We start from the raw sequence: 230686 nt of genomic DNA, 5'->3' as shown, positions 1-230686 counted from the left end.
CGCATCGAAAAGCGTATGAAGAAGATCATCAAGTCTGGTCAGCGGTTCGAACGCTTCGCGTTCGAGTCTGCTGATGAGGCGCAGGAAGCGCTTGCCGACGAGCCGTATAAGCTCGAGCTGATTGTTGAAAAGTCGGCCGGCAAGGTGTCCGAAGATGATGAGGCCAATGTCGACGTCGGTGGTGCAGGCACGACCTTGACCGGATACCGCAACGTCAATCCGCGTACCGGTGAGACCGAGTGGTTTGATCTTTGCCGCGGCCCGCACGTACCGACCACCCGCTACATCCCTGCTTTTAAGATCACGCGTTCTTCCGCTGCGTACTGGCGTGGTGACCAGTCTCGCGATAACCTGCAGCGTGTTTACGGCACTGCGTGGGAGTCCAAGGAAGCGCTAGATGAGTACCTTGACCGCATGCTCGAGGCTGAGAAGCGCGATCACCGCCGCTTGGGCTCTGAGCTGGATCTGTTCAGCTTCCCAGATGAGATTGGTTCTGGTTTCCCGGTATTCCATGTCAAGGGCGGCATCATCCGCAACGAGATGGAGCAGCATTCCCGTCGCCGTCATATCGAAGCGGGCTATGACTTTGTGAACACCCCGCACGTAACCAAGGGCGACTTGTTCAAGAAGTCCGGTCACCTGGACTTCTACGCGGATGGCATGTTCCCGCCGATGCAGCTCGACGGCGAATATGACGAACACGGCAACTGCACCAAGGCTCCGCAGGACTACTACGTCAAGCCGATGAACTGCCCGATGCATAATCTCATTTTTGCATCGCGTGGTCGCAGCTACCGTGAACTTCCGATTCGTATGTTCGAGTTCGGCACCGTCTACCGCTACGAGAAATCGGGTGTTATCCACGGTCTGACCCGAGCCCGTGGCTTTACGCAGGACGACGCCCACATCTACTGCACCGAGGATCAGCTGGAAGAAGAGCTCACTAGTGTCCTCGACTTCATCATTTCGCTTCTTCGTGACTACGGCCTGGATGACTTCTACCTGGAACTGTCTACGAAGGACGAAAAGAAGTTCGTCGGCTCGGATGAAATTTGGGAGAAGTCCACGGCAATTCTCCAGCGCGTTGCCGATGCTTCTGGCCTCGAGCTCGTTCCTGATCCGGGCGGAGCCGCTTTCTATGGCCCGAAGATTTCCGTCCAAGCCCGCGATGCCATCGGCCGCACCTGGCAGATGTCGACCGTTCAGCTCGACTTCAACCTGCCGGAGCGCTTCGAGCTCGAGTACACCGCACCTGACGGCACCAAGAAGCGCCCGATTATGATCCACCGTGCGCTGTTCGGCTCCATCGAACGTTTCTTTGGCGTCCTATTGGAGCACTACGCGGGTGCTTTCCCCGCCTGGCTGGCGCCGGAACAGGTTGTTGGTATCCCGGTTGCGGATGACTGTATCCCGCACCTGGAGGACTTTGCTGCACAGCTGAAGTCTCGTGGCATCCGCGTCCACGTGGATACGTCGGATGACCGCATGCAGAAGAAGATACGCAACCACACCCAGGCCAAGGTTCCGTTCATGATTCTGGCTGGTGCCCGCGACATTGAGGCAGGTGCCGTCAGCTTCCGGTTCCTCGATGGCACCCAGATTAACGGGGTGGCAGTTGAGAAGGCTGTGGACATCATCTGTGATTGGGTTGCTTCGCGGAATAACGAACAGCCGAACAAGGAGAATGTCTCTGCTCTCTAGAGGTCGCTAACGCTCTCTTATTCGACCGCGTTGTTTTAACTGGTGAACCACGCGTGGTAATCCAAAGAAGTTGACCGCGAGGTCGTAAACTACAGCAGAGAAACATATGTGGTCGGGGCTCGAATGGGGCCCGGTTACGCAACGAAGGGGATGGCAGTGAATCAGTCGGGAAGTGAAGAGTTGCCTCCGCAGCAGCAGGGCAATGCCGGCCAGCAGGAATCGTCTGATGGCGTATACGTCGACAGCGGTTACGGCGAACCGGATCGGCTCACGCGCTTATGGGCACCGTACCGGCTGGACTACATCGTCAAGCGTGGTGTGCATAACTCCAAGCCATCCCGTAACCCCTTCGTTGATTTGCCGAAGCAAAGCGATGAGGAAGCACTCATTATCGCTCGCGGCGAGTGGGTGTACGCCGTTCTGAATCTGTTCCCGTACAACCCAGGGCACCTCATGGTGGTTCCATATCGCGAAGTCGCCAACCTTGAGGACTTGACCGACGAAGAAACGGCCGAGATGATGTGGTTTGCCAAGCATGCGGTTCGTACTCTCAAATCGGTTTCGCGTCCGCACGCCGTCAACGTAGGTTTCAACTTGGGCAAGGCCTCCGGCGGTTCGGTTGCTGACCACCTGCACATGCACGTTGTGCCGCGCTGGTCCGGCGACAGCAATTTCATGACCGTGATCGACGGCACCAAGGTGCTACCGCAGGCGCTTCGTCAGACGCGCGAATTGCTTGCCGACGGCTGGCGTGCCCTCAATCAGGAGGATGGGGCAGCATGCTGAGTGTCCGTGGCAGGGCTCCAATTCGCCCAGTAGTTGAACCGGTAGCCGCTGCACTTTTGCGGGTCGGGATTAGCCCGAACACGGTCACCCTGGTGGGAACTGCAGTTTCCGTTCTGCTTGCGGTAATCCTGATTCCTACCAACCATCTTTTTGCAGCTGCGGTTTCAATCGCTATTTTCACAGCTTTTGACCTGCTCGATGGCACGATGGCCAGACTTCGAGGGCAGGGAACGAAATACGGAGCGACGCTGGATGCTTCCTGTGACCGCATTACTGATGCTGCACTGTTCGGGGCGATAGCGTATTGGGTGGTGTATCACCATGACGCGGATCCAGTGCTGCTTATTCTGACACTGATTACCATGGGGTCTTCCCAGGTCATTTCCTACGTTAAGGCTCGGGCAGAGGCCAGCGCCCTTAAGGTCAACGGTGGTCTCGTCGAACGTGCGGAGCGCCTGATTATCGGTCTAATCGGCATTGGGCTCCAGGGGCTTGGCGTGGACTATGTCCTCTACGTCGCGATGTGGCTCCTGGCGATTGGGTCGGTATTCACCGTCGTCCAGCGCTTGTACATGGTGGCTAAGCAGCCAGGAGCGTTGGATCCCATCGCCCCGCCAGAAGGCGCAGCTGATAGTTCATCTATTAACCCTGACTCTGCTCCGAAGTCCACGGGTTCGGCTGATTCCTACAACTAAAGGAGGATACAATGACTAGTTTCTTCCTGCCTCGCTCTAAAAATGATTTCGTTGCGCTCGGCTATATGGCCGGGTGGAAGATTTTTGGTCTGCTGCCGGAACGCGTGGCCTACCGTATCGGCAACATAGCCGCCGATCGTGTAGCAGCAAATCCCGCGACTACCCGCCAGCTTCGCAAGAACTTGGCTCGCGTTATGGGCTGCCCACCTGAGGAAGTGCCGCAAGGTCTTATTCGGGCTTCCATGCGTTCCTATCTACGTTATTGGGTGGAGGCATTCCGGTTGCCCTCCATCGCGTCGCCAGAGTTGGCAGACACGGTCGAGTCCACCAGCGATGGACTCGAACGAGTTGCTGAGGCCCTCGAGGCAGGAGATTCCATCGTCATCCCGCTGCCGCATTCTGGTAACTGGGATATGGCAGGTATGTGGCTCGTTTCCCGGCATGGCCGGTTCAGTACCGTGGCGGAACGGCTGAAGCCAGAAGTGCTTTACGACGCTTTCGTGGAGTACCGCGAATCCCTCGGATTCCGCATTCTCCCGCTTACCGGTGGCAAACCCGCGATGCCGGAACTGCAGAAGCGATTGGAAGACGGTGGCGTTGTGTGCCTGCTGTCTGATCGTGACTTCGGCGGCCACGGGGTCCCGGTCACTTTTTTCGGCGAGCAGACTACCATGCCGGTCGGTGCAGCAAAGCTGGCACTGGACACCGGCGCTCGGCTTATGCCCGCGGGCCTGTCCTACACGCGCGATGGCTGGCGTTTTGTAGCGCATCCATTCGTGCCGACTGAGGGGCGCAATCTAGCTGACATTGTCCAGGACATCGCTACTGTTTTTGAATCTGATATTGCCCAGCATCCAGCGGATTGGCACATGATGCAGCCACTGTGGCCAGCGGATAAGAAGAGGTCAAAGTAGCCGTGCGAATCGGAATGGTGTGCCCGTACTCGTTCGATGTCCCAGGTGGGGTTCAAGCTCACGCGATTGACCTGTGTGAGGAGTTCATCCGTCGCGGCCACGAGGTCAGTCTTATCGGCCCGGCTAGCGTGCAGGCGGACGTTCCGGATTTCGTTGTTCGAGGTGGTGCCGCCATCCCGATTCCGTATAACGGCTCGGTCGCTCGGCTGTCTTTTGGTCCCCGCACGAGCCGTCGAGTCCGCACATGGATTGAGGAAGGTAGCTTTGACATTCTTCATATCCATGAGCCGAATTCGCCCAGTTTTTCAATGTTGTCGTTAGTAAACTCGGTCGGTCCAATTGTCGCGACCTATCACTCTGCGGCGACGGACTCCTTGGCATTGAAGCTGGCCACGCCATTTTTGCGGAAGTACCTTGAACGCATTCGGGGAGGCATCGCTGTCTCGGAAGTGGCACGTCGCTGGCAGGTTGAGCAACTCGGCGGCGACCCGGTACTCATTCCCAATGGTGTCCGTGTTGGAGATTTCGAGTCCTGTCCGGCCGCCTCATCGTTGCCCGAGATCCCGCCGCGGCGTGAGGGGTTCTATCGGCTTGTGTTCCTCGGACGCTTCGACGAATCTCGCAAGGGCTTTGACGTTCTGCTCGACGCGCTGCCAGCAATACGTGCGGAGATTCCACAGCTTGAGGTCTGTGTCGTTGGTGATGGTGATGTCGCGGCAGCTCGTCGTAAAGCGGGCAGAAACGCAGATGTCCTGCATTTCGTCGGCAGACTCTCGGAGGATGCTAAGGCGTCAATACTCGCCGATGCGGATGCGTACATTGCCCCACAGCGTGGTGGGGAGAGTTTCGGCATCGTGCTGGTAGAGGCGATGGCGGCGGGTGCGCCGGTGATCTCCAGCGACATCGATGCGTTCAAACTCGTGCTTGACGACGGCCATTACGGGCTTCACTTTGAAAACGGTAACTCCGTAGACCTTGCGGATGCAGTCGTACGCCTTTTGACGCAGCCAAAGTTGGGGGAGGAGCTTCGCGCACTCGGGCATAAACGGGCTTGGGAATATGACTGGTCGCAGGTCGCCGACGGCGTTCTGCGTGTGTACGATACGGTGCGCATGGATGGCGAAAAGGTCGTCATTGCGCCATAAAGATTTCCGTCGTGGCAGCTGATTAAACGCAGCGGAGTGAAAGTGGGTTTTCGGTGGACGTAACCGTTCCAATCTGGGTCGTTGTCCTGGTCATTGCGCTGATTGTCGTACTCGTTAGCGGTTTGGTGGCTTCATCGACAGCGACGCGTTTGAACCGTATGCACATTCGCACCGACTTGGCGCGTTCCTCACTGGAAGCGGCGTTGGGGCGAAGGGCTGCAGTCGCTCGTGCCGCCTACCCGGAACTCGCCGGCGTAGTGACGAAGGTGGAAGCCACACCACTTCGAGCCAACAACACTGGACAGCGCGCTGACGTGGAAAACGAACTGACTAGGAAAATTGTGGCGCTCTATGAGGAACAGCCTGTGGACCGAACGATGGCAATTGAGCTTTCTGACGCCCACACGCGGCTCGAGCTCGCCCGCCGTTTCTACAATGATGCGGTGACGGATACGAAAGCACTGCGAGCCAGGCCGCTAGTGCGCGCGCTGCGGCTGGCGGGTACTGCACCTGAACCGGAATATTTCGATGTTGCAGATGGACTGACAACAGCTTAATTGTGGGAAATCCCGCCGTTGTGCTGGAAGTTCGCCGTGTTTTCTGACTCAATGAACAGCACTGTCTAGTCCAGGCGTTATAGTGTTAAACGACTACAAACAGTCACATTCACCAGTTGTATTAGGGAAGTAGGGTTCGTTGAGCACGGTTGAGAACAACTCCGGGCAGGGCACTGCACGCGTGAAGCGTGGTTTCGCTGAGATGATGAAGGGCGGCGTCATTATGGACGTCGTTACTCCGGAGCAGGCCAAGATCGCTGAGGATGCCGGCGCAACTGCCGTGATGGCGTTGGAGCGCGTCCCCGCCGATATTCGCGCAGAGGGCGGCGTGTCGCGTATGTCCGACCCGGACATGATCGAGGGCATTATCAATGCCGTCTCCATCCCGGTTATGGCCAAGGCCCGTATCGGCCACTTTGTTGAGGCACAGGTTCTGCAGTCCCTCGGTGTTGACTTCATTGACGAGTCCGAGGTTCTGACCCCGGCCGATTACTCGAACCATATCGACAAGTTCGACTTCACCGTGCCGTTCGTCTGTGGTGCGACCAACCTGGGTGAGGCTCTGCGCCGCATCAACGAGGGCGCTGCCATGATTCGCTCGAAGGGTGAGGCCGGTACCGGTGATGTTTCCAACGCTGTGACTCACATGCGCACCATCCGCGCTGAAATTAACCGTCTGCGTTCTATGGCTCCGGACGAGCTCTACGTTGCCGCCAAGGAGCTGCAGGCACCGTACGAGCTGGTACGCGAGGTCGCTGAGACCGGTAAGCTGCCGGTCGTACTCTTCACCGCAGGTGGCATTGCAACGCCGGCTGACGCTGCAATGATGATGCAGCTCGGTGCTGAGGGTGTCTTTGTTGGCTCCGGTATCTTCAAGTCCGGTGATCCGGAGAAGCGCGCCAAGGCTATAGTCCAGGCAACTCAGCACTACGATGATCCGAAGGTCATCGCTGATGTCTCCCGCGGGCTCGGCGAGGCAATGGTCGGTATCAACGTCGACGAGATTCCGCAGCCGCACCGACTCGCTGAGCGTGGCTGGTAAAAATGGCTAACATCCGCGAGGTATTAGATCTGGAGCAGATTGACCGGGACATTTTCCGTGGCCCAGTCATTAAGTCAATCCTACAGCGCACTTTCGGTGGCCAAGTTGCCGGCCAGTCCCTCGTCGCGGCGACGCGCACGGTGGGTAATACCTTCGCGGTGAACTCCCTCCACGCCTACTTTGTAGGCCCGGGCCGCCCCCATATCCCGACGGTGTACATGGTCAAGCGAATTCGCGATGGCCGGTCTTTCTGCCACCGTTCCGTCGAAGCTGTGCAAGATGGCCGTACGATTTTCGTCATGCAGGTCAGCTTCCACCGTAAGGGGGATGAGGGACTCGAGCACTCTGACGTGATGCGCAAGGTGCCAGATCCTGAAGATGTGGTCACCGACACCTCTGAGATGACGAACACACGTCGTCTACTAATGCGCGAGTGGGCGGACTGGGATATCCGGGTAGTGCCGGATGATCAGTTCGAACACAACAAATACACCCCGTCTCAGCAGCTGGTGTGGTTCCGGTGCAAGGATCGCCTGCCGGATAACGAGACCTTCCACGTCTGCACGCTGGCGTACATGTCGGATATGACTTTGCTGTCATCGGCACTCGTTCCGCATCCAGGCGTTGAGGTCCAGGAAGCCAGCCTCGACCACGCGATGTGGTTTATGCGTCCGTTCCGTGCGGATGAATGGCTGCTCTACGACCAGATTTCACCATCAGCGCATGCGGGTCGCGCACTGACTCACGGTCGCATTTTTAACCAAAAGGGCGAGCTCGTGGCCGTCGTCACGCAGGAAGGGCTGACCCGAAGCCTGGCCCCGGGTGTCGAGCCCGTGCCAGTGGCGACGAACTTCGATGCTCGCAGTGAGAACCTAGATTAATGACACAGGAAACAATCGGTATCCTCGCTCTTCAGGGCAACGTTGCCGAACACGGATATGTCCTTGACCAGCTCGGCGTCCCGCACCGAAAGGTGCGCTTGCCCCGTGACCTGGAGGGACTTAGCGGCTTAATTTTGCCCGGCGGCGAGTCCACGACCATGAGCAAGTTGATGGTCTTCAATGAGCTTGAAGGCCCGCTGCGGGAAGCTCTCCGCGATGGCCTTCCGGCATATGGCACCTGCGCAGGCATGATTTTGCTTGCCGACGAAGTGCTCGATACCCGTCCGGATGCCGTAAACCTGCGAGCGATTGACATCACGGTCCGTCGTAACGCATTTGGCCGTCAGGTGGATTCCTTTGAAACTGACTTGGATATCCCGCAGCTGGCGATTGGTGGTGACCAGTCGTCTGTGCACGCCGCCTTTATTCGCGCCCCATGGGTCGAGCGTGTCGGCGACGACGTTGAGGTGCTAGCGCGGGTGCCAGAATCGGCTGGAGAGACCGCCGGTACAGTGGTCGGAGTACGGCAGGGGGCTGCGATGGCCACCAGCTTTCACCCGGAGTCGACGGGGGAGACTCGGCTCCACGAGTTCTTTTTGCGAGAGCTTGTCGGAATTTAAATCCCCAGTTTGTATAATGAACACCTGACTAATTCCCAGCTATATGGGTATTGACGAGAGGATTGGTAGGAACTAGCACATGTCGGGTCATTCAAAATGGGCAACCACAAAGCACAAGAAAGCTGCTAATGACGCCAAGCGCGCCAAAGAGTGGGCAAAGATGATCAAGAACATCGAGGTCGCGGCTCGTACCGGCGGCGGTGATCCTGCTGGTAACCCCACCCTCGATGACATGATCAAGAAGGCCAAGAAGGCCTCGGTTCCCAACGACAACATTGAGCGTGCCCGCAAGCGTGGTTCCGGCGAGGAGTCCGGCGGTGCTGACTGGGAGACCATTGTCTACGAAGGCTATGCACCTGGTGGCGTCGCTTTGATTGTGGAGTGCCTGACGGATAACCGTAACCGTGCTGCTTCCGATGTGCGCTCGGCGTTCAACAAGAACAACGGCAACATGGCGGACAACGGCGCCGTGGCGTACCTCTTCGAAAAGAAGGGTGTCGTCGAGTTGCCGAAGGGCGAGCTGACCGAGGATGACCTGCTCATGGCGGTTCTCGATGCCGGTGCAGAGGAAGTCAACGACCTGGGTGAAAAGTTCGAGGTTGTCTCCGCCTTTACCGATCTGATGAATGTCCGCACCGCTCTTGTCGATGCCGAAATGGAGTACGACTCCGCAGATCAGGACTACCGCGCTTCTACCACAGTCGCTCTCGATGCTGACGGCGCACGCAAGCTCTTCCGTCTGATTGACGCTCTCGAAGAGTCCGACGACGTGCAGAACGTCTACTCGAACGCCGACATCAGCGACGAGGTCATCGCCGAACTCGACGACTAGGCGTTTTTTGTCGACGGTTCTGCTGACTGGCTTCTCGGCGTTAAAGGGTGCCCGTGGTAGGGCAGTCGGCAACGCTGAATTGCTCGGCGAGCTGGTGTCAACAGGAAGTCCCCATCGGAAAGCAGTCCGATGGGGATTGGTTTTTTTATGGGCGTCCTAGGAGAACCACTGAGTCGGAGGTCCGGCCATCAGCAACAGTGTGAAGACCACCGCGAGAACAATCAAGATGACGAACGCCGAGATAAAGGGGCGACGAATAATCATGGCGAGTGCCCACTCGAATATGCCCTGTGGCTCCTCGGATTCGTCGGTAAAGCGCCAGGGCCGATCCAGAAGGCCTGCCTTCAGGGTGTTTCGTTCAAACGGATAGGTTGCGAATGGAATGATAGAAGAGGCGAGGCCGATGACACCGCGGCCAAAGCTCCACTGCTGGTTGATCCACACCATGATGGTGGTGACTACGTAGCACAGGAACGTAAAGCCGTGGATGGTGCCGAAGATAGTGGTGGCGGCGTCAGTGACTTTGAACAGGTACTTCAGCGCCAGGCCTAAAAGCAGCAGAGCCCACGTGACCATTTCAGCTGCAGCGAGAACGCCGTAGAGCTTCTTCGGTGAATTCATGGTGTTAAACGTATCAGAACCAACGGTTGGTACTCCTTCTAGCTACGATACAAACAGCTGTTCGAAATATGGTATTAGTGGAGGAGTGAATTATCGAGCTGGATCTCTGCGGGTGATGGGCATCGACCCTGGCCTTACTCGTTGTGGTCTCTCCATTGCGGAAGGTACTCAGGGCAGGAAAGTCATTCCCATTGCTGTGGGGGTCGCCCGCACACCAACCACGGCGTCGTTGGAGGATCGTCTTTTACGGCTTTCCAATGCCGTGGAGCAGTGGATGGATGAGTACGAGCCGGACGTGGTTGCGATGGAACGGGTATTCGAACGCGGCAACGTGTCCACCGTGATGCAGACGGCGCACGCGGTTGGTGTCCTTGTCCTCGCTGCGGCGAGACGCGGCTTGGAAGTGCATATGTACACGCCATCGGAGGTAAAGAAGGCGCTCACCGGCAACGGTCGAGCTGATAAGAAGCAGATGACCATGATGGTGACGAGAATCCTTGGGTTGGAAACTCCGCCAAAACCTGCAGATGCAGCGGATGCTTTGGCTATCGCTATCTGCCACTGTTGGCGTGGTCCGGTTCTGCAACGCCAGCGCGACACCTTGGCTGCGCTTGCGAAGCAGCACGAGGAGCGGGAGTTGGAGCTTTCTCGCCGTGAGAATCCCTCGCGGTAGGGGAGCTTGCTAGAGAACACTTGTGAGTTCGGCGTTTATCGCGGTGTCTTCAGGGAAGCCGTAGTGAAAGGAATTGTGAGAAGTGATTGCATCTCTTCGCGGTGAAGTTATCGACCTCGGTGCGGACTATTGCGTTATCGAGTGCGGTGGTGTCGGGCATTTGGTCACCATTACAGGCAGGCTAGCTTCCCAGTTGGTGAGGCATGAGCAGACTTTTATGTTGACCACAATGGCGGTTCGTGAAGACGCGATTACGCTCTTTGGTTTTGCCAATTCACAGGAACGTGAGATGTTTGCGCTCCTGCGCACTGTCTCGACGGTGGGGCCAAAGGTCGCGATGTCTGTTCTTTCGGTACTGTCGCCGGCGGAGATTGCCAATGCGGTCGCCTCAAAGAATGCGAAGGCCTTGCAAGCAGCTAACGGCGTCGGCAAGCGATTGGCGGAGCGCCTGTTGGTTGAATTGAAGGATAAGGTCGAGGTTTTCGCGGACAGGGCGGTATCGCCGCCGGAGGAAGCTGCAAACGGAGCAGCACCTGGCCTTGTTTTGAAGGCAGATCTGGATCAGGTCGTTGGTGCTTTGGTCGGGCTTGGGTTCCCGGAAGTTGACGCGAATGAGGCAGCGGAGACCGTTGTTCGGATTGATCCGACCTTGGATACTTCAATGGCGCTGAAGGCGGCGCTAAAGACATTGGGTGACAAGTAAATCCAGGTCGAGGACCTGCAGCTACATTGATGATGAAAATTGGCAGTGCACTAGGATGAGGGGACTATGAGCGATATCGAGCGCACGGAGTTTAACGTGTCGGGCAATCCCTTCAGGGACTCTTTAGGTGGGGAAGCCAACGACCATTTTGGCGGTGGTGGAAATGGTGTACAACGTGATGTCGATGCCCGCGCTCAGGTCGAGGAAGCCGATGCGGAATCGAACCTGCGACCAAAGTCGTTAGGGGAGTTCATCGGCCAACCCAAGGTCCGCGAACAGCTGGATTTAGTGCTTTCCGGGGCACGGGGGCGAAATGTGACTCCGGACCACATTCTGTTGTCGGGACCTCCCGGGCTGGGTAAGACCACCATGGCCATGATTATTGCGCAGGAGATGGGGAGCTCCCTGCGAATGACCTCCGGTCCGGCGCTTATTCGCGCTGGCGATTTGGCAGCAATGCTGTCGAACCTGCTCGAGGGTGATGTCCTGTTTATCGATGAGATTCACCGCATTGCCAGGCCAGTGGAAGAAATGCTGTACATGGCAATGGAAGATTTCCGTATTGATGTCATCGTAGGCAAAGGGCCTGGAGCTACGTCGATTCCACTCGAGATTCCACCATTCACGTTGGTCGGTGCGACGACGCGCTCGGGTATGCTGACTGGCCCACTGCGTGACCGCTTTGGTTTTACCGCGCAGATGGAGTTCTATGAGGTCGAAGATCTGACAAAGGTGGTTACCCGTGCCGCTGGGATCCTCGGGGTAGACATCAGCCCGGAGGCTGCAGTGGAGATTGCGTCGCGTTCGCGCGGTACACCGCGAATTGCCAACCGCCTGCTGCGTCGCGTCCGCGATTTCGCCGATGTCCACTCCGGTGGCGTTATTGATCTTGGTGCGGCCAAGGCGGCATTGATTGTCTTCGATGTCGATGAGCTGGGGCTCGACCGTCTGGATCGGGCAGTGCTGACGGCCCTGGTCAAGGGGCACGGTGGCGGCCCTGTGGGCGTGAATTCCCTGGCGTTGGCAGTGGGTGAGGAGCCCTCGACTGTGGAAGAAGTGTGCGAGCCCTACCTGGTCCGTGCCGGGATGATTGCACGTACATCGCGCGGACGCGTGGCAACTGCCCGAGCATGGCGGCACTTGGGGCTGCAGCCCCCGGAGGGAACTATCGGAGAATAGCTTTCTCATCGACCCGCCCGGGTCAGTGTGGAATTGCTAGCTGGCAATTCGTTAAACTCGGCAGACATGAATCAAACTATTCTCCTCCTACTTATTTTCTTGTTCCTGGCGCTGCCAATTTGGCAGATCATCAAGCAGAACAAGCAGGTGCGCACCATCCGGGACATGCAGGATAAGTTGGCCCCGGGCGCGGAGGTCATCACCGGTTCCGGTATGCATGGTGTGGTCGTTGATGCGACCGAAACAACCGTCGACCTAATCATCGCTGACGGCATCGTGACCCGTTGGGAAAAGGGTGCCATTGCCCGCAACCTCACCACCGGTACCGGAGCTAGCTACGCTCACCGTGATCGACGTGGCCGTGTTTCCGATGCGCCAGATGACCACGTCGGCGATGTTCAAGAAATCACCGGCCACGGCCCGGCTGACAATAAAGCTTCGGACATCAATGAGCAGGTCGAGAACCCGAATACCCCGAGTAATCCGGATACCTCGGATCCAGACGGATCCACTTCCACCGAGAAGCAGTAGCAGTTTTCGTACGCCCACGCCCTGCCGGTTTGCATGCATCCAAGCTGTAGCGTGCGCCGTGGGGCTACGGGCGCGCCCCAGGTTTCGCCGTCGGCAAGCGTGGGCAAGATTTTCACTAAATAGGTACAAGTCAAAACCGGCGCAGGCCGCTAAATCGGTTATTCTCGAGCGGTTGGTGTTTATAGCTTTGCTTAGCGACGCCCGCAATGCCCCTGCCTGGTATCGCGCGAGTTCGCGGTGTGGTTATAGACATGCGTTTCTTCCCGAAGCGCTTAAGTACCTAAACGTCACGATTCAGGAGACTTTGCTTTGAACAGCAAATCCAGATCCGGTGCGAATACATTCAAGAGGAACTGGCCGCAGTGGCTGTTGGCACTGTTTGTTGGCTTCCTCATTCTTACGTACGCACTCGTCTTTTTCACCGGCGGCGGATCAGCCAAGCCAAAGTTGGGCATCGACTTGCAGGGTGGTACCCGAGTAACCCTGGTACCGCAGGGCGAAAAGCCGACGCGCGATCAGCTGGACCAGGCTCGCAAGATTCTGGAGAACCGCGTAAACGGCATGGGCGTCAGTGGCGCTCAAGTTGTCACCGACGGTGACACGCTGGTCATTACCGTGCCGGGTGAAGACTCACAGGAGGCGCGTACGCTCGGCCAGACCTCGCAGCTCTTCTTCCGTCCGGTAGAGCAGCCCACGCAGGGCCCTGATGAGGCTGCCTTTGGCGAGGTAGTTAAGAAGACTGCTGAAGATTGGGTGTCAGTCGGTGTCCTGTCGAAGGAGGATGCCACCAAGCGCGTCGATGACCTGTACAAGGACATGAATGAAACGCAGAAGCGTGCAATTGATGCCTTCAAGGAACAGAACCCGGACCAGCCGGTCCCGGAGGAATTGTCCACGTCGCTGGGCGAGGCCCCGAAGCTGGACGCAACGGCTCCGGCAAAGCCGGCGAACTCGATTGAAGCGGCAGAGCTGCGTACGAAGGTTCGTGACGTGCTGTTGGCGACTCGCCAGTCCGAAGATCCAACGACACAGTTTGCAGCCGCTGCGCTAATGACCTGCGATAACCGCGATGCAGTTGATTCGCTACAGGGTGCCGATGACCCGGCCAAGCCGCTGGTGACCTGTGCGCCAGAAGGCGGTAAGGCAATCTTCCTGGGCAAGGCTCCGCTGCTGATTGGGCAGAACGACGAGGCCAAGGGCCAGCGTCTGTCCGGTGACGCTATTGATACTAACGCGCCGATTACCGGTGGCTACGATCAGCAGTCTGGTCAGATTCAGGTCTCCTTTAGCTTCAAGTCCGGTAAGAACGACACCGGCGCTCGCACATGGACCAAGTTGACCAATGACTACCTGCAGCGGCAGGTCGCTATCGTGTTGGACTCGAAGGTCATTTCCGCCCCGGTGATTCAGGAGGCAACCCCGGTCGGTTCAGCTACTCGAATCACGGGTGATTTCACTATCGATGAGGCACAGGCGCTGGCGAATAACTTGCGTTACGGCGCACTGCCACTGTCCTTCGCAGGTGAGGACGGCGAGCCGGGCGGTACCACTACGACCATTCCAGCCATGCTGGGGTCGGCCTCCCTGGAGGCCGGTCTGCTTGCCGGCATTATCGGTATTGCTCTGATTGTCGTCTACGCAATCGTTCTTTACCGAGGCCTCGGAGCCATCTCGCTGGTTTCACTGGCAGCAGCTGGTGCGATGGTCTACGGCGTGCTTGTGCTGCTCGGTCGCTGGATTGGCTACTCACTCGATCTCGCTGGTATCGCCGGTATCATCATTTCCATCGGCGTGACAGCTGACTCCTTTATCGTCTTCTTCGAACGCATTAAGGATGAGATTCGTGCGGGTAGGACATTCCGCTCTGCGGTACCCCATGCTTGGCGACGAGCACGGCGTACGATCCTGTCGGGTAACTTTGTGTCCATCATTGCGGCTGTGGTCCTCTACATCCTGGCTGTTGGCGATGTGCGTGGTTTCGCATTCACGCTTGGTCTTTCCACGGCATTCGATATTGTGACCGCCTTCCTGGTGACTGCGCCACTGGTCATTCTGGCTACTCGCAAGTGGCCGGCACTGTCCAAACCATCCATGAACGGCTTTGGTTCAGTCATGGAGGTCGCTAACAGGAACAAGTCCGTAGCTACCGGTAAAAAGGCTGTCACCTCCAATGCAGCCGCCAGTGCAGTTGCCGACACCGGTTCGGCTGACTCCGGCGCGAATGAGGGGAAGTAGGAATCCATGAATACTACTCAGACGAATCCGGCGCTGACTAGTGAAAATGACGCGGCTAACGAGGACTCATTCTTCCGCCGCCTCTACACCGGCGAGGGTGGAATCAATATCGTCGGTAAGCGGAAGCGCTGGTACCAGATTGCGATTGCCGTCATTGTCGTTGCGTTAGCATCGATGCTGATTCGAGGGTTCAGCTTCGGTATCGATTTCGAGGGCGGCACCAAGATGACTATGCCGCCTGCGTCAGTGACGACTGAACAGGCTGAGGAGGTCTTCACCGACGCCACCGGCGTCAAGCCGGAGTTGGTGCAGATCATCGGTTCTGGCGAAGGCCGCATTCTGGAAATCACCTCAGAGAAGCTGACCCAGGGCGAGATTAATGATGCTCGCGTCGCACTGAACGACGCATTCAAACCCGTCGACGCACAGGGGGAGCAGACCCCGGATGCGATTGGTGACTCGACCGTTTCGGAATCGTGGGGCTCGTCGATTACCAACCGCATGCTGCTGGCTGCAGTAGTGTTCTTGGGCTTGGTATTCGCCTACATCACTATCCGCTTCGAGCGTGACATGGCCATTTCTGCCATCCTCGCCCTGGCCGTGGACGCAATCGTGATTATGGGCATCTACGCGCTGATCGGCCTTGATGTCACCCCGGCCACCATTATCGGTCTCCTGACCGTGCTGTCGTTCTCGCTGTACGACACCGTCGTGGTCTTCGACAAAGTCGACGAGAATACGGCAGGATATCGTTCATCGACACGTAGAAGTTACGCCGAGCTGGTGAATCTGGCTGTCAACCAAACCATCATGCGTTCTATAAACACCACAGTGTCGACGCTGCTGCCAATCCTGGCACTGATGATTATCGCCGTGGGCATGCTGGGTGTCGGTACGCTGAAGGATTTGGCGCTGGTTCAGCTCATCGGCATTATTCAGGGCACGTTCTCCTCGATTTTCCTGGCTTCGCCGCTGTTGGTAACGCTCAAGTCGCGTCAGCGTGAATACCGCAAGCATGACGAGGCGGTACTGTCTGCTCGCGCAAAGGCATCTGAGCGGGCCGGATCGGACACCGATTCCGCCACTGCTGATGTCGCGGAGGACTTGGGCGCGAAGGAATCGTCTGCAAGCGAAATGGAACAGTCGACGCCGAAACGAACGGTGAAGACCCCGAAGCTTAAGGGCGATGAAGACAAGCCGCTGTCCTGGCGTCCGGGGCAGTAGGAGGTAGCACCTCCCAGTGGTTCGGGTGAAACTACTTTAAAAGCGCATTGTGCGGGTATCGTTGACAGGTACCCGCACTTTTTCTTTTTGCCGAAAAGGAGCTTAAACCTGTGTCGTATGCACACGCGCGTGAGGCATTAGCTGATCAGATTCGGTTTGTGCCCGATTTTCCAGTTGAGGGCGTACTGTTCGAGGACCTGACGCCGGCGCTTGCCGACGCCACGACGTTCGCCCTGCTTGTGGACGAGATTTCCGCCAAGGTGGAAGAGTTCGGGGCCGATATTATCGGCAGCCTCGATGCGCGTGGATTCCTGCTGGGTTCTGCGGTGGCATACAAGCTCGGACTGGGAGTGCTCGCTATTCGTAAGAAGGGCAAGCTCCCACCACCTGTGCTGACGGAGACCTATGAACTGGAATACGGTACGGCCGCGCTTGAGATTCCGGCTCGTGGGTTTGAGCTGAAGGGCAAGAAGGCCGTACTTGTCGACGATGTGTTGGCAACTGGTGGCACCCTGTGTGCAGCTCGCGCCCTGCTAGAGACAGCTGGTGTCGAGGTGACCGGGCTGTGCACCGTGCTGGAGGTTGAAGGCCTGGGCGCTCGGGAGAAGCTTGCTGATCTGCCTCTGTACGTGGTTAATAAGGGGTGAATGAGCCATGGCTGAAGGGCCCGCACGCCGTTATGGTGCTCGCCTAGCGCGAAGCCTTACCGGAAACAGAACGAAGACCCGCCCGGTGCTAGATCCCCTTGTCGCGGTGCATCGGCAGGTGCATCCGCGCGCGGATTTAGCTGTGCTTCAGCGTGCCTACGATACCGCCGAGCGCCTTCACGACGGCGTGTACCGGAAATCCGGCGAGCCATACATCACTCACCCGCTTGCAGTCGCCACTATTGCCGCCGAGATTGGTATGGATACCACCACGCTGGTGGCGGCGCTGCTGCATGACACGGTCGAGGACACCGATTACACGCTGGAGGACCTGGAACGGGACTTCGGCCCAGAGGTCGCGCGCCTAGTCGACGGCGTGACCAAATTGGACAAGGTTGCGTTGGGCTCCGCCGCCGAGGCAGAGACCGTGCGAAAGATGATTATCGCCATGAGCCAGGACCCGCGCGTGCTGGTTATCAAGGTGGCTGACCGGCTGCATAACATGCGCACAATGCGTTTCCTGCCGCCGGAAAAGCAGGCTAAGAAGGCCCGCGAGACCCTCGAGGTGATTGCACCCCTGGCGCATCGTTTGGGAATGGCCAGCGTGAAGTGGGAGTTGGAAGATCTCTCCTTTGCCATTTTGTACCCGAAGAAGTACGACGAGATTGTGCGTTTGGTCGCAGACCGAGCGCCGCAGCGGGACCGGTACATCCAGGAAGTCTCCGAGATGATTCAGAAGGATCTGAAGGAGTCTCACATTGCTGCTGAGGTACAGGGCAGGCCGAAGCACTACTGGTCGATTTATCAGAAGATGATTGTCCGCGGCCACGAGTTCGACGAGATTTTTGACCTGGTCGGACTTCGAGTTCTGGTGGACACGACCAAGGACTGCTACGCCGCCATGGGCGCCGTCCACTCGCTGTTCAAACCCATGCCGGGGCGATTCAAGGACTATATTTCCGCGCCGCGCTTCGGGGTTTACCAGTCGTTGCACACAACGGTCATTGGTCCAGGTGGGGCCCCGCTAGAAGTGCAGATTCGCACCCATGAGATGCACTACAACGCTGAGTACGGCATTGCCGCACACTGGCGCTACAAGGAAACAAAAGGCTCTCATAAGGGAGATTCCGCCGAAGTCGATCAGATGGCGTGGATGCGTCAGCTGCTGGATTGGCAGCGCGAGGCCGCAGATCCTAACGAGTTCCTGGACTCGCTGCGCTATGATCTCTCAGTCACTGAAATTTTTGCGTTCACGCCGAAGGGTGATGTCATCACTTTGCCCGCGGACTCCACGCCGGTCGACTTTGCCTACGCGGTCCATACTGAGGTTGGCCACCGGTGTATTGGTGCCAAGGTCAACGGCAAGTTGGTGGCGTTGGAATCACCGCTAAAAACCGGTGACCGCGTCGAGATTTTCACGTCCAAGGATGCCCATTCTGGTCCGTCCAAGGACTGGGAGAAGTTCGTTAAAACTCCCCGTGCGCGGGCAAAGATTCGCCAGTGGTTTGCCAAGGAGCGACGCGAGGAGGCACTCGATGCCGGACGCGATGCGCTGGCGGCAGAGGTACAGCGCGGTGGTCTGCCGATGCACCGCCTGTTCACTCCGGCGTCCATCAAGCAGATTGCCTCCGAGCTGCACTATGCGGATGTCGATGCACTCTATACCGCGATTGGTAAGGGGCAGGTATCGGCTCAGCATGTGACGCACCGTCTGATGGCGCAGTTCTCGAGCACAGACGATGCAGAAGAGCAGTTGGTCTCGCGCACTCCGATTTCGAAGATGAGTGTGCACAATACTCCGCGTCGCGCCGACAGCACCGGCGTGCTTGTGGAGGGCAGTGCGGATATGGCTGCCAAGTTGGCCAAGTGCTGTACACCGGTGCCTGGCGATGCCATCTTTGGTTTCGTCACCCGCGGTGGCGGTGTCAGCGTGCACCGCACGGATTGCACCAATGCGGAAAAACTCCACCAGGAGCCCGAGCGCATTATCGAGGTCTCCTGGGCAACAGATTCCTCCGGGGCGGTCTTTATGGTTACGGTGCAAATCGAAGCACTTGACCGTCACGGACTGCTCTCGGAGATCACTCGCGTCTTCTCTGATCAGAAGGTCTCAATCCTGTCGACGTCCTCCCATACCTCCGATGACCGCGTTGCCGTAATGCGTTTTAGCTTCGAGGTTTCGGACACTAAGCAGATGGGCTATATCTTCAACATTCTGCGCGGTGTCGAGGGAGTCTTCGATGTCTACCGCATTACTTCTGGTCAGTAGCCGGTTTATCAGCGCATCGATATGTGAATAAAGATTGAGGCCGCGTCGGTATTAAAACAGGGCCAAGGTGAAACACCTTGGCCCTGTTTTTGATGAATTTCTCAATCAGTTAGTTGAGTCAACTACTTGACTTCCGCCTTCTCAATACGGACTTCCTTAGCTGGCTTACCGTCAGAGGTACCGCCACCCTCGATACCATTCTTCGCAATGTCCGCAACCGTCTTGGTGCCCTCGTCAGTCATGGAGCCAAGCACGGTGTACTGCGGTGGCAGCTGAGAATCTGCCCAGTTGAGGAAGAACTGGCTGCCGTTGGCATCCGGGTCGTTCGGGTTTGCCATGGCGATAGAGCCCTTCGGGTACACCAACGGGGTGTTCTGATCCAGACCGGAATCCTTGACCGGCCACTCGCCAGCGAACTTGAAGCCCGGGCCGCCGCTACCGGTACCAGTCGGGTCACCACACTGGAGAACGTTCAGGCCACCACCGGTGATACGGTGGCACACGGTGTCGTCGAAGTAGTTGGACTTGGCCATGTGCTCAATCGCATTGACACCGCAAGGTGAAATAGCGCGGTCCAGCTCCATCGGAATGTCGCCCTGGTTAGTCTTCAGAGTGATGGTTACAGTGCCAGTGGCGGGAACATTGTCGGTAGCTGGCTTATCGATGTCCTTCGATGCCTCGCCATCATCCGGGTAGTCACAGGTCACGGTTTCCGGAAGCGGGGAAGAGCGCTTCATCGGAACCTTTTCACCGCTGACGGGAGTAGCTGTGAGAGCTGCAGGCTCGACTGGCGTCGTAGATTCATTAGCGGCCTCGTTGTCGTCAGCGCCGCCAGCCGTGGTCAGCAGGTAGATTCCGCCTCCGATAAAGAGCAGGATAGCCAAGGTGGTTACGACAACGCCCAGTGGCTTCAGCTTCTCGGCACGCGCACGGCGCTTAAGTTCGCGCTCGAGCGTCCGCATCGCATCTTTGCGCCTTTGCTCATTATTGGCCACTAGTCTCTCTCCGTATCTCTTAGTCATCTATTGCCGGTGACGGAACACCAGCGGACGATTTTGCCCATAGATAGTGACCGAGTTTGAGGTGAAAGCTCAGTCGGTCACCGTCGCGTACACAATCGACCATTATGCCCGGAGTCGCTTCTCATTTGCGAGATGACAGGCCAAGTCGCCATGGGAAAGGGCGTTCCGCTTTAGCACGTAGAGCTTCGACAGCCTCTTTGATGCCGACACCGGGGTGTTGGCGACGGTACTTCTTCACCTTCTCTGGCGTGATGCAGCTCTTACTTCTGTTTGTACCTTCGACAACACGACTACGACGATGTCGAGTTAGACTCCTCGTGCCCAGGATTGTCACGGCTGACATGAAAAGGATTGAGGTCAGCAGCGGATAGCCTGCTAGGGCCGTTCCCACCGTTGTCACGATGAAAATAGTGATAGTTGCTAAGTACACATTCTGCATAAAGATTCCAATCGTCAGTTTCAATTGCCAAGAACAGTTCTACGAGTTTCGCCGCCTATCAGCCGTCGTTTTAGCGGGAACTTAACAGCGTGATAAATGAACCCAGCTCGAGCCAAGCAGACACTCGATAGAATGTGTGCTATGGAGATTTTTGGTTTTGCAGCCGGCCCTTTTCAGACCAACTGCTACGTGGCAACAGGCACTCCGGAGATGGACGACTTGGCTACCCCGTGCGTCATTATTGACCCGGGCATGGGGGCACTTGAGGTTGTGCGCACTGAGGTTGAGAAACGAAATTGGAAGCCGGAGGCAATTCTGTTGACGCATGGCCACATCGATCACATTCGCGATGTCGCGGAGGCTGCCGACTTCTGGGATATCCCCGTCTTCATTCACGAAAGCGACAATGTGTTGCTGGCCAATCCGAAACTCGGCGGTTCTTCTTTCGGACACCTCTTTGACATCGAGTCCATGCAGGCTTATACGAAAGCCGATTTCTTCGAGGATGGCGACGAAGTAAAGTGGGCAGGGTTGAATTTCGAAGTCATTCACGCACCGGGTCACTCACCGGGGTGCGTAATGCTGCGCGCTTCCGATGGGGAAGATGAGATTATCTTCAGCGGGGACGTCCTCTTTAAGGGGGCTATCGGTCGCGTAGATTTACCGGGCAGTAGTCCGGAGCACATGCAGCAGTCGTTGAAGGATAAGGTTCTCCCGCTGGCGGATGACCTCATGATTCTTCCGGGCCATGGCTCCGCATCGTCGATAGGCGAGGAGCGCGAGACCAACCCCTTCCTGCAAAACCTCACCTAGCCTGGCTGACACGTCGTGAGAGTTGGCAGGTAGAGTTAGCGGAGTGAACTCTAGCCAGAAGCCAAAGAAGTTGAAGCCATTCTCCGCGCCCAAGGGCGTGCCGGATTACGTCCCGCCGGTCTCCCGCGAATTCGAGGCGGTACGAAACTCATTCCAGCACCGCGCACGACTTGCGGGCTATGAGCACATTGAGCTGCCAATTTTCGAGGAAACCGGGCTTTTTGCACGCGGCGTAGGTGAATCGACGGACGTCGTCACCAAGGAGATGTACACGTTCGCCGACCGCGGCGACCGCTCGGTCACCCTGCGCCCGGAGGGTACCGCGGGCGTGATGCGCGCGGTCATTGAGCACAATCTGGACCGCGGTCAGTTGCCGGTCAAGCTTTCCTACGCGGGGCCGTTCTTTCGCTATGAACGCCCGCAGGCCGGCCGTTACCGTCAGTTGCAGCAGGTTGGCGTAGAGGCAATCGGCGTCGATGATCCTGCGCTGGACGCTGAGGTCATCGCGCTTGCCGACGCATGTTTCCGCGGCATCGGCCTGGAAGGATTCCGGCTTGAGCTGACAAGCCTCGGTGACAACACCTGTCGCCCCGAATACCGCGCTAAGCTGCAGGAATTCTTGTTTGACCTGCCGCTGGACGAGGAAACTCGCCACCGTGCAAACATCAACCCGCTGCGCGTCCTCGACGATAAGCGTCCGGAAATGCAGGAAATGCTCACTGACGCGCCGCTGATGCTAGACCACCTTTCGGACAGCGCTCGCAATCACTTTGAAGTTGTGACTGGACTGTTGGATGACATGAAGGTGCCGTATGTTATCAACCCGCGAATGGTGCGGGGACTGGACTACTACACCAAGACTTGCTTCGAGTTTGTTCACGACGGCCTTGGTGCTCAGTCGGGTATCGGTGGCGGTGGTCGCTACGACGGGCTGATGGCGCAGCTCGGCGGCCAAGAGCTGTCGGGCATTGGCTTTGGTTTGGGTGTGGATCGTGCACTGCTCGCGCTGGAAGCGGAGGGCAAGCAGGCTAGCGACGGTCGACGCGTCGATGTGTATGGTGTTGCGCTCGGTGAAGAAGCCGCTCACACTATGGCGGTGCAGATCAATAAGTTGCGCCAAGCGGGTATCCGCGCGGATATGTCCTACGGTGGCCGCGGGCTGAAGGGTGCAATGAAGGGTGCCGATCGCGCTGGAGCCCGATTTGCGTTGGTTCTCGGCGAATCTGAATTGGCTGCGGGCGAGGTTCAGCTGAAGGACCTCGAGTCCCACGAGCAGCACGCGGTGGCCCTAGATGCGCTGGTTCAGGAGTTGCAGTCGCGCATCTAGGAAACGCGCATTTGTTGAGTGCGGAGTCTAGCTGTAGACACCGCGCTCGAGAGTGTCGCACTGAGACATCTTTCCTGACTTGTAGCCGGTGAGGAATGCCTTCGTACGCTGCTCAGCTGAGCCATGGGTCCAGGAGTCCGGTTGAACACCACCGCCGGAATGCTGCTGGATGGTGTCATCGCCAATGGCCTTCGTAGTTTTGAGGGCATCGGCAACTTGCTCGTCGGAAAGCGGTTCGAGGATTGCGTCCGGCCCCTTGTCCGCGTAATGAGCCCAGATACCCGCATAGCAGTCTGCCTGCAGCTCAATCTTTACGGCATCGGAATCGGGGCCAGGCTCGTTGTAGTTACTGCGGCCGAGCGTACCCTCCAAATTTTGGATATGGTGACCGAATTCGTGGGCTACGACATACTCCTGCGCGAGCGGGCCGTTGCCTCCGCCCATGCGCTCCAGGGTGCTAAAGAACTCCGTGTCGAAGTAGGCCGTTTGATCGGCGGGGCAGTAGAACGGGCCGGTGGACGAGGACGCTGCGCCGCAGCCCGACTGAGTGGAGCCTTCAAAGAGGACTAGGTCTGGGTTCGTGTACCCGATGCCGGCCTGTGCGGGAAGCTGTTCTTCCCAGACTCGGTCGACCGAAATGCCGGTGAATTCCATCCGGCAATCGATGCGGCTGTTGGCATCTTCGCCGGTTTTACAGGGATCCTCACCAGGGGTTTGCTGTGCAGTCTGAGAGGACTGGTTGTTCTGGGCACCTGTCAGCTGTCCCAATTGTCCCGGGTCGCCGCCGAGAAGTAAGTACAGGCCAATGAGGACAAGGCCGCCGATGCCGCCACCGCCTACTGCAATAGCGCGGCCACCACCCGAGCGTCGCTCGGCACGAGCCGAGCTCTTTTGGAAGTCATTCCGGAAGGTCATAGGAGTAAGACTATTGCATAGGGTTCGGAAAACGGGCCATTGAATAGCGCTGCGTCAAAGTGTCCGTATGGAAGTCAACGTCAAGGCCTACAAAAATCTATGTCTAAGTGAGTACATGAAGCCCGAGGTAGACCCAAGGCGATGACCGGGGCGATGACCGGTAATAGGCAAAATAACCGGGGTCTTCTTCTCACCTTAATGGCTTCAAGGTAGACTACACGGACGAAACCGCTATCCACAGCGTTAATCCCTATAGCACCAATTTTGGAAGGACCAATTCGCAGTGCTTCGTACGCATCTTGCCGGAGACCTCCGCGCTGACCTCGCCGGCAGCACAGTAACCCTGACCGGTTGGGTAGGACGCCGCCGTGACCACGGTGGTGTGATCTTCATTGACATGCGTGACCGCTCCGGTTACGCCCAGGTTGTGTTCCGCAACAGTGAAGTTGCTGAGCGTGCACACCACCTGCGCAGCGAGTACTGCATTCAGGTCACCGGTGTCGTTGAGAAGCGCCCGGAGGGCTCCGAAAACCCGAACCTGGCATCGGGAGAAATTGAGGTCAATGTTACGGAGCTGACCATCCTCAACGAGTCGGCGGCATTGCCGTTCCAGCTCGAGGACGTTGGAACTTCTGGCACTGTGGGCGAAGAAGCTCGCCTGAAGTACCGCTACCTAGACCTACGCCGTGAAGGCCCGGCCAAAATTATGCGTCTTCGTGCGGCTGTCAACCGCGCAGCACGTAAGGTGCTGGACAGCCACGACTTTACAGAAATCGAGACTCCGACGTTGACTCGCTCTACGCCGGAAGGCGCTCGTGACTTCGTAGTGCCGGCTCGTTTGAAGCCGGGCACTTTCTATGCACTGCCGCAGTCCCCTCAGCTGTTCAAGCAGCTGCTTATGGTCGCTGGTATGGAGCGCTACTACCAGATTGCCCGCTGCTACCGCGATGAGGACTTCCGCGCTGACCGCCAGCCAGAGTTCACTCAGCTCGACGTTGAGATGAGCTTCGCCGAGCAGGACGATGTCATTGCGCTGGCAGAAGAGATTCTGGTTGCTATCTTCGCCGAGGCCGGTGTCACTGTTCAGACTCCGATTCCACGCATGACCTTCAAGGAGGCCATGGAGAAGTACGGTTCTGACAAACCAGACCTGCGCTTCGACATTCCGTTGGTGGAGTGCACTGAGTTCTTCAAGGACACCACTTTCCGTGTCTTCCAGAACGACTACGTTGGTGCAGTTGTTATGGACGGTGGCGCATCGCAGCCTCGTCGTCAACTCGATGCTTGGCAGGATTGGGCCCGCCAGCGCGGCGCGAAGGGCCTGGCCTACATCCTCGTCGGGGAGGACGGCACTCTGGGTGGCCCGGTTGCCAAGAACATTACTGACGCAGAGCGTGAAGGCATCGCGGTGCACGTCGGCGCAAAGCCGGGTGACTGCATCTTCTTCGCTGCAGGTGATGCTAAGAGCTCCCGTGCACTGCTGGGTGCTGCTCGTGGAGAGATTGCCAAGAAGCTCGGCCTGATCAAGGAAGGCGACTGGGCATTCACCTGGGTCGTCGACGCACCGTTGTTCGAGCCGGCTGCCGACGCTACCGCTTCCGGTGACGTTGCCCTGGGCCACTCCCAGTGGACTGCTGTGCACCACGCCTTCACCTCGCCGAAGCCAGAGCACATGGATACCTTCGACAAGGATCCGGGCAACGCACTGGCTTACGCCTACGACATCGTCTGCAACGGTAACGAAATTGGTGGCGGCTCCATTCGTATTCACCGCCCAGATGTCCAGAAGCGCGTCTTCGATGTTATGGGCATCGGCGAGGAAGAGGCACAGGAGCAGTTCGGCTTCCTGTTGGACGCTTTCCAGTACGGCGCTCCGCCGCACGGTGGTATCGCATTCGGTTGGGACCGTATCGTTTCCCTGCTGGCCGGCGTTGACTCCATTCGCGATGTTATCGCCTTCCCGAAGTCCGGTGGCGGCGTTGATCCGTTGACTGACGCCCCGACTCCGATTACCGCTCAGCAGCGCAAGGAGACCGGTATCGACTTCAAGCCGAAGCCAAAGCAGAAGGCAGACGCCGCTAAGGCAGCAGCCGACGCAGGCGACAGCAAGTAAACAAAGAAATCACATTGCGAGGAATGTGCTCCGCCACTCCAGCGTGAACAGCGCGAGCGGGGTCGATTCCTCCTAACTAAGGCGGTACGGGCCACAACGCGACATCCGTATCGCCTGACTGAAACTGGCTCATTGAAAGGGCATTCAATGGAGTACTCGGACGACGCTGCAGCAGAAGTTGACAGTGTAGTTAAAGATGCAGAGACACTGCTTTCCGCACGATTCGGCGGCACTCCAGTGTTGTCGGATCCAGAAGTACTTACAGGCCAGTCAAACGCTCTTGTTGTCCGCGTACGGGTCGCCACAAATCCCTTTATGCAGGAGCGCACGGTCGTCGTAAAGCAAATTCCTACGATGACTGAAGGTGTCGATCCCGCCGTTTTACGGGAAGTCGTGGCGTACCAGTTCATCAATACGCTGCCTGACGACGTTCGCCCGGGGCCTCAGCTTCTTGCTTACGATGTTTCAAAGCAGCTATTGGTTCTCAGCGACGTCGGTGTCGTGGACACTCTTGCGGACGTACTCTTTCGTGGCGATGAAGAGCGTCGATTGCGCGCGTTCCGCAGTCTCGGCGCGTCGCTGGGCCGGATGCATATTCACACGCATACTCGCGAAGAGGGGTTTGAGACCCTGCGTCGTCGTATGTGGGTGAAGAACAAGGTCGATCGTGAGGCTCTCGAGGCGCGTGACCACGGCATTGTGTCGGGGATTCGCTTTGGCATGCGAGCTATTGAAGGCTCCGGTATTCCTGTTCCCGACGCTGTGCGCTCTTTCGGTGAGGATGCTGCTCGTCGAATTGAGAAGGGCACGCATAGGGCGTTTACTCCGTTTGACCTCGCCCCGGACAACATTCTGCTGGCGGACAAGGTCCAGTTCCTCGACTATGAGTGGGCTGGTTACCGCGATGTCATCTTCGACGTGGCCAGCGTCGTCGCAGGCTTCCCGCTGCACGTTTTCGTGGAGCGCCCATCGGAGGCAGAGGTCGACGCATTTGTCCGTGCATGGATGGAAGAGATTCGTGACCATTGGTATCGCGACACGAGCGACCGCCGTATGATGGCGTTCATTGCTGCGGCTTTGCTCGGTTGGTTCTTCATCTCCGCAACGGTTTCCGTCTTCGGTTCTCCGAAGCAAGCGCTGTGGGTGGGGCATGAAGGACGTACGGACCTGAAGCCGGAAGTTGGTGGCTCAGCATTGGAGCGACGCGACATGGCTAACACAGCTCGCGCCATTGCGCAGTTCGCCCATAGATGTGAGGACGATCGTGCCGACGAGCTGGAAAAGTTCGCACATGCTGTAATTGATTTCTTAGAGCAAGAGGAAGGCTAGGGCATACGTGGCGGATCCGAATAAGCTGCCGACAGGCGGTGCAAACGGCTCCGCCGATGACGCTCCAGGGCTTTTCGACGAGCCTTCGATTGCCGGCCCTGCGGCGGCCAAGAGCCAAGGTCGGGGTGCGGGGCCAGCAAGCACTGGCCTGAACTCCGATGCGAACACCTATTTCCACCCAGGTGCACATGCGCCATTGGCTGTTCGGATGCGACCGCGAAACCTGGATGAAGTCGTTGGTCAAGACCACCTGCTAGCACCCGGAGCACCGTTGCGCCGTCTGGTCGAGGGGGGCGGCGACACCTCCGTTATTCTGTTTGGCCCTCCTGGAACTGGCAAGACCACTCTTGCCAGTTTGATTTCCGCGGCGACCGGTCGACACTTTGAAGCGCTTTCCGCGCTTAATGCCGGGGTGAAGGAAGTGCGTGCGGTTATCGATACTGCTCGTCGCACGCTCGTTAATCAGGGCATTCAAACGGTGCTCTTCATCGACGAGGTGCACCGCTTCTCTAAGACCCAGCAGGATGCCCTGTTGGGTGCCGTGGAAAATCGGATTGTCCTTCTCGTTGCGGCAACGACGGAAAACCCATCCTTCTCAGTGGTGTCCCCGCTGCTCAGTCGATCACTGTTGTTACAGTTGCAGCCACTGGATGACGAAGCCGTCGGCACGCTCATTGATCGAGCACTTACTGATGAGCGCGGCCTCAATGGTCGCGTCAGTATGACAGACGATGCACGTAATCAACTCATTGCGCTGGCAGCTGGTGATGCTCGTCGTTCCCTCACGTACCTCGAGGCAGCCGCAGAAGCCGTAGCCGACGGTGAGCAGATTACCTCTGAGTCGCTTGCCAATTCGATCAACAGGGCCGTGGTTCGCTATGACCGCGATGGCGACCAGCATTACGACGTCACCAGCGCGTTTATTAAGTCCGTTCGAGGGTCTGATGTCGATGCTGCCCTGCACTACTTGGCGCGGATGATTGAGGGTGGGGAAGACCCTCGGTTTATTGCCCGCCGAATCGTAATTCTGGCTAGCGAAGACATCGGTATGGCAGACCCGACAGCACTGCAAACCGCCGTCGCCGCGGCGCAGGCCGTTGCCTTGATAGGCATGCCGGAAGCCCGGCTGACGCTGGCGCAGGCCACGATTCACTTGGCCACGGCACCGAAATCCAATTCGGTCATAAGCGCAATCGACGGGGCGTTGAAGGATGTTCGTTCCGGGAAGACCGGGCCGGTGCCACCGCATTTGCGCGACGGACATTACAGCGGGGCTAAGGACCTTGGTCACGCGGTGGACTATATCTACCCGCACAATGACCCCATGGGTGTCGTTGCCCAACAGTATCCACCAGATCAGTTGGTGGGCACTGATTATTTCGTTCCATCCAATCATGGTCGTGAAAACGGCATGGCTGAGTACCTCGGACGCATTCGCCGAATTATCCGGGGGAGCCGCCGGAAATCGAAGTAGGCGAGATCGGTCGGGATCTACGGGGTGCCGGTGGGGTGGTTTTAAAGTTGCTCGAACCGAGCGGGTAGACTGCTAGTTTTGTATTAAACATCTCGGACGCTCGACGTGAAACGAGGAAGTAGAACACCGTGCAGACTCATGAAATTCGAAATCGCTTCATCCAGCATTTCGTAAAGGCGGGACACACCGAGGTCCCCAGTGCCTCCCTGGTTTTGGATGACCCGAACCTGCTGTTCGTTAATGCCGGCATGGTGCCGTTCAAGCCCTACTTCCTCGGCAATGAGACTCCGGACTTCTCCACCGCGACCTCGATTCAGAAGTGCGTGCGCACACTGGACATTGAAGAGGTGGGTATCACCACTCGCCACAACACCTTCTTCCAGATGGCGGGTAACTTCTCATTCGGAAATTACTTCAAGGAAGGTGCCATCACTCATGCATGGAGCCTTCTGACTGGTGCTGTTGAGGACGGCGGCTTTGGCATCCCGGCTGAGAAGCTGTGGGTAACGGTTTTCCTCGACGACGATGAGGCCCATGACATCTGGCACGAGAAGGTTGGTGTACCGGAGGAGCGCATTCAGCGCCGAGGTATGGCGGACAACTACTGGTCCATGGGTGTACCTGGCCCGTGTGGTCCGTGCTCAGAGATTTTCTACGATCGCGGCCCGGAGTACGGTGCTGATGGTGGCCCAGAGGCCGACGAGGATCGCTACATCGAGATTTGGAACCTCGTCTTCATGGAAAACGAGCGTGGCGAAGGAACAGGCAAGGACTCTTTCGAGATTCTTGGCCCGTTGCCGAAGAAGAACATCGATACCGGTATGGGTATCGAGCGTGTTGCTTTCCTGCTGCAGGGTGTCGACAACGTCTACGAAACTGACCTACTGCGTCCGGTTATCGACGAGGCAGAGCGGCTCACCGGTTCGAAATACAGCTCGAACCACCAGGACAACATCCGTTTCCGCGTCATCGCTGACCACAGCCGTACCGGCTTGATGCTGATGCTCGACGGCGTCACTCCCTCGAACTCCGATCGTGGCTATATTCTGCGTCGCCTTCTGCGCCGTATTATCCGCTCTGCGCGCTTGCTCGGAGCTAACGGTCCAGTGCTGGAGAAGCTGATTGGTATCGCGGCCGAGACCATGACCCCGTCGTACCCAGAGATCGCGGAGAACTGGAACCGTATTCGCCGCGTCGCCGTCGCCGAGGAAAAGACCTTCACCAAGACTCTGTCCGCTGGTGAGGAGCTGTTCGAGCGCGCGGCCACCAAGGCCAAGGCAGAGGGTAAAACCGTTCTATCCGGTCACGATGCCTTCACCCTGCATGACACCCACGGCTTCCCAATCGACCTGACCATCGAGATGGCCGAAGAAGCTGGCCTGACCATCGACCGCGAGGAATTCGATCGCGAGATGGCTGAGCAGCGTGCGCGTGCAAAGGCCGACAGCCAGGCAAAGAAACAGTCGCACACCGACCTGCACGTCTACCGCGAGTTCATCGATGAACACCCGACGTCCTTCACTGGTTACGATCGGCTTGCCGACGAATCCACGATTCTCGGCATCATTGCCGATGGCCAGAAGCAGGCGTTTGCCGCAGAGGGCGATGAGATTGAGGTTATCCTCGACCGCACTCCGCTCTATGCCGAGGCCGGAGGTCAGCTGGCTGACCGTGGTCGAATCGTGACTGATTCCGGCGCTGTGGTCCACATCAACGATGTCCAAAAGGTGGGCAAGAAGCTGTGGCTGCACAAGGGCATCGTCACAGCCGGTGAGTTTACCCCGGGCGTCTCCGCTGAAGCTTTGGTAGACGAGCAGTGGCGTCACGGTGCTCGTCAGGCGCACACTGCAACTCACCTGATTCACGGTGCTCTGCGTCAGGTACTGGGGGATACTGCAACTCAGGCTGGTTCCATGAATAAGCCGGGCTACCTCCGTTTCGACTTCAAGTACGGTGAGCAGCTCACACCGGAACAGCTCCGTGAGATTGAGCAGATTACCAATGAGGCTGTCGACAACGACTGGGCTGTCAATACTGCCGAGATGCCGTTGGAAGAGGCCAAGGCCGCTGGTGCCATGGCATTGTTCAACGAAAACTACGGCGACATCGTCCGCGTTGTCGAGGTCGGTGGCCCGTTCTCAATTGAGCTGTGTGGCGGTACCCACGTTTCGCATTCTTCGCAGATTGGTCCGGTAGCTGTGCTGGGCGAGTCCTCTGTCGGATCGGGCGTGCGCCGTATTGAGGCCTACTCGGGTATGGATTCCTTCCGCTACCTGTCCACCGAGCGTCTCCTGGCTGAACGACTGGCCACTGAATTCAAGGCTCCGTCTGCTGAGCTGCCAGACCGCATCGCAGCATTGGCTGAGAAGCTCAAGGCTGCAGAGAAGCAGCTCGCTGATTTCAAGGCCGGACAGCTGCTGGCCAATGCCGCATCTCACCTGGAGTCCGCTCGCACCATCGGCGATGTTACTTACCTCGGCCTTAAGCTTCCCGACGGTACGGAGATGAAGGACATCCGTTCGCTGGCTAATGACTTGGCGAAGCGTCTTGCGGATCGCCCAAGCGTTATTGCGTTGATTTCCAACGCTGGCGGCAAGGTTCCATTTGTGGCCTCGGTTTCGGATGAAGCCGTCAATCGCGGTATTAAGGCCGGCGATTTGGTGAAGCTGATGGGCGCCGAGGTCGGCGGCAAGGGCGGCGGTAAACCGGCAATGGCACAGGGCTCCGGCTCTGATGCCTCCGGTATCGACGCAGCATTGGCCGCTGTTGAGGCCGAACTGTCCAAGTAGTCAATTAACGGCTGTGCTATCGGAAGAGCAGTAAACAATGGCTAAGCCCCGCATTGATACCCCCGGTCAGGATGATCCCGGTTGGGGTCGGCGGCTCGGAATCGACGTCGGCGATGTCCGCGTTGGTGTCGCAGTCTCTGACCCCGACTGTATCCTGGCGACCCCGGTTGAAACAGTCACTCGAGCAACGGGGCGAAAAGATCCTGACGGGCCGGATATTGACCGGCTCGTGGGACTCGCCACTGAACTTGAGGTCGTCGAGATTGTTGTCGGGATGCCCCTTATGCTCGACGGCACGTTCGGGACTTCTGCGCGGAAAGCTACTGACGTTGGATTCCGGCTGCAGCGCCGACTCGGTGACCGAGTCGTAGTGCATTACGCCGATGAACGGATGACGACGGTAATGGCTCAATCAAGGCTGCACGCAGCAGGTATTGATGTTAAGTCCGGGCGGAAGATTATTGACCAGGCTGCGGCAGTAGAAATTCTACAATCCTGGTTGGACAGACGGGCAAAATCTTTGGACGAAAATACCGACTAGGGGCACACAAAAGTTACCGAAAGGTGACAATTCACCCACCTTTGCGCAATTATTAAGTGTGTAATATCTGAGCACGTTTCTGCGTGCATGGGATTTGAAAAGTTGAAGTGGCGATTCACACCTACAATGCAACCTAGTGCTACGACTTCGTCGTAAAGCTATGTCGTACCAGTCGCTGTTAGTCGCGTGTCGCACCCAAATGGGAAGACTCCGCGCTGATACCGATGGGAGAGTGAGCTGCGTTCGAGGAGATTATTGATGAGTAAAGACGCGCAGACTGCGCGCCGCACTGGTAGCGGCGGTGACGACCGGGACCGCGCTGGTGCTCGCAGCGGTGGGACAAAGCCTCGGGTTCGCCACCGCCAAACGGCAGTGGCAATCAATGTGACTTCTGTCCTGTTATGCGTGTTCGTCCTCGCAGTGATTGGCCTCGTCTGGAATCGTGGGGGCATTGTAGACGATTACGACGGCAAAGCCGAGGGGCCAATGACGATTGTTGAGGTCAGTGAAGGCACGTCACTTACTGATTTGTCCAACCAATTGGTGGAAAGCGGCGTCGTCAAGTCTTCCCGTGCATTCATCCAGGCCGCGAATGAAAACTCCCATTCAAGTGAATTGCAGCCGGGTTTCTACCGACTCCACCAGCGGATGAAGGCCGATGAGACCGTCGAGGCTCTTCTGGATGTCGAAAATCAGGTCGGTACCGTTGACATTCCGACTGGCGCCCGTTTCGCCGATACCCGCATTGTGTCCTCATCGGATGTGCGTAAGGGAATTTTCTCGCTTATTTCAGAGGCCACTTGCGTTGAGGACAATGACTGCGTGTCCAAGACCGATCTCGAACGTGCTGCTGGCGAGGCTGATTTGGCCGCGCTCGGTGTTCCAGAATGGGCACGGGACGCGGTAACTGCGCGTGGCAACGACCCTCGTCGTCTTGAGGGACTCATTACGCCAGGTGTTCATCACCTTGACCCGCAGCAGACGCCCGAACAGATGCTGGCAAAATTGGTCAAGGAATCGGTGAAGAACTATGAGGACACAGGGCTCATGGCTTCAGCGGACATGGTTGGTCTGTCTCCATACGAGCTGATTACCGCAGCTTCTCTGATTCAGATGGAGTCGCCAGATGGTGACTTCGATAAGGTCGCTCGCGTTATTCTGAACCGTCTGGAGGAGCCGATGCAGCTGCAGTTCGACTCGACAGTCAATTACGATCTGCCGGATCAGGAAATCGCAACCACGGATGAGGACCGCGCGCGAAAGACCGCATGGAACACCTACGCCAAGGAGGGGCTGCCGGAAACCCCTATTGCTTCGCCCTCCATCGAGGCGATTCGTGCCATGGAAAATCCGGCTGACGGCACCTGGCTGTACTTTGTCACGGTGGACAAGGAAGGGAATACCGTCTTTAGCACGACCTTCGAAGAGCACGAGGCCGCTATTGACGAGTCACGCAGCAATGGCGTGCTGGATTCGAACCGCTAAGAGGTAGAACTCCTATGCCTATAACTCATCGCGCAGCCGTGCTGGGAGATCCGATTGATCACTCGTACTCGCCGGCTATTCACAACGCCGGTTACTGCGCTGCGGGAATGAATGACTGGCACTATGACCGCATTCGGTGCAACGCCGAAGAGCTTGCCGACGTCGTTGGTGGCGCAGACCCCAGTTTCCAGGGGTTTTCCGTCACGATGCCCGGCAAGTTTGCCGCGCTGGACTTCGCCGATGAAGTCAGTGAGCGCGCACGGCTAATTGGTTCGGCGAACACCCTGGTCCGTCGCGATTCGGGCTGGTTCGCCGACAACACTGATGGTGACGGTGTATTGGGAGCACTGCGCGAGATTGACTGCACGAACGCACCACGTGGTCGCGCCGTTGTTGTTGGTGCCGGTGGCACGGCACGACCGGCACTTTGGGCGCTATCGCAGCTGGGTGTCAATCATGTGACTGTAATAGCGCGCTCCAAGCGCGCATATGACATTGAACCGCTAGCTGCCGCGCTGGGGATGGAATTTGTTTGGGTGACTTTTGACGCTCCAAACCTGGCAGATATTGCTGGCAATGCCGACGTGCTGGTCTCTACGGTGCCGTCAGCCGCAATTGAATCGGTTGCTGGCTACCTCGCTCGAGCACCGAAGATTCTCGATGTTATTTACAATCCCTGGCCAACCCCACTTGTGAAAGCAGCCGAACGCGGAGGGACACAGGCGGTCGGTGGACTGTCCATGTTGCTACATCAAGCGGTGGGACAGTTCGAGCAGTTCACTGGGCGCACTCCCGATGTCGAGGCGATGCGTGCAGCGCTGCCGATCTAACTCACACCCGTTACAATCCCAAAGTTATGGGGTGGGACATAACTGAGATAGGGCTGTCTCCGATTGGACAGCACAGGATTGACCCGGTCTACCTTGACCGGGTTTTCTATTACCTAGTCGTGTTGCTTGTTCTCGGCTGGGGCGGTACTGGCTGCTGGTTGGATGTGATCCGGCGAAGACTGCCGAACTGGTGGTTGATGCTAGGGGGAGTGGGCCTGATAGCGATCACTGGAATGGTGCTCCAGCATAAAGGCACCTTGGCTGACGATTTCGCCAGTGCAGTCGCAGCCATAGGAACAGGAATAGGCCTCTGGTTTGGCCTCTATGTAGCAGTCTTCATAATCAACCGACGCTCTATGGGGGCTGGAGATGTGAAGCTCGCAGCAATTCTCGGTGGCGGTGTCGGTGTGGTATCGGGCGAGCCGGTGGCGGCAGCGATCTGGATTGCAGTGGCAATTCTGTTGGCTGCGGGACTCACTCTCCTCATCGCAGTAGTCACGGCGGGAAAGCGGGGCTGGGGTGACCGTCGTAAAGCAAAAACCGCGCGTGTGCCGGCGAGCGTGCCTCATGGGCCTGCAATGCTTGCAGCAACTGCCATTGTGTGGGGGATAAGCGGAGGGCACCTACAAGTCCCCTGAAGCGGTAGACCAGGGGCGATAAAATGGGGCATATTTGAAACTTGTATGCCCCCAAATGCACAAGAAGTACGGCAAACGTGACATTATGATACCTATGCTTCGTTGGACTACCGCGGGTGAATCTCACGGCAAAGCGCTTATCGCTCTCGTAGAAGGTGCGCCAGCCGGACTTCCCCTGACTACAGATGACGTATCACGCCACCTCGCACGCCGCCGTCTCGGTTATGGTCGCGGCGCGCGAATGAAGTTTGAGGCTGATGAGGTCACGCTGCTGACTGGCATTCGACATGGTGAGACGCTGGGATCGCCGATTGGCATAATGGTCGGCAACTCCGAATGGCCCAAGTGGACTGAGGTCATGAGCCCGGATCCGGTTGAGCCAGCTGTTTTGGATACAGCTCGTGGCGCCACCTTAACCCGCCCGCGCCCGGGGCATGCCGATTTCAACGGCATGCTGAAGTACAATCACACCGATGCTCGAAACATCCTGGAGCGGTCATCGGCTCGTGAGACTGCAGCACGTGTGGCGGCATCAGTTGTGGCCCGCTCAATTCTGCGTGAGACTCTCGGTGTGGAAGTTGTCAGCCACGTTATTTCCATCGGTCGTTCCGAGCCCTACGAGGGGCCACTGCCGACCTTCGCCGATCAGGACAAGATTGACGAGTCGCCAGTGCGTGCATTCTCCGCAGCTGCGGAGGAGTCGATGATTGACGAAATCAAGGCCGCCAAGAAGCAGGGCGACACTCTCGGTGGCATCGTCGAGATCGTTGTCCACGGTCTGCCGGTGGGGCTGGGATCGCACATTTCCGGTGATGCCCGTCTGGATTCGCAGCTTGCAGGTGCCTTGATGGGAATTCAGTCCGTCAAGGGCGTGGAGATCGGCGACGGTTTTGAGGAAGCCCGTCGCCGTGGCACCGAGGCCCATGATGAAATGGTGCGTACCGACGACGGCGTGGATCGTGAAACTAACCGCGCCGGTGGCCTGGAGGGTGGCATGACTAATGCTCAACCTCTCGTTGTACGTGCTGCGATGAAGCCAATTTCGACCGTTCCGCGTGCGTTGAAGACCGTTGATATGGCCAGCGGCGATGCAGCTACCGCGATCCACCAGCGCTCTGATGTCTGCGCGGTCCCGGCCGGCGGTGTTGTCGCAGAGGCAATGGTCGCGCTAGTACTGGCGCGTGCAGTAATGGAGAAGTTCGGCGGCGATAGCCTGGAGGAAACCAAGCGTAACGTTGAGGGCTACTTGGAGCAGACTCGACGTCGCCTTGATTGGAAATAGCGCCACTGTCGCGCACACGAAGAAGGGTAAAACGAGGGGAATGTCCGTTCCTACTATTGTCCTTGTCGGACCGCCCGGATCGGGAAAGTCCACCATCGGTCGTCGACTGTCTCGTGCATTGAGCACGAGACTTACGGATACCGATGAGATGATTGAACAGCGCATGGGCAAGACTTGTGGGGAAGTCTTTTCCGAGCTGGGAGAGCCGGAATTCCGCCGCATCGAGGAACAAGTTGTGGCGGAGGCTCTGACCCACGACGGAATCGTCTCACTTGGCGGTGGTGCCGTGATTTCGCAGGCGACCCGTGACCTGCTGGCAGACCATAACGTCGTCTACCTCGAGATCAGCATTGCAGAGGGCGTCCGCCGTACCGCGGGTAACAATTCGCGCCCGGTACTCCAGGCGGCTGACCCAGAGGCTCATTACCGCGCACTCTATGAGGCTCGCCGAGCTTTCTACGAAGATGCAGCCACTTTCAAGGTGCGTTCCGACGAACGTTCCCCGCAGCGCGTTGTAGCCGAGATCCTCAGCTACCTCGATGAAACCTGCGACGAGGCTTAACCGGCGACTATTAAATGGCGGTAGCTAATCACTGCCGCATAACCAGCAACTCCATACATTTCTTACGCTAACGACTAGGGACTGACAATGAACTCAACCCGCAGAATCCGTGTTGAAGGCCCATCCCCGTACACGGTGACCATGGGGCATGGACTCACCGAGCAGATTGCGGAGGCCGTTACCTTTGCCTCCCAGGTTGCGGTGATTCACCAGGGGAGCGTTCAAGAGCTGAGCTTCGGCGTCATCAAGGCACTGGCGGACAAGGGAGTCGATGCCTTCAGCATCCAGATTCCTGATGCGGAGGAGGGCAAGACGCTCACAGTTGCTGAAACAGTTTGGGACACTTTTGGTGAACGCGGTCTGGGCCGGCGTGACGCGGTAATCGCGATTGGCGGCGGTGCAGCCACAGATTTCGGTGGATTCGTCGCCGCCGCGTGGATGCGTGGAGTGAAGGTTATCCAGGTCCCGACAACGCTGCTCGGCATGGTCGACGCAGCTGTCGGCGGTAAGACCGGTATCAACACTGCAGCCGGAAAGAACCTGGTCGGCGCCTTCCACGAGCCTGCCGCGGTGTTCTGTGACCTGGATGTCCTGCGCACCTTGCCGAAGGCTGAACTGATTGCGGGCACGGCAGAGATCATCAAGGCTGGATTTATCGCGGACACGAAGATTCTCGATCTTTACGAGGCAAACCCGCAGACCTGCCTCGATGTTGACGGTGACTTGCCAGAACTGGTCGAGCGCGCGATTGCTGTCAAAGCACGCGTTGTCGCTGAGGATTTGAAGGAATCTGGCCTCCGCGAGATCCTTAACTATGGCCACACTTTCGGTCATGCAGTTGAGCACTTTGAAAACTACCGTTGGCGCCATGGCCACGCCGTAGCTGTAGGCATGGTTTATGTCGCCGAGCTGGCCAAGATCACCGGACATATTAATCAGGAACTTGTAGACCGCCACCGTCGCATCCTAGAGTCCATTGGGCTGCCAACGACCTACCAGGCGGGTCGTTTTACCGAGCTCTACGATGCTATGACCAGGGATAAGAAGAACCGCGATGGTGCGATCCGATTCGTTATTCTGGAAAACCCCGGTGAAACAGCCCGTCTTGAAGGCCCGGGCATGGATGACCTCGAGCGTGCATACGAACTGCTCTGCAACAGTGGGCAGGCCGCATCTGAGGAGTCAACCCGCTAATGACCTCTCTTCGTGCAGCAACGGATGCCACGACGGCGATTCCGACCGTGCTTGTTTTGAACGGCCCGAACCTCGATCGTCTGGGCAAGCGTCAGCCAGAAATTTACGGTGCCACTACTTTGGCCGATGTCGAATCTGAACTTCGTACCCTAGCCAAGGAGCTTGGCGTCGTAGTGGATTGCCGCCAATCCAACTATGAAGGTCAGCTCATCGAGTGGGTTCACGAAGCTGCTGATTACGGTTGGCCAGTAATTATCAATCCAGGAGGGTTGACACACACCTCCGTCGCCCTACGTGACGCGCTCGCCGAGATTGCCGACGGCCCGGGCTTCCACGAGGTTCATATTTCAAACATTCACGCCCGGGAGGAGTTTCGGCATCACTCGTATCTTTCGGCGCTTGCCGCGGGCGTTATCGTCGGATGTGGAACTGATGGCTATTCCATGGCACTGAGAAGGGTGAGTACGACACTATGACAGATATCTCCACGAACTACGCCGCCCGCCGAGCCGCTCTTATCGACGCATTGTCCGACAACGACTGCGACGGTTTCCTCACAGTCAATCCGACGCATGTTGGTTGGCTTACGGGTTTCCACGGCTCGAATGCTGGTTTGATTGTTGCGGCCAGTGGGGAAGCGCTGCTTTCCACCGACGGCCGCTATACGGTTCAGGCTGGCAAGCAGGCACCGGACGTGGAGTTACTCACCGCCCGCAACACCGGCGTGGCACTCGTCGGTCAAGCCCGAAAGTTGGATATTTCGCGTCTTGGTGTTGAATCTGAGTTCCTCACCATGGCTGCTTACCAAGAGCTAGAGGATGCCCGTCCACAGGCACTCGAGCTGGTATCGACTACGGGCGTCGTCTCTAAACTGCGGGAAATCAAGTCCGATACGGAACTCGTCGCTCTGCGCCACGTCGCCGACATCGCGGTCCGCGCATTCGAGGACTTGCTTCACGACGGCATCGTGGTCGCCGGCCGCAAGGAGCGCGAAGTCGCCGCAGAGTTGGAGTACCGGATGCGCATGCATGGTGCCGATCGGCCCAGCTTCGACACGATTGTCGCAAGCGGCCCGAATTCCGCCAAGCCACATCACGGAGCGGAAGATCGCGTAATCGAGGCAGGTGACCTGGTCACTATTGACTTTGGTGCCTTTGCCGGGGGCTACAACTCCGATATGACACGTACCCTCTTTGCCGGTGAGACGGCAACGTCGTCAAGCGAAAACAATCCGAACAGTACGTCGTCGGATCTGGCCGGCGCGATCGTTGCCGGTGTGGAGTTCGCAGACGAGAAAGCCCGAGAGATTTACAACGTCGTACTGGAAGCACAGCTGGCCGGCGTAAAAGCGGCCGTGCCAGGGGCCGATGTTGTGGCTGTTGACGCAGCATGCCGGGACATTATTGAAAATGCTGGTTATGGGGAACACTTCGTCCATTCCACCGGCCACGGGATTGGTATCGAGGTGCATGAGGCTCCATTTGCCGCTCGCACCGGCAAGGGGAAGTTGGCAGCTGGCATGACGTTGACCATCGAGCCTGGTATTTATGTTCCGGGGTTCGGCGGTGTGCGCATCGAAGATACGTTGATTATCACTGACACCGAGCCGGAAATTATTACACAGCTGCCGAAACCGCGAGCCTAACATCACGGCGTTTTTATTTTTCTCTCGATGAGATACGGAGTATCGTGGTTTCGTCAGAGAGCTTTTTAACAATTTCAGGAGAGTTTAGTTGGCTACCACCGCAGATTTTAAAAACGGTCTAGTTATCAAGCACGACAACAAGCTTCAGCAGATCGTGGAGTTCCAGCACGTCAAGCCAGGTAAGGGTCCGGCATTCGTCCGCACCAAGCTGAAGGACGTTCTGACCGGCAAGGTTGTTGACAAGACTTTCAACGCTGGTGTCAAGATTGAGACTGCTACCGTCGACCGCCGCGACATGACGTACCTGTACCACGACGGTGAAGGATACGTCTTCATGGACGACAAGACCTACGACCAGATTTCCATCCTGGATGCTCAGATGCCGGAGGGTGCTAAGTTCCTGCTTCCGGAAACCACCTGCCAGGTGTCCTTCCATGAGGGCAACGTTCTTTTCGCTGAAATGCCTGTTTCGGTCGAACTGAAGGTTGAGCAGACCGACCCGGGTCTGCAGGGCGACCGCTCCACCGGTGGCACCAAGCCGGCAACTTTGGAGACTGGCGCTGAGATTCAGGTGCCGCTGTTCATCGAAACCGGCGACGTTCTGAAGGTCGACACCCGTGACGGTTCCTACCTGTCCCGCGTCAACCACTAATTCCCTCATCTAGTTCACCCTTTTGTTGAGAGCGATACATACACATCCATGACTGAAAAGGATCACAAGTCCGTTGACACCTCGGATGCGCAGGAGTCCGCGAACGTTCGCGAACCTAACTACAAGCGCCACGGCGCGCGCTACCGTGCGCGCCGTCGTGCAGTAGATCTGCTTTTTGAGGCCGAGCAGCGAGGCGTCGACGTCGTCAAGCTTCTTGAAGAGCGGCTGGAAATGGTCCGTAATCCCGATTTGGATGTGAATCCAATTGCGGAGTACACCGAGCAGATTGTGCGCGGTGTAGCTGCGGAGATCATCGGTATCGACTCTACGATTTCTTCGTACCTGACGGAGGAGTGGCCGCTGCGTCGCCTACCGGCAGTCGACCGCGCTATTTTGCGTCTTTCCACCTGGGAGCTGTTCTACAACTCCGACGTGCCTCCGCGTGTGGCCGTGGTGGAAGGCGTTGAGCTGGCATCGGAATACTCCACTGATGTGGCGGCACCGTACATCAACGCAGTACTCGATGCTGAAGCCAAGATTGCCGACCAGGCACGCCTGGCAGCTGCAGCTGTGAGCACTTCGGTGGGCGAGTCCCAGTTCGATGAAGCTATCCAGGCACAGGCTGCCGCAAATGAGGAAGCTGACAAGGCATTGGTCGACTCCGATGAGATGGCTAAGATTACCGGCCTGGACATGAGCGATATTGCCAAGCTGGTGGCTGAAGACGTGGCTAAGAGCGAGAACGGGTCCTAGCCAGTAAAAGCGGCCGGGATTACTGCGAGTCAATCGCAGTCGTTTCTCGCGGATTGTCTGAAACTCCAAGTCCCTTTTTTGGGGGCTTGGAGCTTTGTTGCATTTAGAGGCAATCTAAGCGTGGGTGCTATTCTGGTCAGCGGAAGTTTGCACCGCGACCGTAGTTGCGGGTCATGCAGACTGATAATCAAATATCCACAATCAAGACATCCTTTAACGGACCGCACTGAGAGGCGGGGAAGGAGGTCACGATGAGCGAAGGAACGCCGCAAACAACCGAGCTGCTCAATGCAGACGAAGTTGCACGTACCGTCGCGCGCATCGCGCACCAAATTATTGAAAAAACTGCGCTGGATAGCCCAAATGCTGGGCGCGTAGTTCTCCTCGGCATTCCATCTGGTGGCGTGCCGCTGGCGGAAAAGCTAGCCGATTTGATTGAACAGTTCTCCGGCATACGTCCGGAAACTGGATCGCTCGATATCACCCTATACAGGGATGACTTGCGCAAGGGCCCGCACCGCGCCCTGCAGCCCACGAATATTCCGAACTCCGGAATTGACGGAACCACCGTTGTTCTCGTAGACGATGTCCTTTTCTCAGGTCGCACGATTCGTGCCGCACTCGACGCTATTGCTGATATCGGTCGCCCGCGAGTAATCCAGCTTGCAGTGCTGGTCGATCGTGGTCATCGCCAACTACCAATTCGCGCCGATTACGTCGGTAAGAATCTGCCAACTTCCCGCGACGAAGACGTCGATGTGCTGGTCGAGGCGCTTGACGGCCGCGACGCGGTTATTCTCACCCGGGCGGAGGAACAGTGAAACATCTGATTAGCATTGCGGATTTGACCAAGGATGAAATTGTCGGCCTGATGGATGAGGCCGATCGTTTTAAGGAGGTCATCCGCGGTCGGGAAATTAAGAAGCTGCCGACCCTGCGCGGCCGCACTATTTACAACCTCTTTTACGAGAACTCCACGCGCACCCGCTCATCTTTTGAGACTGCGGGTAAGTGGATGAGCGCCGATGTTATTAATATCTCAGCTTCCTCTTCCTCTGTGAAGAAGGGCGAGAGCCTGAAAGACACCGCGCTGACTTTGGATGCTATCGGCGGCGATGCCATCGTCGTTAGGCACCCATCGTCGGGAGCGGCACAGCTGATCGCCAAGTGGACTGAGGAATTTGGCAACGGCCCATCGATCATCAACGCGGGTGACGGAAAGCACCAGCACCCGACGCAGGCTCTCCTGGACGCGGTGACGTTGCGTCAGCGTCTCGGTGGAATTGAGGGGCGCAAGGTCGTCATCGTTGGCGATATCCTGCATTCTCGCGTCGCCCGCTCTAACGCCGATCTCCTGAGCAAGCTCGGCGCCGAAGTCGTCTTCGTCGCCCCACCGACGTTGCTGCCATTTGGCATCGAGACCTGGCCGGTGCGTGTTGCCTACCGCATGGAAGACGAGATCCGAGATGCTGATGCCGTGATGATGCTCCGCGTTCAGCAGGAGCGCATGAACGGAGGTTTCTTCCCATCCCATCGCGAATACGCCACTCGCTACGGGCTGTCGAAGGCTCGTGAGAAGATGCTTCGCGACGACTGCATTGTGATGCACCCAGGTCCGATGCTTCGTGGCATGGAAATTAACGATGCCGTCGCTGATCTGCCGCGCACTGCCGTGCTGCAGCAGGTAGCCAACGGTGTCCACGTCCGCATGGCAGTTCTTTTCACACTGCTGACCTCAAGCGTTTCCGCCAACTTGGAAGGGCAGGCATAAATGTCGAATCGCAATGAATATGACGAAGCCTCGTACCCCGAGGTAGGACCATTGGCAGCACCTGCACGGGGACAACTACTGCTGAAGGGTGTGCGTCCCTACGGTGAAGGCGAAGATGTCGACGTCTTGATTGACGATGGCGTTATCGCTGAGATTGGCGAAAACCTCACGGCCGAGGACGGGGTAGAGGTCCTGGAGTTCGACTCCCTCGTTCTTCTGCCAGGTCTGGTCGACATCCATGTGCACCTGCGTGAGCCGGGCCGTGAAGATACGGAAACCCTGGCCACTGGTTCGGCTGCCGCAGCACGCGGTGGTTTCACCGCAGTGTTCACTATGGCCAATACCGCTCCGGTAACCGACGACCCTTCGATTGCTGAGTCGGTATGGCTCAAGGGCCAGGCGCTGAACCTCTGCGACATTCACCCGGTCGGCTCTATTACTAAGGGCCTGAAGGGCGAGACGCTGACCGAGTTCGGCATGATGGCAGACTCGCAGGCGAAGGTACGCATGTTCTCCGATGACGGTAAGTGCGTCGACAATCCGCTGATTATGCGCCGCGCGATTGAATACGCCCGCGGCGAAGACGTATTGCTGGCGCAGCACTGCGAAGATCCGCGTCTGACCGCAGATGCATCGGCCCACGAAGGTGCGACCGCCGCACGTCTGGGCCTGACCGGGTGGCCGCGCGTAGCCGAGGAGTCCATCGTGGCCCGAGATGCCATCATGGCTCGCGACTACGGCGGACGCATGCACATCTGCCACGCTTCCACCGAAGGCACTGTTGAGCTGGTCAAGTGGGCAAAGGAGCATGACATTCCGCTGACCGCCGAGGTTACCCCACATCACCTAATTCTCACCGATGAGAAGCTGGAGACCTACGACGGCGTCTACCGCGTCAACCCGCCCCTGCGTGAGCAGCGCGACACCCTGGCTCTGCGTCAGGCTCTGATTGACGGGATTATTGACTGTGTCGCTACCGACCATGCTCCGCACGGCTCTGAAGAAAAGTGCTGCGAGTTCGAGCACGCTAAGCCCGGCATGCTTGGTCTGGAGACCTCGATGCCAATCATCGCCGAAGAGTTCGTTTTGAAGGGCGATTGTGATTGGCGCTGGCTGGCCAAGGTCATGAGTGAGCGTCCTGCTCAAATTGTGAAGCTGCCGGGACACGGCCGACCAATCGCTGTCGGTGAGCCTGCCAACCTGACCGTTGTTGACCCGGGCAAAAAGTGGACGGTCCGCGGCGAAGACCTGGCGTCGAAGTCCGAGAACACTCCTTATGAGGAAATGGAGATGGCCGTGTCCGTGGCAGCTACCGTGCTGCGCGGTAAGGTGACCGCTCTTAACGGAGAGGTCGCTGGATAATATTCATGTCAACGCATAACGATTCATATGCGTCCCGTATGATTAATGTAAATTCCTCGCACGCTACCCAACTGAAAGGCAATAACGTGAGCAACGAGTCGCAGGCCGCGGCCGCTACAGCGGCAGTCCTGGTATTGGCAGATGGACGAGTGTTCCGCGGACGCGGTTTTGGCGCCACCGGTACGACCCTGGGGGAGGCAGTTTTTACCACCGCTATGACGGGTTACCAGGAAACCCTGACGGACCCGTCCTACCACCGACAGCTGATTGTGGCTACCGCACCACAGATCGGTAACACCGGTTGGAATGACGAGGACTACGAGTCCCGTGGAAACAAGATTTGGGCAGCGGGCTTTATTATCCGCGATCTATCGCGTATTCCCTCCAACTGGCGCTCCGAGCGCAGCTTGGAAGATGAGCTGAAGGCACAGGGCATCATCGGTATCCGCCAGATTGATACCCGCGCGCTGGTTCGCCATTTGCGCGACAATGGCTCGATTGCCGCTGGTATTTTCTCTGGTGAGGACGCACAGCAACCCGTCGATAAGCTGGTGGAAATCGTTCGCGCTCAGCCTGCGATGAAGGGCGCGGATCTGGCTCGCGAGGTCAGCACCGATCAGGCCTATGTTGTGGAAGCACAGGGGGAGAAGAAGGCACGTGTTGTGGCCTACGACCTGGGCATTAAGTCCAACACCCCGCGTGAGCTGGCTAAGCGTGGCCTGGAAGTCGTAGTGGTTCCGGCTAACACTCCGTACGAAGATATTAAGAAAGAATACCAGCCGGATGGCGTCTTCTTGTCCAACGGCCCGGGTGACCCGGCAACTGCTGATGAGATGGTTGCGGTCGCCAAGGCCGCACTCGATGACGGCATGCCGCTATTCGGTATCTGCTTCGGTAATCAGATTCTTGGTCGGGCACTCGGCCTGAACGCCTACAAGCTGGTCTTCGGCCACCGCGGCGTCAATGTTCCGGTGAAGGACCACCGCACTGGCCGCATCTTTATCACCGCTCAGAACCACGGCTTCGCACTTGAAGGCAAGGCCGGCGAGAGTTTCGATACTCCGTGGGGCGAGGCAGAGGTTACGCACACTTGCCTTAACGACGACGTCGTTGAAGGTGTCGCACTGAAGAACGGCATGGCCTTTTCTGTGCAGTACCACCCAGAGTCCGCAGCCGGCCCGCACGATGCGCACTCTCTCTTCGATGACTTCCTGGAGCTGATTCAGAAGGTCGATTTCAACAAGTCCGCAACCGGAAACTCGAACAAGTAGGAAAGGGCTAAGGGACCTAACACCATGCCACGTCGTACAGACATCAACCACGTACTGGTTATCGGCTCCGGCCCGATTGTTATCGGTCAGGCCTGCGAGTTCGATTACTCCGGCACCCAGGCTTGCCGCGTGCTGCGCGAAGAGGGCCTGCGAGTCACGCTGGTTAACTCTAACCCGGCAACGATTATGACTGACCCGGAGTTCGCAGACTCCACCTACATCGAGCCGATTGAAACCAAGTACATCGAAAAGATCCTGGCCAAGGAAGCTGCAGAGGGCAACCCGATTGACGCTGTCCTGGCAACTCTCGGTGGCCAGACTGCACTGAACGCAGCTATTCAGCTGGACCGCGAGGGCATTCTGGAAAAGTATAATGTCGAGCTGATTGGCGCTGATATTCCGGCCATTCAGCGCGGTGAGGATCGCCAGATGTTCAAGGACATCGTCGCCAAGATTGGTGGCGAGTCCGCTCGTTCCCGCGTCTGCCACAACATGGAAGAAGTCCATGAGACTGTTGCAGAGCTCGGTCTTCCGGTCGTTGTTCGCCCCTCGTTCACCATGGGTGGTCTGGGCTCCGGTCTGGCTTTCAACCAGGAAGACCTCGACCGTATTGCAGGTGGCGGCCTAGCCGCATCGCCCGAGGCCAATGTTCTGATTGAGGAGTCCATCCTCGGTTGGAAGGAATTTGAGCTCGAGCTCATGCGCGATGGCGACGACAACGTTGTCGTGGTCTGCTCCATTGAAAACGTTGATGCCCTCGGTGTCCACACTGGTGACTCGGTAACTGTCGCTCCGTCGATGACTCTGACCGACCGCGAGTTCCAGACCATGCGTGACCAGGGCATCGCAATCCTGCGTGAGGTCGGCGTTGACACCGGTGGCTGTAACATCCAGTTCGCCATCAATCCAAATGACGGCCGCATCATCACCATTGAGATGAACCCGCGCGTCTCCCGCTCCTCGGCGCTTGCTTCCAAGGCAACTGGTTTCCCGATTGCAAAGATTGCTGCCAAGCTGGCTATCGGCTACACCCTCGATGAGATCACCAACGACATCACCGGTGAAACCCCAGCTGCGTTTGAGCCGGTGCAGGACTACGTGATTGTCAAGGCTCCACGCTTTGCTTTCGAGAAGTTCCCTGGTGCTGACGACACGCTGACCACCACCATGAAGTCCGTCGGTGAGGCCATGGCTATCGGCCGCAACTACATCGGCGCGCTCGGTAAGGTCATGCGCTCGCTGGAGAACAAGCCAGCTGGTTTCTGGACCGTTCCGGATGAGGACTTCGCAGGTGAACGCGCAAACGATGTCAACGCTGTCCTTGAGGACCTGAAGCGTCCGACTGAAGGCCGCATCTACGACGTTGAGCTGGCTCAGCGTTTGGGTGCTTCCATTGAGCAGATCCACGAAGCTTCTGGCCTCGATCCGTGGTTTATTGCCGAGATGGAAAACCTGCAGGATATCCGCAAGGAGCTTATCGACGCTCCGGTGGTGACCTCCGATCTACTTCGCGAAGCTAAGTACTGGGGTCTCTCCGACGCCCAGATTGCTGCTCTGCGTCCGGAGTTGGCCGGGGAAGGCGGCGTGCGTGAGCTGCGCTGGCGCCTGAATATCCACCCGGTATTCAAGACAGTCGATACCTGCTCCGCCGAGTTCGAAGCACAGACTCCGTACCACTACTCGGCATACGAACTGGACCCGGCTGCTGAGTCCGAGGTCGTTCCGCAGACCGAGAAGGAAAAGGTGATCATCCTCGGTTCCGGTCCGAACCGCATCGGCCAGGGCATTGAGTTCGACTACTCCTGTGTTCACGCAGCCCTCGAGCTCTCCCGCGTTGGCTACGAGACCGTCATGGTCAACTGCAACCCGGAAACCGTCTCCACCGACTACGACACCGCAGACCGTCTCTACTTTGAGCCGTTGACCTTCGAGGATGTCCTTGAGGTCTACCACGCTGAGAGCCAGTCTGGAAAGGTCGCAGGCGTCATTGTTCAGCTCGGTGGCCAGACTCCGCTGGGCCTGGCTGAGCGTCTGCAGACCGCAGGTGTTCCGATTGTCGGCACTAGCCCGGAGGCAATCGACCTGGCTGAGGACCGTGGTGAGTTCGGCAAGGTCCTGGCTGAGGCCAACCTGCCGGCGCCGGAGTTCGGTACCGCCACCTCCTTCGCAGAAGCTCGCCAGGTTGCCGCTGGCATCGGTTACCCGGTGCTGGTCCGTCCGTCCTACGTCCTCGGCGGCCGTGGCATGGAAATCGTCTACGATGAGGCCACCCTGGAGGACTACATCAACCGCGCTACCGAGCTGTCCAATGAGCACCCGGTACTGGTTGACCGCTTCCTGGACAGCGCCATCGAAATCGATGTTGATGCACTGTGTGATGGGGAAGAGGTCTACCTCGGCGGCGTCATGGAACACATCGAGGAAGCCGGTATTCACTCCGGTGACTCCGCGTGTGCGCTGCCTCCGATGACTCTGTCCGGAAGCATCATCGACAAGGTGCGTGAATCCACCAAGGCACTGGCACACGGCATCGGTGTGAAGGGCCTGATGAACGTTCAGTACGCACTCAAGGACGAGACCCTCTACGTCATCGAAGCCAACCCGCGTGCATCTCGTACCGTACCGTTTGTCTCCAAGGCAACCTCGGTTCCGCTGGCTAAGGCCGCATCCCGCGTCATGATGGGTACTACAATCGCGGAACTGCGCGAAGAGGGCATGATTCCGTCCAACTTCGACGGCGGTTCTCTGCCCGCTGACGCTCCGATTGCGGTTAAGGAAGCCGTCCTGCCGTTCAACCGCTTCCGCGACTTTGAGGGCCGCGCTCTCGACAGCCTGCTGAGCCCGGAGATGAAGTCCACCGGTGAAGTCATGGGTCTGGCCGACAACTTTGGTGCTGCTTTCGCCAAGGGAGAGCTGGCCGGTTTCGGTGAGTTGCCGACCGAGGGCACGATCTTCGTCTCGCTGGCCAACCGCGATAAGCGCACTCTGGTATTCCCGATTCTCACGCTGGCGGATATGGGCTTCCGCATCCTGGCAACGGAGGGTACTGCCGGCATGCTGCGCCGCAACGGTGTCGAGTGTGAGGTCGTCGCAAAGCGTACGACTGATTCCGAAGCGCCGTCTGACGAGCGCGACATTGTCGACATGATCCGCGACGGTGAGGTTGACATCATTATCAACACCCCATCCGGTTCCGCTGGCGCACGTTCTGACGGATACGAGATTCGCGCCGCTGCGGTGAGCCAGGGCGTAACTTGTGTGACTACCGCTCAGGGTGCTGTCGCCGCACTGCAAGGCATCCTGGCACTGCGCAACGGTGAGATGAGCGTTAAGGCTCTGCAGGAGCTCCACCCGGCAGAGTTGGCTGCTCAGGAGCAGGTCTAACATGACCGCGAAGGCTGAAGGATCCGCAGTGCGGACAATTAAGGGTTTCGGCGATCGCCTCAGCGAGGTTGTCGCCGAGCGCGGCCGGCTCTGTGTGGGAATCGACCCGCACCCTAGGTTGCTGGATGCCTGGCAGCTACCGCGATCGGCAGAAGGTCTAGAGCGCTTTGCCACCACATGCGTCGAAGCGTTTGGTGACATCGTTGCCGTCGTCAAGCCCCAGGTGGCGTTCTTCGAAGCCTACGGTTCCAAGGGCTTTGCCGTCCTGGAGCGGACGTTGGCGGACCTGAAGGACGCAGGTGCGCTGTCGATTGCAGATGCCAAGCGTGGCGATATCGGTTCGACTATGGCTGCATACGCCGAAGCCTGGCTGTCGGATAGCTCGCCGCTAGCCGCCGACGCACTGACGGTATCTCCGTACCTTGGGTTCGGTGCTCTTGATCCGGCGGTTTCGTTGGCGTTGGAGAACGGACGGGGCTTGTTTGTGCTGGCCGCGACGTCCAATCCGGAAGGTGCGTCAGTGCAAAAGGCGATGGTTTCGGGTGAGACTCTGGCTCAGACCATGGTCAACCAGGCAGCCGCTATTAATGCTCGCCAAATTGACGGTGGTGCAAAGGCGGGCAGCATCGGCGTTGTTGTTGGCGCAACGCTTGACGACGCCCCGGTGCTCAGTGACCTGCGCGGTCCCATTCTCATGCCCGGTGTGGGAGCTCAGGGTGGAACCCCGGCAGATGTAGATCGTCTGGCAGGGGAATCCAAGGGGCTTGCACTGCCGAATATTTCGCGTGCGATTCTCTCCGCTGGACCTGATCCTGCTGCGCTGCGGCGCGCAACGATTGAAGCTGCAGCTCCGTTCCTTTCCGAGAGTTAGCAGCAGTTCGCCGAATTGTCAGAAGCCCGCGGGGACACCTCATAGAACAGGTGCCCCTGCGGGCTCTTCCGTACCTAGCTGCCGGGATTTTCCTAATGACCCTCGGATGGCGGTGGCGTAGGTATAGGCAAGTTACTGTGACAATTCCTAGGAGATTTCGTACAAAAACCGTGGTCAATTTCCATTCTCCTGGGCAAACGGTGCTACAATCGCCGGAGTTGGTTGACCACGACCGAAAGGTGGGGCGGATAAAGCCCCGGTGTCATTTTTATCGACACCCCGTCAGCATTTGCCTCAACAACCGGTGAGTGCGGTACGGTCTCCAATCGTTAAGCACGGTGTCGTTGCCTGCCTTTGGTGGACGCGAGGCTCGTGCTAGTAAATAAGAAGCTAACCAATCTATTTTTACGGAGGAACACGTGGCCCTTCCGCAGTTGACCCCGGAGCAGCGTGCAGCAGCACTCGAGAAGGCAGCTCAGGCCCGCAAGGTACGCGCAGAGCTCAAGGACAAGCTGAAGCGTGGCGCTATCGACCTGCCAGAGGTTCTCAAGCAGGCTGACGAGAACGAGATCATCGGCAAGATGAAGGTCTCCGCTCTGCTCGAGGCTCTGCCGAAGGTCGGCAAGGTCAAGGCGCAGGACATCATGAATGACCTGGAGATTGCTCAGACCCGCCGTCTGCGTGGCCTGGGTGACCGTCAGCGTCGCGCTCTGCTGGAGCGTTTCGGCTACGCAGTGGAGGACTAGTCGCAGTGGCCGGGAATGAAAACGGTCAGTTGGTAGTCCTCGCCGGCCCTGCCGGTGTAGGAAAATCCACTGTTGTCAGTCGGCTTCGTGCCGAGGTTCCCGGACTGTACTTCAGCGTTTCCATGACCACCCGCGCCGCACGGCCGGGGGAGGTCGATGGCCGCGACTATTTCTTCGTGACCCCAGAGAAGTTCCAACAGCATATTGATGCAGGAGAGATGCTCGAGTGGGCCGAAATCCACGGTGGTCTGCAGCGTTCTGGTACGCCGCGCGGCCCGGTGGATAAAGCTCTCGCCGAGGGGCGTCCAGTACTCGTTGAGGTGGATCTGGCGGGAGCCCGCTCCATCCGTAAGGTAGCGCCCAATGCTCACCTGCTGTTCTTGGCTCCGCCAAGCTGGGAGATTCTCGTCAGCAGGCTCACTGGTCGTGGCACGGAAACCGAGGCGCAAGTCAAGCGTCGCCTGGAAACCGCACGAGTGGAAATGGATGCTCAGCACGAATTCGATGAGGTCGTTGTCAACGACAACGTCGATGATGCTGTCGCGGCCATCGCTCGGGCGCTGACTACTGGTAAGTAACAGGGCGACTCCACATCATAGATAGTAGAAATCGCTTTCGAGCAATGGTGTTTCTATTGCTATGACGATTTTTATTGTCACCCCAGTAACTCACGTTCTATTGAGGAAAGATTTCTCGTGACCCAGGAAAATACCGCCACCGAGGCAGTGTTCGACCCGCCAATTGGTATTACCAACCCGCCGATCGATGAGCTGCTTGGTAAGGCTTCTTCGAAGTACGCTCTGGCTATCTTCGCTGCCAAGCGTGCACGCCAGATTAATGACTACTACCAGCAGATTGACGAAGGCATGCTGGAGTACGTTGGCCCGCTGGTTACTCCGGGGGTCGCTGAGAAGCCTCTGTCCATCGCTCTTCGTGAAATCAACGCTGGTCTGCTGGACCACACTGAGGGCTAGAGCATTTCCTTAAGGGGAGATATCTGTATGCATGCCGCCGGTAATGCTGACGTATCCGAATGTTTAAAGGTTGTCGTCGGGGTTGCCGGCGGCATCGCTGCATATAAGGCCGCACACGTTGTTCGAGGCTTCAAGGAACTTGGTCACGATGTTCGTGTCGTTCCCACTGAGTCCGCATTGAACTTTGTAGGTGCAGCTACTTTCGAGGCGCTGTCGGGGAACCCGGTGTCGACTACAGTTTTTGACGCAGTCGATGAGGTTCAGCATGTCCGCGTGGGGCAGGAGGCCGACCTCGTCGTCGTGGTTCCCGCGACTGCCGACTTTATGGCGCGCGCCGCGCACGGGCGTGCCGACGACCTGCTCACCGCAACCTTGCTTGTGGCGACTTGCCCAGTGGTGTTGGCCCCTGCGATGCACACCGAAATGTGGAACCATCCAGCTACGCGGGATAATGTCGCGACTCTTCGTCGCCATGGCACTATTGTCTTCGATCCGGCCCATGGCCGTTTGACTGGTAAGGACACCGGTCCAGGTCGCCTGCCGGAGCCAGAGCAGATTGTTTCACTAGCATTGGCAGCGGTCGAGAATCCACGCCACTTCCGCCGCGACTTCGAGGGCGTACGCTTCATGATTACTGCCGGTGGCACCCGTGAGGCTATCGACCCGGTACGTTTTATCGGCAACCACTCCTCAGGTCGTCAGGGCTTCGCGCTAGCCGAGATGGCAGCACAGCGTGGCGCTCAGGTCACCGTGGTGGCAGGACATACGGATCAGTTGCCGACACCACTGGGCGCGAATGTTGTAAGGGTTGATTCCACTTTGGAGATGGCCGAGGCCGCGCACGAACACTCCAAGCTGGCCGATGTCTGCATTTTTGCCGCCGCCGTCGCCGACTTCCGTCCGGCATCGACCGCTGGGGCCAAGATGAAGAAGGGCGTCGCAGACGACGCGTTGAGCAACATTCAGCTCGTAGAAAACCCAGATATTCTGGCTACCACTGTGGAGCGTCGTAAAGCGGGCGAGATTCCGGCGACCACGACGATGGTGGGCTTTGCGGCTGAGACCGGTGACGAGACGACGACGCCGCTCGAGCTTGCGAAGCAGAAGATTGTTCGCAAGGGCTGCGATTTGCTCATGTGTAACGACGTCTCGGGTGGGCAAACTTTCGGTGCGACTGACAATGTCGGATGGTTGCTGTCTCTCGATGGCGAGCAGTGGGACGTGCCGCGGGGCTCAAAATTCTCGGTGGCCGGTTCGATTTTGGATGCAGTTTCCGAGCTGCGACAGGAACCTCAGCCAGCGGAGTAGCCGGTGCCTACTACGGCGACTGAACCGCTTGGTCTATAATTATCGAATCAAACGAAAACCCACGCCGCAGCGACACCGCAGGGGTGGGGAAATAATCTAGAAGAAAGTTGTACTGCTCGTGGCCTCTAATCTTCGGCTGTTTTCCAGTGAATCTGTTACCGAGGGGCACCCAGATAAGATTTGCGACTCGATTTCGGACTCCATCCTTGACGCTATGCTCGCGCAGGATTCTGCATCGATGGTCGCCGTCGAGACTGTGGTGACTACCGGTTTAGTCCATGTTGTTGGCGAGGTTCGCACGAAAAGCTACGTCGACATCCCCGGTATTGTCCGGAGTCGATTGAAGGAGATCGGTTTCGATTCTTCTGAAAAGGGCTTTGACGGCAAAACCTGTGGTGTCTCCATTTCGATCGGTGAGCAGTCCTCAGACATCCACGACGGTGTGCACACTTCTCTGGAAGCACGCAGCTCTGGTGGAGAAGTCGAAGCAGAAGATCTCAAGGGCGCTGGCGACCAGGGGCTGATGTTCGGCTACGCTACCAACGAAACGCCGGAGTATATGCCGCTACCGATTGCACTGGCGCACCGCCTGGCTCGCCGCTTGACGCAGGTACGCAAGGAAGGGATCGTCCCATCGCTTCGACCGGATGGTAAGACTCAGGTCACCTTCGCTTACGACGAAGACAATAGCCCGGCGTACTTGGACACCGTTGTGGTGTCCACGCAGCACGACCCGGACGTCACCCAGGAGTGGATCACCGAGCAGATTAAGACTCACGTCGTCGATTGGGTGCTCGACGACGCTAACCTGCGCGAGCGTTTTGTTACCGATGAATTGAAGCTGCTGGTTAACCCTTCTGGCCAGTTTATTATCGGTGGCCCGATGGGCGATGCCGGCCTGACCGGTCGCAAGATTATCGTCGACACTTACGGCGGTATGGCTCGTCACGGTGGCGGCGCGTTCTCGGGCAAGGACCCGTCAAAGGTGGACCGCTCCGGCGCTTATGCCACCCGTTGGGTTGCGAAGAATGCCGTGGCCGCGGGTCTGGCTGACCGCCTCGAGATTCAGGTCGCCTACGCTATCGGTCGCGCTCGCCCAGTGGGCCTCTACGTCGACTCTTTCGGCACTGGTCACGTTTCAGACGACGCCATCCGCGAGGCTATCAACAAGGTCTTCGACCTTCGTCCGGCCGCTATTATTCGTGACCTGGACCTGCTGCGCCCGATTTATGCACAGACCTCCACCTACGGTCACTTCGGCCGAACTGACTTGGACCTGCCGTGGGAGCAGCTCAACCGCGTTGAAGAGCTCCGCGCAGCCGCTGGCCTGGGATAAACACCACCCGCCAGCATTACCCTGGGGTAGGGCAGTAGAGTAAGATTCTATGACCGCCGCCCCCTTCGCACCCGCCGCCGCAGCTGAGAAGCTGCCAGTCGCGCGGGTGCTTCCGCTTTTGGGGCTGCCGCAGTTAGATCGCCCCTTCGACTACCTGGTTCCGCGCGCGCTAGCGGAGGAAGCGGTCGTCGGTTGCCGCGTGCGGATTCGCTTCCACGGCCAGTTGGTCAATGCGCTGGTGCTGGAGCGCTGTACCACGCCCACTCACGACGGCAAACTGTCCTATCTCAAGGATGTCATCAGCTCTGAGGTTGTCTATCCGCCTCAGCTTCGACGGTTGGTGGATTCTCTGGCGGAGTATTACGGCGCAACGCGCTCAAACATCATTCGCTCCGCCATCCCAACCCGTCATGCACGGGCCGAACGTGCTCGCAAGGAGAACATGCCCCCGACGTGGGAGGAGTTGGGAAAGCTTGCCACCGAAGATCCGGACCTTTCCGCTTGGGGCAACTATGTCTTCGGCGAATCCTTTGTCGATTCCGTCCGCAAGGGTGCCCCGGCACGCGCAGCGTGGCAGCCAGTTCCAGGCGAACAGGTGGCAACCATGCTCGGCGCACTCAGCGTTTCGGTCGCGCGCGATGGTGGCGGTGTTCTCATCATTGTGCCGGACGCACGCACACAGGCGCGCTTTGAGAGCGCTTTTCGCGAGCTTATTTCTGCCCGTCAGCTCACTCTTCTCGGGGCTGGCCTCGGTCCCGAGTCCCGCTATCGCCGCTACCTGGATATCCTTCACGGCCAGGGGCGCATAGTCGTCGGCACGCGTTCGGCAGCATACGCGCCAGTGAAGAATCTGCGTTTAGCAGTGATTATCGATGATGGCGATGACAACCTCGTGGATCCCCGCGCACCCTACGTGCACTCTCGCGAGGTGTTGGTGACGCGTAGTGCGCAGGAAGGATGCGCTCTCATCTTTGCGTCGTATAGCCGTACAGCCGAGGTGCAGCTGCTCGTCTCCTCAGGTTGGGCGCACAATCTGGTCGCGGGAACTGACACCCTGGCTGAGTCCATGCCGGAGATGATTGCCTCGACGGACACTTCCGAAGACCCGGATGACGTCAGTAGGGGACGCCTTCCTGCCATCGCTTTTCGACGGGCAAAGGCCGCGCTGCGCGAAGAGCTTCCGATCCTGGTCCAGGTACCTCGCAAGGGATATGTGCCGACACTGTCGTGCCGCTCCTGTGGCGCGCCTGCGCGCTGTCGCTGGTGTAACGGTCCACTGGGAATTCCACCGTCCGATAGCCCGGACGACCCGGCACCACCGACGTGTCGGTGGTGTGGTCGTATTGACATTCACCACCGTTGCCATAGCTGCGGTTCCACCAAGATTCGGCCGGTCGTGGTCGGCAGTGAACGTACGGCAGAGGAGTTTGGCCGTATTTTCAGTCCATTCCCGGTCATCGCTTCCTCTGGAGAACGCATTGTTGACGACATTCCCGAAGGCCCGAGGGTCGTGGTGGCCACGCCGGGAGCCGAGCCTTATTCGCCGGAGGGCTACGGTGCAGTGATGCTGCTGGACACTTGGGCGATGCTTGGCCGGCAGGACTTGCGCGCTCATGAAGAGGCCTATGCGCATTGGTCTCGGGCTGTCACGCTTGCCCGTCCGCGGGAGCAAGGCGGGGCGGTGGTTATCGATGCGGATGCTGCAGTCCCGACTGTGGCCGATCTTCTGGCATGGGACGCGGTAGGCGCTGCGAACAGGGAATTGGCCGACCGCACAGCTGCCGCTCTGCCTCCGGCCTTTCACGTGGCAGCGGTGGATGGGACTGAAGAGGGCCTGCGTAACTTCATGGAGTCCCTGGAAGTCCCATCGGGTGCGGAAATTCTGGGGCCGGTAGACCTTCCCCGCAACGCCAGGCCACCAGCGGGCGTGGAGCCGGGTGCACCTATTCAGCGGATGTTGATTCGCTGTGACCGTCGTCAAGCACGGGTAGTGGGAGCGGCGTTGAAGGCAGCACAGGTCGTTCGCGCGACTAGGAAGGACCCGACGCCGGTGCGCGTTGTCGTCGATCCGATTAATTTCGGCTAGCTGCTAAAATGAGCGCGTTATTGCTTGATTCACACCAGTTTTCTTGGAGGCTCTAAGTTCATGGCAGTTCGTGAGGTACGTCTTTTCGGCGATCCGGTGTTGCTGTCCAAGGCGGAAACCGTCACTGATTTCGACGCGACGCTGTCGCACCTGATTGATGACATGTTCGACACCATGGACGAGCAACAGGGTGTCGGGCTCGCAGCAAACCAGGTTGGCGTGCTGCAGCGCGTCTTCGTCTACGACTGCAATGGCACCCGCGGGCACATCGTCAATCCGGAATGGGAAGCCATCGGCGATGAGACTGTCCACGAAATCGAAGGATGCCTGTCTATCCCGGGGATTAATGGACCCGTGACTCGGCACGCACGTGTGCGCGTTACTGGCCAGGATCGCCACGGCACACCGGTGAGCTTCGAAGCTGACGATCTGCTGGCTCGCTGCGTGCAGCATGAAAGCGACCACCTGGACGGTGTGCTGTTTTTGAAGCGTCTCGAGGGCGACGAGCGCAAGACCGCGATGCGCTCTCTGCGTGAGCAGGAATGGTTCCTCAACCGCGGTTAACTCACCTGCGCCTAGCCCCCCCCGGGCGTGGCGCCCCGAGTTTCATCACTAGATTAACTAGAACAACTAGGTCCACCAGGAAGGAATCCACTTACTGTGCGCCTGATTTTTGCCGGAACCCCGGAACCCGCTGTCGTTGCACTGAAGAAGTTACTCGAAGACTCCCACCATGAGATCGTTGCTGTTCTCACTCGCCCCGATGCCCGCCGTGGCCGCGGTAAGTCGCTTTCGCCCTCGCCGGTGAAGGCTCTGGCCTTGGAACACGACATTCCCGTTCTCACCCCGACTACCCTGCGCGATGCGGAAATCCAACAGCAGATCCGCGAACTAAACGCCGACTGCATCCCGGTCGTCGCCTACGGCAATCTCGTGCCGGAGGAGTTGCTCGATGTACCGATGCACGGCTGGGTAAATCTGCATTTCTCACTGCTTCCTGCTTGGCGAGGTGCCGCGCCGGTGCAGGCAGCTATCGCCGCTGGCGACGAAGTCACGGGTGCCAGTACCTTCCGGATTGAAAAGGGCCTGGATACCGGACCAGTTTTCGGTACCGTCACCGAAGCGATTCGCTCGACCGATAATGCCGACGACCTTTTGACCCGCCTCGCATTCTCCGGCGCGGATCTTCTAACCGCCACCATGGACGGCATCGAAGCAGGTGCGTTGCGTCCGACTGCTCAGCCGGAACAGGACGTCAGCTACGCCGCTAAGTTCGGGCCGGAGGATGCCCGAATCGTTTGGACTCAGCCGCGACATCTTCTCGACCGCCGCGCTCGCGCGTTCACGCCTGCTCCAGGTGCGTGGACGACCCTCGACGGCTCACGTTTGAAGGTCGGAGAGCTCACCCCGCTTTCCGACGAGGACAGCGCTGCGGTCGACGAGGTGCGAAAGGCAGCTGCTCCAGAGGTGGCAGCCGCCACACCAGGTGAGTTGGTAGTGGAGAAACACCGGGTATCCGTGCGTTGTGCCGATGGCTATGTGCAGCTGGTGAAGGTGCAGCCACAGGGTAAGAAGATGATGGATGCGTCCGACTGGGCGCGAGGTAGCCAACCCGGCGGAAAGGTCTGCGAGTAAATGGACAACGACAAACCCCGCCACACCGGTGGCGGACGGCAGCGCAGCAACTGCGGCGGACAGAACCGCGATGACCGCAACCGTAACCGTGACACCCGAGGAGGGGATAATCGCGGTGGCATTGACCAGCCACGCAAGGTCGCGCTGAAGGTACTAGCTGACGTTCGCGAGAAGGATGCTTACGCAAACCTGCTGCTGCCCAAGTTGCTGAAGACACACAAGCTCAAGGGGCGGGATGCTGCTTTTGCAACGGAGCTGACGTACGGCACACTGCGGGCGGAAGGCCTGTTGGACGCCGTGATTGAGGCATCGTCGTCACGCCCGTTAAGCGATATTGCTGGACCGGTGATGGACGTGCTACGCCTGGGCACGTACCAGCTGCTGCGTACGCGCGTCGACGCCTACGCAGCGGTCGATACCTCGGTGCGGGCAGTGGCGAAGGTGGCGGGACCTGGCGCGCGCGGCTTTGTCAATGCCATTTTGAGGAAGGTCTCCTCGAAGACCGAAAGCGAATGGGTGGCTGAGATTGCGCCGGATCCCGCGACCGATCCGATTGGCTACGTGGCAATGAAGCATGCCCACCCGCGCTGGATTGCTATGGAGTTTGCCCGCGCACTCGGTGCACAAGCCGGTGAGCTGCAGCAGGCACTCGCTGCCGACGATGCCCGCCCGCTGGTGCACTTGGTCGCTCGTCCGGGCGAGATTACTGCTGAAGAATTGGCACTGATCACTGGCGGTGAAGAGGGACAGTGGTCGCCGTACTGCGTGCGCTTGGACTCCGGTGCCCCAGGAGAGTTGGAGCCGGTCCGACAGGGTTTGGCTGCGGTGCAGGACGAGGGTTCTCAGCTCATTGCGCGTGCCGTCACCATGGCACCCGTTGCCGGTGAAGACAGCGGCCGCTGGTTAGATCTGTGTTCCGGCCCCGGTGGTAAGTCAGCTTTCATCGGCGGCATTGCAGCTATTGAGGGCGCGAAGCTCGATGCTGTTGAGGTATCGGCGACTCGCGCAGAACTGGTGAAGAAGGCTACTACCGGGCTACCAGTGACTGTAACGGTTGCGGATGGTCGTGATACCGGGCTCGAGACAGGCTTTGACCGCATCTTGGTAGACGCGCCGTGCTCTGGCTTGGGCTCGCTCCGCCGTCGCCCGGAAGCGCGCTGGCGGAAGTCGCCGTCCGATCTGAACTCGTTGACTACGCTGCAGTTTGAACTGCTCAGCGAAGCTGTGCGTCTTGCACGGCCGGGTGGCATCATCGTCTATTCCACGTGTTCGCCGCATCTGCGGGAAACCAGGGGCATTGTCGACAGGGCAGTGACGGAATTACCGGCGACTGAGCTGAGTGCACACGAGTTGGTAGCGCCGATGACTGATGTCGGACCGTATCCATCTGTGCAGATGTGGCCACACCGCCACGGGACCGATGCGATGTTCTTCTCAGTTTTGCGCAAGAACGACTAGGCTCAGAGGTTATGAGCGCACCAATTATTGCCCCGTCCATTCTCGCTGCTGACTTCGCTCGCCTCGACCGCGAGGTTGAGGCTGTAGCCAATGCAGATTGGCTACATATCGACGTCATGGATGGCCATTTCGTTCCCAACCTGTCCTTCGGCGCTCCGGTGCTGGAGGCCGTAGCTGCGGTGACGGACAAGTACTTGGATGTCCATCTCATGATTGAAAACCCGGAGAAGTGGGTCGACACCTACATTAAGGCGGGGGCGAGCTCCGTTATCTTCCATGTGGAAGCCGCCGACGACGCCATCGCACTGGCACGCCACATTCGTTCCCAGGGCGTGAAGGCCGGGTTCTCACTGCGCCCGGGTACCCCAATTGAGCCGTGGCTGGATCACCTCGCCGAATTCGACGAGGTGCTGGTCATGAGTGTCGAGCCCGGTTTCGGGGGCCAGTCCTTTATGCCGGATCAGCTGGCCAAGGTCGAGAAGCTACGTGAACGCATTGATGCCGAAGGTCTGGATACTCTGATCGAGATTGACGGTGGTATCTCCGCCAAGACCATCGAATCCGCTGCCGCCGCTGGTTGCGACGCCTTTGTCGCAGGGTCGGCCGTTTTCGGCGCTGATGATCGTGCGGCGGCTGTCGATGAGCTGCGCGCATTGGCCACCGCTGCTGCAACTAAGTAGACGGCGGTGAGAAACGGTGGCACAGTTTCCGGATCTCGTCTCCGCACAGCCGCTGACTGACGAACAAGCGATGGCATTGGCCATAGAAGCCGGCCAGCGAGTTCGAGGCACCACTTATCCCAATCCACCGATTGGTTGCGTCATCCTCGATACCGCAGGGATCGCGGTAGGTGTGGCCGGAACTGAGCCTGTAGGCGGGCGACACGCAGAGCCACAGGCATTGGAGATGGCGGGGCCACGAGCTCAGGGCGGCACTGCAGTGGTCACACTCGAGCCGTGCAATCATATCGGCCGTACACCACCGTGCACCGAGGCACTTGCGGCAGCCGGTGTTTCCCGCGTCATATTTGCAGTCGCCGATCCGAATCCCGTGGCCGCTGGCGGCAGCGAGTGGTTGCGTTATAAAGACATCGAGGTCGTTGAAGAATTCCAGCGTAACCGAGTAGCCGCTGGCTACCTACGTCCATGGTTACATTGGCAGCGCACTCGGCGCCCACACATCACGCTGAAGACTGCGGGCACGCTGGATGGTTTCGCTGCCGCTACCGACCGCACCTCGCAGTGGATCACAGGGGAGCAGGCGCGGGCACGGGTACATATCGATCGTGCACGTCGGCAAGCGATTGTCGTCGGAACGGGAACAGTGCTCGCCGACAATCCGCGATTGACCGCGCGCACACCAGACGGCGAGGAGCTGTCAACACAACCTCTGCGCATCGCGATTGGCACTTCGGAGGTCGCCGCCGATGCGAATATCCGTGGCGATAACTTCCGCCACATTCGCACTCACGATGTGGAAGTGGCGCTGGAGACAATGGCGGATATGGGGCTTATTGACGTGCTGGTAGAAGGCGGTCCACGGCTCGCCAGCGCTTTCTTAGAAGCCGATGCTGTCGACGCGATTGAGTCCTATATTGCCCCGGCCTTTCTCGGCGCTGGTCTGCCAGTGACATCGGCCAACCACGAGACCACCATCACTGACATCTCCCGTTTCCGTACCGTCGCGGTAGAGACTCTGGGGGATGACATTTTGATCACGGCACTCCGCAGTGGCAAAGATCGCGGGTAGACCGGCTAGAGTTAATTTTGGAAAAAATCTTTCAATTTATAACAAACGGTAAAGGATTTTCCTGACCACTATGTTTACGGGAATTGTTGAGGAACTCGGCGAAATTCGCGAAATCCACCGCGAAGCCGATTCCATTACGCTGACCATTCGCGCGACCACCGTGCTTGACGACGTGCACCACGGTGACTCCATTGCTGTCAATGGCGTTTGTTTGACCGTCGTGGAGTTTGACAATGACTTCTTTACCGCTGATCTCATGCAAGAGACTCTGGATAGGTCGAGTCTCGGCCAGGTTGAGGTCGGTTCCAAGGTCAACCTCGAACGTGCAACCGCAGTAGGGCAACGCCTCGGCGGCCATATCGTGCAGGGACATATCGATGGCACCGGCGAGGTTATTTCGCGCACGCCAGGGGAACGCTGGGAAGTAGTGCGGATTTCTCTGCCGAAGCAGCTCTCCAAGTATGTCGTGGAAAAGGGCTCAATTGCCGTGGATGGCACCTCGTTGACTGTCTCTGCAGTAGGCGAGAGGTTCTTTGAGGTCAGCCTGATACCGACGACGCTGACGGACTCCGTTATTGGTTCAACCGCAGTAGGCACCAAGGTCAATTTGGAAGTCGATGTGCTAGCCAAGTACGTCGAGAAAATGTTGGAAAGATAAGCTACAAGACTGTGATTAAGTTCGATTCTGTTGAACGGGCCATTGCGGACATCGCAGCCGGTAAGGCCGTGGTCGTCGTCGACGATGAAGATCGTGAGAACGAGGGCGACATCATCTTCGCCGCAGAGAAGGTAACGCCTGAACTTGTTGCCTTTATGGTTCGCTATTCCTCTGGTTACATCTGTGCACCGCTGACCGCCGAGGACTGCGAGCGTCTGAATCTGCCACCGATGGTGTCGGAGAATGAGGATGCCCGCGGTACCGCATACACAGTGACCGTGGATGCCAACACCGGTACGACCGGTATTTCCGCCACAGATCGTGCGAACACCATTCGTACTCTGGCTGACCCCACGTCCAGCCCGCACGATTTCACCCGACCGGGACACGTGGTTCCGTTGCGAGCTCGCGATGGTGGCGTCCTCATCCGTGCCGGCCACACCGAGGCTGCGGTCGATCTCGCCCGCCTGGCAGGGCTTCGTCCTGCCGGTGTGCTGTGTGAGGTTGTCTCCGAGGAAGACCCGACCAGCATGGCGCGCGCGGAGGAACTACGTCGCTTCTGCGACGACCACGATTTAGCGCTGATTTCCATCGAGCAGCTCATCGAATACCGTCGCCACAACGAACACTTGATTGAGCGCGTTGTCGAAACCAAGCTGCCGACCGACTACGGCGAGTTCCGTGCCATTGGTTACCGCAGCCTTATCGACGGTGTCGAGCATGTCGCTCTCGTTGTGGGGGATGTGTCTTCCAACAATGGCCAGGATGTCCTCGTGCGTGTGCACTCCGAATGCCTCACCGGCGACGCATTGGGATCTCGCCGCTGCGACTGCGGGCAACAGCTGCACAACTCCATGCGCATGGTCCACGAGGCAGGGCGCGGCGTCATTCTCTACATGCGCGGTCACGAAGGCCGAGGCATTGGTCTGATGCCGAAGCTGCAGGCCTACCACCTGCAAGATGAAGGCGCTGACACCGTTGATGCCAATCTCGCACTCGGTTTGCCGTCGGACGCCCGCGAGTACGGCACTGGTGCACAGATTCTGCAGGATCTTGGGGTCACCTCTATGGCGCTGCTGACGAACAATCCGACCAAGCGCGCCGGCCTAGGTGGTTATGGACTGGAGATGAGCCGCCGGGTACCGGTGCCAGTTGAGGTCAACGAGGATAACTTGAAATACTTGTTGACAAAGCGCGAACGCATGGGCCATGAACTTCCTTGGTTGGATGAGTACATGGAGACCCACGGCATTTCGACAGAAGGAGCACAGTAGATGAGCGGCGCAGGTCTTCCTGAAATTACCGTTCCCGATTCCACTGGTGTGACCGTCGGTCTGGTCACCTCTCACTGGAACGAGGAGATTACTGGGCAGCTTCGTCGTGAAGCGCTGGCACAGGCTGAGGAGGCCGGCGCTGTAGTCACGGATGTGACTGTCGTCGGTGCTCTGGAGATTCCGGTTGTGGTACAGCAGCTCGCGCGAACTCACGACGCCGTGGTGGCGCTGGGATGCGTTATCCGCGGTGGTACGCCGCACTTCGACTATGTCTGCGACTCGGTGACTGAGGGGCTGACGCGGATTGCACTGGACTGTGAGACGCCTGTTGGCAATGGTGTATTGACCTGCAACACTGAGCAGCAGGCAATTGATCGTGCCGGCGGTGAGGGAGCTGTGGAGAATAAAGGTCGCGAGGCCATGGCCGCAGCGCTGCATACCGTCGCCGTGTTGAAGTCTCTTCGTGAAGGTGGAGCTGAGTAAGAATGGGTAACTCCGAACGCCACAGCAATTCGACTGCCGTCGACACCGGTAGTGAAGACAAATGGCTATTGGAAATCACCTCGCAAAAGCTGCGTCTGTGGGCGATTATCGCTGCAGTTGTAGTCTTCGCTATCCATATCTTCATGGGCATCGTGGTGGACTTTGGTAACACCGGCGCTTCGGTGACGACTATTGACCAGCTGGCTTTCCCAATGATTGGTTTGATCATCGCCGGGGTAATCCTGCTGCTGACTCGGGCTCGCGTTCGCGTAAATGCCACGGGCGTGGAAGTCCGCAATCTGCTCAATGCGAAGTTCTACCCGTGGGTCGATGTCTACGGCCTGAGTTTTCCAAAGAAGTCCCGCTGGGCTCGCTTGGAGCTGCCAGACTTTGAGTTTGTGCCGATGCTCGCGCTCCAGTCAGCCGACGGCAGCCGCGTCGTGGAAGACATCCGCCGGTTCCGTGAACTTGAAGACAAGTTCATGCCGGAGGATTAACCCAAGGACATGTTTTAAGGACACCGTAAGTGACTGACCCTTCTCAGTACCGTCCCGCCCCCGGCACCATTCCCACGGAGCCGGGGGTGTACCGTTTTCTCGATTCAACCGGACGCGTTCTCTACGTCGGCAAGGCGAAGAATCTCCGTGCGCGTCTGTCTAACTACTTCCAGGACTTAACTCGGCTGCATCCCCGCACCCGCCAGATGGTGCAGTCCGCTTCGAAGGTGACGTGGACTGTTGTCCACAATGAGGTCGAAGCGCTGCAGTTGGAGTACACCTGGATCAAGCGCTTTAATCCGCGGTTCAACGTGATGTACCGCGACGATAAGTCGTATCCGATGTTGGCCGTCAGCGTCGGCGAGCTGTACCCGCGGCTGTTTCTCTACCGAGGACCGCGCCGGAATGGCGTGCGTTATTTCGGCCCCTATTCACACGCGTGGGCCATCCGAGAAACCCTCGACTTGCTTACACGAGTTTTCCCGGCCCGCACTTGTTCCAGGGGAGTCTTCAACCGGCAGCAGGCCCTGGGACGGCCCTGTTTGCTCGGCTATATCGACAAATGCTCGGCGCCTTGTGTCGGCCGTGTCAGTGCCGAAGAACACCGCGAAATTGTCCGTGGTTTTACCAGCTTCATGTCCGGGAATACGGGTCCGGTCACCAGGCGCTTGAAGAAGGAAATGGAGGAAGCTGCCGCCGAGTTAGACTTTGAGCGCGCCGCGAGCCTGCGCGACAACCTCGCTGCCATCGACAAGGTCATGGAGCGGCAGTCAGTCGTGCTTTCCGACGCCGCCGATGCCGATTTTATTGCGCTAGCAACCGACGAACTGGAAGCGGCCGTGCAGATTTTCCACGTTCGAGCAGGACGTATTTACGGTCAGCGCGGCTGGGTAGTGGAGAAGTCCGGCGAATACGCGACTACAGAGTTTCGAGAGGGAGAGACAGACCCCAGCTTGGGTGGGCTGCTAACGCAGTTCCTGACACAGTTCTATGGCGATGCCGCCAAGCACGCGGATGTCGACGGCGATGAATCGACCACTGCTGCCCAAGTTGTGCCACGCGAAATTCTCGTCCAGGCCACGCCCGACGATCTTGACGAGGTTGCTGCATTTTTGGCCGATATTCGTGGCACCAATGTGGACATTCGGGTCCCGCAGCGCGGTGACAAGCGGACACTCATGGAGACCGTGCAGAAAAATGCAGCTGAAGCGCTACGCCAGCACAAACTAAAGCGAAGTGGAGATCTAACTACTCGATCGCAGGCTCTCTCCGAACTTCAGGACGCGCTGTTTATGGATGAAGCGCCGCTGCGTATCGAATGCACTGACATCTCGCATATTCAAGGCACCGATGTGGTGGCCTCGTTGGTGGTCTTCGAGGACGGATTGCCGAAGAAGTCCGACTATCGCCGCTACCGTATCAAGGATGCAGCGGGTGACGGTCGCTCCGACGACGTCGGCTCCATTGCTGAGGTGGTGCGCCGTCGTTTTCTGCGCCATAACGAGGACAAGCTCGCCATGCCCGATGATGCCAGCGAAATGTTCGTCGAAGAGACGACTGATGCCGTCGATGAGCAGTCGAGGAGTAGCCGCAAATTTGCCTACCCGCCACAGTTGTTCATTGTCGACGGTGGTGCACCGCAGGTCGCAGCCGCTCAGGCAGTCCTCGATGAACTCGAGGTCACCGATGTGACGCTCGTGGGTATTGCCAAGCGCTTAGAAGAGCTGTGGATTCCCGACGATGATGAGCCACTCATTCTTCCGCGCAATTCGGAAGCGATGTACCTTATCCAGCGAATTCGTGATGAGGCGCACCGCTTTGCCATTACTTATCACCGTCAGCAGCGCTCTAAGCGCATGCGCTCTTCGGTACTCGATGGCATTAAAGGGCTGGGGCCAGCACGCCGCAGTGAGTTGGTCAAATACTTTGGCTCCGTTGCGGCGCTGAAAAAGGCCAGCGTCGTGCAGATAGAAGAGGTAGCTGGTTTCGGGCCGACGCTCGCGAAAACTGTCTACGATTACCTCCACCCAGACGAAAAATCCTCAGAACCAAACTCGGATGTCGGTACCGGAGAATAGGCGTAGAAGTAGGTAAACAAGTGGCTAAAACCGCACTTGAAACAGTGCTAGCGGGTTTACTTCCGCTAGTAAAACCGAGAGCGGTTGGCCGAAATTGTATTAGAGTATTGGCATGATTACTTCGGGTTATTCCCCTCAGGCTGAAAAGTCACTTGTGCTGATTACCGGCATGTCCGGTTCCGGACGCAATACGGCCGCCAGCGTCTTGGAGGAGATGGGCTGGTATGTCGCAGACAACCTGCCCCCGGAGTTGATTATGCGCATGGTCGAGTTGTCGTTTGAGGCGGACTCTCCAGTAGAGCGCCTCGCTATCGTCACCGACGTTCGCTCGCGCGCATTCGCGGGCAGTTTGGGGGAGGTGCTCGACGGACTCCGCAATGAGGGGCGCCAGCCCTATGTCATCTTCTTCGATGCTAACGACGACACCCTCATCGCCCGCTACGACTCAGTCCGCCGCACACATCCGCTGCAGGAAAATGGCACGCTTTCACAGGGTATTGCAGCTGAACGTCAGATGCTGCTGCCCATAAAGGGCATGTCGGATTTGGTAGTGGATACCTCTGACATGAGCGTGCACGATTTGCGCCGTGAGTTAGAGCATCAGCTGTCGGATACCGCTAGCAAGATTCAACAGATTACCATCGAGTCCTTCGGGTTTAAGCACGGTGCACCGCGCGATGCCGACATGCTTTTCGACGTCCGTTTTCTCCCCAACCCCTATTGGGTACCTGAGCTGCGTGCGGGCCGTGGTACCAACAAAGCAGTGGCCGACTACGTACTGTCCCAACCGGAGTCTCAGGGGTTCTTGGACAACGTCACAAACTTGATTGAATTGGTTTTGCCCGGTTACCGGCGTGAGGGCAAGGGTTTTATGACTATCGCTGTGGGATGCACCGGAGGCCACCACCGAAGTGTGGCCATGTCGGAGGCGCTGGCTAAGAAGCTCGAGGGAGTTTCCGGGATCAACGTCAACGTCGTTCACCGCGATATTGACCGCAATTAGCGGTTTCCGTGGAGGTGTAGAAATTGACATCAATTACCAGTCTGGGCGGCGGTCATGGTCTATTTGCCACGCTGAGAGCTGACCGTCAAGTTGCGGACCATGTCACAGCGGTGGTCACAGTTGCCGACGATGGAGGATCCTCCGGTCGCCTTCGTCGTGAGCTGGGGCAGATTCCCCCTGGAGACCTTCGCATGGCGCTCGCCGCGCTTTCCGCAGATACGGAAAAAGGAGATCTGTGGGAAAAGACACTGCAGCACCGCTTTGGCGGAACTGGCGCACTCGCAGGGCATGCGATTGGGAATCTGATCATTGCTGGCCTCACCAGTGTGATGGGAAATGAAGTCGACGCGCTTGACGAAATTGGCCGGTTGTTGCAAATCCAAGGTCGCGTCGTGCCCATGTCGCCAATCCCGTTAGAGATTGAGGCCGAAGTCGTTGGCCTGGAGCAGGATGCTCGCGTCGTGCGCCAAGTCCGTGGCCAGGTCGCAGTGGCCACCACGCCTGGCCAGGTGCGTCGAATCCGGCTGATTCCTGAGGCGCCGCCGGCATCCGAGGAGGCCATTGAAGCTATCCTCAATGCTGATTTGGTGACGCTGGGTCCGGGTTCGTGGTTCACTTCGGTTCTGCCACATCTTCAGGTGCCCGGGTTGCGGGACGCTCTGCAAGAAACCAATGCCACAACCGTCGTGGTGCTTAATCTGGTCGCCGAGCCGGGGGAGACCGCCGGCTTTTCTTCCGAACGGCACATCCATATGCTCACGCAGCATGCACCTAACTTGAAGCTCAATTACGTGCTTGTCGACGACAACACGCCGCTCGCGGATACCGAACGGGAATACCTGCAGCGAGCGGCGGACAGCCTAGATGCGAAAGTGGTCTTCGCCGATGTGCAAGAAGTGGACGACTACGGAGCTCTGACGGGTCGGCATTCGCCGGAGAAGCTAGCTACTGCACTTCGTCAGTTCCTCTAAAGCGTCCGGCGAATCGAGGGTATTTCTGCATTCTCCTGCGGGGATGCAGCAGGCGATCAGCTAATTGCCACTCGATTGGTTCAGGATACTATCCTTGAGGTTTATTGCTAGAGTTCAAATGGGGTTAATTAAACCTAAATTAGCCAGGCCCAAACCCAGCTCGTACACATGAAATGAGGATCGACAGCATCGTGGCATTGACGGCGAAGGTCAAAGACGAACTAGCCCGCGTGTCAGTTTCGCAGGAAAGCGCTCAGGCAGCGGAGATTGCGACCCTGTTCCGCTTCGCGGGAGGACTCCACCTGGTGGCAGGTTCGATTGTGCTGGAGGCTGAGTTGGATTCCGGCGCTGTCGCACGCCGCCTGCGCTCCATGCTGGCCGAACTCTACGATGTCAAAGCCAGCCTCAATGTCTTGTCTCCCGGTGGGTTGCGAAAGACCTCGAAGTACATCGTGCGGGTAACCGATGGCGCGGAACTTGTCGTTAGGCAAACTGGCCTGATTGACTCTGCAGGACATCCCGTACGTGGGCTACCACGCAAGCTGATCATGGGGCAGAAGATTGATCAGGAAGCTGCATGGCGGGGTGCATTTTTGGCACATGGTTCACTGACTGAGCCTGGGCGTTCCTCAGCTTTGGAAGTCACTGCTCCTTCAGCTGAAGCGGCACTCGCATTGGTGGGATGTGCTCGTAGGCTCGGAATTACGGCTAAGAGCAAGGAAAATAAGTCCCGCAGTGGCGATCGAGTTATCATCCGGGAGGGCGATGCGATTGGTGCGCTCCTCACGCGAATGGGAGCCCAGACTACTCGCCTGCAATGGGAAGAACAGCGAATGCGTCGTGAAGTGCGAGCTACGGCCACCCGCTTGGCAAACTTCGACGATGCCAACCTGCGGCGCTCAGCTCGTGCGGCCGTTATTGCGGCGGCACGAGTAGAACGCGCTCTAGAGATTCTCGGCGACGATGTACCAGATCACTTGGTGTCTGCAGGACAGCTGCGCATCGAGCACAAGCAGGCATCATTAGAAGAACTTGGACAGCTAGCCAATCCGCCAATGACCAAAGACGCAGTCGCAGGACGCATCCGGCGTTTGCTCTCCATGGCGGACAAAAGAGCAAACGAACTCGGAATTCCCCCCACAACTGCAGTCGTTACAGACGAACTTTTTGACAAAGAAGTTGACGAGTAAAGCACCTGTTATGCCTAGTCAGGTGCGGAAATTTGGATGAATCTCCGTTTATTTGGGACTTTTGCGCCAAAGCATCGCTGCGCGAATGAAAAACCCAACGTACACTTCTGTAGTGAACCTGTTGGAGCGCAATCAGCGCCCTGACAAGTGGCATCGATTCGCCAATCCATTAAGGAGATTATTGTGACGGTTCGTGTAGGTATTAACGGTTTTGGTCGCATTGGCCGCAACTTCTTCCGCTCTCTGCTCGCTGCGGGCGCTGACCTGGAAGTCGTTGCTGTAAACGACCTCACTGATAACAAGACCCTGGCTCACCTGCTCAAGTACGACTCCATCATGGGCAAGCTTGACGCAGAGGTCACCTACGACGATGAGTCCCTCACCGTCAACGGCAAGCGCATCGCCGCATACGCTGAGCGCGACCCGAAGGACCTGCCGTGGGGCGAGCACAAGGTCGACATCGTCATTGAGTCCACCGGTTTCTTCACCGATGCCAACGCTGCCAAGGCTCACATCGAGGCTGGCGCCAAGAAGGTCATCATCTCCGCTCCGGCTAAGAACGAAGACGCAACCTTCGTTGTCGGCGTCAACCACACTGACTACGACCCGGAGAAGCACAACATCATTTCGAACGCTTCTTGCACCACCAACTGCCTGGCTCCGATGGCTAAGGTTCTGGACGACAAGTTCGGCATCGAGCGCGGTCTCATGACCACCATCCACGCATACACCGGTGACCAGCGCCTGCACGACGCTCCGCACAAGGACCTGCGTCGCGCTCGCGCTGCTGCTCTGAACATTGTTCCGACCTCCACCGGCGCTGCAAAGGCAGTTGCTCTGGTTCTGCCGCAGCTCAAGGGCCTGCTGGACGGCTACGCACTGCGTGTTCCGACCCCGACCGGCTCTGTCACCGACCTGACCTTCACTGCTAAGAACGAGGTCACCGTCGAGTCCGTCAACGCTGCCATCAAGGAAGCTGCTGAGGGCGAGCTCAAGGGTGTTCTGGGCTACAACGAGGATCCAATCGTTTCCAAGGACATCGAGGGCGACCCGCGTTCCTCGATCTTCGACGCACCGCTGACCAAGGTCATCGGCGATCAGGTCAAGGTTGTCTCCTGGTACGACAACGAGTGGGGCTACTCCAACCGCCTCGTCGACCTGGCTGTCTACGTCGGTGAGCGCCTCTAATAACACACCTGGTTAATCCCAGACCCCGAACGGGCCGGGGTGGTTGTGCCTGAGTAGGGCACGCCACCCACGGCCCGTTTTTTACACACTTTCACAAGGATTTCATTGAGATGACTGTTAAGACTGTCAAAGACCTGATCAACGAAGGTATTGAAGGCCGTTACGTCCTCGTCCGCTCCGACTTTAACGTTCCGCTGAAGGACGGCGTAATCACCGATCCGGGTCGAATCGATGCTTCGCTGCCCACTCTGTCCGCTCTTGTCGACGCCGGTGCCAAGGTCGTTGTTATGGCTCACCTGGGTCGCCCGAAGGGCGAGGTTAAGTCCGAGTTCTCCCTGGCCCCGGTCGCTGAGGCTCTCTCTGAGCGTCTGGAGCAGTACGTCGCGCTCGCCGGTGATGTCTCCGGTGAGGACGCGCACGAGCGCGCTAATGGTTTGACCGAGGGCGATGTACTTCTGTTGGAGAACGTCCGCTTCGATCCGCGCGAGACCTCCAAGGACGAGGCAGAGCGCGCCGAGTTCGCAGCCGAGCTGGCTGCACTTGTTCCGGACGGTGCATTTGTCTCTGACGGTTTCGGTGTTGTTCACCGCGCCCAGGCTTCCGTCTTCGATGTCGCGAAGAAGCTGCCGCACTACGCCGGCAACCTGGTTCAGGCTGAGCTTGAGGTTCTGCGCAAGGTTGCAGAGACCCCGGAAAAGCCGTACACCGTCGTGCTCGGCGGCTCCAAGGTTTCCGACAAGCTGGGTGTTATTGAGGCTCTCGCGCCGAAGGTTGACTCCCTGGTCATCGGCGGCGGCATGTGCTTCACCTTCCTGGCTGCCAAGGGCTACGCCGTTGGCGCATCCCTGCTGCAGGAAGAGATGCTTGACACCTGTAAGGATTTGCTGGACCGCTACGGCGACAAGATTGTTCTGCCAACCGACGTAGTCGTGGCCGACAAGTTCGCAGCAGACGCTGAAAACAAGGTCGTAGACGCCACCGAGATTCCGGAAGGCTGGATGGGCCTGGACATTGGACCGGCTTCCGCTGAGGCATTCGGCAAGGTGCTGGCTGAGTCCAAGACTGTGTTCTGGAACGGCCCGATGGGCGTGTTCGAGATGGAGGCTTTCGCAGCTGGCACCCGCGAGGTTGCACAGGCCATCATCGATGCCACCACTAACAACGGTTGCTTCTCCGTCGTCGGTGGCGGCGACTCCGCAGCGGCAGTACGTACCCTGGGATTGAACGAGGAAGGTTTCAGCCACATCTCCACCGGTGGTGGCGCTTCGCTGGAGTTCCTCGAGGGTAAGACTCTGCCGGGCGTCTCCGTCCTGGAAGACTAAGATTTTCCCACCACTTGGTTTTCATCGCTTAAAAATCCACTAATTGATAGGGAAGTGAATTCCACCACTATGGCACGTACACCATTTATTGCTGGTAACTGGAAGATGAACCTGAACCATCTCGAGGCTATCGGTGTGGTGCAGAAACTCGCGTTCGCTCTGCCGAAGGAGTACTACGACAAGGTTGACGTCGCCGTCATCCCACCGTTTACCGACCTTCGTTCGGTCCAGACTTTGGTTGAGGGCGATAAGCTCGGCGTTACCTACGGTGCTCAGGATGTCTCAGTCCACGAGTCCGGCGCTTACACTGGCGAGATTTCCTCCTCGATGCTGGCAAAGCTCGGCTGTACCTGGGTCGTCGTCGGTCACTCCGAGCGTCGCGATATGCACGCAGAAGACGATGAGCTGGTCGCAAAGAAGGCTAAGGCAGCACTGCGCGAGGGTATGAACCCAATCGTCTGTGTCGGCGAGCCACTGGAGGTCCGTGAAGCCGAAGAGCACGTTGAGTACGTTGTCTCTCAGGTCAAGGGCTCCCTGGCTAACCTGACCAACGCTGAGCTGGCCAAGACCGTCATCGCTTACGAGCCGGTCTGGGCTATCGGCACCGGTAAGGTCGCATCGGCTGCAGACGCGCAGGAGGTCTGTGCAGCTATCCGTGAGACCATCGCTGAAATTGCGGATGAGACCATCGCCAAGGAGATGCGTATTCTCTACGGTGGCTCCGTCAAGGCCGAGAACGTCGCTGAGATCGTCGGCAAGCCCGACGTCGACGGTGGCCTCGTCGGTGGTGCTTCGCTCGACGGTGAGGCATTCGCCAAGCTCTGTGCACTTGCTGCAGATGCTGCTCAGAACGCCTAACTACATATAAAATCAGATCAACTGATAAGATAGGCGCCATGCGCGACCCCGGATTGGTTTTATTGATTCTCATAAAACCGATTCGGGGTTATTGCCTTTAGGCGGACTCAACCCAGACACACCGAATGGCAATAATTCAGCGCAATACATTTCCCGAGGCTTTCCACTTTGAATGCCCGGCAATTTTAAAAGGACGTGCTCAATGAACGAACAAGTACATCGTGACGCTGACCGAAACACTGCAAGCAATGAGCAATCCTCATCGACCGCTACCGCGAAGCAGCAGGACTTGCTCTGGGAGGATATTCGCCACCTGGGTCGAATTCTCGGACAGGTAATCCGCGAGCAAGAGGGTGACGAGGTCTTTAACCTGGTCGAAAATGCTCGCCGCGCAGCCTTCGAACTCCATCGTGGCGATGGCGATATCGAGAAACTCGCCGGCCTCTTCCGTGACATAGACCCGGCCGAGGCAAGCCCGGTCATCCGTGCTTTCACGCACTTCGCACTTTTGGCTAACCTCGCTGAGGATCTGCACGAAGAACTAGGCATCGAGGCCTCTCTCGATGCTGGCGATCCGCCGCAGGACTCCACGCTGGAGGCAACATGGCAGAAGCTTCGCGACGCCAAGGTTTCTGGCAGCGCTATTGCGGACATGATGGACCACATTGAGGTCGTCCCTGTTCTGACCGCACATCCAACGGAAACTCGTCGTCGTACAGTGTTCGATGTGCAGAAGCACATCACGGCCGCAATGCGGCGCCGCCACGAGATCCAGGCAGCCCCGCTGAATGCACGCACCGCGGACCGACTCGCTGAGATTGATGCCGATATCCGCCGCCGTATTCTGACGCTGTGGCAGACGGCTCTGATTCGCATGAACCGCCCGGATATTCGCGATGAGGTCGAGGTTGGTCTTCGCTACTACCAGCTTTCTCTGCTGGAAGCTGTGCCACAGATTAACCGGGACGTCGTCAAGCACTTGCGTCAGCTCGGCGGCGACAAGCTGCAGGCTAATCCAACGATTCGTATGGGCTCGTGGATTGGCGGTGATCACGATGGCAACCCATACGTGACGGAGGAGACGCTGCGCTACGCCTCCGATCGAGCAGCGGGCACCATCCTGCGTCACTATTTCTCGCAGCTGCACCTGCTGGAGCGCGAACTCAGTCTCAGCGACCGCCTGACTAAGGTCACCGTCGATCTGGTCGCCTTGGCCAGCCGGGGCCACAATGACGTACTAAACCGTGAAGATGAGCCGTACCGTCGTGCGGTTCACGGTATCCGCGGTCGCGTGGCGGCAACAGCGGTGAACTTCTTCGATGAGTCCATCATCGAGGGCGACTGGTCGGAGTTCACTCCGTATGACAGCGCCGAGGACTTGCTTGAAGAGCTCTCGATTATCGACGACTCACTGCGTTCCAGCCACGATGATCTCATCGCCGATCACCGTCTGCGCGATCTGATGGATGCAGTTGAGGTATTTGGTTTCCACCTGTACTCGATTGATATCCGTCAGAATTCGGACTCTCACGAGGAAATTCTCACCGAGCTATTTTCCGCTGCTGGTGTGGTGGACAATTACGCGGGATTGAAGGAAGCTGACAAGGTCGAGCTGCTGACCAAGGAACTGCAGTCCTCCCGTCCGCTGGTTTCGACTTCCGCAGATCTTTCTGAAGCCACGGCCCGCGAGCTGGGCATTATGCGTGCGGCATCTCGTGCGGTGCGCAAGTACGGTCGCGACGCGGTACCGCACTGCATCATTTCGATGTGTACATCGGTTTCCGACCTGCTGGAGCCGATGATTCTGCTTAAGGAGGTCGGTCTGATTCGTCCGAATGGATCCCAGCCGACCGGTTCTGTAGACGTCATCCCGCTGTTTGAAACCATCGAAGACCTGCAGGCTGGCGCCGACGTGCTGCGTGCTGCGTGGGACATTCCGGTCTACCGCGCATACGTCTCTGCGCGCGGAGATCTGCAGGAAGTCATGCTCGGCTACTCCGACTCGAACAAGGACGGCGGATACTTCGCTGCAAACTGGGCGCTTTACGACGCGGAGGTCGCCATCGTGGCAGCCGCGAAGGACAACGACATTCGCCTGCGTCTCTTCCACGGCCGCGGAGGTACTGTCGGCCGTGGTGGCGGACCGTCCTACGAGGCAATCTTGGCGCAGCCTTCCGGCGCAGTCCAGGGTTCGGTGCGTGTCACCGAGCAGGGCGAGATTATCTCTGCGAAGTACGGTCACCCTGCGGCGGCGCGCAGGAACCTCGCCGCGCTGGTTTCGGCAACTATCGAGTCGACTCTGCTCGATGTCGATGACCTGAAGAACCCAGCTCGCGCCCATGAGATCATGTCGGAGATTTCCGACCTGTCTCGTGAGGCCTACTCGAAGCTCATGCACGAGGACCCGGGCTTTATCGACTTCTTCACGTCGTCGACTCCGGTCGATGAGATTGGTAGCCTCAACATCGGTTCGCGTCCGACCTCACGCAAGCAGACTCAGACCATCTCTGATTTGCGCGCAATTCCATGGGTACTGTCCTGGTCGCAGCAGCGTTCTATGGTGCCGGGCTGGTTCGGTGTCGGCTCTGCACTGCAGGAGTGGATTGGTGAGGACGAGGACGGTTCCCGCCTAGCCGAACTCCGTCAGCTCAACGAGGACTGGCCGTTCTTCAACTCGGTGCTGTCGAACATGGCGCAGGTGATGTCCAAGGCTGACCTGAACCTGGCGCGCGCCTACGCTAGCCTGTGCGAAAATAAGGCCGACGGTGAGCGCATCTACAGCATCATCAAGGCTGAGTTCGACCTGACGCTGAAGATGTTCCTGAAGGTAACCGGGTACAAGGACCTTCTTGAAGACAATCCGCTGCTCAGGCGCTCGGTGGACATGCGCTTCCCATACCTCATGCCGCTGAACATCATCCAGCTGGAGATGCTGCGTCGCTACCGTGCTGGCGATAACCGCGACAAGGTGCGTCGGGGCATTCAGCTGACCATGAACGGTCTGGCAACTGCACTGCGCAACTCCGGTTAGAAAAGGCGGCTGGGGAATACCTAGCCAGCGGAGCAATTGCGCTAGTATAGTTGGAGTTCTTAAAGAAGCGACGTTTCAAAAGGAAGTGCGCGTGTACCTCGCCATTCAGATTGTCCTGGTCATCACATCCATCCTGATGACGCTGTTCATCCTGCTCCACAAGGGTAAGGGTGGCGGACTGTCCAGCCTCTTTGGTGGCGGTATGCAGTCGAATCTGTCCGGTTCGACTGTGGTGGAGAAGAACCTTGACCGCGTCACTATTGTGACCATGATTATCTGGTTGCTCTGCATTGTCCTGTTGCTGCTGTTCAATACCTTCGGCTGGTAGGTTCCGCACGCAGCACGCCCCACCGAAGGCCTTTAAGTAATAAAAATTCCCGTCGATAGCATTTCGCTTATCGACGGGAATTTGTTGTTTCTTGGCTGTTAACGGTGAAGCGGAAGCCTAAAGCTGTGCAGCCGCAGCATCGTCAACAAAGACAATGGTTTCCTGGACACCGCGAACTCCGGCCGCTGGCCACTGCGCTGGGTCGTCCTGCTGAGCGATAGCTGCAATTGCCTCGGCCTTTTCACCACCGGCTACCAGTAGCCACACACGCTGCGAACTGGCAATGGCCGGCATAGTCAGCGTGATGCGGGTCGGTGGTGGCTTCGGGCAGTTATGCACGTCCACGACCAAGCGTTCCTGCTCAGCGAGCGCTGCGGTATGCGGGAAGATCGAGTTGATGTGTCCCTCTCCGCCCATACCAAGAAGGTGCAGGTCAAAGCCGTTTGGAGCCTTCTGGCGAACGATAGCTTCGTAGCTTTCGGCGGCCTCCGTGGTGGTCACGCCGCTGTCGGCAGCAGCAAACTCGAAGATGTTGTCCTCCGGCACGCCGACAGGGGACAAGAGACGCTCACGAGCAGCCAGCGCATTGCGGTCTACCGAGTCGGCAGCGACAAAGCGTTCATCTCCGAAAAACACCAGGACTCGGTTCCAGTCGATGTCTCCAGAATCGTCGGCAAGCGCACTGAGCAAAGCGGTACCCGCGCCGCCACCAGTGAGAACGACGCGTACAAAACCGTCATCGGTGACCGGAGAGACGTTGCCATTCTGGACGGCGACAACCGCATCGATGAAGCTTTGACGTGCAGCCTCGACGATGCCGGCCTGGTCGGCGGCGCGGTGGAACTGAGGGGCGGGGACGGTATTCAAGACGTTATCGGTTGTCACTTGTCAGAGACTCCTGGTTCGTTCGCGAAGCTGGTGATCGTGGACGTTGGGGTCTGCATGCCTACGGTGTGAATCTGGCTGAGACCACGCAGGGCACGTCCGTAGGCAGTATCGTGGTCGAGGTGACGCAGCTCCTCTGCCAAGCACTCGGAGCGTGTAGGACGCGACAATGCGACCTTGAACGGGGGCTTTTCTCCGTTGGTGACCGATGCAGTGGTAGCGCTTTCAATATCGATGCGCAGGGTCTGGCCATTTTCACGCTCAAACGCGACCGAGGTCACCGGTGGCTTGGCGCGGCCCTTTTCGTCCACCGGAATCTTCTTCTCCCCGGTGGAGTAGCGGTTGACCGGCAGCCCCAGGCGATCTGCCAACCAGCCGGCGGCGACCTCCACCGATGGCGACTCCTGTGGACCGTAGATAGACACGGAGGTCACTGGCGAGTGCGGCGGCAAGTCGAAAGCCGAGGCCAACACACCGCGCCAGTTCGTCAGTCGCGACCAGCTCAGGTCGGAATCGCCAGGCGTGTAGCCCGTACGGCGCGTGTAGATAGCGTTACTATTCGGGTCACACAACGAATCGGTGATACGGCGCTGGGCAATCCTGCCGATTGGTGTCGCCGCTGGGACTTGAGGCGCCTCAGACGGCCACCACGCCACGACCGGCGTATCGGGCAGCAACAGGGGAGTCACCACAGAGCTGTGGTGCTGACCAATCTCACCGGACATGTGCATAACCACGATCTCAGCAGCACCGGCATCTCCACCGACGCGGAGTTCCGCGTCGAGGCGATTATCCAGGCGTGGATCATCGGAGACCAATACCAGCACACGGGATGGGTGCTCGCGGGAAACGGAGTTGACCGTGGAAATAATGTTTTCCAGGTCGTCTTCGCTTTTGGCCAAAACGATCAGGGTAAGGACACGGCCCGTGGTAACGATGCCGCCCTGCTCTCGAAGCTGCACCAACTGACGAGCAATGCTCGCGGTGTCAGTGTCTGGCAAATTGACAATCATGAAAGTGTTCTTTCTGTCAGAAAATTCTTAAGAACTGAGAGGTCGGCAACCTATGGCCGTCGCCAAGCGCGACCGTCGCGCTCAAGCATGTGGTCAGCGGAGGACGGCCCCCACGAACCTGCGGGGTAGCCCTCGGGACGGCCGCGTTTGGCCCAGTACTCGATGATGGGGTCAAGAATCTTCCAGGACAGCTCGACTTCCTCATTAGTGGGGAAGAGGCTGGCCTCGTCGAGAAGCGCATCCAGAATCAGGCGCTCGTAGGCCTCTGGCGACTGCTCGGTAAACACCTCGGAGTAGGAGAAGTCCATGTTGACATCGCGCACCTCCATGGCCGAGCCCGGAACCTTCGAGCCGAAGCGCATGAGCACGCCCTCGTCAGGCTGGACTCGAATCACCATGGCGTTCTGACCGAGAGCGGCAGTCATTGTCTCCGCAAAAGGCAAGTGCGGTGCGGACTTAAAGACCAGCGCAATTTCAGTGACGCGACGGCCGAGGCGCTTGCCGGTGCGCAGGTAGAAGGGGACACCGGCCCAACGACGAGAATTGATCTGGAGCGTACAAGCGGCGTAGGTCTCGGTCGTGGACTCGGGGTCGAATCCTTCCTCATCGCGCAGCCCTGGCACAAAGTTGCTGCCCTGCCAATCCGCGGTGTACTGGCCACGTGCGGTGTATTTCGAAAACGGACGCACTGGCTCGACGGCACGCAGAACCTTAATTTTTTCCGCCTGCAGCTCTTCCGGGGTAAAGGCGATGGGCTCTTCCATTGCCACCAGTGCCAGCAGCTGGAGTAGGTGGTTCTGAATTACGTCACGAGCTGCACCGATACCGTCATAGTAACCGGCGCGACCACCCAAACCGATGTCCTCGGCCATGGTGATCTGAACGTGGTCAATGTAGTGAGAATTCCACATCGGATCGAACAACTGGTTGGCAAAACGCATGGCCAGAATGTTCTGGACGGTTTCTTTGCCCAGGTAGTGGTCAATGCGGAACACAGCGTCTTCTGGGAACACCGAGTTCACAATCCGGTTGAGTTCCTGGGCCGAAGCCAGGTCGTGGCCGAATGGCTTCTCAATAATCACGCGACGCCAATAATCCTCGCCCGACTGCGCGAGCCCCGAACGATCGAGCTGATGACAGACATCGGGGAAGTTAGCTGGCGGAATGGACAGGTAGTAGGCCCAGTTGCCAGCGGTGCCGCGGGAGCGATCGAGCTCCTCAAGTTGCGCGGCCAGGCGATCGAAGGCCTCGTCATCGGTGAAGGTACCGGTAACAAAGTGAATGCCCTCAGCCAGGCGCTGCCAGACACTCTCACGGAAGTCTGTGCGGGCGCCCTGTTCCACTGCGGTACGCACATAATCCTCAAAGTCCTGCTTCGACCATTCGCGACGACCGTAGCCAACTAACGCGAAGGAGGCAGGTAGCAGACCGCGGTTGGCCAGGTCATAAATGGCAGGCAGGAGCTTTTTTCGGGCCAGATCGCCCGTCACTCCGAAAATTACCATGCCACCCGGCCCCGCAATACGCGGCAAGCGCTTATCCTGCGGGTCGCGCAGCGGGTTGACGTATCCGTCGTGGTTGGTGCTGCCATCTCCGTTGTGCGGAGAACTGGCAGTAGGGGAGTTCGGATCGTTGCGTTGCAGAGAATCACTCACGGTTTACATAATGTCATATCGAGAAAAGTCCGGTGGAATCGTTTCCGATTCCTTCGATGGGGCCTTGACGGGCCCCTTTCTTCTGCTTTAGGTTTATGGCATAGGTGGTATACCCGTACACCATGGAGGTGGATATGCAGGCGAAGGAGGCGGATTCTCGGCCCATCTACGTCCAGATCGCCGAGAATCTGAAATCAATGATTCTGTCCGGGGAGCTCGCGGCTGAGAGTCGCGCCCCTTCAACCAAGGAACTCTCGGAGTTCTATCAGGTCAACCCAACCACGGCTGCCAAGGCCATGACGGAACTGTCGATGGTGGGGCTCGTGGAGAAGAAAAGAGGACTCGGCATGTTCGTCACCCCAGGCGCTCGTGAGCGCATTCGAGCTGAGCGTCGTGAAGCGTTCCAGCGCACCTACATCGAGCCGTTAAAAGCGGAGGCCGACATCCTCGGCCTTACGCTCCACGACATCATCGCCATGCTGGAGGAGGAGAAATGAGCATCTACGGCGTGATTGGCCCCAACGGCGCCGGCAAGACCTACTACCTGCATACCCTCGCGCAAATGCCTACGGCTGCCGTGGCGAAGGCAGCACCCGACACCCAGATCTTCGGCGTCACCCCGCGCGAATATTTCCGCATCCTGCGCACCGGCTGGGATCAACTCGATGTGTCCCACGCGGAGTCCCTCCTAGATTTCCCCGGCGACACCCCCATCAAAAAGCTCAGCCTGGGCCAGCGCCAGCTGCTCATCGCTGCGGCCGCCCTCGCATCGGGCAAGGATGCATTGCTTTTCGACGAACCCTTCAACGGCCTCGATGTCGAGCACCGCACCATGTTGCGCGGCATGCTTATCGACGCCGCCGAATCGGCCGACATTGTGGTCACGTCGCAGCACTCCCAGGATCTCGCAGACCTGGTGGACACCTTGATCGTCATGCACAAGCAGGATGCGTACGGACCCTATGACGTCGATAAGCTGCGCGCTACCCATCCGGTGCTACGCGGCTCTGCGGACCTAGTGACGCAGGTGGCCGGCTCGGTGCTCGCTAAGAAAACTCTCGGCGAGCGCTGCGAGGCGATTTTGGCTGCAGCGCTCAGCCCATCGACCGCCGCGCATGCCCGCGCCCTCGGTGTTGAGGTTAGCTACCTCGACCCCGCGGCCCTCATCGACCTCGCTAGCACCTCCGCCTACATCGAAAGGAGCAAGAAATGAGCACCGGGGCTTTCATCGCAACCAACAAGAAAACCTTCCTCGGCGTCGCCGCCGTGGCCATCCTCTACTCGGCTTTCGGGCGCATGCTCGTGGGCAGCGGCACCGGCAACACCCTGCTGGGCATCATCGCGCTGGGCATCCTCTTCCTCATCACCGCCCAGCGCTCGGTCACCCTGCGCGACTACGGCGTGCGCACCGCCCGCTGGGTGCGCTCCGCAATCATTGCAATCTTGGGAACATCGCTGGTGGCTACCGCCTTCATCGTCGTGGCGATGGTCACCGAACAGAATAAGTCCGGTTACTACCGGGGATTCGATAGCTTCATTGTCACCTCTGGACCGGCCCTGTTCCCGGACACCAACGGGGAGCTGTACATGATTCAGGATTCTGGGCAGAACTACACGACAATCCTGCTTACCGCTCTGTGCGTCTTCTTGAGCTTCCTGATGTCTTCCGTGGCGGGCACCGCAATCGGCACCGTCGCCGGCGCGAAGGGCTCTCGTGCGGGATCGATCACCATTGGCCTGGCACTGGTCGCGCTCTTCCTGTTCAGCTACCTGCTGGACGTGACCGACTCTATCCCGGGCGCTCCCTGGCCGGCTGTGCCAATCTTTGCCTCAATCATCACCGTAATCTCCGCGGTCGTGATGGCCTGGGCCTTAAAGGAAGAGAAACGCCCACAGCCCGACGTGCGCCCCGCCTTCGCCGCATCCTAGCACCCACAAAAAAGCTCCCCTCCGCAGGGAGCTTTTTGTGCGCAGCTTACGGGCCGAAAAACACGGGCTGCAAATGTGAAACTGTGCAAGTTTATGACACTTTCAGGCTATTTTTCGGACCATTTTTGCCATAGCGCAGTCAGTAACTCGCATCGTGCATCGACCCGCTGACGCCAGCCATAAATGCGGCCGCTTCCAACAGGAAGCTAGATAATCAGCAGGGTTCGTGCAGCTGTTCCATTCGCTGTGCAATCGACACGAGCAGGGACTGCCAGGAATCCACAAACTTCTCCACGCCCTCGCGCTCCAGGACAGCGAAGACATCATCCAGGTCGATGCCAATCTCGCTGAGCTGGGTCATAACAGCATTGGCTGCTTCACCCTGACCGCTGACGGCGTCGCGAACCTCGCCCTCGAAGCCCGCAGCAGCGCGCAGCGTCTTTTCAGGCATGGTGTTCACTGTCTGCGGAGCAGCCAGCTCAGTCACGTAAAGGGTGTCCGGGTAAGCCGGGTTCTTCACACCGGTGGAAGCCCACAGCAGGCGCTGCGGCTTAGCGCCGGCGTTCTCCAGCTGCGCCCAACGGATATTCTGCGAGGAGAAGGTCTCTTCGAACTTGGCGTAAGCGGCGCGGGCGTTGGCCAGACCAGCTTTACCACGCAAAGCCAAGGCCTCTTCCGAGCCAATCTTGTCCAGGCGAGCATCAATCTCAGTGTCAACGCGAGAAACAAACAGCGACGCAACAGAGTGAACCGAAACCAGGTCCACGCCGTTGTCCTTCGCACGCTCGATACCCTCGATAAACGCATCGATGACCTGCAGGTAACGCTCCACCGAGAAAATCAGGGTGACGTTTACCGAAATACCCTCGGACAGAGCCTGGGTGACAGCCGGCAGGGAAGCATCGGTCGCCGGAATCTTAATCATCGCATTTTGCTTGTCGACGCGTTCCCAGAGCTCACGAGCCTGCGCAATCGTGGCCTCGTAGTTGTCGGCGTAACGAGGATCGACCTCGATAGAAACACGGCCATCGATACCGTCGGTATCCTCAGCCACACCGGCGAAGAGGTCACAGGCATCGCGGACATCGTCGATAGCCATGGCGAACACAGCATCTGACGGATTCGCGCGCTCAGCGGTGAGCTGCGCCAGCTGAGAGTCATAGTCCTCACCAGCGGTCATCGCCGAAGAGAAGATAGCCGGGTTAGTGGTGACACCAACCACCCGCAGTTCATCGATGAGGTTCTTCAAATCGCCCGAGGTGAGACGCTGGCGCGAAAGATCGTCGAGCCACGCCGAGGTTCCTACCTTGGCGAGTGCTTCCATCGTGGTGTTTCCCATAGTGTTTAACGCCTTTCTGTCTATACCGCTTCGTTGTCTAAAGACTTCTCTAAATACTGTGTGTCTTTAAACTACTGTGCGCCACAAACAATACTGGCGCCACCGGAGCTCGGTACGGTTTTCACAAATCCCGTACCGACAGCGGCCGATAGCGCCAGGTTGAACAAATCTTACTTAGCAGCCTCGATAGATTCCTTGGCCGCATCGACAACAGCGTCAGCGGTGATGCCGAACTTCTCGAACAGCTCCTTGTACGGAGCCGAGGCACCGAAGTGCTCCAAGGAGACCGCGCGACCAGCGTCGCCCAGGTGGCGGTACCACGGCATAGCAATACCGGCCTCAACCGAAACACGAGCGCGGACCGCCTTCGGCAGGACCTGCTCACGGTAGGCCTCATCCTGCTGCTCAAACCAGTCAAGACACGGGACGGAGACAACGCGGGCGCTGACACCTTCCTCAGCCAACTTCTCAGCGGCCTCGACAGCGAGGTGAACCTCCGAGCCGGTAGCCATGAGAATGACGTCCGGGGTCTCCTTGGCTCCGTCGACAAGCACGTACGCACCACGCCGGACGCCCTCGGCGGCCTTTTCCTTCGTGCCTTCCAGAACCGGAACGTTCTGGCGGGTCAGAGCCAGAGCCTTCGGGCCTGCCTCGCCTTCGAGAACAGCGGACCAAGCCTGAGTGGTCTCGTTAGCATCAGCCGGACGGACGGTGGACACACCCGGGATAGCGCGCAGTGAAGCCAGCTGCTCAACAGGCTGGTGCGTCGGGCCGTCTTCGCCCAGACCAATGGAGTCGTGGGTCCAGACATAAATAGGGGAGATGCCCATCAGCGATGCCAGGCGGACAGCCGGACGCATGTAGTCCGAGAAGATAAGGAAGGTACCGCCGTACGGACGGGTACCACCGTGGAGCAGAATGCCGTTGAGGATCGACCCCATGGCGTGCTCACGGATACCGAAGTGCAGGTTACGGCCGTACGGGTCGGTGGTCCAGGTGCCGGTGGTGATGGACTTCGGACCGAAGGACGGCTCACCCTTCAGGACAGTGTTATTGGAGCCGGCCAGGTCGGCCGAGCCACCCCACAGCTCTGGCAGAGCCTTACCCAGTGCCTGCAACGCGGCCTCAGAAGCCTTACGGGTGGCAACGCCCTTCTCATCCGGCTCCCACGTCGGCAGCTCAGCGTCGAAGTCCTCTGGCAGCTCGCCGGCGGTCAGACGATCCAGCAGAGCCTTGCGCTCCGGGTTGGTCGCAGCCCACTCGTCGAACTTAACCTGCCACTGCGCGTGAGCCTCAGCACCGCGCTCAACCAGCTTCCGGGTGTGCTCAATGACCTCGTCAGCGATGTCAAAGCTCTTATCGGTATCGAAGCCGAGAGCTTCCTTGATGCCGACAATCTCCTCGCCACCAAGAGCAGCACCGTGCGAAGCACCGGTGTTCATCTTGGTCGGAGCCGGGTAAGCGATTACAGTGCGAACGCGAATGAAGGTTGGATGCTCCGTATCCTTCTTGGCCTCCTCGACAGCAGCCTCGAGTGCTGCGACGTCCTCGCCGCCGTCGACCTCAATGACCTGCCAGCCGTAAGCACGGTAGCGGTCCGCCACATTCTCGGTGAAAGCAATAGTGGTGTCGTCCTCGATGGAGATGCCGTTGTCATCCCAGAAGACAATCAGGTTGCCCAGCTGCTGAGTGCCGGCCAGTGAGCAGGCCTCGGCAGTGACACCCTCCTGAACGTCACCATCAGAAGCAATGACGTACACGTAGTGATCGAACGGAGACTCACCCGGAGCAGCTTCCGGGTCGAACAGCCCACGTTCCCGTCGCGAAGCCATGGCAAAACCGACAGCCGAAGCCAGACCCTGACCCAGCGGACCAGTGGTGATTTCCACGCCGTCAGTGTGGCCGTACTCCGGGTGACCCGGGGTGAGGGCGTCCCACGTACGCAGTGCCTTCAGGTCATCGAGCTCCAGGCCAAAACCGCCGAGGTAGAGCTGGACGTACTGCGTCAGAGAGGTGTGACCACAGGAGAGAATGAAACGGTCACGGCCGATCCACTTCGTATCCTTCGGGTCATGGCGCATAACGCGCTGGTAGAGAGAGTAAGCCAGCGGTGCGAGGCTCATAGCAGTGCCGGGATGTCCCGAACCTGCCTTTTCCACGGCATCTGCAGCCAGCACACGAGCCGTATCTACGGCCTTCGTGTCCAAGTCAGACCAGTCCGAGGGGTAGTTGCGAACAACCCGTGCTTCATGCTCAGTCGACAGTGTCACGTGAATGACTCCTAGTATCCAAATGGATTAGTAAAGATCTCTTCCATACTAACTAGGAATACGCGCGCTCGGTTTAAACCGGGCCGAATAGCTCGAAGGTAAGCATCAGAGGGCGCGCCGCACATGCTTTACGACGGTCATTATTGGAACCGTTATGATTATCGGTAAACTGATTGCCTGCCCCTCATTTTATTTTGCGGAAAAACTCGTCGGGAACTTTCCGACCGTTGCATCCGACTATCTGTAGACGGGGGGCTTTGTTTATGGCGCGTGAAAGGGACATTGCTTTGTTGGAAACAGTCAAGGCGTATATTGCACTGACTAAGCCAAGAATTATTGAGCTCCTGCTCGTCGCGGCCATTCCCGCAATGCTTCAGGCTGATCGCGGTCATGTACACGTTGGACTGATTCTTCTCACCCTGTTCGGTGGTTGGATGGGTGCAGCGGCAGCGCACACCTTCAACATGGTCATGGATTACGACATTGACCAGAAGATGCGCCGCACTCGTCGGCGCCCGCTCGCGCGCAACCAGGTTAGCCGTCGCGCGGCAGCAATTTTCGGCACCATCTTGATGATTGCGTCGTTCCTCTGGCTGTGGCTGCTATGTAACTCGCTGCTGGCCGCCGTTTTCATACTGATTACGATTGCGTTCTACATCTTCGTCTACACGTTGTGGCTGAAGCGCCGAACTGATCAGAACGTAATCTGGGGTGGCGCTGCGGGTTGTATGCCGGTGATGGTTGGCTGGGCCGTCATCACTGACAACAACCCGGAGATTACGGGGCTCGCTCACTGGTGGCAGGCTTTCATCCTGTTCCTGCTCATCTTCTTCTGGACTCCGCCGCACACCTGGGCGCTGGGGCTTCGCTACAAGGAGGATTACAAGGCCGCTGGCGTGCCGATGATGCCAGTGGTCAAGCCGGCAATCATCGTTTCCAAGCGCATTATTTACTACACCGCTGCAACCGTGATTACCACTCTGCTGTTGGTTCCGTACGCTGGTTGGATTTATCTGATTGGCGCGGTTGGCGCTGGTGCCTGGTTCCTGTGGGGCGCCATCGACCTGCACCGTCACGTTAAGACCGGTGGCAAGATCAAGCCGATGAAGCTGTTCTTCATGTCGAACAACTACTTGTCCATCGTGTGTGTGGCGCTTTCGCTGGATGCTGTACTCGGACTGCAGACAGTTTTAAGCATGTTCTAGGGTAGTTGCGTTCTAGGGTAGCTGCGTTGGGAGCCAGACCCGGCCCTTTCCCCAGTTAGCTGTTAATCCTCGAAGAGGCCCTCCCCAATGCCGGGGAGGGCCTCTTTTTGTGTGTGCAAACGGGCTGCAAATGTGAAACTGTGCGAGTTTATGACACTTTCAGACCATTTTTCGGGACATTTTTGTCATGAACGCAGTCAGTAACTCGGATCGATAGGTGGGCAGCCCGCCCCCGCACCGCCCCTAGCATCGCTCGCGCAGCCCGCTAGCCACTGGGAAAACACATCCGAGCACACAAAGCCGAGCAGACAGCAAAACCGCCTAAACACGCCGAGATCAAAGTGCGTGTTTAGGCGGTTCGAGCAGGAATCAACAGCCGGTAACCACAGTGGTTAATACAGCCGCTGACCAGCAGCTAGCTACGCGGTAACCTCAGCATTCTTTTCCGACGCGACAATTGCGGCAGCCGCATCGCCTTCCAGAGACCCGGTCACTACTGCGCTACCGCCGACAGTGCGGTAACCGTGCTGGAAAAGTACTGCAGTCAAAGCGGTGCAGATACCAGATCCGGCAACGTGAACCGGCACCAATGCCTCCGGTACACCGGACCAGTACTGAATCATTCCAACCACGCCCTGAGCCAAAATGAACACAACGAGTGCGATGGCAACCTTACGCACACGTGCAAACGCTTCCGAGGCCAGCAGACCAAAAATCAGACCGATAACCAGGCCAAGGTAGAGGTACATAAAACCAGCGTGGATATGCGCCAAGTCAACAATCGGAAGCTGGAGGCGATCCTCCGGGAGCACCGAGGCATCTCCAGCATGTGGTCCCGCACCGGTGACCATAGTTCCGGTAATCAGCGTCATCGTCAGAGCCAAACCGGAGGCGGCAGCCAGATAGCGCAGATAGCGCGGGTACATGCGGGTAGCAGTACCGTCGTCAGGTTCAGAGATTTTAACGAAAAGCATGCCAGCCAGCCAGACCAAAATCATCGATGGCAGGAAGTGCAGGGCCACGGCGTACCACTTCAGATCAACCCACACGGAAATGCCACCGATAACAGCCTGGACGATAACGCCGAGACCGTTAAGGAACGCCAACAGCTTGATTTCCTTACGGCGCCCAACACGCATCACCGAAAGGAAAAGCAGAAGCGTGAGCGCAACCAGTACAAAGGTGAGGAGGCGATTGCTGAACTCAATAATTTGATGGAGCATTTCTGCTTCCCCGGCAACAGGAACGAAACTGCCCGGGTGACATTCTGGCCACGAAGCACAACCGAGACCTGAACCAGTAACTCGGACGATAGAACCGGTTACCGCGATTGCCGCCTGTGCAATCAATACGAGAAGCGCATAGAGCTTCTGGCGCCCGATTGGTGTCAGCGGCAAAAACGATAGGGGCAAACTTCGATCTGCAGTATTCACATTAAGAAATTCTACCCATGCTGGCGGAAAATGGTAATAAGCCAAACCCCTGCGTTGGGCTGCGCTTTTCTATGCAGATTCCCCGGCAACGTCCTAATCATTCGGCATATCAAAACGGAACCAGCGAGCTGCCAGTGCAGCGCCAAGGACACCCCACACAACCAGCACCCCGACAGCTGACCATTGGACAGACATGGCCAATGCCGCGGAGATTACGTCGGTAAGCGCGACGGACGGCAAGAGGTGCAGCAGCACAGAGCTGATGCCATCTAACGATGGTGCAACGGCCACGTAAGTAGTCGCACCAATGAGGATAAACCAGATCAGGTTGGCGAGACCTAGGATTAGCTCGGCCCCCAACGTGCCGCCCATGAGCAAGCCCAATGAAGTAAAGACGAACGTTCCCAGAAGCATCCCCACATAAGCCAACAGCCAGCCGCCAATCGAAAGCTCTGCGCCAAGAGCGAGCCCCACGAGGCTGAACAGTATGTATTGCAACGTGACGGTAGTGCAGACCGACACAATCTTGCCTGCAATAATGCCCCACGGTGGCACGCCTGAGGCACCGATGCGCTTCAGGGCTCCGTAACGACGGTCAAAGCCCACGGCAATTGCCTGCCCCGTAAAACCTGCAGACATGACGGAAATCGCCAGCACCATGGGGAAGATGCGCTCGAGCGGATCATCGAGTTCCAACACAGGCACCATCACCAGGCCGATGAGCATCGCCAACGGGATAATGATGGTGAGGAGCATTTGCTCACCGTGCCGCCAGAAGAGCTTCGTCTCCAACCGCGCCTGCGACATGACCAACGTCGCCATGTCCGAACGCTGCGGCTCCGGGGCGAAAGTGCCCTTAGCAAAGCGGGAGGCATCAGACCTCGGTGCGGTAGTCATTAGCTCCTCATCTCCGTTCCAGTGATCTGCAAGAAGACATCTTCAAGCGATTGCGTCGCCTTATTCAACGAGGTGATCAACACCTCTTGTCGCTCGCAACTCTGGGCCAATACAGTCAGGGCGCGCGGTGAAGCCTCACCAATCAATGAGAACTCTCCACCGCCAGAACGCTGCAGACGCTGCGAAAGACCAGACTCGCTAAAGCTGCGGTTGACCTCTTCGAAGTCAAGGCTGCCTCGAACGCTGACCTTCATAGCAGTGCCTGACGACGTCCCATGGAGCGCCGATGCGCCTGCGCTAGTGATCTCCTCGGTGGTGCCGGCCACAACTAAATGGCCTCGGTCGACAATCGCAACGTCGTCGGCAAGCGATTCAGCCTCGTCCATCAGATGCGTTGTCAGGACTACGGTGACCCCATCCCGGCGCAGCGACGAGATGAGATCCCAGACGGCTAGACGGGACTGGGCATCGAGGCCTGCTGTCGGCTCGTCGAGGAACACCAGCTCCGGACGTCCGACCAGGGCGCATGCGAGCGACAGTCGCTGCTGCTGACCACCCGAGAGCCTGCGGTAGTTCGTCTTACGATGGCGTTCTAGGCCTACGACTTCAAGGAGCCAATCAGTGTCCAGCGGATTTGCGGAGTAACTGGCAACTAGGTTCAGCATTTCGCCAACGCGAACACCGGGGTAGGCACCTCCGCCCTGGAGCATGATGCCAATGCGGCTGCGCAGTGCTGTGGTTTGAGTGACCGGGTCGAGATCGAGAATGCGAATTCGCCCTTCATCCGGCTTGATGAAGCCCTCACACATTTCAACGGTTGTGGTCTTACCAGCGCCGTTGGGGCCGAGAAGCGCAAGAACCCTACCTCGATCCAGGGAAAGCGAAAGGTCTGATACAGCCTCAACGTCATCGAATTTCTTCGTTACGTTCTCAAGGCGCAGAGCAGGAGAATTGGCAGCGTTATTCACGGTTAGTCAGTCTAATCTCACAGTTTTAATGAAGGCGAAATACCTTAGATCGCGTCGAGTACGCCAAGATGACGAGCATGACTGCGACGAAGAATACCAACGCCAGTAGGTAAATCTGAGCGACGGTACCCGGAGGCAACCCCAGGCCGCGTGGTAGTACTACAAAACTGAAAATTGCCGAGTACAGAACCACGGCAATGCGAAATTGTACCCGGTTGGCCCAAGCGGACAGCGGCACGATGGCCCATAGCAAGTACCAGGGGTGCACGACGGGGAAGAGGATTACTAGAGCGAACATCGCTAGGCCGTAGCCGCCGAGCGGGTGAATGCGACCACGGAACGTCGCTAACAGCATGCGTAGGAGCCAGGCAGCCACTAGCGCTACACCAATGCCACGGGTAAACAGCAAAGCACTGTCGCTGATATCGCCGAGCCCCAGGAGCCTCCCGAAGAAACCAGCGATGATCCCGAGCAGGGTAGTTAGCGACATCCAACTGCGCACCGTCGCGGCGCCACCTTGCGCGGTGATCCAACCAAAGCCCAGACCAGTTCCTAAGGAAACAACGACTGCCGTGACGACGGTTATTGCGCCCGTCACTACTGCGGAAAGAGCAACGGCCTTCCAGGTGCTGCCGAACTTTCTGGCCAGCCACATGCCGGCAAAGCCGAGCGCCACGAAACCGGTAACTTTGACCATTCCGGCGAGGCTGATGAGCACAATACCGCCTGCATACAGCGCCCATGATCTTCCTCGGCTTTGGTTCTCGTGTCCGATTGGTCCGGGTTCTGGCAGCTCATCGGGCTCCATCGATTGCGCAGGACCGTGGATAGCGCGTAGACACAGTTCGAGGCCAACGAGCAGGAGTGCAAGCAGCAGGGCCTCGTTGTGGATACCGCCCACCAGGTGCAGCAATACCAGCGGATTGAGCGTGCCCAGCCATAGGGTGAACTGAGAGCTAACTCCGCAGCGGCGACCAAGCTGCACCAGCGCCCAGGACACCACGAGAAGCGAAACGATGGCGACGAGTCGGTGTAGAAAGACGGAAGCAATCACCCCGTCGCTGGTTATCTTGGCGATACCCCATGCCACTGCGAGGGCTGTGGGGCCGTACGGGCTCGGAGAGTGCGACCAAATCAATGGCACCGATCGGGCCAGTGGGTCGTTGGCTCCCAATAGGTCAACAGGTCCTGCGAGATAGGGATCCATACCCCGCTCCACAATTGCAGCCTGCGCCAAATATGAGTAGATATCCTGCGTAAACAGGGGAGCGGTAAACACCAAGGGCAATACCCATGCCGCGTAGGTGCGTATGAGCATCGGAGTGGTCACCGCGGTGACGCGAGTCCGCGCACCGGCCAGAACAAAAGCTCCGACACCCAACCAGGCTGTGACTAACATGCCAATCCCCACGAAGGTGACGATTGTCGTTGCCACCAACATTCGACCGAGGATCAGCCCGAGTGGTGTACCCCAAAACTCATTTCCAACCACCGGTGTCGCGCCTGCGCCAATCCCGGTGACCATAATAAAGATCGACCCAAGAGTACCCAGCCAACGCAGCCAGGTGAAGCGTCGGAGTTCGCGGTAATTGATGCGGTGTTGGAGCGGCTGTTCTGAGCCTTGGTGGAGGGTTGCCGACCTGGAACCAGCCAGACCAATTTTCGGAATGACGTCACGCACCCCGAGAGCATCGTCGAAGGTGGACGAGCGGCGCGGGGCGGGTCGGTTAGTTTTCACAAGGTCACATAGTAGACGATTCGACACGCCGAAAGGGCGTTCTAATCAGCGACGTTGCATTGATATTTAAATGCGTTGGACTTTATGCACCAATTACGACACAATTGTGTTGTCTAATACACCAGCGGCGCAAGTGGGATATTTGCCTCGCTGAGCCACCTAGACACCTTTTTATGATCCAGCAGTCCAATCGCAGGAGGTGACTCACCAGTCATGGCTGATCGGAAACCGACCGTCAATGACGGTGATACGCGCAAGCGCATTCTCCAATTACTTCTGGAACACAACCCGGCGTCCGCGACTTTTATCGCTGACACCCTGGGACTATCCGCTGCAGGAGTCCGTCGCCACATCGATATTCTGGTGGACGAAGGTCTCGCCGAAACCGCTCCGGCGCCCAGTACTGGCCCCCGAGGCCGAGGCAGGCCAGCAAAGTCCTACCGTCTGACAGACCGGGGCCGCGCTAGATTCGGACACGCTTACGACGATCTTGCTAGCGCAGCTCTGACCGCACTGCGCAAGGCCGGCGGTGAGCAGGCAGTTGCCCAGTTTGCCCGTCAGCGCATTGATGACATTCTGCTCGGCGTCACCCCTGTGGGGCAGGACGCAGAGAAGGAAGAGGTCGTAGAGGCCGTCGTCGATGCTTTTCGACGGGCCGGATACGCGGCAACTATCAACCAGAACACTGGCGGCGTGCAGATTTGCCAGCACCATTGCCCAATTAGCCACGTAGCCTCCGAGTTTCCGGAGCTCTGCGCGGCGGAGCATGAAGCCGTTAGTAAATTATTAGGGCAGCACACCCAACCGTTAGCGACTATCGCTGATGGTAACGGTATCTGCACCACAAATATCCCACTCACTCCCGTAACAAAGACACTTACTGAATTGCCACATGAAAGGAGCGGACAATGACCCTCGCCCATGAGAACTCCACCGACGTGGCTGAATCCACGAAGGCTGCCACTCCGCAGACTGACGAAGAGATTATTGAGTCTATTGGTGCCTACCAGTTCGGTTGGCACGACCCGGATACCGCTGGCGCTTCCGCGAAGCGCGGCCTATCTGAAGCGGTCGTTCGCGATATCTCGGCTAAGAAGAACGAGCCTGAGTGGATGCTCGAGCGTCGCTTGAAGGCTCTGGAAATCTTCGACCGCAAGCCGCTGCCCACCTGGGGCGCGGATTTGTCTGGCATCGACTTCGACAACATTAAGTACTTCGTTCGCTCCACCGAGAAGCAGGCCCAGACCTGGGAAGATCTTCCGGAGGATATTAAGAACACCTACGACAAGCTCGGCATTCCGGAAGCGGAGAAGCAGCGCTTGGTCGCCGGTGTCGCCGCTCAGTACGAATCTGAGGTTGTCTACCACCAGATTCGCGAGGATTTGGAGAGCCAGGGCGTTATCTTCCTGGACACTGATACTGCGCTCAAGGAACACCCGGAGCTATTCAAGGAGTACTTCGGCACCGTTATTCCTGCTGGCGACAACAAGTTCTCTGCGCTTAACACCGCAGTGTGGTCGGGCGGTTCCTTCATTTACGTCCCAAAGGGCGTCCACGTGGACATCCCGCTGCAGGCGTACTTCCGTATTAATACCGAGAACATGGGCCAGTTCGAGCGCACCCTCATCATCGTCGATGAGGATGCCTACGTGCACTACGTCGAGGGATGTACTGCTCCGATTTACAAGTCTGACTCCTTGCACTCGGCTGTTGTGGAGATCATCGTGAAGAAGGGCGGCCGCTGCCGCTACACCACAATCCAGAACTGGTCGAACAACGTCTACAACCTGGTTACCAAGCGCACCAAGTGCGAAGAGGGTGCAACCATGGAGTGGATTGACGGCAACATCGGTTCCAAGGTCACCATGAAGTACCCGGCAGTGTGGATGACTGGTCCGCACGCCAAGGGCGAGGTGCTGTCCGTTGCTATGGCTGGCGAGGACCAGTTCCAGGACACCGGCGCCAAGATGGTGCACATGGCTCCGCACACGAGCTCCAACATCGTGTCCAAGTCCGTGGCCCGCAACGGTGGTCGCGCTGCCTACCGCGGTCTGGTGCAGGTCAACAAGGGTGCCAAGCACTCACACTCCAACGTCGAGTGTGACGCGCTGCTGGTCGACACGATTTCGCGCTCGGACACGTACCCGTACGTGGATGTCCGCGAGGACGACGTCACCCTCGGCCACGAGGCAACGGTTTCCAAGGTCTCTGACGATCAGCTTTTCTACCTGATGAGCCGCGGCATCGAAGAAGAAGATGCAATGGCCATGGTCGTGCGTGGCTTTGTCGAGCCCATTGCCAAGGAGCTCCCGATGGAATACGCCCTCGAGCTCAACCGCCTCATTGAACTGCAGATGGAAGGTTCGGTCGGTTAATACCTATGACTACGACGATTAACAACGAAAACCAGGCTGCTCATAGCCGCCGCGTGCTGGCGAACAAGGGCGACGTTTTCTCATCTTTCAACGTGGAGGACTTCTCCGTGCCGCATGGCAAGGATGAGGAGTGGAAGTTCACACCGCTGCGCAAACTTCGCGGTCTCCACAACGGCACCGCCGCCGATCCGGTTGCAGCGTCGATTTTGGTCGAGACTGGCGGTCAGGATGGTGTCGCTGTGGACGTCGTCAAGCGTGACGACGAACGCCTCGGCCGCGCCGGTACCCCGACGGATCGCGTGGCAGCACAGGCGTACTCCAACTTCGACGATGCACACATCGTGACCTTCGCGAAGAATTCGGTTTCCAAGGAACCGGTCGTCATTGACATCGATGGCCCGGGCGAGGACAACGTTTCCTACGGCCATATCGTCATTGATGTGCAGTCCCACGCCGAGGCCGTCTGCGTGATTAACTACCGTGGCAGCGGCACGTTCGCGGACAACATTGAGTTCGTAATCGGCGACGGCGCTAAGCTGAGCGTCGTGACCATGGTGAACTGGAACGAAGATGCAGTTCACGGCTCTGCTCACCATATTCGCGTCGGCCGTGATGCCACGCTGCGCCACACCGTCGCAACGTTCGGTGGCGAGGTTGTCCGTATCGTTCCACGCGTTGCATTCACGGCACCGGGCGGCGACGTCGATCTGCTGGGCGTGTACTTCGCCGATGGCGGTCAGTACTTCGAAAACCGCATGCTGGTAGACCACGCTGTGCCGAACTGCCGCTCCAACGTCATGTACAAGGGCGCGTTGCAGGGCGAGCCGAATGTCGCTCATCGTGAGGCCCGCACCGCGTGGGTGGGAGACGTGCTCATTCGTGCAGAGGCCACGGGCACCGATACCTATGAGCTCAACCGCAACCTGCTACTCACCGAGGGCGCGCGTGCCGACGCAGTTCCGAACCTGGAAATCGAAACCGGTGAAATCGCTGGTGCTGGTCACGCTGCTACCGTTGGTCGCTTCGACGAGGAACAGCTGTTCTACCTGCTCTCCCGCGGTATCCCCGAAATGGCAGCCCGCCGTTTGGTGGTTCGCGGCTTCTTCAGCGAGGTCATCAACCTGATTCCGGTCGAGTCCGTTCGCGAGAAGCTTGAGCAACTCGTTGACGAAGAGCTCAACACCGCTGGCTTCTAACCGCTTATCTTCTTTCTCACCCTTTCCGCCCTGTCACCCCGGTAGCACCGGGGGAGCAGGCCACTTACACCGATTAAAGGAAAAGATTTCACTATGAGCACTTTGGAAATCCGTAACCTCCACGCGCAGGTGCTGCCGACCGACGAGTCTGCTGAGCCCAAGGAGATTTTGAAGGGCGTCAACCTGACGATCAACTCTGGCGAGACCCACGCTGTGATGGGGCCGAACGGCTCCGGTAAGTCCACCCTGAGCTACACCATCGCAGGTCACCCCCGTTACGAAGTCACCGAAGGCGAGATTCTGCTCGACGGCGAGAACGTGCTGGAGATGAGCGTCGATGAGCGCGCTCGGGCTGGCCTCTTCCTGGCGATGCAGTACCCGGTTGAGGTCACCGGCGTGTCCATGTCCAACTTCCTGCGCTCTGCAGCAACCGCTGTCCGTGGCGAAGCTCCGAAGCTGCGCCACTGGGTCAAGGAGGTCCGTGAGGCAATGGCTGACCTGGAGATCGATTCGTCGTTCTCCGAGCGCTCCGTAAACGAGGGTTTCTCCGGTGGCGAGAAGAAGCGTCACGAGATTCTGCAGCTCGACCTGCTGAAGCCGAAGTTCGCCATCCTGGATGAGACTGACTCCGGCCTTGACGTCGACGCTCTGCGCGTCGTCTCCGACGGCATTAACCGCTACCAGAACGAAAACGACGGCGGCATCCTGATCATTACTCACTACCAGCGCATCCTGAACTACGTGAAGCCGGACTACGTCCACGTCTTCCACGATGGTCACTTCATCACCTCCGGCGGCCCGGAGCTTGCAGACGAGCTGGAAGAGCACGGCTACGAGAAGTTCATCAATGCCTAACGCCGAACTACTCAGCCCATCACTACGCGAGGACTTTCCGATTCTGTCGCGCACTGTCCGTGACGGAAAGCGGCTGGTCTACCTGGACTCCGGAGCGACCTCGCAGCGCCCGAAACAGGTCATCGATGCTGAGGTGGAGTTTCTAACCCACCACAACGCCCCGGTGCACCGCGGTGCCTACGAGATTGCTGAGGAGGCCACGGACGCCTACGAAGATGCCCGCGAAGCCATCGCAGGCTTCATCGGCGCCGACTACGACGAGCTGGTCTTCACCAAGAACGCCACCGAAGCGTTGAACACAGTGGCATTTGTGCTTGGCGACGACCGCGCAGGTCAGTACCAGGTCGGCGAGGGTGACGAGATTGTCGTCACTGAGCTGGAGCATCACGCGAATTTGGTGCCGTGGCAGGAGCTGGCTCGTCGCACTGGCGCGACACTGCGTTGGTACGGCGTGACTGAGGACGGCCGCATTGACATGGACTCGCTGAAGCTCAGCGACAAGACCAAGGTTGTGGCCTTTACCCATCAGTCAAACGTCACCGGTGCAGTCACCGATGTGGAGGAAATGGTGCGCCGTGCTCGTGAGGTCGGTGCTCTGGTAGTCCTCGATGCTTGCCAGTCGGTGCCGCATATGCCTGTCGATGTCAAGAATCTCGATGTGGATTTCCTAGCGTTCTCCGGCCATAAGATGCTCGGCCCCAACGGGGTCGGTGCGCTCTACGCTCGCCGGGAACTGCTGGAGGCTCTGCCACCGTTCCTCACTGGTGGCTCGATGATTGAGGTCGTCACCATGGAGAAGACCACCTTCGCAGCGCCTCCGCAGCGCTTTGAGGCGGGAACCATGATGACTTCTCAGGTCGTCGGCCTTGGTGCTGCGGTGAAGTACTTGGATGCCATCGGTATGGATAAGGTGGCGGCTCATGAGCACCGCCTGACCGCGCTCGCGCTGGAAAAGCTGCAGGAAATTGACGGCGTGACCATCATCGGTCCGACTACCCCAGAGCAGCGTGGCTCTGCCGTGTCCTTTAAGGTCGAGGGCATTCACCCGCACGATCTTGGCCAGGTTCTCGACGACCAGGGTGTGTGCATCCGAGTCGGACACCACTGCGCGTGGCCGATTCACCAGATTCTCAACGCTCAGTCGACCGCCCGGGCATCCTTCTACATCTACAACACGGAAGAGGACGTTCAGGCGCTTGCCGACGCAGTGCGCCACGCCCAGAAGTTCTTCGGTGTCACCCCGTAACTTTAAGAAAGGAGAGGGACATGAAGCTCGAGCAGATGTACCAGGAAGTCATCCTGGATCACTACAAGCATCCGCAGCACGCAGGTTTGCGGGAGCCTTTCAACGCGGAAGTGCACCATGTCAACCCGTCGTGTGGCGATGAACTCACGCTTCGCGTCACCCTGAACGACGACCTCACCGTCGTCAATGACGTCTCCTATGACGCCGTGGGCTGTTCTATCTCACAGGCCTCCACCTCAGTTATGGCTGAGGAGATTGTCGGCAAGACTGTCGACGAGGCCATGGCCAAACTCACCGAGTTCGAGAAGATGGTCACGTCCCGTGGCAAGATTGAAGGCGACGAGGACATTATCGGCGATGGCATTGCCTTCGCTGGTGTCTCTAAGTACCCTGCCCGTGTGAAGTGCGCACTTCTCGGTTGGAAAGCTTTCCAGGCCGCAACCGCTGAGGCTCTGGCCAACGCCGCTGAAGGCAACGGCGTTGGCACCGCGACTGTAACTGTTACCGCTGACGAGGAAGGCCACCACCATGACTGAACCAAACGCTATTGACGCCACCTCGCCCGCACAGCCTGACGCTGTCGACGAGGACACCATGACCACTGGCGCTCCAATCGATGAGGGGGATGCGTACGAGTCCATCACCGTCCCGCCGGCACCGGAGCAGACCGAAGCCGATAACAAGCTCGCCATCCAGGTTGAAGAGGCTATGTACGAGGTTGTTGACCCAGAACTCGGAGTCAACGTCGTGGACCTGGGCCTGGTTTATGACATCTGGATAGAAGAAGGCGACATTGCCGCTATCTTCATGACTCTCACGTCCCCAGCCTGCCCGCTGACCGATATGCTCACCGACCAGACTGCCTCTGAGGTCATGAAGGTCGAGGGTATCCGCGACTTCCGCCTCAACTGGGTCTGGTCCCCGGCATGGGGCCCGCACATGATTACCGAGGAAGGCCGCGAGCAGATGCGCGCTCTCGGCTTCTCGGTCTAGACGATCAGTGACAGCGGTGATGAGTGCACCGCTACGTAAAAAGTGCTTGGCGACGAGCTCCTGGCTCGTTCAGCTAGGCACTTTTTCGTTTGTTTTTGAGTTACTGACTACGTTTATGGCTGGCATCGGTAGGGCGATGAGAGTTACTGACTGCATTTATGTCAAAAATGGCCCGAAAAATGATCTGAAAGTGTCATAAACTCGCACAGTTTCACATTTGCAGCCCGTATTCTCACGTGCGGCCCATAATTTTTTAGGGTTGTCCGATTTAGAGTTAAAAAGCGACCCCACCTGGCGCTAAAAGAGTGCCAAGCGGGGTCGCTATTGTCTTCGACTGCTAATCCGAGTCGTGAGAGTTCGATGCGAGATGCATTAGCTATTCACAGCTATTCGCAGCTATTCGCGACTCATGTCTGCGGTGGCCGGGTCAACGAGCTTAGAGCCCGTTGCCTTCTTATGGATGAACCACAGCAGGACGAAGACCGGAATACCCAGGTACGGAGTGAGGATAGCGAAGATATTCTCGCCAGTGCGAATCGGGTCAAGTGCCTGTCCGGCCACCACAAAGAAGCACATAATCAGTGCCAGCACAGCACCTGCGGGGAAAAAGTTCGCCTTGTAGGGAAGCGAATCCAACGGGATATTCTGGGTCTTCAGACACTTGCGGAAGCGGTAGTGGCTGAAAGAGATACCAAACCAGGTGATAAAACCCGCGAGCGCAGAGAGCGTCAGCAAGAAGGTGTACGCCGCACCATCGCCTACCAATGAAGTAATGAAGCCAGCCATACCGATGACAGCGGTGGCGATCAGAGCGCGCAGCGGAACGCCGTGCCCGGAAAGCTTGCCGAAGTAACGCGGAGCCTGTCCATGGCGAGCCAGGGAAAACAGCATACGAGTGGATACATACATACCGGAGTTACCCGCAGACAACACCGAAGTCAGAATGACGGCGTTCATCAGGCCAGCGGCAATCGCGATACCTGCGCGTTCAAAGACCAGAGTGAACGGTGAAATGGAAATGTTGTCCTCAGCCGCGTTCAGAAGATTCGGGTCAGTGTACGCAATAAGGAAACCAATAACAGCGATGGCACCGATGTAGAACAGCAGAATACGCCAGAAGATAGTGCGAATCGCGCGGGGAATGGTGCGCTCAGGATCCTCAGCCTCACCTGCTGCTACACCAACCATCTCGGTGCCCTGGAAGGAATAGCCGGCTACGACGAAAACGGCCAGCAGTCCCATTCCGCCGTTGACGAATGGGGCATCGCCCGTGGTCCAGTTTTCAAAGCCGGGGGAGGACCCACCCAAGATGCCGAAAATCATGCCGACACCAAGAACGAGGAAGACGATAACGGTAATGACCTTGATGGTCGCAAACCAGAACTCACCCTCGCCGAATGCACGTGCGGACAGGGCATTCAGCCCGAATAGAATCGCGAGGAAGAGCGCGGACCAGACGATTGAAGGCACATCCGGGAACCAATAGCGCATCACCAGTGCAGCAGCGACGAGCTCTGCGGCCACAGTAATCGCCCAATTAAACCAGTAGTTCCAGCCCATGGCAAAGCCGAAGGATTCTGAGACGTATCGGCGACCGTACTCCTGGAAGGAACCGGGCACTGGCAGGTAGGCGGCCATCTCGCCGAGAGACTGCATAACCAGCCACACCATGATGCCGATAAGGGCGTAAGCGATGAGCGCACCGCCTGGACCGGCCTGCGAAATGGTCGCACCGGAGGCAACAAACAGGCCCGTGCCAATGGCACCGCCAATGGCAATCATGTTCAGGTGGCGAGCTCTCAGCCTGCGCTGAAGCTTATGGTTGTGTGAGGAATTCTCCTCAGATTGCGTCGAAGTCATTCACTTATCATAAGCGTTTCCACTCCGGTGAATGCAAAAACCACACCGCTTTAATTGTTGGTATCACCCCACAAATCGGCTGATGTATATGCTTCCCGTCAACGATTTCTCCATCTCCCAGGTCCCCGCATAAACCCTGCGATGAGCTTTCCGCACGTTCGCGGACTCTTTTTCAGCAAAGGCACTGCCACTTTCGCCATAGCGCGAAGCGTCGTCAGTGGGGATGTCCCTATCAAATAGGCAAACACGTCCTTCTCCGGCAACGAAAAGAACGCCCGAAAAAACGCACCCGTCTGTCGTGCATCGAACCCCAGCAACGCCGCGAGTCCACGTTCGCGTAGCCATCGCTGCAATCGCATGCTTAACGACGTCCCCAGCGACCGGCTTCCCTTCTTTTCCATATCGGCCAAGAAACGGTCGACATCTTCGATAACCGACTCCACCGAGTAACCAGTGGCAGGATGCATCCAACCGCCTGCAAAGCCGAAGAGGGTGCCCATGGATGGTCCGTTGTGCGTCAAGGCACCGCGGCGAGAGGGAAAGTTTGCCAGTAGGGGAAAGGACACCACTTCTTCGTCAATGGCCAGATCTTCCGAGAGCTCCAGGGACTTCAACCGTGCTTTTTGGCGTCTCCGCAACAGCTCTAGAAGTACGGAGTCATCGGCCTTACCGCCGGTGCCGACTGCCGCACCGGTTTCGTCGAGATGCCCGGCAACCATAGGAGTCGGAGTAGCGAGAATGGTCTCTTCAATGAGGAAGGTCCTGTCATCCAAGAAAATGCGATAGGAGAAACTAGCCGGCTCTGTCTCTGGGGCATTCAGGTCTGCTGGAGTGAAGTCCATGAGGACTGCGCGGCGGTGGGCGCTAGGGACGTCGTCAAGCGAAAAGATGTGCCCGATGGCAAGCTGCCGTACCTGCCCACCTCGCCCGACTGCGGCGTGTGCGCGCCCGGTGGTGACAATCGTGATGTCAGCACCCGTGGATTCGGAATCGGTGAGCGAGCGGCGTTCGATGCGGAAACCGCCAAGTTTTTGCAGGCAGTCGTTGTTAACAACGCCGTACGTGCGGGTGAGCTGACGTTCGGTGCCGTCGACAAGAATGACGCTGGGTTGAAAAGTGGCGGCGAGGAAATCGCTGGGCAACCAGTCGGGGAGTTGGTCGCACCAGAGACCAATCGTCGAGGGCAGTGTGCCACCGGCGGGGTCGTAAGCGGTGACATCCCAGCCGCGAGCGGATGCGCGGTGGGCGGCGATTCTTCCGGCGGGCCCGAGGCCGACGACGGAGGCGGTCACGGGAAATGAAGTCATAACTGGTAGGCTACTCGTTCGTGATTGTGACCCATGACCTTGAAGTCCGAGTCGGCGCCCGTACCCTGCTCACTGCGCCGGGTGAGCAGCTGCGCGTCCAGCCGGGAGACCGGATTGGACTCGTCGGGCGAAATGGTGCTGGCAAAACGACGACTATGCGTATCCTCTCCGGCGAAACTGAGCCCTACGGTGGCTCCGTGGTGCGCTCTGGCTCGATTGGTTACCTGCCACAGGACTCACGCGAAGGCAACATCGACATCTCCGCCCGCGACCGTGTGCTGTCGGCGCGAGGCCTTGACCAAATCCGCCGGAGCATGGATCGCCAGCAGGAGATCATGGAGACCGCGACCACTGACACGAAGCGCGATGCGGCGATTCGGAAGTTTTCGCGTCTCGAGGAGCGCTACCACGATCTCGGCGGCTACGAGGCGAACGCTGAGGCCGCCCGCATTTGTGACGCGCTGGGGTTGCCGGAGCGTGTACTCGACCAGCCTCTGAAGACGCTCTCGGGTGGTCAGCGCCGCCGTGTCGAACTTGCTCAGATTCTCTTCGCCGCTACCGAAGGCTCAGGCAAATCCGCCACGACACTGCTTCTCGACGAGCCGACGAACCACCTCGATGCGGATTCGATTACCTGGCTCCGCGAATTCCTCAGCAGGCATGAGGGCGGCTTGATTATGATCTCGCACGATGTCGAGCTGCTCGAGGCCGTGTGTAACAAAGTCTGGTTCCTCGACGCGGTGCGCGCCGAAGCTGATGTGTACAACATGGGCTGGAAGAACTACCTGTCGGCACGCGCGACCGATGAGGCTCGACGTCGCCGCGAGTTCGCTAACGCGGAGAAGAAGGCCAGCGCACTGCGCAAGCAGGCCGAGAAGCTAGGTGCGAAGGCGACGAAAGCCCGTGCGGCCAAGCAGATGGTGGCTCGTGCTGAGCGTATGATGGATAGTCTCGACGAGGTCCGCGTCGAGGACAAGGTCGCCCACATTTCCTTCCCAGAGCCGGCGCCCTGTGGCAAGACTCCACTCAACGCCACGGGACTGACCAAGATGTATGGCTCGTTGGAAGTCTTCGCCGGTGTGGATCTTGCGATTGACAAGGGTTCCCGCGTGGTTGTCCTCGGTTTCAACGGTGCTGGTAAGACGACGCTACTGAAGCTACTCGCCGGTGTGGAGCGCACCGATGGCGAAGGCGGCATTGTCTCCGGCCACGGCCTGCGCATCGGCTACTTCGCCCAGGAACATGACACGATTGACCCGGACAAGACTGTCTGGGAAAACACCGTCTACGCCTGCCCTGACGTCAACGAGCCGGAACTGCGGAGCCTGCTCGGTGCCTTTATGTTCTCCGGCGATAAGCTGCAGCAGCCAGCGGGTACCCTCTCCGGTGGTGAGAAGACACGTCTAGCGCTGGCGACACTGGTTAGCTCCCGCGCAAACGTCCTGCTTCTCGACGAGCCCACTAACAACCTCGACCCTCAGTCCCGCGAACAGGTGCTCGACGCACTGCGTACATACACCGGGGCCGTCGTACTGGTTACCCACGATCCAGGTGCGGTCAAGGCGTTAGAGCCCGAGCGCGTCATCGTGCTTCCCGACGGCACGGAAGACCTCTGGAGTGACGACTACATGGAAATCGTCGAGCTGGCTTAAGACGGATCCATTGGCCCAGGCAGGTAACCGTCCTGCTGGGCGAGCCTATACATCTCCGACTTGTTAAGGCTGTTCTCGGCCCGGCCAGCTGCCGCATACTTGGCTCGAATGCGGCCCAAGTAGTCCAACACGGTATTCGGTGTCAGCCCTGTCATCGACGCGACTCGCTTCGTCGACTCGCCGGAGGCGTAGAGCTCCAGTACCTCACGCTGGCGTTCTGACAAATCGACAGAATCGAGCAGGGGATCAGAGTCCACTACCGATGCCCATTCCGTAGTCAGCGCGCCCTTGCCAAGCGCCGCCAGCCGGACCGCAGACACGACTGTCTCCGGGGTTTCCGATTTCTGAACAACCCCCATCACTCCGGTACGCACTGCCTTTCGGACAAGGTATGGGCTTTCAGCTGACGAGAGAATGAGCACGTGGTCGGTGACCAATTCCAGCGAGAGCACGTTCTGCGCTGGATCTGAATTATCCGCCAGCCGCAGATCCAGCACGACCACATCCAGGCGATCATCGGTGCCCACATCAGCCAGTAGTGCCGGCACAGTTTGATAACAGCCGACGAGCTCAAAGTCTGGCTCTGCAGACAGCAGGGTTTCGAGCCCCTGCAGCGTCAAGGCATGATCATCAATCGCAGCAACGCGAAGCAAACGATCCGACTGCACGCTGTAATCTCCGATGTTGTCGGAGTCAATTGCAGCCGAGACGTCGATGGAAGCATTGCTCATTCCCGCAATGTTCTCCCTAGTCACGTGACATCACTATCCTCTCACCGGCTTCATCAAACCTTTGCACTCCATTGTCATCAGAAATGGATGCAAATGCACGTCTGCCCGGGGGCAATAGACGAATTGTTACCGATCCTTCTTCGGCGTTATCGATAGCTTCAAGGAAGCTCGGCATCAACTTAGCCACCGCGGAATCATCGTCGACAAGCGGAATACGGCGCACATCGGTGCTACCGGAAACGGCCTGCGTGTGATTGCGGTCATCGAGGAGCCGGACATGAACGCCTCTGGCCCGCGCGTCCCAAACAGCTTGGTGAAGTGACCCGACATTTAGATGCGGCGAACGTAGAACGTCTCGGAGGAGCTGCTCTGTGAGACGCGCACGCAACTGCAATCGCGGGGTCGGTTTATCCAAAACTGCAGCGGCGCTAAATATGGGACCGACCTGACGCTGCAGCCATTCGTAGTTGCTCTGGCTGCTGATTTCGTACTCTTTGGCAGCACCGGCAGTGTACAGCGCACGATTATAATCCTGAATAGACTGCGGAACGGTACGCATAAAGAAGCGGACCATGATGGACGTCAAAATTCCAGCGACCAGCATCACGGAGCGAACTAGCAGGTCGACTCCAGAGATACTGATGTGGGTGGAATCCGAGGGGGCAAAGGGGAAGAACTTGAGTATCTCCACCAGGATTGCGCCACCGAGCACTGAATTCAGTGCAACCCAGGGTCGGCCGCGGATGGCGAGCAATGCAGACGCAAAAGAAATTAAGCTAAAGTGCCAGAAATACGACCATTCCAAATTATTTGGAATGGGCTGGTAAAGCCCAACCCCAGCTAATACAACAATTGCGACACCAATTACAAATGCGCGATTTAACGGCAATTGCGAATGGCGACCATACATAATTAGCCCGAGAAGACCGATCGCTAACGCCAGGCTGATTTGTCCTGCCGTCGTAAATAATTGCCCATTACTGACTAGGACCATGAACAACACGCCGACGATCGCGCCGTAGAACTGCCAGGAAAAAACAATCGACATTCCCATGAGGTCATACAGCGATGTCGTATGAGCCGAGGAATCGACTACATCTTCCTCTTCCACAGGAGAGGTATTACCGTGCCATTTGAGAATAACCTGAGTACCTTTCCCAGGTTTTGATTTAACGTCGGCATCTCCGCCACGAAGGGCCTCCATTCGACCTTTAACACTTAATCGAATACCTGCACGATGCGGGTCAATTCCTTCGGGGTCGAACCCGCTGCCATCATCACGAAAATCAATGGAGACCTCGCCAGAGGCAACACGAATGTGGCACTTCTTTTCCGCCGTGGTACCTGCATGACGCTTGGCATTATTTGCCACCTCAGTTGCAGCTAATAGGAACGTGTTAGCAACTTCTCCTGGGAGACGAACTGGACCGCCTTCTTCGCTGGTATCTAGCGTTACCGAAATGTCAGAGCTCACCGACAGCAATTGCGCCCGTACAGCCTCCGCAAAAGTTCGACCGCTTACTGTTTGCCGAGGCGAGAAAAACAGCCCAGTCTGCTCGTCTAGCGAGAAGTCAATCTTAGAGCCCTTACCAATTGCAGACAGTGCGGCTAATACATAGTCATGAACATAGGCGTTGAAGCTACTCATTGCCTCTCCGCGGACACGCATACGCTCCGCTCTCTCATTGACCTTCCGAGAATTCTCGTAGGTGTAGTCAATAAGCCTTGCGACGGGTTGTGCAGAGCCCGCGATAATCACAAATGGAAAAGTGTTGATGAGATTGAATCCGACATCCGACAACATGTCGAGCCAAAAAGTGTGCCCCAGCAACCATGAATTAATGACGGCAATCAGTCCGGGAACAAATACCATCACGGACAAACTGATGTGGAGTGGCACCGTCAGCGCAAATGCAGCGAGGGCCAAACCTGAAAATGGGCTATACCAGAGTGCATTTCCAATGGAGTTATGAGGCAGATCCCAATAGGTTGAAACCAACATCAGGAAAACCAACATGATGTACATCGGTACACGCAGTGCGGCAATAAGGCCTCGCCGCGTATTGTTGATCACTGCCCAAATCAGCAACATATCGCTGAGAATGAATATGAGTAGTGATGCAAAAGGGAACCAGTGGCTCAGAAAGTTTTCTAAGGGGACAGAACGAATAGCCGATTCAATCTGCCACAAAAATCCGGTGACGGCAATAATAATCGCACCGGATCGCAGCACAGACATTTCAATTGATGGTGACTGTCCGGCAAGTGCCGAATCGGGATTCCACCTCTCCATGCGACAATCACATTCCTTTTGCTTATTGCCACTAGATAAAACTAATCAGCCTCTACAAGCGGTATGAAGCCGGACGAAATTCTGAAGAATTCGTCCACTTCGTGCAACATCCAACTGCCGCGCGGCCGATACCGCTTCAAGATCTGTTCCTGGTAAATAGTATCCCTGATTGGCGTAAATCAGGAGACGCTGGGCAAACGTGTTGGCATCTAATTCCGGGTGGAACTGCGTCGCATATGCATTGTGGCCCAACCGGAACATCTGCACTGGACAGTCCTTTCCAGTTGCCAGCAATGTAGCGTCGCCTGGAAGCTCTTCGATGGCCTCCTTGTGGCCTACGATGGCGTGAAAACGGGCCGGCAAACCTTCAAGAATTGGGTCTGCTTCTCCATCCGGCGTTGCAGCTACTTCGATTACAGCTGCCTGCTCCCCGTGCTTGCGGGAGACCCGGCCATGACCAGCAGTACCGAGCAGGCCGACACCATAACAAGCTCCGAAGAAGGGGAAATCTCGCTCGAGCACTTCTGCCAGCAAATCCTCAAACCAGGTCTCGACCTCCTTTTGTAGATAGCTCTTATCGTCGTCGGAGGCGTTAAAGGGACCTCCGCCAACGATTACTCCTGAGTAGTTATCAAGATTTAGATTGGCCGGACGCGATTGTTCCAGGCGAATTTGATGCAACTTCGCCGGCGCCAACCCACATCTCCTGGCAAATGAGAGATGTTCTGCGTGAGCTGCGGCATCTTCGCCACGTGTGGAAAGCAAGAGGAAGGGCTTGGCGGAGGTAGACATATGTGGGAAAAGAATTTCGTAAAAAAGGGGAGCTGGAAGGGACAGAGATTACTGCACCATTAGCATGCTCGGATTGGCAGCATGCGTACATACGTGCATAAATCGGGGGATGATTGACGCAACGGCCTGGAGGTTTACATCAGATACCTTTAGTCGAATCGCGTCGACTTCCTTCGGGTCAAAGTAACCGACGTCGGTGTAGAAAGACATTCTGCGGAGCAGTCCGTTAGCATTCATCTCCGGATGAAATTGGGTAACCCAGTTATTCGACCCGATCGAGTACATCTGCACCGGACAGGTTGGGCCTGTGGCAAGCAAAGCTGCATGATTGGGAAGCTCCGCAACGGATTCCTTGTGGCCAGTCAACGCATAAAAAGCCGGAGGTAACACCGAAGCTATTGGATCCTGAGTAGCAGCTTCGGTGAGCTCTACCCGGGTAGAACCCGCTACTTCGCCGTGACGCAGGTTAACCAAACCACCCGAAGTAAAGGCCGTGTAGCTAGCGCCGTAGCAGATAAGCAGTGCGGGGACAGGACTCCTAAGTACGTCGTAAAGCACATCGTGCGAATACTTCTGCAGACCCGAATGCTCTAGGTCGGTGACGTTAAATGGGCTGCCACCGACGAATACTCCGTCATAGGAGGTCAGGTCGGGTAACTTAGCGCCGACAGCGTCGATGGTAAACAGATCCAACTGGCTGGGCTCAAGCCCGGTGGAATCCAGAAAGTCCTGGTACTCGGCTTGCCCAGCACCATCTGCGGGGCGGAGCGCCACCAACAAAAACTTACCCACACTCATAAATAGACAGCTTAGTCCATATTGAGTGAAATCTATGCATCTTCACCGGTCAAACGGGATAAATCCACGATAGAAAGCCGAAACCCGCTCCCGTTTTAGGGAAGCGGGTGGTACGGAACGCTTTCAGGCCTAGCCTGAGTGGCTAGTCCTTGCGCCGTAAGCTGTCTTCAACTAAATCAAGCACGGAATCCAATTCGTCGACAGTGCGACCAGATGCCAGACGAACGATGATGCCATCGAGCATCAGCTCGAGAAAAAGCTGCATCGTGCGAACCGAATAATCCGACCGTAGAGAGCCGGATGAAGATGTCTGGGTCAATCGGTGGGCAACAGCGTCATCCAATTGATCCTGATGGCCCAACCATTGGCCCTTAAACTCCGGGTCGCTGCGAAGGCGACGGGCAATCTCAAGGCGAGTTCCCAGCCAGCCATGCTTGTCTGGGTTCGCCACGATATCACGCATTACTTCCACTAATCCGGAAGACTCCGCGACTTCCGCCATATTTGCGGCATCTTCTTCGGCCAATGCTAAGAACAGACCTTCTTTGGATCCGAAGTGATGGAAAATAGCACCGCGAGACTTACCGGTAGTGGCCTCCAAACGAGAGACCGTTGCGCCGTCGTAGCCGAATTCTGCAAAGCACTGCCGCGCGCCGTCGAGAATTTCGTGCCGCCGTTGAGCTAAATCCTGGTTACTCACTTTTGGCATAAGGAAACTCTTTTCTTGCCGGCGACGCCCAGGGGGCATATTTCACTGCATGACGTGGCAACGCCATTCCTATACGTCCCAAGCCTCATTTTGGTTGGGGTAGAGAAACCCGAGGCCGGCAGGGCGCTAGTCCGTGGGGTATGAATCCGCGGGCTAGCGCAACCTACCGGCCTCTAGAAGCGCTGCTTACAACAAGCCCTAGCGCGCACGAGTCAAAGGGAAACTAGTTGCCCTTGATCATGTTGCGCAGGACGTACTGCAGAATACCGCCGTGGCGGTAGTACTCAGCCTCACCAGGGGTATCGATGCGGACCACAGCGTCGAAGTCGAAGGACTCGCCGTTTTCCTTGGTAACCGTGACCTTGACGGTCTTCGGAGTGGAACCGTTGTTCAGCTCCTCCAGACCAGCGATGTCGAAGGTCTCAGTGCCATCGATGCCCAGGGACTTCCAGGACTCACCCTCAGGGAACTGCAGCGGCACAACGCCCATGCCGATGAGGTTCGAGCGGTGAATACGCTCGAAGGACTCAGCGATGACAGCCTTGACGCCGAGCAGGAGGGTTCCCTTAGCTGCCCAGTCACGGGAGGAACCGGTGCCGTATTCCTTACCACCAACAACGACCAGCGGAGTGCCAGCCTCCTTGTAGTTCATGGCAGCGTCGTAGATGAATGCCTGCGGGCCACCCTCCTGGGTGAAGTCGCGAGTGTAACCACCGGTGACGCCGTCAAGCAGCTGGTTCTGCAGACGGATGTTAGCGAAGGTACCGCGAACCATGACCTCGTGGTTACCACGACGAGAACCCAGGGAGTTGTAGTCCTTGCGCTCAACGCCCATGGAGTCGAGGTACTGAGCAGCCGGGGTTCCCGGCTTAATGGAGGATGCCGGGGAAATGTGGTCGGTGGTCACCGAGTCACCCAGAGCTGCGAGGACGCGAGCACCCTTGATGTCGGAAACCGGTGCCGGCTCCATTTCCATCTCGTCAAAGTACGGTGCCTTGCGGATGTAGGAAGACTTGTCGTCCCAAGCGAAGGTCTTACCCTCCGGGGTCGGCAGGTTCTGCCAGCGCTCGTCACCAGCAAAGACGTCCTTGTAGTCCTCGTCGTAGAGCTCGGAGGAGATGGAAGCCTCGATGGTGGCCTCAATCTCTTCAGTGGACGGCCAAATATCACGCAGGAAGATGTCGTTGCCCTCTGCGTCCTGCCCCAGAGCGTCGGTCTCGAAGTCGAAGTCCATGGTACCGGCAATAGCGTAAGCGATAACCAGGATCGGGGAGGCCAGGTAGTTCATCTTCACGTCAGGGGAGATGCGGCCTTCGAAGTTACGGTTACCGGACAGAACTGCGGTAGCAGCCAGGTCGACCTCGTTGATGGCAGAGGAAATCTCAGCCGGCAGCGGACCGGAGTTACCGATACAGGTTGCACAACCGAAGCCGGACAGGTAGAAGCCCAGAGCCTCGAGATCCTTCCACAGGTCAGCGCGCTTGAAGTAGCCGTTGACAACCTGGGAACCCGGAGCACAAATGGTCTTGACCCACGGCTTTGCATGCAGGCCCTTCTCGACAGCCTTACGTGCCAACAGACCAGCGCCAACCATGACCGACGGGTTGGAGGTGTTGGTACAAGAAGTGATGGAAGCGATGGCGACCATACCGTGGTCGAGCGTGTACTCGCCGCCCTTCGGGGAAGTGACGGTAATTGGGGAGCTCGGGCGACCTTCAGCGCTGTCAGCAGCGGACTCGCCGTGACCCTCGCGGGACTCGTTGTAGTCTGCAGCCAGCTCGGAAGTCGGTGCGGAAGCCTTGACAGCGCCCTTGATCTCGCCGTCGGAGTAGTTGTGCAGGTCCTTACGGAACTGTTCCTTGGCGGAAGCCAGCTCGATGCGGTCCTGCGGACGCTTTGGACCAGCGATGGACGGAACGACGGTGGACAGGTCCAGCTCGAGGTACTCGGAGTACTCAGCCTCCGGAGTGTTCTCGTCCAACCACATACCCTGAGCCTTGGCGTAAGCCTCGACGCGCTCCAGGGTCTCCTTGTCGCGGCCGGTCAGGGCCAGGTACTTGACGGTCTCATCGTCGATCGGGAAGATTGCGGCGGTGGAACCAAACTCCGGCGACATGTTACCGATGGTCGCACGGTTGGCCAGCGGCAGCTTGGAGACGCCAGCGCCGTAGAACTCTACAAACTTGCCGACGACGCCGTGCTGGCGCAGCATGTCGGTAACGGTGAGCACAACGTCGGTTGCGGTAACGCCCGGCTGAATGTCGCCAGTCAGCTTAAAGCCAACGACGCGCGGAATGAGCATGGAAATCGGCTGGCCGAGCATTGCAGCCTCAGCCTCAATACCACCAACACCCCAGCCCAGGATGCCCAGGCCGTTCTGCATGGTCGTGTGGGAGTCAGTACCAACACAGGTGTCCGGGTATGCCAGGCCGTTGTTCTCGAAGACAACGCGAGCCAGGTACTCGATGTTGACCTGGTGGACAATACCGGTTCCCGGAGGAACAACGCGGAAGTTGGAGAATGCACCAGTACCCCAGCGGAGGAACTTGTAGCGCTCATCATTGCGCTGGTACTCAATCTCGACGTTCTTAGCCAGAGCGTCTTCGCTACCGAAGGCCTCGATGATGACCGAGTGGTCGATGACCATCTCGGCCGGGTTCAGCGGGTTAACCTGATCCGGGTCGCCGCCGAGAGTCTTAACAGCCTCACGCATGGTAGCCAGGTCAACAACACAGGCGACGCCAGTGAAGTCCTGCATAATAACGCGAGCAGGGGTGAACTGAATCTCGATCGACGGATCAGCGGAAGGAACCCAGTTGGCGACAGCCTTGATGTGCTCCTCAGTGATGTTGGCGCCATCTTCGTTGCGCAGCAGGTTCTCACCGAGAACCTTCAACGAGTAAGGCAGCTTCTCCATACCCGGCACAGCATCAAGAGCGAAGTAGTCATAAGACTTGTCTCCGACCTCAAGCTTGCGCAGGGCGTTGAAAGAGTTCTTGCTTTCAGCCACAGTCAGCTCCATTTCTATTCGGGTGAATTGTCGCCTTAGCTGAAGAGACCGGCACTCGAATTTCGGCCCTTCACAAGGCATAGGTGCGATCACGCCACCCCTTATCAACCAATTAAAGCAATAATCACGATGCGGGGCACACGAGCCCACGCACACGTTTTTAAGGAAGCGTTACCGTCCTTGCATCAACAATAACAGTACGAACGTTCTGTATGTAGATTACCCGCGGCGCGCCGAGTCAAGCTACCCCCGTTCACGTCCAAGACAGGCCATTATAGAGGGGACAAACGAAGCAGCATCTCCGCCAAATTGGGGCGCGTGGAAACCATTCTCACGCAAAACAGGAGCACGATACGGAAGGCAGTTAATGCATACGCCAGCAGATTCACAGGCAGCGAAAGAAACCGTCGAAAAGGCGGTCGCTCAGCTACGCACCGACAACATCGTGACAAATAACCCACAGCTCCGAGAAGCGGTCCAGCCAATTGTCGACGATGCCGCAAATCGGGGGGTTCCCAATTTCAATATCATCTACCTGGATAGCGAGAAGATTTACCCCGTTTCCGAGCAAAAGAATACGGACATCTTTTCCTTTGCCCGCCAAGTGGCAGACCAAGTCGGCGGAACCACTGTTGTGCGCACGCCAGGCAATGTGGCCACCGCATCTGCCGATTTTCCCCGCGCAGCTATTGAACGCGCCGACCACGCAATGATGGAGACCCCTCGAGACTATCCGGCGGGCCTAGATGCCTACTTGCACGAACTTACTAACTACGTCGTTCCATGGACTCTTTACAGCCTGATCGCAGGCGTAGTTATCGTCGCACTCTTCGTTGGACTGACGTTCTACTGGCTACGTACACGCCCAACCACCTAAGGGGTCGCTTTACGACGGGCACTGAAGCTTATCAGCCCCACCGAGTAGATTCACCGCCCCGGTTTTCCATCCCCAGGCAAGAGATAGGGTAAGTGCCCCACAAACTGGTAGCAGCGAGGAAACCAGGCTCCACCTAAATTGGATAACACTGTTGCAGTCATCGTAATGATGTCAACGACTTTACATAGGTCAAGCATCAACGCTTGACCTTTTTTCATGCGCGTTACCCCGAATAACTACCTGCAATGCTTCGGCACGCCGACAGGCCATCGAATAGTGACATAATTCACACACAAAACTAGGGTTCGACATAACCGCAGGCCACGACGTATAACGAAACGGTTACAAAGCAGGGGACGGTTGGTAATTTTGTTACTTATGTTTTTTTAGAGCTTTTTGACCCGTAAAGTGCTCGGTGATGCCAATAGTGGACTCAAGGGTCCAGTATTGACCAAAGAAAACTCGCGGGAGCGCTGGTGTTGCTTTTGGTCGTTGTTTCGGTTCGGCGTTTCGTGCAGTTCCGCTCAAGACCAGAAGACAACAACAGGAAGATATCCAACGATGGGGAAGTCGCTGGTGTCGGACCTGAGGCGTGAACGCACCCATAGGAGAAATGTAGGAGTAACGCGGTGCCGAGTAATCGCAAAGTCCGTGCATCATATTGGACTCGTCCAATTGCCGGTATTATCACGGCGGGTCTTTTGGCGACGAACACCCAGGTTGCAGTTGCACAGCCACTAAATCCGAGTGACGCCCAGATTCGCCAAGCGCGAGAGGCGGCCTCTAACGCCGAGTCGTACTTGCAGTCCCTGGTCGCCGAGGTGACTTCTAGCGAGCGTCGAGTATCTGACCTCGAGCTACGCATGGGCACTCTCCGCGAGGACGTCAACAAGGCCATGGTGGACCTTGAAACCGCCCGGGATGCCGCTAACCGTGCACGCGACGCGGTCAACGAGGCTCGCGCTCAGCTCGATCGTTCTCGCACTGAGCTCGCTAGTGCACAAAAGCAGTTCGACGAACTGGCACGGACAATCATGCGCCAGGGACGTTCCAGCGGCTCGATTCTTGAGGGCGCGCGAGACGCATCCGACGCTATTAATCGCCTGTCCGCCTTGCGTCGCGAAGCCGACCGTCAAGAGCAGACCGTTGACTCTCTGGATAAGAATCGAACTGAGGCTGCCAACCAGGAGTCGGCACTTCGCAAGAAGAGTGACGAGGCTCAGCAGGCAGAGGCGACTGCAAACCAGCGAAACACCGATGCTCAGAACGCGTACTCCGAGGCAAACCAGGAGCTTCAAAAGGAGCAAGCAGATTACCAGCAGGCTCAAGTTGACCGCGATGCCGCAAAAGCGTCTTTGGACGCAGCCCGTAATGCGGTCAACGAGCTGAACTCCCAGCGCCAGAATTATGAGAACGAGCAGGCCCGCAAGGAAGCGGAAGACGCCGCTGCCAAGAAGGCCGCCGAGGAAGCTGCAGCTAAGACTCGTGCCGAGGCCCAGGCGAACCAGACCGAAGAGGATTCCTCTTCTGAGTCCACAGATGAAAGCAATAGCTCCACTGGTTCTAACAGCTCCACTGGTTCCACTGGTTCTACGAGCTCCACTGGTTCCACTGGTTCTACGAGCTCTACTGGTTCCAACAGCTCCTCTGGTTCTACGAGCTCCTCTGGCTCGACTGGCTCCACCAGTTCCTCTGAGACGACCGAATCTACCGACTCCTCTGAGTCCACCGAGACTTCGGAATCGTCTAGCACCGGCAGCTCGTCGTCAAGCGGCACCCCAGCACAGACTGTGGCGCCGACGAATCCGGAGACCGGTCAGAGCACCTCGGGTTCTTCCAGCCAGAAGGTTGAGACTGTCATCGCACGCGCGATGGGGCAGCTCGGTGTCCCATACGCATGGGGTGGTGGCAACGCCAACGGCCCTACCAAGGGTATCCGTGACGGCGGAGTAGCTGACTCCCACGGCGACTACAACAAAATTGGTTTCGACTGCTCGGGACTGACTCTGTACGCCTACGCCGCTGTTGGCATTGACCTACCTCACTACACCGGCTACCAGTACCAGCGCGGAAAGCACTACCCGGCATCTCAGATGAAGCGTGGTGACCTGCTGTTCTGGGGCCCGAATGGTCACGGCCACGTCGCTATCTACCTGGGCGATGGCAAGATGATTGAGGCACCACAGTCCGGTTCTGTGGTTAAGATCTCGCCAGTCCGTTATAACGGAATGACACCGAACGTTGTCCGCCTCGTCTAGTTTCTAACGACGTGTTCTACAGGTCGGGCGACCGACCTAAAGAAGGGTTTCTCTGTGACCTACCCAACGCCCACTGACCACACGCACCTCGAGCGCGCATACGCGGAGCTGGGGAAGGTTGTGGTTGGCCAGGAGCACCTGATCAAGCAGCTCTTTACAGCGATGCTCGCAGGAGGTCATGTCCTGCTCGAAGGTGTTCCGGGTGTTGCGAAAACTCTGGCAGTGTCTACTTTTGCCAAAGTGATGGGTGGTTCCTACTCCCGCATCCAGTTCACTCCGGATTTGGTGCCATCGGATATTGTCGGCACCCGAATTTTCCGCCAGGACACCTCGGAGTTCATTGTCGAGCCCGGCCCGGTCATGTCCAATATCGTGCTCGCTGATGAAATCAACCGCGCACCGGCGAAGGTGCAGTCGGCACTGCTGGAAGTCATGGCAGAGCACCAGGTGTCCATCGCAGGCGAGTCCACGCCAGTACCGGAGCCGTTTTTGGTCCTGGCCACGCAAAACCCAATTGAAAACCAGGGTGTCTACCCACTGCCGGAGGCTCAGCGGGATCGTTTTCTATTCAAGGTCCTCGTGGGTTACCCCACTCCGGCGGAAGAGCGGGAGATTGTCTACCGCATGGGAGCCACCCCTCCAGTCGCGCAGCAGATTCTCACCCCAGAGAGTGTCCGGGAACTGCAGCGCGCTACCCGCGAAGTCTTTGTCCACCACACACTGATTGACTACATCGTGGCCGTCATCGAACTCACCCGTAATCCGATGCGGGCGGAATTGAAGGATGTCGACCGCTGGCTTTCCTATGGCGCATCGCCGCGTGCAACTCTTGGTGCTGTCGCGGCTGCCCGCGCCCACGCGCTGTTTTCCGGTCGCGACTATGTCGTGCCGGACGATGTGGTCTCCGTGCTTCCCGACGTGCTGCGTCACCGCCTGGTCCTGTCCTATGAGGGCCTGGCCGATGGCGTTACTCCCGAACGGATTATTGACATCGTGTTGTCTCACGTGCGCCTTCCCCAGGGCGCGGGCACTGGCTCCGATGAGGGCACTGCCTCCTAATGTCAGCTCGTGAAGACGATCTTGCACGCGTCCTGGCGTACTTAGAGCTAACTGTTACGCGTAAGCTCAACGGACTTTTGCGCGGCAGTTTTCTTTCCACCGCTACTGGTGATGGCTCTGAGCCGCTTGGCTCCCGCGAATATGTCATCGGCGATGATGTTCGCCAGATGAACTGGGCAGTGACAGCCCGTACTGGAGTGCCGCACGTTCGCACCTCCGAGGCCGAGCGCGAGCTGGAGTGCTGGATCGTCGCCGAACCCGCCGCACGTTTGTCCACGGGCTTGGCCGATACCACCAAACGACATCTGCTCACCGCCGCTGCCGGCGCTGTAACGATGCTTAACGACGCCCCGGGGTCCCGAACTGGATTAATCGCCGGTGGCACTCCAGTGCCCGCGGGCCAGGGCCGTGCCCACAGCTTGATGCTGCTCAAGCACTTGGCTGACGCGACCGCTGAGCACAATCTCGCCGCGGATATTGACACAGTAATGACCCAGGCTCCGCGCGCTGGATTATTGGTTGTCATCTCGGACTTCCTTGGATCACTCGATTGGGCGCGACCGCTGCGCGTTGCCTCGGCCTCGACAGAGATTATGGCAATCCGCCTGGTCGATCCAGCCGATGAAGCCTTACCCGGCGATGGCCCGGTGGTCATGGCGGATTCAGCAACTGGTGAAACCATTGAACTCAACATCAACGACAAAACCCGCGCCGAGTACGCAGCTCAGGCTAGTGCCCACCACGAGCGTGTAATCAATGAACTGCGCAAATGCCGTGCTCGCGTTATTACCTTGCGTACGGATTCCGATTGGGTACTGGATTTTGCCCGACAGATTGGCCAACATTAGCGTCTGAGTAACCGCTTATTAGTGCTATTTTTAGGCCACCGACTAACCGGCTATAGCCACTGGTTTATACGCGACTGTTTAGGCGACTGGATGTGAGGAAACTGATACCGCGATGACGTTCCTAAACTCAACTTTTGCGCACCCAGGTTGGCTGCTCGCGCTCGCTCTGCCTCTCGTGGCAGCCGTGGCTTATTGGATCAGCACTAAGCAGCGAAAGCAACGTGCCATTGCCTTTGGCAACTTCACCATCGTTGGGTCACTGGGGAATAAGTCGTCGGCACGCCTACGCCATGTCGTGGCTATCAGTGCGCTGTTGTCTCTAGTTCTGGTCATCATTTCGTTGGCCGGCCCGATTTCGGAGACCAAAGTCGCCCGCAACCGAGCGACGGTCATGCTGGTAGTCGACGTTTCGCTGTCCATGTCGGCCACGGATGTTGCGCCCGACCGCATCACTGCCGCTAAAGAAGCCGGCCAAGAGTTCGTGGAGAACCTTCCCGACGACCTCAATATCGGCCTGGTGACGTTCTCTGGCCGCGCTCGCACTGCGGTCAGCCCGACTACCAACCATGACACCGTGAATCGAGCCCTTCAGGCTGCTGAGTTAGATCAAGCGACTGCTACCGGTGATGCCATCGCAGCCGCGCTCGATGCCATCAACCAGTTCAGCGACTCAGTCCAGGGAGGGGGAGAAGGCGCCCCACCAGCGACAATTGTGCTGCTTTCCGACGGCAAACAGACCGTCCCGCAAGAGCTCGACGATCCCCGCGGCGCGTATACCGCCGCCGCCGAAGCCGCCAAGGCCGGGGTGCCTGTCAACACGATTTCGTTCGGTACCGCGCAAGGCGCAATCACGGTTCAGGGCGAGTTAATTCCAGTGCCTAACGACGACGATTCGCTGCGAGAAATCGCACGTCGTACAAAAGGTGAGTTCTTCAGCGCCGGTTCCCTCGAGCAGCTCCGGGATGCATATGACTCGCTGGAGGATGATATCGGTTACGAACTCAAGCGGGCCGAGAATCCGAGGCCCTATCTGATCGCAGCCTTCGCGATGCTGCTAGTGACCGTGGGCTCACTGCTTGTGACCAATCGTCGAATTCCGCAATAGGGCCGGGTTAGGGTGCCGTCGTAAAGCAATTGGATGGAACCCAGCAGGCAGGAGACCATGGGCATTGAGCAGTCGTCTTATGGTGTCCTCAGACTGCGCTACTAACATGGTTGCCTATGTCTTCTGATAATTTTGACGCTATTTTGCTGTTGTCTTTCGGAGGTCCCGAAAAGATGACCGATGTGCGTCCCTTCCTGGAGAATGTCACCCGCGGCCGCGGAATTCCGCCGGAGAGGTTGGACGAGGTCGGTGCTCACTATGCGCACTTCGGCGGCAAGTCCCCGCTCAACGATTTAAACCGCGAAATTGTCTCCAACCTTAAGGCTGAGCTCACTCGCCGTGGCTATGACTTGCCTGTTTATTTCGGCAATCGCAATTGGCATCCGATGGCTGAAGACACCGCGGCAAAGATGGCTGATGACGGCGTTAAACGAGCGCTCGTTTTCGCCACTAGCGCCTGGGGCGGATACTCCGGCTGCCGCCAGTATCACGAAGACATTGCTCGGATGCGCGAATCTCTGGGCGACCGTGCTTTTGACATGGAGAAAATTCGGAGCTTCTACGATCATCCGCTCTTTATAGAAGCCTATGCAGATGCCGTGCGTGAGGCGTTTGCCAAGCTACCGGATGACCGTCGTGACGAGGCCCGGCTTATTTTCACCGCTCACTCTATTCCGGTCTCTGCGGACAAGGCATCTGGACCGGTAGAGCTCGGCGGAAATCTTTACTCTCGCCAGGTCAACGAAGCAGCGCGGCTCGTCGCCGATGCAGTCGGTATCACCGACTTTGACGTCGTTTGGCAGTCCCGCTCGGGCCCGGAGCACGTGCCGTGGTTGGAGCCTGACATCGTCGACCACGTTGAAGCGGAGGTCACCCAAGGCCTTCGATCCGCAGTAGTGTGCCCGATTGGCTTCATCTCGGACCATGTTGAGGTCGCCTGGGATTTGGATGCTGAGCTACAGGATGAAATGGCTCATCACGACATAGTCATCGAGCGTGTCGCAACACCTGGCCCGACGGCTACTTTCACTGACATGCTCGTGGAGCTCATCGAAGAGCGCATCGCAGATGCCGAACCCCGCCGCCTGGGAAGTGAACCGCTACTCGGCTCGGCCTGCAACGGCGCCCCCTGCGCCGCATCCTGTTGCACCCCGGCAAAGCGCCGCCCACACTGATTCCCTTGGCCTCAATTGGACCGCAGGGCAAGGCAAACCTCTAGCGGGTCCACTCCTGAATCGCGTATTCCACCGCGCTCATCCGCGCCTGCCGAATTTTTCGCCGCAGCGGGATGAGCTGCGCATCAAACGCGGCGCTGCCGTGCCCCGACTCGCTGCCCTGTGCCACCGCCAGAATCGACGACACCCGATCAGCTCTGGCGAGCACTCCCAGTGCACGGCGCGGCACATCATCCGGAACAAAAGCCATGTCCAGGTGATCATCAAGCATGCCGACCATCAGCCGGGGATCCACCTTCGGGGTACCACTGCTTGACGACGTCAGCGGTGAACGCGGCATCGCCGCAATAGTGGCAGCCGCAACTCGCGCCGCATCCGCCAGCTGCAAATCCGCCTCGCCAGGGGAGAGATAAGCCGGCTCCGGGATGTGTCCTTCGAGCGTGTACCAGTGCCACTGCAGCAGACCGGGCACCGGCGATGTCACTGGTACGAGCGCATGGTTCCAACCCGGCTCCGCATCCGCAATCACAATGGCTGAGCCTGCTGCGCGTGCGGCCTCAGCGGCGTCGGTTCCCGCAGGCAGTGCAGGTGCGTCACCGGGTCCGGAGAGAATAAGGCGGACGAGGGGACGATGGTCACTGTGCCAATCTCCCGCGTCAGTAACTGCTCGAAGAAGGCGGAGCATGTCGCTTCGATCGAGATCAGCGTCGCAATCGATGACATTCGGAACCATGGCGTCGGCAAGCACGAATGTCCCCGGAACTGACGTGGGCCCGCCAAGCGAGTCAAGAGCATCGAGGAGATGATCGTAGTTTTCCAAACCCGACAACCATGCGCCCAGCCAAAGGGCGATGTGCTGAGTTGGACTCCAGACCTGGTCGAGAACACTGCGCTGCATAGTGCAGCTCATCCTAGTGCAGTGTGTCGCCGGTTCCGTAACCCATGCTGTTAATCTCAGTACCCATGAGCTTTCAAGACCCGTATCGCAATCAGGACGTGTTTGCTGGCGCACGTGGCCACCGCCGTCGTATCCCGCAGCCGGCACGCGAGGTAACAGCAGAAAATGGTGTTGTCGTCGAGGCGTCCTATGACGGATTCGTCGGTGCGATTATCGGGTTAGAGAAAACTTTCGATGGCTGGTGCGTTCGGCTGGAGGACCGCCACGGAAAGTCGCGGCTGTTTCCCATGCACGAGCGCGGTTTTCTCATCGATGGCAAACCTGTGACTCTGGTACGGCCGAAGGCACAACCAAAGAAGCCCTCGCAGGATCTATCGGCATCGGGCTCGCGCAAGGTCCACAACGTCAAGGCTAAGGTTGCTCTACCCAGCCGTATCTGGGTCGAGGGTATTCATGACGCGGCAATTGTCGAGAAAGTATGGGGCCACGATCTGCGTGTTGAGGGCGTAGTCGTCGAGTATCTGGAGGGCTTGGACAATCTCCCGGAACGCTTGGCCGAATTTGGTCCGGGTCCGAAGCGCCGCGTCGGAGTCCTGGCAGACCACTTGGTGGAAGGCAGTAAAGAAAGCCGCATGACTCAGCAGCTCGGCCCGCATGTGATGGTCACTGGCCACCCATTTATCGATGTCTGGCAGGCGGTCAAGCCCTCGTCGGTAGGCATTGAGGCTTGGCCGGAAGTTCCTTACGGGGAGGACTGGAAGACAGGAATCTGCCGTCGCTTGGGCTGGGGAGACGACCCCAAGGAGGGCTGGCGACGCGTCTACGCAGGTGTACACACCTACCGTGATCTGGAGTCGGATTTGATTGGTGCAGTTGAGCGCCTGGTCGACTTCGTCACTGAGCCACATATGCAGTACTGACCCCGAAATACTGGCTCCACTCGCCCCACATTTGTTCTGCAAAGTAGGTAGGGTGAGGGCGTGATTTCTCTCCTTTGGCTCGGAGCAAGCCTCCTACTGGTTCTCGGTGAACTCGCGGTCGGAGATTTAGCACTGTTAATGCTCGGAGGTGGTGCGCTGGCCGCGTCCGGTGCGAGCCAGCTTGGAGCGCCGCTTTGGCTGTCAGTGGTTATCTTCGCCGTTGTGTCCGCCGCACTTGTGCTGACAGTTCGCCCTGTGTTGCGCAAGAAGATGGCAAAACCGGACAAGTCCGCCGAACTGGAGTCGCGTCCGGAACTGCTAGCGGGCCGTCATGCTGAGGTCATCGAGCCAGTTTCCTCGTCAGCGGGTCTGATTAAGGTCAATGGCGAGTTGTGGAGCGCGCGGAGTCTTCTGACTGCGCAGACCTTCGATGCGAAGGAAAGAGTCACGATTGTAGAGATTTCGGGCAATACCGCAGTAGTGGACAAGCTGCTCTGAGCAGTCAACTCACTTAAAGGGCGCTCGGAGCACTCTTAGTTACTGACCATCAAATAACTGACCACACAGTTTCTAGCTACGAGGGAATTCCATGGAAGGCTTTATCATCCTCGTCGTTTTCATTCTCGTGGTTGTTACCTTGGTTCTCAAAGCGATTGTGCTGGTCCCACAGGGTGAAGCGGCAATCGTAGAGCGACTGGGACGATACACGCAGACACTGAATAGCGGCCTGAACTTCATCATCCCGATTATTGACCGAGTGCGCGAGAAGGTTGATACCCGTGAGCGTATGGTTACCTTTCCGCCACAGGCAGTGATCACCGAAGACAACCTGACTGTGGCTATCGATACCGTCGTGACCTTCCAGGTCAACGAACCGGATCGGGCGATTTACGGTATCGACGACTACATTTTCGGCGTCGAACAGATCACTACCGCAACGCTTCGCGACGTCGTGGGTGGTCTGACCTTGGAAGAGACACTGACTTCCCGTGACTACATCAACCGCCGTCTGCGCGGCGAGCTGGACGAGGCCACTGCCAAGTGGGGTCTTCGTATCGCTCGTGTGGAGCTGAAGGCTATTGAGCCGCCACCGTCGATTCAGCAGTCGATGGAAAAGCAGATGAAGGCCGATCGCGAGAAGCGCGCCATGATTCTGACTGCGGAAGGTACCCGCGAAGCCGATATTAAAACTGCTGAGGGCCGTAAGCAGGCACAGATTCTGGCCGCCGAGGGTAACAAGCACGCAGCAATTCTGGCTGCTGAAGCTGAGCGTCAGGCAACCATTCTGCGCGCTGAGGGTACTCGCGCCGCTACCTACCTTGAGGCACAGGGTAATGCTCGCGCTATCCAGAAGGTCAACGCCGCTGTCAAGGCTTCACAGTTGACACCTGAGATTCTTGCCTGGCAGTACCTGGAGAAGCTACCTGAGCTGGCAAATAAGGACGGCAATACTGTTTGGATGATTCCGTCGCAGTTCGGTGACAGCCTCGAGAGCTTCGCCAGGGCTTTCGGCAAGAAGGATGCCGACGGTGTCTTCCGCTATGAGCCTCCGGCCGTGAGCCGAGAGACCAAGGAAGAAGCTGAGCAGGGCCGCGATGAGAACTGGTTCGACATGTCGACCAACCCGGAGTTGGCTCGTGCGGTTGCCGCGGCGAACGAGGTCGCTAACCGCCCGGTTGATGATCCGGTAGCTGCAGCAGCGGGTAATACCCCTGAGAGGAAGAAGAACCGCCGCGCCGAGTCAGCTCAGCCCGCTCAGCCTGAACAGTTGGGTGGCCAGAACCGCCCGGCAGCGGTTGAACCTGCAACACCGGCTGCACCGGCTGCACCGTCAGTTCCCTCCGGCAAACGTGACCTGCCCTCGGCTCCTGGTACCGGTAATACCAATGCAGGCGGCGGTGCCCACTCCACCGATCATCCAGATTTTTCAGGATGGTCACGTGACCCTTACACCCCAGAAAATGGGCAGTAAGTTTTTATAACTCGTCAGCTCGCTGAAGCAGGTGGACTGCCAGGTTCCACCCGGCCAGCTCCGCCTGCCAACCAGCTGCTGCGAGGCGCTGATTGACGGCCTGCTTAGAAACTCCCAATTCTTCCGCGGCCTCTACCTGTGAATAACCAGCGCGAACCAAACCAGTTGCCTCGCGCCCTTCGGGGGACCTGCGAGAGATAACGTGGTGCAGCAATGTGAATGCTGCACCAATATCCTCGGAGTAGTCCTTACCGCGCGGATTGTTAGTCCGAATGCGGGTTTTTACCGTGCCGGCTCTGCCTCCCTTACCGATGACTGAGCTCGATGCCAGATGCGCTTGCTCAATGTTGTCCTGAGGACAAACACCGATACCTATTGCCCAGTCACCTGCGGCCAATAGCGCCAGCACAAGCGTGGTGACTCCCACAGCATTTTCAGGAGCTGCGCGAAGCTCTTCGATACCTGCAACCTCAACAGTTCCTACGCTTTCCAGGCCGGAAAGTGCCTGCGCAGAGGCCTGAACGTGATCTGCCCTGCGAGTAGATCGACCGCGATACCTGGCAAAGACTGAGTACATACGTTCTAGTCTAGCCCCACCCCTTGACACTTGGGCTAAGACACGTTCATTGCCTCCGCAAACTCACGGGCAACCAACACCAGTCCGCCGAAAAACTCACGTCTAGTTCTAGAGCGCCAAGCGGTGTTTTAATGTTTCGAAGAACCGGTTACGACAGGGAACTTGGCGTCCGCAAGAAGCCCCAGCAAGCCAAGCACGAGCAGAATTCCCGTGGCCACCGCAAAGCGCACGTCGAAGCCGACCAACAGCGCGTCGCCAAGCAAAACGACGGCGAGTGTGTTCGGCGCCGAACCTAGGGCAGTAGCGATGATATACGGCACGATGCGTATCGACGACAGCCCACAGGCGTAGTTGAGAAGCGAAAATGGCACGCCAGCAATCATGCGCAAGCTGAGCACTGTGAGCCAGCCGCGTTGTTCCAACCGGTGGTCGAGACTGAGGAGACGGCGGTTAGTCAGGTGCGTGCGAAACCAGTCGCGTCCCAAAAACCGCACAATACAGAGGGAGAGAAGGGCAGACACCGTGGTCGCAGTAATTGCGAGCAGGAAACCGAGCACTGGTCCGAAGAGGATTCCGGAAGCCAAAGTGAATACGGTGCGGGGGATTGGAAACTGAGTCAGTGCAACGTATGCGAGAAAGTAGAGGAGAGGGAACCAGTCACCGGCATCGATGGACCACTGCCGGATGGTAGCGACGGTGGGAACATCGACGTACAGCGTGACGACGACCCCCACACCTACGGCTAGCACCAGCAGAACCTTTTTGAGTGTAGGGGTAATTCGCACATCGGATACGTTCACCCATTTGAGGTTACCGGGGATTGCGGAGAAGCGTGTGACCTGCGAGTTGGACGCTCTGCAAGGAGGGCGAGTCAGCGGCTAAAGGCGTTTGCCCTTTATTTCACTAGGATGGGAGTCAAGGTCACTATGCCTTGGCTCGAGCACTTGACGTGCCCGTCAGCGCAAAACTGAACGTAAGGGTATTGCACAAGTAGCTGAAAAGTTCAGTGCACGGACACTCGGGTGAGTCTTAGCGTCTGACTAGTGGCTCTTATTGACTATTGGAGGAAGCCAACGCCTTTAGATCCCTTTCCGTCGCGGAGAATTCGGAAATTGTCGCAGCCGAATATCCTCGGCCATGGATTGATGGGGGCGTTGCTTAGAACATGTAAGGGAGAAGGTCTGTCGTGACTGACCGAACGACCCCCGAATCACCTTCCACGCTGCCAGCAAACTTCGAGGAATTGCAGAATTCCTGGTATCAGGGCGTGGCCAAGGTATTCGCGCGGGTGCACAAGCAAGACGTTGCAGATGTACCGCTCGATATTTGGAAACGACTGATTCAGACCACCTACGACGGTGTCGATGTCCGTCCGCTCTACACCCGCGCGGATGAGCATGCGGAAAGCCCAGCTCCGGGTCAGTTCCCATTCGTCCGTGGCGCAAAGGTCACTTCGGACAACACCAACGGTTGGGGCGTTCGAGAGACTTTCGGTCGCCAGTACCCGGGTGAGGAAGCCCTTGACCCAAAGGCCGTCAACGAGGCTCTGCTGACTGCCCTGGAAAACGGCACCACGGACATCCGCCTGGACTTCACCGGCTCCCTCGAAGCCGCTGACGTGCCAGCTCTGCTTAACAACGTCTACCTCGACCTTGCTCCGATTGCCGTACATGCTGGTAAGAACACTGCACAGGTTGCGGAAGCACTGACGTCCTACATCGAGCAGGCAAACCCGACTAATCCGGACAACATCGCAGTAGAGCTTTCTGCAGCTCCGCTGACCTCTGCTTTTGCCGGTATTGATGATGTTTCTCTCGACGAGACCATTCAGCTGGCCGTCAAGGCAGCTAAGCAGCCGGGCGACGTCCGCGCCCTGCTTGTCGACGGCGTTGTTTTCTCCAACTTGGGTGCAAACAACATCCAGGAGATCGGCTACAGCCTCGCCGTTGGTGTCGCCTACCTGCGTGCGCTGACTAAAGCGGGCTTGAGCGCTGAAGAAGCGCTCGGCCAGATTTCTTTCCGCTTTGCCGCTACCGACGACCAGTTCGACACCATTGCGAAGTTCCGCGCCGCTCGCGTTCTGTGGGCCCGCGTTGCTGAGGTCATCGGTGCCCCTGAGTCTGGCCGCGCTCCGATGCACGCCGTGACAGCCCCGGTCATGTTCAGCCAGCGCGATCCGTGGGTCAACATGCTGCGTGTAACTGTCGCCTCCTTCGCCGCAGGTGTCGGCGGTGCTTCCTCAGTTGAGGTTCTGCCGTTTGATTACGCAGTTGTCGGCGGCATGCCGAACGTCTCCAAGACTTTCAAGGCTCGCATCGCTCGCAACACCAACCTGTTGCTGCTGGAAGAGTCTCACCTTGGTTACGTCGCCGACCCAGCAGGTGGCTCCTATTTCGTCGAAGACCTGACCGAGGAAATGGCTGACAAGGCGTGGGAGATCTTCACCGGCACTGAGGCCGCCGGCGGTTTCACCTCCGCAGAGGCCGATATTCGCGCCGCCCTGGACGCTACCTGGGAAAAGCGCCGCGCCGATATCGCACATCGCCGCACCAAGGTCACCGCTATCAACGAGTTCCCGAACCTGGCTGAAGCCCCACTGGCTCCCGAGGCTCGCCCGGAGGGCGATCCGATTCGCCGTTGGGCACGCGACTTCGAGGCGCTGCGCAACCGCTCCGATGACTTCCTGGCTGAAAAGGGCAACCGTCCGCTGATTGCCATGCTGCCGCTGGGTCCGCTGGCCAAGCACAACATCCGCACTGGTTTTACCTCCAACCTGCTGGCTTCCGGCGGTATCGCCGTCGCTAACCCCGGCCAGGTTGTGCCGGGCGAGGCCGGTTTCGAAGAGGCAGTGAAGGCCTCTCCGATTGTCGTGCTGTGCGCAGCCGACAGCGAGTACGAGGCCTCGGGCCAGGACGCTGTCAAGGCCGCCCGCGCCGCAGGCGCTAAGGAGGTCCTGGTGGCTGGCTCCGAGAAGAGCTTCGCTAATGCCGCTGAAGACGCTCGCCCCGACGGATACCTGAACATGACCATCGATGCTGTCGCGGAGCTGTCCCGACTGCTGAACGAACTGGGAGCGTGAAGGAAGTAATGACCACCATCCCAAATTTCGCTGACATCTCCCGCAACACCGACGACGCGGCAGCTGCCACCAACAAGGCAGCTGCCGCGGAAGCCGGTGAAGTGTGGACCATTCCAGAAGGCATCGACGTCAAGCGTGTCTACGATCGCGCTGACCGCGACGCCGCAGCTGCCGAGGGCCACCCGGTAGATTCTTTCCCGGGTATCGCCCCATTCATGCGCGGGCCGTACCCGACCATGTACACCAACCAGCCGTGGACTATTCGCCAGTACGCTGGTTTCTCCACCGCAGCTGAATCCAACGCCTTCTACCGCCGCAACCTCGCGGCCGGACAGAAGGGTCTTTCGGTCGCTTTCGACCTGGCGACCCACCGCGGTTACGACTCGGACAACCCGCGTGTGTCCGGCGACGTCGGTATGGCCGGTGTGGCAATTGACTCGATTTACGACATGCGTGAGCTCTTCAAGGGCATTGACCTGGGCGGTGTCTCGGTGTCTATGACCATGAACGGCGCTGTGCTGCCGATTCTGGCCTTCTACATTGTCACTGCTGAAGAGCAGGGCGTTTCGACTGAGCAACTGCGCGGTACAATCCAGAACGACATTCTCAAGGAGTTCATGGTTCGTAACACCTACATTTACCCGCCGAAGCCCTCGATGCGAATCATCTCTTCGATCTTCGAGTACACCTCGGCAAAGATGCCGAAGTTCAACTCGATTTCGATTTCCGGCTACCACATTCAGGAAGCCGGCGCGACGGCCGACCTCGAGCTCGCTTACACGCTTGCCGACGGCATCGAGTACCTGCGGGCCGGTATTGACGCTGGCCTGGAAGTTGATAAGTTCGCTCCGCGTCTGTCCTTCTTCTGGGGCATCTCGATGAACACCTTCACCGAGATTGCCAAGCTGCGTGCAGGCCGTATCCTCTGGTCTGAGTTGGTTGGCAAGTTTGGCCCGAAGAACCCGAAGTCGCAGTCCCTGCGTACTCACTCGCAGACCTCCGGTTGGTCGCTGACCGCCCAGGACGTCTACAACAACGTCGCTCGTACTGCTGTTGAGGCTATGGCCGCAACGCAGGGCCACACCCAGTCGCTGCACACCAACGCCCTGGACGAGGCCTTGGCACTGCCGACTGACTTCTCGGCCCGTATTGCTCGTAACACTCAGCTGCTGCTCCAGCAGGAATCCAACACCACGCGTCCGGTTGATCCGTGGGCTGGTTCCTACTACATCGAGTGGTTGACCAATGAGCTGGTCAAGCGTGCACGCCAGCACATCGACGAGGTCGAAGAGGCTGGCGGTATGGCGCAGGCCACTATCGAGGGGATTCCGAAGCTCCGCATTGAGGAGGCGGCAGCTCGTACGCAGGCTCGTATTGACTCGGGGCGCCAGGCTCTCATTGGCGTGAATAAGTACCAGGTCGAAGAGGACGAGGCCATCGAGGTTCTCAAGGTTGAGAATTCCCGCGTACGCCAGGAGCAGATTGACAAGCTGGCTCGCCTTCGTGCCGAGCGCGACGAGGAAGAGGTTCAGAAGGCACTGGCCGCTCTGACCGACGCTTGCCGTAACCCGGGTGAACCGGGGGACCTGGACAAGAACCTGTTGAAGCTCGCTGTCGACTGTGCTCGCGCCATGGCCTCCATCGGTGAAATCTCCGACGCAATGGAAGAGGTCTTTGGCCGCCACCAGGCCGAGATTCGTACCCTCTCCGGCGTCTACAAGGACGAAGTTGGCAAGGAGGGTGCCGTGTCTAACGTCTCCAAGGCCATCGCCATGGCCGATAAGTTCGAAGAGCAGGAAGGTCGCCGTCCGCGTATCTTCCTGGCCAAGATGGGCCAGGATGGTCACGACCGCGGCCAGAAGGTCATCGCGTCCGCCTACGCGGACCTCGGCATGGACGTTGACGTGGGACCGCTGTTCCAGACTCCGGAGGAGGCCGCCAAATCGGCAGTCGACTCGGATGTCCACGTCGTCGGTGTTTCTTCGCTAGCCGCCGGACACCTGACGCTCGTGCCTGCTCTTCGCGATGAGCTGGCAAAGCTGGGTCGCGAGGACATCATGATTGTCGTCGGTGGTGTTATCCCACCGGGCGACTTCCAGGAACTCTACGATGCCGGCGCCGCGGCTATTTACCCGCCGGGCACCGTCATCGCTGATTCGGCAATCGACATGATGACCAAGCTCTCTGCCGAGCTGGGCCTCGACATTGCCGTTGACGAAGAGTCCTAATTAACTACCGCATACGCGCTGAGCTGAGCGTTCAGCTCAGCGCGTTGTCGGAATTGAGAAGTAGCGATGAACGAGTTTCTTGAAGAAAACCTGGGCACCCTCGTCACTACCGCTGGCACGGTCGTTGAGGGCAAGACAGCTGTGGCCCCCGAAGTTGTCCGTCGTGCGCGACGACGGATCGATGTTGACGACCTCTTTGAGGGCGTGCGGGCTGGAAACCGCACTAAGTTAGCTCGGGCAATCACTCTGTTGGAGTCGACTGCTCCGGCGCATAAGGTGCTGGCTCAGGAACTACTGGTGAAGTTGCTGCCATTTTCCGGAAAGGCTATGCGTGTCGGCCTTACCGGTGTCCCCGGCGTCGGTAAATCAACCACGATTGAAACCCTTGGGTTGAAGCTGATTGAGGAGGGCCACCGCGTTGCAGTGCTGGCCATCGACCCGTCGTCGACGAAGTCCGGTGGTTCGATTCTGGGCGACAAGACCCGTATGTCCCGGCTCTCGGCCGCGGATGAGGCCTTCATCCGCCCGTCGCCTTCTGCGGGCACGCTCGGTGGTGTCGCCAAGGCAACCCGTGAAGCCATGGTGGTGCTGGAGGCCGCAGGCTACGACATTGTCATCGTCGAGACTGTCGGCGTCGGCCAGTCCGAGGTCGCGGTGGCACAAATGGTGGATACGTTTGCGTTTCTGGCACTCGCCGGCGCTGGTGACCAACTCCAGGGCATCAAGAAGGGTGTGCTGGAGATGGCCGACGTGATTTCCATCAACAAGGCGGATGGTAAGAACCTGCGCCCGGCAAAGCGCGCTGCGCGTGACCTGATGACCGCCATGAAGATGGTGCGTTCCTCAGATCAAGTCTGGACTCCACCGGTGCTGACTATGTCGGCATTAGAGGACGAGGGCATCGACAAGTTCTGGCAAGCCATCGAAGACCATGTCGAGGCTATGCACGAGAATCATCTCTTCGATGAAAACCGCGCTAACCAGCAGATTAAGTGGATGTGGTCCATGGTGCACGAAACGCTCTTGCAGCGACTCAACACCAACGAGGCTGTGCAGATAGAGAGCTCCCTGGTGGAAAAACAACTCCGCTCGGGGCAGCTCACACCGACGCTCGCTGCCCAGCGCATTATGGAGGCATTCGACAAAGGAAGGGCACCGAACGCCGGGCTCGACGATTAGGTACTGAACAACGTAGCTCCCACCAGCGAGTCCAATTCCTAGCCGCGCGGGTGGGAAACTAGCAGCGTCAAAGAGAAGCAACCCTGCGATCACTTATCGGAGTCTGTCCGGTTGGGTCGCGGGGTTTTCGTCGTAAAGCGAGCGTATCCGTGTGCGCCTACTGACCGCGGTGATGGGGCGGATCGCTGTAGAGAGTGTGTTCGGCGAAGTGGAGAGCGTTGACCACCAGGTTGGTGAGGTGCTCGTCGGGCTGAGAATAGAAGCTAGACGTGCCCTCCTTGCGGGCCTGCACCATATTGGCCATGCGCAACTTCGCCAGGTGCTGAGAAATCGCGGGAATGGGGCGATCGAGCGCACTAGCGATGGCGGTGACGGTCATCTCCCCGTCACGAAGGAGTGACAGGATGGAGAGACGCGTCTTGTCCGCCATCAACTTCAGTACGTTAGTGGCAACGTCGAGCTCGGTGCTCGTAGGAGCCTTCTCAGTCATTTGGAGGGGTAAGTCCTTTCGAAGTCGACATGCCAAACACTTAGTATGTTCAATAAGGTGAACACTACTACGTATTGATATCAGTATTCAATTTCAGATGTCACAATAAGCTGTCGCAAAAGAGGGGAGAGCGCTCCTAAGGGACAGCGACCAAAGGTACTGAAAATTCCTTCAGTAATATCATCTGCATGGATTGGTTGATGAGCGCCTTCCCATGGCTGGTGGAGGACTTAACGTGGTGGCAAGTACTATTCTTCGCGCTCGACTACACGATTAAGTTCATCGCGATTGGATGGGTGCCGGAAAACCGAAGCCCATCGGCTTCGACGGCGTGGCTGCTACTGATTCTGCTAATTCCATTTATCGGCCTACCTCTGTTCCTCTTCCTGGGCTCGCAGCAGATCACGGGCCGCCGGCACGAGGTACAGGCACTGGCACAGGAGCTCATTGCGGAACGTACCGAGCATCTGCCCGACGTACCGGACGATGCCAAGATAGAAGATGACGTTGTCAACGTATTCAAGCTCTCGCGTCAGCTCACGGGAATGCCGGCAATTGCCAGCGCGGAAAAGGGACTTTTCACCGAATTCGATGCCTCCATTGACCGCATGATTGAGACCATCGATGCGGCTCAGAGATCTATCCACGTGCAGTCCTACATCTTTGCACTGGATTCCAGCACGGAGCCTTTCATACAGGCTCTCGAGCGCGCGCTCGACAGGGGACTAGAGGTCAAGGTACTGGTCGATCCAATTGGTTCGTGGAAATACCCCGGCTACTACAAGCTGAAAAAACGCCTGAACCAGTCCAAAATCTCCTGGCACCCAATGCTGCCCGTGAGCTTACTGAAGCTCACCTGGCGCCGCCTGGATCTGCGTAATCACCGCAAGCTCGTAGTGATTGATGGCGACATTGTATTCATGGGCTCGCAGAATTTGATTGAGCCCGAATATCAGAAGAAAAAGAATCATAAGATCGGCCGCCGCTGGGTGGACACATGGATTGAGCTCGAGGGCGATATTGCGCTGGCCTTCGACGCAATTTTTGCGGTTGATTGGACCAGCGAGCTATACAAGACCCCAGATGCCACCAGGAACTATTCACTCCACACCACTGAGGTCAACGACAACTACAACGTGGTCCAGGTGCTGCCGTCGGGTCCGGGCTTCAGCACGGAGCCGAACCTGCGCGTGTTCAATAACATGATCTACCAGGCGCACGAGCGGATTATCGCCGTCAGCCCGTACTTCGTCCCGGACGAGTCCATGCTCATGGCGCTGACCTCCGCCGCATATGGAGGTATCGACGTTCAGCTCTACGTTAACGAAGAGTCCGATCAGTTCATGGTCGGCCACGCGCAGCAGTCCTATTACCAGGCACTGCTAACCGCTGGCGTGAAGATTTATCGCTATCCGGCGCCTGCCGTCCTGCACTCCAAGTTCATGGTTATCGACGACCGCATGGCCATGTTCGGCTCGTCCAATCTAGATATGCGCTCCTTCGGCCTCAATTACGAGATCACGCTTCTTTCCGCCGCCGGTTCCATCGTGGACAAACTGATCACGCTTGCCGACGAGTACCGCGACAAATCCCTCCTGCTCACCCAGGAGGAATGGAATGACCGCCCCCTTCGCCAGCGCTACCTGGACTCTGTTTTCCGCTTGACCTCGGCGCTGCAATAGGGCACTACCATAGAGGTCCGCCAGAAAACACAAAAATCCCGAGAGCTGCATTTACTGCAGTTTCTCGGGATTTATCTTGTGTCCGGAGGGGGACTTGAACCCCCACGCCCGTTAATAGGGCACTAGCACCTCAAGCTAGCGCGTCTGCCATTCCGCCACCCGGACCGGGTAGGAAGCACTTCCGTGCTGACCTGTGATACTGTATCCCGACTACATAATGAAACACAAATTGGCAGGTCATCGTGGTATTAAGGTGCCAAACCGGGGTGTAATTACATCTCCGTTGTTAGCCCCGCATCCGCCTTGGATTCACGCTGAGAATCCGGCACTGAGGATAGGCAGTCTGGCGAAGTCCCTGCAGCGCGCTCATAAAGTAGGCACACTGGTAGTTATGACTACGAATTCCAACGACACCACAAACAACGCTACAAATGCTCCGGTTTTCCCGGGCCCGGATCCGTACGCACCGCTGAAGGATTTGCCAACCTTCGAGCTGTCCTCGCCAGATATCAAGGACGGCGAGAAGATTGCGGATGAATTCCGCGCTCCGTCGAATGTTTCCCCGCAGTTGGATTGGGCCAATCTGCCGGAGGGCACGAAGTCCATTGCCGTGACCTGCTTCGATCCGGACGCCCCGACCGCTTCGGGCTTCTGGCACTGGGCTGTGTTCAACATTCCAGCGACCGAAAAGGGTCTACCACAGGGAGCTGGCTCCGAAGACAGCTCTAAGCTGCCAGACGGTGCTATCCAGCTTGTCGGCGACTCTGGCATGCGTGGTCACTACGGAGCTAACCCACCGGCTCAGCATGCCCCACACCGTTACATGTACGCGGTGCACGCGGTCGACGTCGAGAAGCTTGATGTTCCGGAAGATGCGACGCCGACAGTGCTTGGCTTCAACCTGTATTTCCACTCGATTGCGCGTGCCATCATCACGCCGTGGTGGGAGAACGTCGGGGAGTAGGGATACGACGCCCACACGGGCAACTCAACCGCCCGGGCACGCTACTCATACAGAAAACCCCGGGGCCAGCGCCTTCATGGCAGCAGGACCCGGGGTCGCGTGTTTATTGGATTAAAAAGCCTCAACGGCTCTCAGCAGTTAACCACGCCACGGTAGGCCACAGCCGACAGCCTCCGAAATGGAGTAGAAGCCCTGAGCTCGAATCTGGCGAGCCAACCCTTGGTGAATGTCACGAATCCAGTCTGGACCGCCATAAATCAACGGTGTGTAGCCCTGCAGCAGGGAAGCACCGTTGGCAATCCGTTCCCATGCCTGCTCAGCAGTCTCGATGCCGCCGACGCTGATGAGAACAAGTTTGTCTCCGACGCGCTCGTGCAGCAGCTTCAGTACCTCTAGTGACCGAGCTGCCACAGGTGCACCCGAGACTCCACCGGCACCCATCTCCGCGACTTTATCCGCGGGCGTACGCAGGCCCTCGCGAGAAATGGTGGTGTTGGTTGCCACAATGCCCGCCAGCCCCAAATCAACAGCCAGGTCAGCAACTGCAATGACATCCTCGTCGGAGAGATCAGGAGCGATCTTGACCAGCACCGGCGAGTCGGTCTCCTCAGTCACCGCTGCCAGAATCGGCCGCAGGGACTCTACCGCCTGAAGGTCGCGCAGCCCCGGCGTGTTCGGTGAGGAGACATTGACAACCACATAGTCCGCCAAGCCTCCGAGCTGGCTGGCCGATTCTCGATAGTCATCGACGGCCTCTTCGAGCGGAGTTACCTTGGTCTTGCCAATGTTGATACCGATGACGTCGTCGCTGCGACGCGCCCGCAGGTTCTCCGCTACAGCGGCGGCACCGGGGTTGTTGAAACCCATGCGGTTCAAGATGGCGCGGTCTTCCTTCAGGCGGAACAGACGCGGGCGATCATTGCCCGGCTGCGGCTTGGCAGTCACGGTTCCCAGTTCCGCGTAGCCAAAACCAATGGGTCCCCAGCAATCCGGGGCAATAGCAGCCTTGTCGAAGCCCGCGGCGAGCCCCAGCGGACGCGGGAAGTCCACACCGAACACGGTTTGACGCAGCACAGCATCGTCAACAACGAGTAGCTTGCTCACCGCCCGCTGAAGACTCTCCGACTTCTGCAGCCCCTTCAGGGTCTTCGAGATGGCCTCGTGAATCTGCTCTGCCGGGACCTGGAACATTGCCTTTAGCGCGAGTTGATAGGACTTGGCGCGAAGTTTCGAAGGCATCTACTTAGTCTCTCCCTCGGAGTCGTCTGCTCCCTTGGTGTCACCTGCACCGGTCGGTAGTTTATCGGCTGGCTCCCGAACCGACATCTCCTCACGGATTTTCTCTGCATCCTGCTTGAAATCAGCAATTGCCTTATCGACGTCCGCGGAGTCAAAAATCTGAGCCCCGTCACCGGTAGCTGAGAAGACGCCAATTTGACCATCCTCGGTGGCAACAATCGACTGCGGGTCTGCAACCGTGTTGATGTCCGCGACCTTGACTGGGGTACCCGAGCTGATGTCGTAGCCAGTCAGCTTGTTCACCTTCGTCGAAGTCACCCAGACAATTCCGCGCGATTCATCGACTGCTACCGCCCACGGGGCCTCCGGAGCCGGAGCTGCCTGGTGGAGCCGAATGACGTCAGTGGCAGTGTAAATAAGCAGCTGGCTGCCCTTGGTGTCTGCGGCAGCGATGGCATGGTCACCGGACGCCACCTTGCCGACGCCAATGCCCGCACGCAGCGCAGAGCCAGCACGAGACTCATCGAGCTTGAGCTCATGCACCGAAGTTTCCGGGCGGTTGACCTCTAACAGCTTGACGTCCGCGTCATTGTCCGCTTTGGGAATCACAGCGAACTGCGAACCGTTATTGGCAGCCTTGAAGTCACTGGCCAACTCGCCGTCAGCGCCGAACACATCGACCACATTGCTATCCGCATGGGCACCGATGATGCGGCCGCCTTCCAGGCCAACTGCGGCGGAGTAGTTGGTGCCACGGCCAACAACGGCCGTTTCCGTAGCCTGGTCAGTAATGACATGGATGCCATCTTCACACGGCAGCAGAGCATTAGGGCCGCCCGGCGCGAGCTCGCCACACTTCGCGTCCAGCTTCATCGAACGCTCGATTGGGTTATTCAGCGGACCGGCAAAAATCTTGTCCCCGGCCTTCAGGACAACTCGATCGCCGACCAGCACGGCATCAGTGATGCCCTCATCGATCTTTTTGGCTTTCCCGATAGCAGTATCGGGAGCAGCGGGTGAAGCGGCCGGTACTGGCGTGGCGTTGCCCATTCCGGCATCGATGTCTCCTTCCACATCGGAGGAGCACCCTGCCAGGACCACTGCGCTAGCGGAAAGCCCCGCTAGAAGGGAGGTTATGACACGTCGACGACTGTTTTCACTCACGCTATAGAAACTACCACCCCGGCCGGATTACTTTGTGGACGCCTCCAGCCGTGGGAAGTTCTCGCATTCGTTGCGCTTTATAAGCCTTTATAAGAATGCGGTTACTGATTACAGCGTGACGTCGTCAAGCGCGTTGCAAATCTGCGGTGGCAGCGTGAGTTGTTCGGCGGTGAGGTTTTCGCGTAGCTGAGCGCGGTCTCGAGCGCCAACGAGGATCGAGGTGACGCCCGGCCGATCGCGCGCCCAGGAAACCGCTGCGACGGCAGCACTGACGCCGAGCCCCTTGGCTGCGGTGGTCAGCGCACCTGCGACCGTGACGCCGCGTGTGTCGAGGTAGTCCTGTACCTCTGCGTCCGCGTGTTCGGAAGCAGCGCGGGAGTCCTCCGGAATGATGTGTTGGTATTTGGCGGTCAACACACCTTGGGCCAGTGGGGCGCCACCGATAAAGCCGAGACCCAAATGCTCACAGGCGGGCAGCAGCTCAGCCTCAGGGCTTCGCTGGAGCAGCGAGTACTCATGCTGTGCGAACACCGGAGCGATTCGATTCGCGGCGGCATGCGTCACCGCTGCTTGCCATCCGCTGTATCCACGCAGTCCGGCGTAACGTACTTTCCCAGTACGTACAGCCCATTCCAGGGTGTCGGCGACCTCTTCCGGTGGGGTCAGCCCATCCCAGTAGCCGGGCGACCACAGATCAATGTGTTCGACGCCGAGGCGTCCGAGCGTATCGTCGAGGTCCTTTTGCAGTGTCTTACGCGAGCAGTCCACGCGCCTGCCGACGGGCCGCTCGGGGTGTATGCCAGATGCGACCGAAAGCACCAATTCGTCGGCAACGCCGCGCTTTGCGATGACTGCACCCAGCATGTCGGCAACAGTGTCGCCGCCGTGGAGTGGGGAAGCATCGACAAGGTTGCCTCCGGCGTCGAGGAAGTCCGTCAGGATGCGTCCGGCCTCGTCTTGCCTGGTACCCGCACCCCAGGTGGCCGTACCCAGCCCCAAGGCGGAGACGCGTAAACCGCTGTTGCCCAGAATTCGTTGTTGCACGATTTTTACTTTAGGACACCTGTGTGCGGTCGCGGGAAAGCTTCCGCGGGAGAGGTCTCGCTACGGCCGCGCCGAAACCTCGCTATAGCCACAACACAAATCGGACGAGTAGCCTATACACCCGTGACTATCATGACGACACTAAGCGCCTCAGCGGATACTGCTGCCGATACCGCCGGCACCGGTATGACCTGGGCGCAGACGATCATCCTTTCCGTAGTGCAAGGTCTAACGGAATTTCTCCCGGTGAGTTCCTCGGGGCACCTGCGGATTGTCTCTGAGCTGCTGTGGGGCCAGGACGCCGGCGCATCCTTCACCGCTGTAGTACAGCTCGGCACCGAATTGGCTGTGCTGGTGTTCTTCGCCAAGGACATCTGGCAGATTCTCACTGGCTGGTTTGCCGGCCTGTTCAATAAGGAAGCACGCGGTTTCAACTACCGCATGGGCTGGATGGTGATTGTCGGTACACTGCCGATTGCCATCATCGGCGTGCTGGGGAAGGATCTCATCCGCGACAACCTGCGCAATCTCTGGATTACAGCCGCTGTGTTGGTGCTTTTCTCCTTTGTCTTTATCGCCGCAGAGAAGTACGGCCGTCGTGAGCGCAACTATGAAGAGCTGACCATGCGAGATGCCATCGTCATGGGTTTCGCGCAGTGTCTGGCGCTCATTCCGGGGGTGTCGCGCTCGGGCGGTACGGTGTCTGCCGGCCTGTTCTTGCACTTGGATCGAGAGGTTGCAACGCGCTTTTCCTTCCTGCTGGCTATCCCCGCTGTTTTCGCTGCTGGAATTTTTTCGCTTCCAGACGCGTTTGACCCTGCGGCGGGACAGGCCGCTAGTGGTGCGCAATTGGCCATCGGTACGCTGATTGCCTTCGTCGTCGGTTATGCGTCTATCGCATGGCTGCTGAAGTTTGTGTCGAACCACTCCTTCGCTTGGTTCTCCGCGTACCGCATCCCGGTCGGTTTGATTGTTATGGTGTTGCTCGGCTTCGGCACGATCAACGCTGTTTAGTGAGGTAGTGAGTATTTCATGCATTCGTGGCCCCAACCACAGGTTCCCAGTCTCGGCGATGCGCGCTTCGATGTGTTCAACCGCGCCAGCAATGCAGGTACGGCGCATTCGCTTGACGACGAAAGCTCAACATCGGTACCCTTACGCCTCTACGACACCGCGGATCAGAAGGTCTCCCAGGTGGAAGCGGGGCCAGAGGCGACTATGTACGTGTGTGGCATCACGCCCTATGACGCCACACACCTGGGGCACGCGGCAACGTACCTCACCTTTGATTTGATCTACCGCCAGCTGCTGGACAATGGGCACTCGGTGCATTACGTGCAGAACATCACCGATGTCGATGACCCGTTGTTCGAGCGTGCGGAGCGCGATGGGGTGGACTGGCGCGAGCTGGGCACCTCGCAGATTGATTTGTTCCGCTCGGATATGGAAAACCTGTCGGTGATTCCGCCGCGCGACTACATCGGCGCCATTGAGTCCGTCGATGAGGTCGTGGAAATGGTCGAGAAGCTATTGGAGAACGGCTCGGCCTATCAGCTCACCAATGACGAGTACCCGGATGTGTACTTCCGCAAGAGTGCCACCGAGAACTTTGGCTACGAATCCAATTATTCGGCAGAGCAGATGGCGGAGTTCTTTGCGGAGCGCGGTGGCGACCCGGATCGCCCGGGCAAGGAAGATCCGCTAGACGCGCTGGTGTGGCGTGCTGCTCGCCCTGGAGAACCAAGCTGGAACGCCCCCTTTGGTGCGGGCCGTCCGGGTTGGCATATTGAGTGCTCGGCGATTGCTACCAATCGCTTGGGTAAGAGCTTCGACATTCAGGGCGGTGGCTCTGACCTGGCGTTTCCACACCATGAGTTCTCGGCGGCTCACGCTGAGGCCGCTACTGGTTGTGCACGCATGGCTAGCCACTACGTTCACGCGGGCATGATTGCGCTGGATGGCGTCAAGATGTCCAAGTCGCTGGGCAACCTCGTCTTTGTCTCCAAGCTGGTGGCCGCCGGCGTGGATCCGAGTGCGATTCGTATTGGCGTGTTCGCCAGCCATTACCGCTCTGATCGCGATTGGTCGGACGAGGTGCTGGAGGCGGCCAAGGCACGTCTCGAGACCTGGCGTGCGGCTTGCGCAGCTACTAAGACTGCCACCGATGAGAAGGCGGTGAGCGCGGCAGCGGCACTGGTTGCCGATGTGCGCGCAAGCCTGGCCAATGACTTGGATACGCCGGCTGCTCTGGACGCTATCGATGCCTGGGCTGCGGAGTGGTCCTCGGCTACCGGCAACAAGGCAGAAGCTGGCGCAGCAGAAGAGGCCGCAGAAGCTGGCACAGTAACTGGCGCAGCCGGCGCCGGCGAATTTGTCGCCGCCGCGCTGGACGCGCTGCTTGGCGTTAAGCTTTGATCATGAGCAACTCAGACATGTCTGCAGTCGAAGTAACGAAAGAGAACATCGATAAACTAGTTGCCGATTTGCGCATGTTTGCCACCGGCAGCTACCTGCAGCCCGAGGAACGCGAGTTCTGGGAGCCACTTTTTGACGAAGCGGTAGCCGACCAGGTCGGGGAAGTTCTCCGCGAGGCCGCCGCTGGTATTGATCAGGCGGCGGAGCTGGCCGTCGATAAGCGAGAAGAAGCCGCGACGCAGGCGGTAGAGAACTGCCTACAGCGCGTGGCTGCGATTGAGCATGAGCACGGCGGCTCGATTTTTGACGAGGAGCTCGACGAGATTCTCGTGATTATCAATTCCGCAACGAAAGCTGTCGGTTTGGACCTGCCTGCGGTGAAGGCAGAAAGCTACTTCGAGATGGAATAACCAGCCCGATTAACGGCGCGATTATGAAAGTAGACTAAGGTGTCTACTTATGACTGATCGCCACTCTTCCGAGTTCCTCACCGCACTGCACAGCCGTGTACTCATTGGCGACGGCGCCATGGGTACCCAGCTGCAGTCTTTTGACCTCGACGTTGACGCGGACTTCCTCGGCTACGAGGGCTGTAATGAGATTCTCAATGACACTCGTCCCGACATTATCGAGACGATTCATCGACGCTATTTCGAGGCCGGCGCCGACCTGGTCGAAACCAATACCTTCGGCTGTAACTTCCCGAACCTCGCGGATTACGACATCGAAGACCGTATCCAGGAACTAGCGCACAAGGGCACCGCAATCGCCCGCAAGGTCGCTGACGAAATGGGGCCGGGGCGCGAGGGCATGCGACGCTTTGTCCTCGGTTCGCTGGGCCCGGGCACGAAGCTGCCGTCTTTGGGGCACGCTCCGTACGCTCAGCTTCGCGACGCTTACACGGAGGCCGGACTCGGCATGATTTCTGGTGGCGCGGACGCGTTTTTGATTGAAACCTGTCAGGACTTGCTGCAGGTAAAGGCGGCCGTCAACGGTGTCAAGGCCGCTATGCGACAGACTGAGAAGAAGATTCCGATCGTCGTCCACGTGACTGTCGAGACCACGGGCACCATGCTGATGGGCTCGGAGATTGGTGCAGCCTTGGCAGCGCTGCAGCCGCTGGGTATCGACATGATTGGTCTGAACTGTGCAACGGGTCCGGACGAGATGAGCGAGCACCTGCGCTACCTGTCCAACTTCGCCTCGATCCCGGTATCGGTGATGCCGAATGCGGGTCTACCAGTGCTGGGTAAGAACGGTGCGACCTACCCGCTGACCGCCCCAGAGCTGGCCACTGCACTGCGCGGCTTTGTTGAAGAGTTCGGTCTGGCAATGGTCGGTGGCTGCTGTGGTACCACGCCGGAGCATGTTTCCGCTGTTCGCGACGCTATTACCGGTGCTGGCACCTACGCCGAGCAGGGCCCAGCCGTTAAGGCAGAACGCCCATCGACGGATCCGGACGCAAAGCCCATCGATGAGGTCGCTTCTCTGTACTCGGCAACCCCGCTGACGCAGACGACCGGCATCACCATGATTGGTGAGCGCACCAACGCCAACGGCTCCAAGGCTTTCCGCGAGGCCATGCTGGCCGGTGATTGGGAGAAGTGCCTTAACACCGCCCGAGGTCAGGTCACCGATGGCGCACACATGATTGATCTGTGTGTCGACTACGTGGGTCGCGACGGTCGCGATGACATGGCAACCCTGGCATCTCAAATCGCCACCTCGGTGACCTTGCCGGTCATGCTGGACTCTACGGAACCGGAAGTTCTTAAGACTGGCCTGGAGCACCTCGGTGGTCGCTGTGCGGTCAACTCTGTGAACTTTGAAGACGGCGATGGCCCTGAGTCGCGCTACCAGCGTATTATGCGCCAGGTTGTTGAGCACGGTGCTGCCGTGGTCGCTTTGACTATCGACGAAGACGGTCAGGCGCGTACGAAGGATAAGAAGGTTGAGATTGCCGAGCGCCTCATCGCCGACATCACCGGCACGTGGGGACTGCGCGAGCAGGACATTATTGTCGACTGTCTGACTTTCCCGATTTCCACTGGGCAGGAGGAAACTCGCCGCGACGGCATCGAAACCATCGAAGCCATCCGCGAACTTAAGCGTCGCCACCCGAACGTGCACACCACGCTCGGCCTGTCCAACATCTCCTTCGGTCTGAACCCGGCGGCTCGCCAGGTACTCAACTCGGTATTCCTCAACGAGTGCATCGAGGCCGGCTTGGACTCCGCCATTGCCCACAGCTCCAAGATCTTGCCGATGAACAAGATCGACGACAAACAGCGCGAAGTCGCTCTCGATATGGTCTACGACCGCCGTCGTGAAGCGGGACACCCTGACGGGGAGTACGACCCACTGCAGGTCTTCATGGAGCTCTTCGAAGGAGTCTCCGCCGCTGACGCTAAGGACGCCCGGGCCGAGAAGCTCGCCGCCATGCCGCTGTTCGACCGCCTGGCGCAGCGCATCATCGACGGCGAGCGCACAGGTATCGAAGCTGACCTCGATGAGGGCATGAAGGAAAAGGAACCCCTGGCGATCGTCAACGAAGACCTGCTACGAGGTATGCAGACCGTTGGTGACCTGTTCGGTTCCGGTCAGATGCAGCTGCCATTCGTGCTGCAGTCGGCCGAGACGATGAAGGCCGCGGTGAGCTACCTCGAGGGCTTTATGGATGCCGAGGATGCCACGGGCTCCAAGGGCTCGATTGTGCTGGCCACGGTGAAGGGCGATGTCCACGACATCGGCAAGAACCTGGTGGAGATTATTCTCTCCAACAACGGCTACACCGTGCATAACCTGGGCATTAAGCAGCCGATTGCTACGATTTTGTCCGCAGCTAAGGAACTGGATGTCGATGCCATCGGCATGTCCGGTCTGCTGGTGAAGTCCACTGTGGTGATGAAGGACAACCTGCTGGAGATCAACTCCGCCGGTGATGCCGCCCGCTTCCCAGTGCTGCTCGGCGGCGCCGCGCTGACGCGTAGCTACGTGGAAGACGACCTGTCTGAGCTTTACCACGGCGATGTCTACTACGGCAGGGATGCCTTCGAAGGACTGCGCATCATGGATGAGCTGATGGCAGCTAAGAAGGGCCTCGGCCCGGACGAGAATTCGCCTGAGGCCATCGCCGCCCGCGAAAAGAAGGAAGCTCGCCGCGCCCGCCGTGAGCGCTCAAAGCGGATCGCCGCGCAGCGCGCCGCCAAGGCTGCTGCTGAAGCCCCCGAGGTGCCGGAGCGTTCCGACGTCGCCGCTGATGTCCCCGTTGCGACACCGCCGTTCTGGGGAACCCGCATCGTCAAGGGTCTGCCTCTCGACGACTACCTGACCACTCTCGATGAACGCGCTCTGTTTATGGGACAGTGGGGCCTGCGCGGCACCCGCGGCGACGAGGGACCGAGCTACGAGGAACTGGTCGAATCCGATGGTCGTCCACGCCTGCGCGCATGGCTGCAGCGCCTGCGCGCCGAGAACATTCTCCAACATGCGGCTGTCGTCTATGGCTACTTCCCGGCAGTTTCTGAGGGCGATACCGTCCACGTACTGCCGCTGCCGGCGGAAGGGGAGCAGCCTGACCCCACGGCCGAGCCAGTGGTGTCCTGGACCTTCCCGCGTCAGCAGCGCGGTCGCTTCCTGTGCATTGCTGACTTCATTCGCTCGCGCGAAGATGCCATCGCCGCAGGGCAGACCGACGTCATGCCGTTCCAGCTGGTGACCATGGGACAGCCCATCGCTGACTTCGCCAACGATATTTACGCCAAGAACGAATACCGCGACTACCTGGAGGTTCACGGTATCGGTGTGCAGCTCACCGAGGCGCTGGCCGAGTACTGGCACCAGCGCATTCGCTCCGAGCTCGCGTTCTCCGACGGCACAAGTGTTGGCTCGGAAGACTCCGACGATACCCAGGACTTCTTTGACCTGAAGTACCGTGGCGCTCGTTACTCCTTCGGCTATGGTTCCTGCCCGGATCTGACCTTCCGTCAGGGCATGATTGACCTGCTGCAGCCGGAGCGCATCGGCGTGGAACTCTCTGAGGAGCTCCAGCTGCACCCAGAGCAGTCCACCGATGCGTTCGTGCTCTACCACCCGGAAGCGAAGTACTTCAACGTGTAGCTTCGCGTTATCCCTGCGGTCGCACCAGCAAGGTCTGCATGCTGCGGCCAATGGGGCCGTGCACATCGTAGAGCTCGCCCGCAGTCATGCCGATTCCGTCCGGACCGATGGAACCGCGGGCGGCGATGCCAACCCAGCCGCCGTCTTCCGGCTGCGACTCCGATTCCGCCGACTGCTCCGATGGGCCAAGCTGGGGGAGTCGGTGCAGGTGAACCACTAAGTCGGTATTCATAAACGCCCACTGATGCGGGCTCAGCGTGGCTCCGACACCGTTGGCGGTATCGGCTACCTGCATGACTCGCTCCACCGCAGTCGGCTCCTCCCCGAGCACGATTGGGTATGTCGCGCGAACCCAGTGAATCTGCGTCTCGGCCAGCTCTTCCGTCGCACCTGCGCGGGCTTCAATCGATTCGATGTAGCCGCCACTCCAGTCGTCGGTAAGCGGAATGTACTCGGCGCTACATTCCTCGGGCCCGGGCACCTGCTTGTCGAATGCACGCTCAATATCCCGCGTATCCGCGGTGGCCATCATCCACGCGGACGCGGTGGCAACGGGCCACCAGGCACCCTTGACGTCGGCAAGCAATTCGGCTTCGATCTTGGCGATCTGCCGCCCCGGGCGCGAGACCCATGACCGCGCGCGCAGCTCCGTGTACGGTACAGCCGACAACAGATCCACGGCGATGCGAGTAATACGCATTCCCTCGCTTTCCAGGCGCCTGCGCTCCAACATGCGTGTCAGCAGCGCCGACGGTGGCGCACCGTGCTGAAACGGCCCCCACGCCCCGTAAGTGAAGCTGGTGGGCATGAAGCGCTCGTAGCTGAGCTCGCCTTCGGTGACCGCGCCTAACGGAATAAAGTACGCCTCGGGCTGGTCGATTGCCTGGGCGAGTGAATCTTCAGTGGTTGTCATAGCGAGTCGATGCCTTTCATTCGCGCGGGACACGTTCATGCGGTGGTTGCATGCAGCACCGCAACATACTTTCCTTTCTAAAACTCTAAACCCAAATCCGGCGGCTTTGCTGACATAATCGCTAAATGCTTGTTTGCCTGGCATAGTCGCATGGTGTGAAAGCAATTTTGTGGGACATGGACGGCAGCCTCATCAACACGGAACCCCTGTGGGAGATTGCCACGTACGACCTCTCGGAATTCGTAGGCCGTCGCCTGACTCCGGAGTTGCGCATGCAGTGCGTCGGCAACACTCTCTGGGACACGCTGTCGATTTGCGCTGATCATGCGGGACGCACGCTTGACGACGAGCTGTTTTCCTCGGGCTCCCAATTCGTCGAAAACCGCTTCACAGAATTGGTTCTAGAACATGGGGTGGAGTGGCGCCCGGGTGTGCCGGAGATTTTGGACCAGGCCCGAGCTGCTGACATTCCGGTGGTGTTGGTGACCAATACTCGCCGACACGTGGCGCAACCCTGCATTGATGTCATGGGGGAGCAGCACTTCGCGGCAACAGTGTGTAGCGATGAGGTGGCCAACGGCAAGCCGGCGCCGGATCCGTACTTGCGTGGCGCAGAGCTCGTCGGATTTGCGCCAGAGGACTGCCTGGCTATCGAAGACTCCTCAACCGGGGTGCGCTCTGCACTCGCTGCGGGATGCACGGTGGTGTGGAATCCAATGCCGGATGTGAGCGTTTCGCAAGCTGATGTGGAGACGCTAGTACCCCCGGCGCGCTTCATTTCGGGCAATTTGGATACCTCGAATTTGGGCTTATTGCGGGCTGCTTTCGCGGGCGAGTAGACGACATGGAACAATAGACCAGGTGAAGAACTTTGATGACCTGTTTGCAGAGCTGAAGGAAAAAGCACAGTCGCGCCCCGAGGGATCGGGCACAGTCAAGGCGCTAGACGCTGGTGTGCATTTCCAGGGCAAGAAAATTGTCGAAGAGGCCGGTGAGGTCTGGCTTGCAGCTGAGCACGAATCTGACGAAGCCCTCGCAGAGGAGATTTCGCAGCTGTTGTACTGGCTGCAGGTGGTCATGGTCGGTCGCGGGCTGAGCCCCGAGGATGTTTACAAGTACCTGTAGGAGAAATCAACACCATGCTGCGTATTGCCGTGCCCAACAAGGGATCGCTGTCCGAGGCGGCAGTCGAAATCCTGAAGGAAGCTGGTTACCCGGGTCGAGGCGACTCCAAGAGCCTGACCATCCACGACGAAGCCAACGAAATTGAGTTTTTCTTCCTTCGCCCGAAGGACATTCCCATCTATGTTGGCAACGGTCATCTGGATTTGGGCATCACAGGCCGCGACCTGGCCGCTGACTCGCTGGCTCCGGTCGATGAGGTTCTGAATCTGGGCTTCGGTGCCTCGACTTTCCGCTACGCCGCCCCAGCCGATGAGGAGTGGACCGTAGAAGCTCTGGAGGGCAAGCGCATTGCCACCTCGTACCCGAATCTGGTGCGCGAAGACCTGAAGGCTCGCGGCATTAACGCCACCGTCATTCGCCTTGATGGTGCAGTGGAGATTTCCATCCGCTTGGGAGTTGCCGACGTTATCGCCGACGTTGTCTCCACCGGCCGCACCCTGCGTAAGCAGGGGTTGAAGCCATTCGGCGATGTTTTGGTCAGCTCTGAGGCAGTTGTTGTCGGACGCAAGGGTGTGGAGGTCACCGAGGAGCAGCAGGTGTTCCTGCGTCGTATGACCGGCATTCTGCATGCCAAGACGTACTTGATGATTGACTACAACATCCGTGCGTCCGCGTTGGAAGAGGCATCCAAGCTCACCCCGGGCCTATCTGGCCCGACCGTGTCGCCGCTGGCTAACGAGGATTGGGTAGCAGTTCGCGCGCTAGTCCCGAAGGCAGAGGCCAACCCGCTCATGGATGCCCTGGCAAAGATTGGTGCCGAGGCAATCTTGGCCTCGAATATCCGCATCGCGCGTATCTAGTGGAAGCTTGACCTGCTCAAGGGGTGAGGTGGGGGGGAGGACCAACCAGCTCGAGTGGGGACGCCATCTCGCGCCGGGAGCTGACCACTGCATTTTCACATCCACCTACCTCGACGTAGGTAGTAGGCTTAGCACTAAGCGTGCGCACGGCGTTAGCCGTACTGACATAGTCCCCTTATGCCGGAAAAGCGGCAGCTGCGCCAGCGCTGTAGTTTTGACGGTGTAACCAAGCAGCACCACCAATTGTGGTTCACACGAATTGTGGTTCATAAGACTGCGCCTACGAGAAGGGATTATGTCCATATGTCCGCAACGCGTACCGAGGTCGACTTGCTTGGATCGATGGAGGTTCCAGCAGAGGCTTACTACGGCATCCACACCCTGCGCGCAATCGACAACTACCAAATCTCAGGCAAGACCATCAACGATGTGCCCGAATTCATTCGTGGCATGGTGATGGTGAAGAAGGCCACGGCCATTGCCAACCAGCGCGTCCACACGCTGCCCAGCGATGTTGCAGACATCATCGTCGCCGCATGTGATGAAATCCTGGAAAAGGGACGCTGCATGGATCAGTTTCCAATCGATGTCTTCCAGGGTGGAGCTGGCACCAGTCTCAACATGAACACCAACGAGGTCATCGCTAACCTCGCGCTGGAACTGCTCGGTCTGGAAAAGGGCCGATACGACGTCATTCACCCCAACGATGATGTCAACCAGTGCCAGTCAACCAACGACACCTACCCAACGGGTTTCCGTCTTGCTATCCACATGTCACTGCTGAGCCTGCAGAAGCACTTCGATTCCCTGGTTGAGGCCCTACATGCTAAGGGTGATGAATTCAACGACATCATCACAATGGGCCGCACGCAGCTGCAGGACGCCGTTCCCATGACCCTGGGACAGGTTTTCCACGCATTTGCCCACAACCTTGAGGAAGAACAGGAGTCCATCGCAACTGCGTCGGCACGCCTGCTGCAAATCAACCTGGGAGCAACCGCTATCGGTACCGGTGTGAATGCGCCGGCGGGTTACCGCGAGGCCGTGACCCAAGCGCTGCGTGAGGTCAGTGGTTTTAAGGTGACCTCTGCGAAGGACCTAATTGAAGCCACCAGCGATACCGGCGCCTACGTCAGCGTGCATGCATGCCTGAAGCGCGCAGCCATGAAGATTTCCAAGATGTGCAACGACTTGCGCCTGCTGGCATCGGGTCCACGAGCCGGACTGAATGAAATCAACCTGCCGGAGCGCGCCGCTGGCTCCTCGATTATGCCGGCAAAGGTCAACCCGGTAATTCCGGAGGTCGCGAACCAGGCCTGCTTCAAGGTCTTCGGCAACGACGTGACTCTGACCTGGGCAGCCGAGGCCGGTCAGTTGCAGCTAAACGTGATGGAGCCTGTCATCGGCGCATGTCTCTTCGAGTCGATTGAACTGCTGCGCAGCGCCACCGACACTCTGCGCGACAAGTGCATTACCGGCATCACCGCTAACCCGGAAGTGTGCCGCGGCTATGTGGAAAACTCCATCGGTATCGTGACCTACCTGAATCCGGTCATTGGCCATCACGAGGGCGATATGGTCGGCAAGGAAGCCGCTCGCACCGGCCGCTCCGTCCGCGACATTGTCCTTGAACGTGGGCTGATGGACGAGAAGGAGCTCAACCACGTCCTGAGCACCGAGAACCTCATGCACCCGGAATATCGGGGTAAGCGCTACGTGGCAGGGGAGTCTCGCCTCGACGATTTGTCCTAAGCGGCAACAAGCCTAACGAGTGACTTTTCGCAGATACACATGTTAGTTGCCGTCCAAATCTTTATCGTTCTAGCAGCGATCCTCCTTGGAGCGCGTCTAGGTTCAATTGCTATCGGATTCGCCGGTGGGCTGGGCGTTTTGGCGCTCGGCATCACCGGGGTGCCAGTTACCAAAGATGACATCCCCTTCGATGTCATCGGCATCATTATGTCGGTAATAGCGGCAATTGCCGCTATGCAGAGGGCCGGAGGCATGGACTATCTCGTCCACATTGCCGAACGGTTGTTGCGCAAAAACCCGCGACACATCACCTACTGGGCCCCGGTTGTCACCTACCTGATGACCCTGCTCGCCGGCACCGGCCACACCGCATTTTCCACCCTCCCAGTTATCGCCGAAGTATCCAAGGAAGGAGGCGTTCGCCCGTCCCGCCCGCTGTCCGTGGCGGTCATCGCATCTCAGTTGGCGATTACGGCATCACCCATTTCAGCGGCTGTAGTGCTCATGGCTTCGCTCATGGAACCCCGCGGCGTTGGTTATCTCACACTCCTGGCGATTCTCATTCCTTCGACGTTCCTCGCCATCCTTCCGACCGCCTTTGTCACGAATCACCTAGGCAAAGAGCTTGACGACGATCCGGAGTATCAAAGCCGCTTGGAAAAGGGGTTGGTCTCTAAGCCACGTGGCCAGATGAGCGAATACACACCAACCAAGTCGGCCAAGTGTTCGGTGGCGATTTTCCTTCTCTCGATTCTCGCAGTGATGGTCTACGCGACCATCAGCACTGAGCAGGTCGGTCTCATCACTGATCCCACACTTCCACGAAACGAGGCGATCATGTCAATAATGTTGACCGCCGCTACCGTTATCGTGCTTGCCTGCAAGTTAGACGCGGCAACGATTTTGAACACCCCAGTGTTTAAATCGGGCATGTCCGCCAGCGTCTGCGTTCTCGGTGTGGCGTGGCTGGGAACCACAATTATCAACCACTACATCGACGACATTAAGACCGCGTCCGGCAGCCTACTGACCACGATGCCGTGGATGCTGGCAATCGTGCTCTTCTTCGCGGCCGCTTTGCTCTACTCGCAGGCGGCCACTGCAAAGGCCATCATGCCCGCTGCGCTCGCGGTGGGAGTTTCTCCCATCACTGCCGTTGCTTCCTTCGCAGCGACTTCCGCGCTATTCGTGCTGCCTACTTACCCGACGCTCCTTGCCGCGGTGGAGATGGACGACACCGGCACCACCCGAATTGGCAAATACGTGATTAACCACTCGTTTATCATCCCGGGCACTTTATGTATTGCCCTGGCTGCCGCGTTTGGTTTCGCTTTCGGCAGCGTGCTGTTGTAGCGGGGGTCTACCTAAAACACCGCATAGAGAAACTGACTAGGTTTATGACAAAAACTGAACAGTTAATTTCATTCACCCGTTATAAACCTAATCAGTAACTCTTACTGGCGCCGTTCCCGCCGACGGCGGCACCCGCGAAAGCTAACATCCCTCGAGAGCCACCGCCATCGAGAGCCACCGCCATCCGCAACTTTTACTCAGCGCCACCGTCACCGACGGCGCCTGGCCAGCCGGGGTACTCCGGCGTGACGCCGCCGTAGGCAGGGCACATCTCCTGGAAAGAACACCACCCGCAGAGTTTGGACTTCTTCGGCACAAAGTCACCGTTTTCACCGTCGCGCACGATCGCCGACCACAAGTCGGCAATCTCCGTTTGGAAAGCCTCTAATTCTGTCGCATTGGGGCTCAGCACCAGGTCATCGGCAACCTTCAGGTACATCAACCGCAGCTGTTCCGGGATATGACCGGTGAGTCGCCACCACACCAGCGCATAAAAACGCATCTGGAAAAGTGCTTCATCCTGGAAGCGAGGAGAAGGCTTCTTGCCCGTCTTGTAGTCGACGATGCGGACCTCACCAGTCGGGGCGATATCGACGCGGTCGATAAAACCACGAAGTGGCACCGACAACGGCACGGTCTGATCCGCATCCGGATCAATAACTAGCTGAACGAACTTTTCCATCTCGGCCGCATCAAACCCCATGGGATTTTCCATCATGAAGTAGCCCTTGAGCAGGCCGCGGCATTCGACAAGGAAGTCGTAGTAATCATTCTCCGGAACTAGCTCAATCAGTTCCTCGTCCTTTGCACGCATGTCCTCCCAGGTCGGCTTCAGGCGCTTCACCGCCGCTGGGTAAGTGCGTTCTTCACGGGGCCAGGCATGCATCTGTTCGAGCACAGCATGTACCAATGTGCCCTTGACCTGCGCAACGGTCGACGGCTCCGGAATCTTGTCAATCGCACGGAACCGGTACTTCAACGGGCACTGGCGGTAGTCATTAGCTCTCGACGGCGACAGCGCCAACTTAGAGCGGCGGGAGGGCTGAACTGCTGACTTAGAACTTTGGGCATTGTCGGGCATACTAGCCAGGTTAGAGTACTGCCCGGATTTGGCTGCACCCGACACATCCCGCCACGACCAAAACAAAACCAGACCCAACCAAACCCCAAAAGGAGCCCACACACCTATGGCATTAAGCGGACCATTCCAGGTCGGCGACCGAGTCCAGCTGACTGACTCGAAGAATCGCCACTTCACCGTCATCCTCGAGGAGGGTGGCAAGTTCTTCACCCACCGCGGCACCATCCTCCATGACGACCTCATCGGCGCCAAGGAAGGCACCACCGTCACCTCCGGCGAAGGCACGGTCTACCTGGCCATGCGTCACTTGCTGGTCGATTACGTCCTGTCCATGCCGCGCGGCGCTGCGGTGATTTACCCGAAGGATGCCGCACAGATTATCGTCGAGGGCGACATCTTCCCAGGTGCGCGGGTGTTGGAGGCCGGCGCTGGCTCCGGCGCACTCAGCCTCAACCTGCTCCGCGCCATCGGCGCTGACGGGCAGCTTATTTCCTACGAGGTCCGCGAGGACCACATCGAGCACGCCGAACGCAACGTTGTCGACTTCATGGGCCACAAGCCCGACAACTGGGACTTGCGCCTCGGCGATCTCAACGAAGCCTCCGTCGAGTCGCTCGGCGGTCCGGTCGACCGAGTCATTCTGGACATGCTCGCTCCGTGGGAATGCCTGGACACCGTTTCGAAGGTGCTCCAGCCTGGCGGCGTGCTCATGGTCTATGTCGCCACCGTTCCGCAGCTAATGAAGGTCATGGAAGGCATCCGCGCGCAGAAGTGCTTCACCGAACCACGCGCCTGGGAATCCCTGGTCCGCGACTGGAATGTTCAGGATCTCTCCGTCCGCCCGGCGCACCGTATGCAAGCACATACCGCGTTCCTGGTGTGGGCACGCAGGCTTGCCGACGGCACGGTGCCTCCGCGTCCACAGCGACGAAATCAAAAGAAGCTGTAAGACCGCCGCTTCGCGCTGGGAGGTGTAGCCGTCGTAAAGCGTGATACGACACACGGTCTAAATCGACCAAGCAACAACGGCATCTGGCCCTATGGGTAATCTGGGGTACATGACAACGCCGTCTGACAAAATCCGTGATCTTGAGCAGAAGAACTACAACCTCGGCATTCGAAATAATCGCCTGGTTGAGCTGTTGCGGGACTCCCGTAACAAGCTAGAGCTACTGCGCCAAGACATGGAGGACATGCTGGAGCCGCCTAGCACGTACGGTATTTTCCTTAAGCCGGGACCGGAGAAGAGCACCGCAGAGGTGTTTACCGGAAACCGCCGGATGCGACTGAGGGTGCAGCCGGAGATTAACGAGCGGGCGCTTCGGCCGGGCGCGCAGGTGCGCCTGAATGAGGGCTCGATAATCGTGGAGGACTGCGGTTATCCGGAAAGCGGCGATATCGCCAATGTTCGTGAGGTGCTGCCGGATCGGGAGCGCATTTTGGCCTCGGATACTCACGGTGAGGAATTCGTGGTGTCCCTGGCTGGGGACTTGTCGCCGAAGCCGGGGGACTCGGTGATGATTGACCGCAAGTCGGGCTATGCATTTGAGGTCATTCCGAAGTCCGAGGTGGAAAACCTGGTACTGGAAGAGGTACCGGATGTCACCTACACGGATATCGGTGGTTTGGATAGTCAGATTGAGCAGATTCACGACGCCGTGGAGATGCCGTTCCTGCAGCCCGAACTGTTTGAGCAGTACAACCTGCGTCCGCCGAAGGGCGTGCTGCTCTACGGTCCTCCCGGCAACGGTAAGACGCTCATTGCCAAGGCTGTGGCTAATTCGCTGGCACGCAAGATTGCGCTGTCCCGAGGCAAGACCGAGGCGGAGGCGCAGCGAGCGCAGTCGTACTTCTTGAATGTCAAGGGCCCGGAGCTGCTCAATAAGTTCGTGGGCGAGACGGAGCGTCAGATTCGCCTGATTTTCGACCGCGCTCGCGACATTGCCGAAGATGGCAAGCCGGTTATTGTCTTCTTCGATGAGATGGACTCGATTTTCCGCACTCGTGGTTCGGGTATCTCCTCGGATATGGAAAACACTGTGGTTCCGCAGCTGCTCAGTGAACTTGACGGTGTAGAGGGACTGGAAAACGTCATCGTGATTGGTGCCACCAACCGCGAGGAAATGATCGACCCGGCAATTCTGCGCCCGGGACGCCTGGATGTGAAGATCCGCATTGAGCGCCCGAATGAGGCTGCGGCGAAGGATATCTTCCGCAAGTACTTGACCCCGGAGCTGCCGTACAACGCGGCTGAGGTAGAGGCTCACGGTGGGGTGGAACAGAATGTGGCACACCTCATTGATCAGGTCGTTGAGCGAATGTACGCCAAGACGGCAGAAAACGAGTATGTGCGGATCCGCTATGCAGATGGCACCAGCGAGGTCATGTACTACCGCGATTTCAACTCCGGCGCGATGATTTCCAACATCGTCGACCGCGCGAAGAAGTCCGCCATCAAGTCGGTTATCGCCGGTGGCGAGGCGGGCATTAGCTTGGACCATCTGCTGTCCGCCGTGGCGGAGGAGTTCGCGCAGAACGAGGACCTGCCGAATACCTCGAACCCGGATGAGTGGGCTCGTATCTCCGGCCGCCCAACCTCGCGCGTTGCCTCGGTCGAGGTGATTCGCCATGGCTAATTCCGCTGCGAAGTCTGCTGCTAACTCTGCTGCAAACCCCGCACAGCCGAACCGCTTCTTCGGCACCGAAATTGAGTACGGCATTTCCAGCCCGGACAACCCGGATGTCAGCCCAATTCTCACCTCCACGCAGGCCGTGCTGGCTTTCGCGCACGAGCAGGAGGAGGGCCTGTCGGGGCGCATCCGCTGGGACTACGCACCGGAGTCGCCATTGCGCGACAGCCGTGGCTTTGACCTGCGCCGCTACCACCAGCCACCGATTGTGGATCCAAACGCCGTTGGCGCTGCAAACCTGCTGGTGCAGAATGGTGCCCGTTTCTACGTCGACCACGCACACCCGGAATACTCCTCACCGGAGACGGCAACTGCCCGCGAAGCGGTCATCGCAGACCGTGCAGGTGACAAGATTATGCTGCGGGCAGCTCAGCTTGCCGCAGAAGCCACCGATGCCGAAGGCAACCCCGGCCCGGTGCTCAAGCTCTACCGCAACAATGTCGATGGCAAGGGTGCCTCGTATGGCGCCCACGAGAACTACCTTTTCTCCCGGGAAACCGAGTTCGATGACATTGTCGCCGGTCTGACACCGTTCTTCGTCACCCGCCAGGTGTTTACGGGCGCTGGTCGCGTCGGTCTGGGACAGACGGGACAGGAGTCGGGTTTCCAGATTTCGCAGCGCGCGGACTACATCGAGACCGAAGTCTCACTGGAGACCACTTTGAACCGCGGCATCATCAACACCCGCGATGAACCACACGCCGACTCCGATCGCTTCCGCCGCCTGCACGTCATCATCGGTGATGCCAACATGAGTGAGGTCGCCACCTTCCTCAAGCTGGGCACCACAGGTTTGGTCATTGACGCCATCGAGGACGGCGTGCGTTTCGACGATCTGCAGCTCCGCAACCCCGTCGAGGCGGTCCATAAGGTCTCCCGAGACCTAACCTGCACCGAGAAGCTGCAGCTGGCGGACCATGTCACCTGGATGTCCGCGGTGGAAACGCAGTACGAGTACCTGCGTCGCGTGGAGAGCTACGATCAGCAGGGCGACGTCGTCAAGCTCTGGCGTGAAGTGCTCGACGTGCTTGCCGACGACCCCCGCAAGGCAGCCCACCTGCTGGATTGGGTGGCGAAATACAACCTCATGGAGGGCTTGCGTACCCGCCTGGGCGCAGGCTGGGATCACCCGAAGTTGGCGCTGATTGATATTCAGTACTCGGATATTGATCCGACTCGTGGGCTGTACCATGCGCTGGTACGCCGCGGTTCGATGCGCACGCTCGTGTCCGAGGAAGAAGTCAACCGCGCGGTTGAATATGCGCCGGAATCCACGCGTGCGTATGTGCGCGGTGGCATTTTGCGCCGCTTTGGCAAGGATGTCGTCGCGGGCAGTTGGACCAGCTTAGTGGTGGACACTTCGGGGGTGTATCGACGCACTCGTGACGTGGAGTCGCCGGGAATCACGCTGGCCTACATTACGCTGGATGAAGTTGACCGTTTCACTGCCGCTGATTGCGGTGAGGTGTTGGAGTCTGCGGAGACAGTGGCCGAGGTGGTCGAGCATCTGCGTACGCTCGGGGCTATCCGCGAACAATAGGCACGCATAGTGCGGTAATAGGCAGTAATACTCAAAAGTTCATTTTAAGGAGCAATATCATGGCTGGTAACACTCAGGTTTTCGGCGGCGGTTCCGGCGGAGGCGACGAGGAAGAGTTCGGCGAGGTCGCTGGCGGCGGTCAGGCACAGGAGCACGTTGCAGCTGCTGACGACCTGTTGGATGAAATTGATGGTCTGCTGGAGAACAACGCCGAGGAGTTCGTGCGTTCGTACGTCCAGAAGGGTGGCCAGTAAGAAGTGACTGACCAGCAGGTACCAGCACAGGCGTTGACCCGACGCATCACCGGCATTGAGACCGAGTTCGGCATCACTCTGACGCTGGATGGCTCGCGTCGCCTGGGGCCGGATGAGATTGCCCGCTACATGTTCCGACCCGTGATCGCCAAGTACGGGGCAACCAACATTTTCACCCCCAATGCTGGTCGTATGTACCTCGATGTCGGAAGCCACCCGGAGTACGCCACCGCTGAGTGCGATTCTGTCTCGCAGCTGGTCGCGTACGACCGCTCGGGCGAGGTCATCTTGAACGAGCTCGCCGAAAGGGCTGAAGCAGAGCTTGCTGACGAGGGCATCGGTGGCAAGGTCTACCTGCTGAAGAACAACGTTGATACCGTCGGTAACTCCTACGGTTGTCACGAAAACTACCTGGTTGGACGTGAACTGGGGCTGAAGTCCCTGTCCAAGCTGCTGCTACCTTTCTTGGTTACGCGACAGCTCATTTGCGGGGCGGGGAAGATTTTCCTGCCGTACCCAACCTCGCCGTATCACAACGATCCGATTCAGTACTGCTTCTCGCAGCGCGCGGATCATGTGTGGGAGGGTGTCTCCAGTGCAACGACGCGCTCCCGACCGATTATTAACACTCGCGATGAGCCACACGCGGACTCCAACCGATTCCGCCGCTTGCACGTCATCGTGGGCGACTCCAACATGAGTGAGACGACGACCGCACTCAAGATTGGCTCCACTCAGTTGGTCCTGGAGATGATTGAAGCTGGCGTGAAGTTGCCGGACTTCGAGGTCGCCAACGAAATTAAGTCCATCCGTGCGGTGAGCCGCGATATGACGGGCAAGGCCGAGATTCCACTGTGCAGTGGCGAAACTGCCACCGCGCTGCAGATTCAGCGCGAGTTCCTGGACGCTGCAGCGCAGTGGCTGAAGGTCCGCGAAGAAAACATGGTCAACGAAGACAAGGGCATTGCCGGTGCCGGCACGTCCAACGAGGAAATGGGCCGCATTGTCGAGCTGTGGGGGCGCGCACTGGATGCCGTGGAAACCGGTGACTGGTCTCTCATTGAGCACGACATTGACTGGGCCATTAAGTACTCGCTAATGAAGCGCTACTTGGACCGCGGTCTGACTCTGGAGGACCCCAAGCTTCATCAGATCGACTTGGCCTACCACGACATCCGTCCCGGCCGCGGCATCTTCCGCGCGCTGGAAGCCCGTGGTATTGCCTCGCGGTGGATTACCGATGAGCAGGTTGCTGAGGCAGTCCGCACCGCACCGCCGACTACTCGTGCGAAGCTGCGGGGTGATTTCCTCGTTGCAGCTGAAGAATCCAGTTTGAAGACCGTCGTGGACTGGACACACCTGAAGATCTCCGGCGATGATCCCATCTCCACGATGCTCGGCGACCCCTTTGCCACGGAAAACGCTGAGGTCAGCGAGATGATTGAGATTCTGACGGCCGCGAAGAAGACCTCGGATACGCAGCCGGAAAACTAGTTCCGTCCCAGGAAACCGCCCAGGAAAAGGAGCCCCACAGTCGTGTCTGTCCCACCTGTATCGGAAAACCCCGGAACCGCCGCGATTAGTGAGAACCAACGCCAGGTTCAGCTGCTGTTGGCGCTTGCCGACGACACCGGGTGGGTCAGCGAGTCGTGGATCTCCAAACATGTCGAGGGTTACGCTCGTGTTTCCGAGGATTCTCGGGCTCGATACCTACGTGCGGACACCGCCGCACTCCTGACCGCCGGGGTCCCGGTGGAGGTTTCGTCGTCAAGCACTGGCGATAAGGTCAAACGCCTGCGCCTGAACAGGCTGCGGTGGCCCCAGCACGACCCCGAGTTCACTGAAGCGGAGGCTTCGGTGGTGTTCCAGGCCGCGAATGCCGCGTTTGGTTCGGAGGAACTGAGTTCGACGGCTGTGGCGGCGTGGCGGAAGCTCGCGTCATTTGCGCAGCGCAGCGCCATTGCGAAGCCGGATGAGTCGGTGGTGGTAGCCGATGCGGTGGATATGAGTAGGGCGGATTTCAGCACGCTACTGACCGCAATGACTTCGCCGCGGCGGACGGTAGAGATGTGGTACTCCCGCCAGTACGGCGTGGATGATGAACTGCGCACGCTGGAGCCGTGGGGTTTGATTAACCTGCGCGGACGCTTCTATGTGCTGGGTTTTGATCCGCAGCGTGGGGCGGCGCGTATGTTCCGGCTCAGCCGTATCCGCGATGTGTCGGATACGGGAACGTCGGTGACGCAGCCAATGCCCGATGGTGACTTGCAACAGATTGCGAAAGAGATGTTGCACCGCGGTGGGAAGACGTATCAGGCGGTCGTTCGTATTACCCCGAATACCTGCGCTGATGTCGTAATGAAAGCAACAGCGCTGGGGGAGGGCCGCTACGAGCTGCCAGCGGCACCTGTGAGCGAGATTGTGTCCACAGGTTTGAGTTACGCACCGGATTTGATTGTGGAATCACCTAAAGAGGCACGGTCGAAAATTATTGCTCGGTTGGAGCAGGTACTCGCTCGCCATGGCGGATCGAATGGTACGAAGAACACTCTGGAGGGCAACTAATGACAGTGCATGCAGCCCGAGAACTAGACGCGACTGTCAGCGTCGACGAGTTGTTGGCGGTCGTACCGTATTTTTCCCAGCACCGTTCAATGACAGAGGCCGCAACCGAGCTGGCCATCCCTTTTGCCCGAATTCGGGCAATCGTGGAGCAGATTGCCGATATTGACCAGCCGGGACTCCTCGGAGTGCGGGCTTTTGAAGTTGATTACCGCAACAGCTTTGACGTCCGTATTCGCCCTCATGCAACGGTGCTCAGCCACCCGCGTGCGCTCACAGCCGAAGAGACCGCGACCTTGCTGCTCATCCTGGAAACCATCGAGGACTCCGCAGCCGCCACCTCTTCCGAGGCCGCGCAGAGGGCCGCGACAAAGCTCCGCAGTGCCCTGGGAACGAACGTTCCCATCATCGATTCGACCGCCGCAGAGGATGGCAAGGCCTTTGCCTTTGCAGAGCAGATTTACTCCGCGCTGCATCAGCGCAAAGTGCTGAAGGTGCGTTACCGGAATGCCTCAGGGCAGGTTTCAGTCCGTGAACTTGACTGTGTCAACGTTTATACAGTTGAGTCCACAACATACCTCCGCGCCGTCGACCGGGCGCAGGAAGACAGCCATCAGAAGAGTTTCCGTGTCGACCGACTGGAGGCCGCCGAGGTCCTCGACATTCCCGCCGCTTTCCACCGCCCAGAGCCCGTCGATATCCGTGATCCGCACGCCTTTGGTGCGGAAACGGGGACGTCCGAATGGGCGAGTGTGCTTATCGACGCCGATGCTACGTGGATCGCAGACTATGAACCGGTCTTCTTCACCGAAGATGAGGGAGAAGAAGAGGATACCGAACCGGTCTCTGACCAAGGCTTAGGGCAGTCGAAATTTGCCGCTGACGTGCCCATGTCCGACCTGGCAGCAACAGTCTCCTTTGTGCTCCGCCGTTCACCGAGCGTAAAAGTCACTGAGCCCCTAAAATTGAAAAACGCCGTTGTTGCGCGAGCTTCCGAAGCTTTGGCAGAGTATGGTCGAAACGACAAAGCTTAAACTAGAGCTTCTATCGCGCACAATGTGGCAACTTGCCACTTGTATTTGTATTCATTTGAAAGGTCTCTAAGCGGATGCCGAACCTAGGTCCCTGGGAAATCATCATTATCCTGGTTGTTCTTGTTTTGCTCTTTGGCGCAAAGAAGCTGCCGGATGCCGCTCGTTCGCTCGGACGCTCCATGCGTATCTTCAAGTCCGAAGTCAAGGAAATGCGCAACGATGACGAGCAACAAGAGCAGGCTGCAATCCAGCAGGCTCCGCAGGCCCAGCCACAGCAGCCGTACCAGCCGCAGCAGCAGTACCAGCAGCCGTACCAGCAGCCGGCGCCGCAGGCTCAGCCGCAGCAGCCGTACCAGCCGCAGCCTGGCCAGAACAACCCTGGCCAGCCGCAGCAGTAGTAGAAGGCCGGTTGAAGCGTGACTTCAGCTACATCCACATCACGTCCTCGGAAGCGCCAGCGTAAGCGCAATCCCGAGGGCGTGATGACTATTGTCGAGCACATTCAAGAGCTCCGGCGTCGTCTCGTTCTCTCTCTTGCTGGTATCGCCGTTGGCACTGTTGTGGGCTTCATCTGGTACCAGACCGCCTTTACAATTGGCCAGTTCCGCATACCGTTTACCTCGACCGATGTCGGTCCGCTGCACTTTAAGTCCCTGGGTGAATTGCTCAAGGATCCATACTGTCAGCTTCCACCCGAGATGCGTCTCGGCGGCGGCGAGGGTGCGGAGTGTCGTCTGCTGGCGACCAGTCCGTTCGAAATGTTCATGCTGCGACTAAAGGTCGGCGCGTTGGCCGGTCTGGTGATGTCGTCGCCATGGTGGCTCTACCAAATTTGGGCCTACATCACCCCTGGCTTGGTTCGGAAGGAACGCCGCACCACCCGCCGAGTTGTGACTGCCGCAGCACTGCTGTTTGTCATGGGTTCCGTCCTGGCTTACTTCGTTGTCGCCTTCGGTTTGGAGTTCTTGCTTCAGATTGGTGAAGAAACGCAGATTTCCGCACTCACCGGTTCGCAGTACTTCGGTTTCGTCCTCGCACTAATTCTGGTTTTCGGAGTCAGCTTCGAAGTTCCGCTCTTCGTGGTGATGTTGAACATGGCGGGCGTCATTACCTATGAGGGCATCAAGGACAAACGCAGCATTATCATCATGTCGCTGTTCATCTTTGCGGCTTTCATGACACCAGGTCAAGAACCAATATCTATGGTCGCAATGGCGACGGCGCTGACATTGCTAGTGGAAATCGCAATCCAGATTTGTCGTCTCCATGACCGTCGTAAAGCAAATGAGCGACCGGAGTGGCTGGATCTGGATGACGAACAAGGCTCCGGACCAATCACAGCCTCCGGTCCAATTGGTTCTGCTGGCGGTATCGGCGACGTGGGCGGCATCGACGCCCCGACTTCAGTAAGCACGCCGACGTCGATTCAGCCGGGCGGCATGCCGACGGCATCAGCGGCTCCGACGACCTCCCCGATTTCTGGCCCGACGCCAGTGAACCCGCCGGCGCCGACTCAGGCATCCCAGATGCGCCCGACCCGTAATTCGCGTCCACCGCGTCCACACGGAATGATTCCGGAGACTCCGATGCCGACGCAGGACTTACGAAATCGTCCGACGAGTGACTTTGATGATGTTCTCTAGCGTGGTTTATGACACTCTAGAGGCATGACTCTTCTCGGCGATTTCGTTAGCCAACAGGATTTCGATCTTGACGACTTTCAGCTCCGCGCCTGCCAATCAATTGAGGCAGGACGGGGCGTTGTCGTCTGTGCACCCACCGGTGCGGGCAAAACTATTGTTGGCGAATTCGCTATTTATGCTGCGCTCGAGCGCGGCGGCAAGTGCTTTTACACCACCCCTATTAAGGCACTGAGCAACCAGAAGTACCACGACCTAGTCGAGGACTACGGCGAGGACCGCGTGGGCCTGCTCACTGGTGACACTTCGATTAACGGCGACGCAGACATCGTGGTGATGACCACCGAGGTGCTGCGTAACATGATCTACGCGAACTCGCCGACGCTGAAGAAACTCACGCATGTGGTGATGGACGAGATTCACTACCTCGCTGACCGGGAGCGCGGCGCTGTGTGGGAAGAGGTTATTTTGAACCTCGACCAGTCCGTGGCCGTCATCGGTTTGTCCGCGACGGTATCCAACTCCGAGGAATTCGGGCGCTGGCTGTCCACGGTGCGCGGGCACACGGACGTTATTGTCACGGATTTGCGTCCGGTTCCACTGCATCAGCACATGCTAGTGGGCAACCGACTCTATCCTCTTTTCGAGGCGAAGTCGGACAAGGTCAATCAGGACCTGCTGGAGGCGTGCCGTCGCGCCGAGTTCGGCTACGGGGACGCTGGGGCCAGGGAGCGCTACCAGTACAAAAAACACAAGGGCGGTGGGCGCTCATACAGCTGGGGCGATAGGGGGCAGCGCAAGTTCCGCCCACCGAAGCGCGGCGATGTTATCCGCATGCTCGGCTCCATGAACATGCTGCCCGCGATTGTTTTCATATTCTCCCGCGCGGGCTGCGAAGGCGCGTTGGCGCAGGTCGGCGCTACTCGCGCAGAACTCACTGACCGAGATGAGCAGGAGCGCATCGCCAAGATTATCGATGACGGTGTCGCGCACATTCCGAAGGAAGACCTGCAGGTTCTCGGCTTCCTGCGCTGGCGCCGCATTCTCATTCGAGGTTTTGCGGCGCACCACGCGGGCATGCTGCCTGCGTTTCGGCACATTGTGGAAGAGCTCTTTAACGAAGGCCTGGTCAAGGTCGTCTTCGCCACCGAGACGCTCGCACTGGGCATCAACATGCCTGCCCGCACGGTTGTGCTGGAGAAGCTGGTCAAGTTCAACGGCGAAGCACACGTAGATCTCACGCCCGGTCAGTACACGCAGATGACGGGTCGCGCTGGCCGTCGCGGTATCGACACCGTCGGCAATGCCGTGGTGCAGTGGGCCCCGGCAATGGATCCGAAGGCTGTCGCAGGGCTGGCATCCACACGCACGTACCCGCTGATTTCCACCTTCGCACCGAGCTACAACATGAGTGTCAACCTCCTGCAGACACTCGGTTACGAGGGGTCGAAGCGTGTCATGGAGCGCTCATTCGCACAGTTCCAGGCGGATGGCGACATCGTCGGAGTTGCCGCCGAACTGTCCAAGGCCAAGCAGGAGGCCGCGGCCCTGCGTGCGGAATTGCTCGGCAGGGGAGCCGATGCGCACGCTGAAGGGGCGGAAGCTGATGGGTCGTCGTCAAGCGGAGAGGGCAGTTCGCGTGACGACGAGCGCCTGACCCAGATGCTCGAATACCTGGATCTGCGCGCGAAGCTGACCCAGGAGGAGAAGAACGCCAAGCGCCGCAATATTGAAGACCGCCACACGGAAACGGTGACCGCGCTGCGAAGGCTCCGTCGAGGCGAGGTTATTCCGCTGCCGAAGGGTAAGAAGGTGCAGTTGGCAGTCGTGTACCGGGAGGATCATTCGAAGTCGAATCCTCGTCCCGGTGTCATCAGTGTCGGCGGTTTTGTGGGACGTGTGGAGCCGCATATCTTCCCAGCGGCGCCGCAGACAGTCGGCTCGATTAAGCTGCCACGGGATGCGGATCGGCATCCGCGACGTGCGCTCGGTATTGTGCGTGCAGAGATCGGCCGCAAGGGACTGAAGGGACCAAAGAGGCTGAAGCGCCGCAGTGGAGGCAATTCGCCGGCAGTGAGGAAGTTACGCCAGGAGTTGCGCGAGCACCCGCTGCATGGGGACCCTGCGGTGGAGACGATGGCTCGTCACGCCGATACGCTGCGACAGGCTGAGGCGCATGTGGCCAAGCTGCAAAAGCGCGTCGATTCCGCCTCGGATACGTTGGCACGCACATTCGACCGCATGCTGCAGTTGCTAACACAGATGGACTACGTCGAATGGCCGGAGGGCGCGGAGCCGACGATTACCGAGGAAGGTCTGCGCCTGGCGCAGATTCACAACGGCTCGGATCTGCTGGTGGCCACGTGTCTGCGCCGCGGTATTTGGGATGACCTGGACCCCGCGGAACTAGCCGGTGCGGTGTCGAGTTTGGTCTTTGAAAACCGCAAGGCCAGCCAAGGCAGTGACGAGGTGCCGACCGAGCCGCTGGCCAAGGCGCTGGGGAATACCTACCGAATCTGGGAGGAACTGTCGGAGGACGAGCGCCGCTACCGGCTGCCGGTGACGGACTTGCCGGATATGGCTTTTGCCACTGCAATTCATCAGTGGACCGCGGGCGCACCGCTGGGGTACTGCCTGCAGGCAGCGGCCGAAAGTGGCGCCGAGCTGACTCCGGGTGACTTTGTCCGCTGGTGCCGTCAGGTCATTGATCTATTGCAGCAGATTAAGAAGACCGGCTACTCCACAGACATTCGCGACAAGTCTGCCGAGGCTATTCAGGCGATTCGCAGGGGAGTAGTGGCGCTGAATAATTAGTTATCTCGGACACATCTCTTCTCCTGAACACCTGGTTCCTGAGGTGAAGATGATAAATTACTAAAAGTAGAATAGTTATGGCACTATTCTTATCTCGCAGTGACTAACGAAACTGCAGATTATATTTTTCATATCTGACTTCATTTCTCAGGAAGGCCCCGAATGCGCAAGCTTCATAAGACTCTGTCCGCTGTAGGAATCGCAGCACTGAGCTTCGGCATTGCCCCAATCGCAAACGCTGCACCCGCTGGAAACGTTGTTACCTTCGGCGATTCGTATTTCGCCAATCCGACCGTTGAGGACTACTGGATTGCCAAGGCTCCAGAGCAGATTCCTGGGCTCCCAGAGGTTCAGCAGAAGAATGGTTGCGCGCATGACCCTGATGGAATTCCGGCCAAGATCGGTAAAAAGACTGGCCGCCAGCTGGATGACTACTCCTGCGCAGGAGCCGTCCTCTACACGCCGAACGCAAACAACCTCGATCGACAAATCGAGGGCGCTATTCGCGATGGAGCACTGACCCCGCAGACTGCGTTCATTGCAATTCAGATTGGTTTCAACGACACCTACAACAACGCAGTCAATCTTCCTTCCGTGCGTGAGGGCTGGTGGAAGGATGCTTCCGATGCCGCAGTAAACAAAATTCGCGCACATGCGCCGAATGCCCGCATTGCATTTGTCAATTACCCAACCATTTCGCATCCCGGTGATTCCAAGCAGTGCCTCATCCATGTGAACGTTGCTGGACAAAACATCGACGCAGGGGTTCCCGCATTCTGGATTGAGCAGGGTGAGATTGAAACCTCTAAGTACGCACAGCAGGCCGCTGACCGCCATAACGCCGAGTTTATTGATGTCCGCTCGATGACCACGGATCGCCATGAGTGCGCACCGGATGATAAGCGAATCATCGCAGGCGCAGTCGACAACCGCACTCAGGACTACAACCTTCCGGTCCACCTCAATGGTGAAGGCAAAGAGATTATCGCCGACGCAATCGTCGCTCGCATCTAGTCCTTGCCTCCAAGCCCTGCGCCTTATGGCCCAGGGCTTTTATCTTCAACTCACTACTTTTAGGGAAAAATGACACCTCGCACTCAACGCGCAACTCATGTGTCGCCTTGGACCCAGGTTAAGCAGTTTGCTACTGCTCTCGGCCCTCTCAAGCGTGCCGGCATCCTCAGAAATGATGGTCCTAAAGCACTGAAGAATATGTCCCAATGGGGCATTTCCATGGCAGCTCTCGTCGAAAACGACTGCCTTAATTGGCCTGACCGACTTGCCATTGTGGATGATTTCGGCGAACTTACATATAGCGAGCTTCGGACCCAGGCTAGAACACTCACGGCACGCCTAATGGAAATGGGGATTACCGAAGGATCCACCATCGCAATACTTGCGCGAAACTCTCGTGCCATCGTGCTGCCATTGTTGGCCTGCAGCTACCTCGGGGCCCGCCCGATGATTATGAATCCTGCCTCATCGTCAAAGCAGGTTAGCGCGATTATGTCTGACTATGGCGCGGATATTTTGGTCGTAGACGCCGAGTACAACCAAGACGCAGAATTTCCAATCAAATCACTCACTGTTGGTGGTGACCATGATGAGTTTCTTTCCCTCGTTTCCGGCCAAACCGATAGCTCCAAGCTTCCTCGAAAGCCGCGGCAGCAAGAAACGATCATCATGTCGTCTGGAACTTACGGAATCCCCAAAGGCGTTCGCCTCCCAGTTCCACGCACGCCAAAGGTGCTCGGCGGTATTGTAAAGGCAATCCCGTGGAAGAAGAACATGGTAGTTCAACTGACCGCTTCGGTCTTCCATGCGTGGGGTTGGCTCAACCTTCAGATTGGCTTGGCCACTGGCTCAACACTCATTTTGCGTCGAAATTTTGATGCAGATCAGGCTGCTGCGGACTGCCTTCAGTATGGAGTAACCGGAATTGTCTCCGCTGCAGTCTTCCTGAAGGATCTAGTCACTGCCGCGGACCGAGCAGAAACAAAGATTGGCCCATTTGGGTTCATCGTTTCTTCGGGTAACGCCATGCCGCCATATTTGGTTCGTGAGCTCAATAAGCGATTTGGGCCTGTTGTGTGCAATTTCTATGGCTCCACTGAGCATGGCCAAATCGCCATTGCAACTGGCCCTGAATTCGCCGCTGACCCGCACACCACTGGGCATATTCCATCTGGCGTCGAGCTCCGCATTTTCCGTGAAGATGGCACTGAGGCCAATCCAGGAGAGCTAGGTAACGTCTACGCAGCAAACTCTATGACGATGGTCGGGTTACTGGCTGCACGTGACAAATATGATGTCATGAATGGGCTGCTCGGAACAGGGGATAAGGGCCTCATTGATCAAAACGGTATGCTTCAGCTAGCCGGTCGCGCAGACGACATGCTGATCAAGGGAGGCGAAAATGTCTACCCTCGTGAAGTTGAGGAATTCCTCGGAACCGTCGATGGAATCGACGATGTGTTTGTCCACGGTAGTCAGGATGACATCGTCGCGACTCTTCGAGCCTACGTTGTACGTGAAGACAGCGTTGCTGGTGCTAACCTTTCCGACGACATGATTCGCGAACACGTTCGCCAGAATCTCGCGGAGCACAATGTGCCTGACGAGATTGTGTGGATGAAATCGTTGCCTCGTAATGACGGTGGCAAGGTCGTCCCACGCCGTCTACCCGACACCAGCATCTAGTTCCGCGCCTCTGTCTTATTCAAGGCTGACGGGTACAGTTGGCAACTATGAGCAACGGTATCTTTAGTTTTGACATCTATCAGCAGCGTCTGGATCGCACCGCGGAACTACTCCGCACCCGCGATGCAGACGCTGCAGTCTTTGGAACCGGAGCTGACCTGCAGTATCTCATCGGTTCTGCGGTCACTTCGCATGAGCGTCTCACCGCGCTGGTAGTCACCGCAGCCGGCACAACCACGCTGGTATTGCCCGCTGTGGAGCGGGGGGACCTGCCGCTGTGTGCAATCGGTGACCTCAACGCCGATGTGGTGTTGTGGGAGGACGGTCAGGATCCACACCGCATTGTCGCCGACCTAGTCGGCCACGTGGGCACTCTCGCAATTGGGGCGTCGTTGACCGCTGACCACCTGATTCCCATTCAGGATCTCACCGGAGCCAAGACTGTGTTGGCCGGAGAACTGCTGAAAGAACTGTTCATGCGCAAGGACGCCGCTGAGATTGATCAGCTGCGCGAGGCCGGCGCCGCCATTGACCGCGTTCACGCTCGCGTTCCGGGCATGCTGCGTGCAGGTCGCACCGAGCGCGAGGTCGCCGACGAGATTTCGGCAGCCATCCTGGAGGAAGGCCATGTCGCCATTGACTTCGTCATTGTCGGCTCGGCTGAAAATGGTGCTAATCCGCACCACGATTTCTCCAACCGCGTCATCGAGGACGGCGACGTGGTGGTCATCGATATCGGAGGCACCTTGCCGCTCGGCTACCACTCCGATTGCACGCGCACCTATGTCGTCGGCAAGCCGAGGGAGAAGGAAACCGCAGCGTGGGCGGCCCTGCGGAAGGCTCAGGAAGCTGCTGTAGCAGCGGTTCGCCCGGGTGTGACGGCTGCAGAGATTGATGCGATTGCGCGCAATAGCCTCACCGCTGCGGGCTACGGAGAGTACTTCATTCACCGCACTGGTCATGGCATTGGCCTGTCCACCCATGAAGAGCCGTTCATTATGGCTGGCAATGAGCTTGCACTCGAGCCGGGCATGGCGTTTTCGGTGGAGCCGGGCGTGTACCTGCCGGGCGAATTCGGTATGCGGCTGGAGGACATCATCATTGTCACCGAAGACGGCGGCGAATCGGTCAATAACGGTCCGCACGATTTGATTACCGTCTAATCGAGGTTTAGAGGAAAGGTTTTTCTAGCGCATGGGACACGTACTCGTTCTTGGTGCCACCAGCGAAATCGGCGGGGAAGTTGCCGCGCGGCTGGCCAATCACAACACCTTCACGCTCGCCGCGCGCCGCACTGAGGCACTCGACGGCATTGCCGGCCGCCTCATCGACGCCGGTGCTGTCGCGGTGCATCGCATCCACTTTGATGCCGATGACATCGCCGCACACCGCCAGTTCGTTGAGAACGCCTGGCAGCACGGTCCCATCGATACGGTGATTGTCGCGTTCGGCATCCTCGGCGATCAGCAGAAGTGTGAAGACTCCGGGGAGGCTGCGGCGGCGGTCATTCACACCGACTTCACGGCTCAGGCATCGATTCTCACAGAGATTGTCGCGCGCATGGAGTCCGACATCGCCGCCGGCAAACTGCCTGTGCGCGACAAGGTCGCGGGCCGCATCATGGCCTTTTCCTCTATCGCAGGCGCCCGCGTGCGCCGCGCCAACTATGTCTACGGTTCGGCGAAGGCCGGCCTCGACGGTTTCCTCCAAGGCATGCAGGACCGCCTGCACGGCAGCCATATTCAGCTGACAATCGTCCGGCCGGGCTTCGTCATCGGCCGCATGACCGAAGGCATGAAGCCGGCGCCGATGTCTTCGCGCCCCGCCGAGGTCGCTGAGGCCGCCGTCACCGCCTTCGATGGCCGGAAGCCCCATGTCTGGGTGCCACGGAAACTGGCGTTGCTCGCCCGTGCCACGCATCTGACTCCTCGCTGGATTTGGCGGAAGATGCCCCGATGAGTCCAAAACTTCGCGTCGTCGGCATCGGCTGTGACGGTTACGAGGGTCTATCTGCCCGCGCAGTCGAGGCGCTGTCGTCGGCACGCCGCATCATTGGCTCTCCCCGTCAGCTCCGTTTGCTTGCCGACGTCGACCTGGACGCCGAACTCTCTCCTTGGCCCAGTGGCTTCTGGAAGGACTGGCAGGCCACCCTGGCAGATATTGACCCCGCAGTCGATGTCATCCTGGCCAGTGGCGATCCCATGTTCCACGGTGTCGGCGCGTCCCTGGTCCGCGAGCTCGGCCGCGGTGGCGTGGAAGTTATTCCAGCACCGTCGTCGGCCTCATTGGCCTGTGCCTACCTCGGCTGGCCTTTGCATGACACTCCGGTGATCTCTCTAGTAACAGGGGAGCCGGGGATACCTGGTGCTGCACGGGTGGTGCCGGTAGCAGATGCACTGCGCCCCTTCCTCGTGCTGTGTCGAAACGCGGACTCAGTGAAGGAGGTTGCTACGGTTTTAGCCGACCGCCCAGACACCAAGCTCACCGCGCTGACCAATCTCGGTGGCTCGGAGGCGACGGGGCTGCCGGAGTCTGTGGCCGAAGGCACGGTGGCGAACCCTCCGGTTCCAGCTGGCAACCTCACGGTGCTGGCGGTGGAGCCGTCGGGAAGCGCGCGCGGCTGGCTGCGCGACGGTGACTTTGACTCGGATGGCCAGCTGACGAAGGCGCCGATTCGCCAAATGACGGTAGCGGCGTTGGATCCGCGGCCGGGAGCACTGCTGTGGGATGTCGGCGGTGGCACGGGGTCGATTGGCATTGAGTGGGCTCGGCACGGCGGGCGCGCGGAAATTTTTGAGCGCGATGCTGTTCGTGCAGAGCGAATTGCTGAGAATGTGGCGAACCTGTCGGGCAATGTGACTGTCCACCACGGCGCAGCGCCGGGAGCTTTGGCTGACTCGAATCTTCGCCCCGATGCCATTTTCATCGGCGGAGGTCTCACTGCTGACGGCATGCTTGAGGCCTGTTGGCAACGCCTTGCCCCGGGTGGCACCATCGTCGCGAACACCGTCACGCTGGAGTCGGAGGCTCTGCTATGGCAGGCACGTCGCGACTATGGCGGGGATGTCACCCGGCTTTCCGTGGAGCGCGCAGGTGCAGTCGGCACTTTCACTGCGTGGCGGCCGGCGTTGCCGGTGGTGCAGTGGGTGGCGGTGAAGCCAGTAGAGCCTGCGCTACCATAGACGTAATTTCTCTGTCTAAAAATATTGAGGACTCTGTAACCCACAATGACTGTGTATTTCATCGGTGCAGGCCCGGGCGCAGCAGATTTGCTGACGCTGCGCGCGGACCGGCTTATTCGCTCCTGTCCAGTGTGCCTTTACGCGGGATCAATTGTCCCGCCTGAGGTGCTGGAGAGCTGCCCCGAGGGCGCAGAGATTATCAATACCGCGCGTATGCCGCTGGATACCATCATCGAGACCATTCAAGCGGCACATAAGGCGGGCAAGGATGTCGCACGCCTGCAGTCCGGCGACCCGTCGGTGTGGTCGGCGCTGGCAGAGCAGGTCCGTCGTCTCAGCGAGCTAGGTATTGACTACGAAATCGTTCCGGGTGTGCCAGCTTTTTCCGCGGCTGCGGCAGCTCTCGGCCACGAGCTCACGGTGCCAACTGTCGGCCAGTCAGTGGTGCTGACTCGTATCTCCGGGCGCGCTTCCAAGATGCCAGAGGGCGAAACCCTGGAAAACTTCGGCCGCACGGGTGCGACTCTGTGCATTCACCTGGCCGCCCATGACATCGACCGTGTGGTAAAGGAACTCACCCCGCACTATGGGAAGCACGGTCCGGTGGCAGTCGTGGCTTTCGCATCCCGCCCGGAACAGGTTATTCGCCGTGGCACGCTGGCTGATATTGCGCAGCAGGTCAAGGATGCAGGTGTGACTCGCACGGCTGTCATCATTGTTGGCAAGGTGCTTACTGCCGAGGCGTTCCCGGATAGCTATCTCTACAGCGATGATCGCCCACGCGATGAACACGGACGGACCATTCCATGCGTGCACTAATTCTGGGTGGAACTGCTGAGGCTCGTGCCCTGGCCAAGTGGCTAGTGGGCGAGGGCTGGTTTGTCACCTCTTCACTGGCCGGTCGCGTATCCAACCCCAAGCTGCCCGCCGGCAATGTCCGCATCGGCGGTTTCGGCGGCCCTGCGGGGCTCACGCGATGGCTGATCGCCGATGCCACCGAAGTCATCATCGACGCCACGCATCCTTATGCGGAGCGAATCAGCGAATCTGCCGCTGAAGCTGCCCGCGCCACCGGTCTTCCGCTCGTGGCGCTGCATCGCCCTGCGTGGGAGAAGCAGCCCGGCGACAACTGGATTGAGGTGTCCTCTATGCAGGAGGCCGCGGACATTGTTGCCGACCGCTTCTACAGCCCGTTTCTCACTATTGGCCGTCAGCAGCTAGCTCCATTTGCCGGCGACTCCAACGGCCGTTACCTCATTCGCTGCGTGGAACAGCCCGCGCCGCCACTGCCCAAGAATCGGAAGATTATTCTCAGCCGTGGGCCTTACGATGTCGCAGCGGAGCGCAAGCTCATGCGGGATTACGCCGTGGACTGCGTGGTGACCAAGAACTCCGGTGGTGCTGCTACCTACGCCAAAATTGAAGCAGCCCGCGACCTTAAGAAGCCGGTCGTCATCGTGCAGCGCCCGCGCCTGCCGGGCGCGGATATCGCCATTGTTGCCACAACGGTGGATGAGGCGTACAACGCCGTCATCCGCCGGGCGTAGCAGCTAACGCAGCAACTCACCAGTTCCACTCGTGCCACCCTCACCGTAGTGACGTGCGGTGTAGACCCGAGTGGTCTTGCCAGCCCGATACGCTTTTGTCGACGACGAACCGATAATCACCATGGTTCGCATATCGACGACATCCGGGTCGAATTCCGCCAACGTGGTCACGGTGACGTTTTCCTGCTCCGAGCCGACTGCCCGCGCCACAATCACTGGTGTTGTCGGCTCACGGTATTCCATGGCCAATGCACGCAGCTCTCGGATCTGCCATCTCCGCGACTTGGATGCTGGGTTGTAGACAGCAAACGCCATGTCCGCTCCGGCTACGGCACGCACTCGCTTAACGACGACCTCCCAGGGCTTCAACCTGTCGGAGAGACTGAGCATCGCAAAGTCATGGCCAAGGGGAGCGCCTACTCGACTTGCGACAGCCTGAGCTGCAGTCATGCCGGGCACGACTCTAACTGGAATGTCTCGCCACATATCGTCGTCAGCGACTTCCAGCACTGCCGCCGCCATGGCGAAGACTCCCGGGTCACCGGAGCTGACCACCGCGACGCGTCCACCGCGCTTTGCAATATCTAGCGCCATAGTGGCTCGCTCTGCCTCTACACGGTTGTCGGAGAGGTGGCGGCGCTGCCCGGTGCGCTCAGGAACCCGGTTGATGTAGGTGGAGTAGCCAACCAGATCTGTGGCCCGTGCCAATTCCTCGGTGACTTCTGGGGTAATCCAGCGTTCAGCACCCGGGCCAAGGCCGACAACTACGACTTCACCGACCGCTGGGGTAGCCGACTCAGTTGCTGTATCGGTGGCTGCACCGGTCGCTGCATCATCGGCTGGCGAAGGCACCCCAGAAACACTCCGTTTAGTGCCGTAGACAGCGGAAGGCACGACGGCCACTGCGAAGTAGGGAACGTTCTCCGGGTCGGCATCGGCCAGCGGGTAGCTGGTGTGCTCATTCATGGTTGCTCGCTCGACAACATAGGCGCGCTCGAGCATGCCCGCGGCCTGCAACGCTGTACGAACCTTCTCAACGTTTTTCCCCAGCTTCATAATGACTACACAGTCTGAAGCGTCAAGAACCGCAGCGATCCGCGCGGAATCGGCGGTGGCGGGAACAACGCTAACGATTTCGGTAGCCTCGCCGAGCGGCTGACCGATCTCTGCTGCCGCAGCAGTAATGCTGGCCACGCCGGGGACAATCTCAGTGGGGAAGTCCTCGCTGAGGGCGTGATGCAGGTGCTGGTACGAGCTATAGAGCATCGGGTCACCGAGCGAAAGCACTGCAACACTTCGCCCCTCGGCCAAGTGCTTGTGCAGGCGAGCAGTGGCCTCTGCATAGAAACCGGCGAGCTGCTCGCGGTAGTCGGCCGGGCGCCCGGTGGTCACCGGGTATTGCAATTGCTCTTCCACGGCAGCGTCGTCACGCGCGTCAATCAATTCGGCGGCGATTGAACGCGCCGTGGAACGTCCGTGAGTTCCGGCATGGTAGGCAATGACATCGGCTGTGCGGATGATGTCGGCACCGCGAAGTGTAATGAGACCTGCGTCGCCGGGGCCGAGTCCGATGCCGTAGAGATGACCAGGCTGAGCGCTGTAGGAGCCGGACATGGTTTAGAGAATCTCCTTTGCGGTGGCGATGGCATTGAGGGCAGCACAGGTGATAGCCGAGCCGCCGCGACGGCCGGTGACGGTGATGTACTTCAGCTCTGGGTTGTCGGCACCGGAGTCGATAGTGGCTTGCTTGGATTCCGCAGCACCGACGAAGCCGACCGGCATGGCCAAAATGGCAGCGGGCATGGGGAAGGATCCCTCATTGATGCGGTTGAGCAGGTGGAAGAGGGCAGTGGGAGCATTGCCGATGGCGACGACCGCGCCCTCTAGTCGAGGCTTCCACAGCTCCACGGCAGCAGCAGTACGAGTGGTGCCGAGTTCTTGAGCCAATTCGGGGACGCGCTCATCACGCAGCAAGCAGATGACCTCGTTGTCAGCGGGCAGGCGCTTGCGGGTAATGCCCGAGGCGATCATGTTGACATCGGTGAAGATAGGAGCGCCATCCTCGAGAGCCTGGCGAGCTGCGCGCACAGCTCCCGTGGAAAAGACGATGTCCTTGGCCAGGTCGGTCTGACCTGCTGCGTGAATCATTCGGACCGCGACGGTTTCCTCATCGACGTCGAAGCGGGAAAGGTCGCTTTCTTCGCGGATGATGGCAAATGAGTTGCGGTAAATATCCGCACCGTCGGTGTTGTACTCAAAGCGCTTCATAGGCTTAAAGCCTAGTCCACAGCAGTGACTTCGTATTCTCCGTCCCCGGTGGCGAGATAGTCGAAGTAACCACCCTTGGGCTTGCCACAGCGGCGCTCACAACCGGAGAAGTGCACGCGGCCCTCGGGCAGGCGGTCATCGGCAATTGCATGAGCGGCATCACCTCGGGTGTCAGCCAGCGACTTTTCGCAACCGGGGCGACCGGTGCAGGCGCTGACGCGCAGCCAGGTGGACTTCCGGTCGAAGATCAGGCCATTGGGCGCCAAAACCTTGACGACCTGTTCGGCAACTTCCTCTTCCAAATCGTGCAGAATCAGCGAATACCACGGAGTGATATGGACTGGAACCTGCGTGTGCGAGATAGCTCGGGCCAAACGCGCCGGGAGGACGCCAAAGCGCAGACCAGCGGCCAGGCTAACCAACCCATCCGGCTGGTCAATCCAACCGATCTGGCGGGACAGCCCGGCGGTGGCATCGAAATTCTCGGCCGGGGTCGGCTCCTGGCGGCGGGCCCGCGCGCCCAATTTCTCGATTACGGCATCGGCAACGCGCTCGGCCGCATCTGCTTCGGCGATCCGCCAGGCCGAGCCACGGCTGTCATTCCACACCTTGGCTGTGGTGATGAGGGCCTCCACGACGTCGTCACGCGAGACGACAATCCCCGAGGTCGCGCCACCAATGATGAGTTCGAACGTGTTCTCATCGTGGGCGACAACGCCGAAGTCGGGGCGCTCACCGAGGACATCACCACGGCCGTCGTCGAAAGCCATGAGCGTGCGGCCAGGAAGTGTTGCCAGCGACGGCTCCGCAATGAGCGCCGCGTCGAACTCTTGAACCAGGTCGCGGACATCGGCCTTGCCGCCGACGCGACCGGACAGTGGCGACTGAAGAACGTTGCGCACGCGGTCGTGGCTCGTGGAGGGAACCAGCTTTTCCTCTTCTGCGGCATCGGCGAATGCGCCGGTGTTAGTGATGCCACGGATCTGAACATTGCCGCGGGAAGTGAAGTGAATATCGCCGTCGCCGAAATTCTCGGCCAAATCGGCGAGTACGGCAAAGCCCGGCGCGGGGAGGAAGCCTCCGGGGAAGCGAAGCCGACCAATTGCGCCATCAGCTGCGATATGAACCTTTCGGGTGCCGGGGCAACCGTCCTGACGAGTGCGAGCTCCTTGATCAGATGCAGTCATACTTCCAAGAATACGCAAACAAGCACAGAGCTGAGCCCCCGAAAACAGGGGCTCATTATCCGGACCTTTTCAGCCCAACGAAACCATTCTGAAGTGGAGTTTTGATAGCCCCGTGCAAAAAACATACAAATTCTTCACTAAATCCACCGATTTACTTTTTCAAAACCTTATTATTTCCATAACCTAACTTCCTCCGAATTAAGGGAAGTCTTCATTGGGTTTTCAATCTGGGGTTATTCAGGAGATTTCATGCCACATCACGACGCTGAAGCACTCACACACGGCACCGCCGGCATCGGCCATGCCTCAACACAGACGCGCGCTGCTTCACGACGAAACGGTCGCACAACCCGAACGGGAATCGGGGTAGCGCTTGCGGGTCTTATGACCATCGGCCTGGCTACACCTGCAAACGCTCAGCCACTAAGCGTGCCGGGCCTGTCAGATAGTGGGCTGACGGATAAGGTGTCGTCGTCAAGTGCAAACCGCGAATTGCCTGGTTTCGGCCATGTACCGAACCCGAATGTGGAGAGGCTACTTGGCATCGAGAAAGACGATGAGCAGTCTGGCAACGAGGGCACGGGCAGGCAGCTGACCCCGGAACAGGCACGCGTGGCCGCAGCCTCTCCGCTGAATTCTCTGCCGCTGACCCCGTCGCGCGCGGCAAATGCCGGCACGCTAGTCAGCAGCGAGGATGCCGAGATGATGGTGAACGACAAGCTGTGGAATGTGGATGCCAAGCGTATTCACTACAACTCCACGGATTCCCTCGGCAATCCCAGTGTGGACACGGCCATTGTGGTAACTCCGAAGACAGAGTGGAAGGGCAGCGGTCCGCGTCCGGTCGTGGCGATCGCGCCGGGCACGCAAGGTGGCGCGGAAAAGTGCGACCCGTCGATCTCCTCGCAGACCGGGTTGAAGATTGAGTTCGGTCCGATGGACATTATTGCTCCATACGAGACGATTCCGATGGTCGCGAACTTGAAGCGAGGTGCGACTGTGGTGATGATTGACCACCACCGCAATGACCAGGGCAACCAGGACTACGTCGACAATATCGCCTCGGCACAGTCGCTGTTTGATGCCGTGTCTGCCTCCCACGAGCTAGGCGTGGATCAAAAGGCGCCCGTGGGAATCTATGGCTACTCCCAGGGTGGCTCCGCAGCCGCTGCAGCTGCTGAGCGTGCAGGTGTCTACGCCCCGGAGCTCAACGTCGCCGCTTCTGCCGCCGGCGGCCCGCCGTCCGACCTCGCAAACGTCCTCGACCAGATTGATGGCACGACCCTGACCGCCGCGATTGCGCTGGCAATCAACTCTGTCCTGGATAAAGATCCGGGGCTGCGCCGCGTCCTCGAAGAAGAAATCAGTCCCGAGGGCAAGAACCTGCTGGACAACGTGGGCAACTACTGCGCGGGCGGCTTGGGTTTCCATCACTCATTTGAGACCACTGACCAGTACACCACCAGCGGTGAGTCACTCAGCGAGATGATTAAGCGCTACGAGCCGGTGCAGAAAGAACTCGCACGCCAGCGCGTCGGCAACTTCGTCCCAAATGCCCCGGTGTACCTCTACTCGGGTGAGCACGACGACATCATCCCCATCAACCAGGTCCGCAAGCTACGCGATGCCTGGCTGAATCTCGGGTTCACCGACCTGGAGTACGTCGAAAACACGACTTCACCACTATTGCCCAAGACAGGCCTAAACCATATCGTTCCCATGCTCGCGGAACTGACTAATGCCACCGATTTCCTCTGGTCCCACTTCCCAGATCAGCCGGCGGAGCAGTCGCTGGAACTCTAGCAATAGACGCTGCAGTAGAGTGATGGAGAAATCCACTGCCATGCCGCTGACGAGAAGCTCGGTGAAAATCCGCACGGTCGCGCCACTGTCACAGTCAGACCTCGTCATCGGTTAGAAGGCAGACTCCCGCCGACCGGGGACGCGTTGCTCCCCAGGAAGTGAATGACTACACCGTGATTCTGCTGCTGTCGACCTCGGATACCGACCTTCTGTCCGCCCGCGCGGCCGCTCAGGCCAACCCGGAGGTGTCCTACCGTTGGGCAAACCCGGCGCGTCTGCTCGACGATGATTTGCCCACGCTTGCCGACGGCGCCGATGTCGTCATCATCCGACTTCTCGGTGGCCGCCGCGCCTGGGAATCCGGCATCGACTACTTTGTGAACTCCGGTATTCCCACCGTCCTCGTCTCGGGTGAGCAGGCGCCCGATGCCGAACTCACCGAGTACTCGACGGTTCCCGCAAACGTCACCACGCAAACGCACATCTACCTGGCGGAAGGCGGCGCGAAAAACCTCGCACAGCTGCACAATTTCCTGTCGGACACGCTGCTTCTGACCGGTCTTGGCTTTGAAGAGCCCACTCGCATGCCGGCCTGGGGTTTCCTGGAGCGCGACTCCAAGGTGGCCACGGAAGATTCGCGTGGCACCGTCGGCATTATCTATTACCGCGCCCAACACCTGGCTGGAAATACGCACTACATTGAGGCGCTCGCTGACGCAGTCGAGGCTCGCGGCTACGTCGCCAAGCCCATCTTCGCCGCGTCCCTGCGCACCGCCAGCGATGAACTGTTAGCAGAGATGGCATCCTGCGACGCGCTTATCACCACGGTGCTCGCCGCTGGTGGCAACCGCCCGGCACTCGCACAGGCCGGTCAGGACGACGACGGCTGGGATGTCGCCGCACTCGCAGACCTCAACATCCCCATCATCCAGGGGTTGGCTCTGACATCCTCCAAGGCGGCATGGGAAGACAACGACGAGGGTCTGTCACCGCTGGACGTCGCAACACAGGTCGCCGTCCCCGAATTCGACGGCCGCATCATCTCGGTCGCGTTCTCGTTTAAGGAAATCGACTCCGACGAGCTCATTTCCTACGTCCCTGACCTTGAGCGCTGCGACCGCCTCGCCGGCATCGCTACCCGCTACGCCGCACTTCGCCACATCGACAACGCTGACAAGCGCATCGCCGTCATGCTCTCTGCGTACCCGACCAAGCACGCCCGCATCGGCAACGCCGTCGGCCTGGACACACCAGCATCCACGTTAGAGGTGCTGCACGCGCTTGCCGACGCCGGATACAACCTCGGCGACACCACCAAAATCCCCGGATACGCCACCGCCGAGGACGGCGCCGATGAACCAGATGCGTTCATGCACGCCATCATCGATGCCGGCGGCCAGGACCCGGATTGGCTGACCGAGGAAGTTATGGAGGCAGCCGAGCTCCGCCTGCCCGCTGCGACCTACGAGAAGTTCTTCGCTACCTTGCCGGAGGAACTCCGCTCCGACATGCAGGACAAGTGGGGTGCCGCGCCGGGCACTCTGTACGTCCACCCGGATACCCAGGACATCTATATTGCGGGCCTGACCTTCGGCAATGTCGTGGTCATGGTGCAGCCACCGCGCGGTTTCGGTGACAACCCGGTGGGTATCTACCACGATCCAGACCTACCGCCGACGCATCACTACCTGGCTTGCTACCGCTTCCTGTCGCTGCCGCAGTCGGAGGGCGGTTTCGGCGCCGATGCCGTGGTTCACATGGGCAAGCACGGCAACCTGGAGTGGCTGCCGGGCAAGACCGTCGGTCTTTCCGCCTCCTGTGGCCCGGATGCTGCCATCGGTGAGCTGCCGATGATTTACCCCTTCCTGGTCAACGACCCGGGCGAGGGCACACAGGCCAAGCGTCGTGCTCACGCCACGCTTGTCGACCACCTCATTCCGCCGATGGCCCGCGCCGAATCTTACGGCGACATCACCCGTCTGGAGCAGCTTCTCGACGAGCACCAGAACATCTCCGCCATGGACCCAGCCAAGCTGCCGGCTATCCGTCAGGAGATTTGGACGCTGCTGACCGCCGCGAAGATGGACCGCGACCTCGGTTGGGACGAGCGTCCGGACGAGGAGGTCTTCGATGACATGCTTATGCATGTCGACGGCTGGCTCTGCGAGATTAAGGACGTCGCCATCCGCGGTGGCCTCCACGTACTCAGCCAGGCACCGGAAGACGAGTCCCTGATTGGCACTGTGACCACCATGCTGCGTGCCCGCCAGCTGTGGGGCGGCAAGCAGACGCTGCCGGGCCTGCGTGAAGCTCTCGGCCTGGCCGAGGACGGCACCGACGAGCGCCACACTGTGGACTCCATCGATGCACTGGCTACGGCGTTGGTAACCGCCGTGGTGAAGAATCCTGACCAACCAGTGGCACAGATCGCGGCTGATGTTCTCGGCTCCGAGGAATTTGCCGATATCGCGGCACCGAACGGCATCGATCAGGTTGTCGAGCTGCTGCAGTTCACCCGCGACGAAATTCTCCCGCGCCTGGCCGCTACCAGCGAGGAGATTCCGCGCATTCTTTCGGCCTTGGACGGCGAGTTCGTTCCGGCTGGCCCCTCCGGCTCGCCGTTGCGCGGTCTGGTCAACGTACTGCCGACTGCCCGCAACTTCTACTCGGTCGACCCCAAGGCGGTGCCGTCGCGCCTGGCTTGGGAAACCGGTGTCAACCTCGCCGATGGCCTGATCGAGCGCTACCGCGCCGACCACGGCGAGTATCCCAAGTCGGTTGGCCTGTCGGTGTGGGGCACTTCCGCCATGCGTACTTCTGGTGATGACATCGCCGAGGTGCTCGCGCTGATTGGTGTGCATCCGGTGTGGGATGACGCATCTCGCCGTATCGTCGGCCTTGAGCCAATTCCGCTGGAGGAACTGGGGCGTCCGCGCATTGACGTGACCGTCCGCATTTCCGGTTTCTTCCGTGATGCGTTTCCGCATGTTATTGACCTTTTGGATGATGCGTTTCAGCTCGTCGTCAAGCTTGATGAATCCGATGAGGACAACTACGTGCGCGCACATGCGAAGGCCGACCAGCAGGAGCGTCCGCGCCGTATCTTCGGTTCCAAGCCGGGCACCTATGGAGCTGGTTTGCTGCAGCTGATCGATTCCGGTTCCTGGCGCGATGACGCGGATCTGGCGAAGGTTTACACGACCTGGGGCGGCTACGCCTATGGTCGCGGCGTCGATGGGGAAGAGGCTGCTGACGATATGAAGACGGCCTACCGCCGTATTCAGGTTGCCGCGAAGAATGCCGATACCCGTGAGCACGACATCGCCGACTCCGATGACTACTTCCAGTTCCACGGCGGTATGATCGCCACGGTCCGTGCGCTGACGGGTTCCGCTCCAGAGGCGTATGTGGGCGATTCCACGCGCCCGGACGCCGTGCGCACCCGCACCCTGCACGAGGAAACGCGACGTGTCTTCCGAGCCCGCGTAGTCAACCCACGCTGGATGCAAGCCATGCGTAACCACGGCTACAAGGGTGCCTTCGAAATGGCTGCAACGGTCGATTACCTCTTCGGCTACGACGCGACGGCACAGGTCATGGATGACTGGATGTACGAAACGCTTACCGACGAGTACGTTGCGAACCCGGAAAACCGCGAGTTCTTTGAACAGTCGAATCCGTGGGCTCTGCACGATATTTCCGAGCGCCTGATGGAGGCCGCCGAGCGCGGTATGTGGGAAAACCCCGACCAGGAACGCATGGATCTGTTGCGCCAGACCTACCTGGATACAGAGGGCGACTTGGAGGAGCGAGCTGACCGGTAGGCGAGCGCTAGTCGTCATCTAACTTGCCGCTACAGCCGGCTAGATGACGACAAGAGAACCGGCCGATAGCCCTAACCACTTGCTCATCTAGTGGCGGTTACACTGGGGAACTATGAGCAAGTGGTTCACAATTATTTACCTCATTGTCGAGATTGCGGCCTTTATCGCACTCGGTGAATGGATTGGCTACGGCTGGACCGTCCTATTGGTTTTGGGCCTGTTCATTGTGGGGTTGGTCTTCGCCGCTATCGAGTTCAAGCGCATCTACCAGAAGTTGCTGCTGGATACTTCTCGTACTCTTACCGAGTACGGACAGAAGCATCCGGAGGAGGCAATCAAGCGCTCGGCAAAGGGCGCGGGACACTTTGTGGCCGACTCGGCAATTCTATTGGTTGGCTCGTGGCTGATTGCCCTGCCGGGCGTCGTCACCACCGTTGTTGGTTTCCTCATGGTGCTACCGCCGACTCGCTGGCTGATTCGTAAGAGCGGATCGGTGGCGCTGCTCAACGGACTCCGCAACTTCAGTGACCGCAGCATGATGGTGGTCTCTCAGTACGGCATGAACCCAGGTACTCCAGGAGCTGGCGCTGGTGCTGGCGGCTTTTCGGGGTTCCCTGGATTCTCTGGTGGTTTCCCGGGCGCGGATGGCAAGAGCTTCCCACAGGATAAAATCGTGCCACCGGCGCCGGACAACGCCTGGGATGATGACCAGGACGACAGCGACAAGCGCTAACTCGAATACTCGCGGACGTAGAGAGTTCTTTTATACAAGTGCACACTAACCGTCAAGCGCGCTCCAGCGAGCACGGGGACTTTGCTCCGAAAGACGCTTCGAAAGACACTCCGGAGAATCCGAGTCGCTGGCAGGCGCGCTTTCGCGCGCTTACCCCACTAAAGCAGCGCCTCCTTCTCGCCTTCATTGCAATCCTCGCTGGTGGATTGCAATTCTTAAGCTACGCACCCCTGAGCTGGTGGTGGACCGCCTGGGTCGACCTCGCCCTGCTCATTTTTGCCTTCTTCTGCGCAGCCGATTGGAAATCCAGCGTAGTGGGGGGCTTCAGCTGGGCAACAGCGACGGCGCTTTTCTCACTGCCGTGGATCGGCTCCTTCGTCGGTATTGGCCCCTACGTGGCGCTCTCAATTGTGCTGGGTCTCCTCACAATTCCGGCGGCGCTTGCGATGTGGCTGATTGCCCAATCCAGTTTCCCCCTCGCGCTGAAGCTCCCTGGCATGGCCGCTGCGCTCGTGGCAGGGGAGACGCTGCTGGCCCGCTGGCCTTTCGGAGGCTTCCCCTGGCTCCGCGTTGCCTGGGGGCAAGTCGACGGCCCGCTGTCCCCAGCAGTGGCAATCGGCAGCACTGCATTGGTCACTTTCCTCGCTGCTTGCGTTGGTGCGGGACTGGTCGCGCTCACGCTACGTTCCTACGCAACCTCCGCTGCGCTTTTGGTGGGGGCGTTAATCGTCGGCTGGGCTCTTCCTGCGTGGACCCAACCACTGCCTGAACCTACGGCCGCTGACAACGCCCGTGTCGCGGTTATCCAGGGCAATGTTCCTCGCCTCGGTTTAGAGTTCAATGCCCAGCGCCGCGCAGTACTGCAAAACCACGCCGATGCCACCAATGAACTGGCACGACGTGTCCACCAAGGTAAGGAACAGCAGCCGGACATCGTCATCTGGCCTGAAAACTCCTCCGATGTCAGCCCGTTTACGGATGGGGAAGCGGCACGCATTATCGAAAATGCCGCGATGAATATTGGCGCCCCCATCGTGGTCGGCACCTTTACCTACACCAACGGGGTGCAAAACACCATGGTGGTCTGGGACCCAAAGACCGGCCCCGGCGACCAGCACGAGAAAATCTATCTCCAGCCCTTCGGCGAGACCATGCCATTCCGCGAACTACTCCGTCACTTTTCCGACATGGTCGCTCACGCTGGAGACATGACCCCGGGCAACGGCGATGCTGTGGTCACAACACCTGGCACCGATGGTTTAAAAAAGGTCAACCTGGGCGTGGCCACCTGCTACGAAGTGGTTTTCGACGGGGCCTTCCGCAACGCGGTCAACCACGGCGCAACTATGCTTGCCACACCTACGAATAACGCCACCTTCGGTTTCACCGATATGACCTATCAGCAGCTGGCCATGAGCCGCATGCGAGCCATGGAGTTCCAACGCTCCACGGCTGTCGCCGCAACCAGCGGTGTGAGCGCTATTGTGGATGCGCACGGAGACGTCGTAAAGCAGAGCAAAATCTTCGAGCAGAAGGTACTCACCGAGACTTTGCCGCAGTACTCCCACCTGACTTTTGCAGCCCGCTTCGGGACGTGGATTGAAGGTCTACTGACTGCATTCGGTATTCTTTGTGTGGTTGGTGCCGTCCTGCGTCGCCGTGGCGGAGATGCCAGGGCAGGCGCAGATGAAGTTGATGGCCGGGATACTGAGCAGAACATGCACTAAGGAGAATCACGAGTGACTGCCCTAAATGAGTCGACGCTGGTTGTCATTCCCACTTTCAACGAGCGGGAAAACCTGCCGGGCGTGATCGCACGCTTGCGCGCAGCGGAGCCGAGCGTCGACATTTTGGTTGTCGATGACTCTTCACCAGACGGCACCGGTGAGCTCGCCGATGAAATCGCTGCCGCTGACAAGGCGGACAACAACGGGAAAGAGCACATCTACGTCCTGCACCGCGAGGGCAAGGGCGGTCTCTGGGGTGCGTACCGCGCGGGCTTCGCTTGGGGTCTCGAGCGCGACTACGAGGTTCTCTGCGAGATGGATGCCGACGGCTCCCACGCACCAGAGCAGTTCTATCTGCTGCTGGAGAAGCTCGAGGACGGTGCCGATGTCGTCATCGGCTCCCGCTACATTCCGGGAGGCAAGACCGTCAACTGGCCAATGAGCCGTCAGGTTCTCTCCCGCGGCGGCAACCTCTACATCTCGCTGGCGCTCGGCGCAGGCATCTCGGATATCACCGCTGGCTACCGTGCTTATCGACGGGAAGTTCTCGAGACCCTCGACCTCGAGAACATTGGCAAGGCTGCGTATCTGTTCCAGACCGAGCTCGCCTTTGAGGCTGTGCAGGCGGGCTTCCTGGTGGAAGAGGTTCCAATCACCTTTACTGAGCGCGAGTACGGCGAGTCCAAGATGGATGGCAGCTTTGTGAAGCAGTCTCTGCTGCAGGTCACCAAGTGGGGATTCAAGCACCGCTCGCAACAGGTAAAAAACCTGGGGTCGGAGATTGGTCGCCTGGCTGGTCACGAGTTTAAGCAACGATTCCGCAAGTAGGGCAACCCTAAAAATTGCAACCACAAAAATTGCGGGCTGCACGTATGAATACGGGCTGCATGTACGAATGCAGGCTGCATGTATGACTGCAGGCTGCAAATGTGAAACTGACTTAGTTTATGACAGTTTCAGGCCATTTTTCAGGCCATTTTTGTCATAAACGCAGTCAGTAACTCGGTTCGGCCCGCCGCAGCCAGGCACAAAACAAAAACGGGCCCGAATAAGGAGAAAAACCTTATCCGGACCCGAATTTCAGTGTTTGATTGACGGCTACAAAGCTCTAAAGCTCGAACCTAACCAGCTCAAACCTTAAGCGTTCTTCTCTGCCTCTTCGGCTTCCTTCTGAGCCTTCAGCAGGCGAGCGGCGTTACGACGACGCTTGCGCAGCAAGTCAACGCGCTCATCCAGCAGCACGTCGAGCTCCTCAATGGAGCGGCGCTCACGGAGCATGTCCCAGTGAGTCCTCGGCGGCTTCACCGGCTTAGCTTCAGTGCCTTCGCCTTCAACCAGCTCACCAATCTGGCCATTCTTGCACAGCCATTCACCTGGAATTTCCGCGTCATCCGCGAATGGGACCTCGAAGATCTCACCGGATTCAGTGCGGTAGCGGACCATCATTCGCGGCGCGAGGTCATGATCGCGATCGGTCTCATACGAAACGGCGCCCATGCGACTGCCACGAAGAACTCGATCTGCCATGTGGAACGTGCCCCCTTTGGTAGAAATACTAGATCACACATTATAACGCCTTAGTCAGCATTCATGCCATAATTGACTTCTGTGTCAGATCAAAAGCCGAGCACAACTATCGCCAATTGCCAGTGGTGTGGCCGCGAAATGGAGGTCGCGATCCGCGGTCGCCGGCGCAAATTCTGCAGCCAAGCCTGCCGGCAGCGCGCGTATGAAAAACACACCGGCGTAGCAAAAGGCGCCTCCAGGCCGATTGCCGAACGAATCAATTCGGATCTCACGCTGAAGACCACCGATGCCACGAGCAGGTCGGCGGGCGATGACGTCGTAAAGCGAATAGGGGACGGGCTCTTCGAAGTACGTTGTCTCGCCGAAGACTTGCGCACCGCGCTTGACGACGACATGGAGACTTCCGTCCTACAGGAGATTACGCAGGAATTGATTATGAAAACGCGTGAGGTGGAACGGTTTATCCCATAGCGGATTAAAAGGATAGGATGAGCACTATGAATTCTGGTGTCCGTAAATCAATTATTACTTTGATAGCCGTTGCAGTTGTTGCGCTCGCAATTGTTATTGTGGGACCAGTTTTGTATCGCGTTTTCACGCATGAAGGGGTGCGTACTGGGGATTTCGAGGCTAACGAGCTGCCTGCAGCAACGACTGACGCGAATGGCACCTGGAAGATTGTCGGTGGCGATAACTCACAGAACACCTCCGTTGGCTTTACTTTTAACGAGGTGCTGCCAGGCAGTAGGCGGACGACGTCCGGTTCCACCCACGAAGTCACTGGCGAGCTGAAGGTTGCTAACAACAATCTTGAGGACGCATCCGTTGTTGTTGACATGGCAACTCTGACTAGCGATATTGAACGTCGTGACATCAATGTCCGCAACAATATTTTCAGCGTTGAGCAGTACCCAGAAGCTAAGTTTGAGCTTGCAGAGCCGCTCGATATTTCAAGCATTCCAGATAACGGCCAATGGGCAAATATCGAGATTCCGGGACGCCTGACTATTCGCGGTGTCACCAATGATGTCACCGTGCCAATGAAGGTCGCTCGCACCGAAAACCTGGTTTTGCTGTCGGGCACCTTGCCAATCAACCGCCTGGATTACAACGTGCGCCTGCCACAGTTTGTAGCTGCATCCATCGAGGAGAACGGCGAACTCAATCTACGCATTGTCGCGGAGAAGCAGGACACGTAGGTTTCGGCTAGCAGGCACGGCCATCTAAAGATTGATCGCACGAGAACGAATCTAAAAGAGGCTTCTAGCCAGCGAAAATATGCCCCGTTTCGTCACTGTGACGCAATAAAGCCATTTAGTCACACACCACAGAAGTCCCGCCAAAAACAATTTTGATAGGCCAGTTGGGAGCCGCAACAATATGAACACCTACGAAGCAATGTTGCTCGCACGAAAGGTGCGAATGGTGCTACTGATTATCTTCATTGCATTCGTGGCCTACAAGGGCGTGTGGTGGCTCGTGGCTGTTGGCATATTCCTGATTGGCATGACGCTGTGGCAGAACAAGCGACTGCGGGAAGAGATTGCCGTCCGCAACGCGGATGAGCTTGCAGCAGACACCAAGACCAATGAACAATAAGCCCGACAGCATGGATCAAGCGCCCAGGTAGAACGCGGCGGCGGAAAACGTGACAGCCCTAGAAATTCAGAAACCCCCAGGGCTGGCCACTGTCAATATTTGTCCGATAATATACATTATGACATTTTGGCCTTAGGGGCTTACTCTCCCCTTTACCGCCGATGCGCCATTGTCGTCAGGCCTAACCAGCCAGCCAGTCAGTCAGACTGTCCTGCCAACCCGCACCGCCATGCCCACTCAGCAAAGAATTGATTTTCGCTACACGGCTATTCAGGAATGTTTTGTAAGATTCCCTCATGCCTGATTTCTCAGACACATCCAGTAGCTCCGACAGACCCGATACGTCAGACACGTCAGATAGAGCTGACTCGTCCGACGACCCTGAGCCTCGAGCCAAGGTAAACGGGCTCTCTGTAGCCGCAGTAAGCGCAATAACCGTAGCAACCGCAACATCCTCAGCGAACGCAGCAAACACTCCAGGTGATGCCGTGTGATTGTATCCGCGCTCATTGTATTCGCAGCTTTTCTTTTTCTCGTTTTCGCCAACGCAGTTTTCGTTGCTGTCGAGTTTTCCTACCTCACGGTTAACAGAAACGACGTCAAGAAGGCCGCAGACTCCGGCTCAAAGTCCGCATATTTAGTAGACCGTGCTCTATCACGCACCTCTACTAACCTCTCCGGCGCACAGCTGGGAATTACGGTCACCAGCCTCGTCGCTGGTTTCCTTACCGGACCTTCCCTCGGCGTGCTCCTCGAAGCCGCTTTTGGTGGCACTAGCGTCTCTCCCGCCACCGTCACTGCAATCAGCGCTACGGGCGCTTTCATTATCGCAACCTTCACTCAAATGGTCTTTGGTGAACTCGTTCCCAAAAACTGGGCCATCGCCGAGCCCACGAAAGTCGCAAACCTCGTGGTCAGGCCGCAAAATGCCTTCATGTTCGCATTCGGCTGGCTGGTCTGGCTGCTCAACAGCGCGGCTAATTGGGTACTAAAACGGCTCGGCTTCTCCCCTGAGGAAGAGGTTGCCAGTGCCAGAACCGCGGAGGAACTCCGTGCCGTCGTCACGCGCTCTAGCGATGAAGGAAAGATTAACCCGCAGACCGCCGAGTTGGTGGCGCGATCGATTGAGTTCGGCGAGCGCACTGCGGCTGATGTGATGACGCCACGCACGCAGATTATCTTTATCGAAGATCAAAGCGTCGCAGAGATGCTGACAGTCGTCGCAGATTCTGGACATGCACGCTTCCCCGTCGTTGGCAATAGCGTCGACGACATTCGCGGCGTGGTGCACTACACCGACCTGCTCAGCGTGCCACACGCACAACGCTTGACGACGTCAGCTGCGAGCCTGGCCAAAGATGTGCTCGTGGTGAACGACTCGACCACGCTTGATCCGCTGATGCGTCAATTGCGTGAGGATGCATACCAGTTCGCGGTTGTCGTCGATGAGTACGGTGGCACGGACGGTATTGTGACGTTGGAGGATCTCGTCGAGGAAATCGTTGGTGAAATTGACGACGAACAGGACGATCGTTCGTTGCTCTACAGCCGGATTAGCCCCAATACGGTAATTGTTTCCGGTCTCATGCGCCCGGATGAGCTGGGAGAGATTCTGAATCTGGTTCTACCGGAGGGCGAAGAATCCGACACGATTGGCGGCTTCATCACCGAGCGCTTAGATCGCATGCCGCGCTTCGGCGACACCGTCACGGTCGAAGCCACCGACCATGAAAACCTCGATGACGAGAACTTGCCTACCACCGCTGAAGTCGCCTTCCGAGTAGAGCGCATGGCGCGTCACCGCGTTGGCCGTATTCGTGTCCAGGTGGACCGCGTCGGCAACAAGGTCGCGCATACGGATGAAGGCGCTCATCAGGACGGCACCAGTCACAACCACGTCGAGCACAACAGCGAACAGGAGGGCTAAAACATGCCACTACTTACTCTTATTTTGCTGTTAGCCCTCAATGCCTGGTTTGTCGCCGCTGAATTTGCGATGGTCTCGGCTCGCCGCGACCAAATTGAACCGGATGCCGTCAGCGGCTCTACCAGCGCAAAGTACGCGCTGCGCGGTATCGAAAACGTGTCAGTCTCCCTGGCGGCAACACAGCTTGGCATTACCGCCTGTTCCCTGCTCATCGGTGCCGTCGGTGAGCCTGCGATTGCACACTTCTTCGAGCCCTACATGACAGCACTTGGACTCCCCGCGCGCACCGCCCACGTGGTTGCGCTGGTGTTGGCGCTGCTGATCGTCACTTTCTTACACATGGTTGTCGGCGAAATGGTGCCGAAGAACATCGCTATTGCGGCCCCCAGCCCGACAGCGAAGTTCGTGGCTATTCCGCTGTATGTGATTGCGCGGCTACTCAATCCGGTTATCTGGGCGATGAATACGACCTCGAACATCGTGGTTCGTAAGGTTCTTCGCGCCACGCCAAAGGACGAGGTCGATTCCTCTTTCACCGCTAGTCAGGTGCAGGATTTCGTCGCCGAGTCCGGGCGTCAGGGGCTTCTCGACAATGACGAGCTGGCTTTACTCCACAAGGCCCTCGGCTTCGAGCAACTCACGGCCGCCGACGTCACGATGCAACCTGACACGCTCGTCACCGTTGCGCCAGACGCCACCGTCGCTGACATCGAAGCGCTCAGTGCCCGCACGCGATTTTCCCGCTTTCCCATCACTGATACCGACGGCAGTTTCATCGGCTACATTCACGTCAAGGATTTGCTCTCGCTTGACGACGGTCACCGCGACCAGATCTTCCCGCAGAATCTGATTCGCACCTTCGCAAGCGTCAGCCCGAACGCCAAGCTCCAATCGGTCATGCGGCTTATGCAGCGCGAACAGGCTCACTTCGCCTTGGTGACGGAGGAGAATAGTACTTCGGAGAACTCTGTCAGCGGAATCGTTGCACTGGAGGACGTACTAGAAGAGCTCGTCGGCGAAGTCCGCCAGGCAACTGCCTAGCGAGTGCGCCGACGAGCTCCGTCGATTCCAGCTGGTTACTTGCTGCTGCGAGCTAGTTAGCTAATTACTTCAGCGCAGCCAGTGCGGAGTCGTAGTCCGGTTCCGTGGTGATCTCATCGACCAGCTGGTTGTAAATAACCTTGCCCTCTTCGTCAGTGATGACTACGGCACGAGCAAGCAGACCAGCGAGCGGGCCATCCTGCTGGACAACACCGAATGCTTCGCCGAAACCGTGGCGGAAATCCGAGGCAACCTCAACGTTGTCCAGGCCTTCTGCAGCGCAGAAGCGGCCGAGAGCGAACGGCAGGTCACGCGAAACATTAACCACGACGGTGTTGTCCAGCCCAGCAGCGTCCTCGTTGAAGTGACGCACCGAAGCTGCACAAACACCAGTGTCTACCGACGGGAAGATGTTGTAGACGACCTTCTTACCAGCGAAGGTCTCATTGGTGACCTCACCGAGGTCGCCACCGGTGAGGGTAAACTCCGGAGCCTTGTTGCCCACCTCGGGCAGGTCGCCGGAAAGCTGAACTGGGTTGGACTGAAATGCGGTTTGTGTCATAGCGCCCTTTTTACCGCCTTTCGTCGGGATCCTCCAGGCTGTTTTCTGGAAATCAGTAGAATCGTGACAGAAATGAAATTCCGGGCCGCAGTATCTTGAGTAATCTTGCGTATCTTGCGGTCCGGGCCACGCTACTCAGCGGGCCCCACGTTTAAACTCCGAGGAAAGGCAGCCATGAGTTTGATTACCGCAATTGTGTCCATCGATGTCGAAGCTGACAAGATTCCGGAGGCCGCCGAGACCATCGTCGAGATCGACGGCGTGACTGAGGTCTACTCCGTTACTGGCGACTGGGACCTGGTCGTCGTGGTGCGCGCAACTAACCACGATGATTTGGCGGAAATCATTCCAAACCTCATCAGCAAGGTCGACGGCGTCATTCGCACTCAGACTCAGCTGGCTTTCCGCACCTACTCTCAGCACGATCTGGAAAGTGCATTCTCCATCGGGCTGGAGTAGTCGCGGATTCTTCCACCGAACCGTGCGGTATGCGGTAGCTACTTAACCACTTCCGCCATCGCGCGGCCTGCCTGGCGGCCACTGAAAATACAGCCGCCCAGGAATGTACCTTCCAGTGCGTTGTTGCCGTGGACGCCGCCGCCACCGAAGCCAGAGGCCTCGCCTGCGGCGTAGAGCCCCTCAAAGGGAGTTCCGTCGGGGTGCACGCACTGACCGTCGAGGGTCGTCTCAATGCCGCCGAGCGTTTTGCGGGTCAGCATGCGCAGACGAATAGCAATCAGCGGGCCGTTCTTCGGATCCAAAATCGGTGATGGCGGCACAGAGCGGATGATTTTGTCCCCGAGGAAGTTCCGAGCCACGTTGACGTAATTGACCTGGTAGTCCTTGGAGAAGGGATTGCCGGTCTGCATGTCGCGCTGACGGATCTGCTCCTCAAGCTTCTCCAGGTCAATCTTCGGCGCTGCAGCTCCGGATTCGCTGCCCGAACCAGACTCTGCGCCCGAGCTCGCTTCCACGATCTCGTTCATCCCCTCGACCAGCTTCGGCAGATTGTCGGCAACCACCCAGTCTTCGCCGTTATCCATAAACGCCTGAATGGGCGCGGCGACACCAGAGGTCACCTTGCCAATCAGCTTCTTAATCTCCTTGTCCGTCAGATCCGGATTTTGTTCTGAGCCAGAGAAGATAAACTCCTTGGCCACGATGTTCTTATTCAGCACAAACCAGGAGTAGGAATGTCCGGTAGCCAGAATGTGCTTCATCGTGCCGACAGTATCCGCGCCCGGAATATACGGCGCAGGCAGGCGGTTTCCCTCTGCGTCGAACCACATGGCCGACGGTCCCGGGATGATACGGATACCGTGGTTCGGCCACACCGGATTCCAGTTCTTCATGCCCTCGGTGTAATGCCACATGCGGTCACGGTTGACGAGGTTTGCGCCGGCTTGCTCTGCAATCTCAATGCCACGGCCGTCAACATGCTCTGGCACACCGCAAACCATGTCCTTCGGCATCTCGCCCAGGCGCTCGGTCGGCCAGCACTTACGCACGGCTTCCAGGTTGCCACCGACACCGCCCGTCGCAATGCACACGGCCGACCCGTGGATCTCAAAGTCTTCCCCTGTTTCCTCGCGTGACGACGCCACTCCTCGCTCTAAAGATTCACAGGGAACCAGAATCTTGCCACGCACGCCGACGGCGCGGCCATCTTCTACAATCACCTCATCAACGCGGTGGCGATGGCAGTATTCCACCAGCCCCTTCTTCGCAGCTTCAGCGACCGGCTCTGCGAAAACGCGGACAATCTCGGGGCCTGTGCCCCAGGTCAAGTGGAATCGGGGTACCGAGTTACCGTGACCGTCGGCACGCCCTTCACCGCGCTCAGCCCACCCGACGACAGGCAGGAACTTCACGCCGAGATTGCGGAGGTAGTCGCGCTTCTCCCCCGCCGCGAAGTTCAGGTAGGCCTTGGCCCACTTGCGCCCCCAGTTGTCTTCCTCGCGGTCGAACTGCGCGGAGTTGAACCAGTCAGCTTCAGCGAGCTCGCGGTTGTCCTTGACTCCTAGGCGGCGCTGCTCTGGCGAGTCGACGAGAAAGATTCCTCCCAACGACCAGAAAGCCTGTCCGCCAAGGTTGTTGGCATTCTCCTGATCGACAAGGATGACCTTCTTACCTGCCTGCGTGGCCTCATACGTCGCGACCAATCCGGCAAGTCCGGCGCCGACGACAACAATGTCTGCAGTACGTGTGGTGCTCTGTGCGTTCATAGTTTCGTTTTTAGACCCTAAACACCGCCTTTGAGGTGGTTTTGCCTAAAAACGTGATTTATTTTTGCAGGCTCTATTTATCTAGCGAATTTCCAGCGCGTCCGGAGCTGCCCGCTGCTAGTGAGGCCTGCGTGGCGCATGCACGAGTTCGACCTGCACGAGCGTGACTTTCTCTGCACGCACGAGCGCTTCAAACAGCGACAGGTAGTAATTCCACATCCTCCGGAACACTCTGTCGTAGCCGATACCAGCGGCTTCACGCGCATGAGCTGCAAAGAAATCGCGCTGGAGCTGCAAGGTCGTCGCGAAGTGCGAAGGAATGTATTCCTCCGCCGCGATGCGCAGACCGGTTTCCCGGTCAACCATCTTGCGCAGCTCTTCCATGGTGAAAAGTTGCAGCTGTGGCCACACGTAAGCGCGTACGAGGTCCAAGCTACGCTCGGAGAGCGCGTCGAATTTGTCCGTAGCTACCACCATTTGGACGACGATGGTGCCGCGATCGACAAGCAGACGCTCGGCGCTCTTCAGCCAGCGCAGCGCACCTGCACGACCGAAGGTCTCCAGACGCCCGACGTTGATAACCGCCTCGAAGTCAGACTCGAATTCGCGTGGCGACGGAATGTTGCGATCCATCTGGATTACATCTACCGCGCCGCGCAATCCAGCCTTTTCCACCCGTTCCAGCACCGTGTCGGTGTGGTCATCTGAGACGGTAATAACCTCCGCACCCGCTACCCTTTCTGCAGCTCGAAGTGCAATTTCTCCGCCTGCCGACGGCCATTCGGCTACACGGTCGCCAGCCCGCACTCGAGCGAGATCGAGCATGTGCTCAATATTGCGCACCTGGGCATGCAGAAAATCAGCACGTGCGACGGATTTTGGGGCATCGACATAAGTCACGTCAACTGACCAGTGCGAGGGAACCCCACCCTTGCCCGCACCGCGGGCATAGTTGGGAATCTGTTCACGCGACGAGGTTCGCACTCCGGAGGCGAACAGGCCAGAACCCCCCATCAGCAATTCGCCGGAATAAAGCTCCAGCAATGAGGTCGGCAACTCTCCCGCCATATCTGGCCCATCGAGACGCGGGCGTGAACGCGCGACTTTCATCAGACCACGTGCCAGCGGCCCCGACGAGGCAATATCAAACTCGGCGCTGAGCAGTCGGCTGAGAAGCTCTGGCAAGTCATCACTGGACCACTCGCCCGCGAGATAGGACTCCCCCAATCCGAGCCATTCTGAATCAGCTAGTCGAGAATAGAAAACAGGATCAATGACGCTGAAAACGACTGGACGCAATGTGACGGAATCATCGGGAGATTCACTGTCACTGCGGGAACTGGCGCCACCGACACCGTCGATAGCCAAATCGGCGTCACTCGTCGACCGAGTAATGAAGGACTCCCCGACAAACTCGCCGGATTCAACCAGTTCAATGCCGTTGTTCTGGCAGAGCCGCTCGAATGAGCGCTCCATTACGTCAGCACGTTTCGCTAAGAAACGCCCCTCTGGAATACGCGCAACCCGAGGCCATCGCTCTGCGTCAATTGCCTGCCGGCTTGCCGAATTCACCCTGCCCGAACCTCCTAACAATCGCGCCGCATAAAGGTACGAATAACGAACTGAGTTTGCTCTCGAATCCTACCGCGCAGGGACCCAGAATAGGCGGTGGCGCACCGAGAGGATTACTATTGTGGCTTGCCGGCTAAAAGCCGAATCAAAACTTCGAGAACTTTAAAGTCTGTGAGGAGAAAATACATGACCGAGACTCCGTACCGCCCGCACTCCGGACGTCCGCACGTGGTCGTCATCGGTTCGGGTTTCGGTGGCTTGTTCGCGGCGAAGAAGTTGCAGGACGCCGAGGTCGACGTCACTCTCATCGACCGCACTAACCACCACCTGTTCCAGCCGCTGCTCTACCAGGTAGCAACGGGCATCCTTTCCTCGGGCGAAATCGCACCGTCTACTCGCACCATCTTCGACGGTGTTCAGAACGTTCGTGTTGTCAAGGGCGATGTCACCGACATCGATGTCGAAAAACAGGTCGTGACTTCCGAACTGGGTCACCAGACTTCCAAGTGGGAATACGACCACCTCCTGGTCGCCGCTGGCGCTGGCCAGTCCTACTTCGGCAATGATCACTTTGCCGAGTTTGCTCCGGGTATGAAGAACATCGACGATGCACTCGAGATTCGCGCTCGTATCATTGGCGCATTCGAGCGCGCCGAGCTGACCGACGATCCGGCCGAGCGCGAGCGTCTGCTGACCTTCGTGGTCGTCGGTGCTGGCCCGACCGGCGTTGAGCTTGCTGGTCAGCTGGCCGAGCTGGCTAACCGCACTCTCGCATCGTCTTACCGCAGCTACAACCCGCACGCTGCACGTGTCGTGTTGCTCGACGGCGCACCGCAGGTTCTGCCGCCGTTCGGCAAGCGTCTGGGCCGTAAGGCTCAGAAGTCCTTGGAGAAGATGGGTGTCATCGTCAAGCTGGGCGCGATGGTCACTGACGTCAATGAAGAGGGCGTCACCTACAAGAACATGAAGGATGAAACCGAGGAGTTCATCCCGTCGTTCTGCAAGATTTGGTCCGCCGGCGTGTCCGCTTCCCCGCTGGGTAAGATGATTGCCGAGCAGACCGGCGCCGAGACCGACCGCGCTGGCCGCGTCGTTGTCAACGAGGACATGACAGCTGGTGACTGCAAGAACGTTTACGTCGTGGGCGACATGTCCAACCGCGAGAACCTGCCGGGTGTTGCTCAGGTTGCTATTCAGGGTGGCGAGTATGTCGCTGAGAACATTGCTGCCGAGGCAGACGGCCGCGATGTCGCGGAGCGCCAGCCGTTCGAGTACTTCGACAAGGGCTCCATGGCAACCGTCTCCCGCTTCTCTGCAGTGGCGAAGATGGGCAAGGTTGAGGTCTCCGGCTTCATCGGCTGGGTCCTGTGGCTGGCTGTCCACCTGATGTTCCTGGTGGGCTTCCGCAACCGTCTCGTCTCCTGCGTCAGCTGGGGTCTGAATGTTCTGGACCGCAACCGTTGGCAGATGGTTTCCACCCGCCAGCAGATGTACGCACGCAATGCAATCAATCGCCTGGCCGAGCTCAACAAGGACAAGGCTGAGCAGGATCTGCCTCTGGAAGTTCGCGACACCCGCCGCGAGCACCGCGCAAATAAGAACAAGTAGTTAACTTGCAGGTGGCTAGGTTAGAAAACAGCTAACCAAGGTTAACCACCTGCGAGTTCCCTATCTGGCCCGTTACCACCTATGACGATTTGCTACAGCGGCTTGTCAAGTACCGCAATTCGTAGGTTGGTGCGGGCCAGCAGTTTTTCATCTGCCTTGCGGGTGTGCTCAATGCGCCACAGTTGCATGGTGCGCCCCAGGTACTCCGGCTCCGCAGTAGTGACAATTACCTCGCCGGCCCGGGCGGAGCGGTAAAAATCGGTGTTGTTGTTCACACCGACGACCGGCTTCTTCGCACCGCAGGCAACGAAACCAGCAATAGAGCCAGCAGTCTCACCTAGCGAGCAGTAAACACCGCCATTGGCTAGGCCCCACGGTTGCAGGTGGTCGGGCCCGACTGCGAGCTCCATCTGAATTCGCTCCGGCCCGACATGGACAAACTTCGTGCCCAGCAGCGTATCTAGACCGCCGATTCCGTTATCGCCCAAGGTGCTGTTAAAAACAGCCAGCTCCTCATCGCTCAAGGCTTCCTGGCTAGCCTTCGTCACCAGTGTCATATACTTGCGCAGCCCCTTCCTCTTCGCCTGCTCGGCGGCGGAATCTGCAGAGTTAGAGTCCTGTGAACTGCCATTATTCGCAATAGTCTCGTCAGCCATGCCAAACATTGTGCCAGCACACGCCATCACTTGTGGCAGTTTTAACGTTAAAACCAGTAACAAATTCTGAGTCCCAGATACAACGAACCCTGGCCAGGCTTTAAGATGGTGGGCATGACCGATAACAATGAACTCGCACAAATTGGTGTCGTCGGGCTCGCCGTCATGGGCTCGAATATCGCGCGCAACTTCGCCCACAAGGGACACACAGTTGCCGTGTACAACCGCAGCCCGGAGAAAACTCGCACCCTCATCGCTGAACACGGTGATGAAGGCTCATTCATCCCGTCCGAGACCATCGAAGAGTTCGTCGCTTCGCTGGAGCGCCCGCGTCGCGCTCTGATTATGGTTCAGGCAGGTGCCGCTACTGATGCGGTCATCGATCAGCTTGCCGACGTGATGGAGCCCGGCGACATCATCATTGATGGCGGTAACTCTCTTTACACGGACACCATCCGTCGTGAGAAGGCTATTCGCGCCCGTGGCCTGCACTACGTTGGCACTGGTATTTCCGGTGGTGAGGAAGGCGCTCTGACCGGCCCATCCATTATGCCGGGTGGCACGAAGGAGTCCTACGAGTCCCTCGGCCCGCTGCTGGAGTCCATCTCCGCTCACGTTGATGGCGTTCCGTGCTGTACACACATTTCCTCCGATGGCGCTGGCCACTTCGTGAAGATGGTCCACAACGGCATCGAGTACGCGGATATGCAGGTCATCGGCGAGGCCTACCACCTGCTGCGCGAGGCCGCTGGCCTCACCCCTGCAGAGATTGCAGATATCTTCCGCGAGTGGAACAAGGGCGACCTGGACTCCTACTTGGTTGAGATCACCGCTGAGGTTCTCTCCCAGGTCGATGAGAAGACAGGCAAGCCGCTGGTGGATGTCATCGTGGATGCCGCTGGTCAGAAGGGCACCGGGCGTTGGACGGTCAAGGCCGCTTTGGACTTGGGCATTCCGGTAACTGGTATTGGCGAGGCCGTGTTCGCTCGCGCCCTGTCGTCTTCCCTTGCTCAGCGTGAGGCTGCACGCAACCTGCCGTCAGGAAGCCTGGCTAAGGCGCCCGAGGATCGCGATGCTTTTGTGGAACGCGTCCGTAAGGCTCTCTACGCTTCCAAGATCATTGCCTACTCGCAGGGCTTTGATGAGATTAACGCTGGCGCCAAGGAGTACGGCTGGGAAATTGACCGCGGTGCGCTGGCAACCATCTGGCGTGGTGGCTGCATCATTCGCGCTCAGTTCCTGAACCGCATCAAGGAAGCGTACGACCGCGATCCGGAGCTGCCGGCGCTGGTACTCGACGAGTACTTCCGTGACCAGGTCACCGAGTGCCTCGACGCCTGGCGCGATGTTGTTGTCACTGCAGCACAAATGGGTATCCCGGCTCCGGTGTTCTCCTCCTCGCTGGCTTACTATGACGGCCTGCGTGCAGAGCGCCTGCCGGCAGCGCTGGTTCAGGGGCAGCGTGACTACTTCGGTGCACACACTTACAAGCGCGTTGACCGCGAGGGCGCTTTCCACACCCTCTGGTCTGGCGACCGCTCCGAGGTTGAAGCATAGTGTTGAAGTCTGTCGCTTCACACTCTTGAAGTTAAAAGGGGTCTGAGATGCCATTTCCATTGAAGGCGAAGCCTGATTTTGTGCCACGAGTTCTTTCCATCGCCGGCACAGACCCAACCGGTGGGGCTGGACTGCATGCCGATTTAAAGTCAATTGCTGCCGCCGGTGGTTATGGCATGGGCGTGGTCACCGCTTTGGTATCTCAGAACACCGTGGGCGTTCGTGCCGTCCACACCCCACCTGTTGACTTCCTCGTCGAGCAGCTGGCTGCTGTGACTGAGGATGTCACCATCGACGCGGTGAAGATTGGCATGTTGGGGTCACGCGAACTCACGCAGGCCGTCACCAGCTGGGTTCAGGAGACCAAGCCAGCCGTGGTTGTTCTCGATCCGGTTATGGTCGCTACCTCCGGCGACCGTCTGCTTGACGAAGATGCCATGGATGCAATGCGGGACTTGGTCGCGGAAGCCACCGTCATCACGCCGAATGTTCCCGAACTGGCGTTGCTTGCCGACGCCCCGGAGGCCAGCGACTTCACTGAGCTGATTGAGCAGGCGCTGGAGTTCGCGGGCAAGAACGATGTCATCGTGATTGCAAAAGCTGGTCACTTAAGTGATGAGGAAGCCGGAAATGCCGTGGCATCCCCCGATGGCCAGGTTTTCTTCAGCTCTTCTCCCCGCATTCACACTGAGAACACCCATGGCACGGGTTGTTCGCTGTCCGCTGCTCTCGCCACACGGATTGGTGGGGGCTCTGCGATTAATGATGCCCTGCGCTGGACTACGCGCTGGCTCAGCGAGTCCATTCGTTTCGCGGATAACCTCAACGTCGGCCAGGGGCACGGCCCCATTGACCACGGCCACAGGGCTCGTCGCCTGGAAAAGGTCGCGCTTCGGCGAATGCAACCAGTACATCTGAACTCCAGTTTTTCCCCAGGAGCCATCGAAGGCACTGACACTGCGCAATCGCCAAAAGAGTTGGAATCTTTCTTCGGGCACTCACTCCAGATTGCTCCGGCGGGCCCCTTTACTTCCCAGCTGTGGCGGGACATCGAGGACATCGTTGCCGAGATTGGCGGAATGTTCAGCGTCCCCACGATGCTCCGCGGCGACCTTTCCTCGGAAGAAACCAACTTCTTCGTAGCGCAAGAGGCCTGGTACTTGCACCAAGTTTTCCCAGTCCTGTCGCATCTGGCAACGAAAGCACCCTGCCCAAAGGAACAGGTTCTGTGGTCATCGGTCGCGCAGGAAGCCCTGGTGCGTGCGTTGGAATTGAGCAATAACACGCTGGAAGAGGCTTCTTCGGCGCTCGAGGACATCGAGCCGACAACCATCACGCAGCTTTTGCTGGACGTGCATTCTTCCTGTAGCGCTTTCAATCCATATCGGGTCGCCGTAACCAGTATCGTCGCCGAAATGTGGGTTACAGCCGAGCTGACTCTGCAAGGAAAATCGCTGGTTGATGGGGATTCCACGATTGCGGACTGGGTGGAGGTGTATTCCGACCCCGAGTATGTTGACAGTGTTCAGCAGGCTCTCGAGGTCCTTGAAGAGAATATGTCCACGGCCAGCGATGCGGAGCTCAAATCTATCCGCAATATCTTCCGTCGAGCTGCTGTTCTTGAGCACGAGGCCTACGCGCAACCGGGGCGCGGTTGGTAAATCTCATGGGACGGTGGTTTCCAGTTCACCGGACGTGCCTATTGCATGGCAGTCCGGGGATAGCGGTATCCTAACAAGCATGCCCCCTCCTGCTGAGTCCAGTGATTTCAGACAGTTGGGCACGCCGGAAGCAATTGTGAGTATTCTGCGTGCCCAGCACATAACTTCGCCCACCGCCGTGCAGGTGGCGACTTTGCCAGATGCTTTCGCTGGCAAGGACGTTCTTGCACAGGCCCCCACAGGCTCGGGCAAAACGCTCGCATTCGGCATTCCGCTGGTCACGTTACTCAATAACGCCTCTCCAGCGCTTCCCCGTTACCCGCGCGCGCTTATTATTTCGCCGACGCGGGAACTTGCAGATCAAATTGCTGATGTCCTCGCTGACATCGGCGCCGCTGCAGGTCTGCGTGTCTTGAGCTTGGTCGGCGGTGACTCCGTGGCCAAGCAGCAGACTCTGCTCGCAGCACCAGTCGATATCGCTGTGGTCACACCGGGTCGCGCACACGATTTGCGCCGCCGCGGTCTACTCAATCTTGAGCAGGTTCTTACCGTTGTCGTAGACGAAGCGGACATGCTCTCTGACATGGGCTTTCTGCCCGATGTTCTGGGCCTAGTCCGTGCGTGTCCGAAGTCGGCACAGCGCATGGTCTTTTCCGCCACGATTAACGACGACGCCGCGGGGCTTATCCGCGATCGTCGCGCAAGTAGCACCGAAGTTGCGAAACACAAGGTCACTGCATCCCGGCTGACCATGCGCAATATGCGGCATCTGTTACTTCGGGTAGAGGACAACACTGAGGCAGACGAAGTGGTCGCCTGGATTGCCTCCCGCAAGGATCAGTGCGTCATCTTCGCCAACTCTAAGGCGCGTGTCGTGCAGCTGGCTAAGTTTTTACAGTTCTACGACATCAAGTTAGGTTTCCTCCACGGCGATCGCGGCCAGGCAACTCGTCGCACAGTCCTCAAGGCCTTTGCCGACGGTGAAATCAATGTCCTCGTCACCACGGATGTGGCCGCTCGGGGCATTGATATCGATGCTCTTGACTTGGTTGTGCACGCGGATCCGCCAAGGGATTCCGCGACGTACATTCACCGCTCGGGTCGCACGGCGCGTGCAGGTGCTTCCGGCACGGTAGCGATGATTGTGCGTGACCGCCAGGTTGATCAGGCCCGTGAGCTGCTGGCAGGAGCCGGCGTTGAAGCTGAAGAGCTGCGCGCAGCTCCGGGGCTGCCGCGATTTGTCAAGGAACTGGGCGCACGCCGTCCGCGCCGGGCTCGTCAAGATCAGAGCCAATCGGCAGGCGGTGCTAGTGGTTCCGGGTACCGCGGGCGCGGCGGCCCGTCGGCAAGCGGAAAGAATCGTGCTGGCGGTCGCGTACACCGCCCCAAGCGAGGGAAAAAGAAGAAGAGATAATCAGTGGATATTGTTCTCAATATTGTCGCGGTTGTCGGCTTTATCGCGCTAACCGCTGGCACCGGCCTCTTTGTGGCGTTTGAATTCGCGCTGACGGGACTGGAGCGTTCTACGATTGACGCCGACCGCGCCCGTTCAGCGGATGCACCTGCTGAGGCCGTTCACAATGCACATAATCGACTGTCCTTCCACCTCTCCGGTGCACAGCTGGGCATTACGTTGACGACGCTGGCAACTGGTTTCCTCGCGGAACCGGTACTGGCGCAGTACTTCACGCCGATGCTGCATTGGATGGGGCTCAGCGAGTCTGCAGCGGGACCGACCGCACTGATTCTTGCGCTCATTGTGGCCACGATGTTGTCAATGGTCTACGGCGAGTTGGTGCCGAAGAACGTCGCGATTACAGAGCCGCTGGCTTCGGCGCGCGTTACGGCTCGTCCGGTGATGGCGTTTAACTGGGTGTTCCGCTACTTCATCCAGTCGCTGAATGCCTCGGCGAACTGGCTGGTGCGCAAGCTCGGCATTGAACCGGCGGATGAGCTGGCTTCGGCGCGTTCCCCGCAGGAGCTGGAAGCACTGGTGCGCAATTCTGCGGAGCAGGGTGCATTGGATGAGTCGAAGGCTGCTGTGCTCGAGTCGTCGTTACGCTTTGGCGAAACTACTGCGGAGGACCTGATGACGCCGCGGTCGACGATTACTTCTCTCGATGTCGATGACACGGCGCTGGATCTGCTGGCTGTCGCCATCGAATCAGGACATTCCCGCTTCCCCATTACTGACGGGGACCTCGATGCCACTGTCGGTGTTGTCCACGTCAAGGACGCATTCGCGGTGCCTGCGGCGAAGCGCTCAACTACCACCATGCGGGAGGTTGCACGGCCAGTGCCCACGCTGCCGCAGTCGCTGGACGGCGATGCCGTACTGGAGGCCGTGCGTTCGGCTGGTTCGCAGATTGCGCTGGTCGCGGACGAGTATGGCGGCATCGCCGGCATTGTCACCATCGAGGACGTCGTCGAGGAAATTCTCGGCGAGGTCTGGGATGAGTACGACGACAAGGAGTCCGAGCAGGAAGTCAAGCGCGCAATTGAAGGCTGGAATTGCTCCGGCCTTGTGCGTACCGACGAACTTCCGACCAAGGTCGGATACTTCGCCCCGGAGGGCAGCTTCGAAACCCTCGGTGGCCTGATTATGTTTGCGCTCGGTCGCATCCCAGAGGTCGGTGATGTCGTCCTGCTGCCAGAGACCGAACGCGACTTCATGGACGAATTCGAATCGGGTATCGCCGGACGCTGGTACGCCCGCATTCTGGAGATGGATGACCGCCGCGTGGATCGTGCCATTTTGATTCCTGTGACCAACGAGCGCGCTAAGGAGATGTTCAACCTATGAGTGACTGGTTTGGAATCCTCCTGACCTTCGTCTTGTTGTTGGTCAACGCGTTTTTCGTGGGCGCGGAGTTCTCACTTATTGCTGCTCGCCGTGACCGTTTGGAAGCGCTGCTGGCTCAGGGAAAGAAGCGCGCTCGCACAGTTATCAATGCTTCTGAGCACCTGTCGATGATGCTCGCCGCCGCACAGCTGGGCATCACCATTGCCTCGCTGCTGCTGGGTAAGGTCTCTGAACCGGCGCTGGCACATCTGCTGGAAGCTCCTTTCCACGCCATGGGTATTCCGGAATCACTGCTACACCCGCTGAGCTTTGCCATCGCGTTGATGCTGGTGTCAGTGCTGCACATCATGCTCGGCGAAATGGTTCCAAAAAACATTTCCCTAGCCGGCCCAGAGACAGTGGCCATGCTGCTTATTCCGGTTCACATGGTTTTCTACCGCCTGACCAAACCGCTGTTGCTGCTGTTTAACTGGTTGGCTCGCCATACACTGAGGCTGTTCGGCATTGAGCAGCGCGATGAGCTTGACACCACTGTTGATTCCACTGAGTTGGCATCGATGATTGCGGAGTCTCGTCAAGAGGGGCTCCTTGACAGCGAGGAGCACGTCCGACTTCGTCGCACGCTGGCCTCGGCCACGCGCACCATTGAGGAGGTGCTAATTCCGCACGAGCAGATTCGGCGCCTCCCCACTGCACCGACTGTGGGCGACCTAGAGACGGCGGTCACCGAAACTGGCTTCTCCCGGTTCCCCGTCGCTGCGGCCAACAATGAACCCAACGAGTACCGTGGCTACGTTCACGTCAAGGATGTCCTCGACCGCGTCATGGACCCTGCCTCCGGACCGGAGACAGCCATCCCTGATGACGAGATTCGCCCGATGATCGAGATTCCGATCGATGCCACGCTGGATGAGGGATTGCGCATCATGCGCCGCTACAGCGCCCACATGGCAGTGGCTGTACGCGCTCGCATGCCAAAGCCGCACCTGCGCGCAAGCGCCCCGGCAAGTATCGCCCCGAAGACCGGTGCTTTCTCCGGCGCGGAGCAGATCGGCATCGTGGCTCTGGAGGACCTCATCGAAGAGCAGGTCGGTGTCGTGCGTGACTGGACCCACGAGGTCTCCCCGCGTCGCAGCGGTGCACCAAAGCAGTACCCAATCGTGAACCAGCCCCGAATCCGGCCGGGCACCACGCAGGGACACCAGCAGTGACATCTACGCCCGATTCGTCTTTCGACTGGCGTGAAGCCAAAGCAAGGCATATCGCCCGCGTCGATGCCCTGACCCGCGATCACCTGTCCCGTCGCAGTCGTGGCCAGCGCCACCCGGTGTGGGACTTCATCTTCGAGTACTACCCCGTCAAGCCCGGTCAACTCCGCCGCTGGTCACCGGGCATCGGCGTAGATCTTCCCGGTGCGACAGCCAAGGACATCAGTCACCTGAAGTTTTTTACCCTCGACATGGATGACGCTACCGACAGTCCTGCTAGCAAGGAGCCCACCGATACCGCCTCGGGGACGGCACGCATGGATGTTTCGGCGTACGTCGATAAGCGAGGTAAGACGGTGGCGTACATCGGCAATCTGTTGCGTTCGACGCGCGCGAATCCAGCGCACTTTGACTGCTTCGGCCTGCATGAATGGGCGATGGTGTATCGCCAGCCCGAGCATCGTCACCCGGAGCCACTGCGGCTTGGTCAGGCAGGCACGGACGAGGTCGTCGAGGCCCACACAGTGCGGTGTACGCACTTCGACGCCTTCCGCTTCTTTACGCCCGACGCCGTCCCGCTCAACGAGTTTGCGCCGACGCGCGAGACACAGCCGCACTGTGAGCAGATGGGCTGTCTGCACGCCAACATGGACTTGTATAAATGGGCGACCAAGCTCGGCGAGGCGGTCCCCGGCGACCTGTGGCTGGATACTTTCGAGCTCGCGTGCAGTGCCCGTGAGTTGGATATGCGCGCCGCTCCCTACGATCTGCGGGATTGGGGCTTTGCTCCCATTCGCATCGAGACTCCCGAGGGCAAGGCCGAGTACGTCCGCCGCCAGCGTGAGCTCAGCGCGCGTGCCGACGTCCTGCGCGGGCGTTTGCTGCAAGTAGTAGATGTCGCATTGTCCACGCAGTAGAGTTGGCAGGAGTTACGTGCGCGTTTGTGCTTTACGACGAGGTCTGCTGCGAGTCGACAGCGCCGAGCACACTCAGCATAGAAAGGGCTAAAACGACATGGGACGACACGCCTCGGGTGAGAACAACTATCGAGTGGCTAAGGGGCCTTTTATTGCCGTCTTGGTCGTCATTGTTCTGGTGGCTGCGGTTTTTGCCTGGGTTAATCTGCGCAAGAGCAACGATTCGTCGATTGATGCGGATCGTGCACGGTGTACCAAGGGTGATCTGACACTGGTGGTGACCGCTGACCCTGCTGCGGTGGGCTCGGCACAGAAACTCGTGCAGGACTATGGCGAGTCAAATCCCGTGGTGAGGGACTTCTGCGTGCGGCCACAGATTACTGTGGCCGGCTCGCAGGAGGTTGTGAACGCCTTGGCTGATGCTGACGGTGCTGAAGCTGGTGAGGGGGCTCCGGAGGACCCCGCTGCGGATGATTCTGCAGCTGACGAGGCCAGCGCCGGAATTATGACGCCGGGAGTCTGGATTCCCGCCGATATCTCCTTCGTGGATCAAGCGAAGAATTCAGACAAGGTCAAGGTCAACAACCCCAAGACGTGGTTGCCACCGATTGCCAGTGGCGTGGCCTTCACAACCAATCGTGCTGACCAGCTGAACAACGCCACCTGGGAAGAGCTTGCGGGATTGCGCGTGGCCGCCCCCGGTGGCTCCGATGCTGCACTGTCTGCCGTGATCAGTGCTCGACTTGGCGGCCCGGATCTCGCTCACGAACGCGCGGACTTGGGTGAGGTCTACACCTCCAATACTCTGCTGACCATGCTCAGCCAGAATGTCGCCGAATTCGACGGTGTGGCCGCAACCCAGCCCATGCTGCAGATGGCCGGCGAGGGGCTGAAGCTGGTCTCCCCTGCGGATGCACCCCAGCTGCACGCGCCAGTTGTCACCTTTGGCTCCGGCGGCAAGATCGACGAGAACACGGCTCGCGCGGCCGAGGACTTCCGTAACTTCGCCGCAGATCACGGCGCCGACGGCGAAGCTGCTGAGAGTACTTTCAGCCCTAAAGTAGCGGAGAACTTTGGAGTGCTCTCGCAGATCCAGACAGATTCCTTTGCGCTGCCGCCAGCACTGGAGCAGCCGGATGCGCAACAGCCCGCAACTGCGGTAGGCTCGGCGCTCCTACTCGCTGACACCTCCGATGGCGTCGATGTCGGGCCGCTATCCGCTGCTCTGACCGGCGCTATCGATGCCGCACCTGGTGGCCGCTACGGCCTGTGGACATTCGCCCCCGAGGTGAACCGTCTCGCGGAACTTCCAGCCCCCGATGACGAGGCCAACAATGGCGCAGACGCCGTAAAGAGCTCGCTGGCCGAACTTCCGGCCGGTGGTGAGGCGCAGTTCTGGCCAGCGCTTATCGATGCCTACCAGGCCGCCCGCGACACCTACTCCCCTGACAAGCCGAACCGGCTCGTCGTGCTCACCTCGGGGCGCGATGCCTCGGGCGCCGATGCCGCCGAGTCCGTCGAGCGAATCAAGGAACTCATTAGCCCGGACCGCCCGGTAACGATTGAGGTCATCGTGCTTCCCGACGGGGACAGCTCCATCCCTGAACTGCAGGAAGTGGCGAATATGACCACTGGTTCTCTGCGCATTGCGGCTGACTATGGCGATGGCCTGGCCTCTCAGTTGGCTGCGGCAATCGGTACCGAGTAACCAGCAAAAAACCGCCTCCATCTGGCCCAACCTCGGGAGAGGAAAACGGAACCAGTTGTGGAAGGCAGTTTTCGTTTAGTTTTGTTTCGCTTCTTTGAGCGGCGGCCGTAGCAGCAACGCCACTATCTAGCCGTATCGCTGGCTGTTAGGAGATGCGGCGGCGACGGCGCTCAGCCAACTCGTCGATGCCAGTACCTGGATTTTCCTGAGTACCGTCGATACGCTCGGATGGGAAGGAGGCGATGGTGCCAGTCAGTTCCTTCATAATGCCCGGGACAGCAATGCCGAACACTCCCTGGCCACCGTTGAGCAGGTCAATGACTTCTTCATTGGAGCGACACTGGTAGACGGTGCGACCGTCGGAAACCAGCGTGATGGTAGCCAGGTCATCGACACCGAGGTCGCGCAGGCGGTCGACAGCCAGGCGGATGTTCTGCAGGGAAATACCGGTGTCCAGCAGGCCGCGAACAATCTTCAAAACGAGGATGTCGCGGAAGGAGTACAGACGCTGGGTGCCCGAGCCCTTGGCGGTACGAATCGAAGGCTCAACCAGCTTGGTGCGCGCCCAGTAGTCCAGCTGACGGTAAGAAATGCCCGCTACCTGACATGCGATGGGGACGCGGTAGCCAACTTGCTCGTCCGGTCCCATGTCGAACAGGGATTCCTGGACCGCGCGTGGCTCTTGCGAGTCCGACGCACGGAGCTCATTGTCGCCAAAGAGCGAACCGCTGTTGTCGTCGACCATATAAATTCTCCCGAGGTAGTTTCACTGCCGTTATTTATCTTTCGCCAAGGTTAATCGGCTGTCAATACATCACAGGACGACACGCCGAATCTCTAAACCTAAAGTTAAGGTTTAGAGTTTGGAGTCGCAGTTTCCCCAGCTCAAGCACAGCCCGGGAGAAAAACCCCAGGAAGGGGTGAAACTATAACTTAAGAAAAGTTACCCCTTTTATGGGGTCATTCAGCGACGTGCCGGAGGAAATACGCGCCACAACTACATCAAAAGTTGTCAGGTGTTCACTCCAGTCACACTGCTAACGGTCGCTATCGGAAGCCGAGTCGGCGCCACCGTCGGCTTCACCATCGGACTCCCTACCCTCCGCATCACCATACGGCTCGGCAAAGTAGTCAGCATCAATACTGTCGAGAAATTCAGCAAACTCCGACACCGACGCCTCGACAGAGTCGGTCTCCGTGTCGTCGGTAAGCGAACCGCCATTGGTAGCGACAAGACGCGCCGACACCGACATGGCATCGAGCACATCGCGTGCAACATATAGCGGCACCTCAAGCTCGCTGGCGATAAGGATTAGGTCGGAGGGGCGCATGTCAATCTCTGCGCCGCCTTCAAGCACCAGGCTGGCGATGAAAACGCCCTCGTGCACGCCCGTAATCTGACCACGCAGGGCGCTCTGCCCCACCATGTCCAGCGTATCGACAAAGACGTCATGCATGCCCGGACGACGCTGCGTAGCGCCGGTCTCGCAGGCGGAGTACTCCGTCGCCGTCGCCAAATCAATCCAGATCGGGATAATCCGGTTAGTCTCTTCGGCATGCAGGAGCAGCACCGGATCATCCTCAGGAGGGTGCGCCATCCAGTCTAGAAACTTGACTTCTACGAGTTTTTCGTCCATAACAGCGATAATTGTAGCGAGCCGCTATTCACGCGGGACTACTGACTACTTCCCCAGATCTTTGTTGACCTGGCGCTTGACTAAAGTGCCGTGCAGCGTGACCATCAGCGCGGTCATCTCACGACCCATTTCCACAGCCTTCTGCTTGCCACTAGCCGCACGCGACTTACTCAGCGGACTAGCTGCCAGCGACACCAAATCAGCCTCACGGGTCGCAGCGGTACGCACAGTTTTGAGGTGGCGGGCATCCAGACCGAACTCAGACAGCTTGACTGCCGTCTCGGTGATGAGCAGGTCATCGCCGTCGAACATGTTCAGCGTGTCCGGAGTAATCAAGCCGACGCGGACCAGCTCAGTGATGAACTTCTCGCTAGCGCCGGTGCGCTCTGCCAGCTCCGCCTGCGTCAGCGAGACCACTGCAGCTTCGCGGAACTGATCCGCCGTCACCAGTGGAGTAACCGAAGCCAGACCGTCGCCGCCAGCGTTGCCCGCATCAATTTCGTCGAGCTGCTCTTTAATAACCTTCAGCGGCAAGTAGTTATCGCGCTGAACGGTCAGAATGTAGCGCAGGCGGTCAATGTCCGCCTGGCTGTAGCGACGATAGCCCGAGGAACTACGCGACGGGCACAGCAGCCCTTCCGACTCGAGAAAACGAATTTTGGACAGCGTTACATCAGGGAACTCAACCTTGACTTCCTTCAGCACAGCACCGATGGTCTTCTTCTTGCCCACCGAGCGTGCTTGCTTCGCAGTGCTTTCTGACGAAGCCGGCTGCGAAACCGCTGATTTGTGTACTGCTGCCACTGGTCTTTTCCGAGCCTTTACAAAAATAAGGGGGTTAATGCCGACAGACGTCGACACTAACCGATGTCGAATTAGTTACCGATAAGGAATACGAGGCGGAACTTACCGACCTGGACCTCGTCACCATTAGCCAGAACCGCGGAGTTCTTCGGCTCGCGGTTAACGTAGGTGCCGTTCAGCGATCCCACGTCGACAACCTCGTAGGAGTCACCGTTCTTGCGGAACTCTGCGTGGCGACGGGAAACAGTCACGTCATCGAGGAAAATGTCGCTTTCCGGGTGACGACCAGCGGTGGTGACTGCCTGATCGAGCAGGAAACGAGAACCCGCGTTTGGCCCCCGCTTGACGACCAAGAGTGCCGAGCCTGCCGGAAGTCCTTCAACACCGGAGACCGTGGAGTCCGTGTTAGAGCTGGACTCCATCTCCTTCAGCAAATCTGCACGGAAGACCGAGGTGGTCTCGACCGATGCCTCTGGCTGGCCGCTATTGCTAGTCATATCTTTCCCTCCGGGATAACCTTGGGCGATTTACTCGTTACTTTTTAGATAATAGCGCCCCAACCGCTTTCGTGTTGTTATCTAATCCCAACCATGTTGTGACGCAGCTCACCGAGAGGGTATGTACAACATGATTGATATGCGTAAATACCGACATCGGAGAGCTTTCTCCGTGGGTGTACCTAGGCCGGTCACTTGAGAAATATTTTCAAATTGTTACCAAACCTGTGGTTACGGCTTACCTAAACATCGCTGCAATTGAACCGACGACCGAGCCACCACCATTGCTCAATGGGTTGTCGTTGACCATGTACGTCCACGTCGAGCTCGGGCGGGCAAGTCCCGTGTCCTCCAGATGCGCGCCATCGCTATCGATTTCGGCCTCCTGGAAGGTCTGCACCGACTCGGTGACGGCATTGTTGACCAGGTTTTTAAAGGCACCGATGGCGGCGCGGTGGAACTCATCAATGGGGCTTTCCTTAGCCAGCGCGCGCAGGTGAATCGACTCCCGCAGATCGTCCAGATCCGCCAGGTGTTCCGACCATCCGAGATCCAGGTGGCTCAACATGATTTCCCGGGCAGCGTCCTCGGCGACGTCGCGCCCGGCTGCGGCTTCCACGTCTTTCGCCCGCGCCGATGCCAGCTTGGACAGTTCTTCCCAGGCAGCATTCGTAGTCAGCAGTTTCTCCCGGCGCTCATCCAGAATCTCGCGCTGGTCGCCGATGAGCTTGTTGTACTTCCACGTCGTCGCATGAATGGACAGCATGGTCGCCTCTGTCACTCGCTGTGCTCGGTCGATGAACTGGTATGCCCGCTTATCGCGGACGCGACCGTCGTCTTCAGGCAGCACGCTCAGTGTTTCGCCGGCAGCACCTTCGGAAATCACCGGGTCATCCAGGGAGACAAAGAACACCGACGAGCCCGGATCGCCCTGGCGTCCGGCGCGGCCACGCAACTGGTTATCCAGTCGGTCAGTGCGGTGCTTACCCAGACCAATGACGCATAGGCCACCGCGTTCGACTACGGCATCGCGGTTGGATTCGTCCGCCCCTCCGAGGCGGATGTCGGTACCGCGGCCGGCCATCTGGGTGGACACCGTGACGCGGCCAATATCGCCAGCATTGGCGATGACTTGGGCCTCCAGCTCGTCATTTTTCGCGTTCAGTACCGACGATTCGATGCCGCGCAGAACCAGCGCATCGGCCAGTCGTTCCGATTCCGCCACGTCACGGGTGCCTACGAGTATTGGTCGACCAGTGCCGTTGAGTTCCACGACCTCGTCGACAAGCGCGGCGAACGCGTCGTCGGTGGTGGCGTAGATGCGGTCGGGCTCGTCGTCACGGATGCATGGGACGTTGGGTTCAATGACAGAGACGTGGAGTCCGTAGAACTCGCGGAACTGGTCGCCCGCGGAGGTGGCGGTGCCGGTCATGCCGCAGGTGATGTCGTAGCGGCCGACGAGTTGCTGGATGGTCATGGAGTCTAGGATGCGACCGCCCTCCGAGACTTGCAGGCCCTCCTTGGCCTCTACCGCCGCCTGTAGACCGTCCGGCCAGCGCTGCAGTTCCGCCACGCGTCCCTTCGAGGCGTCGATGAGCTGTACCTTGCCGTCGCGCACGATGTAGTCGACATCGCGCTGCAGCAGCTCGTGGGCGTGCAGTGCGACGTTGACCTGAACCAGGGTGGTGCCGACGTGTTCGGCGTCGTACAGCGAGCTGATGCCGAGCAGCCGTTCGACGCGCGCAGCGCCAGTATCGGTAAGGAAGACATTGCGGCGGCCTTCGTCGACGGTGTAGTCATCGCCGAGCTGCAGGCGGCGCACCACGTCGGTAATCTGCCCGGTTGGCGCGGTGCCAGGTTCGTTGCCGGCGAGCACGAGCGGGACCAGCGCTTCATCGACCAACACTGAGTCGGCCTCGTCGATGATGGCGACATCAGCTGGCGACTGCACGCGGTCTTCAATGGTCGGCGCGCAGCGGTCGCGCAGGACGTCAAAGCCGAGTTCGTTGACGGCGGCGTAGACGATGTCTGCCGCATATGCTTTACGACGCTCCCCCGGACCATCCTGCGGCGAAATAGCCGCCACCGAGAGTCCAAGGAACCCGAACAGCGGTTGCATCCACTGCGCGTCGCGGCCTGCGAGGTAGTCGTTGACAGTCACGGAATGCACGCGGTGGCCACGCAGCGCGAACCCGGCTGCGGCCAGGGCGCCGGAGAGAGTCTTGCCCTCACCGGTGGCCATCTGGATAACGTCTCCCTCCATGAGCGCCAGCGCGCCTTGCAGCTGCACATCGAAGGGGCGCATGGATAGGGTGCGTTGGGAGACTTCGCGGAGCGCGGCTAAAAGCTCCGGTGCATCGGTGGCGTGTTGGCGGGCGAAGTCGGCGAGGTCGGAGTCGGAAAGCGCCTGTACCTGTGGCTCGAGCTCAGCAGCGCGCGCCACCAGCCCTACGCTGCGTTTTTGGTTGCGCCCCTGCTTGCCGCCGAGAGCCTTCCAAAACCAATTAAACCCAGCCATCTTCTACCCTTCCTGCGCACGTGTGGTTGTCGGCGCGTTCTGACTCACCAGAGTAATCAATCTGGACCGGCCTTCGGAGTATCAATCGCTGCCAGCGAATTTGCACCATATGTCTTTGGTCACATCTTGAGTTTGAAACAATGGAGTTAACACTTGTTACGAACACATTCTTGTGATCATTTTTCGGAAGGACTTGAAATCCCCTATGGCAATCGAATTCATCCCCACTGCTGACCTGGTTGACGAAATCGGCCCGGACGTGCGTTCCTGCGATACTCAGATGCGCAACCTCGGCGGTCGCCTGGAGTTCTGTGGCAAGATCTCCACGGTCAAGTGCTTCCAGGACAACGCGCTGCTGAAGAAGGTCCTCTCCGAGCCGTCTGAGGGCGGCGTGCTCGTCATCGACGGTGACGCTTCTGTCCACACTGCGCTGGTCGGTGACGTGATTGCGGGGCTCGGCAAGGACAATGGCTGGGCTGGCGTGATCGTCAACGGTGCAATCCGCGACTCTAAGCTGATTGGCGAGATGGACTTCGGCTGCAAGGCGCTTGGCACAAACCCGCGCAAGTCCACCAAGACCGGCGAGGGCGAGCGCGATGTCGTTGTCTCCTTCGGCGGCATTGACTTCGTTCCGGGCGAGACGCTCTACGCGGACTCTGACGGCATTGTCGTGCGCTAGTGCGATTGTGCGCTAGTGCGGTGCGATAGACGGCAAACAAACCGTAAGCAATAGCCGTAAACAAAAACCGCCGCCTCCCGGAATCTTCCAGAAGACGGCGGATATTTTGTCGGGCTGACCGGATTTGAACCGACGACCCCCTCACCCCCAGTGAGGTGCGCTACCAAACTGCGCTACAGCCCGTGTGCACGAAAGTGCAACGAGCTATAGGTTACATCATTGGTGTTTGCTGGCGGAAATCGCCCCTGACGCATGCCCCACCTATCGCATTACTGCAGGTAGATGGTCACAGGCGTGGATGTCTCTGCCATCTGCCCCTCCGGCGGATCAATCGAGGCAACCTTGCCCATAATCGCGGCCACAGAATTGGTCTGGTTGCCCTCTGCGTCGACGACGGTCACGTTCTGGTAGCCGTTGGTACGCAGCTCCACCTCGACGGATGCCGGGCTCTTGCCCACCACACCCTGCGGGATAGTTCCCCAACCGCTGCTGCGCTCACCGGGCCCCGGAATCGCTGGCGGCGACTCACGAAGTTGGTCCAGCTCCTGCTCGAGGCGCTCGCGGGTGTCATTAATCGTGCCCGACGGGTCCAAGCGATTGGTAGGGCTTGTCGTGGTTTCTTCCGGCGAGGTTGTCGTCGGCGTCGGGCTTGACGACGTCTCCTGCGTCGGCTCCGCAGTATTGTCGTTTTTGTCCTCGGTTCCGGAAGTAAAGGACAAAACCAGGGCTACCAGCGCGACTACGGCCACCATCGCGGCAATGGCCACGATGGCGACAGGCTTACCCCAGCCCTTCTTGGAGTCATCGTTACCGCGGTTGTCGCGGTTATTACCGCGGTTGTTGCCGTTGTTCGGGTCGACGTAACCGCCTGCGACACCTGCACCACCTGCAGCGTACTGCTGGGTCTGACCTGCCTGCTGGCTCGCCTGACCATAGCCGCGTTCTTCTTCTGAAAGCGGGGCCCAGTACTGGCCACTGCCCTGTGCGCCGCCGCCTTGCGCCCCGACACCGGCACCTCGCGGGTTATCAAATCGTGTTTCACCGCCACGCTGGAGGAATTGCGTCTCAGAGGAGTCGCCACCGAAGTATTCGGTCGGTTGCTCGCCCGCAAAGTCGGCATCTGGGTTGTACCCGCGATGTCCCTCGCCCCGCGGAATGTAGCGAGTCGCGGAGTCATCGCCGTATGAGCTTGAGGAATCGCGTCCGTAGCTGTTGTCTCGGCCGTCGTGCTGAGAGCCGTCACGGTTGTTGCCGCGCCTGACCATTGTCAGTTCTCCTTATCGCTAATTTCCTAAAACTCCAAAATGCCAACGAAAAGCCCAAAATGCAATTGCCTAAATCACATTTTGGGCTTTTCTCAGCTCAGTTCGAGCGACTAGCAGGGCTTAAAAGCACGTCCCAGCGGCGCTTCCTAGCAGCTTCCTACCGACGCTTCTTCTTTTCGCGGACACGCACCGCGATGCGCACTGGCGAGCCCTCGAATCCGAATTCTTCACGCAGCTTGCGCTCCAGGAAGCGACGGTAGCCGTGCTCCAGGAAGCCGGTTGTGAACAGCACAATCACCGGCGGGCGCGAGGACGCCTGGGTGGCAAACAGCACGCGCGGCTGTCGACCACCACGCAGCGGTGGCGGGTTCTGCTGCATAATCGCACGCAACCAAGTGTTCAAGCGACCAGTGGAGATGCGCTTATCCCACGACTCCACAGCCTCCAGCATGGCCGGCTCCAGCTTCTGCACAGCACGCCCGGTCTTGGCGGAGATATTCACCCGACGAGCCCACGGCACATGTGCCAGTTGCTCTTCAATCTCGCGCTCGAGCAGGTCGCGGCGGTCCTCATCCATGAGGTCCCACTTGTTGTAGGCCACCACAAGTGCGCGACCGGAGTCGAGAATCATGCGCAGCACGCGCTGATCTTGCTCGGTAATCTGCTCAGAGGCATCGACCAGGAAGATCACAACCTCGGCGTTATCAATCGTCGAACGAGTACGCAGCGAAGCGTAGAACTCGTGGCCCTTGGCGGTCTTGGTCTTCTTGCGGATACCCGCGGTATCCACGAAGCGCCACAGCGTGTCGTTCATCTGCACCAGCGAGTCCACCGGATCAACCGTAGTACCGGCCACGTCGCTGACTACTGCGCGATCTTCACCGGAGAGTTTGTTCAGCAGCGAGGACTTGCCCACATTCGGCTTGCCCACCAGCGCCACGCGACGCGGCCCGGTCGGCAGCGACTTCGCACGCGGCACCTCCGGGAAGGAGGCCACGACTTCGTCCATCACGTCGGCATTGCCACGACCGTGGAGGGCCGAGGTTGGGTGCGGCTCGCCGAGCCCGAGGGCCCAGAACTCCGCGACGTCGCCAAGCTGCGAATCCGACTCAAACTTGTTGGCGGCGAGAATAACCGGCTGCTCCGCGCGCTGCAGACGGCGGGCCATAACCTCTTCCGTGGCGGTGATGCCGACGGTGGTGTCGACGACCATGACAATCACATCGGCGGTCTCCATGGCGGTCTCCGCCTGACGAGCAATCGCCGCGTGCATGCCCTTGGCGTCCGGATCCCAGCCGCCGGTGTCCTGCACCCAGAAGCGACGTCCGCCCCATTCTCCCAGGTAGGAGATGCGGTCGCGGGTCACGCCCGGGAAGTCTTCGACAACTGCTTCACGACGGCCAATGAACCTGTTAACCATGGTGGACTTACCAACATTCGGTCGTCCCACAATGGCCACGGTCGGAAGGGCTTCTTCCTCCTCGTCGCTCACGCCAAGTGCTGCGAATGCGTTTTCCAGCTCTTCCCAGTCGGCGTCATCGTCAATCTGGCCGGTTTCGGCGCGCTCGATCGCTTCGGAGATAATCGTCTCGTGGTCGGCAATCGTGCGGTCGATGAACTCGTCTGCGCTGGTGTGGCTGCCTGCGGTGCCTGGCGCGTTTTCGGTCTCCACGTTTGCGACCAGGTGTCCGGCGGTGTCGTCCTCGGAGTCCTCGTAAGAGCCCTCGAACTCCTCGTTGTCGACATCGTCCCAGTCCATGGTGGACCCCGGGTAGCCGGCCTCAACGACATCGAGGACGTTTTCCACGACCTCTTCGATGTCCATCTCAGAGGTGTCCAAAATGAATGCGTCTTCGGCTGGCTTCAGCGGCGAGGTCGCACGGTTGCTGTCGAGTTCGTCGCGGCGGATGACGTCGGCAAGCACGGTGTCGAAGTCAGCCTGACGACCAGCAGCAATGTCCTGGTCGTAGCGGCGGCGGGCGCGCACCTCAGCGGAGGCGGTCATGAAGATTTTCGCCGGAACGTCCGGGAGCACCACCGTGCCGATGTCGCGGCCTTCCACCACGCAGCGCACCGCCGATGCGGCCAGCGAGCGCTGGAGCGCGACCAGGTTGGTACGCACGGCCGGAATCGCGGAGACAGCCGACACGTTGCGGGTAACCTCCGGGCCGCGGATCTCGCCGGAGACATCCTCGCCGTCGAGGAGGACAGCGGTGGAGTTCGGGTCATCGGAGACTTCCAGTGGCAGGGCGGCCGTCGCCTTGGCCACGGCTTCCTCGTCGGCCGGGTCGATGCCCTGGCGCAGTACCCACAGGGTGGCCACACGGTACATCGCGCCGGTATCCAGGTACTTTGCACCCAGCTCGGTTGCGACCATCCGGGAGACAGTCGACTTGCCAGTGCCGGAAGGGCCATCGATGGCAACCAACAGCATGTCGTCAGTGTTCTGCTCGCTCATGTGGGCTCCTTCAGCGCCTTGTTGTTCCACTCCGTGGTTTTCTTCGTTCTTCTTCACTAGTGCCATTTACAGCCCCACCGCGTTGTAGAGAGAGGTCAGCTCAGCGCGGTTGAGTGCGCGGAGAGCGCCCGGAGTCTGCTCGCCCAGCTGGACAGTGTGAATCTTAGTGCGCACCAGGCGCTCGACCGGGTAGCCCGCGGTCTTGAGCATCCGGCGCACGATGTGTTTGCGGCCCTCGTGCAGCTCGATGCGGACGATAGAGCGGCCCTGCCAAACGTCGATAATCTGCGCCATGTCCGCCTTGGCGATGCCATCATCGAGCTCAATGCCCTTTTCCAGCTCGCGCATGACCTTGGGGTCAACCTCGCCGACAACGGTGGCCATGTAGGTCTTGGTGACCTCGTAGCTTGGGTGCATCAGACGGTTGGCCAACTCACCATCGTTGGTGAGCAGCAGCAGCCCTTCGGTGGGCGCATCCAGACGACCAACGTGGAAGAGTCGCTGACCAGCGCTGATCTTCTCACCGATGATGTCGCCCACACACGGACGGCCCATGTCATCGTGCATGGTCGACTGCACACCACGCGGCTTGTTCAGGACGAAGTACTGCATGTCCTCATTGACGATGACGCGGGAACCATCGACGCGAATCACAGACGTGTTCGGGTCCACCCGTACGCCCTGTCGCGTCACAATCTTGCCGTCGACCTCGACGCGGCCTTCGTCGATAAGCTTTTCTGCCATGCGACGGGATGCCACACCTGCCTGTGCAAGCACCTTCTGCAGGCGCACGCCCTCACCTGCCTGGCTGTGAGCGCGCTTGCCCGAGCTACGACGGTCGGAGTCCACGTGCTGATGGCGCGCCGGGCGGGCGTTGGATACGTAGATGTCCTTCGCGTGGACGTTGGAGGTCTCCATCTTCGCGCCGCTGTCGCGACGGCTGCGATTGCGCTGGGCGTTAGTGGAGCCGTGTGCGCGGTTGGAGTGATTCTTACGGTTCTTGTGTGCCGGTGTGCCTTCTCGGCGAGCGGGTTTAGCCACTTGACCTACATCCTTTTCAAGCGTTGGAGATTGCTCTGTTTGTTAGAACTTCAGCGCCAGGCGACGCTGTTCTCTCCCCCGTGGGCCCAAAACGGCCGGTGGAAGCAGGTTAATAAAGAGATTTACAGAGAAAGCCTCGCGCCTTGTCGTCTAGTCACCTTAGCACGTTTCTCGCAAAACGCCAGCTTAACGACGTCCCGCGCGGCCTCTACTTCGAGGCGCCGCCAGAGCGCCCCTTAAAGCGCTGCGGCTCCCCTACAGCGCTGCGGCCCACTCTCGCACGCCCGGCAGCCACTGCGTAGCTTTCGCCACAAACTCCTGCCGCGCCAACGCGCCCGCTCCCGCCTGCACCGACCCCAGCAGCGGCACCCCGGTGATGCGTGGCAGTTCTTCCAGGTTCGTCTCGATGATCGGGTCGACATCCGCCGGCAGCGAACCTCCCACCAGCGCCGTGACATTGACCCCACGCCCCCGCGCCACCTCGACGGTGAGCTCCGCCTCGTTCAGGCAGCCCAGCCCCAACCGCGTCACGACCACCATCTGACTACCCGGCAGCAACGCCGCCAACTCCGGCAGCGCCCAATCCTCGCCGAGCCGCACCAACAAGCCGCCCGCGCCCTCCACGAGGACAACGCGGTTCGGCCCGTCGATAAGCTTGATCTTCTCCGCGATCTCCGTGGCGTTCGGCAGGCGCATTCCCGCGCGCTGCGCCGCCGCCACCGGCGCCATCGGCTCGGGGTAACGCTCGAAGCCATGCAGATTGTCGATCCCCGTCAGCTCCGCGACAGTGTCCAAATCACCGCCGTCAGGGTCCGGAAATCCGGTCTGAATTGGTTTGACGACGTGCACCTGCCTGCCCTCCCCGCGTAGTGCCGCCGCCAGGGCCGCCGTGCCGATGGTCTTTCCAATATCGGTACCGGTGCCGGTGACAAGGACGATGCTCATGGTGGTTAGTGCTCCTTTTGGCTGTGGTGGTGTGGGGGCTGTGGTGGTGTGCTGGTTGTGCTTCTTGTTGTGACGCTGTTGTGTTGCTTCGCTGCGCGGTTGGTCGTCGTGCTGATTGCGCTACTTGTTGTGCTGCTTCGCTGCGCTACCTACGTTGTTCCTCTGCGGCGACTATGGCGGCGATGGCCTCGCAGATGCGGTCGACCTCGTCATTGGTGCTGATGTACGGCGGCATGGTGTAGACCAGCTTGCCGAATGGGCGCAGCCACACCCCGGCATCGACAGCTGCTGCGGTAGCCAGGCCCATGTCCACTGGGCGCTGCATCTCCACGACACCGATTGCGCCAAGGACACGCACGTCGGCCACGGCATCGCTGCTGGCTAGGGGCTGGAGCTGGTCGCGGAATCGGGACTCGATGCGCGGGACATCCTCACGCCACTGCCCTTCTGCAATCAGGTCGAGCTGCGCGCAGGCCACCGCACAGGCCAAGGGGTTGCCCATGAAGGTCGGGCCGTGCATGATGCCTCCGCCTGCACCACCGGAAATAGTACGAGCCACATCGGCGGTGGTGAGGGTGGCTGCGAAGCTCATGAAGCCGCCGGTCAGCGCCTTGCCGACACACATAATATCCGGCACAATCCCGGCCGCCTGCGTCGTGAACAGGTCACCAGCACGGCCGAAGCCGGTGGCAATCTCATCCGCGATGAGGAGAATGCCGTGCTTGTCACACAGCTTCCGGAGCCCTACAAGCAGCTCATGATCATGGAACCGCATGCCACCAGCGCCTTGGACCACCGGTTCAACGATGAGGCCGGCGACGGAGTCGTCGATAAGCGAATCGAAGTGCGCTAGATAGCGTGCGCGTTCCTCTTCGGTTGCGCCGCGGGCGGGTGGTTTGTCGGCGAAGACCTGCGGAGTCCACTGGCCCGTCCACAGCGAATGCATGCCGCCCTCGGGGTCGCAGACGGTCATGGGCGCGCGGGTGTCGCCGTGATAGCCGCCGCGCCAGGTGGCCAGGCGGGTGCGCTCGGGATGGCCTTTGGCCTGCTGATACTGCAACGCCATTTTGATCGCCACCTCGACGGAGACCGAGCCAGAGTCCGAGTAGAAGATGGCATCGAAGCCGGGGCCCGCGAGCTTCAAGAGTTTCTCCGCCAGCTCAATGGCCGGGCGGTGTGTCAGTCCGCCGAACATGACGTGCGACATGGTGGTGGCCTGCTTCTTCGCGGCTGCGACCAGCTTCGGGTGCGAGTGGCCGTGGCATGCGGCCCACCAGCTGCTCATGCCATCGATCAGGGTGTGGCCGTCGGCGAGGTGGAGGTTGACGCCCTCGGCGGACTCGACCAGTTTGGGCGCGACCGGCGACGGGATGGGGCCGTATGGGTGCCAGATGTGGTCGGCGTCGAAGGCTGCGAGGTCGGCGACGGATGCTTGCGTTGGCTGCGGTGTAGGCGACTTCGCGGATGCTGGTGCAGACGACGGTACGAGCGGCTGGGTGGTTTCCGAGGCTGTCATGATACTCAAGCATAGTACCTGTACAGCGCCAGACTTGAACACTGTTCGGGGTTGGTGTTTGGGACTTTTCGCAAGGATTACAGACAGTCTCAGCGACTTTACGACACCCATGTCACCTCGTGGCAGCTGTGGAGGTGGCATGAGGTGACGGGGTGTCGTGAAGTGAAATTTTGGGCTCGAGGGCAGCGGCAGCGGGCCGGGCGCGGCAGCGGCACCGGCAGGGGGCTAAACCCGATAAGCCAGCCAGCTAGTACAACCGTCCCGCTTGGCTCCACACCTGTCGGCGACGCATAGCCAGCTCAGCCGCCTTTCCTGTGATCGTGATGGGCGGCCGAGCGAAGGCGTAGTTACCGTTGTAGCGGTTCCCGCCATTTGCCAGGTGACGTCGGATTTCCGCGGCCGTTTGCCTCAAGGTGGCTACTGCGGAGCCGTCGAAAAGCTGTGACCAGACAATCCGGATGACATTCAGCCCGAGATTCTTCAGGCGCTTTTCGCGCTCCAACTCCTTTGCGATTGCCACCTGCGTGTCCGCAACCCCGCCGTCGGTGTATTTCATACGGCCATCGAACTCGACGACCAGCCCAAGTTCGGGCAGATAAAAGTCCACGCGTGCGATGAAGCCACGTTCATCCCGAAAGGAAACCTGCTGAAGCAACGGAGCCCGAGAATCGTCGACAGAAGCTAGCCCCGCCTGGACGATTGCTTCTTTAGTGAGCGATTCCCCAATGCTTTCCGACGACGCTGTCGCTTGCCGCAACAACCTCCTGGCCTGCGCATTTCCCGGAGCACGGGGATACGCAGCCAACGTGGCCAACAGTTCCTCGGTATCGGTGTGGCGCTGGAGGGCGGCGTCGGCAAGCACTAGTGCATTATGCGGGGTGCGAGAACGGCAGACATCGATGACGGACTTTGGGACATCGGTGACGAGGCGGCCATCGACTTCTACGACGTCCTCGGGGAGAATCCGGCCGGAGACGCGGATGAGGCGTTTGTGCGGCTGGTACGGGCCATTCGGTGTGCTTCGCAATTGCCCACGCGTGCGGCCGGAGTTGGCTATCGCGATGGGAGTGCCATGCGTCAGTAGAGGTAAACCATGGAGGGCAGCGGCAGCATCGCGGGTGATTACGGTGGCGGTGCCGCGATGAATGAGCGCTTTGATTTCCAGAACGTAGCGTTCGGTGCTGTGTAAGGCGAGCCACCTGTCGACGGGCACGTACGCGCCATGCGCGAGCCACAGAAGGCTGCCGCTTTTGGCTCGCCGGTGGAGATCACGGTCGGAGTGCTGGCCGATTCGGGAAATTGCGAAGGTGCTGGGACGGGCGCATTCGCACTGCTGGCCGGTACGGATGATGTCGTCGGCGTCGTAGATCCACTGCGGCATCGGATTGCGCTCCTGAGGTCCAGGCAACTGCTGGTCGGTGGGTGGTGTGTGCTGGGCGGTGCGAGTGTTTGCGTGTTTGTGTGTTTGCGAGTGCTACGTTCTCATTTTTTGACACACGCGGAGGGTCAGGAGGCGTCGATTTGGCGTTGGCTGTGGATAGTTTGCAGTTTTCGGGAGTTATCCACAGGGCATGCGGTGGGCGCAACAGGGGGCAAAGACCCGTAGTGCGCAGCGAGCGGCAGTGAGCAGCCCCTAAACGCGACTTCACGACACCCATGTCACCTCGTGGCAGCTTTGGAGGTGGCATGAGGTGACACGCGTGTCGTGAAGTGGATCGATAACCGTGAAGTGAATCTAAAACGGAGTGGCTCGCCTAGCCACCACCCCAAGCCCTGCCTAGTCCAACGGCTCGTCGATCAAGTCGACCTCTGGCAGCAGCGGAGCCAAGTCAGGCAGCTGGTCTAGCGAATCAATCCCCAAAAGCTCCAGGAACAGCGTCGTCGTAACGTACAAATGCGCACCGGTGGCCGGGTCCTCTCCCGACTCGGCAATCAGCCCGCGCGCGACCAGCGTGCGCATCACACCATCAACATTGACGCCGCGCACACCGGAGACCTGCGCACGCGTGGCCGGCTGCCGGTACGCCACCACTGCCAGCGTCTCCATAGCTGCACGTGAGAGCTTCGACTGCGAGCCATCCAGCAAGAAGCGCTCCACCGCGCTGGCGTGCGCGGGAGCCGTGTAGAAGCGCCAGCCCTCATCCGTTTCACGCAGCTCAATGCCGCTGCGGCGCGCACGGTATTCGTACTCGATTTCGCGAAGCACGTCACGGATATCGCTTGCGGAAACATCCAGCGCCCGCGCCATATCCTCCGCCGCCACCGGCGTATCGACCACAAGCAGAATCGACTCCACGCCTGCTCGCAACGGGTCAATGGGTGGCAACTGCGCCGGAGAAGCAGACGCAGACTCCGTGGCCTGCTCGGATGGTGCGGAACTGGTTTCGCTCATGCGCGTCAGATTACGCAACCTCCCGCGCCGGGCGCTAATTAGTGGCCGCTAATTAGCTGGGCCCCAACTCAGCCCCAGCTCAACCAAGCCCGACCGAGCCCGCACCGAGCAGGGCCCAACCACGCCCGCCCGAGCCCGACCGAGCCCAACAGCCAGCACAAATCAACAGCCACCTACTCCCAGTTCGCCGCCGCCACGACGGCCGGGTCCACGTCGAGCCCGGTCCAGGCCACGTGGATTTCCTCCAGCGCTTCCTCCTGCTCCACACCGATCGCCTTGGCGCGGTAGAGCTCCAGCAGTGCCAGGAACCGCCCGACGACCTCCATGGACACGCGGCACTCCGATGTCAGCTGCGTAAAAGTCAGCCAGGTCCCCTCGCCTGCCAGCCGCAGCGAGTCCAGAATCTTGCCCGCCTGCTCTGGCACGGACACCGGCACGCCGTGGATGTGGCCGACACCGACTTCCTCCGGTGGCTTTGGCCGCATTACGACGGCCGCAAACTCGGCAAACTCCCCGAGCGTCATGCCCAGGCGCACGGGCGGCAGCAACTCCTCGAACTGCTTGTCCGGCCCCACGGCCCGCGGATAGCGCCGCGGCGCAGTCTTCTGCCACTCCTCGAATTGGTCGGCCACCTTGCCATACGCCTGGTACTGCAGCAGTCGGGCGAACAGCAGGTCGCGCGCTTCTAGCAGTTCGAGGTCTTCTTCGCTGTCGACGTCGCCACGCGGTAGGAGCCGTGCGGTTTTGAGGTCGAGCAGCGTCGCTGCCACGACGAGGAATTCGGTGATTTCGTCGAGGTCACTGACTGCGTCGAGGCTGCGCGTGTATGCGATGAACTCGTCTGTGACCGCCGCCAGCGCGACTTCGGTGACGTCCATCTTTTTGCTGCTAATCAGCTGCAACAGCAGGTCAAAGGGCCCGTTGAAGTTCGCGAGCGCGACGCGGAAGCCGGTGATTTCTTCCTGCACGCCCTCGCTTGACGACGGTTCGGGAGTGTAACTATCCGGGGAAGTCACCTATTATTTGCGGCCTTTGCGCTCGATGACCTCGCGGGCCAGGTTGCGGTACTGTGCCGCGGCTGGGGTGTTTGGCGCCCAGGTGGTGATGGGCTCACCGGCGACGGAGGTTTCCGGAAAGCGGACGGTTCGGGTGATGACCGTGTCAAAGACCTTGTCACCGAAAACCTCGATGAGGCGTTCCATGACTTCCTTGGCGTGGCGCGTGCGGCGGTCGAACATGGTGACCAGAATGCCGGAGACTTCCAGGTTGAAGTTCAGGCGGTCGCGAACCTTGGCCACCGTGTCGGTGAGCAGTGCCAGGCCGCGCAGCGAGAAGTATTCGGCCACCATTGGGATGATGACGCCCTCGGCGATGGTCAGCGCATTGACGGTCAGCAGGCCTAGCGACGGCTGGCAGTCAATGATGATGAAGTCGTAGTCATTCATCACTGGGCGCAGCGCGCGCCCCAAGGCCTGTTCGCGACCGACTTCGTTGACAAGCTGAATCTCCGCCGCCGACAGGTCGATGTTGGCCGGGACGAGATCCAGGCCGGAAACCTTGGTGTGGTGGATGGCATCACGGACGTCGGTGGTGTCGTCGACGATGAGGTTGTAGACAGTCAGGTCGAGTTCCTCATGAGGGACACCAAGACCGGCGGATAGTGCCCCTTGCGGGTCCAAGTCAACGAGCAGGACTTTACGGCCGAACTCCGCCAGTGCTGCGCCCAGGTTGATGGTCGAGGTGGTCTTACCCACGCCGCCCTTCTGGTTACACATTGCCAGGATGACCGCGGGGCCGTGACTGGTCAGGGGTGCGGGTTCCGGTAGCTCGCGCACCGGACGACCGGTGAGACCGAGTTCAACTCGATCGGCCTCAAACAACCCTTCTTCAGCCACAGTCAATCCCTCTTCCTTGAAGATTTCTCATCAATTCTACTGCGCCACGTAATACCGCCATATATTACCGCCGCGTAGTAGCGCTACATACTACCGCCGCATATTACCGCGAGTATTCAGCCCGTGGGTGAGCCCCCGCCCAGACTCGTCGCATATTCTCTGCGGTAATCATGGTGTAAATCTGGGTTGTCGTCACGGAGGCGTGTCCGAGCAGCTCTTGGACCACGCGCACATCGGCACCGCCTTCAATGAGGTGCGTGCCGAAACTGTGGCGCAGGGTGTGCGGGGAAATTTTCACGCTCAGCCCGGCGCGCTCACCCAACTCCGCCAGCGTATTTCCGGCCGACTGTCGCGACAGCCTGCGTCCCAGCGAGTTGATAAACAGCGCCGGCCCGGAGTTCGCCCGCACCCAGCTCGGCCGCCCGCGCGTGAGCCACGCATCGAGCGCAGCCATGGCCGGCGAGCCCACTGGCACGATGCGCTCCTTTCCGCCCTTGCCGCGCAGTAACACGAGGTTGGTTTCGCGATCCACGTCATCGATATCCAGGCCGGTGACTTCTGAAACTCGCGCACCTGTCGTGTACAAAAACTCCACCAGTGCGCGGTTGCGCAGGTCGGTCACGTCTGCGGTGTCGTCGGCGGGGATGGACTCGATTAGGCGGGTGACCTCGTCAATGCTGAGTGCCTTTGGATACCGCGAGGGCTGCTTCGGCGGCGCCACTCGCTTGGCGACATCCGCCTCCAACGCCCCCTCGCCCACCGCGAACCTGTGGAAGCTCCGCACGGCCGACAGCGACCGCGTCACCGAGGTCGGGGCCAACGCTGGCCTACCCGCCGACTTATCTCCCCGCGCCAGATACGCCAGGAACTCTGTTACGTCCTGCTCGGTGACCTGCGCCAATTCCGTGCGCCCGATCTCCCGCAGGTAGGTGCGGTACTTCTCCAAGTCGCGCTTATAACTGGCGAGCGTATTCGCCGACAGGCCCTTTTCCACCGCGAGGTAGGTGACGAAGGCGTCGACAAGCGGATCAATTGAACTCATCGGATGCGTTTCAGGTCCGCTCCGGCGCCGAGCTGCTCCGTCCGGCGTTTCGCCAGCGCCGTCGGCCGAATGTCGAACGGCTCCGCGACCGAGCGCGGCGTCGCACCCCTCAGCAGCACCTCCGCCGCCAGCAGAATGCCGGACAGTGCGATGCCGTTGAGGATCTCTCCGCGCAGCGCCATCGCCACCGCTTCCTCGACGTCAATCCACGACGCAGTCATGTCCGCTTCCTCATCGTGGGCTTCCGGCTTATCGACGGCACGGAGACCCCTAGCCAGGTAGATCCGGACCGCTTCCTCTGCGAAGCCGGGCGAGCTGAACATATCGGTAAGCAGGGACCAGGACTCGGCCTCCAGTCCGGCTTCCTCGACCAGCTCACGCTTGGCGGCCTCCAGTGGGGCTTCGTCTGCGACATCGAGGAGCCCGGCCGGCAGCTCCACCAGACGCTCCCCTGCCGCCTGCCGCCACTGATTCAGCAGGTAGAGGCGGTTATCCTCATCTGCGGCAACGACTGCAACAGCGCCGAAATGCTCCACAATCTCACGGGCGGACACATTCCCACCCGGCATTCGCACCTGGTCGCGGCGGACCGCGAGAATAGGTGCCTCGAGAACGATCTCGGAATCAACAACGTCAAATTGGTGCGCCATGAGATTTACTCTAATAGGTAGGCCGGATTGGACCTGGCGGAGCCAAGGCTAGTTGCGCTTGAGGGCTGCGGCGATGAGACCGTCGAAAAGCGGATGCGCGTTGGTGGGGCGTGACTTCAGCTCCGGGTGCGCCTGCGTGGCCACGAGGTATGGGTGCACGTCTGTGGGATATTCAACGAATTCGACGAGCTTGCCGTCCGGCGAGGTGCCCGAGATGACCAGGCCTGCTTCTTCGAGCTGCGCGCGGTAGGCGTTGTTGACCTCGTAGCGGTGGCGGTGGCGTTCGGTGACATCGGTGGTGCCGTAGAGGCGCGCGACGACGGAGTCTTCAGCAAGCTTCGCCGGGTAGGAACCCAGGCGCATGGATCCGCCCAGGTCAGCCTCGCCGGAGACAGCCTGGAGCTGCTCCTCCATCGTGGCAATCACTGGCTCGGCCGCGTTCTCGTCGAACTCGGTGGACGACGCGCCTTCAACGCCCGCGGTGCGTGCCGCCTCGATGACAACACACTGCATGCCCAGGCAGATTCCCAAAAGTGGCGTGCCGGTTTCCTTTGCGTAGCGGATGGTCGCAATCTTGCCTTCAATCCCACGCCCGCCGAAGCCGCCGGGGATGACAATCGCGTCAACGCCGGCCATGTTTTCTTTCAGCCCCTCGGGGGTTTCGCGGTCGTCGGAGGCAACCCAGCGAATGTTCGCCTTCACGCGGTGGGCGAAACCGGCGGCGCGCACAGCTTCCGCGACGGACAGGTAGGCGTCCGGCAGGTCAATATACTTGCCGACGAGCGCCACCGTGACCTCGCCCTTCGGGTTGTGGACGCGCTCAAGCAGGTCTCCCCACACGGCCCAATCCATGTCGCGGAACGGCAGATTGAGGCGGCGAATGATGAAGGTGTCCAGGTGCTCGTCGTAGAGGACCTTCGGGATGTCGTAGATGCTCGGCGCATCTGGGCAGGACACCACGCCCTCGCGGTCGATGTCGCACATCAGCGCAATCTTGTTTTTGAGGGAGTCGGGAACGTCGCGGTCGCATCGCAAAACGACGGCATCGGGAACCAGGCCAATCGAGCGAAGTTCGGCCACCGAGTGCTGGGTGGGCTTGGTCTTCAGTTCCTTGGAGGGGCCGAGGTACGGAACCAGTGACACGTGCAGGTAGAAGACGTTTTCGCGGCCGACGTCGTGACGCACTTGCCGCGCAGCTTCCAGGAAGGGCTGCGATTCAATATCGCCGACGGTGCCACCGATTTCGGTGATGACCACGTCGGGCTTGTCGCCGCTTGCGTCGGCATTGCCCATAGCGACGATGCGGGATTTGATTTCGTCGGTGATGTGCGGGATGACCTGCACGGTCTGGCCGAGGAATTCGCCGCGGCGTTCCTTAGCGATGACCGAAGAATAGACCTTGCCGGTGGTGACGTTGCCGCCGGCGGAGAGATTGCGGTCGAGGAAGCGCTCGTAATGCCCCAAGTCCAGATCGGTTTCCGCGCCGTCTTCGGTGACGAAGACCTCGCCGTGCTGGAAGGGGTTCATGGTGCCCGGATCCACATTGAGGTAGGGATCGAGCTTTTGCATAGTCACTTTCAGACCACGCGAGGTAAGCAGGCGGCCGAGCGAAGCCGCAGTTAAGCCTTTGCCGAGGGAGGAGGCAACGCCTCCTGTAACGATGATGTATTTCGTAACCACGGGACTTCAGAATATCGCCTGCGCGGGTATAAGCGCAAGCTATTTTTCACAATGGCGGAGATCACTTACGCAACTAGGTAAGGCTTTCAAAAATCATGGTCGCCTGGATGCGGTCCCCGCCCATCAGTCCCTTACTGCCCGAAGAGGCAGTAGTAATCGTGTGCAACCGGAACCCCTGCGAAGCCTTGTCGTTGATTACCCTCTCAAGCTCTGTCAGATTAGCCGAGCCGGTACCGATGAACTTTTCCTTCAGAACCACCTGAAGAACTTCATAATGAGGCATTTTCCGCCCTCCGTTAAAGTAATTTTCAATATTGCAAGCAAAACAATACTCGGGCGGATGCATAAACGCGACCACGTCGTTACCCTCGGGGCTATGACTGACCTAACGAATAAGAACATTGCAGTTTTGGCCACTAACGGATTCGAGGACTCCGAGCTGACTAGCCCGGCTGAGGCCGTGAAGGATGCCGGTGCGACCGTGCACGTTATCTCCACCGAGGATGGATCCATCGAGGGCAAGAATGGCTCGAAGGTGGATGTCGATAAGCTGATCAGCAGCGTTTCTGCCGATGATTATGATGCCCTGATTCTGCCTGGCGGCACCGTAAATGCAGACCAGATTCGCATCGATAAGGATGCCGTGGCGCTAGTGAAGGGATTCGCCGCAGCCAACAAGCCGATTGGCGTGATTTGCCACGGCGGTTGGATTCTCACCGATGCGGATGTGCTGAAGGGCCGTACGATTACTTCCTACATCAGCGTCAAGACTGACCTTATTAACGCTGGTGCCAACTGGGTCGATGAGGAAGTTGTCGTTGACGGCAACCTGATTTCCTCCCGCACCCCGGCCGACCTCGAGGCTTTCAACGAGGCTTTCAACAAGGCACTCGTAGAGAACTTCTAAGCCACTCAGCTTTTAGCACCACCAAAGGACGGCTGTTGCCATGAGTTCATATTGGGATAACCCAAAGTCGCTGTGGGATCAGATTCCACAGCACGATCAGGAAGATGCTTCCGGGCAGCAGCCTGCCGCGCCGGAGCAGCCTCCCGCGCCCGAGCAGCTTCCGCCGCAGCAAGGGCGCCACCAGGGATTGCTCTCGCACAACAACATCGTTATCCAGCAGATTCGAAATCTCATGGCGGATGATTTCGACATACTGGATACCGAGGGCCACTGCATCGGAAAGATCGAAACTACGGGCAGCACGCTGAGCCGAATGTTTATGGGCTCTCGTCGTCTGACAGTGTCCGAGCCGGACGGCACTCCGGTATTCGTTATCACCGACCCGACCGATTTTACCCTTGACCGTTACGAGGTCTACTACCCTGGCTCGCAGGCGACAGACTCTGAGGGCAAGCAGCAGGGCGGAGTAGGGCCATCGCGCCTTTTGGCAACTATTCAGCAGAAGTTTGCGTTCTTTCAGCGGAAGCTGGAAATTTCAATCCCCGGTTTTGCTGACTGCCGTGTCGACGGAGACCTCTGGCACTACGACGCCACTTTTATGATCAACGACATCAAAGTTGCACAGATGTCACGCAAGTGGTCGGGGTTTGCGAATCTCCTATCCGGCAATGAGCGCTATGTTTTGCAGCTCAAGGATGATTTGCCACCAGAGCTACGCGCGGCCATTATTGGTGCCGCTATTGCCCTGGATTTGATGGCGAAAAAGGCGCGATCCGACTAGCTATTATCGCTGTCGACTCGCGCCTTTTATCAAGAACTACTGCTCGCGACTATCGCTACCGCGACCCGGCAGCCTGAGCGATGCGTCCGTCTATTTCCGTGATGCCATCAGAGACGGCATTGACGTGTTCTGGGCGAACATTGGCATTGTCGTTGATGCCGCCTTCAAAAACTGCGGTTACCGGCACGCACGGAACCTCAACATTACGTCCGAGCGCATTCGCTACCAGCGCGATTGCTCGCGGCGAGAAGGTCAGACCAATATGGCCCGACAGATCCGCAGAGCAACCATCCTGTAGGAGGATGTTGTTGGAAGTCGGTGCATTCCACTGGCTTGCAGCCATTGGCGTGACGGCTTCATCAACCTGAGTCGAGATTGCAACGTAGTTGACGCCCGGCTGCTCCAGGCCACCTTCATTCATCTTGGCCATGAACTGGCTGTGCTGCAGCAGATCCACCAGGCTCGGGCTGACAATGAAACCCGCAGCCTTGTCACCAGCGTTGTCGAACTGGTTGAGCTGCTCCAAGCCGTAGGAAGCGCCCAGCAGAGTTGTGCCATGCAGCACGCCCGCCAGGGAAACGATGGTGCCAATCCCCCGGCCCTGCTCCTGCTTGGCGTAGGCGGCAGCCAAGGCGCCACCGGCAGAGTGTCCAACAATATCAACGGCGGTTGCACCAGTTTCCGCCTTGAGGGTTTCAATCTTCGCAGTCAGCTCTGCCAAAGCAGTATCCAACGGGGTCATGTTGCGCATGGTTGGAATAGAGCCCAGAACTGAAAACTCGTCAGGACCCAGCTTGCCGACGTTAAATGCGTACAGACACTTACCCATTGCCTTTAGCTCCGGTGCCATGCGAGCATAGGTCTGGTACGAGTTCGTGTTCATACCATGGATCATGACGACCGGATTCTCACCAGGAGCAGGAACACACTGCACATTCGTGCCCTCGGGGCTGATGTTTTCGGTCATCCCCTGCTTAATCATGACGGTGGGGAAATCATTTGCCTTCGGTCCCCAAGCGCCCATTTCGGTCCAGGACAGGACCTGATTATTACCTGTTGCCGCAGCCGGTGCAGCGGCCGCGATAGGAGCCGCCGCCAGAGCGACACCAGCCGCAGCCAACAGTGCTGTGGCTGACCGTGCCAGCTTTGCAAATGCTCGATGAGTGCCCATGATTACTCCTTGCCTAGAACAGTGAATAGTAAAACGCTTCCAATAAGAACTACGGCATGGGCAAAAATCAGGCTACGAATCGTTATCGTACTCTGAAAGGAAATCAATGAAAGCCTCTCAAAGGGGTTAATAAAATGTAATCTAAATATAACTATAACGCGATTCACCTACAGCTCCGTAGGTTATTAGAGTGATTTCGGTTACAGCCCCAAAACACGAGTGACTTCCGCCCATCCCGTGCATACAGCGCCGACAGCAACTGCAAAATAGCTCGAGACCTGCAGGGCCAGGAACTTGCTCAAGTACCGATTCAGGACCCAGCTGAGGGAAAGCAGGGAAAATGCGATTCCAGCACCTGAATACTCCGGCACTAACGGATCATGAATGCCCGCATGCTCAAACATTATGAACAGCAATGAGTTCGCGGCCACAATGACCACTAGCACCGACATACTGGCGAGTAAATGCAGGCTGCGACGCAGCCAAGTCCTGGGAAACTGCTGGCTTCCCAAGGACGAAAACGAGAACAGTCGTTCTAATAGACCTAATTCCCAATCCGGCCTTATTACTACCGTTCAGTGCATGACCACGTTTGATTCGCCAATTATTAGGGCGTTTTTCGCAGAAGATGTCATCGAGTCGGCACAAAAGCTTTCAGCGCAATCCCCTATGGCCGAGGTTGCAGCTGGTGCCTACCGCATCACCGTCGATGACTTCGAGGTCCAGGTTGATGGATTAACTTTTCCTGGCTGTACTTCATGTCAGTGCGAAGACTTCCACACAAGGAATTTATGTGTTCATATCTGCTTCGGCGTCGCGGCAATGTTGGCAGAACGTCCCAGTCTCGAAGAAGACCTGTGGCCCGAACCTGGTGTGGCAATAAACCCAGACCTATTGGAACCGGATTGCTACTACGAGCTCAAAATGCTCCCCATGACATACTCCCCTTCATGCCAGGCAGGCCATACATTAGCGGAGTCAATATTGGACGAGTCGAGCCAATGCCACGGGATCGTTGACGATGCCCAAATCGCCGATGAGGTAAAGCGCCTGTTCCACGATTACTTCGAACAATCAGGGATGTGGGGTCTCGATATTTGTAGTGGGGAAATTGAGGCGTTGATAGCCGAACTTCACGTCCTCGGTGTTGACGACAACGAGATTCGAACTCTCGTATCAGACCACTCCGAGTATTCAGACGTAATTCCTCGCCGCTGGTGGCCCCGGAGTTGGTGGAAGATACTGTTCCTGCCATCTAATTGGCCTAATTGGCGACTGTCTAATTGGCAGCCACAAAGATAGAAGCCGCGCAGGTTGCGAATCCGAGATAGATCGCGCCGACCTCGCGTTACAGAAAAACCCCTTTCCACCTGCTCTTACATTAAGGTATTTCACATGCACAAACGACACATTTTTGCCCTTGCACTCACTATTCCGGCATTGTGCCTTTCCGCTTGCGCCAACGGAGAATCGGAAAAGGCACCGGAGCCGACGACGGTTACCAAAACTGTCACCAGCCCAGCACGCAGCACAGAGTCGACGACGCAATCCACCACCAAGAACCCTGCCCCGTCGACTTCCACAACCCGAACGACGGATACTGCCAAACCCACTGGCTACACCGACGCGCCCAATGGCGAGCCAACGGCTATAAACAAGGCGATTTCACATTGCGCGAAATCCTCGCAGGGCCTCTACGAGCAAGGCACCACCTGGTTTACCGACGGCACGTCCGGATGGACACAGTATTGCGCCAACAATTTCTATGATGGCCCTTCCACAAACACGGCCCCGGAACCTCAGACCAACGAGCCGTCCCCGTGGGTTCAAGGCCAAATCGACTGGGCTGACTTCCTAAACTCTGGCCATTCTGAGGAAGAATGCCGTGCAATGTTGAATTAGCTGGCACTTGTTGAATTAAGAAGCAGCTGCCACCTTCCCGACAAACATTCACAACAGCAGCTACGCCAATTCAATGCATAGCCACCACCGCTGCCCCCCCCCCTCGTAGCCCCTACCGCACACCCTCCCCAGCCTGCAGCGAGATTGGTGACGCATTTCCCCGTGCCGTCGTCACCGAGAAGTTCGCCTTACTTGCCAGGTAGCGGTCATCGGAGGCCTCAATCGGCACTCCGTCCAGCGTGAATGCACGGCGCCGGACTCGCAGCAAAGGCGCACCCATCTGAATCTTCAGCAGCGCGGCATCCTCTTCATTGGCCGGAACCGCATCAATGGTGCGCGTCGCATACGCAATGTCCACACCGCTATCCAACAGGTGGCGGTAAATGGACCCCGAATCAGTATCAAAGGTCAGAATGTGCTTGCCGACGTCCAGAGGGTAATTCAGCCTCTCGACCATAGCTGGCTCCCCATCCATAAGCCGGAGCCGAAGTACGGAGACAACCTGATCCGTGTCCGCGATTTCCAAATGCGCTGCTAACTCCGATCCTGCAGGCTGTCGTGTTACCCACTGCGTCTGCTGCCCTGGCTCCGCACCGGTCTTCTGGCACCACTGAGTAAAGGAAATGACCTCGTCCGTGACAGATGGTCGAGCGCGGTGTGCGTGGATTTCAGCGAACAGTTCGCGACCAAATTCAGAAATGCCGTCCCAGGCAACGACCAACTCCCCAGCACTGTCGAAGGTAGTCAGAACCATAATTTTTGTGGCTTTCAAGCGCCTCAGAGTTGCGCCATTTCCACCCAAGCTAAACTTGTGCAGCTAAGTCTTGATCACAGTCATAAGCACCGCTGCTGATGATGGCGTCAAGTTCGGATGACGTAATACTTGGATATTCTGACTCGTGCAAAACGCCACGGGTCGAAATCCCACTGTTTGCGTATCGAGTCCTATTGCGATGGCATTGCCGGGTTCAGGGTCTTTCTTTTGACGAGAACAAAATCCATCAATGCCGTTTTCAGCTTTGGTCCGTGATACGAAAGGATATGAGGCAACACCCGTCGTTCTTAGTGCCGACTTGTCATACCCGGCTATAGAAGCCGCCATGGACTGAAACACATCTGTGAGCAGCATCGGTTGAAAGTACAATGCTTCGAAAGTGCTCATGACGCTTCCTCCGTATCCGCCAGTATCGGAGTTACAAGGTTTCCAAGACCGTGCGTGTGCATGTTGACCTGCCAGATCACGTAGTCGGCGACGGTACTAAGGAACTCTTCCTCTGTTGGTGGCTAATCATTGAAATAAAAGTAGCTGTGTTGCCACTCATCTGTTGCCGAGACTTCAGTACGTACGATGAAGTGCGTGCAGTCTGGTGCACCGTCGTTAAGGGGCTCTTCCGGTTTCGGAGTGCGTAGCGGGG

Annotated in this window: 199 protein-coding genes, 2 tRNA genes and 1 pseudogene (1 of these 202 cut by a window edge); 141 read left to right on the top strand and 61 right to left on the bottom strand. The window is 58.6% G+C overall.

Annotated features, from left to right (window positions below):
• From thrS to HMPREF2614_RS04770, 10 genes are all read left to right on the top strand, one after another.
• On the top strand, positions 1 to 1701 hold the 3' portion of the coding sequence (thrS, locus tag HMPREF2614_RS04815) for a threonine--tRNA ligase (protein ID WP_222867254.1). Its footprint begins 294 nt before the window's first position; only the last 1701 of its 1995 coding nucleotides appear in the window; its start codon lies beyond the left edge, outside the window; its stop codon occupies positions 1699 to 1701.
• A 150-nt stretch (positions 1702 to 1851) separates the two neighbouring features.
• Positions 1852 to 2487: an ATP adenylyltransferase gene (locus HMPREF2614_RS04810; protein ID WP_070560339.1), complete on the top strand. Its 636-nt coding sequence runs from the start codon at positions 1852 to 1854 to the stop codon at positions 2485 to 2487.
• Entirely contained in the window at positions 2481 to 3182 is a 702-nt protein-coding gene (pgsA, locus tag HMPREF2614_RS04805) for a phosphatidylinositol phosphate synthase (RefSeq protein ID WP_016422674.1), read from the top strand. The genes HMPREF2614_RS04810 and pgsA overlap by 7 nt, the downstream gene beginning before the upstream one ends.
• 11 nt (positions 3183 to 3193) lie before the next feature.
• Positions 3194 to 4096, top strand: a complete 903-nt coding sequence (locus HMPREF2614_RS04800) for a phosphatidylinositol mannoside acyltransferase (RefSeq protein ID WP_070432220.1) — start codon at positions 3194 to 3196, stop codon at positions 4094 to 4096.
• A gap of 2 nt (positions 4097 to 4098) precedes the next feature.
• The gene (locus HMPREF2614_RS04795; protein WP_038628866.1) at positions 4099 to 5241 is read left to right on the top strand and encodes a glycosyltransferase family 4 protein; all 1143 of its coding nucleotides are present in this window, start codon (positions 4099 to 4101) and stop codon (positions 5239 to 5241) included.
• A gap of 53 nt (positions 5242 to 5294) precedes the next feature.
• Complete coding sequence (locus HMPREF2614_RS04790) at positions 5295 to 5798, top strand: hypothetical protein (protein ID WP_016422677.1); 504 nt, start codon at positions 5295 to 5297, stop codon at positions 5796 to 5798.
• 139 nt (positions 5799 to 5937) lie between these two features.
• Positions 5938 to 6840 (top strand): pyridoxal 5'-phosphate synthase lyase subunit PdxS, encoded by a 903-nt coding sequence (gene pdxS, locus HMPREF2614_RS04785; RefSeq protein ID WP_005511452.1) that lies wholly within the window; start codon positions 5938 to 5940, stop codon positions 6838 to 6840.
• A 2-nt stretch (positions 6841 to 6842) separates the two neighbouring features.
• Positions 6843 to 7721, top strand: coding sequence for an acyl-CoA thioesterase (locus tag HMPREF2614_RS04780; RefSeq protein ID WP_016422678.1), 879 nt, complete (start codon positions 6843 to 6845; stop codon positions 7719 to 7721).
• Positions 7721 to 8341 carry a pyridoxal 5'-phosphate synthase glutaminase subunit PdxT gene (gene pdxT, locus HMPREF2614_RS04775; protein ID WP_016422679.1) on the top strand — a complete coding sequence of 207 codons (621 nt, stop codon included), beginning with the start codon at positions 7721 to 7723 and terminating at the stop codon, positions 8339 to 8341. Before HMPREF2614_RS04780 ends, pdxT begins: the two co-directional genes overlap by 1 nt.
• A gap of 79 nt (positions 8342 to 8420) precedes the next feature.
• On the top strand, positions 8421 to 9173 hold the full coding sequence (locus HMPREF2614_RS04770) for a YebC/PmpR family DNA-binding transcriptional regulator (protein ID WP_005511479.1): 753 nt from the start codon (positions 8421 to 8423) through the stop codon (positions 9171 to 9173).
• 156 nt (positions 9174 to 9329) lie between these two features.
• On the opposite strand, the gene HMPREF2614_RS04765 is transcribed toward HMPREF2614_RS04770, so the two are convergent.
• Positions 9330 to 9794, bottom strand: a complete 465-nt coding sequence (locus HMPREF2614_RS04765) for a DUF3817 domain-containing protein (RefSeq protein WP_038628868.1) — start codon at positions 9792 to 9794, stop codon at positions 9330 to 9332.
• A gap of 115 nt (positions 9795 to 9909) precedes the next feature.
• Between HMPREF2614_RS04765 and ruvC the strand changes: the two genes are divergently transcribed.
• The 8 genes from ruvC (at position 9910) to HMPREF2614_RS04725 (ending at position 19255) form a co-directional block, all read left to right on the top strand.
• Positions 9910 to 10467, top strand: coding sequence for a crossover junction endodeoxyribonuclease RuvC (gene ruvC / locus HMPREF2614_RS04760; protein ID WP_016422681.1), 558 nt, complete (start codon positions 9910 to 9912; stop codon positions 10465 to 10467).
• An 82-nt stretch (positions 10468 to 10549) separates the two neighbouring features.
• Positions 10550 to 11170 carry a Holliday junction branch migration protein RuvA gene (gene ruvA / locus HMPREF2614_RS04755; RefSeq protein WP_038628870.1) on the top strand — a complete coding sequence of 207 codons (621 nt, stop codon included), beginning with the start codon at positions 10550 to 10552 and terminating at the stop codon, positions 11168 to 11170.
• A gap of 66 nt (positions 11171 to 11236) precedes the next feature.
• Entirely contained in the window at positions 11237 to 12349 is a 1113-nt protein-coding gene (gene ruvB / locus HMPREF2614_RS04750; protein WP_016422683.1) for a Holliday junction branch migration DNA helicase RuvB, read from the top strand.
• 66 nt (positions 12350 to 12415) lie between these two features.
• Positions 12416 to 12880 carry a preprotein translocase subunit YajC gene (gene yajC, locus HMPREF2614_RS04745; RefSeq protein WP_038628871.1) on the top strand — a complete coding sequence of 155 codons (465 nt, stop codon included), beginning with the start codon at positions 12416 to 12418 and terminating at the stop codon, positions 12878 to 12880.
• Between the two features lie 309 nt (positions 12881 to 13189).
• Positions 13190 to 15115 (top strand): protein translocase subunit SecD, encoded by a 1926-nt coding sequence (gene secD, locus HMPREF2614_RS04740; protein WP_038628872.1) that lies wholly within the window; start codon positions 13190 to 13192, stop codon positions 15113 to 15115.
• A 6-nt stretch (positions 15116 to 15121) separates the two neighbouring features.
• Positions 15122 to 16339 carry a protein translocase subunit SecF gene (gene secF, locus HMPREF2614_RS04735; RefSeq protein ID WP_038628873.1) on the top strand — a complete coding sequence of 406 codons (1218 nt, stop codon included), beginning with the start codon at positions 15122 to 15124 and terminating at the stop codon, positions 16337 to 16339.
• A 110-nt stretch (positions 16340 to 16449) separates the two neighbouring features.
• The gene (locus tag HMPREF2614_RS04730) at positions 16450 to 16986 is read left to right on the top strand and encodes an adenine phosphoribosyltransferase (protein WP_070432221.1); all 537 of its coding nucleotides are present in this window, start codon (positions 16450 to 16452) and stop codon (positions 16984 to 16986) included.
• A 7-nt stretch (positions 16987 to 16993) separates the two neighbouring features.
• Positions 16994 to 19255, top strand: coding sequence for a RelA/SpoT family protein (locus tag HMPREF2614_RS04725; RefSeq protein ID WP_038628875.1), 2262 nt, complete (start codon positions 16994 to 16996; stop codon positions 19253 to 19255).
• 122 nt (positions 19256 to 19377) lie between these two features.
• On the opposite strand, the gene HMPREF2614_RS04720 is transcribed toward HMPREF2614_RS04725, so the two are convergent.
• Entirely contained in the window at positions 19378 to 20217 is an 840-nt protein-coding gene (locus HMPREF2614_RS04720) for a peptidylprolyl isomerase (RefSeq protein ID WP_049180987.1), read from the bottom strand.
• Between the two features lie 640 nt (positions 20218 to 20857).
• Here HMPREF2614_RS04720 and HMPREF2614_RS04715 point away from each other — a divergent pair.
• Together HMPREF2614_RS04715 and hisS are read left to right on the top strand one after the other, a co-directional pair.
• Entirely contained in the window at positions 20858 to 21529 is a 672-nt protein-coding gene (locus tag HMPREF2614_RS04715) for an MBL fold metallo-hydrolase (protein ID WP_049180988.1), read from the top strand.
• Positions 21530 to 21572: 43 nt separating this feature from the next.
• Positions 21573 to 22856, top strand: coding sequence for a histidine--tRNA ligase (gene hisS, locus HMPREF2614_RS04710; RefSeq protein WP_070560337.1), 1284 nt, complete (start codon positions 21573 to 21575; stop codon positions 22854 to 22856).
• Between the two features lie 27 nt (positions 22857 to 22883).
• Here hisS and HMPREF2614_RS04705 read toward each other — a convergent pair whose 3' ends face one another.
• Positions 22884 to 23771: a KPN_02809 family neutral zinc metallopeptidase gene (locus tag HMPREF2614_RS04705; RefSeq protein WP_038628883.1), complete on the bottom strand. Its 888-nt coding sequence runs from the start codon at positions 23769 to 23771 to the stop codon at positions 22884 to 22886.
• A gap of 283 nt (positions 23772 to 24054) precedes the next feature.
• On the opposite strand from HMPREF2614_RS04705, the gene aspS reads away from it, so the two are divergent.
• From aspS to secG, 45 genes and pseudogenes are all read left to right on the top strand, one after another.
• On the top strand, positions 24055 to 25884 hold the full coding sequence (gene aspS / locus HMPREF2614_RS04700) for an aspartate--tRNA ligase (protein WP_038628885.1): 1830 nt from the start codon (positions 24055 to 24057) through the stop codon (positions 25882 to 25884).
• Between the two features lie 147 nt (positions 25885 to 26031).
• Positions 26032 to 27213 (top strand): phosphotransferase, encoded by a 1182-nt coding sequence (locus HMPREF2614_RS04695; protein ID WP_049180992.1) that lies wholly within the window; start codon positions 26032 to 26034, stop codon positions 27211 to 27213.
• Positions 27214 to 27301: 88 nt separating this feature from the next.
• Positions 27302 to 28687, top strand: a complete 1386-nt coding sequence (locus HMPREF2614_RS04690) for a replication-associated recombination protein A (RefSeq protein WP_370643280.1) — start codon at positions 27302 to 27304, stop codon at positions 28685 to 28687.
• Between the two features lie 128 nt (positions 28688 to 28815).
• Positions 28816 to 31476, top strand: a complete 2661-nt coding sequence (gene alaS / locus HMPREF2614_RS04685) for an alanine--tRNA ligase (RefSeq protein ID WP_038628889.1) — start codon at positions 28816 to 28818, stop codon at positions 31474 to 31476.
• Positions 31477 to 31513: 37 nt separating this feature from the next.
• Positions 31514 to 32017 (top strand): Holliday junction resolvase RuvX, encoded by a 504-nt coding sequence (ruvX, locus tag HMPREF2614_RS04680; RefSeq protein WP_038628891.1) that lies wholly within the window; start codon positions 31514 to 31516, stop codon positions 32015 to 32017.
• A gap of 258 nt (positions 32018 to 32275) precedes the next feature.
• Positions 32276 to 33502, top strand: a complete 1227-nt coding sequence (gene mltG / locus HMPREF2614_RS04675; RefSeq protein WP_038628894.1) for an endolytic transglycosylase MltG — start codon at positions 32276 to 32278, stop codon at positions 33500 to 33502.
• A 14-nt stretch (positions 33503 to 33516) separates the two neighbouring features.
• The gene (locus HMPREF2614_RS04670; RefSeq protein ID WP_038628896.1) at positions 33517 to 34332 is read left to right on the top strand and encodes a shikimate dehydrogenase; all 816 of its coding nucleotides are present in this window, start codon (positions 33517 to 33519) and stop codon (positions 34330 to 34332) included.
• Between the two features lie 26 nt (positions 34333 to 34358).
• Complete coding sequence (locus HMPREF2614_RS04665) at positions 34359 to 34970, top strand: prepilin peptidase (protein WP_052155608.1); 612 nt, start codon at positions 34359 to 34361, stop codon at positions 34968 to 34970.
• 94 nt (positions 34971 to 35064) lie between these two features.
• Positions 35065 to 36252 (top strand): chorismate synthase, encoded by a 1188-nt coding sequence (gene aroC, locus HMPREF2614_RS04660; RefSeq protein ID WP_070560335.1) that lies wholly within the window; start codon positions 35065 to 35067, stop codon positions 36250 to 36252.
• Positions 36253 to 36292: 40 nt separating this feature from the next.
• Positions 36293 to 36814 (top strand): shikimate kinase, encoded by a 522-nt coding sequence (locus HMPREF2614_RS04655; RefSeq protein WP_038628898.1) that lies wholly within the window; start codon positions 36293 to 36295, stop codon positions 36812 to 36814.
• An 87-nt stretch (positions 36815 to 36901) separates the two neighbouring features.
• Complete coding sequence (aroB, locus tag HMPREF2614_RS04650) at positions 36902 to 38008, top strand: 3-dehydroquinate synthase (protein ID WP_038628901.1); 1107 nt, start codon at positions 36902 to 36904, stop codon at positions 38006 to 38008.
• Positions 38008 to 38484, top strand: a complete 477-nt coding sequence (gene aroQ / locus HMPREF2614_RS04645; protein ID WP_049180997.1) for a type II 3-dehydroquinate dehydratase — start codon at positions 38008 to 38010, stop codon at positions 38482 to 38484. Before aroB ends, aroQ begins: the two co-directional genes overlap by 1 nt.
• Positions 38481 to 39653 (top strand): M24 family metallopeptidase, encoded by a 1173-nt coding sequence (locus HMPREF2614_RS04640; protein WP_038628903.1) that lies wholly within the window; start codon positions 38481 to 38483, stop codon positions 39651 to 39653. The genes aroQ and HMPREF2614_RS04640 overlap by 4 nt, the downstream gene beginning before the upstream one ends.
• 88 nt (positions 39654 to 39741) lie before the next feature.
• The gene (gene efp, locus HMPREF2614_RS04635) at positions 39742 to 40305 is read left to right on the top strand and encodes an elongation factor P (RefSeq protein WP_016422706.1); all 564 of its coding nucleotides are present in this window, start codon (positions 39742 to 39744) and stop codon (positions 40303 to 40305) included.
• Positions 40306 to 40353: 48 nt separating this feature from the next.
• A pseudogene (gene nusB / locus HMPREF2614_RS04630) lies at positions 40354 to 40875 on the top strand (transcription antitermination factor NusB); the annotation flags it as partial.
• Positions 40876 to 41309: 434 nt separating this feature from the next.
• Positions 41310 to 41879 (top strand): bifunctional pyr operon transcriptional regulator/uracil phosphoribosyltransferase PyrR, encoded by a 570-nt coding sequence (gene pyrR / locus HMPREF2614_RS04625; RefSeq protein ID WP_038628907.1) that lies wholly within the window; start codon positions 41310 to 41312, stop codon positions 41877 to 41879.
• A complete protein-coding gene (locus tag HMPREF2614_RS04620) occupies positions 41876 to 42829 on the top strand; it encodes an aspartate carbamoyltransferase catalytic subunit (RefSeq protein WP_070560333.1) in 954 nt (317 codons plus the stop codon). Before pyrR ends, HMPREF2614_RS04620 begins: the two co-directional genes overlap by 4 nt.
• Entirely contained in the window at positions 42830 to 44191 is a 1362-nt protein-coding gene (locus tag HMPREF2614_RS04615; protein ID WP_049181000.1) for a dihydroorotase, read from the top strand.
• Between the two features lie 38 nt (positions 44192 to 44229).
• Positions 44230 to 45462 (top strand): glutamine-hydrolyzing carbamoyl-phosphate synthase small subunit, encoded by a 1233-nt coding sequence (carA, locus tag HMPREF2614_RS04610; protein WP_371325818.1) that lies wholly within the window; start codon positions 44230 to 44232, stop codon positions 45460 to 45462.
• A 24-nt stretch (positions 45463 to 45486) separates the two neighbouring features.
• The gene (carB, locus tag HMPREF2614_RS04605; RefSeq protein WP_070560329.1) at positions 45487 to 48846 is read left to right on the top strand and encodes a carbamoyl-phosphate synthase large subunit; all 3360 of its coding nucleotides are present in this window, start codon (positions 45487 to 45489) and stop codon (positions 48844 to 48846) included.
• Between the two features lies 1 nt (position 48847).
• Complete coding sequence (gene pyrF / locus HMPREF2614_RS04600) at positions 48848 to 49717, top strand: orotidine-5'-phosphate decarboxylase (protein WP_049181002.1); 870 nt, start codon at positions 48848 to 48850, stop codon at positions 49715 to 49717.
• Positions 49718 to 50136: 419 nt separating this feature from the next.
• Positions 50137 to 50463, top strand: coding sequence for an integration host factor, actinobacterial type (gene mihF / locus HMPREF2614_RS04595; RefSeq protein WP_016422714.1), 327 nt, complete (start codon positions 50137 to 50139; stop codon positions 50461 to 50463).
• A gap of 5 nt (positions 50464 to 50468) precedes the next feature.
• Positions 50469 to 51041: a guanylate kinase gene (gene gmk, locus HMPREF2614_RS04590; RefSeq protein ID WP_016422715.1), complete on the top strand. Its 573-nt coding sequence runs from the start codon at positions 50469 to 50471 to the stop codon at positions 51039 to 51041.
• A gap of 117 nt (positions 51042 to 51158) precedes the next feature.
• Positions 51159 to 51437: a DNA-directed RNA polymerase subunit omega gene (gene rpoZ, locus HMPREF2614_RS04585; RefSeq protein WP_005510796.1), complete on the top strand. Its 279-nt coding sequence runs from the start codon at positions 51159 to 51161 to the stop codon at positions 51435 to 51437.
• A 27-nt stretch (positions 51438 to 51464) separates the two neighbouring features.
• Positions 51465 to 52745, top strand: a complete 1281-nt coding sequence (gene coaBC / locus HMPREF2614_RS04580; protein ID WP_070560327.1) for a bifunctional phosphopantothenoylcysteine decarboxylase/phosphopantothenate--cysteine ligase CoaBC — start codon at positions 51465 to 51467, stop codon at positions 52743 to 52745.
• 118 nt (positions 52746 to 52863) lie between these two features.
• Positions 52864 to 54081 (top strand): methionine adenosyltransferase, encoded by a 1218-nt coding sequence (gene metK / locus HMPREF2614_RS04575; protein WP_038628923.1) that lies wholly within the window; start codon positions 52864 to 52866, stop codon positions 54079 to 54081.
• Positions 54082 to 54130: 49 nt separating this feature from the next.
• Positions 54131 to 56167, top strand: coding sequence for a primosomal protein N' (locus tag HMPREF2614_RS04570; protein WP_070560324.1), 2037 nt, complete (start codon positions 54131 to 54133; stop codon positions 56165 to 56167).
• Between the two features lie 60 nt (positions 56168 to 56227).
• Entirely contained in the window at positions 56228 to 56731 is a 504-nt protein-coding gene (gene def / locus HMPREF2614_RS04565; protein ID WP_038628930.1) for a peptide deformylase, read from the top strand.
• A 96-nt stretch (positions 56732 to 56827) separates the two neighbouring features.
• Entirely contained in the window at positions 56828 to 57802 is a 975-nt protein-coding gene (gene fmt / locus HMPREF2614_RS04560) for a methionyl-tRNA formyltransferase (protein WP_038628934.1), read from the top strand.
• On the top strand, positions 57803 to 59260 hold the full coding sequence (locus tag HMPREF2614_RS04555; RefSeq protein WP_070560322.1) for an RsmB/NOP family class I SAM-dependent RNA methyltransferase: 1458 nt from the start codon (positions 57803 to 57805) through the stop codon (positions 59258 to 59260).
• 11 nt (positions 59261 to 59271) lie between these two features.
• Complete coding sequence (gene rpe / locus HMPREF2614_RS04550) at positions 59272 to 59940, top strand: ribulose-phosphate 3-epimerase (protein WP_038628938.1); 669 nt, start codon at positions 59272 to 59274, stop codon at positions 59938 to 59940.
• A 16-nt stretch (positions 59941 to 59956) separates the two neighbouring features.
• Positions 59957 to 61009, top strand: a complete 1053-nt coding sequence (gene ribD, locus HMPREF2614_RS04545; protein ID WP_038628940.1) for a bifunctional diaminohydroxyphosphoribosylaminopyrimidine deaminase/5-amino-6-(5-phosphoribosylamino)uracil reductase RibD — start codon at positions 59957 to 59959, stop codon at positions 61007 to 61009.
• A gap of 70 nt (positions 61010 to 61079) precedes the next feature.
• Positions 61080 to 61667, top strand: coding sequence for a riboflavin synthase (locus HMPREF2614_RS04540; RefSeq protein WP_038628943.1), 588 nt, complete (start codon positions 61080 to 61082; stop codon positions 61665 to 61667).
• Positions 61668 to 61678: 11 nt separating this feature from the next.
• Positions 61679 to 62941 (top strand): bifunctional 3,4-dihydroxy-2-butanone-4-phosphate synthase/GTP cyclohydrolase II, encoded by a 1263-nt coding sequence (locus HMPREF2614_RS04535; protein ID WP_049181011.1) that lies wholly within the window; start codon positions 61679 to 61681, stop codon positions 62939 to 62941.
• The gene (ribH, locus tag HMPREF2614_RS04530; protein WP_038628949.1) at positions 62942 to 63424 is read left to right on the top strand and encodes a 6,7-dimethyl-8-ribityllumazine synthase; all 483 of its coding nucleotides are present in this window, start codon (positions 62942 to 62944) and stop codon (positions 63422 to 63424) included.
• A 2-nt stretch (positions 63425 to 63426) separates the two neighbouring features.
• On the top strand, positions 63427 to 63921 hold the full coding sequence (locus HMPREF2614_RS04525) for a PH domain-containing protein (protein WP_038628952.1): 495 nt from the start codon (positions 63427 to 63429) through the stop codon (positions 63919 to 63921).
• 29 nt (positions 63922 to 63950) lie between these two features.
• The gene (gene uvrC, locus HMPREF2614_RS04520; RefSeq protein WP_070560320.1) at positions 63951 to 65999 is read left to right on the top strand and encodes an excinuclease ABC subunit UvrC; all 2049 of its coding nucleotides are present in this window, start codon (positions 63951 to 63953) and stop codon (positions 65997 to 65999) included.
• Between the two features lie 112 nt (positions 66000 to 66111).
• On the top strand, positions 66112 to 67002 hold the full coding sequence (gene rapZ, locus HMPREF2614_RS04515; RefSeq protein WP_005510809.1) for an RNase adapter RapZ: 891 nt from the start codon (positions 66112 to 66114) through the stop codon (positions 67000 to 67002).
• A gap of 23 nt (positions 67003 to 67025) precedes the next feature.
• Positions 67026 to 67973, top strand: a complete 948-nt coding sequence (yvcK, locus tag HMPREF2614_RS04510; protein ID WP_038628961.1) for a gluconeogenesis factor YvcK family protein — start codon at positions 67026 to 67028, stop codon at positions 67971 to 67973.
• A 191-nt stretch (positions 67974 to 68164) separates the two neighbouring features.
• On the top strand, positions 68165 to 69163 hold the full coding sequence (whiA, locus tag HMPREF2614_RS04505; RefSeq protein ID WP_038629636.1) for a DNA-binding protein WhiA: 999 nt from the start codon (positions 68165 to 68167) through the stop codon (positions 69161 to 69163).
• A 183-nt stretch (positions 69164 to 69346) separates the two neighbouring features.
• Complete coding sequence (gene gap / locus HMPREF2614_RS04500; RefSeq protein ID WP_049181090.1) at positions 69347 to 70351, top strand: type I glyceraldehyde-3-phosphate dehydrogenase; 1005 nt, start codon at positions 69347 to 69349, stop codon at positions 70349 to 70351.
• Between the two features lie 110 nt (positions 70352 to 70461).
• Positions 70462 to 71673, top strand: a complete 1212-nt coding sequence (pgk, locus tag HMPREF2614_RS04495; protein WP_049181013.1) for a phosphoglycerate kinase — start codon at positions 70462 to 70464, stop codon at positions 71671 to 71673.
• A gap of 69 nt (positions 71674 to 71742) precedes the next feature.
• Positions 71743 to 72531: a triose-phosphate isomerase gene (gene tpiA / locus HMPREF2614_RS04490; protein WP_038628968.1), complete on the top strand. Its 789-nt coding sequence runs from the start codon at positions 71743 to 71745 to the stop codon at positions 72529 to 72531.
• Positions 72532 to 72733: 202 nt separating this feature from the next.
• Positions 72734 to 75562, top strand: a complete 2829-nt coding sequence (gene ppc / locus HMPREF2614_RS04485) for a phosphoenolpyruvate carboxylase (RefSeq protein WP_038628972.1) — start codon at positions 72734 to 72736, stop codon at positions 75560 to 75562.
• Positions 75563 to 75653: 91 nt separating this feature from the next.
• Positions 75654 to 75890 carry a preprotein translocase subunit SecG gene (gene secG, locus HMPREF2614_RS04480; protein WP_038628976.1) on the top strand — a complete coding sequence of 79 codons (237 nt, stop codon included), beginning with the start codon at positions 75654 to 75656 and terminating at the stop codon, positions 75888 to 75890.
• A 117-nt stretch (positions 75891 to 76007) separates the two neighbouring features.
• On the opposite strand, the gene pgl is transcribed toward secG, so the two are convergent.
• Genes pgl through zwf form a run of 3 tightly spaced genes read right to left on the bottom strand, consistent with a single transcriptional unit; the run spans position 76008 to position 79344 of the window.
• Entirely contained in the window at positions 76008 to 76775 is a 768-nt protein-coding gene (gene pgl, locus HMPREF2614_RS04475; RefSeq protein ID WP_038628977.1) for a 6-phosphogluconolactonase, read from the bottom strand.
• The gene (locus HMPREF2614_RS04470; RefSeq protein ID WP_038628980.1) at positions 76772 to 77788 is read right to left on the bottom strand and encodes a glucose-6-phosphate dehydrogenase assembly protein OpcA; all 1017 of its coding nucleotides are present in this window, start codon (positions 77786 to 77788) and stop codon (positions 76772 to 76774) included. The genes pgl and HMPREF2614_RS04470 overlap by 4 nt, the downstream gene beginning before the upstream one ends.
• Positions 77789 to 77838: 50 nt before the next feature.
• On the bottom strand, positions 77839 to 79344 hold the full coding sequence (zwf, locus tag HMPREF2614_RS04465; RefSeq protein WP_038629644.1) for a glucose-6-phosphate dehydrogenase: 1506 nt from the start codon (positions 79342 to 79344) through the stop codon (positions 77839 to 77841).
• A 233-nt stretch (positions 79345 to 79577) separates the two neighbouring features.
• On the opposite strand from zwf, the gene HMPREF2614_RS04460 reads away from it, so the two are divergent.
• Genes HMPREF2614_RS04460 through HMPREF2614_RS04450 form a run of 3 tightly spaced genes read left to right on the top strand, consistent with a single transcriptional unit; the run spans position 79578 to position 81372 of the window.
• The gene (locus tag HMPREF2614_RS04460; RefSeq protein ID WP_038628982.1) at positions 79578 to 79940 is read left to right on the top strand and encodes a GntR family transcriptional regulator; all 363 of its coding nucleotides are present in this window, start codon (positions 79578 to 79580) and stop codon (positions 79938 to 79940) included.
• Positions 79937 to 80656 (top strand): AAA family ATPase, encoded by a 720-nt coding sequence (locus tag HMPREF2614_RS04455; protein WP_038625362.1) that lies wholly within the window; start codon positions 79937 to 79939, stop codon positions 80654 to 80656. The genes HMPREF2614_RS04460 and HMPREF2614_RS04455 overlap by 4 nt, the downstream gene beginning before the upstream one ends.
• On the top strand, positions 80653 to 81372 hold the full coding sequence (locus tag HMPREF2614_RS04450) for a hypothetical protein (RefSeq protein WP_038625365.1): 720 nt from the start codon (positions 80653 to 80655) through the stop codon (positions 81370 to 81372). The genes HMPREF2614_RS04455 and HMPREF2614_RS04450 overlap by 4 nt, the downstream gene beginning before the upstream one ends.
• A 214-nt stretch (positions 81373 to 81586) precedes the next feature.
• Here the strand turns inward: HMPREF2614_RS04450 and tal are convergent, their stop codons facing one another.
• Together tal and tkt are read right to left on the bottom strand one after the other, a co-directional pair.
• Complete coding sequence (tal, locus tag HMPREF2614_RS04445; protein WP_038625367.1) at positions 81587 to 82711, bottom strand: transaldolase; 1125 nt, start codon at positions 82709 to 82711, stop codon at positions 81587 to 81589.
• Positions 82712 to 82881: 170 nt separating this feature from the next.
• Entirely contained in the window at positions 82882 to 84981 is a 2100-nt protein-coding gene (tkt, locus tag HMPREF2614_RS04440; protein WP_070560318.1) for a transketolase, read from the bottom strand.
• Positions 84982 to 85244: 263 nt separating this feature from the next.
• On the opposite strand from tkt, the gene HMPREF2614_RS04435 reads away from it, so the two are divergent.
• Positions 85245 to 86186 carry a heme o synthase gene (locus HMPREF2614_RS04435; RefSeq protein ID WP_049181017.1) on the top strand — a complete coding sequence of 314 codons (942 nt, stop codon included), beginning with the start codon at positions 85245 to 85247 and terminating at the stop codon, positions 86184 to 86186.
• Positions 86187 to 86605: 419 nt separating this feature from the next.
• Here HMPREF2614_RS04435 and HMPREF2614_RS04430 read toward each other — a convergent pair whose 3' ends face one another.
• The 4 genes from HMPREF2614_RS04430 to mptB all read right to left on the bottom strand — a co-directional run bounded on the left by HMPREF2614_RS04430 (position 86606) and on the right by mptB (position 91249).
• Positions 86606 to 87619 (bottom strand): COX15/CtaA family protein, encoded by a 1014-nt coding sequence (locus tag HMPREF2614_RS04430; RefSeq protein ID WP_038625373.1) that lies wholly within the window; start codon positions 87617 to 87619, stop codon positions 86606 to 86608.
• Between the two features lie 93 nt (positions 87620 to 87712).
• The gene (locus HMPREF2614_RS04425) at positions 87713 to 88516 is read right to left on the bottom strand and encodes an ABC transporter permease (RefSeq protein WP_038625377.1); all 804 of its coding nucleotides are present in this window, start codon (positions 88514 to 88516) and stop codon (positions 87713 to 87715) included.
• Positions 88516 to 89484 (bottom strand): ABC transporter ATP-binding protein, encoded by a 969-nt coding sequence (locus HMPREF2614_RS04420; RefSeq protein ID WP_070560316.1) that lies wholly within the window; start codon positions 89482 to 89484, stop codon positions 88516 to 88518. The genes HMPREF2614_RS04425 and HMPREF2614_RS04420 overlap by 1 nt, the downstream gene beginning before the upstream one ends.
• 25 nt (positions 89485 to 89509) lie before the next feature.
• Positions 89510 to 91249 (bottom strand): polyprenol phosphomannose-dependent alpha 1,6 mannosyltransferase MptB, encoded by a 1740-nt coding sequence (mptB, locus tag HMPREF2614_RS04415; RefSeq protein WP_049181019.1) that lies wholly within the window; start codon positions 91247 to 91249, stop codon positions 89510 to 89512.
• Positions 91250 to 91435: 186 nt separating this feature from the next.
• On the opposite strand from mptB, the gene HMPREF2614_RS04410 reads away from it, so the two are divergent.
• From HMPREF2614_RS04410 to HMPREF2614_RS04380, 7 genes are all read left to right on the top strand, one after another.
• Positions 91436 to 92134, top strand: coding sequence for a helix-turn-helix transcriptional regulator (locus tag HMPREF2614_RS04410; protein ID WP_038625383.1), 699 nt, complete (start codon positions 91436 to 91438; stop codon positions 92132 to 92134).
• On the top strand, positions 92131 to 93597 hold the full coding sequence (gene sufB / locus HMPREF2614_RS04405; RefSeq protein WP_049170616.1) for a Fe-S cluster assembly protein SufB: 1467 nt from the start codon (positions 92131 to 92133) through the stop codon (positions 93595 to 93597). The genes HMPREF2614_RS04410 and sufB overlap by 4 nt, the downstream gene beginning before the upstream one ends.
• Positions 93598 to 93602: 5 nt before the next feature.
• Complete coding sequence (gene sufD, locus HMPREF2614_RS04400) at positions 93603 to 94793, top strand: Fe-S cluster assembly protein SufD (protein WP_038625385.1); 1191 nt, start codon at positions 93603 to 93605, stop codon at positions 94791 to 94793.
• Between the two features lie 93 nt (positions 94794 to 94886).
• The gene (gene sufC / locus HMPREF2614_RS04395) at positions 94887 to 95648 is read left to right on the top strand and encodes a Fe-S cluster assembly ATPase SufC (RefSeq protein WP_038625387.1); all 762 of its coding nucleotides are present in this window, start codon (positions 94887 to 94889) and stop codon (positions 95646 to 95648) included.
• Entirely contained in the window at positions 95641 to 96894 is a 1254-nt protein-coding gene (locus HMPREF2614_RS04390) for a cysteine desulfurase (RefSeq protein ID WP_049181021.1), read from the top strand. The genes sufC and HMPREF2614_RS04390 overlap by 8 nt, the downstream gene beginning before the upstream one ends.
• 20 nt (positions 96895 to 96914) lie before the next feature.
• Positions 96915 to 97430 carry a Fe-S cluster assembly sulfur transfer protein SufU gene (sufU, locus tag HMPREF2614_RS04385; RefSeq protein ID WP_038625391.1) on the top strand — a complete coding sequence of 172 codons (516 nt, stop codon included), beginning with the start codon at positions 96915 to 96917 and terminating at the stop codon, positions 97428 to 97430.
• Entirely contained in the window at positions 97423 to 97887 is a 465-nt protein-coding gene (locus HMPREF2614_RS04380; protein WP_038625394.1) for a metal-sulfur cluster assembly factor, read from the top strand. The genes sufU and HMPREF2614_RS04380 overlap by 8 nt, the downstream gene beginning before the upstream one ends.
• Before the next feature lie 396 nt (positions 97888 to 98283).
• On the opposite strand, the gene HMPREF2614_RS04375 is transcribed toward HMPREF2614_RS04380, so the two are convergent.
• Together HMPREF2614_RS04375 and HMPREF2614_RS04370 are read right to left on the bottom strand one after the other, a co-directional pair.
• Positions 98284 to 99747 carry an amino acid permease gene (locus tag HMPREF2614_RS04375; RefSeq protein WP_038625396.1) on the bottom strand — a complete coding sequence of 488 codons (1464 nt, stop codon included), beginning with the start codon at positions 99745 to 99747 and terminating at the stop codon, positions 98284 to 98286.
• A gap of 98 nt (positions 99748 to 99845) precedes the next feature.
• Positions 99846 to 101054, bottom strand: coding sequence for a lycopene cyclase family protein (locus HMPREF2614_RS04370; RefSeq protein ID WP_038625398.1), 1209 nt, complete (start codon positions 101052 to 101054; stop codon positions 99846 to 99848).
• Positions 101055 to 101074: 20 nt separating this feature from the next.
• On the opposite strand from HMPREF2614_RS04370, the gene HMPREF2614_RS04365 reads away from it, so the two are divergent.
• Positions 101075 to 102706 (top strand): ABC-F family ATP-binding cassette domain-containing protein, encoded by a 1632-nt coding sequence (locus HMPREF2614_RS04365; protein WP_049181024.1) that lies wholly within the window; start codon positions 101075 to 101077, stop codon positions 102704 to 102706.
• On the opposite strand, the gene HMPREF2614_RS04360 is transcribed toward HMPREF2614_RS04365, so the two are convergent.
• The 6 genes from HMPREF2614_RS04360 to acnA form a co-directional block, all read right to left on the bottom strand.
• Positions 102703 to 103461, bottom strand: a complete 759-nt coding sequence (locus tag HMPREF2614_RS04360; protein ID WP_224786551.1) for a response regulator transcription factor — start codon at positions 103459 to 103461, stop codon at positions 102703 to 102705. The two genes, HMPREF2614_RS04365 and HMPREF2614_RS04360, sit on opposite strands and share 4 nt — an antisense overlap.
• Positions 103454 to 105730, bottom strand: coding sequence for a sensor histidine kinase (locus HMPREF2614_RS04355; protein WP_070560314.1), 2277 nt, complete (start codon positions 105728 to 105730; stop codon positions 103454 to 103456). The genes HMPREF2614_RS04360 and HMPREF2614_RS04355 overlap by 8 nt, the downstream gene beginning before the upstream one ends.
• A gap of 45 nt (positions 105731 to 105775) precedes the next feature.
• On the bottom strand, positions 105776 to 106522 hold the full coding sequence (locus tag HMPREF2614_RS04350; protein WP_081913931.1) for a glutamine amidotransferase: 747 nt from the start codon (positions 106520 to 106522) through the stop codon (positions 105776 to 105778).
• Positions 106523 to 106570: 48 nt separating this feature from the next.
• On the bottom strand, positions 106571 to 107320 hold the full coding sequence (locus HMPREF2614_RS04345) for a glutamine amidotransferase-related protein (RefSeq protein WP_070560313.1): 750 nt from the start codon (positions 107318 to 107320) through the stop codon (positions 106571 to 106573).
• Between the two features lie 142 nt (positions 107321 to 107462).
• The gene (locus HMPREF2614_RS04340; protein ID WP_038625405.1) at positions 107463 to 108029 is read right to left on the bottom strand and encodes a TetR/AcrR family transcriptional regulator; all 567 of its coding nucleotides are present in this window, start codon (positions 108027 to 108029) and stop codon (positions 107463 to 107465) included.
• 223 nt (positions 108030 to 108252) lie between these two features.
• Positions 108253 to 111039: an aconitate hydratase AcnA gene (gene acnA / locus HMPREF2614_RS04335; protein ID WP_083279170.1), complete on the bottom strand. Its 2787-nt coding sequence runs from the start codon at positions 111037 to 111039 to the stop codon at positions 108253 to 108255.
• Between the two features lie 367 nt (positions 111040 to 111406).
• Between acnA and HMPREF2614_RS04330 the strand changes: the two genes are divergently transcribed.
• The 6 genes from HMPREF2614_RS04330 to HMPREF2614_RS04305 all read left to right on the top strand — a co-directional run bounded on the left by HMPREF2614_RS04330 (position 111407) and on the right by HMPREF2614_RS04305 (position 118361).
• Positions 111407 to 111916 carry an Rv1476 family membrane protein gene (locus tag HMPREF2614_RS04330; protein ID WP_038625409.1) on the top strand — a complete coding sequence of 170 codons (510 nt, stop codon included), beginning with the start codon at positions 111407 to 111409 and terminating at the stop codon, positions 111914 to 111916.
• 629 nt (positions 111917 to 112545) lie between these two features.
• Positions 112546 to 114174, top strand: a complete 1629-nt coding sequence (locus tag HMPREF2614_RS04325; protein WP_070560311.1) for a DIP1281 family NlpC/P60 protein — start codon at positions 112546 to 112548, stop codon at positions 114172 to 114174.
• Positions 114175 to 114228: 54 nt separating this feature from the next.
• Positions 114229 to 115233, top strand: a complete 1005-nt coding sequence (locus HMPREF2614_RS04320) for an AAA family ATPase (protein ID WP_070560309.1) — start codon at positions 114229 to 114231, stop codon at positions 115231 to 115233.
• The gene (locus HMPREF2614_RS04315; protein WP_070560307.1) at positions 115233 to 116081 is read left to right on the top strand and encodes a DUF58 domain-containing protein; all 849 of its coding nucleotides are present in this window, start codon (positions 115233 to 115235) and stop codon (positions 116079 to 116081) included. Before HMPREF2614_RS04320 ends, HMPREF2614_RS04315 begins: the two co-directional genes overlap by 1 nt.
• A gap of 112 nt (positions 116082 to 116193) precedes the next feature.
• On the top strand, positions 116194 to 117186 hold the full coding sequence (locus HMPREF2614_RS04310; protein WP_070549513.1) for a VWA domain-containing protein: 993 nt from the start codon (positions 116194 to 116196) through the stop codon (positions 117184 to 117186).
• A gap of 116 nt (positions 117187 to 117302) precedes the next feature.
• Entirely contained in the window at positions 117303 to 118361 is a 1059-nt protein-coding gene (locus tag HMPREF2614_RS04305) for a ferrochelatase (protein WP_070560305.1), read from the top strand.
• 40 nt (positions 118362 to 118401) lie between these two features.
• Here the strand turns inward: HMPREF2614_RS04305 and HMPREF2614_RS04300 are convergent, their stop codons facing one another.
• Positions 118402 to 119259, bottom strand: a complete 858-nt coding sequence (locus HMPREF2614_RS04300) for a hypothetical protein (protein WP_070560303.1) — start codon at positions 119257 to 119259, stop codon at positions 118402 to 118404.
• A gap of 65 nt (positions 119260 to 119324) precedes the next feature.
• Here HMPREF2614_RS04300 and HMPREF2614_RS04295 point away from each other — a divergent pair, with 65 nt between their 5' ends.
• From HMPREF2614_RS04295 to HMPREF2614_RS04285, 3 genes are all read left to right on the top strand, one after another.
• Complete coding sequence (locus HMPREF2614_RS04295) at positions 119325 to 120179, top strand: DUF3097 domain-containing protein (RefSeq protein WP_048734135.1); 855 nt, start codon at positions 119325 to 119327, stop codon at positions 120177 to 120179.
• A gap of 60 nt (positions 120180 to 120239) precedes the next feature.
• Complete coding sequence (locus HMPREF2614_RS04290; protein ID WP_038625427.1) at positions 120240 to 120677, top strand: NfeD family protein; 438 nt, start codon at positions 120240 to 120242, stop codon at positions 120675 to 120677.
• Between the two features lie 91 nt (positions 120678 to 120768).
• Positions 120769 to 122151: an SPFH domain-containing protein gene (locus HMPREF2614_RS04285; protein ID WP_070560301.1), complete on the top strand. Its 1383-nt coding sequence runs from the start codon at positions 120769 to 120771 to the stop codon at positions 122149 to 122151.
• Between the two features lie 4 nt (positions 122152 to 122155).
• On the opposite strand, the gene HMPREF2614_RS04280 is transcribed toward HMPREF2614_RS04285, so the two are convergent.
• Positions 122156 to 122728, bottom strand: coding sequence for a DNA-binding protein (locus HMPREF2614_RS04280; protein ID WP_070560299.1), 573 nt, complete (start codon positions 122726 to 122728; stop codon positions 122156 to 122158).
• Between the two features lie 128 nt (positions 122729 to 122856).
• Positions 122857 to 123528, bottom strand: coding sequence for a TVP38/TMEM64 family protein (locus tag HMPREF2614_RS04275; protein WP_070560297.1), 672 nt, complete (start codon positions 123526 to 123528; stop codon positions 122857 to 122859).
• A gap of 386 nt (positions 123529 to 123914) precedes the next feature.
• Here HMPREF2614_RS04275 and HMPREF2614_RS04270 point away from each other — a divergent pair, with 386 nt between their 5' ends.
• The 3 genes from HMPREF2614_RS04270 to meaB all read left to right on the top strand — a co-directional run bounded on the left by HMPREF2614_RS04270 (position 123915) and on the right by meaB (position 129214).
• The gene (locus tag HMPREF2614_RS04270; RefSeq protein WP_070560295.1) at positions 123915 to 125807 is read left to right on the top strand and encodes a methylmalonyl-CoA mutase family protein; all 1893 of its coding nucleotides are present in this window, start codon (positions 123915 to 123917) and stop codon (positions 125805 to 125807) included.
• Between the two features lie 8 nt (positions 125808 to 125815).
• On the top strand, positions 125816 to 128035 hold the full coding sequence (gene scpA / locus HMPREF2614_RS04265; protein ID WP_070432138.1) for a methylmalonyl-CoA mutase: 2220 nt from the start codon (positions 125816 to 125818) through the stop codon (positions 128033 to 128035).
• A gap of 66 nt (positions 128036 to 128101) precedes the next feature.
• Complete coding sequence (gene meaB / locus HMPREF2614_RS04260) at positions 128102 to 129214, top strand: methylmalonyl Co-A mutase-associated GTPase MeaB (RefSeq protein ID WP_070560293.1); 1113 nt, start codon at positions 128102 to 128104, stop codon at positions 129212 to 129214.
• A gap of 157 nt (positions 129215 to 129371) precedes the next feature.
• Here meaB and HMPREF2614_RS04255 read toward each other — a convergent pair whose 3' ends face one another.
• Positions 129372 to 129704: an ArsR/SmtB family transcription factor gene (locus HMPREF2614_RS04255; protein ID WP_038625442.1), complete on the bottom strand. Its 333-nt coding sequence runs from the start codon at positions 129702 to 129704 to the stop codon at positions 129372 to 129374.
• 188 nt (positions 129705 to 129892) lie between these two features.
• Here HMPREF2614_RS04255 and cls point away from each other — a divergent pair, with 188 nt between their 5' ends.
• The gene (gene cls / locus HMPREF2614_RS04250) at positions 129893 to 131386 is read left to right on the top strand and encodes a cardiolipin synthase (protein WP_080972837.1); all 1494 of its coding nucleotides are present in this window, start codon (positions 129893 to 129895) and stop codon (positions 131384 to 131386) included.
• A gap of 79 nt (positions 131387 to 131465) precedes the next feature.
• Here the strand turns inward: cls and HMPREF2614_RS04245 are convergent.
• A tRNA-Leu gene (locus HMPREF2614_RS04245) sits at positions 131466 to 131551 on the bottom strand.
• 226 nt (positions 131552 to 131777) lie between these two features.
• Between HMPREF2614_RS04245 and HMPREF2614_RS04240 the strand changes: the two genes are divergently transcribed.
• The gene (locus HMPREF2614_RS04240; protein ID WP_038625444.1) at positions 131778 to 132350 is read left to right on the top strand and encodes a YbhB/YbcL family Raf kinase inhibitor-like protein; all 573 of its coding nucleotides are present in this window, start codon (positions 131778 to 131780) and stop codon (positions 132348 to 132350) included.
• Between the two features lie 138 nt (positions 132351 to 132488).
• Here HMPREF2614_RS04240 and HMPREF2614_RS04235 read toward each other — a convergent pair whose 3' ends face one another.
• The 3 genes from HMPREF2614_RS04235 to HMPREF2614_RS04225 form a co-directional block, all read right to left on the bottom strand.
• Positions 132489 to 133589 (bottom strand): quinone-dependent dihydroorotate dehydrogenase, encoded by a 1101-nt coding sequence (locus HMPREF2614_RS04235; RefSeq protein ID WP_049181033.1) that lies wholly within the window; start codon positions 133587 to 133589, stop codon positions 132489 to 132491.
• Positions 133590 to 134753, bottom strand: a complete 1164-nt coding sequence (locus tag HMPREF2614_RS04230) for a hypothetical protein (RefSeq protein ID WP_193393890.1) — start codon at positions 134751 to 134753, stop codon at positions 133590 to 133592.
• Positions 134754 to 134861: 108 nt separating this feature from the next.
• Positions 134862 to 135797 carry an aldo/keto reductase gene (locus HMPREF2614_RS04225; RefSeq protein ID WP_038625448.1) on the bottom strand — a complete coding sequence of 312 codons (936 nt, stop codon included), beginning with the start codon at positions 135795 to 135797 and terminating at the stop codon, positions 134862 to 134864.
• A gap of 132 nt (positions 135798 to 135929) precedes the next feature.
• Here HMPREF2614_RS04225 and HMPREF2614_RS04220 point away from each other — a divergent pair, with 132 nt between their 5' ends.
• The 4 genes from HMPREF2614_RS04220 to metH are packed head-to-tail and all read left to right on the top strand — an operon-like array spanning position 135930 to position 142331.
• On the top strand, positions 135930 to 136811 hold the full coding sequence (locus HMPREF2614_RS04220) for an undecaprenyl-diphosphate phosphatase (RefSeq protein WP_070560387.1): 882 nt from the start codon (positions 135930 to 135932) through the stop codon (positions 136809 to 136811).
• Between the two features lie 18 nt (positions 136812 to 136829).
• Positions 136830 to 138212, top strand: a complete 1383-nt coding sequence (gene mshC / locus HMPREF2614_RS04215; RefSeq protein ID WP_070560291.1) for a cysteine--1-D-myo-inosityl 2-amino-2-deoxy-alpha-D-glucopyranoside ligase — start codon at positions 136830 to 136832, stop codon at positions 138210 to 138212.
• A 2-nt stretch (positions 138213 to 138214) separates the two neighbouring features.
• Positions 138215 to 138622: a hypothetical protein gene (locus HMPREF2614_RS04210; protein WP_038625453.1), complete on the top strand. Its 408-nt coding sequence runs from the start codon at positions 138215 to 138217 to the stop codon at positions 138620 to 138622.
• A gap of 49 nt (positions 138623 to 138671) precedes the next feature.
• Entirely contained in the window at positions 138672 to 142331 is a 3660-nt protein-coding gene (gene metH, locus HMPREF2614_RS04205) for a methionine synthase (protein ID WP_070560289.1), read from the top strand.
• Between the two features lie 7 nt (positions 142332 to 142338).
• Here the strand turns inward: metH and HMPREF2614_RS04200 are convergent, their stop codons facing one another.
• Positions 142339 to 143244: a thioesterase family protein gene (locus HMPREF2614_RS04200; RefSeq protein ID WP_048734210.1), complete on the bottom strand. Its 906-nt coding sequence runs from the start codon at positions 143242 to 143244 to the stop codon at positions 142339 to 142341.
• 155 nt (positions 143245 to 143399) lie between these two features.
• Between HMPREF2614_RS04200 and HMPREF2614_RS04195 the strand changes: the two genes are divergently transcribed.
• The 5 genes from HMPREF2614_RS04195 (at position 143400) to HMPREF2614_RS04175 (ending at position 148334) form a co-directional block, all read left to right on the top strand.
• Positions 143400 to 144083, top strand: a complete 684-nt coding sequence (locus tag HMPREF2614_RS04195; RefSeq protein WP_083300198.1) for an HAD family hydrolase — start codon at positions 143400 to 143402, stop codon at positions 144081 to 144083.
• Positions 144084 to 144105: 22 nt separating this feature from the next.
• Positions 144106 to 144369, top strand: a complete 264-nt coding sequence (locus tag HMPREF2614_RS04190) for a phosphoribosyl-ATP diphosphatase (protein ID WP_005510825.1) — start codon at positions 144106 to 144108, stop codon at positions 144367 to 144369.
• Positions 144370 to 144383: 14 nt separating this feature from the next.
• Positions 144384 to 145229 carry an ATP phosphoribosyltransferase gene (gene hisG, locus HMPREF2614_RS04185; RefSeq protein WP_038625460.1) on the top strand — a complete coding sequence of 282 codons (846 nt, stop codon included), beginning with the start codon at positions 144384 to 144386 and terminating at the stop codon, positions 145227 to 145229.
• Between the two features lie 303 nt (positions 145230 to 145532).
• Positions 145533 to 146981: an aspartate ammonia-lyase gene (gene aspA / locus HMPREF2614_RS04180; protein ID WP_070560284.1), complete on the top strand. Its 1449-nt coding sequence runs from the start codon at positions 145533 to 145535 to the stop codon at positions 146979 to 146981.
• Positions 146982 to 147020: 39 nt separating this feature from the next.
• The gene (locus HMPREF2614_RS04175) at positions 147021 to 148334 is read left to right on the top strand and encodes an anaerobic C4-dicarboxylate transporter (protein WP_049181038.1); all 1314 of its coding nucleotides are present in this window, start codon (positions 147021 to 147023) and stop codon (positions 148332 to 148334) included.
• Positions 148335 to 148527: 193 nt separating this feature from the next.
• On the opposite strand, the gene HMPREF2614_RS04170 is transcribed toward HMPREF2614_RS04175, so the two are convergent.
• On the bottom strand, positions 148528 to 149415 hold the full coding sequence (locus HMPREF2614_RS04170) for a RecB family exonuclease (protein WP_049181039.1): 888 nt from the start codon (positions 149413 to 149415) through the stop codon (positions 148528 to 148530).
• Positions 149416 to 149521: 106 nt separating this feature from the next.
• Here HMPREF2614_RS04170 and HMPREF2614_RS04165 point away from each other — a divergent pair, with 106 nt between their 5' ends.
• From HMPREF2614_RS04165 to HMPREF2614_RS04085, 17 genes are all read left to right on the top strand, one after another.
• A complete protein-coding gene (locus tag HMPREF2614_RS04165) occupies positions 149522 to 150364 on the top strand; it encodes a tRNA (adenine-N1)-methyltransferase (protein WP_005510776.1) in 843 nt (280 codons plus the stop codon).
• A 109-nt stretch (positions 150365 to 150473) separates the two neighbouring features.
• Positions 150474 to 152051, top strand: coding sequence for a proteasome ATPase (arc, locus tag HMPREF2614_RS04160; protein ID WP_239663047.1), 1578 nt, complete (start codon positions 150474 to 150476; stop codon positions 152049 to 152051).
• On the top strand, positions 152044 to 153645 hold the full coding sequence (gene dop, locus HMPREF2614_RS04155) for a depupylase/deamidase Dop (protein WP_210384469.1): 1602 nt from the start codon (positions 152044 to 152046) through the stop codon (positions 153643 to 153645). The genes arc and dop overlap by 8 nt, the downstream gene beginning before the upstream one ends.
• A gap of 59 nt (positions 153646 to 153704) precedes the next feature.
• A complete protein-coding gene (locus HMPREF2614_RS04150) occupies positions 153705 to 153899 on the top strand; it encodes a ubiquitin-like protein Pup (protein WP_005510795.1) in 195 nt (64 codons plus the stop codon).
• Between the two features lie 3 nt (positions 153900 to 153902).
• Positions 153903 to 155393, top strand: a complete 1491-nt coding sequence (gene pafA / locus HMPREF2614_RS04145; protein ID WP_070560282.1) for a Pup--protein ligase — start codon at positions 153903 to 153905, stop codon at positions 155391 to 155393.
• Positions 155394 to 155435: 42 nt separating this feature from the next.
• Positions 155436 to 156464, top strand: a complete 1029-nt coding sequence (locus tag HMPREF2614_RS04140; RefSeq protein WP_070560280.1) for a helix-turn-helix transcriptional regulator — start codon at positions 155436 to 155438, stop codon at positions 156462 to 156464.
• Positions 156464 to 157495 carry a helix-turn-helix transcriptional regulator gene (locus tag HMPREF2614_RS04135; RefSeq protein WP_049181043.1) on the top strand — a complete coding sequence of 344 codons (1032 nt, stop codon included), beginning with the start codon at positions 156464 to 156466 and terminating at the stop codon, positions 157493 to 157495. Before HMPREF2614_RS04140 ends, HMPREF2614_RS04135 begins: the two co-directional genes overlap by 1 nt.
• A gap of 74 nt (positions 157496 to 157569) precedes the next feature.
• Positions 157570 to 157893 (top strand): Sec-independent protein translocase subunit TatA, encoded by a 324-nt coding sequence (tatA, locus tag HMPREF2614_RS04130; protein ID WP_070560278.1) that lies wholly within the window; start codon positions 157570 to 157572, stop codon positions 157891 to 157893.
• A gap of 18 nt (positions 157894 to 157911) precedes the next feature.
• Entirely contained in the window at positions 157912 to 159138 is a 1227-nt protein-coding gene (gene tatC / locus HMPREF2614_RS04125; RefSeq protein ID WP_083300197.1) for a twin-arginine translocase subunit TatC, read from the top strand.
• Positions 159139 to 159162: 24 nt separating this feature from the next.
• The gene (locus HMPREF2614_RS04120) at positions 159163 to 161949 is read left to right on the top strand and encodes a DEAD/DEAH box helicase (RefSeq protein WP_070560274.1); all 2787 of its coding nucleotides are present in this window, start codon (positions 159163 to 159165) and stop codon (positions 161947 to 161949) included.
• Positions 161950 to 162111: 162 nt separating this feature from the next.
• Positions 162112 to 162963, top strand: coding sequence for a GDSL-type esterase/lipase family protein (locus HMPREF2614_RS04115; RefSeq protein WP_070560272.1), 852 nt, complete (start codon positions 162112 to 162114; stop codon positions 162961 to 162963).
• A 69-nt stretch (positions 162964 to 163032) separates the two neighbouring features.
• The gene (locus HMPREF2614_RS04110; protein ID WP_049181048.1) at positions 163033 to 164649 is read left to right on the top strand and encodes an AMP-binding protein; all 1617 of its coding nucleotides are present in this window, start codon (positions 163033 to 163035) and stop codon (positions 164647 to 164649) included.
• 47 nt (positions 164650 to 164696) lie between these two features.
• Positions 164697 to 165812, top strand: coding sequence for a M24 family metallopeptidase (locus HMPREF2614_RS04105; protein ID WP_070560269.1), 1116 nt, complete (start codon positions 164697 to 164699; stop codon positions 165810 to 165812).
• 31 nt (positions 165813 to 165843) lie between these two features.
• Positions 165844 to 166608, top strand: coding sequence for an SDR family NAD(P)-dependent oxidoreductase (locus HMPREF2614_RS04100; protein ID WP_070560267.1), 765 nt, complete (start codon positions 165844 to 165846; stop codon positions 166606 to 166608).
• Entirely contained in the window at positions 166605 to 167831 is a 1227-nt protein-coding gene (locus HMPREF2614_RS04095; protein ID WP_070560265.1) for a bifunctional cobalt-precorrin-7 (C(5))-methyltransferase/cobalt-precorrin-6B (C(15))-methyltransferase, read from the top strand. The genes HMPREF2614_RS04100 and HMPREF2614_RS04095 overlap by 4 nt, the downstream gene beginning before the upstream one ends.
• A gap of 45 nt (positions 167832 to 167876) precedes the next feature.
• Complete coding sequence (gene cobM / locus HMPREF2614_RS04090; RefSeq protein ID WP_070560263.1) at positions 167877 to 168650, top strand: precorrin-4 C(11)-methyltransferase; 774 nt, start codon at positions 167877 to 167879, stop codon at positions 168648 to 168650.
• Positions 168638 to 169378 carry a cobalt-precorrin-6A reductase gene (locus HMPREF2614_RS04085; RefSeq protein ID WP_070560261.1) on the top strand — a complete coding sequence of 247 codons (741 nt, stop codon included), beginning with the start codon at positions 168638 to 168640 and terminating at the stop codon, positions 169376 to 169378. The genes cobM and HMPREF2614_RS04085 overlap by 13 nt, the downstream gene beginning before the upstream one ends.
• Before the next feature lie 3 nt (positions 169379 to 169381).
• Here HMPREF2614_RS04085 and cobJ read toward each other — a convergent pair whose 3' ends face one another.
• The 3 genes from cobJ to cobG are packed head-to-tail and all read right to left on the bottom strand — an operon-like array spanning position 169382 to position 172833.
• Entirely contained in the window at positions 169382 to 170992 is a 1611-nt protein-coding gene (gene cobJ / locus HMPREF2614_RS04080; protein ID WP_070560259.1) for a precorrin-3B C(17)-methyltransferase, read from the bottom strand.
• A gap of 3 nt (positions 170993 to 170995) precedes the next feature.
• Positions 170996 to 171646 (bottom strand): precorrin-8X methylmutase, encoded by a 651-nt coding sequence (locus HMPREF2614_RS04075; protein WP_070560257.1) that lies wholly within the window; start codon positions 171644 to 171646, stop codon positions 170996 to 170998.
• An 11-nt stretch (positions 171647 to 171657) separates the two neighbouring features.
• The gene (gene cobG, locus HMPREF2614_RS04070) at positions 171658 to 172833 is read right to left on the bottom strand and encodes a precorrin-3B synthase (RefSeq protein WP_070560255.1); all 1176 of its coding nucleotides are present in this window, start codon (positions 172831 to 172833) and stop codon (positions 171658 to 171660) included.
• Positions 172834 to 173082: 249 nt separating this feature from the next.
• Between cobG and HMPREF2614_RS04065 the strand changes: the two genes are divergently transcribed.
• The 5 genes from HMPREF2614_RS04065 (at position 173083) to HMPREF2614_RS04045 (ending at position 181748) form a co-directional block, all read left to right on the top strand.
• Positions 173083 to 174636, top strand: a complete 1554-nt coding sequence (locus HMPREF2614_RS04065; protein ID WP_070560253.1) for a lipase family protein — start codon at positions 173083 to 173085, stop codon at positions 174634 to 174636.
• 173 nt (positions 174637 to 174809) lie between these two features.
• Positions 174810 to 178460 (top strand): cobaltochelatase subunit CobN, encoded by a 3651-nt coding sequence (cobN, locus tag HMPREF2614_RS04060; protein WP_070560383.1) that lies wholly within the window; start codon positions 174810 to 174812, stop codon positions 178458 to 178460.
• 112 nt (positions 178461 to 178572) lie between these two features.
• On the top strand, positions 178573 to 179193 hold the full coding sequence (locus tag HMPREF2614_RS04055) for an FxsA family protein (RefSeq protein WP_049181058.1): 621 nt from the start codon (positions 178573 to 178575) through the stop codon (positions 179191 to 179193).
• 38 nt (positions 179194 to 179231) lie between these two features.
• The gene (lnt, locus tag HMPREF2614_RS04050) at positions 179232 to 180920 is read left to right on the top strand and encodes an apolipoprotein N-acyltransferase (protein ID WP_070560251.1); all 1689 of its coding nucleotides are present in this window, start codon (positions 179232 to 179234) and stop codon (positions 180918 to 180920) included.
• A 12-nt stretch (positions 180921 to 180932) separates the two neighbouring features.
• Positions 180933 to 181748: a polyprenol monophosphomannose synthase gene (locus tag HMPREF2614_RS04045; protein WP_070560249.1), complete on the top strand. Its 816-nt coding sequence runs from the start codon at positions 180933 to 180935 to the stop codon at positions 181746 to 181748.
• Between the two features lie 309 nt (positions 181749 to 182057).
• On the opposite strand, the gene HMPREF2614_RS04040 is transcribed toward HMPREF2614_RS04045, so the two are convergent.
• Positions 182058 to 182447, bottom strand: a complete 390-nt coding sequence (locus HMPREF2614_RS04040; protein ID WP_005511311.1) for an RNA polymerase-binding protein RbpA — start codon at positions 182445 to 182447, stop codon at positions 182058 to 182060.
• An 81-nt stretch (positions 182448 to 182528) separates the two neighbouring features.
• On the opposite strand from HMPREF2614_RS04040, the gene HMPREF2614_RS04035 reads away from it, so the two are divergent.
• The 5 genes from HMPREF2614_RS04035 (at position 182529) to HMPREF2614_RS04015 (ending at position 187014) form a co-directional block, all read left to right on the top strand.
• Complete coding sequence (locus tag HMPREF2614_RS04035) at positions 182529 to 182918, top strand: hypothetical protein (RefSeq protein ID WP_141745470.1); 390 nt, start codon at positions 182529 to 182531, stop codon at positions 182916 to 182918.
• Positions 182919 to 182935: 17 nt separating this feature from the next.
• A complete protein-coding gene (locus HMPREF2614_RS04030) occupies positions 182936 to 183646 on the top strand; it encodes a YceI family protein (protein ID WP_070560246.1) in 711 nt (236 codons plus the stop codon).
• Between the two features lie 181 nt (positions 183647 to 183827).
• The gene (locus HMPREF2614_RS04025; protein ID WP_070546153.1) at positions 183828 to 184046 is read left to right on the top strand and encodes a hypothetical protein; all 219 of its coding nucleotides are present in this window, start codon (positions 183828 to 183830) and stop codon (positions 184044 to 184046) included.
• A 490-nt stretch (positions 184047 to 184536) separates the two neighbouring features.
• Entirely contained in the window at positions 184537 to 185973 is a 1437-nt protein-coding gene (locus HMPREF2614_RS04020) for a hemolysin family protein (RefSeq protein WP_070560245.1), read from the top strand.
• Positions 185974 to 185976: 3 nt separating this feature from the next.
• The gene (locus tag HMPREF2614_RS04015) at positions 185977 to 187014 is read left to right on the top strand and encodes a hemolysin family protein (protein WP_070560243.1); all 1038 of its coding nucleotides are present in this window, start codon (positions 185977 to 185979) and stop codon (positions 187012 to 187014) included.
• Between the two features lie 64 nt (positions 187015 to 187078).
• Here HMPREF2614_RS04015 and tpx read toward each other — a convergent pair whose 3' ends face one another.
• Positions 187079 to 187576, bottom strand: coding sequence for a thiol peroxidase (gene tpx / locus HMPREF2614_RS04010; RefSeq protein ID WP_070560241.1), 498 nt, complete (start codon positions 187574 to 187576; stop codon positions 187079 to 187081).
• 174 nt (positions 187577 to 187750) lie between these two features.
• Between tpx and HMPREF2614_RS04005 the strand changes: the two genes are divergently transcribed.
• Complete coding sequence (locus HMPREF2614_RS04005; RefSeq protein ID WP_005511316.1) at positions 187751 to 188035, top strand: Lrp/AsnC family transcriptional regulator; 285 nt, start codon at positions 187751 to 187753, stop codon at positions 188033 to 188035.
• Between the two features lie 38 nt (positions 188036 to 188073).
• Here the strand turns inward: HMPREF2614_RS04005 and HMPREF2614_RS04000 are convergent, their stop codons facing one another.
• Together HMPREF2614_RS04000 and HMPREF2614_RS03995 are read right to left on the bottom strand one after the other, a co-directional pair.
• Positions 188074 to 189801 carry an FAD-binding dehydrogenase gene (locus HMPREF2614_RS04000; protein WP_070560239.1) on the bottom strand — a complete coding sequence of 576 codons (1728 nt, stop codon included), beginning with the start codon at positions 189799 to 189801 and terminating at the stop codon, positions 188074 to 188076.
• 117 nt (positions 189802 to 189918) lie between these two features.
• A complete protein-coding gene (locus HMPREF2614_RS03995; protein WP_070560237.1) occupies positions 189919 to 191373 on the bottom strand; it encodes a class I SAM-dependent methyltransferase in 1455 nt (484 codons plus the stop codon).
• Positions 191374 to 191559: 186 nt separating this feature from the next.
• Here HMPREF2614_RS03995 and HMPREF2614_RS03990 point away from each other — a divergent pair, with 186 nt between their 5' ends.
• A complete protein-coding gene (locus HMPREF2614_RS03990; RefSeq protein ID WP_049181063.1) occupies positions 191560 to 192981 on the top strand; it encodes an NAD(P)/FAD-dependent oxidoreductase in 1422 nt (473 codons plus the stop codon).
• A gap of 92 nt (positions 192982 to 193073) precedes the next feature.
• Here the strand turns inward: HMPREF2614_RS03990 and HMPREF2614_RS03985 are convergent, their stop codons facing one another.
• A complete protein-coding gene (locus tag HMPREF2614_RS03985; RefSeq protein WP_224786555.1) occupies positions 193074 to 193637 on the bottom strand; it encodes a PaaI family thioesterase in 564 nt (187 codons plus the stop codon).
• Positions 193638 to 193751: 114 nt separating this feature from the next.
• Between HMPREF2614_RS03985 and gndA the strand changes: the two genes are divergently transcribed.
• From gndA to HMPREF2614_RS03950, 7 genes are all read left to right on the top strand, one after another.
• A complete protein-coding gene (gene gndA, locus HMPREF2614_RS03980) occupies positions 193752 to 195194 on the top strand; it encodes an NADP-dependent phosphogluconate dehydrogenase (RefSeq protein WP_197914494.1) in 1443 nt (480 codons plus the stop codon).
• A gap of 47 nt (positions 195195 to 195241) precedes the next feature.
• The gene (locus HMPREF2614_RS03975; RefSeq protein WP_070560233.1) at positions 195242 to 196855 is read left to right on the top strand and encodes a bifunctional hydroxymethylpyrimidine kinase/phosphomethylpyrimidine kinase; all 1614 of its coding nucleotides are present in this window, start codon (positions 195242 to 195244) and stop codon (positions 196853 to 196855) included.
• Positions 196856 to 196934: 79 nt separating this feature from the next.
• Positions 196935 to 198269: a DEAD/DEAH box helicase gene (locus HMPREF2614_RS03970; protein ID WP_236658583.1), complete on the top strand. Its 1335-nt coding sequence runs from the start codon at positions 196935 to 196937 to the stop codon at positions 198267 to 198269.
• A 3-nt stretch (positions 198270 to 198272) separates the two neighbouring features.
• Complete coding sequence (locus HMPREF2614_RS03965; protein WP_070560230.1) at positions 198273 to 199658, top strand: hemolysin family protein; 1386 nt, start codon at positions 198273 to 198275, stop codon at positions 199656 to 199658.
• On the top strand, positions 199655 to 200869 hold the full coding sequence (locus HMPREF2614_RS03960; protein ID WP_070560228.1) for a hemolysin family protein: 1215 nt from the start codon (positions 199655 to 199657) through the stop codon (positions 200867 to 200869). Before HMPREF2614_RS03965 ends, HMPREF2614_RS03960 begins: the two co-directional genes overlap by 4 nt.
• Positions 200866 to 201783: a 3-methyladenine DNA glycosylase gene (locus tag HMPREF2614_RS03955; protein WP_070560226.1), complete on the top strand. Its 918-nt coding sequence runs from the start codon at positions 200866 to 200868 to the stop codon at positions 201781 to 201783. Before HMPREF2614_RS03960 ends, HMPREF2614_RS03955 begins: the two co-directional genes overlap by 4 nt.
• Before the next feature lie 97 nt (positions 201784 to 201880).
• Positions 201881 to 203491, top strand: coding sequence for a vWA domain-containing protein (locus HMPREF2614_RS03950; protein WP_070560224.1), 1611 nt, complete (start codon positions 201881 to 201883; stop codon positions 203489 to 203491).
• Between the two features lie 145 nt (positions 203492 to 203636).
• On the opposite strand, the gene HMPREF2614_RS03945 is transcribed toward HMPREF2614_RS03950, so the two are convergent.
• The 5 genes from HMPREF2614_RS03945 to secA2 form a co-directional block, all read right to left on the bottom strand.
• On the bottom strand, positions 203637 to 204140 hold the full coding sequence (locus HMPREF2614_RS03945) for a MerR family transcriptional regulator (protein ID WP_172620271.1): 504 nt from the start codon (positions 204138 to 204140) through the stop codon (positions 203637 to 203639).
• A 388-nt stretch (positions 204141 to 204528) separates the two neighbouring features.
• Positions 204529 to 205128: a bifunctional nuclease family protein gene (locus tag HMPREF2614_RS03940; protein ID WP_070560222.1), complete on the bottom strand. Its 600-nt coding sequence runs from the start codon at positions 205126 to 205128 to the stop codon at positions 204529 to 204531.
• A 45-nt stretch (positions 205129 to 205173) separates the two neighbouring features.
• Positions 205174 to 205932 (bottom strand): transcriptional regulator FtsR, encoded by a 759-nt coding sequence (locus HMPREF2614_RS03935; protein ID WP_070560220.1) that lies wholly within the window; start codon positions 205930 to 205932, stop codon positions 205174 to 205176.
• A 71-nt stretch (positions 205933 to 206003) separates the two neighbouring features.
• Complete coding sequence (gene odhI, locus HMPREF2614_RS03930) at positions 206004 to 206429, bottom strand: oxoglutarate dehydrogenase inhibitor Odhl (protein ID WP_038625554.1); 426 nt, start codon at positions 206427 to 206429, stop codon at positions 206004 to 206006.
• Positions 206430 to 206667: 238 nt separating this feature from the next.
• Positions 206668 to 208947: an accessory Sec system translocase SecA2 gene (gene secA2, locus HMPREF2614_RS03925; protein WP_070560218.1), complete on the bottom strand. Its 2280-nt coding sequence runs from the start codon at positions 208945 to 208947 to the stop codon at positions 206668 to 206670.
• Positions 208948 to 209152: 205 nt separating this feature from the next.
• On the opposite strand from secA2, the gene rraA reads away from it, so the two are divergent.
• A complete protein-coding gene (rraA, locus tag HMPREF2614_RS03920) occupies positions 209153 to 209626 on the top strand; it encodes a ribonuclease E activity regulator RraA (RefSeq protein WP_070560216.1) in 474 nt (157 codons plus the stop codon).
• Positions 209627 to 209735: 109 nt separating this feature from the next.
• Here the strand turns inward: rraA and HMPREF2614_RS03915 are convergent.
• The 14 genes from HMPREF2614_RS03915 to HMPREF2614_RS03850 all read right to left on the bottom strand — a co-directional run bounded on the left by HMPREF2614_RS03915 (position 209736) and on the right by HMPREF2614_RS03850 (position 224868).
• Positions 209736 to 209809 (bottom strand) — tRNA-Pro (locus HMPREF2614_RS03915).
• A gap of 86 nt (positions 209810 to 209895) precedes the next feature.
• Positions 209896 to 210891 carry a PASTA domain-containing protein gene (locus tag HMPREF2614_RS03910; protein ID WP_070560214.1) on the bottom strand — a complete coding sequence of 332 codons (996 nt, stop codon included), beginning with the start codon at positions 210889 to 210891 and terminating at the stop codon, positions 209896 to 209898.
• A 157-nt stretch (positions 210892 to 211048) separates the two neighbouring features.
• Positions 211049 to 213349, bottom strand: a complete 2301-nt coding sequence (gene der, locus HMPREF2614_RS03905) for a bifunctional cytidylate kinase/GTPase Der (RefSeq protein WP_070560212.1) — start codon at positions 213347 to 213349, stop codon at positions 211049 to 211051.
• A 66-nt stretch (positions 213350 to 213415) separates the two neighbouring features.
• Positions 213416 to 214267, bottom strand: a complete 852-nt coding sequence (locus tag HMPREF2614_RS03900) for a pseudouridine synthase (protein ID WP_080972844.1) — start codon at positions 214265 to 214267, stop codon at positions 213416 to 213418.
• A gap of 378 nt (positions 214268 to 214645) precedes the next feature.
• On the bottom strand, positions 214646 to 215335 hold the full coding sequence (bioD, locus tag HMPREF2614_RS03895; protein WP_038625566.1) for a dethiobiotin synthase: 690 nt from the start codon (positions 215333 to 215335) through the stop codon (positions 214646 to 214648).
• A gap of 145 nt (positions 215336 to 215480) precedes the next feature.
• A complete protein-coding gene (locus tag HMPREF2614_RS03890; protein WP_038625568.1) occupies positions 215481 to 216851 on the bottom strand; it encodes an adenosylmethionine--8-amino-7-oxononanoate transaminase in 1371 nt (456 codons plus the stop codon).
• Between the two features lie 247 nt (positions 216852 to 217098).
• Complete coding sequence (locus HMPREF2614_RS03885) at positions 217099 to 218232, bottom strand: PDDEXK family nuclease (protein WP_052155520.1); 1134 nt, start codon at positions 218230 to 218232, stop codon at positions 217099 to 217101.
• A gap of 396 nt (positions 218233 to 218628) precedes the next feature.
• Positions 218629 to 219243, bottom strand: coding sequence for an SMC-Scp complex subunit ScpB (scpB, locus tag HMPREF2614_RS03880; RefSeq protein ID WP_038625570.1), 615 nt, complete (start codon positions 219241 to 219243; stop codon positions 218629 to 218631).
• A 173-nt stretch (positions 219244 to 219416) separates the two neighbouring features.
• Positions 219417 to 220259, bottom strand: coding sequence for a segregation and condensation protein A (locus tag HMPREF2614_RS03875; protein ID WP_187402594.1), 843 nt, complete (start codon positions 220257 to 220259; stop codon positions 219417 to 219419).
• Positions 220260 to 220262: 3 nt separating this feature from the next.
• On the bottom strand, positions 220263 to 221138 hold the full coding sequence (locus HMPREF2614_RS03870) for a ParA family protein (RefSeq protein ID WP_038625574.1): 876 nt from the start codon (positions 221136 to 221138) through the stop codon (positions 220263 to 220265).
• 103 nt (positions 221139 to 221241) lie between these two features.
• The gene (locus tag HMPREF2614_RS03865) at positions 221242 to 222180 is read right to left on the bottom strand and encodes a site-specific tyrosine recombinase XerD (protein WP_070560210.1); all 939 of its coding nucleotides are present in this window, start codon (positions 222178 to 222180) and stop codon (positions 221242 to 221244) included.
• The gene (locus HMPREF2614_RS03860) at positions 222177 to 222830 is read right to left on the bottom strand and encodes an NUDIX domain-containing protein (protein ID WP_070560209.1); all 654 of its coding nucleotides are present in this window, start codon (positions 222828 to 222830) and stop codon (positions 222177 to 222179) included. Before HMPREF2614_RS03860 ends, HMPREF2614_RS03865 begins: the two co-directional genes overlap by 4 nt.
• Positions 222831 to 222878: 48 nt before the next feature.
• The gene (locus HMPREF2614_RS03855; RefSeq protein WP_070560207.1) at positions 222879 to 224510 is read right to left on the bottom strand and encodes a CTP synthase; all 1632 of its coding nucleotides are present in this window, start codon (positions 224508 to 224510) and stop codon (positions 222879 to 222881) included.
• A 73-nt stretch (positions 224511 to 224583) separates the two neighbouring features.
• Positions 224584 to 224868 carry a DUF4177 domain-containing protein gene (locus HMPREF2614_RS03850; protein ID WP_239392972.1) on the bottom strand — a complete coding sequence of 95 codons (285 nt, stop codon included), beginning with the start codon at positions 224866 to 224868 and terminating at the stop codon, positions 224584 to 224586.
• An 18-nt stretch (positions 224869 to 224886) separates the two neighbouring features.
• On the opposite strand from HMPREF2614_RS03850, the gene HMPREF2614_RS03845 reads away from it, so the two are divergent.
• Together HMPREF2614_RS03845 and HMPREF2614_RS03840 are read left to right on the top strand one after the other, a co-directional pair.
• Positions 224887 to 225417 carry a type 1 glutamine amidotransferase domain-containing protein gene (locus HMPREF2614_RS03845; protein ID WP_070560379.1) on the top strand — a complete coding sequence of 177 codons (531 nt, stop codon included), beginning with the start codon at positions 224887 to 224889 and terminating at the stop codon, positions 225415 to 225417.
• Positions 225418 to 225457: 40 nt separating this feature from the next.
• Positions 225458 to 226198: an LURP-one-related/scramblase family protein gene (locus HMPREF2614_RS03840; protein WP_070560205.1), complete on the top strand. Its 741-nt coding sequence runs from the start codon at positions 225458 to 225460 to the stop codon at positions 226196 to 226198.
• A gap of 55 nt (positions 226199 to 226253) precedes the next feature.
• Here HMPREF2614_RS03840 and HMPREF2614_RS03835 read toward each other — a convergent pair whose 3' ends face one another.
• Positions 226254 to 227369, bottom strand: a complete 1116-nt coding sequence (locus HMPREF2614_RS03835; RefSeq protein WP_070560204.1) for a lipase family alpha/beta hydrolase — start codon at positions 227367 to 227369, stop codon at positions 226254 to 226256.
• A 200-nt stretch (positions 227370 to 227569) separates the two neighbouring features.
• Positions 227570 to 227821 (bottom strand): hypothetical protein, encoded by a 252-nt coding sequence (locus tag HMPREF2614_RS03830; RefSeq protein WP_141745469.1) that lies wholly within the window; start codon positions 227819 to 227821, stop codon positions 227570 to 227572.
• A gap of 130 nt (positions 227822 to 227951) precedes the next feature.
• On the opposite strand from HMPREF2614_RS03830, the gene HMPREF2614_RS03825 reads away from it, so the two are divergent.
• Both HMPREF2614_RS03825 and HMPREF2614_RS03820 read left to right on the top strand, forming a co-directional pair.
• A complete protein-coding gene (locus HMPREF2614_RS03825; RefSeq protein ID WP_141745468.1) occupies positions 227952 to 228671 on the top strand; it encodes a hypothetical protein in 720 nt (239 codons plus the stop codon).
• A gap of 93 nt (positions 228672 to 228764) precedes the next feature.
• A complete protein-coding gene (locus HMPREF2614_RS03820; RefSeq protein WP_070560198.1) occupies positions 228765 to 229271 on the top strand; it encodes a hypothetical protein in 507 nt (168 codons plus the stop codon).
• A gap of 112 nt (positions 229272 to 229383) precedes the next feature.
• Here HMPREF2614_RS03820 and HMPREF2614_RS03815 read toward each other — a convergent pair whose 3' ends face one another.
• The gene (locus HMPREF2614_RS03815) at positions 229384 to 230043 is read right to left on the bottom strand and encodes a GntR family transcriptional regulator (protein ID WP_246815672.1); all 660 of its coding nucleotides are present in this window, start codon (positions 230041 to 230043) and stop codon (positions 229384 to 229386) included.
• A gap of 45 nt (positions 230044 to 230088) precedes the next feature.
• Positions 230089 to 230433 carry a restriction endonuclease subunit S gene (locus tag HMPREF2614_RS11035; RefSeq protein WP_141745467.1) on the bottom strand — a complete coding sequence of 115 codons (345 nt, stop codon included), beginning with the start codon at positions 230431 to 230433 and terminating at the stop codon, positions 230089 to 230091.
• Positions 230434 to 230686: the final 253 nt, after the last annotated feature.

Origin of the sequence: Corynebacterium sp. HMSC074C11, from assembly GCF_001809455.1 — a bacterium.
GTDB classification, from domain to species: domain Bacteria; phylum Actinomycetota; class Actinomycetes; order Mycobacteriales; family Mycobacteriaceae; genus Corynebacterium; species Corynebacterium amycolatum.
This window is presented reverse-complemented; position numbering and strand designations above follow the sequence as displayed.

Coding starts and splice junctions, on each gene's coding strand:
- HMPREF2614_RS04810 (WP_070560339.1), top strand. CDS start 1,852: ATGGCAGTGAATCAGTCGGGAAGTGAAGAGTTGCCTCCGCAGCAGCAG.
- pgsA (WP_016422674.1), top strand. CDS start 2,481: ATGCTGAGTGTCCGTGGCAGGGCTCCAATTCGCCCAGTAGTTGAACCG.
- HMPREF2614_RS04800 (WP_070432220.1), top strand. CDS start 3,194: ATGACTAGTTTCTTCCTGCCTCGCTCTAAAAATGATTTCGTTGCGCTC.
- HMPREF2614_RS04780 (WP_016422678.1), top strand. CDS start 6,843: ATGGCTAACATCCGCGAGGTATTAGATCTGGAGCAGATTGACCGGGAC.
- pdxT (WP_016422679.1), top strand. CDS start 7,721: ATGACACAGGAAACAATCGGTATCCTCGCTCTTCAGGGCAACGTTGCC.
- HMPREF2614_RS04770 (WP_005511479.1), top strand. CDS start 8,421: ATGTCGGGTCATTCAAAATGGGCAACCACAAAGCACAAGAAAGCTGCT.
- HMPREF2614_RS04765 (WP_038628868.1), bottom strand. CDS start 9,794: ATGAATTCACCGAAGAAGCTCTACGGCGTTCTCGCTGCAGCTGAAATG.
- ruvC (WP_016422681.1), top strand. CDS start 9,910: ATGGGCATCGACCCTGGCCTTACTCGTTGTGGTCTCTCCATTGCGGAA.
- ruvB (WP_016422683.1), top strand. CDS start 11,237: ATGAGCGATATCGAGCGCACGGAGTTTAACGTGTCGGGCAATCCCTTC.
- yajC (WP_038628871.1), top strand. CDS start 12,416: ATGAATCAAACTATTCTCCTCCTACTTATTTTCTTGTTCCTGGCGCTG.
- secF (WP_038628873.1), top strand. CDS start 15,122: ATGAATACTACTCAGACGAATCCGGCGCTGACTAGTGAAAATGACGCG.
- HMPREF2614_RS04725 (WP_038628875.1), top strand. CDS start 16,994: ATGGCTGAAGGGCCCGCACGCCGTTATGGTGCTCGCCTAGCGCGAAGC.
- HMPREF2614_RS04720 (WP_049180987.1), bottom strand. CDS start 20,217: ATGCGGACGCTCGAGCGCGAACTTAAGCGCCGTGCGCGTGCCGAGAAG.
- HMPREF2614_RS04715 (WP_049180988.1), top strand. CDS start 20,858: ATGGAGATTTTTGGTTTTGCAGCCGGCCCTTTTCAGACCAACTGCTAC.
- HMPREF2614_RS04705 (WP_038628883.1), bottom strand. CDS start 23,771: ATGACCTTCCGGAATGACTTCCAAAAGAGCTCGGCTCGTGCCGAGCGA.
- HMPREF2614_RS04695 (WP_049180992.1), top strand. CDS start 26,032: ATGGAGTACTCGGACGACGCTGCAGCAGAAGTTGACAGTGTAGTTAAA.
- ruvX (WP_038628891.1), top strand. CDS start 31,514: ATGGCTAAGCCCCGCATTGATACCCCCGGTCAGGATGATCCCGGTTGG.
- mltG (WP_038628894.1), top strand. CDS start 32,276: ATGAGTAAAGACGCGCAGACTGCGCGCCGCACTGGTAGCGGCGGTGAC.
- HMPREF2614_RS04670 (WP_038628896.1), top strand. CDS start 33,517: ATGCCTATAACTCATCGCGCAGCCGTGCTGGGAGATCCGATTGATCAC.
- HMPREF2614_RS04665 (WP_052155608.1), top strand. CDS start 34,359: ATGGGGTGGGACATAACTGAGATAGGGCTGTCTCCGATTGGACAGCAC.
- aroC (WP_070560335.1), top strand. CDS start 35,065: ATGCTTCGTTGGACTACCGCGGGTGAATCTCACGGCAAAGCGCTTATC.
- HMPREF2614_RS04655 (WP_038628898.1), top strand. CDS start 36,293: ATGTCCGTTCCTACTATTGTCCTTGTCGGACCGCCCGGATCGGGAAAG.
- aroB (WP_038628901.1), top strand. CDS start 36,902: ATGAACTCAACCCGCAGAATCCGTGTTGAAGGCCCATCCCCGTACACG.
- aroQ (WP_049180997.1), top strand. CDS start 38,008: ATGACCTCTCTTCGTGCAGCAACGGATGCCACGACGGCGATTCCGACC.
- HMPREF2614_RS04640 (WP_038628903.1), top strand. CDS start 38,481: ATGACAGATATCTCCACGAACTACGCCGCCCGCCGAGCCGCTCTTATC.
- pyrR (WP_038628907.1), top strand. CDS start 41,310: ATGAGCGAAGGAACGCCGCAAACAACCGAGCTGCTCAATGCAGACGAA.
- HMPREF2614_RS04615 (WP_049181000.1), top strand. CDS start 42,830: ATGTCGAATCGCAATGAATATGACGAAGCCTCGTACCCCGAGGTAGGA.
- carA (WP_371325818.1), top strand. CDS start 44,230: ATGATTAATGTAAATTCCTCGCACGCTACCCAACTGAAAGGCAATAAC.
- carB (WP_070560329.1), top strand. CDS start 45,487: ATGCCACGTCGTACAGACATCAACCACGTACTGGTTATCGGCTCCGGC.
- pyrF (WP_049181002.1), top strand. CDS start 48,848: ATGACCGCGAAGGCTGAAGGATCCGCAGTGCGGACAATTAAGGGTTTC.
- coaBC (WP_070560327.1), top strand. CDS start 51,465: ATGCATGCCGCCGGTAATGCTGACGTATCCGAATGTTTAAAGGTTGTC.
- HMPREF2614_RS04570 (WP_070560324.1), top strand. CDS start 54,131: ATGACCGCCGCCCCCTTCGCACCCGCCGCCGCAGCTGAGAAGCTGCCA.
- def (WP_038628930.1), top strand. CDS start 56,228: ATGGCAGTTCGTGAGGTACGTCTTTTCGGCGATCCGGTGTTGCTGTCC.
- HMPREF2614_RS04555 (WP_070560322.1), top strand. CDS start 57,803: ATGGACAACGACAAACCCCGCCACACCGGTGGCGGACGGCAGCGCAGC.
- rpe (WP_038628938.1), top strand. CDS start 59,272: ATGAGCGCACCAATTATTGCCCCGTCCATTCTCGCTGCTGACTTCGCT.
- HMPREF2614_RS04540 (WP_038628943.1), top strand. CDS start 61,080: ATGTTTACGGGAATTGTTGAGGAACTCGGCGAAATTCGCGAAATCCAC.
- ribH (WP_038628949.1), top strand. CDS start 62,942: ATGAGCGGCGCAGGTCTTCCTGAAATTACCGTTCCCGATTCCACTGGT.
- HMPREF2614_RS04525 (WP_038628952.1), top strand. CDS start 63,427: ATGGGTAACTCCGAACGCCACAGCAATTCGACTGCCGTCGACACCGGT.
- rapZ (WP_005510809.1), top strand. CDS start 66,112: ATGATTACTTCGGGTTATTCCCCTCAGGCTGAAAAGTCACTTGTGCTG.
- pgk (WP_049181013.1), top strand. CDS start 70,462: ATGACTGTTAAGACTGTCAAAGACCTGATCAACGAAGGTATTGAAGGC.
- tpiA (WP_038628968.1), top strand. CDS start 71,743: ATGGCACGTACACCATTTATTGCTGGTAACTGGAAGATGAACCTGAAC.
- ppc (WP_038628972.1), top strand. CDS start 72,734: ATGAACGAACAAGTACATCGTGACGCTGACCGAAACACTGCAAGCAAT.
- HMPREF2614_RS04470 (WP_038628980.1), bottom strand. CDS start 77,788: ATGATTGTCAATTTGCCAGACACTGACACCGCGAGCATTGCTCGTCAG.
- HMPREF2614_RS04460 (WP_038628982.1), top strand. CDS start 79,578: ATGCAGGCGAAGGAGGCGGATTCTCGGCCCATCTACGTCCAGATCGCC.
- HMPREF2614_RS04455 (WP_038625362.1), top strand. CDS start 79,937: ATGAGCATCTACGGCGTGATTGGCCCCAACGGCGCCGGCAAGACCTAC.
- HMPREF2614_RS04450 (WP_038625365.1), top strand. CDS start 80,653: ATGAGCACCGGGGCTTTCATCGCAACCAACAAGAAAACCTTCCTCGGC.
- tal (WP_038625367.1), bottom strand. CDS start 82,711: ATGGGAAACACCACGATGGAAGCACTCGCCAAGGTAGGAACCTCGGCG.
- HMPREF2614_RS04435 (WP_049181017.1), top strand. CDS start 85,245: ATGGCGCGTGAAAGGGACATTGCTTTGTTGGAAACAGTCAAGGCGTAT.
- HMPREF2614_RS04425 (WP_038625377.1), bottom strand. CDS start 88,516: ATGACTACCGCACCGAGGTCTGATGCCTCCCGCTTTGCTAAGGGCACT.
- HMPREF2614_RS04410 (WP_038625383.1), top strand. CDS start 91,436: ATGGCTGATCGGAAACCGACCGTCAATGACGGTGATACGCGCAAGCGC.
- sufB (WP_049170616.1), top strand. CDS start 92,131: ATGACCCTCGCCCATGAGAACTCCACCGACGTGGCTGAATCCACGAAG.
- sufD (WP_038625385.1), top strand. CDS start 93,603: ATGACTACGACGATTAACAACGAAAACCAGGCTGCTCATAGCCGCCGC.
- sufC (WP_038625387.1), top strand. CDS start 94,887: ATGAGCACTTTGGAAATCCGTAACCTCCACGCGCAGGTGCTGCCGACC.
- HMPREF2614_RS04390 (WP_049181021.1), top strand. CDS start 95,641: ATGCCTAACGCCGAACTACTCAGCCCATCACTACGCGAGGACTTTCCG.
- sufU (WP_038625391.1), top strand. CDS start 96,915: ATGAAGCTCGAGCAGATGTACCAGGAAGTCATCCTGGATCACTACAAG.
- HMPREF2614_RS04380 (WP_038625394.1), top strand. CDS start 97,423: ATGACTGAACCAAACGCTATTGACGCCACCTCGCCCGCACAGCCTGAC.
- HMPREF2614_RS04375 (WP_038625396.1), bottom strand. CDS start 99,747: ATGACTTCGACGCAATCTGAGGAGAATTCCTCACACAACCATAAGCTT.
- HMPREF2614_RS04370 (WP_038625398.1), bottom strand. CDS start 101,054: ATGACTTCATTTCCCGTGACCGCCTCCGTCGTCGGCCTCGGGCCCGCC.
- HMPREF2614_RS04355 (WP_070560314.1), bottom strand. CDS start 105,730: ATGGAGAGGTGGAATCCCGATTCGGCACTTGCCGGACAGTCACCATCA.
- HMPREF2614_RS04350 (WP_081913931.1), bottom strand. CDS start 106,522: ATGTCTACCTCCGCCAAGCCCTTCCTCTTGCTTTCCACACGTGGCGAA.
- HMPREF2614_RS04345 (WP_070560313.1), bottom strand. CDS start 107,320: ATGAGTGTGGGTAAGTTTTTGTTGGTGGCGCTCCGCCCCGCAGATGGT.
- HMPREF2614_RS04340 (WP_038625405.1), bottom strand. CDS start 108,029: ATGCCAAAAGTGAGTAACCAGGATTTAGCTCAACGGCGGCACGAAATT.
- HMPREF2614_RS04330 (WP_038625409.1), top strand. CDS start 111,407: ATGCATACGCCAGCAGATTCACAGGCAGCGAAAGAAACCGTCGAAAAG.
- HMPREF2614_RS04315 (WP_070560307.1), top strand. CDS start 115,233: ATGTCAGCTCGTGAAGACGATCTTGCACGCGTCCTGGCGTACTTAGAG.
- HMPREF2614_RS04310 (WP_070549513.1), top strand. CDS start 116,194: ATGACGTTCCTAAACTCAACTTTTGCGCACCCAGGTTGGCTGCTCGCG.
- HMPREF2614_RS04305 (WP_070560305.1), top strand. CDS start 117,303: ATGTCTTCTGATAATTTTGACGCTATTTTGCTGTTGTCTTTCGGAGGT.
- HMPREF2614_RS04300 (WP_070560303.1), bottom strand. CDS start 119,259: ATGCAGCGCAGTGTTCTCGACCAGGTCTGGAGTCCAACTCAGCACATC.
- HMPREF2614_RS04295 (WP_048734135.1), top strand. CDS start 119,325: ATGAGCTTTCAAGACCCGTATCGCAATCAGGACGTGTTTGCTGGCGCA.
- HMPREF2614_RS04285 (WP_070560301.1), top strand. CDS start 120,769: ATGGAAGGCTTTATCATCCTCGTCGTTTTCATTCTCGTGGTTGTTACC.
- HMPREF2614_RS04280 (WP_070560299.1), bottom strand. CDS start 122,728: ATGTACTCAGTCTTTGCCAGGTATCGCGGTCGATCTACTCGCAGGGCA.
- scpA (WP_070432138.1), top strand. CDS start 125,816: ATGACCACCATCCCAAATTTCGCTGACATCTCCCGCAACACCGACGAC.
- meaB (WP_070560293.1), top strand. CDS start 128,102: ATGAACGAGTTTCTTGAAGAAAACCTGGGCACCCTCGTCACTACCGCT.
- HMPREF2614_RS04255 (WP_038625442.1), bottom strand. CDS start 129,704: ATGACTGAGAAGGCTCCTACGAGCACCGAGCTCGACGTTGCCACTAAC.
- cls (WP_080972837.1), top strand. CDS start 129,893: ATGGATTGGTTGATGAGCGCCTTCCCATGGCTGGTGGAGGACTTAACG.
- HMPREF2614_RS04240 (WP_038625444.1), top strand. CDS start 131,778: ATGACTACGAATTCCAACGACACCACAAACAACGCTACAAATGCTCCG.
- HMPREF2614_RS04235 (WP_049181033.1), bottom strand. CDS start 133,589: ATGCCTTCGAAACTTCGCGCCAAGTCCTATCAACTCGCGCTAAAGGCA.
- HMPREF2614_RS04220 (WP_070560387.1), top strand. CDS start 135,930: ATGACGACACTAAGCGCCTCAGCGGATACTGCTGCCGATACCGCCGGC.
- mshC (WP_070560291.1), top strand. CDS start 136,830: ATGCATTCGTGGCCCCAACCACAGGTTCCCAGTCTCGGCGATGCGCGC.
- HMPREF2614_RS04210 (WP_038625453.1), top strand. CDS start 138,215: ATGAGCAACTCAGACATGTCTGCAGTCGAAGTAACGAAAGAGAACATC.
- metH (WP_070560289.1), top strand. CDS start 138,672: ATGACTGATCGCCACTCTTCCGAGTTCCTCACCGCACTGCACAGCCGT.
- HMPREF2614_RS04200 (WP_048734210.1), bottom strand. CDS start 143,244: ATGACAACCACTGAAGATTCACTCGCCCAGGCAATCGACCAGCCCGAG.
- hisG (WP_038625460.1), top strand. CDS start 144,384: ATGCTGCGTATTGCCGTGCCCAACAAGGGATCGCTGTCCGAGGCGGCA.
- aspA (WP_070560284.1), top strand. CDS start 145,533: ATGTCCGCAACGCGTACCGAGGTCGACTTGCTTGGATCGATGGAGGTT.
- HMPREF2614_RS04175 (WP_049181038.1), top strand. CDS start 147,021: ATGTTAGTTGCCGTCCAAATCTTTATCGTTCTAGCAGCGATCCTCCTT.
- HMPREF2614_RS04170 (WP_049181039.1), bottom strand. CDS start 149,415: ATGCCCGACAATGCCCAAAGTTCTAAGTCAGCAGTTCAGCCCTCCCGC.
- HMPREF2614_RS04165 (WP_005510776.1), top strand. CDS start 149,522: ATGGCATTAAGCGGACCATTCCAGGTCGGCGACCGAGTCCAGCTGACT.
- arc (WP_239663047.1), top strand. CDS start 150,474: ATGACAACGCCGTCTGACAAAATCCGTGATCTTGAGCAGAAGAACTAC.
- dop (WP_210384469.1), top strand. CDS start 152,044: ATGGCTAATTCCGCTGCGAAGTCTGCTGCTAACTCTGCTGCAAACCCC.
- HMPREF2614_RS04150 (WP_005510795.1), top strand. CDS start 153,705: ATGGCTGGTAACACTCAGGTTTTCGGCGGCGGTTCCGGCGGAGGCGAC.
- HMPREF2614_RS04135 (WP_049181043.1), top strand. CDS start 156,464: ATGACAGTGCATGCAGCCCGAGAACTAGACGCGACTGTCAGCGTCGAC.
- tatA (WP_070560278.1), top strand. CDS start 157,570: ATGCCGAACCTAGGTCCCTGGGAAATCATCATTATCCTGGTTGTTCTT.
- HMPREF2614_RS04120 (WP_070560274.1), top strand. CDS start 159,163: ATGACTCTTCTCGGCGATTTCGTTAGCCAACAGGATTTCGATCTTGAC.
- HMPREF2614_RS04115 (WP_070560272.1), top strand. CDS start 162,112: ATGCGCAAGCTTCATAAGACTCTGTCCGCTGTAGGAATCGCAGCACTG.
- HMPREF2614_RS04110 (WP_049181048.1), top strand. CDS start 163,033: ATGACACCTCGCACTCAACGCGCAACTCATGTGTCGCCTTGGACCCAG.
- HMPREF2614_RS04105 (WP_070560269.1), top strand. CDS start 164,697: ATGAGCAACGGTATCTTTAGTTTTGACATCTATCAGCAGCGTCTGGAT.
- HMPREF2614_RS04100 (WP_070560267.1), top strand. CDS start 165,844: ATGGGACACGTACTCGTTCTTGGTGCCACCAGCGAAATCGGCGGGGAA.
- HMPREF2614_RS04095 (WP_070560265.1), top strand. CDS start 166,605: ATGAGTCCAAAACTTCGCGTCGTCGGCATCGGCTGTGACGGTTACGAG.
- cobM (WP_070560263.1), top strand. CDS start 167,877: ATGACTGTGTATTTCATCGGTGCAGGCCCGGGCGCAGCAGATTTGCTG.
- HMPREF2614_RS04085 (WP_070560261.1), top strand. CDS start 168,638: ATGCGTGCACTAATTCTGGGTGGAACTGCTGAGGCTCGTGCCCTGGCC.
- cobJ (WP_070560259.1), bottom strand. CDS start 170,992: ATGTCCGGCTCCTACAGCGCTCAGCCTGGTCATCTCTACGGCATCGGA.
- HMPREF2614_RS04075 (WP_070560257.1), bottom strand. CDS start 171,646: ATGAAGCGCTTTGAGTACAACACCGACGGTGCGGATATTTACCGCAAC.
- cobG (WP_070560255.1), bottom strand. CDS start 172,833: ATGACTGCATCTGATCAAGGAGCTCGCACTCGTCAGGACGGTTGCCCC.
- HMPREF2614_RS04065 (WP_070560253.1), top strand. CDS start 173,083: ATGCCACATCACGACGCTGAAGCACTCACACACGGCACCGCCGGCATC.
- HMPREF2614_RS04055 (WP_049181058.1), top strand. CDS start 178,573: ATGAGCAAGTGGTTCACAATTATTTACCTCATTGTCGAGATTGCGGCC.
- HMPREF2614_RS04040 (WP_005511311.1), bottom strand. CDS start 182,447: ATGGCAGATCGAGTTCTTCGTGGCAGTCGCATGGGCGCCGTTTCGTAT.
- HMPREF2614_RS04030 (WP_070560246.1), top strand. CDS start 182,936: ATGAGCACTATGAATTCTGGTGTCCGTAAATCAATTATTACTTTGATA.
- HMPREF2614_RS04025 (WP_070546153.1), top strand. CDS start 183,828: ATGAACACCTACGAAGCAATGTTGCTCGCACGAAAGGTGCGAATGGTG.
- HMPREF2614_RS04015 (WP_070560243.1), top strand. CDS start 185,977: ATGCCACTACTTACTCTTATTTTGCTGTTAGCCCTCAATGCCTGGTTT.
- tpx (WP_070560241.1), bottom strand. CDS start 187,576: ATGACACAAACCGCATTTCAGTCCAACCCAGTTCAGCTTTCCGGCGAC.
- HMPREF2614_RS04005 (WP_005511316.1), top strand. CDS start 187,751: ATGAGTTTGATTACCGCAATTGTGTCCATCGATGTCGAAGCTGACAAG.
- HMPREF2614_RS04000 (WP_070560239.1), bottom strand. CDS start 189,801: ATGAACGCACAGAGCACCACACGTACTGCAGACATTGTTGTCGTCGGC.
- HMPREF2614_RS03990 (WP_049181063.1), top strand. CDS start 191,560: ATGACCGAGACTCCGTACCGCCCGCACTCCGGACGTCCGCACGTGGTC.
- HMPREF2614_RS03985 (WP_224786555.1), bottom strand. CDS start 193,637: ATGGCTGACGAGACTATTGCGAATAATGGCAGTTCACAGGACTCTAAC.
- gndA (WP_197914494.1), top strand. CDS start 193,752: ATGACCGATAACAATGAACTCGCACAAATTGGTGTCGTCGGGCTCGCC.
- HMPREF2614_RS03975 (WP_070560233.1), top strand. CDS start 195,242: ATGCCATTTCCATTGAAGGCGAAGCCTGATTTTGTGCCACGAGTTCTT.
- HMPREF2614_RS03970 (WP_236658583.1), top strand. CDS start 196,935: ATGCCCCCTCCTGCTGAGTCCAGTGATTTCAGACAGTTGGGCACGCCG.
- HMPREF2614_RS03960 (WP_070560228.1), top strand. CDS start 199,655: ATGAGTGACTGGTTTGGAATCCTCCTGACCTTCGTCTTGTTGTTGGTC.
- HMPREF2614_RS03950 (WP_070560224.1), top strand. CDS start 201,881: ATGGGACGACACGCCTCGGGTGAGAACAACTATCGAGTGGCTAAGGGG.
- HMPREF2614_RS03945 (WP_172620271.1), bottom strand. CDS start 204,140: ATGGGACCGGACGAGCAAGTTGGCTACCGCGTCCCCATCGCATGTCAG.
- HMPREF2614_RS03940 (WP_070560222.1), bottom strand. CDS start 205,128: ATGGACGAAAAACTCGTAGAAGTCAAGTTTCTAGACTGGATGGCGCAC.
- odhI (WP_038625554.1), bottom strand. CDS start 206,429: ATGACTAGCAATAGCGGCCAGCCAGAGGCATCGGTCGAGACCACCTCG.
- secA2 (WP_070560218.1), bottom strand. CDS start 208,947: ATGGCTGGGTTTAATTGGTTTTGGAAGGCTCTCGGCGGCAAGCAGGGG.
- rraA (WP_070560216.1), top strand. CDS start 209,153: ATGGCAATCGAATTCATCCCCACTGCTGACCTGGTTGACGAAATCGGC.
- HMPREF2614_RS03910 (WP_070560214.1), bottom strand. CDS start 210,891: ATGGTCAGGCGCGGCAACAACCGTGACGGCTCTCAGCACGACGGCCGA.
- der (WP_070560212.1), bottom strand. CDS start 213,349: ATGAGCGAGCAGAACACTGACGACATGCTGTTGGTTGCCATCGATGGC.
- HMPREF2614_RS03900 (WP_080972844.1), bottom strand. CDS start 214,267: ATGGAGACCTCCAACGTCCACGCGAAGGACATCTACGTATCCAACGCC.
- bioD (WP_038625566.1), bottom strand. CDS start 215,335: ATGAGCATCGTCCTTGTCACCGGCACCGGTACCGATATTGGAAAGACC.
- HMPREF2614_RS03890 (WP_038625568.1), bottom strand. CDS start 216,851: ATGACAGCCTCGGAAACCACCCAGCCGCTCGTACCGTCGTCTGCACCA.
- HMPREF2614_RS03885 (WP_052155520.1), bottom strand. CDS start 218,232: ATGCCGCAGTGGATCTACGACGCCGACGACATCATCCGTACCGGCCAG.
- scpB (WP_038625570.1), bottom strand. CDS start 219,243: ATGAGCGAAACCAGTTCCGCACCATCCGAGCAGGCCACGGAGTCTGCG.
- HMPREF2614_RS03865 (WP_070560210.1), bottom strand. CDS start 222,180: ATGAGTTCAATTGATCCGCTTGTCGACGCCTTCGTCACCTACCTCGCG.
- HMPREF2614_RS03860 (WP_070560209.1), bottom strand. CDS start 222,830: ATGGCGCACCAATTTGACGTTGTTGATTCCGAGATCGTTCTCGAGGCA.
- HMPREF2614_RS03845 (WP_070560379.1), top strand. CDS start 224,887: ATGACTGACCTAACGAATAAGAACATTGCAGTTTTGGCCACTAACGGA.
- HMPREF2614_RS03840 (WP_070560205.1), top strand. CDS start 225,458: ATGAGTTCATATTGGGATAACCCAAAGTCGCTGTGGGATCAGATTCCA.
- HMPREF2614_RS03835 (WP_070560204.1), bottom strand. CDS start 227,369: ATGGGCACTCATCGAGCATTTGCAAAGCTGGCACGGTCAGCCACAGCA.
- HMPREF2614_RS03830 (WP_141745469.1), bottom strand. CDS start 227,821: ATGTCGGTGCTAGTGGTCATTGTGGCCGCGAACTCATTGCTGTTCATA.
- HMPREF2614_RS03825 (WP_141745468.1), top strand. CDS start 227,952: ATGACCACGTTTGATTCGCCAATTATTAGGGCGTTTTTCGCAGAAGAT.
- HMPREF2614_RS03820 (WP_070560198.1), top strand. CDS start 228,765: ATGCACAAACGACACATTTTTGCCCTTGCACTCACTATTCCGGCATTG.
- HMPREF2614_RS11035 (WP_141745467.1), bottom strand. CDS start 230,433: ATGAGCACTTTCGAAGCATTGTACTTTCAACCGATGCTGCTCACAGAT.